The sequence below is a fragment of the Bacillus sp. FSL K6-1145 genome (assembly GCF_038003425.1).
GTDB classification, from domain to species: domain Bacteria; phylum Bacillota; class Bacilli; order Bacillales; family Bacillaceae; genus Bacillus; species Bacillus pumilus.
This window is the reverse complement of record NZ_JBBOPC010000001.1, coordinates 692,057-922,742: the sequence shown is the minus strand read 5'-3', so window position 1 is coordinate 922,742 and position 230,686 is coordinate 692,057. Positions and strand designations below refer to the sequence as shown.

Here is a 230,686-nt window from a genome sequence, read left to right as displayed (position 1 = left end):
CAGGCGTCACACCTGAGCTCATTCGTTTATCTGTTGGAACAGAAGCGATTGAAGACATTATTGCAGATCTTGAACAGGCGATCAAAAAAAGCCAGGCTGAATGAAATAGAAAAAGCACACCTCTGTGTGCTTTTTTATGTTTCATTCATTATTGAGTAGTCGAACGTCTTGGAAAGGATAGAACACAAATGATGTCGTTCCTTGAATATCACTCTTTGTAAAAAGACCTAAGCCATTGCGACTGTCCATTGAGTTTTGACGGTTGTCACCCATGACAAAATACTTGCCTTTTGGAACGGTAAGAGGACCAAAATCAGGTGTCAGCAAGATGCCATCTGCGGCTGCTTTCTTTTTGTTTGACGCTAAGTAAGGCTCTGCCACCTTTTGACCATTGACATACAGCTGGTCATTTTTCATTTCAATTTTATCACCAGGTAAACCAATCAACCGTTTAACATAATGAGTACTGCGGTCTTCCCCATCAAGAACAATGATCTGTCCCCGCTTATAATCACCGAAATAATCAACCGTCTTATTCACAAAAACCCGCTCTGTATTATGCAATGTTGGATCCATAGAGGTCCCTTTTACAATATACGGTGCGAATAAAAAGTTACGAATGATAAAAACGGCAATGAATGCGATTAAGATCGCTTTGAGCCAGCCCCATACTTCTGATTTCTTTTTTTGTGTTTTTGTATTTGTTGTCATAAGCTCCTCCTGAAATCCCCTAGGACGAAATGAGTTCCGCTAGCTGCACGCCAGCATCACGCTTGTATCACCCTAAATATAAACATAATTTGCCAACAAATCAAGCGATGAGAGAGAAAAAGGCAAGCACCCTTCTGTGCTTGCCCAAAACTCAGTTACTTAGTAGAAGAATCCTCTTCTTTTTCTTTTGATTTACCATAGAAATAATCAGATGGATTCACTGGTTTAAAATCAGACAGCTTATGGAATCGAAGAAGATCCCTATAAAGCACTTTATCTGAAAGGCTTAACTGATTATCGACACGGGCTTTAATCGCCTCTGTCTTTTTATTTTGTTTCACAACTTTACCTGTTTTTGTATCATAGACAGTGTTATCTACAAGTGTATATTTTGGTGTCACATAGTTTCCGTTACGGAATGCAACAGTTTGATCATGTTTCTTAGAGAATAGATCTGTTCCAAAATTCACATACTCATTTGAATCAATACCTTGTAAGTGAAGAAGCGTAGGCATCACGTCTACTTCACCACCATACGTATGGTTCACGCCGCCCTGTTTGCCAGGAATACGAATCATGAGTGGTACACGCTGGTTTTGAGCATTTTGATAAGGTGTAATTTCTTTCCCTTGAATTTCGCTCATTGCACGGTTATGGTTTTCAGAAATACCGTTGTGATCACCATATAATAAAATGACAGAGTCTTTATACATACCTGATTTTTTCAAGTCTTTAAAGAATTGCTCTAATGACTCATCTAGATACCTTGCTGTTTGGAAGTAGTTATCTACTGTTTTGTCACCAGTTGTTGCCTTAGCAATCGTCGCATCTTTTTCATCTAAATTAAATGGATAGTGATTAGTCAATGTCATTAAATGTGCATAAAATGGCTTTTTCATTGATTCTAGCATCGGGATTGATTCTTTGAAGAATGGTTTATCCTTCAGACCCATATTCACAAGATTTTCTTCATCCATGTTGTAATGTGAAGCATCGAAGAATTGATCATATCCCATATGTTTATAAATCGTGTCACGGTTCCAGAAAGATTTATAGTCGCCATGAAGCACTGCGCTCGTATAGCCTGCTTTTTGATCTAGGATAGCAGGGAGTGATTGGTAAGTATTTTCACCTTTTGTCACAAACGCTGCTCCCTCTGGCAAGCCGAACATACTATTATCCATCATCAGTTCAGCATCAGCTGTCTTTCCTTGACCTGTCTGATGGAAGAAGTTATCGAAATACGTAAAGTCCTCTTTCCCATGAGCCAGCTTGTTTAAAAACGGTGTCACTTCTTCTCCATTTAGTTTGTAGTCAATTAAGAAAGACTGGAAGCTTTCTAAATGGATTTTAATGATGTTTTTCCCTTTTGCTTTACCGAAATACTCTGCGTTTGGCTTCGCATAGTGAGAAGCTGTATAGTTTACAACATCCGTTAAATCTTCACTGCTCGCATTTGCTACCTGTGTTGCATTTTGTGCTGATTGTACCCCGTCATAAATCGTATAATTATAAACACCTAAATATTTGACAACATACTTATGATCAAATGTTCTTGTTAATAATTCTGGACGGTCTTTTTCAGCTAAATGAAGGTTTACAAAGAACAGTCCTACACCTGCAGCCACAATTAACAGTGCAAATGTCTTTTTCATTTGGAATTTCTTCACTTCTGGTCTCCAGATCACAATCGCAATCAAGATAATGATATCAAGGAAATATAAAAGGTCATGTGGCTTAATACTAGATAACACACCGCCAGTCATGCCTCCTCCAAGATTGCCTGCTTGCTTCATTGTGGAGAAAGTCAAAAAGTCATCAAAGAAACGGTAGTACGCTACATTCGCATATAAAAGTGCGGTCATAATAAAGTCAATCACAATTAATACTATGGCAGATTTACGACCCTTCAAAAAGAGAGCCAGTCCCAAAAACACAATGGCTGAACTAAATGGATTTAATAAGAGAAGACCCTCTTGAAAAGAACCTTTCACTCCTAAATTAAAGTCCATTTTGTAGGCTGCATACGATTTCGCCCAAAATAAAAGGACAGCCAATACAAAAAAGCTATATTTGTTCGCAAATATTTTTTTCATAAAACCTCTTCTTTCTTATTATCGTTCTGATATAAATGAAATCATAAAAAATTTACATTGATTTTGCAAATGTAAATCTTCTTCACCAAGCATTCCCGATGCTCTGTTTCCGCCGGATATGTGTGCTCCGTTAATATAACGTATGAGAAGCATCATAGGTTTCAAAAAAAATACGAGTAAATAAAAGGAAAAATATCCATTTACATTTCATTTACACACACTTTGCAATTCAATAGATGAAGAAGGGTTTGTAAATCACTCAGTACTACTTTACTTTTTTCATCTATTCGTGTCAAAGTAATTATAAAGAAAAGGAAGAATCACCTAGGCTTTTCGACTCATTTACCAAAATATATACAAAATTCGATACATAACATATTCGTATTTATTGTGACTCAACCTCCAATCATCCATGTATTTTCTCTCCTTCTGACAATCTAAAAAAGTTTTAAGCAAAAAAAGCTTGATTTCTCCTCCTCATGTGCGGTGTGATAAAGATATAGATTTTCAACAAATCAGGCTGGAGGACATCACATGAAACATAACAAACAAATTAACGCATTTAAAAAACGATTTTCAGAAGAAATAGATCACATCATTGCTGTCACAGGACCTTCAGGAGTAGGTGCAGGAAAAGCCGGACAGGAAGCTCTTTGGACCGCTTCTATTCCACTGATTGCATGGAAAGATAAAGACCTCATCACAACAGAAAACATAAGACTCTGCTGGTTAACAGATGAAGAGGGATTAAGGGAAAAGCAGGCACAATTACATAAAGAATCAATCGTGTCACTTCAGGTCCGAAAAGGTGAAGGTGAGTTCATGCTTGTATCACTCATCGATACAGATACACAGGATGAAGAGCTGCAAGAGATACTAGAAGAAGCCCAAAAACCTGTCTTTTATCATGATGACCTGCTGGGCACCTTTGAATTAGTGAAAGGACTAGACTTATTTGAAACAACGATCCAGTGGAGTAATCAAGAATGCCTGCTCTACTTCAACCTCGAAGAAGATGAAAAAGTAAACGACTCTCTTCGAACCGCTAGACAACTCATGAAAGAGAAGACCACATGGGATGCTTCTATTAAATCATTTGCAGCAAATCAGCTGCTTGAATTAGCTAAAGACTGGCAGGAGCAAGATGACTCCGCTGAAACACAAGAAGAGCTTACGCTGGATCACTTTATAAGCCGCATCTCACTTGAAAGTCTGCATGCTTACCCAGATGGAGAGTTTGAAGTCTACTGTCATGACGGTGATTTATTTTGGGGACATGTCATCATTGTCTCAGGCAATATCAATGGCACGTTTCAAGATGCCCACATTGCAGGCTAAAGATTGGCGGGATAAATAATGGAGATCAAGGCTTTTCATGAATTAAAGCAAATTGGAAAAACACCCGTCGTGGCTAAGATTGGCGGCTTTCGTCCTGATCCAGCAACACACAGCTGGTTTGCCGGTCATTTCTTCATCCACCCCGATCAAGGCTGGCCCATAGATCAAGATGGCGTCATGATTCCGATCTTACAAATTTATTTACCTGAAGTGCCAGGAGGATTGAACGAATTCAATGAATGTAAAATGATTCAAATCTTTCTCAACCAGAAAGCACTTCCGATGGATATTACCAAAAACGGCGAGTGCTGGAAGCTCATTGAATATGCAGATATGGAAGGATTAGAAGTAGTTGAAACTCCTGAAGAAGTGAGAGGACTCAAACCCTTTCAAATCCAATGGAAGGAAAGTGAGCAAGAAGACTACCCTTGCTGGGAAGAAGCGTGGTCATACGTCGATTTATCAGAAGTAAATGAAAGTGATGAAGCGACAGAACACTTCTTTGATCAATACACCAATTATTCGTTCACAAAAATCGGTGGATATGGGGCGTATATTCAATCTCCACCCCATCAACAACAAGGCGAATTCATGCTGCAAATCGCCTCAGAAGAAAAAACTCGGTTCATGATTGGTGATAATGGCACGATGTATTTCTATTACGACAAAGACACAAAAGAATGGTTTATGCATTGGGATTGTTTTTAAAGTTTTATTGAATGAAACCTTTCCTCCTTCTAAGCGTAGGAAATAATATGGAAGGAGGAACCAACATGGGATTCATTTTCGATATCTTTTCACTTGCTGTATATATCCCTTTTCTACAGGTAGATGAAGAGGATATCTCTAGAAACGCAGCCCATCTCAAAAAACATAGCTGGTTTCATGAGTTATTAAATGATCCAGCTTACAGGCATCTTATCATTTATCATCCAGATGTCCGCCAAGTCATTGGCAGATGTAACACAGATAAACTTCATCAGAAGCGATACAACTTAAAATGCGAACGTAAAGTGCTGAAAGCATTACGTCGTGCCAAGTAAATGGACAAAAGGGCCTTGCTTTCCTATGGCTCTTTTCATCGTTCTCTAAGAAAACATTTGACGCCTGGACAACTCTCCCCGTATATTATGTATAAATCCATCTTTTTCATAGAAAAGGGGGCTTTACATGCGCTTGTTTAAGTACTGGAGAAAAAAGCAGCCTAAACAACAGATCATCTCAGAAATGAAAGAAGACAGCATCCCAATCAACTTCTCCACACTTCCCTTTGGTACAGACACAGTAGATGATTTTTTGTTCAACTTAGACCTCACCTCGAAGCTCACAGATCCCTATAAAGAAACAGATCCGAACAAATGAACCTATCCTCATCCAATCCTGGATGATTTTTTTATACTCGATGAAAGGTGTGTCACATGAAAACATATTATATCGTCAGACACTGCCAAGCAACTGAACAATCCGAGGATGCGTATTTAACGCCACAAGGCATCGCACAATCTCATGCACTAGCACAGTTCTTTTCCGGCATTCACCTCAATAAGATCATCTCAAGTCCCTATAAGCGAGCGATCCAAACCATTGAGCCTCTTGCTCATGCAAAACAACTCGAGGTACAAATTGATCAGCGTCTCTCTGAACGTGTGTTAAGCAGCAAACCAATGGACGATTGGTATGAGAAACTAAAGCTCAGTTTTACGGACTTGCATATGACCTGTGAAGGCGGAGAATCGAGCCAAGAAGCGATGAATCGTATTGTAGAGGCACTCTATGAACAAATAAAATTAGGAAAAAATCATACTCTATTCGTCACACATGGCAATCTTATGAGCCTGCTTCTTAAACATGCCGATCCCACGATTGGATTCAAAGAGTGGGAGAAGCTAAGTAATCCAGATGTCTATGTCCTGAAATATTTCAAACCAGATCATATAGAAATAGAGCGTATATGGCATAAATAAACGGCAGAATGAATTCTGCCGTTTCCTCATCTATTGTTAATAATAAAAAGCCTCTACCCACTCATACGGCTTCTTACGCTCCGCACACCATTTCATGAATCCTCTTGTCTCCGTTTGCTGAAATTTCTTCCAGTCCGATAAAAGCTGATCATAATAGGCTGCTTGTTTTTCAACATTGGTACGAATCCTTTTATCTTCGATCAGCATCATGACATCTTCAATGCCTTGAATTCGCTCTTGATCTTTCTCATAGGTGCTTAAATAAAGATCTTCATGTATATGATGAAACGAATACCACAAAGCCGATAAATAGGTTTCGCAAATTTGTACAATGACACGCTGCTCCTTGCTACCTCCAAGCTCTAGTGCCTTCAATAAATAGGGCAGCCCTTCTCCCTGATGCACAAACAAGCCCTGCCAGCGATACTGTCTCACATCCATAGGATCAACCTTCTCCCACTCTTGCATAACAGGCTGAATCACCCCAATGATCAATGGATACACAAGCAAATGATGACCATCCTCAAACCGTTCAATCTTTTCAAACAGCCAAGCAACAAATGAACGCCGTGCTGCAAATTCGCTCTCCTTCATTTCTTCAACAAAAAACCGAAGAACCTTTAACGCATCTTTACGCAGACCCTGTTCTTTCTTCACACAGTACTGTCTAAAAAGCGGATAATCATGTGATCCCTCGTCTTCAATGATGGTCTGTAATATCGTCTTCATTTGCAAGTTAACAACTCCACCTTTTTACATTCTTTCTATTTCTCATTTATCTTTGAATCATAAACCTGATTCCTTAACACTGATTCACCCATTCTAAATAACGCCTTTGAATCACTTTTTTGATTTTATCGTAGTTCTCCCAACTATCTTTAACATAATATACGCCTTCAGCTTCTGGAAATGTCTCCTCCTTATTTAAGCGTGATAAGAGTGGTATAAACACCTAATTGGTCTTTGACTTTTAGAAGGCTCTTGGCATCCTCAAATCCATTCTTTTCGGTGTTCATGAATGAATTGAATGTCTTTTTGATAATGTTCAAGGTGCCCCTCATGAATCATTTTTTGAAAAGCTATATCACCTTCACTCGCTTTTCGTTTCATGTACTGACATAACCCTTTTAAACGCAGCAGCACCATATCCACATAATCTTCTGCTATTTCCTCACCATAAGCTTCAAAAAACAGTTTGACTCTATACTTTATATGGTCTGCATGTTCTAATGAATGATAATTCACGATCTCCCCCTTTTCAGTGCGAAAAAGTCTACTGAGAGGCACACATGTATAAAGGGTATAAGCGATATCCCAAAGTCTTGGACCAGGAGCAGCTACATCAAAATCAATGATTCCCACTGGCTTTTTATCTTTGAAAATGATGTTGTACATAGCAAAATCATTATGACACACAACCTCTATTTCGCTAGGCGTATTGTCCATTCGTTCCCAATCATCTGAAATGGGAAAGTCACGAACAGCATCATGATACAGTCTAAGCATTCTCGCTATTTCTTTTAAGGCATAGTGAGAGCACATGTATTCTTTTAAAGGATCATGACCGGCTACGCCTTCAATGAAGGACAATATCTCTCTACCTTGTTCATCAACCCCTAAATACTTTGGAGCATAGTGAAAGTTCTTATTTTCCAAATGCTTTAGCAGCTTCTGTATATTGATGCTGTCTGACTTTACTTCTCGACGAACTGTATCCCCCACACGATATACGTTCGAGACATTCCCACCAGTCAGTAATTCTTCATTTTCATATTGATTGTTCATGAAAGTCCCCCTCAAATTGGGTCACAATGATGAATTCTGCAACGATGTGTGTTTGCCCATAAGTATAAGTTCAGTTATACAAAGGTAGTACTTGGCAATAAGTTGCCTTATGACGTTTCGCAGGATTTTTCCACTTAATCATTAGATGAATCCTTTAGGATTATTTCAGAGGTATCATCTAAATTTTCTGTCTCACATAGTTAAATGTATCTTATCAAATGTTGCAAATGATCTAAAGAATTATTCTGCTAAAAGGAATGACATGTTTTCTATTTTCTAATAGGTTTATATTTAAAATATCAACACTTCATTTAACATACAAAAAAACGTTTCACCACAAGGAAGAAACGTTAGATTCAACGGTAAATACCGCCGATGAAACTTTTAATAGATACCGGTGGCCGGGGTCGAACCGGCACTCCGCGAGGAACACGATTTTGAGTCGTGCTTGAACATTTTAACTCAATCAAATAATCTTCTAATTTTTCACTTTCACATATCAGATGCATTAACCTCACCCTCCAATCGATAATTTTTCACCAAGTTTTTTCTTCATAGAAACAACTTTTATACTTAAACCGTTTGGCTTATGTACTACTTCCTCATCGTAGATGAAATACCCCATCGAAATATATAATTTTATATTTTTACTCACTGTCATACGAACTTTGCAAAATATATTAGTTATTTCTTCTTGTATTGCAAAATCTTCTAAAAAACTTAATAATTTTTTCGCAATACCATGACCCTGCATTTCTGGAATTACTGATAGTCTATAAAAATATAAACTACCTTCTTTTATCTGAAAGCGAACCATTCCAACTGGCTGATTTTCAATAAAACAAATTAAACTCCTTTCTCCGTTTTTTAAGGCAATTAAAACGGACTGCACAGTTTCCTCCAAAGCACTTGATGGTGGTACTGCGTCTTTATACTCCATAAATGCCTTTGTCATTAAATCATGTATTACCAATGCATCCGATAAATCAGCAAACTTTATCTCCAAAAATATCCCTCCTCAATATTATAAATATACAAAATAGTGAATATTTAATCAAATAGGAATTATTGCAAAGTTCATCTACATTCTGACGTTTAAATTAACTAAAGGTGAAAAAGTTCTATGCTTATCCATTACATCATCGCTAAACAGATTGACATATCCCCTTACCATCTCCATACTTGTATGCCCTAAAATTTGTTGTAATTCAAATATCCCTGCACCGTTCTTTACACTTACTTTTGCAAAGGTATGTCTAAACGTATGGCAGGAACATCTAACACCTTTTATTTCGGCTTGTTTACCGTAAAATGTTACCCTGTTTTGGAATTGCCTTTTAGACATTTTCTCACCGTCAAGAGTGACAAATAAAGCATCTGTTACCATTACTCCACGAATTTGAATGTATTTCTGTAATTGTGTTTTCATCTTTGACTGTATAGGCACGATCCGCTCTTTATATGTTTTTGTATTCCTAATATGGATTTTAGATTCATTTTGCCACTTTTTTATTCCTCCTTATTTGATGACAGGGTACGCACACGATTTTATGTACACGATATTTTTCTATGAATCGTATTTAAGACAAATAAAAAACGCTTCTTACGAAATGTAAGAAACGTTGATTTCACTGCATTGGCAAGCAGTATCATGATACCGGTGGCCGGGGTCGAACCGGCACTCCGTGAGGAACACGATTTTGAGTCGTGCGCGTCTGCCAATTCCGCCACACCGGCATGATTATTAAAGAGCGCAACTTATAATAAAAACATGGTGCCGAGGGCCGGACTTGAACCGGCACGGTAGTCACCTACCGCAGGATTTTAAGTCCTGTGTGTCTGCCAATTCCACCACCCCGGCAGTCTTTTCAAAAAGGCGACACCCGGATTTGAACCGGGGATAAAGGTTTTGCAGACCTCTGCCTTACCACTTGGCTATGCCGCCATTATTGGAGCGGAAGACGGGATTCGAACCCGCGACCCCCACCTTGGCAAGGTGGTGTTCTACCACTGAACTACTTCCGCACATTAACTGGGCTAGCTGGATTCGAACCAACGCATGACGGAGTCAAAGTCCGTTGCCTTACCGCTTGGCTATAGCCCAATAATAAAATGGGGCGATTGATGGGAATCGAACCCACGAGTGCCAGAGCCACAATCTGGTGCGTTAACCACTTCGCCACAACCGCCATAGATGTTATGAATCATATTAAGAAAATTGGCAGGGGCAGTAGGAATCGAACCCACACCGGAGGTTTTGGAGACCTCTGTTCTACCTTTAAACTATGCCCCTATGAAAATAAAAATGGTGGAGGGGGGCGGATTCGAACCGCCGAACCCGGAGGGAGCGGATTTACAGTCCGCCGCGTTTAGCCACTTCGCTACCCCTCCACATTTGAAAAACAGTGCCGGCAAGAGGACTTGAACCCCCAACCTACTGATTACAAGTCAGTTGCTCTACCAATTGAGCTACACCGGCAAATAGTGGTGGCTCGGGACGGAATCGAACCGCCGACACACGGATTTTCAGTCCGTTGCTCTACCAACTGAGCTACCGAGCCAAGTATTCATTTTAAAAATGGCGGTCCGGACGGGACTCGAACCCGCGACCTCCTGCGTGACAGGCAGGCATTCTAACCAACTGAACTACCGGACCATTTTGGTTGCGGGGGCAGGATTTGAACCTGCGACCTTCGGGTTATGAGCCCGACGAGCTACCGAACTGCTCCACCCCGCGACGATATAAAAGATATGGTGGAGGATGACGGGCTCGAACCGCCGACCCTCTGCTTGTAAGGCAGATGCTCTCCCAGCTGAGCTAATCCTCCGAATAAAAAATACTGGTGTATATTCTATAAAATGGTGACCCGTACGGGATTCGAACCCGTGTTACCGCCGTGAAAGGGCGGTGTCTTAACCGCTTGACCAACGGGCCCTTTATTATGTAAATTTGTGGCGGAGAGCAAGGGATTCGAACCCTTGAGACGGGGTTACCGCCTACACGATTTCCAATCGTGCTCCTTCGGCCACTCGGACAGCTCTCCAAATTGGCTCCGCAGGTAGGATTCGAACCTACGACCGATCGGTTAACAGCCGATAGCTCTACCACTGAGCTACTGCGGAATGAAGAAAGCCTGGCGATGTCCTACTCTCACAGGGGGAGACCCCCAACTACCATCGGCGCTGAAGAGCTTAACTTCCGTGTTCGGTATGGGAACGGGTGTGACCTCTTCGCCATCATCACCAGACAATTTAGTGACAAAAGATATTATACTATGTATTGAAAATAAATCAAGAGATATTTAAAAAATGTTCTCTCAAAACTAGATAACAATGTTCAAGCTTCACATTAGAATATAGGTTAAGTCCTCGATCTATTAGTATCTGTCAGCTCCACGTGTCACCACGCTTCCACCTCAGACCTATCAACCTGATCATCTTTCAGGGATCTTACTTCCTTGCGGAATGGGAAATCTCATCTTGAGGGGGGCTTCATGCTTAGATGCTTTCAGCACTTATCCCGTCCGCACATAGCTACCCAGCGATGCCCTTGGCAGAACAACTGGTACACCAGCGGTGCGTCCATCCCGGTCCTCTCGTACTAAGGACAGCTCCTCTCAAATTTCCTGCGCCCGCGACGGATAGGGACCGAACTGTCTCACGACGTTCTGAACCCAGCTCGCGTACCGCTTTAATGGGCGAACAGCCCAACCCTTGGGACCGACTACAGCCCCAGGATGCGATGAGCCGACATCGAGGTGCCAAACCTCCCCGTCGATGTGGACTCTTGGGGGAGATAAGCCTGTTATCCCCGGGGTAGCTTTTATCCGTTGAGCGATGGCCCTTCCATGCGGAACCACCGGATCACTAAGCCCGACTTTCGTCCCTGCTCGACTTGTAGGTCTCGCAGTCAAGCTCCCTTGTGCCTTTACACTCTGCGAATGATTTCCAACCATTCTGAGGGAACCTTTGGGCGCCTCCGTTACATTTTAGGAGGCGACCGCCCCAGTCAAACTGCCCACCTGACACTGTCTCCCTGCCCGATAAGGGCAGCGGGTTAGAAGGTCAATACAGCCAGGGTAGTATCCCACCGATGCCTCCACCGAAGCTAGCGCTCCGGTTTCCAAGGCTCCTACCTATCCTGTACAAGCTGTACCAACATTCAATATCAGGCTGCAGTAAAGCTCCACGGGGTCTTTCCGTCCTGTCGCGGGTAACCTGCATCTTCACAGGTACTATAATTTCACCGAGTCTCTCGTTGAGACAGTGCCCAGATCGTTGCGCCTTTCGTGCGGGTCGGAACTTACCCGACAAGGAATTTCGCTACCTTAGGACCGTTATAGTTACGGCCGCCGTTTACTGGGGCTTCAATTCGCACCTTCGCTTACGCTAAGCGCTCCTCTTAACCTTCCAGCACCGGGCAGGCGTCAGCCCCTATACTTCGCCTTACGGCTTCGCAGAGACCTGTGTTTTTGCTAAACAGTCGCCTGGGCCTATTCACTGCGGCTTCTCGGGGCTTTAACACCCTAAGAAGCACCCCTTCTCCCGAAGTTACGGGGTCATTTTGCCGAGTTCCTTAACGAGAGTTCTCTCGATCACCTTAGGATTCTCTCCTCGCCTACCTGTGTCGGTTTGCGGTACGGGCACCTCTCACCTCGCTAGAGGCTTTTCTTGGCAGTGTGGAATCAGGAACTTCGCTACTAAATTTCGCTCGCCATCACAGCTCAGCCTTTATGGGAAACGGATTTGCCTATTTCCCAGCCTAACTGCTTGGACGCGGATATCCAATACCGCGCTTACCCTATCCTCCTGCGTCCCCCCATTGCTCAAATGGTGAGGAGGTGGTACAGGAATATCAACCTGTTGTCCATCGCCTACGCCTTTCGGCCTCGGCTTAGGTCCCGACTAACCCTGAGCGGACGAGCCTTCCTCAGGAAACCTTAGGCATTCGGTGGACGGGATTCTCACCCGTCTTTCGCTACTCATACCGGCATTCTCACTTCTAAGCGCTCCACCAGTCCTTCCGGTCTGACTTCACAGCACTTAGAACGCTCTCCTACCACTGTTCGTAAGAACAGTCCGCAGCTTCGGTGATACGTTTAGCCCCGGTACATTTTCGGCGCAGAGTCACTCGACCAGTGAGCTATTACGCACTCTTTAAATGGTGGCTGCTTCTAAGCCAACATCCTGGTTGTCTAAGCAACTCCACATCCTTTTCCACTTAACGTATACTTTGGGACCTTAGCTGGCGGTCTGGGCTGTTTCCCTTTCGACTACGGATCTTATCACTCGCAGTCTGACTCCCAAGGATAAGTCATCGGCATTCGGAGTTTGACTGAATTCGGTAACCCGGTAGGGGCCCCTAGTCCAATCAGTGCTCTACCTCCGAGACTCTTACCTTGAGGCTAGCCCTAAAGCTATTTCGGAGAGAACCAGCTATCTCCAGGTTCGATTGGCATTTCACCCCTACCCACACCTCATCCCCGCACTTTTCAACGTGCGTGGGTTCGGGCCTCCATTCAGTGTTACCTGAACTTCACCCTGGACATGGGTAGATCACCTGGTTTCGGGTCTACGACCACGTACTCATGCGCCCTATTCAGACTCGCTTTCGCTGCGGCTCCGCATCTTCTGCTTAACCTTGCACGGGATCGTAACTCGCCGGTTCATTCTACAAAAGGCACGCCATCACCCTTTAACGGGCTCTGACTACTTGTAGGCACACGGTTTCAGGATCTATTTCACTCCCCTTCCGGGGTGCTTTTCACCTTTCCCTCACGGTACTGGTTCACTATCGGTCACTAGGGAGTATTTAGCCTTGGGAGATGGTCCTCCCGGATTCCGACGGAATTTCACGTGTTCCGCCGTACTCAGGATCCACTCTGGAGAGAACAACATTTCAGTTACAGGGCTGTTACCTTCTTTGGCGGGCCTTTCCAGACCTCTTCGCTTATATCGTTCCTTTGTAACTCCGTATAGAGTGTCCTACAACCCCAAGAGGCAAGCCTCTTGGTTTGGGCTGTTCCCGTTTCGCTCGCCGCTACTCAGGGAATCGCATTTGCTTTCTCTTCCTCCGGGTACTTAGATGTTTCAGTTCCCCGGGTATGCCTTCTCATACTCTATGTATTCAAGTATGGATACTACTCCATTACGAGCAGTGGGTTTCCCCATTCGGAAATCTCCGGATCAAAGCTTGCTTACAGCTCCCCGAAGCATATCGGTGTTCGTCCCGTCCTTCATCGGCTCCTAGTGCCAAGGCATCCACCGTGCGCCCTTTCTAACTTAACCATTTCTTACTTTAGAAAGAATCACTATGTGTGATGAACTTTGCATTGCATTCAATGTGAATGTATTACTTATTGTTATCTAGTTTTCAAAGAACAATCCTGTCTCGCTAGAGACATGTCTTGAAGGAATGATCCTTCAAAACTAAACAAGACGAAAACGCACACTGCTCCATATATCCTTAGAAAGGAGGTGATCCAGCCGCACCTTCCGATACGGCTACCTTGTTACGACTTCACCCCAATCATCTGCCCCACCTTCGGCGGCTGGCTCCATAAAGGTTACCTCACCGACTTCGGGTGTTGCAAACTCTCGTGGTGTGACGGGCGGTGTGTACAAGGCCCGGGAACGTATTCACCGCGGCATGCTGATCCGCGATTACTAGCGATTCCAGCTTCACGCAGTCGAGTTGCAGACTGCGATCCGAACTGAGAACAGATTTATGGGATTGGCTAAACCTTGCGGTCTCGCAGCCCTTTGTTCTGTCCATTGTAGCACGTGTGTAGCCCAGGTCATAAGGGGCATGATGATTTGACGTCATCCCCACCTTCCTCCGGTTTGTCACCGGCAGTCACCTTAGAGTGCCCAACTAAATGCTGGCAACTAAGATCAAGGGTTGCGCTCGTTGCGGGACTTAACCCAACATCTCACGACACGAGCTGACGACAACCATGCACCACCTGTCACTCTGTCCCCGAAGGGAAAGCCCTATCTCTAGGGTTGTCAGAGGATGTCAAGACCTGGTAAGGTTCTTCGCGTTGCTTCGAATTAAACCACATGCTCCACCGCTTGTGCGGGCCCCCGTCAATTCCTTTGAGTTTCAGTCTTGCGACCGTACTCCCCAGGCGGAGTGCTTAATGCGTTAGCTGCAGCACTAAGGGGCGGAAACCCCCTAACACTTAGCACTCATCGTTTACGGCGTGGACTACCAGGGTATCTAATCCTGTTCGCTCCCCACGCTTTCGCTCCTCAGCGTCAGTTACAGACCAGAGAGTCGCCTTCGCCACTGGTGTTCCTCCACATCTCTACGCATTTCACCGCTACACGTGGAATTCCACTCTCCTCTTCTGCACTCAAGTTTCCCAGTTTCCAATGACCCTCCCCGGTTGAGCCGGGGGCTTTCACATCAGACTTAAGAAACCGCCTGCGAGCCCTTTACGCCCAATAATTCCGGACAACGCTTGCCACCTACGTATTACCGCGGCTGCTGGCACGTAGTTAGCCGTGGCTTTCTGGTTAGGTACCGTCAAGGTGCGAGCAGTTACTCTCGCACTTGTTCTTCCCTAACAACAGAGCTTTACGATCCGAAAACCTTCATCACTCACGCGGCGTTGCTCCGTCAGACTTTCGTCCATTGCGGAAGATTCCCTACTGCTGCCTCCCGTAGGAGTCTGGGCCGTGTCTCAGTCCCAGTGTGGCCGATCACCCTCTCAGGTCGGCTACGCATCGTCGCCTTGGTGAGCCATTACCCCACCAACTAGCTAATGCGCCGCGGGTCCATCTGTAAGTGACAGCCGAAACCGTCTTTCATCCTTGAACCATGCGGTTCAAGGAACTATCCGGTATTAGCTCCGGTTTCCCGGAGTTATCCCAGTCTTACAGGCAGGTTACCCACGTGTTACTCACCCGTCCGCCGCTAACATCCGGGAGCAAGCTCCCTTCTGTTCGCTCGACTTGCATGTATTAGGCACGCCGCCAGCGTTCGTCCTGAGCCAGGATCAAACTCTCCGAAAAAGTACAAAACCGAAGTTTTGTTTTTCGTCAGCGTTTGACTGACTACCTATGATATAACATAGGATTTTTTATAAAAACTCGAATTAACAGGTACGTTTTGTCTTGTTTAGTTTTCAAAGATCATCTTCGTCGTCTCTCAGAGGCGACTTTCTCAATATAACATTTCGACGCCGTGTGCGTCAAGTGTTTTTTAGAATTTCTTTTTGTCAGCTTTTCTTCCAAAAGCAACTTGTTTGCTCGTTAGCGACGTATAATAATATACCATCATAATATTCAGGCGTCAATATCTTTTTTCACAAAATATCCTCGATGATAGATTTTTTGCCCCTTTGTCTCAATCGGCTCCACCTGAACAATTCCTTTTTCCACAAAGAAATCAATCATGACGCTAAGGTCAGGCGTGAAATACTTGAGGTCAGGATGCGCGAGAAGCTCTCCAAAAAGCCATATATCTTGCTGTTCCATGACATGACGCAAATGAGCGGCGCCAATTTCTGCTTTTGAATGGATCAAAAAGTCATTTGCTAAAAATAAAAGTTCCAAACGTTTATGAAGGCTTTCGTGGCTTTCAATGAGTTCTGAATAAAGTTTATATACTTCCGGTTCCATATGACGCACCTGATTCCAAACTGTCACTTCTGGGTGGAAACCTTTATCGATCACTTCAATACGTGCCAAATGATGCAGAGCATGCACAATTGAATTATATGCATCAAGGAATTGATTTGACTCAAAAAATGCTTTTCCTTCTATATATCTGCGAATAAGCTTGCCGTATTCTAAACCGATTTTAAGTTTACGGTTTGAAAATGGGAATGTACTCAGGTCATCAATTAAGTTGAAAATATATTCATTTCGATCAAATAGGACTTTCCCATTCAAAATCCAATCAATGATTCGGCGGTTTGTGCCAAGGGTGATCCATTCCTTCAACTGCTCATCTGTGACAACATTTAAAGAAGCTGTTTGGTGATCGGATTCATAGTGCTTGATAAATAACGGCTCTTCCGCTTCTTTTACAATGACTAGAAGTGCTGCATCAAAGTTATCCGTCTCAGAAGATACCTTGTGTCTTCTTTCTACTATAATCACAGCCAATGTGTCTGGGTGACTTGCTCTCTCTTGATAAATAGGACGGAGAAGATTTTCCATAGTGATTCCTCCAATACTCGGGTGTAAAGTTCTTCTCTAATGCTATGTATTTCTCCTCATAGAATCAAAATTCCTTCAATTCAAGAAAAAAGATCATTGAATCATTATAAGCAATTTATTCACAAAACTCTATAACTAATTCAAACAGAAAGGTAAAATGTGCTATATTGGAGACAAAGGGGGGCTAGGGATGGCGAAATACTCCAGTAAGATTAATAAAATCAGAACATTTGCACTCAGTTTGGTTTTTGTTGGCTTTCTGATCATGTATATCGGTGTGTTCTTCAAGGAATCGATTTGGCTGTCGACTTTCTTTATGCTGCTCGGCGTCTTATCGATCGGATTGAGTACAGTGGTTTACTTTTGGATCGGTATGCTTTCTACGAAGGCAGTCCGTGTCGTATGTCCAGGCTGTGAGAAGGAAACAAAAGTGCTTGGGCGGGTGGACATGTGCATGCATTGCAGAGAGCCGCTTACACTCGATCCAGCATTAGAAGGCAAAGAGTTTGATGAATCCTACAATCGAAAAAAGTCATAAAAAAAGCTGACCATTTAACCGGTCAGCTTTTTCATTAATGATTTTCTTTTTTCGCACATTCTTGACAAGTCCCATAGATCTCCAAGCGATGATGACTGACTGTAAAGCCCGTCACATGGGATGCAAGCTGTTCAACTTCATCAAGGCCAGGATAATGAAAGTCCACTATTTTTCCGCAGTTTTCACAAATCGCATGGTAATGGTCAGATGTCGCAAAATCAAATCGGCTTGAGGAATCACCGTACGTTAATTCCTTTACTAATCCAGATTCCCGGAAGACTCGTAAATTGTTGTAAACCGTTGCGACACTCATATTTGGAAATTTCCCTTCAAGTGCTTTATATATATCGTCCGCGGTTGGGTGAGTCATAGAATTTACGAGAAACTCCAAGATGGCATGGCGCTGCGGAGTAATTCGAACACCGGTTTCTTTTAAAGCATCTAAAGCGTCTTTTAGTTCGTGAGCAGCCATTTCATCATGCACCTCTCTTCAAAAATATTCTTATATTGTAATCTTTATAATTAGTGTACCCCCAGAGCCGAATCTTTGTCAATTACAATCCTCTTTTTCACCTATTCTTCTTCACAAAAAAGACCGGCATGTCTGCCGGTCCTATCCTGTGATGATATTAAGCGTGAGATTTTAGTTCCTCAAGCGCTTCTTCTACGTGGTCTTTCACCTTAACTTTTCTCCACTCTTTCACAAGCATTCCTTCTTTATTAATAAGAAACGTTGAACGTTCGATGCCCATGTATTCTTTGCCAAAGTTCTTTTTCAGCTTCCATACTCCAAAGGCTTCGGACAATTTCTGTTCATCGTCTACAAGAAGTAAGAACGGTAAATCATGTTTTTCTTTAAACTTCTGATGCTTATCCTGACTGTCTGGGCTTACGCCGATAATGACAGCATCTAATTCTGCAAAGCTTTGATGGCGATCGCGGAAATCACATGCTTCTGTTGTACAGCCGGGTGTCATATCTTTTGGATAGAAATAAAGGACAATATGTTTTCCTTTAAAGTCAGAAAGCTTTACTTTCTCCCCGTTGTCACCGGTTAATTCGATTTCAGGTACTTGCTGGCCTACTTCGATTGTCATGACACAATCCCTCCAACCTATTTTTTAATAGCCTATCCAATTTTGAGAGGATATTCAACTAAGGACGCTTGCATCGGCATGTTAAAATAATGATAGACGACGTGATACGTTGAGATAGGAGGCTATTTATGAAATTCACAGAATCAGAAAAATTACATCAAGAGGCGCTGGAGCATATTGTTGGAGGTGTCAACAGCCCGTCTCGTTCATATAAGGCAGTAGGCGGCGGTTCACCGGTGGCTATGGAAAAAGGAGAAGGCGCTTATTTTTGGGATGTTGACGGAAATCGCTATATCGATTATCTAGCAGCATACGGCCCAATTATTACAGGACATGCCCACCCTCATATTACAAAAGCGATTACAAAAGCGGCTGAATCAGGTGTCCTTTACGGAACGCCAACGAAGCACGAAGTCACTTTTGCTAAAATGTTGAAGGAAGCCATGCCTGCTTTAGACAAGGTTCGCTTTGTCAATTCAGGTACTGAAGCGGTGATGACAACGATTCGTGTCGCACGTGCATATACAGGCAGAACAAAGATCATTAAGTTTGCCGGATGCTATCACGGTCACTCTGATCTTGTACTTGTGGCAGCTGGCTCTGGTCCATCCACTTTAGGAACCCCTGATTCAGCAGGCGTTCCAAAGAGCATCGCCAATGAAGTGATTACCGTTCCATTTAATGATATTGACAGCTACAAAGAAGCATTGAATCGATGGGGCGATGAAGTCGCAGCTGTCCTTGTCGAACCGATTGTCGGGAACTTCGGCATCGTGGAGCCTATGGACGGTTTCCTGCAGCAGGTCAATGACCTCACTCATGAAAAGGGCGCACTTGTGATCTATGATGAAGTGATTACAGCTTTCCGCTTTATGTACGGAGGCGCACAGGACTTGCTTCAAGTAAAACCTGACCTCACTGCATTAGGAAAAATCATTGGCGGCGGACTTCCGATCGGTGCTTATGGCGGTAAAAAAGAAATTATGGAGCAAGTTGCTCCTCTTGGACCAGCCTATCAAGCTGGCACGATGGCAGGAAATCCTGCATCCATTCTTTCTGGTATTGCCTGCTTGGAATTGTTAAAACAAGATGGTGTTTACGAGCGTCTTGATCAGCTTGGCGCTATGCTAGAAGAAGGCATTTTAGCCCATGCAAAAAAACATCAAGTAGATATTACAGTGAACCGCTTAAAAGGTGCTCTCACTGTCTATTTCACAAAAGAAACCATTGTGAACTATGAACAGGCTGAAAATACGGATGGCGAAATGTTCGCTCGCTTCTTTAAATTAATGCTTTCGCAAGGGATTAACCTCGCTCCTTCTAAATATGAAGCTTGGTTCTTAACGATTGCACATACTGAAAAAGATATTTCTGAGACGCTGCAAGCAGTAGATCATGCGTTTGAACAGTTGAAACAATCATAATAGGGTCAAAAACAGGCGTAAAAAAATGCGCCTGTTTTTTTATTTATCAGCTCTTGTTTGTCAAAAGCGTGTGAATCTGTTACATTTCTTCTCAATACCTTCTTTTGATGTTTTCATGAACTTTCAAAAATCACTTGAATATTTCGGAAGACCGCTGTATATTACTTAGTTGTTCATCAAAATATTTATAATAAATGACGAGTGATCATCTATTATCTAAAAGAAAGGAATGCAGGGACAAAACCAATGAAACTTGGAGCCCGTATTTTAAAAACCGGTATTGCCATTGTACTCGCGCTTTACCTGGCAACATGGCTTGGGTTGCCAACGCCCGTCTTCGCGGGAATTGCAGCTGTATTTGCTATCCAGCCATCTATTTATCGATCTTTTTTAACGATTGTTGATCAAGTGCAAGCCAATATTATTGGAGCAGCACTTGCCATTACGTTCGGTCTGCTTTTTGGCACTGGACCAGTCATTATCGGTTTAACCGCCGTCATGGTCATCGCCATTAATTTAAAGCTGAAGATTGAACACACGATTCCAATTGCACTTGTAACCGTCATTGCGATTTTAGAAAGTGCAGGGGATCATTTCCTTTCCTTTGCCTTAATTCGAACAGCTACTGTGGTGTTAGGAGTTCTTTCTTCATTTTTAGTGAATTTAATCTTCCTGCCGCCAAAGTATGAAACAAAGCTTGTTCATCACATTATGGAAAATACGGAGGAGATTTTAAAATGGATCCGTCTGAGCTCCAGACAGTCTACTGATCATTCCATTTTAAAGGATGACATCGATCAAATAAAAGAACGCATGATCAAATTAGATCACATTTACTTGTTATACAAAGAGGAACGAAGCTATTTAAAGAAAACAACCTATGTAAAATCAAGAAAGCTCGTTTTGTTCAGACAGGCCATTATGACATCGAATCGTGCCCTGTACTTGCTGAAAAAGCTTCATAAATTAGAAAATGAAATTCATTTGATGCCAGAGCATTTCAAGGAAAGCTTAACAGATGAAATTGATTACTTACTGTATTGGCATGAGCGCACCTTGATGAAATTCGTCGGTAAAATGAAGCCGCAGGACGATGAATTTCAAAATGAATGCTCTCTTCGCCTTGAAACGTTAACGAAATCATTTATCCAGCATCAGCAAAACCAAGAAAACGACTTGCTCGATTACAATATGCTGAATGTCATGTCCAGCATCATCGAATACCGTGATGAACTAGAGCATTTAGATACATTGATTACAAGCTTCCAGACGTATCACCCAAAAGACAGTGAAATTGAGACAGATGAAAAAGAAGCATAAATAGAAAAGACCAGGCCGATTCCAAGAATCGGTCTTATTTTATTTTCTTCATTTTAGGATCCAGTGTGTCTCTTAACCCATCTCCCATCAGGTTAAAGCCCAAAACTGTTAGCATGATCGCTACACCTGGGAAAATTAATGTCCAAGGGGCTTGAACGAGATAAGGTCTTGCATCGGCAAGCATTTTCCCCCACTCTGGGCTTGGTGCCTGTGCACCCAATCCTAAAAAGCCTAAAGCCGCTGCTTCGATAATCGCTGTTCCGATCGCAAGCGTCGCTTGTACGATGACCGGCACCATACTGTTTGGCAGAATGTGACGCAGTACGATGCGGCGGTGTGACATCCCAACCGCCTTTGCTGCTAGCACGTATTCTTCTTGTTTAATACTCAGCACTTTTGAACGAACGAGCCGTCCAAAGGTTGGGACATTAATAATCGCAATGGCAATAAGGGCATTTTGTAAGGAGGGGCCTAAGATAGAGACGATCGCAATCGCCAGAAGAATACTAGGAAAAGCGAGTAAAATATCAAACACTCTCGAGATCACAGCATCTAGCACTCTTCCGCCATAGCCTGCAATCAATCCAAGCAGTGTGCCTAAAATGACAGACCCGAGAACCGAGAAGAAACCAACCCATAAGGAAATCCGCGCGCCATGCACAACTCTTGAAAATATATCTCTGCCGAAATCATCTGTACCAAACCAGTGCGCAGCTGATGGTGCACTAAATCGCTCACCGAGAGATTGTTCATTGATTCCAAAAGGAGCAATGAGCGGTGCAAATATCGCTAAAATGAGAAATAAAAAGACAATCACACTGCCAATGAACGCCAGCTTGTGCTGAAAGAACAGTTTCATCGATTCAAGAATCAATGATTGAGAGCGTTCTTCTTTTGGTTGAGGTGGTTCAAGCTCTTTTTGTGCTTCCATGTGATCACTCTCCCTCCCTAATATTTAATCCTTGGATCAATGACCGCATACAAGATATCCACAATGAAGTTGATCAGGACAAATATGAGCGCAACGACGAGAATGCCAGTTTGAATGACTGGGTAATCACGATAGCTGATGGCGTCATATATATACCGCCCAATGCCCGGCCATGCAAAAATGGTCTCTGTTAAAATGGCCCCGCCTAGCAAGAGGCCTGTCTGAAGACCAATAATCGTCAAGATCGGAATAAGCGCATTTTTCAACCCATGCTGATAAATGATGAAAAATGAACGTACTCCTTTTGCTTTTGCTGTTCGAATAAAGTCTGAATGAAGCACTTCCAGCATACTTGCCCTTGTTATCCTTGCAATAATCGCAGCAGGGATTGTAGCAAGTGCTGTACTTGGTAAGATCAAATGCTTGATGCTGTCAGTGAATTGATCAAACCGGCCTTGCAAAAGCGTGTCCAGCGTATGAATATAGGTGATTGATTCCACTGGATTTCTGACGTTTTCACGTCCCGTTGTCGGTAAAATACCTAATTCAATCGAGAACAGCCACTGCCCCATTAAGCCTAACCAGAAAATCGGCATGGACACTCCAATGAGTGCAATAAACATCGCGACATAATCAAAGAAAGAATGTTTAAACCAAGCACTGATGATTCCAGCATTAACCCCCACAACGATCGCCAGCACCATGGCAAAAAAGGTCAATTCTAACGTCGCAAATAAGTATGGCTTCATTTCCTGGGCAATAGCCGCTCCTGTTCGTATCGAAGTCCCTAAATCCCCTTTTAAAAGGCCCAGCATGTAATGTCCGTATTGAACATACCAAGGCTGATTTAAACCGAGCTGGATGGTTAACTGTTCTACTGCTTCTTTCGTTGCCCGCTGTCCTAAGATGACCTGTGCTGGGTTTCCTGGAATAAACCGTATAATTGAAAACACGACCAATGTCATTCCGATCAATACTGGGATGAGCATTCCTGCCCGCTTCATACAATAAGCAAACAAACAGCTTTCACCGCCTTTTCTTTGTTTGAATAAGGGAGATACAAGATCTCCCTTATTTGCTTATTCGAAATACACGTCAGTCAAAGCTTCTGAACCAGTTGGATGCGGCTGGTAGCCTTTTAAATCACTAGATGCTGCAAGCATTGGGATGGAATGCACCAATGGAATCCAAGGTGCTTCATCATGAATGATTTCTTGTGCTTTTTTATATAGCTCATTTCGTTTCTTTTGATCTGTGTCTGTTTGCGCTTCAATGAGGATGTCATGCATTTTATCGTTTTCGAAGAATGTATAGTTGTTGCCGCCAATGCTGTCTTTGTCCAAAAGTGTGTAGATGAAATTATCAGGATCGCCATTGTCCCCTGTCCAGCCTAATAAGAACACATCAGCTTCCCCTTTACTTGCCTTATCTAAATAGGTCGCCCAGTCGTAAGTCACAATTTCTGCTTTGACGCCGACCTTTTCAAAGTTTGATTGAATGACTTCTGCTACCTTCATCCCATCTGGCATATACGGACGCGGTACAGGCATCGCCCAAAGCTTGATGCGAAAGCCGTCAGGAAAGCCCGCTTCTTTTAAAAGTTCCTTCGCTTTTTCAGGATCATACGGATATGGATCAATGTCGTCATTGTAACCTTCTAAAGCTGGAGGAAGAGGGTTTTTTGCTGGCTCGGCAAGTCCTCCATAAAATGACTTAATAATGGATTCTTTATCGACCGCGTAATTGAGCGCTTGACGAACGAGCTTGTTATCAAGCGGCTTTCTTGTGACGGTCAGTCCGATATAACCTACATTCATTGATGGTCTTTCAATGAGCTGGAGTGCTTGATCCGTTTTAATGCCATCTAAATCTGACGGATTCACGCCATCCATCAAATCGATCTCGCCTGTTTTCAATGCATTTAAGCGAGCCGAGTTTTCTGGGATCGAGCGGAAGATGATTTGATTCAGTTTTGGTTTATCCTTCTGCCAGTAATCTTCGTTCTTTTCTAACACGATACGGTCGTTTTGTTTCCACTCTTTAAATTTGAATGGTCCTGTTCCTACTGGATTTTCGCGAAAGGAATCGCCGCTTTTTTCAACAGCTGCAGGACTCGCGATGCCAAACGGTGACATGGCAATATTTTTAAGGAATGTCGCCTGCGGGCGCTTTAGCTGAAATTCAACTTCATGCTCACCTTTGACGATGATGTCCTTAATCACATGGCCTTTATCTTTTTTATACCCGCCAAACATGCCGTAGTAAGGGAATTTTTCTGCATCGCCATTCATCCAGCGGTCAAAGTTGAATTTCACCGCTTCTGCGTTAAAGTCTGTGCCATCGTGAAATTTCACACCTTCTCTTAAGTAGAATGTGTACGATTTTCCGTCCTTTGCAACATCCCAGTCTGTTGCGAGACCTGGGTGGATGGTCGTGTCTTTCTCACCGTAATTCAGCAGCTTTTCAAACATATTCTCTGTGACCTTGAAGGTTTCGCCTTCTGTTGTTGTGATTGGATCAAGTGAAGTGGAGTCTCCTCCTCTGCCAAATACGAGGGTGTCTTTTGTTGCCTTCTCTTCTGATGACGGAGCGGACGAGCATCCCCCTAAAAACAGTGCAAGTGCCAGCACAAAAATGAAACTACTGAACAACCATGTCTTCTTCATTGTGTTCCTCCTTTTGATATAAGTAACACGCCGCCGCGTGCCCCGCTTCCTCCTCATACAAAGTAGGTACTGCTTTTAAGCATTTCTCCCACCTTTTTGGACACCTTTTGTAGAAAGGACAACCGCCGCTTGGTGTCATGGCAGACTCTTCTGCCGACACATCTTGCGTCTCTAGCACGTGATCCATATGTGGAATGGATTTCAGAAGCAGCGATGTATAAGGATGAAGCGGGCTGTGAAATACGTCTTCGGCAGGCCCCATCTCGACAATGCGGCCTGCATACATGACTGCGATTCGGTCGCTCATATATCTGACAACACCAAGATCGTGAGAAATAAATAGATACGTTAGAGAAAGTGTCTTTTGCAATTCAAGCATCAAATTCAAAATTTGGGCTTGAACGGATACATCTAAAGCTGAAACGGGTTCATCGGCAATGACAAGACTTGGATGGGTAATGAGTGCTCTAGCAATACCAATACGCTGCCTTTGTCCGCCGCTGAATTGGTGCGCATAACGTTCTCCGTAGGATGGATCAAATCCGACAATATGTAGCATCTCTTTTACCCGCTTCCGTCTTTCTGCTTTCGTTCCATGTCGATGGACAATGAGCGGTTCCTCTAAAATATCTTTGATTTTCATTCGTGGATTTAATGAAGCGTATGGATCTTGAAAAATCATTTGAATGTCTTTTCTTAAAGAACGCATCTCTCTTTCTTTCAAAAGAGTGACCTCTTGCCCTTTCAGTTGAATAAAGCCTGACGTCGGTTCAGTCAATCTCATTAAGCTTTTGCCAAGTGTTGATTTCCCGCAGCCTGATTCACCAACAATGCCAAGTGTTTCCCCCTCCTTCACGTGAAAGGACACTTGATTTAAAGCCAGAGTCGAATGTTTGTGTTTAGAAAAAAAAGCGGCTGTGTCATACCGTTTTGTCAGTTGATTCACTTGCAAGAGTGGGTGACTCAGTGTCTTCTCCTCCTTCCATTAGAAAGCATGCCACGCGGTGATCCTGTTCAATGGATTGTAAAACTGGATCTTCTTCAAGACATTGCGCCATTTGATAGGGGCAGCGCGCGGCAAATTGACAGCCGGATCGAATGGTCCCAGGCTTCGGTACATGACCTGCAATAGAGATGAGCTTTTCTTTTTTCTCTTTAAACGATGGGACTGAGGCGAAAAGCCCTTTTGTGTAGGGATGCAGAGGTTTTTGAAAAATACGGTCAACGGTTCCTTCTTCTACGATTCGACCGGCATACATAATCATGACTCGCTGGCATATTTGCCGCACGACACCTAGATCATGGGTAATAAATAAGATCGCGGTGTCCATCTCTTCATTCAGCTTTTTGAGCAGGCGAAGGATTTGCGCTTGGATGGTCACATCAAGTGCAGTTGTTGGTTCATCTGCGATCATGAGCTTTGGGTGACAAAGCATCGCCATCGCAATCATCACACGCTGGCGCATGCCACCTGATAATTCATGCGGGTATTTTTTAAGCAACGATTCGGCTTGCTTCAATCCGACTGTCTGAAGCAGATCAACCGCCTTCGCTTTTGCTTCTTTTTGACCGATTGCTTGATGTGTGAAAAGGGCTTCCGTCATTTGTTTGCCGATGGTCATTAATGGGTTTAGAGAGGTCATTGGTTCTTGAAAAATCATCGAAATGTCATTTCCTCTTATTTCTCGCCACTGTTTTTCTGAAAGCGACAGCAGGTTTTGCCCTTCGAATTGAATCTCTCCCGTTGTATCTGTTTGCTGGTTCAGTCCCATTAATGACATAGATGTGATACTTTTCCCGCAGCCAGATTCGCCAACAATTCCTAAGGTTTCTCCTTTTTGAATCGAGAACGATATGTGATGGACGATGGGTACTTTTTGCTTTTTTTGCTGAAATGCAATGGACAGCTGTTTGACATCTAGCAGCACGTCTTGTTCTTTCACATATTCACCACCCCGTCATACTTTTTAAAATTGTATTGAGACAAGCTGGGAAATATGTCATGTTTTTGACAAGCATAAAAAAGCCTATCCGCTAGAATCGGATAGGCTTCTACTAATTTAATGTTTGAATGGTAAAAAGATGGCGATAGTGGCTGTCTCTGTTCATTAATTCTTCGTGTGTTCCTTTTTCCACAATCTCACCTTGTTCCATGACGACAATGAGGTCAGCATGTGTAATTGTTGATAAGCGGTGCGCGACAATAAAGGTTGTGCGGTCCTTTGCTAGCTTTTGCATCGCTTCTTGAATGTAATGTTCACTTTCTAAATCTAGTGCAGACGTTGCTTCATCTAAAATCAACAGCGGTGGATTTTTTAGAAAGACCCTTGCAATGGAAATCCGTTGTTTTTGACCACCTGACAGCTTCACGCCCCGTTCTCCTACCTTCGTGTCATATCCTTCTGGAAGAGACATGATAAAATCATGGGCATTTGCCGCTTTTGCAGCCGAAACGATTTTTTCAAAAGAGGCTTCTGGATCTCCAACGGCAATGTTTTCTTTAATCGTGTCACTGAATAAGAATGTATCCTGCAGCACCATTCCGACTTGATTTCGAAGGCTTCTTGCTCTGTACTCTTTTATATCAATGCCGTCAATTTCAAGTGATCCGTTTGTCACATCATAAAATCTTGGAATTAAGCTGACGAGAGTCGACTTCCCTCCACCGCTCATTCCTACAAGCGCAACCGTTTGTCCTTTTTCTACTTTCAAGGAGATATTGCGGAGAATCTCTTCCTGCGTGTGTTCATAACGAAACGATACATTTTTAAATTCGACCTCTCCTTTTAAATGATCGGCTTCTTTCGCATTCGACCGATCTGTTACCTCGTATGGCTCATCAATAAATTCAAAGATACGATCCATTGACGCTACTGACTGAGTTAAAGTCGTGGATGAGTTTATGAGGCGGCGAATCGGGTTGTACATCCGGTCAATATAACCGACAAAGGCAATCATGGTCCCGATCGAAAGTGATCCATTAATGACAGTGTAGCCAGCAAATGCAATGATCAATAGCGGTGCAATATCAGTAATGGTATTGACGACGGCAAATGTTTTAGCGTTCCAATTCGTGTGATTAATCGCTTTGTTTAAGAAATTTTTGTTTTCATCATGAAAATTCTCTTGTTCATATTCTTCAATGGCAAAGCTCCGAATGACTGGCATTCCTTGTACCCGCTCATGAAGATGCCCTTGCACTTCAGCCAGCGCCTGTGACCGCTCTTTTGTCAGCTTGCGGAGCCGTCCGTAAAAATACTTCACTGCAAACGCATATAACGGAAAAATAATGACAGACACGATGGTGAGCTTGATGTCCAGTGTACACATAATGGCGATCACGATCAGCACGGTCATCAAATCTAGCCAAATGTTCATAAGACCTGTGATGACAAATTCTTTTGTCTGTTCCACATCGTTGATGACTCTAGAAATGATTTCTCCTGTTCTCGTGTTGGCATAATAACGAAGGCTGAGCTTTTGAATATGCGAAAACAGCTTTTCTCGAATATCAAACAATACCTTACTGCCTGTCCACTGCGCATAGTATTGTCTATAGTATTCAACAGGCGGCCTCATCACTAAAAATAAGACGAGCATGATTCCCATAATGATCAGTAGAGATGATGTCTTTTCTTCAGCCGACCCCGAGCCTTGAATGACATCATCAATGACATACTTTAAAAGCAGAGGCAATGTTAAGGGAATCGAGAACTTGATCATCCCGATGACCATTGTCAATGCAATCTGTTTCTTATACGGTGTTACAAAAGCCATGTAGCGTTTAATGACCCCCATGTAAATCTCCTTCCCAATCTATCAGTGCCTCTTATCCGTACGCAATCAAAAACCTGTTAGCCTAAAAGCTAAACAGGTTTTTGCTGCTCTTGCTTATTTTGTATAATGTAAAAAACGTTCATACCACATATCCACAAATTCAGGAGCAAACGGACCTTTCCGCTGGTGAATCCAATGCAATAATGTATTCAGATGCTCTCTTAAGATACTATCGATTTCCTTTGGATAATTCATCTGCCTCTTATGATCTGCATATTCATCCTCATCCAAAATATTATACGTCATGTCTGGAAAGACTTTGACATCTAAGTCGTAATCAATATACTTAATTGCTTCTTCATCTGTTGCAAAAGGAGAGCTGATGTTGCAGTAATAATATACCCCATCATCTCTAAGCATCCCAATCACATTAAACCATTGTTTTGCATGGAAATAGCAAATAGCCGGTTCTCTCGTCATCCAAGTACGGCCGTCGGATTCAGTCACCATTGTCCGGTCGTTTGCACCAATGATACACAATTCCGTTGCTTTCAGAATGGTGGTTTCATTCCAAATCCTGTGGATCAAGCCATTGTGTTTATAGCTTTGAATTTGGATGCTTTCTCCTTCCTTGGGATAGCCCATATTTTCTCCCCTACTTTCTATAACAAAAAAACATAACAGTCCAAAGACCTAATTTCCCAACTAAACATGTCTCTATCATATTATACCGTTACATCATTAAAAAATGAAATGAAAAAGCCATTCAACCCAATTGAACGGCACACTGTCTTACATCACGGTTGAACTCTTTTCCATCTGCTTATATGAATTGATGACCTCTTCTGTCTGTTTTGTAAACAAGGTTTGGATTTTTTGCAGTTCCTTACGTTTCTGTTTGATTTGATCATGAAGCCTAGTCCACTCTTCTTGTTTTTCATCTTGCAGCAATTGTTTTTCTGTTTCTAAGCATAGATCGAGTTCTCCCTGTACATTGAGCAGTTGATCCATGAGCTGCATTTGTTCTTTTACAAGCTGATCGAAATCAGACATCTAACTCCTCCCTTTTATTTTCATCCACTTTTTGTCTGTATACCATTTCTTGAAAGATTGCAGAAATCCTTTGACTGTTTATGTAGAGGCTTTACAGGTTTTGTCGGATGGTGGGGAGAGGCAAAAAGAAAAGCACTTCATTCGTAGATGAAGTGCTTCCCTCTGTTTCAGTGATTAGCTGTTTTGTTGTTTGTTTTGCTCAGCTTTTTGGTTGTATTTTTTTACTTGCTGTGCGTCAGTCTCGCTAGCAAATTCAGTACCATATTGACCTTGAGCAGTAGCTTGGTTTTGTTTTTTCACTTGTTGTGCGTTTGTTTTGTTTTGTTGTTTATCCATCATTATCACCTCCACGCACATTAATTTGTGCAGAAGGTGTACTTCCTATTCATGATTTTTTTAAACAAGCAAAGAACGTCCGCCATCCACAATAATCGTCTGTCCTCTAATCATGTCTGCCTTGCCTGACACAAGGAATTCGACGCTATCGACCATGTCTTTAATTTCTACCATTCGGCCAGCAGGAGTGTTTTTCTTCGCGTCTTCTAAAAGCTCTTCTCGGTTCGGGAAGTGCTTAAGTGCATCTGTATCGATCGCGCCACCAGATACGGCATTCACGACAATATTTTTTTGTGACAGCTCAACGGATAGATAACGCGTCAATGCTTCTAATGCTGCTTTTGATACGCCGACTACTGTGTAATTTTCAAGGTAGCGAATGGAGCCTAGTGAGCTAATGCTGACGATATGTCCGCCGCCGTTTTTCTCCATTAATTTCGCCGCTTCTTGTCCGCAGAATAATAAAGCTTTCGCATTAATATTCATCGTCCAGTCCCAATGATTTTCTTCAAGGTCCATGATTGGACGCTGAACACCAGATGCCGCATTGTTCACAAATATATCTAAACGGCCAAAGGTTTCGTCGATTTGCTGAAACATGTCTTTGATTTTCTCTGGCTGACCTACATTGGCTTTGACAACCAATGTTTTCACACCCATCGCTTCAATTTCTTCCGCTGTTTCAAGTGCGGCTTTTTTGCTTCTCGCATAGTTAATGACAATGTCATATCCTTTTTCAGCTAGGCGAAGGGCAACTTCTTTCCCTACACCTCTGCTGCTGCCTGTAATTAATGCACATTTACGTTGACTCATTATGGTTCATCTCCTGATTTGAATAGTTTTCGTTCATTCGCTTCACACTAATAGGAAAGTTCCTATTAGGAGGTTACATTCATGTATGTCGGACGCGATTTAAGCCAGCTTGGCATGATGTCCAAGGATCAATGGAAAGATACTGAGCTTGCTTACTTTCATCATGCTTTCCAACAAATTTTACCTTATTTAAACGAAGAAGGGCAATCTAAGTATCGAGAAATCATTTCTGAAATTGAAAACCGCGGGGGTCTGCACCGAAATGAAGCCGATTATACCCATGGTACAACGGTTAAATATGACTAGGCTGTTCAAGTGCCATCTTCCAAATTTTTTGGTGTGAGACTGGCAAAGCATATGCCTCAAATTCTTCTGTTGTCACTTTTTTCAGCATCGTGTCATCAGATACAGATGTCACACGTCCAAAGAATACGGAAATATTCCAGATGAGGTGGGTAAATACATGCTGAATGGTGCCTTCTAAATCACCAAGCTCTGCTTGTACACCTGCCTCCTCTTTTAAGAAATCCATTAGCTGCTCTTTTTCCGTTTTTCTTCCCTTTATGGTTTCCAAGTTAGGGAATTCCCATAAATTCGCAAGCAGGCCTGTACTTGGCCGCTTATGAATATAGAGGTTGCCTGCATCATCAAATAACACCACTGCTGCCATTGATTTTGCAGTCGGTTTTTTCTTTTTGCTTTTCACTGGGAGCTCATGCTGAACGCCTTCTTCGAGTGCCGAGCAATGCATGTTCACAGGGCAAATAAGGCAGGCAGGAGATGTTGGGGTGCAGATGAGCGCACCTAGCTCCATCACCCCTTGATTGAATTCTGATGGCTTTTCCCGGGAAATGAGCTGATCCACCGCAAACTCGAAAATATTTCTCGTTTTTGGTTTTGCAATATCATCCCATATGGACAAAATACGGGAAATGACCCTCATCACGTTGCCGTCTACCGCAGGGTACGGCTTGTTATAGGCGATACTCAGTACTGCGCCGCTCGTATACGGACCTACACCTTTGAGCTTTGAAAATTGCTCTTTCGTATCAGGGACAATGCCACCGTAGGATTCATATACTTCTTTCACAGCTGCCTGTAAATTACGCACTCTTGAGTAGTAGCCAAGACCTTCCCATGCTTTCATGACCTTTTCTTCATCAGCTAAAGCGAGATCTTTCACCGTCGGGAATTGCTCCATAAACCGGTTGAAGTACGGAATGACCGTATCTACTCTCGTTTGCTGAAGCATCACTTCTGATACCCAAACGCGGTATGGATCTTGATTTTCACGCCATGGCAATGTTCGTTGTTCTTTTTCATACCAATCAATTAAATCATGCTGAAAGCCCGCAATATCTTTGCGGTCCAGCTTTTCTTGAATGTCTTTCATATCTATACTCCTTCTCATTGGACCGAGGGCTAACGTTCTGAAAAGAACCTTATTTGTTGTATACTGTTTGTAGATACGTTAACATGTTACATTAAATCGGGATAAAGCAAAAGTGATTTTGCACATAGTCTTGATTGGAGACGTATACTTTGTATGATTGTTCCTAAGCATGACAACTAGGAGGTAATCAATTGGACACTGGTACTCATGTAGTAATGGGCATTTCTCTTGGGGGACTTGCACTTTTAGATCCAGCCGTCAGCGCAGATCCACACATGGCACACGCCGTGATGATCGCGACCATCGCCGGCTCCCAAGCACCAGACATTGATACTGTGCTAAAACTTAAAAATAATGCGGTTTATATAAGAAATCACCGAGGATTTACACATTCCATTCCGGCTGTACTGTTTTGGTCATTGCTGATTCCGGCTGTGATTTTCCCATTTGTGCCAGGGGCGAATTTACTTCACCTCTGGTTATGGACCCTATTAGCCGTTGTGCTTCATGTGTTTGTCGATATTTTCAATGCATATGGCACGCAGGCCATTCGTCCATTTTCGAAGAAGTGGGTAGCGCTTGGGATCATTAATACGTTTGATCCGTTTATCTTTTTTACACACCTTGTCGCCATTGTCGTATGGGCGATTGGCGGGCATCCCGGCTATACGTTCATTACGCTGTATGCGGTGATTTTTTGTTACTATATCGTCAGGGTGATCATGCAGCTTCAGATTAAACATCAGCTGCGTGCACAATTCGATGAAATTGAAGAGATTATTATTTCGCCTACAATGAAGTTCAGACAATGGCGCATTGCCGTGAAATGTAAATCCTCTTTCCATGTTGGGCGCAGTATGAATGGAGAGGTTGTCATTTTAGACACCTTTAACCGGGTGCCGGTCCCTGACACAGAAATTATGAAAATTGCCAAGCAAGATGAAAACATTTCAGCCTTTCTCTCCTTCTCCCCTGTCTACCGGTGGGAAGTAGATAAATACAAGGATCATTATGAAGTGCGGTTCATTGATTTGCGCTACCGCAGCAAAGGTCACTATCCTTTTGTCGCGATCTGCCATATCGACATGGACCACCAAATCAAAAATTCCTATACCGGCTGGATTTTCAGTGAAGAAAAACTGCAAAAAAAATTAAGACTCGGCTCTGTGTGAGCGAGTCTTTTTTGTGCTTAAAACTCTTACAACTTCGTCATATATTCCACAATAAACTCCCAAAATCCAGGTCCTTCTTGGTAAATCAGCCGGTCTATTTTTTCGATGAGTTTGATATAGAGTTCTTGTTCGAGGTCTTCTCTTTCTTGATATGCCGTGTTTTGTAGTTTCTTTTTGATCATGGGTGTGAAGGTTTCAATGAGTTCTTCCATTTCTCCATTGGTCATTTTGTCTTCGTGCACGGACATCTCCCCCTGTTTCTTCTTTTAGTTTGTTGAGCGCTTTTTTGTGAATGTTTGAGATGTTTTGTCTCGTTTCGCCTAGCCGATCGGCTATTTCTTTCATTGTTTGACCTTCAACATAAATATGGGTTAAGACCATTTTTTGTTTGTCTGTGAGCTGCTGGTAGGCCTTGTACAATCTTTGATCTTGCAGGTGCTCCCCTAGGTCTTGCTGGTTGAAGAGCACAGCTTCATACGTATCTGTTTGAACAGGATCTTTCACTTCTTGCGTATCAGGATGATCGAGGATGAGCGGAAAACGCTGCTGCTTTTTTTTGACTCGTTTGTCAAAGTCGACTGAAAAGATGCGGATCATTGTGGAAATATACTTGATGATGCGGATTTTTTGATAAAACTGCTTGAACTCGGAATCTAGTTTTTTCGCATTTTCTTCGTTTGGCTCTTCCATGACTTGCTTAAGCAGCTGCTGGTTTTCAGGGTTACTTAAAAATTGCTGAATGAGCGGGTGATCAACGATTTCATTCCATTTTGCTTTCAATAACAGCCGATAATCCATGTGCATCCTCCCCTTTGTTCTCTCTACTTGCATTAAGTGGACAAAAGTTAAAAAAAGTAAACTTTGTAAAACGGGTCTAATGGTTCATTTTCTCCCCCTTTGATTTCCTATTTCTTCTTTCATACCACTTATAAAGATGACGAGCATCCGCTGGGAGGTGAGACAAATGGAGACCTTTTTTTCGGAGGAATGGCTGAAGCAGCTCGGTCAGGCTGGCTTTCCTGCCATTTTGACGGTTTATTTGCTGACACGTTTTGAACGAAAGTTTGATGAATTAAGCAAGCTCATCCAACGATTGGTCGCTGTTCAAAAAAATGATGAATCAGATTGACATCTTCTTGATTCGTTTCACCTTATGAAAACGAGGGCGAAATGAAAGGCCTTTTGTCACCTCACACAATACGATGTTGAAAGGGGATTTTATCATGAGTGAAAAGCAAAATGGTGTACCACAGCCGATTCGAGGAGAAAAAGGAGCAACGGTCAAAATTCCACGTAATCTCGAGCGGGACAGACAAAACCCAGATATGCTCACGCCGCCAGAAACCGATCATGGAACGGTTCCCAACATGAAATATTCTTTTTCTGATACACATAACCGTTTAGAAAAAGGCGGCTATGCCCGCGAGGTAACGGTGCGTGAACTGCCAATTTCTAAAAGTCTTGCCTCTGTGAACATGCGGCTAAAGCCTGGTGCAATTCGCGAGTTGCACTGGCATAAGGAAGCGGAATGGGCGTACATGATTTATGGGGAAGCACGAATTACATCGGTTGATGCAGAGGGACGGAATTTTACAGAGGATGTGACTGAGGGAGATTTATGGTACTTCCCTTCCGGCTTGCCGCACTCTATTCAAGCACTTGAACCGGGAGCTGAGTTCTTGCTTGTGTTTGATGATGGTTCCTTCTCTGAAAATAGTACGTTCCAAGTGACTGATTGGCTTGCCCATACGCCAGAGGAAGTTGTGCTCCAAAACTTTGGAATGACAAAGGAGCAATTTGAAAAACTGCCAGAGAAAGAGAAGTATATTTTCCAAAAAGGAATTCCTGGTTCCCTTGAGTGTGACAAGGTGAAAACAGAGCAAGGAGAAGTCCCGAACTCCTTTAAATATGAGCTGTTAAAGCAAGAGCCGATTACGTCAAGCGGGGGACAAGTGTGGATTGCGGATTCTACCAATTTCAAAGCCTCTAAAACGATTGCCTCTGCTCTTGTGAAAGTTGATCCAGGTGCCATTCGTGAGCTGCACTGGCACCCAAATACGGATGAATGGCAATATTTCATATCTGGAAAGGCACGAATGACGGTCTTTGCTTCTGATGGACATGCGAGAACCTTTAACTATCAGGCGGGAGACGTTGGCTATGTGCCATTTGCGATGGGGCATTATGTAGAAAATACAGGTGACGAACCACTTTATTTCTTAGAAATCTTCAAGAGCGACCATTATGCAGATATCTCACTGAATCAGTGGCTTGCAGTCACACCGAAACAGCTTGTTCTTGATCATTTAGATCAAGGTGAAGAATTCTTGAAATTGCTTGATACTGAAAAACACCCTGTCATCGCTGCGACTAAAAAAGAGGATTAATTCCACCTTCCTGCAAAAAGGCTGTCCTTTTTGCAGGTATCTTCATGTAAAGGAGTGTTGTTTACCCATGCAACAATCTGTTCACGCTTTATGGCAAGGGCTGAAATGGCTGATGGCGATATCAGCTATCTGTTACATATTTTTGTTGTTTTGTGTGCTGTTCTTTCATTTGACCGGTGCTTTTTATCAATCGATTTTATCGCTGCTACTGTTTATGGGCATCTATGTTGTACTCGGGATCTCTTTTGAACATCTGGAACACGTGCTCATACGGTTTGTTCGAAAATGCCGGTCCAAAAAACGATCCATCGTTTTCTATGCCGTTTTACTTCACCTTTTGTTTATTTGGGGTGCTGTCTATGTATCAGACGAATTGGTTGACGGCATTTTGCTGAATACTTCTGAAGAAATTCTCTTTGCGCTAAGTCTTTGGCTATTTCATTTTTTATTTGATTATGCGACGTTTCCATTTGAGAAAGAAGCTTCGTGACTCTCTATCGTCTTTTTGTAGAGAGCGCTTGTTTGACCTGCTCCATATGATGAAGATCATGCTTAATTAAACCTTGAAAATAACTTGATAACGTCAGCTCGGTTTGACCGATCAGAAAGGGTGTAGTCCAGCGAGATGCTTCGATTTTCTTCATTTCTTGAAGCAATTCTGTTCTGATAGCAAAAAATCGCCCGATCGTCTCGCTTCTCTCTTCGTGTCTTGCCCTTTCGGCTGACTGTATATTCATTTCATGCACATCAGGTGCCTTACATAACGCCCGATCGTTCCAAAATTCCTTTAGGCGATCATGTAAAATAAATTCATCCCACGGAACAAAATGTGCGATGATCTCAGCAATACTCCACTTCCCATCAGCAATGGCGCGGCGCCATTCTTTGTCTGTTAATTCCGTTAGCGATTGTACCCATTCAAGGGTGTGTTCATAGTGTTTTATCACGGTGTCTTTGTTCATGTTTTTAAAAGAAGTTGATTAGAAATTGGTTAGTTTCATTCTTGCGAAATCATTTATAACATATTATCATATACTTTAATTACCAAATGAAGAGGGGGAATTGTGATACGCTGTCCTATATGAAAAAGCTTATTTTTTTGCACTAAAATAAACCGACTGGTCTGTTTATAAAAGAGGAGGGGAAATAATGAAATCTCAACATGTGATCATTATCGGCAGTGGTGTAGCAGGATTGGCTACTTCTTTATTTTTAAAAAAGGCTGGGATGGAAAGTACGATTTATGAAAGCAGGTCAGATGAAGAATTAGAAACAGGAGCAGGTTTTTTACTGTCTCCGAATGGGGTAAAGATTTTGGATGAAATCGGGTGTAAAAATGAAGTGATAGCAAATGCAACAGTGATAAAGAAGATCCAGCAAATAAACAGTGAAAATGAAGTAGAAGCGATCTTTCACAATTATAGTGAAAAATATTATGATGCCCCTTTACTGAACGTCATGAGAGACCAAATCATCAAATCACTTTTAAAAGAAGTTCACCGTCAAGGAATAGAAGTGAAATACAACAAAAAGTTAACCTCGATCAAACAGCAGCCTCATTCCGTTCAGGTTCTTTTTGAAGATGAAACTGAGATAACAGGTGATATTGTAATAGGAGCAGATGGAACTTTTTCGAAAACAAGAGAGGCTGTTGCGTTTAATGCTAAATTAGACTATAGCGGTTTTTGGGGACTGCAAGGAGTATCGTTTGTGAAAGATTTTGTATTGGATGAGGCAACAAGTTATTTTTACAATGACGGAAACTTTCAATTCATTTTTGGAAAAGCGCATCCAACAAATAAAATGAATATTTTATGGCAAGCTTTCTCTCAGTGTCCTGAGAAGTTACCTACAAAACATTTTGAGAAAGCCAATAAAGAAACCATTCGACAGTTATTATATAAACAAATGGAACATTGGAACATTCCTAAACACCTATCTGACATCATCGATCATACAGACATGTTCTTTCCAAGAAGTATCTATGAAATAAAGGATCTTCCTGTGTGGTCAAAAGGACGAGTTGTTCTTATAGGTGATGCTGTACATACAGCAAATCCTTTTGTTGGTCAAGGAGCATCGTATAGTCTAGAAGATGCCATGGTCTTAGCAAAGATGCTAAGGGATCATGATGATCGAGATGCGTTCTATTATTATGAAAAGGATCGAAGAAAGAGGACAGAAGAATTGAACGCGCTACTTCAGCACATAAGTATTCAAAACGATATTGATAAAAAAATGAACGAATACACGATTGAATGGGATGAAGAAACTTACGTATAAGATGAAAGATAAAAAAACACCACTTATGATGAAAAGTGGTGTTTCTTGTGTTGTCTCCGTGCATATAGGATCGCCCCAATCAAACTGACGAGTGAAATTAACGCAAGAATTCTGATATAAGGCGGATAGTAGGTTAGCACAATCTCGTTTTTCCCTTTTTCTATTGGAAAACCAATAAAAGTGTAGTTGGCTTTTTCAATATCGGTTTGGTGTCCGTTCACCGTGAGCTCCCAGCCTTTTTCATATGGAACAGGCAGAATCATGTAGTCATCACCGCGCTTGTTATCATACGAAATCGTAAAGCGGTTATTTTTTAGTTTTACCTGCTGGTTGCCATCATCCTGTTTTTCTTTTTCATATGCTTTCTCTAGGACGCGATAAGGCTCTTGATACAGCTTCAGTTGATTGAGCTCGTATGTCCCTTTTGGTACTCGAATGGAGAGGATCTTTTCCGCTGGGACCCGAATCGTCACTTCATTGACACCTGTTTTGTAGATGGATGTATTGCTTTTTCTTGATGTGACATAGTCGTCAACGGATAACTGAAATCCTTCGTTACGGTCGGTCCGCTTCACATAAAAGCTCACATACACATCCCCAGCGCGAGCGATGTCATCTGGAAGTGTGATATTCAGACCGCCCATTTCTCCGTATACATCAAGCACGCCATGTTCGTATACAGCTTGTTCCGTATGAATATTCGTATCTTTGAGTCGATCTGCTGCGTGCTCGATTTCAGCGTTTCCTTTTTTGTCTAAAATGACGCCTTGCAGCATCGCATGCTCTTTATCAAGTGCTGAGGCATCCTTTAAGGATTGTTCTGAATAAACGGTGCTCGTTGTTCTTGCAAATGGCAGTGACCGAGTATTTTCATATACCTCATAATGCTCACTTTTCAAGATTGGCTTAAAATAAGCTGGTGGTGAGTAAGGTATCATGCTGTTTCTCATATAATACTTTCCGTAGGTCAAGCTGTATAAATTCGCCCTGTCCCCCATTGTTGCATACCGGCTGACACTTTCCCGTCCCATATCGATTTGCAGGTCATTCCAATAGAAATTGAGCAAATGCTGATTCAATATACTTGAATACACACTCATGCCTTGAAAGCCTTCAAATAATGGGGTATTGTTGCGCACGCCATTCATCCAATCAATCCGAGCGAGCGGATCTTTTGAGCGGCTTTGAATTTGCTGGATCAGCTTCATTTGTTCATGGCCAGCATATGCCTCACTATTCAGATACGTATCTGATACGCTCTTAATATTGCTTCTTTCAGATAAGTATCCCTGCTGATACACGCCTGCTGTCAGTAGGCTAATGGCAATAAGTACTGCTGAAAAGAGACGAAGGTGCTGACGTTTTTCGGCATGCATCCATAGGAAGAACAAGCTGATCACAACCAGTCCTATGCCTGTAAACACAACGACATCCATGTTTCCCTTTGCTCGTTCTGAAAGAGCGACTGCGAGAAGGAATACAATCCAAGCGCCTAAGACCGCACGCTTTTTCCACTTCCACTCGATTTGTGAGAAATGCTTGATCGTAATGGCAACGACCGCTCCAACTGTAAAGGCAAGAATGTATTCAAATCTGTACTGCGGTGCTGAAAAACCATTAAACACGCTCGCCATCTTTGGACTGTAGTGAAAAACAATGAGCAGAACGCTGATCGATGTAAACATGAAAAACCACCTGTTCCGGTAAAGCGGAACGAGGAACATACAAATGAGAAAGATCACAGGTAATAAATACACTCTGCTCGTAAACAGCAGATGATCATGCAGCTCGAACCAAGGAATCGCCTGTTCATACGGCGGTCTTATATTGTTAAGAAAGCCATAAACAGACGGGATAAAAAAGGCGGCACTGATCCCAAAGGATAACAGTGTAGAGATCGCAAGCGTCCAAAACACCTTCCACCCGCGCTCCTCACTTCGCAGCTTGATCATATATCTGAAGACAAGATATATCGCTAAAAAGATAAAGTGAATGTAAGCAAAGTAAAAGTTGTTGATCAGCATCAAACTGCAACTCGCAATAAACCAAGCGGGCTTACCCGTTTTGAATATCCGCTCAACCCCAAGCACAAGCAGCGGAAGCCACATCATGCTGTCGGTGAAAAATTCCCAAAACGTTTGATGCCGGAAATATACAATAGATAATCCATAAATTGCGGCACCTGTCAGTGCACCCAATCTATTTTGAACCATTGAAAGAAGCACACGGTAAGCGATGAAAAGAATAAGCGTCAGCTTGATTACACTCAGCCAAATCACGGCATTTGCCCAGAAATGAATGTCCGTTGACTGTATGAGATGGAGCGCATTCATCAGCCAGACGACAGCGACTGTCACCATAAAGACCGTCGACGTAGTGAAATAATACCCTAATTGCGTGTATGTACCGCCGCCTAGACCGAATTGATAGGAATAAAAGAAATTCCCTTTGACATATTCGTCGTAAAGCAGCTTTTTAAATGGGAGCATTTGCGAGATGCCATCCCCATCTCCTGTCATGTACCGGCCTTGCGTATATTCATATAAGAAAAAGGAGTGGCCTAATAATGCGAGAATGAGGCACATTCCAATGATTATCCATCTACGTTTCATCATCTAAATCCTTTCCACAAAAGATCCATTGTTCTTTGAAACAAAACAACCCAGCAAGCGATTCGTGCTTGCCGGTTATTTGACTCCACGTTATTTAAATAACTGTGTTAACACTCGGTCTTGTTCCTTTGAGCTTGTCTCTTGTTGCATGACATTTGATTCTTGGATCAAATAATGTGGCCTCTTTTTCGTTTCATAATAAATGCGGCCAATATATTCTCCAATCACACCTAGACTCAAAAGCTGGACACCTCCGAGGAAAAGCACAGCCGATATTAAAGTGAAATAACCAGGTACCATCACGCCCGTTCTGACGATTTGAATAAAGGTGGCAACGATGTAAATCAAAGAAAGGAATAAGATCAGTATGCCAGTATAAAAACAAATACGCAGCGGGCGGTTGTTAAAGGAAATGACGCCATCTATGCCATAGTTAAACAACTTCTTTAGTGACCATTTTGTATCACCATGCTGTCTTTCTACATTTTCATAATAGATGACCTTTTCTTCAAACCCAATCCAGCAAAAAAGCCCTTTTGAAAAACGATTTCCTTCTTTCAACTGAAGTAATGCATCAATTGCTTGGCGCGAAATTAAACGGAAATCTCCGACGCCATCACGCAAGTCCACTTCGACTACCTTGTTCATCACTTTATAGTACATGGATGATAAATATGAGCGAAGCTTGCTGTCTCCTTTACGGTTCCGTTTGGCAATGACTTGATGGTAGCCTTCTTCATATCCTCTGACGAAGTCCTGAATCAAATACGTTGGGTGCTGCAAGTCGGCGTCCATGATGATCGCAGCTACTCCCTTCGCATATTCAAGTCCTGCCAGAATAGCGGCTTCCTTCCCAAAGTTACGTGAGAAGGAAATGTATTTAACCTTTGCACTTTTGCGAGAGAGCTCTCTCATATATTGAAGTGTGTTGTCTTTGCTTCCATCATTCACAAAGATGATTTCAAAGTCATAATGAAAATCGCGAAACTCTTCCTCGAGTGCCTCAAAGATTCGTCTGATGTTTTCACCTTCATTGTAAGAAGGAATTATAACAGAGAGCAATTCTCGTTCCATATCGCACCTTCTCTTCACTTTTTTCACATAGTCTGATATGTTCATTATTCCTTTTTTGTCAGGAAACGAAACCCTTTTTTATTATCCATAAATTACATGTCTCTTTAATCGTTCCATTATATCAAAGTTTTATTTCCAGTGATTTTCAGTAAGATGAATTTAATGTAATTTTAAGTTTAACCATTGTAAAAAGCCTGTAATTTCGATCACAGACTGGGTATTGTATCATAAAATTGTTTACTCATTTATATATTTTCCTATTTCTTGAAAAAGATGAGGGGCACTTCTTTTAATGAAGCAGCCCTTTATTCTGCTCTTGTAGATGCTCGTTTGCCTTCGATTGTTTATTTTGGAATAAATGCAGCTGCGCACCGTAGCTCTCAATCCACTCTTGGACAATCCGTTCAGTTGTTTCCTGTCCTTTATACTTGTGGCCAGCCTTTGCATAGGTCGTTTCAAAATCACTCCATAGCAGCTCTACCCATGTACGTGCTTCATCATATGTCAGCATATTGTTTTTTTCCATCAGTTGTTCTGTTAATCGCTCAAAGTATTGTTCCATGTTGATTCCTCCTTCATCTAGCAGAAAGTGCCTTTTTAAAAAAACCTCTTTTTTCATATACTACCCTTACGTCTTCAAAAGACGCAAATGATTTGTATTGTTTGGAGGGAATCGAGATGCGTAATAAAGCAAAGGGCTTTCCAAATCAAGTGAATCACAAATTTGAAGGCGAGCCAGGCGCCACAGATGCTTATGCGTCTAAAAGGCCGAATGGTGAGACGAATACACGTCCACAGGAACGAATGAGGGCATCAGGGAAACGCTAATTTTTCCAAAGGGAGTGCTTGAGATATGAGTTCAAATGGGAAATCGTATATGGAAGACTTTGTTCAATTAAGGACAACCGCTTACCCTCAACCATGGGCGAATGCAAAGCATTCTGCCTCTCAGGTCAACGGAGAAACGCAGCAAACGCAGCACGACATCGTACTTCAGAACAACGTCCGTAAACAACGTTCGAAGTAAAGAAAAGGACTGATCTCTCGGATCAGTCCTTTTTCGTAAGCATTGAAATTGGCAGTGCATCTTCCTTATTTGGAGCTGATAATCTGTATCCCCACGCAAATACACCATTTAAATATTCCACATAAAACTCTTCGTCTGTATCTTTGATTTGATAAGTCGTTTTGGTTTGAATCAAGGCTGGATCTAATAAGTAGGCTTTTGCCATATCGATTTTCCGTTCTAAGACGGCATATTCATTCACAATGCCAAGCTGCTCAGCCTTACGTGCTTTTTCAGAAAGAGAGGCTATCTCCTGCTTCAATTCGTATTCCGTCATCTCACTATAACGTTTGTCCATCTGTCATTCCCCTTTGTCTAAAACGTGATCAATTGTGTCGAGATCAAAGCCTTTTCTGAATAAAAATTGCTTCACCTTCATCTTCTTTTCAAATGATCCGTCGTATCCTACCTTGCGTTTTGCCTTCTCCATCATATAAAGGAGCGCTTCTTCTTCCTTTTCCTCTTCTTGTCCATCATAGGCTTCTTGAAGGGCTTTATCAATGATCTCAAACGAAAATCCTTTTCGTTGCAGCTGCAGCTTGATGCGCTGCTCGATCTCTTTTGCGGAACGATTTTTTTCTTTTCTCACAAGCTTCTGAACCTGCTTCACAGCTTCCTCCAGCTGTAAGTCATCAGGATATTGCGATAGTGCTTGTTCAATGTTGTCATCATCTATCCCTTTGAGCTTTAGCTCTTTTTTCAGGACGGACGGCCCTTTGCTGTTCGTTTTACGGTGGGTGCTGACATAGGCTTCCGCAAATTCAAGATCATTTACATACTTGTATTGCTTTAATTTGTGTATAATTTCACTAATAGCAGGTGCCGGGATTTCTTTTTTCGTCAAATAATCGGTTACTTCTTTCACCGATCTCATTCGGTATGATAAATAATCGACGGCCTGCTGAAATCCTTTTTTCACAGCATCACCGAATTGAATTTCGATGATATCTGCTTCGTCCAGCTCTTTCCCTTTTTTCAAATCGTGCTGGACGAGCACATCTAGATCAACGCTAAAGGCGTATTTTTCATCTAGAAAAATGTTCACCCGCTCTGTATTGTTTTTCTGAGCGGAGATTTTTGTAATATAGGGCATCCTGTGATCACTCCTTTTTTAAAACAGTCAGGATGTTTCTTCTGATTCAAAATCGTGAAAGATATAGGTATGTATATGAGAGGAGAGATGTCAATTGAATATCGCCATCACCGGAGGAACCGGTTTTATCGGCCAGCACGTCACGAAAGTGCTCGCTGCTGAAGGACATCATCTATATATTTTAACAAGAAATCCAAAGGAATCCGAACAAAATCATTTACACTATGTGCAGTGGCTGACAGAAGGTGCTGCGCCTGAGCATGAATTGCCTGCGATTGATGTCTGGATTAACCTTGCTGGAAAATCCATTTTCACCCGCTGGACAGACAAGGCAAAAGAAGGCATCCTCTCTAGCCGTATTCAATCCACACAAGAAGTGAGACGCATTATAGAAGTGCAGGAATCGAAACCATCTGTGCTCATTCAAGCAAGTGCTGTCGGAATTTATGGCACGTCTCAAACAGGAGATTTTACAGAGGAATCACCTCCTGCGGATACTGATTTCTTAAGTCATACATCAAAGCGTTGGGAAGCTGAGGGGCAAAAAATTGAAGCACTCGGCATTCGTACGGTCTACACACGCTTTGGCGTCGTATTAGGGGAAAAAGGTACCCTACCACTGATGACCTTGCCATATAAACTATTTGCCGGCGGAACGATTGGCTCCGGCTCGCAATGGGTTTCATGGGTTCATGTCGAAGACGTAGCACATCTCATTGCTTATGCAATACACAATGTCGACATCTCAGGTCCACTCAATGTCACATCACCGAATCCTGTTCAAATGAAGCAGCTCGGACAAACGATTGCGTCTGCCCTTCACCGCCCCCACTGGCTGAAGGTCCCATCCTTTGTCATTCGAACGGCACTTGGCGAAATGTCATTACTTGTTTTAGAAGGTCAGCGTGCGCTGCCGAAGAAGGCATTGCTTTCTTCTTATGACTTTTTGCATCCTGAATTAAAAGAAGCGATTTTGCATTCAAAGGAATAATTTTTGTCAAAAACACCCATCCTATTAGAAATGAGATGAGGGGGCGATTTTGATGAAGAAAAAAGAACACCAGCCAACTTCAAAGCTGAAGAAAACCCAGGAAGTCCTGTATCAGCAGGAATTCAAAAAAGCGGAAAGAGCAGCAGAAAAAAGAAACAAATAAGATGGATATTCCACTCCAACAAGCACATAACTAAAGTGATCTTGTAAAGGAGGGAAAGGCTTTGAAAAAAGACCAACACCAAAAAGCCAATCACGAGCTTGCAGCACAAGAGTCGGATGGCGAATATGTTGAATTTTCCAAAGAACTTGCAGATCCGAATGACGTAAAAGCAATGGCACGTATGAAAGCAGCCGATCAGCGCGCCAAAAAACAATAAGTAAAAAAAGCAGACCCTTTTGCGGTCTGCTTTTCTTCTTTTATTGAATTTCAGTAAGAAGACTTGATGCTTTCTGACGTGATTTTTCCTCAGGCACCTCTTCTGGATAACCAATATGAAGGATGGCAGCAAACCGCTCGTTTTCCTTTAGGCCCATGTCCTGTTGAAAGCCTTTGTCGTATAAGATGCGGCCGCTCTTCCAGACCATACCGATTCCTTGATCCCAAGCAAGCAGCTGGAAGTTTTGAATGAGAGCACTCACAGCGGCAAAATCATCATTTCTCACCACTGGGTTCTCGTCTTCCTTTAACACCACAAGTAAAAGGGCTGGAACTTTTGAAAAGTAATCTCTATATTGATTGATCTTTTCTTCCTTTGCATCTGGATTGTTGCGCTTGAAAAACGCAATGAAGCGATCAATAAATGTCGCTTTCGCTTCCTCCGTCACCGCATATAGAAAGCGCCAAGGCTCCGTAATTTTATGATTCGGTGCATAGACCGCATCCTCTAATAACGGCTGAAGCTGCTCAATGGTCACCGGCGTTTCTTTAAATTTTCGAATAGATCGTCTATATCTGACAGCGTCTCGTACCGTTAACGCTTCTGTTTGTTGTTTGATTTCTGGCATATGTGTCATCCTTTCAATCAATCTTAATTGAAATTGATTCTCATTCACATTATAAACATCATTGCGAGCAGTTGCAAATGATGTTTCCCATCCCTTCTGCTAAAAAGTTGTTTGAGTTTTTCAAGTAATGTTACAATCATATTACGTTTTAAACAAATTTTGATAAAAAACCCAAGATGATGAAATAGGTTTAGTTATTCCCATTTTGTCTAATGCGGTTATTTTGTCAAAAGGCTTTCAAACCATGATTGGAAGGGAGGCTTCTGGATGGAATGAAAATCAATATCGGGCAAATCATTAAGCTCTACCGGTATAAACAAAATATGACCCAATCTGAATTGGCAGAAGGAATTTGTTCTGTCTCTCATTTAAGTAAAATCGAAAATGGCTCAAAGGAGGCCAATCAAGATACGATCAATTTACTGCTTGAACGACTTGGCATCAGTCAAGAAACGCTGTCACAAAAGGCGCGTCACCTGCTGTCACTCTTAGATGAGTTTCAAATGAATATGTATTTCTATGCACTCGATCAAGCTGAACAAAATGCAGAAATGATCATTCAGCACGAAGAACAGTTCTTTTCGCTAGATTTAGGCATTCAGTATCATTTGTCCCTATTTCAATTTTATTTATTATCGGACAAGCAGCCACTTGCCTTAAAAACACACCGCGTGCTTAAAAAGTTTGAAAAAACCTTTATTGAAACGGAAAAAGAAATATTTGAATATCTAGATGGCATTCATCTCATTACAAATGGTCAGTTTGAAGAAGGGATAAAGAAACTTGAGAGCTGCTTTTCTTACGCGTCTGTTGAACAAAGTGACCTGTATTATCACTATGCAAAAGCACTTGGAAACATGGGACTTCTTGGCGATGCGCTTGAAGCAACCCATCAAGCCATGGATTTATATAGACAAAAGAACAATTTCAAGCGGATCATTCACTGCACACTCATTCATGGCGTGATCTCACTGGAACTAAAAGCCTTTCAAACGGCGAAGAAATATTTAAAAGAAGTGATTTTGCACACGTCCCTTTATCCTGATGCCTATATTAAAATGACCGCTTATTTTTATTACGGGGTGCTCTTAAAACGGGAAGGCGATTTTTCTTCAGCTGTGCCTTATTTACTAGATTCACTCAATTACTTTAATCAAGAACAGATAGAAGACCGTTATTGTGAAACTCTGTATGAAATCGCGACCTTATATGCTGAATACGACCGCAAAAAGGCCCTTCCCTACATACATGAGCTGTTAAAACAGCCTCGTATTCAGCCAAACTGTTTATATATGATCAAAATCTATAAATTGATGATTGAGGAAAACCCTCTTGATTTGAAAACCTATTTGATCGAAGCAGCTCTTCCTTACTTTAAACAAAATGAGCTGCACAGTGAGTACTTGTTTGCTCTTAGAACCTTGCTTTCCTATGCGGGTTCTGAGCTTGACGAACGTACCTATATGTCCTACACGAGAACGCTGCTTCATCACCTTGCATCATATGTCCCCTATTACAAAAAAGCATGACCTTCTGCCGATCGAAGGTCATGCTTTTCCTATTCATTAAATGGTCTTCTGTTGATCTGTATCAGGACGGGTGACTTGTTTGACTGAATGAACATACCGTTTTCTCGCAAAGTAATCGTACGCATGCTGACCAAAGCCTAACCAAATGCTGAGCACGATGAATGGGATCGTTCCCCATAATGCAGGGATATTGCAAGCAATTTTCAGCCATGTATAGATCCCTGAGTTTTTTTGGTTTTTGGCTAAGGAAATTGACACGATTCGCTTTTCTGCCTTTTCTTCACTTATTTTGTTCAGTTTGAGCAATTGCGAGTGTCTAAAGGATTCAAAATGAATACGGTTCTTCCAATCGAGAGCTTTCAACAAGTCCATCGCTTTTGCACATGAAGGACTTTGCCCGTCATAAAACACAAGCAGCCTAAGTGATTTGATGGAACGCTGTTCTCTTTTTTTCGATTCAGCGAGCTTCTTTCTTTCTTGATCGAGATAAATGATTTTTTTCATAGATTGATCGCCAGCCCTTTTCCGTCATTTGTTTTTTAGTTCGTTCAAAGGAGATTACAACTAGATTACTATAGTTGCTGGGCCTCTTGTATTGGGAAAAAGCAAACCAACGTGCGTTATATGAGCCTTTAGATAAGGGCAAAATTAAGGTTTTCATGGCACATATGAGGTTTTTCAACTAAAAATGGTTGGGAAAATCGTGATGCGTTGCGGTTTTCTGCGGTTTTTTGTAGAATTCTGCGGTTTTTCTACATCTTTATGCGGTGTTTTGTAGGTGAAACGCAAAAACAAGATAAAAAAAGACTACTTCCCGTTGCGGCGAAGTAGTCTTTTGGTTTATATTTTTTCCAAAACTTCTACTATTTCTTTCTCAATATCTTTCCATAAGTAACGATCTGTCGTATAGTGATGTGCGGCTTCTTTCGCAAATACTTGAAAAGCTTCTTCAAAATCAGGTGCATCCTTGTCGGGTTTTTTCTCATCAACAAATCGCTGTGCTTCTGTTGAGCGTGGTCCCCATTTACCTACTTCATTCCCGTCCTGATCAATGATCACGATAATCGGAATCGATCTTGCGGTCCCGTTCGTTAAATACTGATCCATCAGGTCTAGATGCTCGTCCCGAATGAAATAGCGCGCATCAATGAGTGCTTCACTTGCAATACGCATGAAAATTGGTACATTGACCATCGCATCTCCGCACCAATCCGCTGTGATGACAAGCGCTCTGAGCTTTTTCTTTTGCAGCTTTTGAAGCAGCTCTTTTTCTTTTTGATGAATTGCGTACTGGTTGTACACCGTGAGTAGATTTTCTCGGTTTTTCTCCATGTTGTGTACATATGTACGTTCAGTTAATCCCTTTTTAAACCATTCATTTAATGTCATATTACATCCCCCTTACTCTTCAACTTTACCACTTTTGCTATTCTTTTGTCTAAAAAAACCTTCACCTAGTGAAAGGTAAAGGCTTTTCATCTATGGACGAAGGTTGCGATTTGGGTCCATCCCTATCAGCTTGGTGACAAGCACCATTGTGACAGGTAATGATGTATTCTTTTTATACGCTAAGTATTTTCCGCGCCATTCAGGTTTATATTTCTGTTTAAACGACCGTAATCCGCTGAAGCTGTACATAAATCTGACGTTGTTGAAAATAACACTCGCCAAACGCTCCGTGAGGAAGGACTGATGAAATGTTCCTACATTTGATAAAGGCGCCATTCCCATGTTAAAGGATTTGTAGCCTTTTTCTTTCGCCCATTGAAAAAGGTGGATAAACAGCGCATCCATCATCCCGTTCGGTGCATCATGCATATGACGCATTAGGTCGATGGAAATCTCCCCTTCTTGATACATCGGCATTAGTGATACAAAAGAAATGATTTCCCCTTGCTCATCCTTCAGAATCGCAATCGGTGCTTTTTGAAGATAATCTTCTTGAAAATAGCCGAGCGAAAACCCTTTTTCATTTTTCTTTCCGAGCCAGCTGTCAGAAATCTGTTTTAAGGTTGAGATGAGCTCATCTGAAAAAGGCGGTTCCAGCATTTCAAACGTATAGCCTTCTCGTTCAAACTTATTGGCCACAGCCCGTAAATTTGATTTTTTCTTACCGGAAAGAGAGAACGTTTCTAAATCGACCATGGCTTCTTCTCCAAGCTTAAAGAAGTGAAAGCCTAAGTCATGGTAGAGCGCCATCCCTTCCAGTTCTACTTGATAAAAAGCAACGCGATAGCCTGCTTTTTCTGTCTGCTGTAGAAACTCTTCAAGTACAAGTGGATAGGATGCTTTACGTCCGGATGGATCTCCAAGCACAATGACGCAGCGGCCAATGCGACCAAATTGAAGCATCGCCTCTCCATCACTTGAGAAAAATAATTTTTTATCGCCTAAAAAGCCAAGATGACTGAGGGCATTTCCGCCCTTTTCTTCTAAAAACGTTTTTAATTTTTCCTCATCTGCTTTTTCTCCAATCGGAAATGCTCTTTTATTAAAAATCAATCTGCTAATGAAGAAAAAAAGCGGTACACCTATGAGAGCAATCATGCTTGTCATTGTGATATGCCGTTCATTATGCACGAGGTAATCCCTACTCAAGAAATGTCCAATTTTTGTCCAAATAAAGTTGCCGATGACATTATAGTTAAACAGCACGAGTAAATATCCAGCGGCAGCCGCCACAAACTGATACAAGGAATAAGGGGCCTGCTGCTTCACAAATTGATTTCGAAGAGAGAAAAATACAGCCATGATGACTGGCAGTATAAAGATGAGACTCAGGTTAAATCCTTTTAACAAAGTAAACACAAAGCCGCCTGCTAGGGCGATCATCGTCAGCACGTACGATCTTTTTGTTCGTTTATACACTTCAATGGACAAAATCATCAGGATGATGCCGAACATTAAAGAAAGACCATTAAATCCTGATAATAGAAAGCGTGGAATGCTCGTAATCACGCCTAAACGATCGACAGGAAGCACAACAGACGCCATAATGAGCAAGCCGCTTCCAAAGGTTAAAATCGATAAAGATCCGTACAATAAACGGATTAATAAAGCACGGTGCAACACAATTAAGACGTTCGTTGTTTCTATGGCAGGTGCCATTCTCGGATTGCCTTCAAGGCGTCTTAGCGTCGTTCCCGTTAAATCGTAAGCAGCTAGACAAAGCCCAAGGATAAACGGGAAGATCGAGTACACGAAGCGGTACAAAACAAGCGCCGTCAGTACCATCTCTTTATCAAACCCAATGTACTGCATGCTCAGTAAAAAGATGAGGTCAAATGAACCAAATCCGCCCGGAACCATACTGATTAAACCGCCGATTGACGCAATCGCAAATACGCCTAATACAATCCGGACATCGACATTCATCCCCATAGAGACGACAGCCATGTACATGACGAGACCAGCTGCCAGCCATTCTAAAAACGATGCTCCGATATAAGCGTAAATCGGATGCTTCAGTCCGCTTTCACCGCTCTCAATCGAGCTTTTTCGTACGGACGCCATAATGATGTAAATGGGCACAATACAAGCAAAGATGATCACAAAGGCCCATAGCCACGGCTCTTGGCTAATAATACTTTCAACAGGAAGCACCCTCACCAAGATCAGATCACTGAAAATAGATAAGCCCAAAAGAACCGAGGAAGTCAAAAGGGCAATGCCTTTCAGCAGTTTTTTCGTATCGGTTATGTACTCCTTATATAGAAGTGTTCTAAGCCCTGCTCCTGATAGACCGCCGAACCCAAGGACACTGTTAAAGGAGTTCGCAATCCAAGAAATGCGAATCGTTTTCCAGCCGCTGATGGGCATATTCAGGCTTTTTCGTAAAATAAAATCATATAAGGACATCGATAACACTGCGACAAGTCCAAGAAAAACAAGAATAAACAAGTCCATCCGATTCAAGCTGTCAATGATATAAAACGTTTTTTTAATGGAAAGGCCGCTCAGTTCCTTTTTGGCGACGAAAATTAAGACAAGGATAATCACGATCGGAAAAAGCATTTTTAAGATCGTCATACCCGTTTTTTTGTTCCACATGATTTTCCCAACTTTCTAAGTTGCTTCATTTATTTCGACTGACCATTATTATACAACAAATACCACTTGATTCATGCAGTTTAACATTCAAAAGCTTGTCGAACCTTTCAATTAGAAGTGAAAATCAGTAATATAGAGAAAAGAGCCGCTTAAAGGAAGTGAACGAGCGTGGAATATAATATTCATGACACCACCGTATTAAAAGAAGAGATTCTATCTCCAGAGGAAAAAAAGACATGGGTGCTCTATATGAAAGTACTCACAGCTGCAGGTCTTGGAGATGTGTCAGAATGGATGAAGCTTGATATGAGTATGCCTCAAATGAAGGTACTCATGCTACTCAATAACCATGGCTCTCTCAAGGTATCCGAAATCGCTGAAAAAATGGGCGCTTCTTTGTCCAATATGACAGGCCTGCTTGATCGGTTAGAACAGTCTCATTTTGTTGAACGAAAGCACTCTGAGCGTGACCGGAGAATCATTGTCGTCGAACTAACTGAGGAAGCGAAAAATATTTTCAGAAGCATTTATCAAAAAGGACACGAAAAAATCAAAAACTCCCTGCAACGGCTCAACGACGAGGAAAAAGAAAAAGTCAACGAAGGGCTGGCTATTTTAGAAAAAGCACTGCGTCCTGAACGCGGCTAAACATGAAAAGGAAAAAAGACGGTCACTTGAGATCCGTCTTTTTTAGTTCTTCTTCTTGTCGATCTGGGGTGAAGAGATTTTTACGAATGACTTCCCTGTCGTCCCATAAAAGATAACCTAAACCGATGATAAGAAAAAAGATACTGATCCACGTACCGCCAGGCAGTATCTGTTCAAGTTCCTCAATCGTTCTTTCTGAGCCTAAGCTATTACTATAGCGTATCTCAAAAAGAACATATTTTGCTATATAAAACAATGCCGCCATACAAATAAACATGGCGCCGACAATTCTTCTACCAGACATGTGTTTACTCCTTTAATTCCATTGATTTCTTTTGATTAATTCCGTGATATGGGCAAGATGATGCTTTGAGTGCCAGACGTACATTCCTGTTGCATCATATAAGGACACCGTTTGTTGATCGGCTGGGTGATAATAGGACGCAGTGAATTCTTCTTCTGACATCCCTCGAAGTAATGTAACCCACCTGCGATGCAGACTGCTGATTAAGAGCAGTGATAGGCTGATGGGCGCTTTGCTATCTGGAAGCTCGGCGAATCCCGCCTGATCATATGGACGGATGTGCGGTATTTCTTCTGTGAGCGCAAGCTTGAATCGTAAGTATGCATTCAGATGGCTGTCTGCTACGTGATGAATGAGCTGACGGACGGTCCATCCTCCAGGCCGATAGGGTGTATCCAGCTGAGCATCTGTCAATTGATTGGTGACTGTTTCATATTCTTGTGGAATCGCACCCAACTGATCAATCCATGACTCTAGCTGTTCCTTTGTTTTATTTTCAACCGGTTCATATAAGCCAATCGGATATTGTAATGACGTCATACACTCTCCCCTTTCTCAAATCCTTCTAGTACAAATTTGCCAATCATCTTTCCTTGTTCAAGGGTTTGATGTGCCTGCTTCAAGTTAGCAGCATTGATCGGACTGAGAACCTTTGTTAACGTATGCGTTAATCTCCCCTGTTCAAATAACTCAGCCGCCTCTGTTAAAAGCTCATGCTGTTTGATCATGTCCGCTGTTTTGTACATAGGGCGTGTGAACATGAACTCCCATACAAATGCAGCACTTTTATTTTTGAGTAATTGAATGTCTAGGTTGTGCTGATTCTCGACAATGGTACAGATCGTGCCTTGCGGTTTGATGGCTTCTGCCATGCCTTTGAAGTGTCCATCTGTATCATTTAGGCATAAAATGAAATCCACTTCGCCTATTCCTTTTTTCTGAAGCTGCGCGAGAAGCGGCTCATGATGATCAATGATATGATCAGCACCTAATGATAGACACCACTCTTTTGTTTCAGGTCTTGATGCGGTGGCGATTACAGTGGCATTTGCTAATTTGGCTAGTTGGATGGCAATAGAACCTACTCCGCCTGCACCGCCGATGATGAGCAGTGTTGCCCCTTCTGCATTTCGCTTCATATGCATCCGGTCAAATAACGCTTCATATGCCGTAATCGTCGTCAGAGGCATCGCGGCTGCTTCTGCAAAGGAGAGATTGGCAGGCTTTTTTGCCACAATCCGTTCATCCACAAGCTGATACTCACTATTTGAGCCTTGACGCGTGATATCTCCCGCATAGTACACGTGATCACCAGGCTGAAATAATGTACACGCTTCGCCAACTTCAACAACCGTACCGCTTGCATCGTAGCCAAGAATTTTCAGTTTTTCTTCCTTCTGATCCTTCGGTGATCTCACCTTCGTATCAACTGGATTCACTGACACAGCCTCTACCTTCACCAGTATATCCCTGCCCGTTGCTTTAGGCTTTTCTACTTCCTGATCCATCAAGCTTTGCTCATGCTCAATCGGTAAGTACTCCAATAGTCCAACAGCTTTCACTCGCTCGCACTCCCTTTCACCATGCTTCTTTTCCACATTTTATCATAATTTTCTGATGTTTATGGATAGATCAAACGAGTGATTGCACATTTAGGACCCTTTCAAAGCCTTTCGCTCCCTCGCTATATAAGAAGGACGAGCTCTTTGCCATGAAGGAACATAGGAGAACCAGCTTTTGGATTTAAAAAATAGCTGAACGTAATAAAGCTGGATGTGCTGAAGGAAAAAGATCATTAATAGAAAAATAGCTAGTGACAGAGTTAGGCTATCAGCTGCCCCTTGCATCCATTTAGTGATAAAGAAAATAACAAAACCGATCATCATCATTTGTTCCAGCCTTTGCATGATCTGGGTCAAGACATGTCCTCGTTTCGATAGATCACCAGACTGGTGCTTCCTGATCTTTCTCAATTTATAAAACCATATGGTACATTCTACTAAGTTATGAGTCATAAAAAGAGCGATGAGGGCGATCAATAAAGGTGATGGGGTATAAAGGACTTGAGCAACGAACGGAAACACTAAAAAATAGCATGCCATACATGCGTGTCTCACTGATAAGAGAAATAGTTCTTTTTCTATGTATGGTTTCATCTGTTTCACCTCCATATGTACTACGTCTGATCTGCCAAAAAGTTCCCTTTGCCTATCAAAAAAGGATGCCCCAAAGGCATCCTTCCTGAATCACATTTAAAATGCAGCGCTTAGTACGACAGGTCCTTGCGGCAGTTTGTTATCCTTTTTTGGTTCAAGGGTGACTGCCACGGTATCCCATGATTCGCTCGCTTCTTTTTCTGATAATGCATAGGTGACGGTTCCTTCTCCTTTGTTATCTGTTTTAAAGGCACCAGCTGGTACCGGTTGATCTCCTTTAATGAGCCACACTTGATAAACAGCAGATGAATCAAGCTGATCCTTTAATCCGTCTGCACTCACCACCAGCTCTTTTTTGCCGTTATGCTCAATCACTGAAAAAGCACCCGTTGTTTTTGGTGATGCGGCTGATGCCAGTGATTTTGTCGCCACAACCCTGACAGGTTCTTCCGCCTGTTCTTTTCCATTCGATAAGAAATACACGTTTCCAGCTGCTGAAATAAGAAGCAGTGCGGCAACAAGTGGCAATAGCCATTGGTTACGTTTCTTTTGCAGTGGTTTCATCTCGTTTGGTTCATGTGCTGCCTTGAGGTCTTTTCTATGGCTATTCTTTTCTTCGATCGTCTCTTCTTCAAACACCTGGGATAAAATACGGTCTTTCATCCCTGCCGGAGGTGTTTGGTCATCTGCTAGAAATGGAATGTCAGACATGAGCGATGTCAATTCTTCAAGCTCTTCTTTGCAAGCTGAGCAGTTCTTGAGGTGCTCTTCAAATTGTGCTTTTTCTTCTCCTTGTACATGCCCGTTGAAATAATCAATCACTTGATGTTTACACTGAGTCATGCCTCTTCCTCCTTTCCTCCGCGAGACAGTCTCGTCCGTAAGTGCTTCAATGACAATCGAACTCTTCCCTTCACCGTTCCAATGGGGATGCCTAGTTTTTCAGCAATGCTTTTTTGTGTCATTCCTTTAAAATAGACATCTTCTATGATGGTTTGCTGTTCTTTTGACAATGTAGATACTGCTTCACGTATGATTTGTTTTTCCTCGTTCCATTCAACTTCCTTTGATACATCTTCTTGATGATCGGCTAAATATTCAATATGCTCATCTTCTAGTGCCGTTTCGTTCCGGTGCTTTCTTAGGAGATCGATGGCTGTGTTGCGTGACATCATGAATAACCACGAGGAGAATTTGCCTTTATCCGTATGGTATTCTCCTATACCGCGCCAGAGCTTGATAAAGACTTCTTGCAGCACTTCCTCCGCAAGCTCACGACTTCCAGTCATTTTATAAATAAACGAATATAACACACGTTCATAGCGATCATACAGCACTTCAAGCGAAGGCTTGTGACGATCAAATTTGATCTTGTGATACAGCTCAGAATCTTTCAGTGTATCCATGGTCATCTCCTTCCTTTTTCATGAGAAAGAGCATGCTGCATTCATCATGAAATCCTTCACGTATTGCTTATCACTCGATTTGCTGAAATAAGCCTACTTTGTACTTTACTCTTTTTTAAAGGAGAAAAAAAGAGCGCCGAAAAAGGAAGTGTGCTCCTCATGAGAATGTACTTACTGTACGAAAAGCAAGGCCATTTGGATCACTTCTATCTGAAAAGTCAAGAATCCATGTGTTTCCATTCTCTGTTCAGTTGATTTTAGCAAACTCTCATGTCCCTCACAATGTCAACATGTCATAATAGAAGGTAACGAAATGAATTGGAGTGTCCTTACATGATGTTGACGATCGTTCTTTTTTTATTAGCAGGAATAGCAGAAATTGGCGGCGGCTACCTTGTGTGGCTTTGGCTGCGCGAAGCCAGGCCTGTCAGCTATGGAATCGCCGGCAGCCTCATCCTCGTCGCTTATGGGGTCATCCCTACCTTCCAGCAGTTCCCGACTTTCGGACGGGTTTATGCGGCCTATGGCGGTGTGTTTGTGGTTCTTGCTGTGTTTTGGGGCTGGTGGGTCGATCGAAAAACGCCTGATTTGTACGATTGGGTAGGCGCTCTTATTTGTTTAATAGGTGTGAGTGTGATGCTCTTTGCCCCTAGAAACTAGGGAAAAAGATTGCAATACATGTCATGAGAAAAAAGCCGGCGCTCTTTTGCCGGCTTTCACATTTCTTCTAATGGACTTTTTATGCCCCGAATTGTGTTTCATAAAGGCGCTTATATAAGCCATTTTGCGTTAGTAATGTTTTGTGATTTCCTTGCTCTGCAATGCCACCTTTTGTCACAACCACAATTCGATCTGCATGTTGAATAGTTGCAAGGCGATGCGCAATGACTAGCGTCGTTCTACCTTCTGAAAGCTCTTCTAGTGATCGTTGGATCGAAGCCTCTGTTTCAGTATCTAGTGATGAGGTCGCTTCATCCAGTATTAAAATAGGTGGATTTTTCAGGAAAATACGTGCAATTGATACACGCTGCTTTTGTCCACCTGACAGCTTGACGCCTCTTTCACCAATCATTGTCTCAAGACCTTCGGGCAGGGATTCGACGAGTTCTTTTAGCTCTGCTTTTGAAACTGCCTGCCATATTTCATCCTCAGTTGCATCAAGCTTTCCATAAAGAATGTTCTCTCGAATGCTCCCATTAAATAAATAGACGTCTTGTTGGACTATTCCAATTTGTTGGCGCAGTGAAGACAGCTTCATCTGTCTACTATCAATGCCGTCTATCGTAATGGTTCCAGATTGCCATTCATAAAACCTTGGTAATAAACTGCATAGCGTGGACTTACCAGCACCGGAAGGACCTACAATGGCAACCGTTTCCCCTTGTTTGATCTCCAGATTAATATGCTCAAGGATCAAATTGTCCTTCTCATAACCAAAGCTGACATCATGAAATGTAATTTCACCTTTTAGCCCATCGACATGAATCGCATCAGGGACGTCCTTTTCGTCTGGGGCTTGATCTAAGAGCTTAACAAATCGCTTAAAGCTTGCGACTCCCTTTGGATACGTCTCAATGACTGAATTAATTTGTTGAATAGGTCCTAAAAAGATTCCAGACAGCAGGACGAATGAAATGAATTCGCCATAGGTCATATTCTTTTGCATCACAAACCATGTCCCGCATACAAGTCCAAAGATGGTGACGCCCTTCATAAGCAGGTGACTAATTGAAGCGTGTAATGCCATCATTTTGTATGTGGTTAATTTCGTTTGTTTAAACTGTTCATTGTGTTCAATAAAGCGATCCACCTCGTGCGTTTCATTCCCAAATGCCTTCACTACTCGAATTCCGCTCACATTATTCTCAACCCTTGCATGGAATTGACCAATACTTGAAAACATGTGATCAAAGGCAATCGACATTTTCTTCGTAAAATAAACCGATAGCCCTATTAAGAATGGGACAATGAGAAACGTGAGGACGGCAAGCTGCCAATTGATTGATAGCATCAGGGCAAATGCACCTGTAAGAGTCATCATTGCAATAAATAAATCTTCAGGACCGTGGTGAGCGATTTCACCAATATCCATTAAATCGTTTGTCATGCGTGAAACAAGCTTTCCTGTTTTCTTTTGATCAAAGAATCGAAAAGACATTTTTTGTACGTGGGTGAATAGCTGACTTCTCATATCTGTTTCAATATTGATACCTAGCTTATGTCCGAAATATGTCACCACATAATTCATTGCTGAGCTGACGACATAGACTGCCAGTAAAATTCCACTCCAGATGAGAATCATTTCCCAGTTTCTGTTTGGGAGAAGGTCATCTACAACCATACTGATCGCGAGTGGAAATGATAATTCAAGTAGTGCCGCTATGACGGCACAGGAAAAATCTAATATAAACAGCCCCATATATGGCTTGTAATAGGAGAAAAATCGTTTTAACAAAAAGCAGCCCCCTTACTTCTGAGATAATTCTGTCAATATCTCAACGTATTTTTCTGCTTGATTGGCGATAGCTATTGGATCAAATGGCCAGAAATACGTAATATCCAAGTCATGTACTTGATTCTTTTTCACCGCTTTTAAGCTTTTCCATATTGAATTGTTCTTATCGAACGTACCTCCGTTGGCTTCATCAACAAATATATAATCACCTGCATATTTTGGTAGCACTTCATATGAAATATGTTCAAATCCTGACTTTCCATTTAAAACAGTGTCTGCAACATCTTTTGGCGGCTGAAGCTGCAATTGTTCATAAAGTGCTTGTCCACCTCGATAGATACCATTCCCATACACATAGACATCATTTTTAAATGCACCCAAGATTGACACTGTTTCGCCTTCTTTGATGACTGTTTTCACTTTCTTTCTAGCAGCTTCTATACGTTGATCAAATTTTTTCAAAAACGCTTTTCCTTCTTCTTCTTTATTCAAGATGCTGGCTAATGTAGTGATCTCTTCTTGTGAATCTTTAAATACACCGAACGGATAAACAATCGTTGGGGCAATCTTTCTGTAGACGTCCAGTACCTTTTCATCGTCTACAGCTGAAATGATGAGGTCTGGTTTTAAGCTTGCCACCTTTTCGGCGGAGCGTTCATCACTAATGTCTGCCACACCATCCACTTTGCCTTTGAGATGTATGTTTTTTAAATCTTGTGTTGTGGCACCAACCGGTTTCACCCCTAGTGCAACAGCACTACCCAAATAGCCATCTACGAGAATACGCTTTGGATTTGCTGGAATCTCGACCTTGCCTTTCACTGTGTCAACCGTTTTTGTTTTTTCTTCGGCTTTTTTACTTTCTTCCTTTTGACCGCAGGCTGCTAGTGCGAATAACAACACTAAAGCTATTAAACTAAGAAATATGCCTTGTTTTTTCATAACTTCTTTTCTCCTCCATATCATGATGAATCACTGAGAATCATTATCATTTATTTGTCTCTCGTATTCTATCAACCGCTTGTCTATCGGTCTATGGATAATCGTCATAACTTGTTTATGGACAATTGTTAGATACTCTTATTCTTTTATTAAAAATTGAGAGAATCGTTTCATGATTTCTATCGCCCGTTCCCCTTCACCAAATCTAAATTCTTCTAGTTTTAACAGGTAGAATGTATTATTTTGCACTGCGGGTAAATTACGCAGGACATCACTTTCCTTCATACGTTTGTCCATATGTCTGTACCATCCATTCCGAACAGCCACAATAAAAAACATATGATCTGCTGCATAATCTGCTAAATGCTCAAGCGGAATCACAACATGTTTATCCGGTTTCAGCACCTCCTCTTGAATGGCTTCAGGGGGCATCAACCCCAACGTTTTATATAGGTTGATTGCTCCTCTCGCATGAAAAGACCACATATACACCTTGTCATGTCCCCTTACTTCATATAAAGCAACTGTTTCCTTTTTTTTCAAAAACGGCGTCAAGCGAGCTCTTTCCTTCTGTGCTTGCTTCTCATAACGCTCCACCCATTGCTTTGCTTCTTCGCTCCTTCCGATGAGGCTACCTAAACAAAGTACCTCCTCTACAGGACTCAGACGACTATATGGAAAAACAAGCACAGGAGCGATTTTCTCCATGCGTTTCATCCATTCTATGTTTGTATAGAAATAATCAGGCATTAAAATGAGGTCTAAGTTCATGTCCTTCAAAACGTCGTCAGGTGTATGCTCATGAATGACGATAACATCACTGAGTTGACCTTGAAGCACATCTGAATAAAGAGCAATATCTTCTTCCATGCAAATTGGTTTCACTCCAAGCGCAAGCAAAGAGCCTACAAACTGAAAAGCGGCAATTCGTTTTGGTTGGCGGCTCAGTCGATACTGACTAGGCGATCTGCCCGTTTTTTGACGAAATTTTCTGCTGAAATAGAGGCTATCAGTATAGCCTACTCTTTGTGCAATCGCCTGAACCTGTTCATCGGTTTTGAACAATAGCTTTTTTGCTTCATCTATTCGAATTTGTGCAATATAATCTGTGACACTCATTCCAACGCTTTTCTTAAAAAAAGTAGAGAAATAGCTTTCATTAAAGCCCATTTTATGTGCTAAGTCCTTACGGGTCAGTTCTTGTTGGTAATGCTCTGCAATGTATTGAAGAATCATTTGAATTGAATAATGATCAGCATCAGTTGTTTTTTCATTTTGTTGCTGGAATATTTGCAGTACTAGCTTTAGTAGCTTCACTTGGCTACTTTCTGAATAAGAGGGGTCACTTAAACGTTTAATATGATGAAATAATACCGGTGAGCCCATCACCACTTGCCCGTTATCAGGCAGGGTATCATAATTGATTTTATAAATTAATTCATCATCAGCATCATTTGTGAGCATGTAATGTTCAAATGAAACAGCAAAAATTGTGACTTGCTGATTAGATAAAGAACGGATGACAACGGGGATGTGAGATCGTATAAACAGGCTATCCCCACCGTCAAGCTCGTACTCCATTCCTTCTAGCTGAATGACAACGGTACCATCAGCTGTTAAAACGCTTGGAGATTTTGTCTGCCATCTGTTCGTTTGTTTTGCTTTCAGACACATCTGAATTTTCTTTTTCATATGTAGCATCGTTTCCATTTGTGCGTTCATCTTCAGATACCTCCTTTCAGCGATAAAAAAGGTGATGCCGTTGCGGCACCACCCTTCTTGTTTTGTTTTTTTTAGCGATCCGCACCGGCTGCCAGCAATTCTTTGTTTTTTTCCTTAAAACGTTCATTATGAGAAGATACATACGCCACTTTCTCCGCATCTGGTTCGATATATAATTTCGCACTATTTAGTGCGTTCACACCATCTACAAACGTTCCTGCAATCAAGCGGACCTTGCTTTTATGTGTACATAAATCACCTACTGCATACACACCTGGTAAATTGGTCTCCATCTGCTCATTCACTTCAATGAGTCCCCATTCACCTTGCTTTAATCCCCATTCTGCAAGAACACTTAAATCGCCTTTCATGCCGTGGTTGACAATGACTGCGTCTGTTTCAATACGTTCTTTTTCACCTGTTTCTAAATGCTGAACAGTGACAGCTTCGATTTCTTTTCCGTTACCATGTAGGTCAGTTAATTCATGTGGGGTTAAAATACGTGCACTTGATGCTTTCATATTCGCCACGTTTCTTTCATGTCCACCAAACATATCTCTGCGGTGTATAACAGTGACACTTTTCGCAATTGGCACAAGGGCATTTGCCCAATCCACCGCAGAATCGCCGCCCCCAGAGATGACGACTCTTTTTCCAGCGAAGGTTTTGAGCTCCTGAACCGTATAATAAAGGTTTGTTACTTCATAGCGATCTGCATTTTCAACCTCCAGCTTTCTTTGAACTGGAATACCGTGCCCCATTGCCAAAATCAAGGTTTTGGTTAAATGGCGATCACCATTTTCGGAGGTAATCAATATATTTCCATCTTCTAAGCGATGAAAGTCTGTTATTTTTTGATTTAATGCAATGACAGGTTCAAATGTTTTGGCTTGCTGTTCAAGCTGTTTAATTAATTGCTCTCCTCTTGTTGGCACTAATCCACCTACATCCCAAATGACTTTCTCTGGATACAGTAGGATTTTCCCACCAAGGCTTTCGTTATACTCCAGTACCTTCGTCTTTAAATCCCGCATCCCACTATAAAAGGCGGTGTACATTCCTGCTGGACCGCCACCAATAATGGTGACGTCAAACAATTCAAGCTGATCTGTCATTTGAGTCCCTCCAGTTTTTCATCGATTGATCTATTTATAAGTGATATTGATTCTCATTATCATATGTACCTATTGTAGTCTACTCTGGTGAAGGGAATCAATAGCTTTCTGCAAAAAAAAGAACAGGACGAGCTCTTTCTCGTCCTGTCATCCATCACACAATCGTTAATCCAAGGTCTTTTAATTCAAGCGAAACAAGTCTTGCAATCGCATCTGCTCCTTCTTTTGTAAAGTGCGTGCGATCCTCTACGCCTGTTGACAGCATAAAGTAAGAAGTCGTTTTCTCTATGCCGGAAATTTGATAAAATTGAAGGCTTGCCGTATTTAAATCAACAAGAAGGACTTCTTCTTCATCAGCTAGTTCTTTCATAGCGGCACAGTAATCAGGGAAATCATTGATATATTCTCCGTCTTTTTCATGAAAGCGGCCGACTGGCGTTAATAAAAGCGGTGTAGCGCCTTTCGCTCTTGCTCCGTGAATATATTGAGACAAATAGCTTTTATACGTCGTGAAAGGATCTGTATGCCGTTCGGGCTTCTCCGTTGAAGCATCATTGTGCCCCATTTGTGTAAGCAGCCAGTCCCCAGGCTGAATGTCAGCCAATATTTTATCAAGCCGTCCTTCTTCAATGAATGTTTTTGAGCTTCTTCCACCGATTGCGCGGTTGTCGACGCTCACGCCTTGCGCTGTATAGCGATGTAAAAACTCTCCCCATCCTCCTTGAACAGGACGATCCGGGTAAGATGCAACGGTTGAATCACCAGCTAAATAGATGGTTGTCATGTTCATACGCCCCCTTGTTCATATAGCCACTCTTATAAGCGATGCGGACATCCTAGTGGCTGCTGAAAAGATATGAAACAATCAGCATCGCTACTTCATTCATTCTCTTTTTAATGATCAAACCCCTGCTTACCGGTAGATGTGAATGCGTTAAATATGCGGCGGAAGTTCTACTTTTGTCTCAACGGCTTGCTTTAACGCCTGAAGCATGTAGCCAATTCCTTTATATGGAGCTAGCGGATAAATCGCTGTCTGATGAGGGAGTAATAAAGGATCGATCACCTTTCGATATTTCTTTCCACCTAGTATCACTAGTTCATCATATGCAGTGAGATGTTTTTCATGAAATTGCTGCCTTAATGCTTCACGTGTTATCTGATCAGCATGCGGTGTACCAAAAGCTACATCATAATTCTCATGAATGATTTCATCTGCCTTTAAGAATCCGTGCTTCGCTGATATGATCAGCCAGTCTGAAAAGAACGTTTGGGCATAGCTTTTCGTACGCTGATGCAGCGGACTTAAATAAACGAGGTTCGCTGGCTGGCTCCCTGCCTCTGGATGGACGTCCCAAATTTTCTTCGCCCCACATGGAATGATACATACTCGCTTCAATTGATTTTCTCCTTCCTTCGTCGATACATTCGATACAACATACAACCTAGCGCTGTGCCGAGTGTATTTAATAGAATATCATCAATATCGCTGCTTCTTGTAATCATACCAGATTGCGAGAATACCCATTGAAGCACTTCAATCATTGTTGACAAGAAAAAGCCAGCAAGAATCGCCTTTTGCCAGCGCAAGGTTCGGAATGCCTGATAGAGAAAAAAACCAAGTGGCACAAATAACAAAATGTTCCCTGCCAAATTTAAAAAAACAAGATTGGGATAGCCGTGATGATAGGCATGGAGATTTTGATAAATGGACTGCAAAGGCATGAGGTTGACACTCACCTGATCCCTTGGTGCGGAAAAACGATTTGGAAAGACCGTCAAATACAATAAAACATTCGTATACATAAACAGACAGGCAAGAACGATTTCTGTTCGTAAATAGATAAAGCGTTTTTGCTTTTTCGCCTGTCTGTATCTCATATGTAAATAGAGCGGGACGAGCAAGAGAAAATAAGTAATGGAAAACATCGCACTGAATGTCATACGGAGAGCTGCCCCTTTCTCACATGATGCTTGACCATATTTACAGCTTATTCAGGCCTGCCCTCATCTATTCATCACTTATTCTCCTATTCAATGACGAGACCCCCATATTGACAAATCGTCAGTTTTCCGCTAAACTGACTGACATTCAGTCATTTAAGGTCGGTGATGATGTGTCGAAACGAGAAAAGATTATGCTTGCTGCCATTGATGCGTTTAAAGAAAAAGGAATCGAAAAAACGACCATTTCGGATATTGTGAAAGCAGCAGGAGTGGCGCAAGGAACGTACTATTTATATTTTCCTTCAAAGCTGTCTGTCATGCCTGCTATCGCAGAACATCTCATCTCGCAGATGGTTCCCGCTATTGAAAAGGAACTGACTCAGCATGCGGATGTCCTCGATCAAGCAGATGCGCTTGTTGAATTCATCTTCTCTTTTACAAGACAATACCGTGACGTCCTTGCTCTAACCTACTCAGGTTTAGCTGCCACGGAGCATTTAAAGGAATGGGAAGATATTTATGAGCCGATTTACAAATGGGTCGCTGCTTTTTTAGAAAAAGCAAAGCAGGACAAAAGGGTCCGTGCGAATTTGAACTGTCAATATGCAGCCAAATTCATTATCGGTTTACTTGAATCGTCTGCTGAGCAAATGTACTTATTTACAGAAACAGATACAGAAGAGGTTCTGATTCAAAAGCGAGAGGTGAAGCAATTTCTTCTTTACGCACTTGGCATAGAGACACCTTAACTTAGTACAGCACTTGCTGTACGGCGTGTAGACAAACCCGCGCATTCGGTGTCAGTCCTGCGTGCTGGTGCTCACGAATGTCAAATTCGCTCCGCGCCAGTACTCGTCCTTCCTAGACTGCAAAGGTTTTCTATCACGCTGAAAAGAAGACAAAGGGCTAAAATAAAGTTCATTTTAGCCCTTTGTCAACAATCTGAGTACAGCACTTGCTGTATGTTCTTTTTTGGTTTTAAAATGACGAATCGTCAGTTTTGAGTTTTAGGAGGAAATACGATGAAAAAAAGCTGGATGTATGTCGCACTCACTTGTTTATTCGAATTACTTTGGGTGTTTGGTTTAAATAGAGCTGATGCGGTGTGGGAGTGGGCGATCATTATCTGCCTGATCCCGGTTGATTTTTATTTTTTAATGAAAGCCTGCGAGAAGCTGCCGACAGGGACCGTGTACGCCGTGTTTGCCGGAGTTGGAACGATTGGTACGTCTTTGATGGATTACGCGCTGTTCGGCGGTTCGTTTTCATTAGAAAAGCTCTTATTTATGGGCATTTTAATTCTCGGCATTATTGGACTAAAAGTGTCTGATGGAGATGCACATGAGCAGAAAGGAGAAGCGGTATAAATGGGCTGGTTTTTTGTACTATTAGCCTCTGCCTGCGAAATCGGCGGAACCATTGGCCTCAATATGTTTAGTAAGAAAAAGCAAATCACGACAGGTATTTTATTTGTCGGCGGATTTGCCCTATCCTTTTTGTTTTTATATGCCTCGTTCTCTTCCGTTCAAGTATCCGTTGCCTATACGGTCTGGATTGGACTTGGAACGGCGGGCTCTGTCTTGTTTAATATGATTCTATTTAAAGAACCGAAAAACATGATTCGTATACTCAGCTTGCTGCTGATTGTGATTGGCGTCGTTGGGCTGAAGTTATTTGCGTAATTGAATGACAAAAAAGGAAGGGAGTCAAAGCCCCTTCCTTTTTTAGTTCTCGTTTAATGTGGATCATGCTGCTCGAGCAAGAGATCCATTGCGTAAATCGATTCGCCTTTCTCATCTAATAAAAAGTACACTATCAAAGGCTCTCCAAAAGCTGCTGTTTGCTGCGTGAACAACACACAAGTGAATTTTTCGATACCAATTGGAAGCTTTCTTTTTAATATAGGATGAAGAATAGGCGAAGTCCGAATTGTATCTACATCAACATCCCAACGTTCGTTTTTTAATGTTGGATAATGCTCTGATAACAATTGGTGTAACATGTCGGTCGTGAGCGTTGCTTTTCCATTGTACCCATCATCTATTATGTTGGTGTTATACATCCGACGGTTGCTCACCCTTTGAAGCATTGATTCGTATTCCTTTTAAGACAAATCGTTTCTGACCATCAAGAGTACAAGTGATCAATGTCAGTTCATTTTTCCCGCGATCCTTTAGTACATCAACATCCGTCGGTTCAATCGTAGCTGAGCTGACAATTTTATATTCATATGTTTCCGCTTGATGATGTAAGACGACTTTTTCTCCCTTCGGCACCTCTGGCAGCTGCCTGAAAAGCCGGTCGCCTTTATACCCTCTATGGCCTGCAATCGTGAAATTTCCTTCACCTGGCATTTGATGAGATTTGATCTGAGTCAGTGCAATACCTAAATTTTCTTTTGAAGTAACAGGAAGCACTTTTTCGTTTAAATCAATTGACGGGATCTCTAGCTCCATCACATCTCGAAGGTCTTCTTCTGACACAGTTAGATGTGGAATAGAAGAAAGGGCATCACTGTCATTTTCTTCAATCATCTTTAATGCCTGTTCCATTGCTGCTGTCTCTTGAGAAGTTCGCCACTCATATATAAAAGGAACGGAGATGAGCATTAGCCCCGCGACCACCAAAAAGCTGCCTAATAAGGTTCTTTTTTTCATCAATATACTCGTTCCTTCCTTTTACTGAATGGCTCTTCTTCTAAGAACAAGAAGAACAGTTCCAGAAACTACTAGTAAAATCCCTGCATACATCATATAACGCAGCCATTCTTCTCCAGTCTTTGGCAGCTCACCGTTTGAGTCATGAGGTGGATGTTGATCCCCTTTAGGTGAGGCTGGAGGATTCGTGTGGTCCTCTTCATTCTTCACTGGAGCATTTTTCACAATCAATGTCTTGATCTCCACTTCGCCCATTTGAATTGTAAAGATGAGTGGTTTCTTTAAAGCTACATAACCATTTGGAGCTTTCGTCTCTGTGAGTGTATATTCACCAGGTTTAAGCCCTTTGACAATGGCTTCTCCGTCTTTTCCTGTTGTCACAGATTTTATGGTTTTCCCGGCTTTTGTACGAATGTCAAAGGCTGCACCTTTTAAAGTTCTATCTGTCTGCTGGTCTACCTTTATGATACGCAGACTTCCTAAGATCAAGTGATTCTTCGCTGTTAATTGAAGTGGCTTCTGCTGATTTTTTTCAATTGTAAACAGGATCGGCTTATGGTCCAATTGATAGCCATGAGGTGCTTTCGTTTCAACGAATTGATATTCTCCCGGTTTTAGATCGTTGATGCGAAGCTTTCCTTTTTGATCGGTTACAAGTGATTTCTTCAACGTTTTCCCTTCTTTACTCAGAAGAGCAAACTCTGCATTTTCGAGCGTATGTCCCTCATCATCCACTTTGGTCAGTTCCACTGCTCCCGGCGTCAGTTTGTTGATCATTTCTACTTTTGCTGGTTTGTCTTGACCTAAACGGATCGTAAATGAGACAGGTGTCTGATCCAATTCATAGCCGGCAATGCTTGCTGTTTCGACAAATTGATAGGTTCCTGGCTTCAGTTGATCGACTGTCAGTTGACCGTTTTTGTCTGTCTTTAAGTCTTTCTTCACACGCTGATCGTGCGCATCAATCAGGTCAAAGGTCACACCAGCGAGCAACTGACCATCCTCCCCTTTTTTCTGAAGCTTCACAGCACTTGTCGTCCGAATATTTTCTTTTGTCACTTTCACCAGTTGATTTGGATTGAAATCAATCTTAAAGTCTACTGGTTCTGCATCAAGTTTATGTCCAAAAGGAGCCTTCGTTTCAACCAATTGGTAAGCGCCTGGTTTCAAATCGTTGACAGTGATGATGCCTTTCTCGTTGGTTGTTAAACCTGACATCAATTCTTTACCATCGTCATTGAAAAGTGTAAATTCTGCGCCCTTCAATCTTTCTTTTTCTTCCCCTATTTTTGTTAGTTCTACAGAACCTTTCTTGAGCTGATTGATGGCCTCCACTTGAATCCATTCTTTTTGACCTAATTCAACTTCAAAGACAAGTGGTTTCGCACTCAATTCATAGCCTTCAAGACTCTTTCTTTCAACAAATTGATAGGTTCCAGGTTTTAGACCTGTGAAGGTGATTTCTCCATCCTGATTGGTTGTAATCCCTTCTCCTCCTGCCACTAACTTTCCTTTGGCATCAGATAGATCAAAGACAACCCCTTCTAATGATTTCCCATCTTCGCCTTTTTTGTGTAACAGCACTCCGCCTGTTGTGCGGCTATTTTCTTTTGTCACACTAACCAGCTTCTGAGGGTTAAATGGAATAGCAAAAGTGACAGGTGTTTCGTCAAGCTCATGACCGAATGGAGCCTTCGTTTCAACAAACTGATAGGTTCCAGGTTTAAGATCGTTGACGATGATTTCCCCGTTCTGATCAGTGACGAGACCTGTTTTCATCTCTTTTCCATTTGCATCTACAAGCTTGAATTCTGCTCCTTCAAGCGCTTCATTCTTTTCACCAAGCTTCGTGAGCTGGACAGCTCCAGTTTTGAGATCATTGATCACTTTGATCTCTGCCGGTGTTTTTTGTGCGATTTCGATGGTAAACGGATAAGGTTTATTTTTCTTTTGATAACCATCAATACTCTCTGTCTCTACAAGCTGATATTTGCCCGGTTTGAGGTTATCGACCAAAAGCTTCCCATCTTTATCTGTTGTCAAATCTTTACGCACAACTTCGTCATTTTGATCCGTGATTTCAAATCGAACACCTTGAAGCTGCTTGCCATCTTCCCCTTCTTTCACCACTTCTAATGCACTTGTTTCGTATAGGTTCTTTTGTGAAATGATGACTGGTTCTGTTGGATCGAGTGGTACTTCAAATTTGATTGGTGTTTCATCTAATACATAACCATCGGGTGCTTTTGTTTCAATGAGCTGATACGTACCCGGTCTTAGTTCGTTTAACGTGATCTTGCCATTTTCTCCTGTGACAAGCGAACCATTTAGCTCATGCCCGTCTTGATCTAAGAGCTTGAACTGTGCACCTTCTAGTCTCTCTCCGCCTTCACCTATTTTGCTCAATTCAGCAGAGCCTTTGATGATGTCATTTACTGCAGTGACAATCGTTGTTTCTGTTTGATTTTCTTTGATTGTGAACGGCCATTTTTGCTGATTTAATTGATAGCCTTTCGGTGCGTTTGTCTCAACAAAATAATAGGAACCTGGCTCAAGATGTTTGAAAAGAATTTCTCCTTTTTCGTCCGTTTTCAACTGGGTTTGGACGGTATCTCCAGATTCATTTTTCAGTTCAAATTCAGCATTCTCTAATGCCGCACCCGTCTCTTTGTCTTTTTTCGTTAACTTGACATGCTGGCGGATTTCTTGGTTCTGCACCGTCATGCTATTTCCTGTTTTCGCTTGATCTCCTGATTCGTAGGGCTGATCAATCGTTACATTGATTGGTTCCTTCGTCTTAATATAACCATCAGGTGCTTTCTCTTCTGTCACGATATAGTCACCATACAGAAGACGATCAAATCGAAGAGCTCCTTCTTCATCTGTTGTCTTTGTTCCAATGACGATACCGCTCGCAGCATCTGTCAGAGAAAAGCTTGCTCCTTTTAGCGCTTTTCCACTACTCGCGTCTACCTTTTTAATGGTTAAAGCGCCAATCGCTCCTGTGCCATCTCCCATACCAGCGGTGCGTTTGACCACAATTGAGGCTTCGGATTCCTTTTTGATTTCTTTTACATTTTCACCTCTAAACGTTACTTCGTTTTGAAGTGTACTTCCCACCTTATCTAAAATGAGAGATTGGTATTCTAAAATATATGGTCTCGTGATTTCTTCTTTAAATTTGATTTGAAAAGAATCTGGATCGAATTCAAGGTCTAGTTCATAATCCTTCCCTTTTTCCAGCTCTTCCTTTTTGGTCACTTGCCCCTTTTCATCTATTGTCGTCGAATAGAGATGAAATGAGTTTTCTATTATCGCTTGGTTACTGCTCGGATGGTCTATAATCGTCGCATCTTGGACTGTTGATTGGCCAAAGTTGATATTGAGTTTCCAATCAATGACTTTCCCTTGTTGATTTCCTGATTTGCTCGTGTATTTCCCTCCATTTGGAATGGACACCACAGCATTCACGTCTGATTCTTTCGTCTTTCCATCATAAAGGGTCGCTTTATTTTCGTAGGTTTTCTGTACTAAATCCATTCCTTCAACACTTGTTTGATACGTGATTTTGTATGGGGAATCAATGGCATGTTTGAAAATGACTTCGAAGCCTGATTCTCCTTTTTCATTTTCAAGGAATTTGATGTCATAATGTTCTTTCGCTAATACCTCTTTTTCTTCCGCCCCATTTTCCCCGCCTTGTAAATCAAGCGAGTAGACGGTGATTGAATCTTTAAGCAAACGCTGATTTCCTTGAATGAAATCCTCGATTTTCGCCTCTTCTAAATGTTTCAAGTTATAGTTCACACCGATATTCCATGTGATCTCTTTTTTCTTTGCATCATATGTTCCGTTCTTAAAACCATTTGACTGCGTGTATGTGTCAGGCGTGAAGACAGACTGATTTTCCTTCTTCAAATCCTTGCCATCTTCATTTACCCATTCAAGCTTTACATGATTACGCAGGTTCTTTTGATCTTTATCTGCTCTTTTTTCATAATCAAAAGACGTTGTATATGTGACGGTATGTTCTGTCTTGATTTCTTTCGTAAATTGAATATCAAATCCATTTGCATGTTCAACGATTTGATAATCTGTGCCTTCTTCAAGCACTGTATTACCTGTCGTCACTTTTAAACTATCTTTTTGCAGCGTCAATCCTTCGTTTGTAAACGTATCTTTTAATATCAGGTTGTTCATGGTTTGTTGATCTTTGTTGAAGGTGATACGCCATGGAATAGTCTTGTTCTTGTAATTCGGTGTTCCATGATTTTTCGTTAGAATTTGTTGATCAATTCTTTGCTTCCCTTGTTTGCTCTCTTTGCCAGCTGTTACAGTATTGATAATCTCTTCAGCTTCGAAAATCCGCTCGGTTGCTTTTGTTTGATATGTGATGAGATAAGCCGATTGAATATCTTGATTGAATTGCAAGGTAAACCCGTTTTGTTCATCCTTTTTTTGAGGTTGAACCACATAATGTTCAAATGCTTTTGTTCCTGATTCTTTGCCATTCTGATCAATTGTGACTTCCTTGACTTGAAATGAATCAGAAATCAGCGCCTGTGTGCCATTAAAGAAGTCTTCTAACAAAGCATCCTTTTCAGCAATCTTTTTTTCGTTATAGTTGTAACGAATTTCCCACGTAATTGTTTGTGTGACTGGATCGTAGTGGGCGGCTTTTTTATTTAAAGGACTGCCTCTTGTCACATTCACTGTTCCTTCTGCTGAACTAATCACTTTATCAGCAGAGACAAGGGACGCTTTATTACGAAACGCAGACTGATCTTGATTCGTAATGTCCGTTTCATACATTAAACGGTAAGCTAGATGCACGTCATCTTTAAATTCAATCGTGAAATCTTGACCATCTGCTGTTTGGCCAATTGTGTAGTGGTTTTCGTCAAGCAGCTGACCAAGCGATGTTTCACCATTTAGCTTTGTATCAACACGATAAAGCTTGATTGAATCTTTCTTTAACACTTGACCTTCTTGAATCGGATCTAAAAGTCTCGCTTGTTTCACATCGTCTAAGTCCATATTAAAATCGACTGTCCATTGAATGGTTTCAGCATTGTAAGATCGATTTGGTTCTCCCTTTTTAGAGACGTTTGGACCATTTGGAATGTATTGAATCGGGATCGATATCGTATCTTTGCCTTCAATCGGGGTAATGACCACTTCTTTTTCTTCAGTAATGACTGTTTTTTGATCTAATTGCGTCCACACTTGAAGTGTTCCATGGATATTTGAATATTGTTTGATAAAGTCAGTGAATTCGATGGAGGCATTTCCGCTCTCATCTACAGAAAAATAACCAATGGTTACCTGATTAAATTTCATCTCGAGACGATCGATTTTTTCATAAATCACTAATTCCTCTGGAACCTTGAAATGGAATGTATCCCCGCCATTATAGCTATGACCATTTGGGATCGCCCACTCATAGTTAATGGAAATAAGCGAGTTGATGTCAGGCTTATCAACTGAATTTCCTTCCTGATCTTCAAAAATTAATTTTGCATCAGTGAGAAGATTTTCTTGTATCTGTATTTGTTTTGAAACACTTTGCAGCCCTACACGCTTAGATACGTTCACTTTGTTTTTTAGTAATTCATCTTCATCGCTTTGTTTCGTTTGAGCGGCTTCTTGATTCTTATCGTCTTTTTCAGATGAGGTTGAGTCATCTTTTGGAAGGCTTTCTTCACGCTCGTTTTGCTTTGTTTTCTCTTTTGGCTCAGCTATACTGGTGACATCTATGTTTATTGATCCTTCTAAATTTGGATCAAGATCAACATCTTCTTTAAATATGACCGTTACTTCATTTTGTTTTGAAACGGTATACTCACCAACAAGTATGTCACCCACAGTAATGGGTTCCTTCTGTTCCTTCTCTACCTGTATGGCTGAAGGAAGAGTGAGAACATACGGATATTGTTTTTTTAGATCGATTCCTTTTATCGACCAATGGACAATTGCCTTTCTGACTTGCTGATCTTCCATGTTTGATAACTTGTTTCCTTCGCTATCAGCAAACTCAATATCTCCATAAATGTTTTCTTGGATTTCTTTTGCTTGTGCCCCTGCTAAAGGCAAGATTCCTAATATACTAGACTGTATGACTAACACCGCGATGAGAGCCAATGACAATATTCTTTTCAATACATCCACCCTTTTCTAAAATTAATTTTCAACCATGATAAAAAAATCATTTGTATACTGTCAGATCAATCACTCCGCTTCTGATCAAAATATTTTCTAAAAATTTGCACCTTAAGACCCTATGAATAAAATGAGTTGATCAATCATGAGCTTGAAAGGGAATCATGAGTAGTGGATATAATAACTGGGTAGGGGTCTATAGAAATGGGGAATAGTGAAAGAGATCATGAAAGAATAAAAGTGAATTTTTCTATTTATACTGGAATGAACAATAAATTATGTGTACATGCATATATAAGCATGTATTCACATATGGTTCGTTCATATGAAACAAGCATGTATCATATCGTATGTAAGGTGAGACAGTTCAGCATTATATAAATCGCATTCCTTTCTACTCCCTTTCATATGGTAATCAAAAAGTTGCTGCGTTTTATTCTTACATTTACCGTTTCAACAGCAAAAAAATAAACGAAATATCTAAAATGATCCATTTTTATAGGATTCATGGCTTACTTACCACTTTATAAATGAAAAATATGGAGAATCAGGGCATAACATTTGTTTTCGTCTAATTTTTTTCTCTTTTATCATGAAAAGTGAAGACAAAACGATTTAGCCTAAACATTACAATCATTTCATGCCTATTTTGAGAATCAAATGTTCTTTAAGTGAACTTCATAATATAGAGGCAAGCCAAAGGAAGGAGTTAGTTGTTTGATGGAGCTCATTGATAATAAATCAAAGAGATGGATAAACATTTTAAAACTACTTGTATCCAAAAATAAGTGGTGGAGCCTTCAAGAGATATCGAATGAACATATCGGTTCGGTTCGTGCCATTCAAAGCGATTTAGAACAAATGAAATCGTTCAAAACAGAGAACGGTGAGCCGTTAATCCACATAAAGCCGAGACAAGGCATATCCATTTGTTATACACAGACGATACGAGTGGACTACTATATCAAGGAAATTTTAAAAGATACGATTGAAATTCGATTGATTGACGGCATTTTTTTCGAACAAAACCGGTCTTTCTATGAATGGATGGACACGCTTAATATCAGTAGATCCACATTGTATAACACCATTCATAAAATCAATTCCATTCTTATCTCTTATGACATTGAGTTACGCCCAGATAGTATGCAGTTCCATGGAAATGAGAAGGAGATTCGTCAATTCTTTGTTGAATTTTTGTTTGAAGTGTATGGAAGCCGGCTTTGGCCATTCGATGATATTCAAAAGCAAGATGCAGTTGATTTATTACAGGAGCTATTTCAGGTGCTAGAAGTCAATGTGCCAGATGTGGCGATAGATAAATACTGCCTATGGTTCGCCGTTTCCATTCACCGAATGAGGAAAAATTTCACAATAAGCCGTAAATATACGTACTCAATGAAAGAGGAAAAACAAAGTTCTGTAGCCAAAGGGATCTATGATCAAATCCAAACATGGGAAGAGCATATTTGCCGAATGACCAAAGACGTATTTGATGTGACGCTGGATCATCATGAATTTGTCTTTTTGCTATTGATCGAACCAGCTATTGGACACTTTAAATCAATTGAAACTGTCGAAGAAAAATTGACGTTCTTCCAATCACATACACCACGACTTTATGATGCCATTCATTCATTTATCAACCAATTGGAGTCGATTTTTCATCAAGAAATAGCGAATCGCAAGGTGATGACACTCGTTCTTCTCCAATATTATGTGTATTCCAATGAAATTACCGTGAGAGATGGATTCCTTTTCAAAAAGAAATCGAGCTATTTATCAGAGGTGAAAAAACAGTTTCCTTATTTCTATTCGAGGATTACTCATATCATCCAAGAGTTAAAAACAGACGATATCCTCGGTCCTTTTGTGAAAAATGAACGGGAATTGATTCGTATGATTACGTCGTCCTGGAGAGGGCTTGTTCAATTGGAAATGGAACGGAGAAACGTGTTGAACATATTTGTTATTTCAACATTAGGCTATTATCATAGTTTGTTTATTGCGGATTTAATTAAATTAAGCGTACCTCCTCTCATTCACATTTTTACAAGTCCAGAGAATACATTAAATGATGTCACGATGGAGGAACTTGGGATCGATATGATTGTGACCGATACCGAGCTGCCTCTTCAATTCGGACAATCTACGCTGCTGATCAGCTCTTTTCCAACAAAGAAAGAATTGGACAACTTGCACTCAAGATTGGTTGATATGACAGGCTAATGTTCATCAAAAAAAGCTGCTGAGGGGCTCTCAAGCAGCTTTTTGCTTCTGTATTAATGAAGCACTATTTGTTCATTCATCAAATCAATGGCATAAAGTGATTGCTCATATTCATCTAATAGAAGGTATACTTTGAGCGGTGCAGCGGTTTGATCTGTCTGCTGCGTGAATAGGACACAAGTGAATTTTTCGATCCCCTCTGGCAGCTTGCTTTTCAGAAAAGGATGAAGAATAGGAGAGATTCGAAGGGTATCAACATCTTTTAGCCAAAGTTCATCTTGTAACGCAGGATAATGGTCAACCAAAAACTGACGAAACACTTCCAATGTACTCAAGGTAGACATCCTCACTTTCTTCTATCATGGCTTCAAGCTTACCTAAATCAAACATGTTCAAAGTCATCCTATGATGTCAGCCCACCAAATGTCGTATACTACTAGAGACACGATTTCATTTTTTTCAAAAAGCATTGTAGATCAACTTTACTGTCATGAGTATTTCATATGTATGATGTCTACTAATATTCCAACCGATGGACCTATGATCATATTCTTATCTGTTTCTTTCGTGATGAAACGACAACTTCCTGCTACAAAATTCCAAATTTCTTCAAAAAATTGGTGCAATGAGACAAAAAAGAACAGCTTCTCACTGTTCTTTCAAAGAAAACACTTCGCCGCTCTCTGCATCAACACCATCATGGCAATCGAGCTTTCCGCATAGAACATATTGTTTTTGCGCTTCGTCATAGACGTAAATAGGTGTAAGTTCAAGACGTTCTCTCAATTTTTCAAAGGCTTCTTTCTGAGATACAGAAATATCACTTGCCGCTTGAGAGGGGCTGAGTATCCCGCACACTTGAAACATTTCTTTTTTATCTATGTAATTAACGGCTTCAAACGAGCTGGCGTCAATGAAGACCTTGATCTTGTCCATAAACCCACTGCCTTCTTGCCCGTTCGTTTTTAATATCGCATGGATGTATCCATGCTCACGATGGAGTGTTTTCAGAACCCACTTCCCTGTATCCTTTGGATATTTTTGCGCCAAGAAGGTTCGGACTGCTTTGATACACTCAGCTTGCTCTTCTTTTGATATCGGGAAAGTATCTGGTGACGGTTCCAATGAGAAAGCTTGTTCAGCTGAAATGTTCTCATGAATGTTCATTTCCTTTTTTTCAAAGGCATTGTTTATCGGTTCATTCCACTCAATGACCTCATTCATGTGTATAAAGTGCGTTTCTTCACGCCCAATTTCAAACGGAAGCGTTCCTGTTCCATCGTTTTTCACATAAATTTCTTCTAATGCATAAATAGATCGGATTCGGTTGTGCTCGAAGGAAGGCCATTGAAACAGCTGTACTTGCTGCTCGGCTAAGTTCTCCAGCTTATCAAGGGAAAGCGCATATTCCTCAGCTTTCAGTAATGTTTTGGCTAAAAATGGGCCGTGGTGTGTAAAGTACATGAGCTGTCCATGTTCATTCCATTTCACTTCGATTCTGCCTGATGGCGTCACTTTCACACCATCTATTGCTTCTTCGAAAGAAAGTTCCCCTTTCTCCTTCTGATGCATATGAAAATGCTCATCATAAATCAACCCTGTTTCTTGTTCGATCCATTGAATGACATGAGCTGGATAAGGTCTCTTAAACGTGACACCCTGCTGCGCATAGGTTTTGTCCATGACAAAAATAACCGATTCAATCTGTCCTGTATTCAAATTCACTTCAATGACAGCTGTGCCGTCTGGGTTGATATCGTCGTCCTCAGGTTCAGCTTCATGAGAGGGGAACCATTCCATATTCAATGTATAAATCGTTTCATTGAACATGTTGACGTAACGATGAAAGCTGTGTCTTTTTAGATTATAAAGATCTAAGCCAAATTTCGCCTTTGTCTGATCGATTAGTTGTTGAATGTTTGCATTCAATGGTTTCACCTCAAAATGGTTATGTTTTATGGAAGAACAAAAATGACGATAAAGATGAAGATGATGATTGCCATAAAAAATCCTAAAGCTATTGCCATTATGTTTGACTCTTTTGTGTAGCCTGTTAATTCACCTACAGTCGATCGGTCAATTTTTCTAAAACGAAAAAGCATGCTTATATTTAAAATGGCTAGAACCATCAAAAACAAGAAAATGATCAATGCAGGATCGACGTCACTGAATGTATTATCCACATTTTGAAAAGTGAATGATTGAATAAACATAATGCCACTCAATATGACTTTCCAAACATTATCTAACCGTTTTTCTTTTTCCCACTCTTTCCCTAATTTCTCTTTTTCATAAATAGCTATCTGCTCGAAAATTGGAATGAAAGATTTTGTTGTCCCTTTTCTAATAAAGCCTAAAATGCCTTGAAGAAGCATTAAAATTCCTAAACAAAAAAGGAAATGTGTAAATTGGATTTTAACAATTTGAATCAACATAAAAAAAACGATAATCATAAGTCCGACAAATAAATTAGAGACAGCTATTTGTTTTGTCCTCATCTTTTTCAGTGCAGCTTGTTCCATGTAATACTCCTCTCCGTTTCAAAGGTTTCTGTTGAACGCTCTATCTTTATTACGATTTCACTGAATAAATGTTTCAATATTTTCCCTTTCTACTGTCAATTCGGCTTTTTTCGCAAATGAAAAGACGCCCATCATTCGAACGTCTTATTCTTCTTCAAGAAATCATCACATCATATTTGAGCAACTGTTCTGTTTTTTATTTGTTGAGCTGCCAGATATTTAAAGTCATCAATAGACAGCTGTCTAGATGTCTTTTCTCCATGCTGTCTAATATTTAGCGATTTGTCTTGCATTTCTGTATCACCAATGACAGCGATATAAGGGATTTTTTGCATTTGTGCTTCTCTCATTTTATAGCCGAGTTTTTCATCCCGTTCATCGATTGTGACTCTGATTCCGATCTTTCTTAATTGCTGCTGCACCTCAAGGCAATGATCAAGGTGAATCTTTGAGACAGGAATGATTTGTACTTGCACTGGTGCCAGCCATAACGGGAAGGCACCTGCAAAATGCTCGATGAGAATCCCAAAGAAACGATCTAGAGAACCAAAAATGGCACTGTGAATGACAACTGGTCGTACCTTTTCATTCTTTTCATTGATATATGTTAAATCAAATTTCTCAGGCATTTGAAAATCCAGCTGAATTGTGGCGCACTGATGGCTCCGCTGCAAGGCGTCTTTAATATGAAAATCGATCTTCGGTCCATAAAATGCCCCATCTCCTTCATTTAGCTGGTAATCGACCTTTAGCCGATCAAGTACATTCTTTAGCGCTGATTCAGAGATATCCCAAATGGCATCATCCCCTAACGCTTTTTCTGGACGAGTGGATAGTTCCACAGAGTACTCAAACCCAAATGTCCGATACACATGATCAACTAATTGGAAAATCCGTTTGATTTCAGCTTCAATTTGATCTTCTCTCAAAAAAATATGGGCATCATCTTGGCAAAAAGTTCTGACCCTGAACAATCCATTTAATGCTCCGCTAAATTCATGACGATGCACCTGACCGAACTCAGCCATTCTGATCGGAAGGTCTCTGTATGAATATAAGTTATTTTTAAACATGAGCATATGCCCTGGACAATTCATCGGTTTTAAAGCAAAGCTTGTATGATCTACTTCTGAGAAATACATATTTTCATGATAATGATCCCAGTGACCTGACTTTTCCCATAGCTCTTGGTTCATCATAAACGGTGTGCTCACTTCTTCATATTGCGCTTTGTTTCGCACTTCTCTTGAAAAGGCCATTAATTCATTTCTCACAATCTGACCTTTTGGTAAATAAAACGGCATACCTGGCGCTTCTTCCGAAAACATGAACAGAGATAATTGTTTCCCTAATTTCCGGTGATCACGTTTGCTTGCTTCTTCTATGAAATGAAGATACTCAGCTAGATGTTTTGGATGTTGAAACGCTACACCATACACTCGCTGCAATACATCTTGATGACTATCACCCCTCCAATAAGCCCCTGCAACACGTGTTAGCTTAAATGACTTTACGAACCCAGTAGAAGGTAAATGAGGCCCGCGGCATAAGTCGATAAATTCACCCTGCTGATACACTGTGATGGCTTCTTCAGATGGGAGTCGTTTTAAAATATCCAGCTTATATGGATCATGTGCAAACAACGATTCAGCTTCTTTGTAAGAGACCTCCTTTCTTTGGATGAGATGATTCTCGTTTATGATTTTTTCCATCTCTTTTTCAATTGCAGCCAAATCCTCTACACTTAATGTTTGATTCAGCTTCATATCATAGTAAAATCCATTTTCGATAACAGGTCCGATTCCAAGTGTGACATTGTCGAATAACCTTTTCACAGCTTGGGCTAATACGTGTGCCGATGTATGGCGCAGTACTTCAATCCCTTCTTTTGAATCGAGTGTGACAATAGACAGCCGAGCATCGCTTTCCAGCTGATGGCTTACATCGACCATTTGTTCATTAATCTTTCCTGCCACTGCTTTCTTCCTTAAGCTTGGGCTAATATTGGAGGCAACATCTGCGACAGTCGTACCTGCAGAGAACTCCTTTATCTTTCCATCTGGAAATTGAATCTTCACCATTTTTTCTCTCATGACTGACACACCTTTCATTTTTTGAAATAAAAAAACACACCCATCCCTCATAAAGGGACGAATGTGTAATCCGTGGTTCCACCCAAATTCCCATAACGCATATTCGCTTTATGGCTCTGGTGCCGTAACGTGGCATAGTCGGTATTGGATACTTCAATTTTCCCCAATACAGCTCAAAGGTGGTAAGACAACTTTTCTGCGTTAGGAAGATTTCAGCGTGACTTCCCTCTCTAGTAACCGATAAAAGTGGCTCATGTCCTTTTCAAAGCAATGATGATAGTTGAGTGAACAAAAAAACACACCCATCCCTCATAAAGGGACGAATGTGTAATCCGTGGTTCCACCCAAATTCCCATAACGCGTATTCGCTTTATGGCTCTGGTGCCGTAACGTGGCGTAGACGATATTGGATACTATGATTTCCCCAATACAGCTCAAAGGTGGTAAGACACTTTTCTGTGTTAGGAAGATTTCAGCGTGACTTCCCTCTCTGGTAACCAGTAAAAATGGCTCATGTCCTTTTCTTCGCTTTTAATTTCTCCATATCTTACATGAAGGTGATGGATCATGTAAAGCTTTATTTTTTTGCAGTGCAATTGAATTTCATTCTTTAAATGATATGTTGCGTGAATTTACTTGGGCTGTATTCAATTTTAAACGCGGGAGATAGGGCTCGTTTCACTTCTTCAGTGATACGCTCTCCTTCTTGATTGAATTTCTTTTCCATGTCTGCACCATTTGGCAGCAAATCATCTGTCTCTTCGTCAAACCAGCGGCCATACTGTATAGCCCAATTCCAAATCTTCGAGAAAAGGGTATCGCTTATTGGTACATCGTCTCTTTCTAAATGACATTGACAATGCCCACAATGAAAAGGTTCACCACCGTAATCTCCTTCAATTTTCACAAAAGGATGATCCTCAAATTCTCGACAGCACACCCATTTTTTAAATTGCTGACCGAAGTCTGTCAATTTAATTGAGTAATAACGCATGGAAGTGCGCCTTCCTATCATGTCAAAAATTCCTTGATCAATTAATGCCTTGAGTCGATGCTCAATAAAATCATCACCGATATACTGTTCTAAATGACCGAGGACTTCCCCAATTAAACGTGGAGTTTTGATGTACTCCTCTTCGGGATCTGACTGATGAAGCCGCTTAGCCATTTTCACTAAATAAGCATCAAATTCATCTTCTGGTACACTGATCGTTTGTCCTTTTTGCCATATCCTCAGGGTATGGTTTTCTTTAGCAAATGATAGCCATTCGTTTTGTAAATTCTCTCTTTCTTCTTTTGACACTGCATGAATATGATCTTTACATCTGTACAAAACCTTCAATTTTTCAGTTGTGATTTCCCCGGCATGTCGAATATCCATTCGTCTTGTATTTGTATTGAACAGCTGATCAAATGCAGTCGTTGTATTGATGAGAGACAATTCAATGTTTTTCTCTTTTAATAAATAGATGGCATATCGCAAACCAATTTGCTCATGGGCATTATTGCCTGTCCAGATGAGGATACTCGTACCATCTTTTATATCTTTTATTTGCTGAAACATTCTATGCTGATTGGTGATCATGTCATCAAAATAGCCATATTCATTTGACATCACGTGACGAAGCCACTCTATACGTTTCTCCTGTCCTTCTTGTTCATGTAAATGCAGAAGGGGTCCAATCGAATAAATGTCATCAAAGGCGATGATCTCATTTACTTGGTCTTGCTTCATTTCGCGCAATGCTTGTTTTAAACTACCGGCAGCTGCTGCTCCAAATACGATATGTATCATCAGTCGTCTCCCTTTATCTTACAGTTTACTTCATCTTCACCTATTCATGGTTCCCTCGTCAATTCTATTGAGTCAATTTCATTCAAAAGTATGACAATGAGAGGTTAAGATATATATAGAATGCAGAATTGAAGAGACTATATCCCATGAAATGGGGCAATCTGTTTACTGAGCTCGCTTTAAAACTTTCTCTCTGAATGATTGATAGAATCCCCCTTCATTTAGTTCAAATTCTTATTCACAAATTCCCCTTCACAATCGTTCTCTTGGCTTTCTTAACAATTCTGCTAGTTGCTTTTGTGTCAGAATTCTTTGACCACTGGTCGCACAGGTTTGTTACCCAATTTGGTTGTGTTTTACTTGCGTCATTGAGCCAGTTTCCTACAGAATCTTGAACATATATGGATGGATCGGATTTGAGTAAATTTAGAATAGGCAGTGCCCTCTCTGGCTCTTGTTTTAATAACTCAATATGCTTTGTCCATACCCCTCTCGGACGGAGCGACTCTACAGAGAACCGGCGAATATTTTCATCCTCGCTTTTTGCCCATTCTGTTAAATGCTCTATACTTTGATCGAGCTGAAGACTTAGACTTTCTCTCACTGACATCCATGCAATTTCTCGAACACCAAAATGATGATCAGCTGCAAATGGATGAATGTACGCAAGTTTCTCTTCCAGTGTTGATAAACTCTGTTTGTTCATATAAGCAGCCCAGCATCGAACGCTATCAGATACGTGGTGAGCAAATACCTGCAGCACTTCCGCTTGTTTTTCTTCATTCTCTTCACGCAGCACGTCATCTAACAATTGACCAATGAGCCGAATGGCTTTCATTCCTGATTCAGCTTTTTGTTTAGCGATCTCAGATGATACTTCCCCTAAACGATGGTCTAAACCAATGGACGACAAAACATGCTGTATTAGCGTCATATGATTGACAGCCAGCCATTCAGTTAAATTCACACTTTCGATCTCTCCCTGATTCAAAAGGGTCAAGACGTCATGAGGGATATCAGTCCCCTTTCGAGCGCCTTTTCGATTGATCATTTCCTCACTTATTGGCATTCTGTATTCTCTCCTTGTCTAGTGGTTCTTTTGTTTGATATTCATTGTTTTTAAAAGGAATTTGTTGATGCTTTCAATCTTTGGATATTGACTCCTATTTTAGCAAATAAACAACTTCACTGGTGCATTCTTCAAATCAAAAAGGAACTACCCGAAATAAGTAGTTCCTTTCATACAACATTGAATGTAAGTTAGCTTCCTTGCCCGATCACCTTCAAACTCTTGCGCTGAGAAAATCGGTCAAACGCTACCATTAGAATGGTCATGAGTAGAGCGAGAAAAACAGTGCCAGCACTGATCCAGCTTAGGTTTAATATAGATGTTTCGCTTAGCACAATCCCTCCTACACCAGAGCCTAAGGCAAATCCGAATTGAATAAATGATGTATTGACACTTAATGCGATATCAGGAGATTTTGGTACAAGTGTGACAAGATATAGCTGCTGAGCTGGTGATGTGCTCCATGTAGCGATCATCCATATCATGATGACAGCCACCATGAGCACGAGATTACCTGTGACAAATGATAGCAGCAAGAGCATGATGATTTGCAAAATGATTCCTGAGAAAATCGTGAATATTGGGCCTTTTTTATCTGCCGCCATCCCTCCAAGGCTGGAGCCCAAAAAGCTGCATATTCCTGCTAGTAACAAAATGCCACTGATTTCTGTGATGCTAAGATTTGCTGATGCTTGCAGAAAGGGCGTTAAATAGGTAAACAACGTGGAATATCCACCTACATAGAATAGCGTCACTGCCACCGCCAGTAATATTCGCTTGTCTTTTAAAATCGATAACTGCATACGAAGCGTCACCGGTTCTTGTTCTTTCATAGAGGGGATTCGCCTGTACACAACAATCAGCGGAATCAGCGTGATCAATCCAATGGCTGCGAATAATGCTTTCCATCCGATCAGACTGCTTAGAAATGTCCCGATTGGAACGCCTAAAACCAAGGAGCTGCTGAGTCCCATTAAAATGATGCCAATAGCTGTTCCTCTTTTTTCACGTTCTACAAGACGAGTCGCAACAGCCATTGCCACTACAATAGCCGTCCCCCCACTGATTCCTTGTAAAATCCTTGTCATCATCACCATTTCAAACGAATGGCTGACACTTGTGATGACATTACTTAAAATAAAAATCATCAGCATCCATGACAGTATTTTTTTGCGGTCTATATTGATGGTCAGTGCAATGACAATCGGCGCGCCGATTGCCGCTGAGAGCGCTAAAGACGTGACCAATAATCCAGCGGCAGACGTCGTGACATGTAAATCATCTGCGACCATCTGGATAATGCCTGTAATGATATATTCGATTGTTCCGATTAAAAAGGCTGCTAATGCAAGTAAATAGACAACGGTTTTATTTTTCATCGTGACGTTTCTCCTTTGGGCACTGTTTACGATTTGATTTCATCTATAATAGGAATTTGAATTTCAATGAGTCTGCCTTCTTCATTTTCAGACAATGGGTAATAAATCTCTCGGCCTGGCTGGTCTTCTTTCACGCGGTATCCATTATTTTCGATCCATGTCGCTAGGTCAATACAAGCTGTTTGTGCAGATGGAGAATGTGAATGAAATAATAATGTCGCCATGGTTTCTTCAGCAGGTAATGTACGTATCGTGATCCCTTGAGGAAGAGTGCCCCTTAACGCTTTGACGGAATACCCCACCTCAAATTCGAACTCACTTTCTTTTTCGAATGATTCCCTCCATAGCACCACTTGTGGTCCCGAGATCGATTCTTGTTGATTTTTAAGTAATAAATGATGAAACGTTTGAAAGAATGAAGGAATTTCGTCAACAGTTCCGTTGGATTGGAAAGACATGATGCGTTTGCTTTCAACAGATTTGATGATGACCTCCTGTTCTTTTTCAACACATCCCTCTCGTTTGATGAGGTGCATCCGCTCCTTAATACGCGCTAATTTCTGTTGTTCTCTCTCGATCAATTGCTGAATTTCACTTTCTTTCAGCAGAAACATGCCCTGAATCTGCTCTACTGAGATATCTTCACGAAGAAGCTGAGCCATTTGCTTTAACGTAAAGCCCAATTCCTTGTACAGAAAAATTCGGTTGACCTCAAGCAGCTGTTCAGCTGAGTAATAACGGTATCCTGAATCTTGATCAATCTGCTTAGGCTTTAATAAATCAATTTGGTCATAATATCTTAAGGTTTTAACAGGCACTTTACTTAACATAGAAAAATCGCCGATCTTGAACATCCTGCATCTCCTCCGTTTTGTTGATCTGATCAAAGTATAAACCTTTCAGTTAAGGGGAAGGTCAACATGAAGTTGAATAAATTTTTCAAAAGCGCGAAAAAACCTAGATGTCTCTAACATCTAGGTTTTGCTCATTATTCTAAAATTTTTCTAACAAGCCCATCTCTTCAACAATCTTTATATCATTCATAAACCGTTGCAAACTTACTTTGTTCTCTTTTTTCTGTAAATCTGAAGAATAACCTAAGCATAGATTAAAAATACGATCTAACCTTTCACCGACTCCGCTATAAAAATAATTTGTTAATATTCCATTATTTTCACTTGCAAGAACCACAACTGTAGCCATCTCTAGTACATATTCAATATCTTCTTTAGAAATCGTTCGATCCTTTTTCTTAGCATTCATGAATTCATGACTATGAATAGAACGTATCCTACCTTCAAGTAAATTGAGTATAGACTTTTTATAGATGACATACACACTGTGAATATCACTTTTATCAGGACAATAGGGATCTTGTAAAATGAATTTTATACGCTCATCTTCTTTTTCCATTTTTACTGCATCAAGATCATTTAATAAAATGTTATCGATTTCTTCTATTTTCATAGGAGGAAAAGTGTTGGCTGCATCTGTTTTACTTTTCATTTGATCACTCTAAACAATCCAATCTTTCTAGGCACTTTACAATAGCTCCGCTTTTAAAGAAATTGAGTATGGCACCCTCGCTAAATCGTTCGGCTCTCACAACCTCCATCATAAGAGCAAGCACACACTGCGCATTTAAATTGAAGATGTCCACATTCTCCATATCATTCATTCCCGGTTCCATCCCATTTTCTTTGAGGATCTCTCTGTATCGGGTAAGCTCCATCTCTTCGTGTTGTTCTGCAAAGGTATAAATATCTTCAATCAAGTGACGGACCGTTTCGGAATATTTCACAAAAGGCATTTGAATCGGATGTTCAGCTGTTCCATCATTTCCATGATCGATCACCCATTCTCCTATATGATCTTCCTGAATCATCCGTATGTATTTTGTTAGACTCTCGAATTGGCTCATTCTTATCCTCCTCTATTTCATTCGTATGGTTTACTCTGTTCGATATCTATAGATCAGTATATAAAAAAATCCGTGATCATCCTACCAGCTAGACACCAGTATTCAAATCACGGACAGTCTTTATTTACTAAAAGTAAGTGGATATTTCATTTTTAATGATTTTAGCATGTAACAGGAGTGTCATTGATTCAAAATTAGGATGGAGCTTTCGAATATATCGAATCTCTATTTCCAACTAAATTGCTTTAGCTAAAATAATAAATCGGTGTTGTTTTGCGTCAAAATAACCTTTTTGTTCAATGGTTTTATGAATGGTGTATAATTCATCCTTGAAATTACTTATTTCAAAATCTGGCACTTGCCAAGGAATTGCTTTCAGATAATACACCAATGCTCCAATGTCGTAAAATCTTAGAATAGGAAACTCTTCAGCACTTTTCAAAATCTTAAAATGATTCTCCTGTATTTCTTTTAAAGCTAGCTTTAAGTTCCAATCAATAAATTCCTTATTTATTGATGCCCCTAGATTTTCATTAATCTCTATGCAATCGAGTCCACCTACTTGTTGAGTTAGAAAAACACCTTCTTTCGAGATAATTCTTCTCACCTCTTTAGATGAAAATGACTCATGTTGATTTATGATAAGATCAAATTTCCCATCCTCAAACGGAAGAGTTTCATCCTCATCAATTTGAACTACCTTTACGCCTAAAGGTGTTAATCGTTCTTTTGCGATAGGTACATTAGGCATGTAACCTTCTGTAGCATAAACTGATGATGGAAAAGGTCTCAACTTTGATAAAAATTCTCCACCACCTGTTCCCATATCTAGCATTGTTCTTGCATTTTGAACAAGAGAAGTAGCTATACTACCATATGACCACGAAAGCATATCACTTTTCATTCTTCCAGTTTCAGATATGAATGAGAAATCCCACCCAACAAAAGGTTCATCTGCTTGTTTTATTAACGAAGAAAATTGTTTGTCATTCATAATATCCCTCCAATACTCATTTTGCATTTTTAATAATTAAATATTTGGTGGGCCTCTTACGAATGTATAAAATTGTTATGTTTCATATTCTTTCAGTCTCATATTTAATAACTCCCTGTAAAAAATGATTTCCTTCACTATAACATATTTACCTATTATTTCTGTTTAGCTATATGACTTTCAAGATCTTTTAAAAAATGAAGGAATGGAGTCGAATTTTATGAGCTCAAATAAAATTGATGTAAAAATAATGAATGGTGAAAATACAAATAGAAATTGACTATGACAGTGTTATCAATTGTGAATTGCTTCACCCGGCTTTACTCTTTTTTGCTTTTCTGTCCATTTCCGCTTATAGCCAAACTGGTCTACCCCCCAGAACGAAAAATTGTGCTTACTTGTCATAAACATCTCATTTTTCGTTTTGAGTAGATGGTATACCTCAAACCTTTTATTTATCCCATACCCTCATCTGCCTTATGACCAATGTTGCCGTTTCACTCGGATGGCTAAGTGGGAAATGATGACCATATGGAACAAAATCAACCTTGCCAAGATGTGACGGGGCAGAATAGCCTTTGTCATAATCCCCCCAAATAATATGAAGACGATCCTTTGTGACCTCATTGAAATCATCTTGATTGGTTATCTGTAGTAAATGGTTAAGCTGAACCGTCGTATTTAATATTCTAGGAGACGTAAAACTATTTCTGACTTTTTCAATATAATGTTCAGGGATGCTCTCCGTATTTTCAAACAAACCATTCCTTAATACATAACGCCCTATCATATTAGTCGTTGCCCATTTCAATGTCCATTTGTTCATCAATTGAGGAACATGTCGCGATGCAGCATTTTTCTTATCAACAGGCGGCTGAAGTAAAGTGATTGAATACTTCTGATCGATGTACTCTTGTACCAATGCTTCCAAGAGAATATACGCACCGAATGAATGGCCGATTAGATGTGCACCATTCGTCGCTTTCTCCAATACCTTTTTCACGACATTCAAATAGATATCTAGAAGATGTTTCTCTCGTTTAAAAGGAGAACGTCCCAAACCTGGAAGATCCAAGATCCATACAGGTTGACCCGTTTTTTTATGAAGCTCTTGTGCTAAAGGGAATAAATCCTCTCCATCACTCAATAAACCATGTAATAAAATAAACGGTTTACCCTCTCCTTTTAATTGGTAAAGGGTCGTGTTATCACATAGTGTTCGTTTAAATAAATGATCATCCTTACCGTTTTGATTCATCATTCGATAATCCAGATCAGCTACTACAGCAGGGAAAAATTTCATGACACTCGTCTTCTGAAACCAATCTTCTCCCATTATTTTTTTCGCTGCAACATTTGAAAATGTTCGTTTTGTCATAAAGTTCAGTCCATCAGAAGGAATGTTTGTGAGTTTACTTACGCCACTATTCATCATAGCTTTCATCAGTGGCATTGGGACAGAGATTTTTGGTGCCCTCATATTCATACTTTCTGACATCACACTCAATAATTCACCAATATTCTGATCGCGCTGCTTGTCTTCAACAAGCGTATATGTTTGAATAGCCGGTTGCTCCAGTTTGAAAACCTGCACAATAAACCTCGCAAACTCATCGTTTGAAATAAGTGGTAACCTATAGTCCTTACCTCCAGGAATCACCGGCATGAGCCCTCTTCGCATACTCTTCACAAGCAAACCTAATCCTGCTATTTGCTCTGTACTCCCCGTTTGACTACTACCGACTACAGTTGGCGGATTAATGACAGAAAGCGGATAACCTACTGCTGATGCCTGTTGACGAATATAAAGATCTGCTAAAAATTTTGTTCTCTCATATGGATTTTTTATTTTCAAATAGCTGTTTCCTTCTTTAAACACATCAATTTCAATCTTGCTATTTTGATCATCAAAGGGACTCATATAACCGACAACATGAATAAATTGCTGCAAGCCCTTCAATTGATGAATACTTTTAGCTAAGTCACTCATATGTTTGGCGCCATTTAAAAAGACGGAAGCTGCCTTTTTACTTGTCGCTTGAATATCCATGGGTCCTCCTGCGTGAATGATCACATCCGTTTTCAACACCTTCTCCTTATCTTCAGCATTTAGACCCAAATCGACTTTCGTCAAATCACCTTCAACAAAGTGCATCACTGCCTCTTTTAAAATACCTCTTTCTTGAAAAATGCGTGTTGCTTTACTTTTCGACCTCACTAAAAGAAGAATGTTCACATCCTCTTTGGCTAATTCTTTTACTAACTCCTTTCCAATAAAGCCCGTTCCACCAATTAATAATACTGTTCTCATATAAACATCTCCCTTTTAGTACTAATTAGTACTAATTTAATGTGAAAAAAAAGCTTCTTTATCGAAGCAAGTTAAAAATATGATCGGCTGTTTTCGTAATGACAGTGGCATCCTTCAATGTTTCTGAAATAAATAACGCGCCTTCAAGATTGGTAATAAATAGTGATGCAACCTCATCAATATGAATCGTCTTTCTGAATTCTCCATTCTCTACTCCTTGTTTCAGTAATAGAGAAACCTTCTTTTGTAATCCTGTAAAAAACAGACCTATTTTTTCTTTTATTTGTGTGGCCTGTGTAGGACTTTGAATATAAAGAGTAATAAATGGACAACTCCCTTTATAGTCTCTCGATTGAACTCCTTGTGATAATTGCTTTAAAAATAGTTGGATACGTTCTTCAACTAAAAATTGGTTCTGAGATAGTACGTCATCAATTGCAGATTGATACATGTCAATCCAATAATCAACGACCCCTTCTAATAATTCCTCCTTATTAGAAAAGTGATAATACACATTAGACTTTGACACTTTGCTTACACGTACTAATTCATCCATGCTTGTATAAGCAAATCCTTTTTCTAAAAATAAAGTTGCAGCTACTTCAAGCACACGTTTTTGATTCATTAATTTTACTTTTTTCATAATTAGAACTATATAGTACTAATTTAAATATTGCAAGTGTTGATGTTCATTTAGAAACTTGTTAGAATTGAAGAAGATGACGATGACGTAGCCAATGAAACGTTTGAGGTCATGGCATGTTGGCATCAAGAATTACATAATCACATAGAAAAGGATGCTCTTACTGGACCCTTGAAAATATTAAGGTGATCTTTAAAGAGCAGGCCAAAGATTTTCATAGCAAAATCGGATTTATTAAAGCAAATATCTTAGACAAAATGGAGATGAAAATTTTTAAGAAATACTTTAAATTAATTGTAAAAAGTTGTATCTTATAATATTATTGTTTCAATGGTTAGAAGGGAGTCCAAGGATGTTAAAAAAGTTTGAATGGATAGGTTTTATTATTGCTATTTTAGGATTAGTTTCTACTATTTTTTTAGAAAGACAGACTTATTATTACTCTTATATTGCAATAGGGATTGGGGCAGCAATTACATTTATTTCTTTCTTTTTCAGAAAACTTGTTAAGAAACAAAAATAGGAGGTTTTTTTTATGAAGAAAGTATTTATTCTTATTTTAATGTTAACATTAGTTTCCACTGGGTTTTCCCCTTTTATAAATTCAGTAAATGCAGAGGATAACAATAGTGTAATACCTAGTAATAGTACATATGAATATGAAGTTTTGACTGATAAACCTACATATCAAAAAATAAAAGTAGTGAATAAAGAAACAGGCGAAGTTGAATACTTAGAAAGTTTCAAAAAGAATAATGAATATTCATATATAGCGACAACTAAAGATGCTATTTATGATATTAAATCAGACGAAAAAGGGGTTACAGTTACTAATAGAGATACGGGAAAAGAAGAGATTACTGTATCTAAACTTGATGAGATTGTAGAAGATAAAAGTAGTATAATGCAAACTCGTAGTAGTTGGTCAACTGTTAATAGTTATAAATCTTCAGGTTCCCTTAATACAACAGTTGTAACAACAATTGCTGGTATAATTGCTTCAATTTATGGAGGACCAGTTACAGGAGTGGTAGTTACTATAGCTGGAGCGTATGCTTCAATTAAAGCTCCGAATACATATTTTCGGGTACAACAACAAGCGAAAGTAGAAGGTAATGCTTATTATAGAAGAGATGTTTTTAAATGGTATAAATACCATGATTATACAAAATATTTAGGTCAAACAACTTCAAAAACTTGGAGAATAAGATAACAAATGATGACGCGTCAAAAACTAAACCATGACTTATATTTATTAAAAGTCATGGTTTAGTTTAATTGTTTTTCTCGTCGTTTTCTTTTTATTGAGTGTGCCATTCGTCAATATGGTCATCACTGGATAGTAAAGAACAGGCTGAAGAGCCTGTTTTTTTGTTTCTTAATATCATGTACTTTAAGGTAATTGAGGAGTGATTGATGTGTTTTGGAATTGGGTAGTAGGCGTGATCGGGATAATCATAGGAGCCTGTATCTTTGCAACGGAGTTCGAAGATGTTACTTTCTTCACTCGCTTTATTTTCAAGCTTATTGCGATCTTACTTCTTGTGTTTTCAGTGACTTTTATTAAGTGGCGGCGTAAAAAAACACAACAGACTAAGGCATAGTCTACCTCTTTTTTTGACATGTTTTCATCCTAACATTGATTGATTTAGCGTTGGGGATTAATTGGAAAATTTCTTTTTTGGTTGCGGTGTCCGCAATCATTTTTTTTATTTTTCAGTGCTTCGTTTTGAGGAATATTTTTGTGGTAGAATCCGTTCACTGTGGAGGTGAATGTGATGACAATTGAAATTCATGTGATGGATTTAGGTGCAATCATTATGTTCGTTTTGATGATCATTTCATGTGCGATTTCAGAAGCAGAAGAAGCCGACCATTGAGTCGGTTTTTTCTTTACACGTTTGACGGAAATCGAGAGATTTTAGAACGCACACAGGGGTGCATATAAGTGCGTCATTGTTATGTGTGTTCTATTTTGAAAATTGCCACCACTTTTTTTGTTGAGCTGCAGCAATCATTTTTTTGTTTCAATGGATTCTTTCAAAGCGAGCATGAGATTTTCATCTCGCTTTTTTTGTTGTTCTTCAAATTGTTCGAGTCGTTTTAGGATGGCTCGATTAAATTCCTCTTGTCTTTGAATGAGATCGGCGACATTGACATCTTGTAGCGGTGTAGCGGTATCCGATATGGACAAGTTGGACCGATACAAGGTCGCTACAAGTTTGGCTACTTCTTCTAGTGATTTACCACTCAATTTAGAGTGTGTATATATACTCCATAGCGGATAAAACGGACTCATTATACTGACGCCATCCCTTAGTGTCTCTGGCGAAATTATAGCCGTTTTTCTCAAGCATGGCGGCGTATTTGCGTATCGTGACGCTGGAGACATTGAGCTTGTTTGCAATGTCTTGTGAAGAAAGGTAGGTTTCGGGTTTCATAGCGGGTTCATCTCTTTATGATTCATTCGCTACGGTATACGCTACGCCCTTCTAGATCAAAAGGCAAGATGTTTTTGTTTTGCGTAGCGGGTTGAAAGAGAAAAAATTTGATAAGTGTCGCCGGAGACATTTAGGAAAAGGTGAAAAGAGCATAAGGGAAAACTGCAACCACTTCATGTTTGAAATCACAGTGTGATTTGTTTTGTGCCGGTTGCGATTTTTGAAAGAAATGTGCCTAAAAATGAAATTCTGACACACCTTTTTTTAGGAGGAAAATGTGGGGATGTGCCAGAAATAGTAAAACTGACACACCATAAAAAGGAAAAGCGAGAAGAATTGAGTAACGTTTTGTGTTTGAAAAGGAGCGCACTGCACACAAAGAAAGGGAGCGTTTTGCAAAAAAATCAGTAGCAACAAGGGTTTAAAAACTGTGAATTAAGTTCGTATTTGTTTTGTGTTGTTTCGGAAAAGTGTGCATTCAAAAGGAGCGTTACTGTTTAAAAAATGGAGTGAAAAACACTTGGCATGAGTCAACGGTAAGCGGAACGAAAGTGAGCATTAAGGAGTTGACTCATTCACCACACCCAAAGCCTATTGATTCAAACAAACCCCGAAAGAAATGCCCGCAAAACAAAAAAAGCTCGAAAATCTAATATTGATTTTCGAGCCTTGATTAAAGTCTATTTTTTCACGAGCGATACAACAGTCTCCACATGCGCCGTATGCGGGAACATATCGACTGGCTGCATGTATTCGATTTTGTAGTCTTTTGACATGTATTCAAGGTCTTTTGCTAGTGTTGATGGGTTGCAAGAGACGTAGACAAGGCGTTTTGGCTTGACTTGTTTGACGGTGTCTAAGAAAGTGCGCTCGCAGCCTGTTCTTGGCGGGTCCACGACGATGACGTCAGGACGGAAGCCTTCTTTGACCCATTTTGGCAGCCAATGTTCAGCTGTTCCTGTCACATAGGTCGCGTTTTTCATGCCGTGTTTTTTGGCATTTTTCTTGGCATCATCAATCGATTCTTTGATGACATCCATTCCTCGTACTTCTTTGGCGCCATCTGAAAGCCACATCCCAATCGTTCCAACGCCGCAATACGCATCGACAACTTTTTCTTTGCCAGTTAGTTTTGCCGCTTTTTTCGCTTCGTCGTAAAGCTTTAGCGTTTGCTTCGGATTCAATTGGAAGAAAGCACGTGCACTCAGTTCAAAGGAGACGTCTCCTAAAAATTCTTGAATGACCATGTTGCCAGCTAGATGAGATGTCTTATGACCAAAGATGACCGACGTTTTTTCACCGTTGACATTGTGCATAATGGACGTCACTTCTGGCAGACGTTTTTGAATGGCTTCGGCAATTTCTTTTTTCTTTGGAAATTCAGGTTTTGATGTGACAAGAACAACTTGTACTTCACCTGTTTCAAAGCCAACTCGAACAACAATCGACCGCACGTCGCCTTTTCTTGTCCGTTCATTGTAGACCGATACACCGAATTTCTCTAAAATTTTGCGGACAACGCCCGTTGTTTTGTTCGTTTTCGGATGCTGCACGATGCATTCCTTGATCGGGACAAGCTTATGAGAGTTCAGTCCGTATAGCCCCGCAATGATGTCGCCGCTATGAGAACGCCCTACTTGGAACTGACTTTTATTCCGGTAGTGCCAAGGATCTTCCATACCGATCGTTGGTCGAATATCTAACTTTTCAACTGATATCTTCGTATGGCGTTCCATTGATTGAATGACAATATCTCGTTTTTCCTTTAGCTGCTGCTCGTACGCCAAATGCTGAAGCTGACATCCGCCGCACTCTTCGTAAACTGGGCATGGCGGTTTCACTCGATGCTCGGAGCGCTTTCTAACTTTTCTAACCGTACCTTCTGCATATTTTGCTTGGACATTCGTTGCTTCCACAACCACTTCTTCGCCTGGAAGCGCACCTGGGACAAAGACTACTTGCTTTTTAAAATAACCGACCCCTTCACCATTAATGCCAAGGCGTTTAATGGTAAGCGGAAACTGCTGTCCCTTTTGCAAAAGGGCACCTTGCTGTTTTTCCTTCACTTCATTCTCTCCGTTCTATCTGAACCCTTGATAGGTTGTCTTCATTTTATTCCATCTCATTAGTATACCATGACTTGGACAAAGAGAGAAAATCCCTTTCATTTATCTGTCTCAATGCTTCTCCATAAATATAAAGAAGCGTAACTTAAATAAGGAGTCCAATCCTTGCTTAATGCTGCCATCTCTTCTTTTGTCGGCTTTGCAGGCAGGTCAAAGTGCCGTTTGATGGCGTTTTGAATCCCGATATCTGCCATCGGAAAGAGATTCGGTCTTCCAAGTCCATTCATGAGCACATTTTGAACTGTCCAAGGTCCAATCCCTCTAATCGGAAGCAGACGTTCTTCCACCTCCAGATCAGTTAAATCGTGTAATTCTTCTAAAGAAAGAGAGCCACTCACAATTCGCTTTGAGACATCGATGACATATTCCGCTTTCCTCTGACTAAATTGGAGCTTTCTCAAATCCTCTGTTTCAAGTGAAGCGATGGCTTCTGGTAAAGGATCAAACCAAACCCCCTCTATTTGCTCGCCGTACGTATGAACAAACCGTTTCGTGAGTTCATAAGCAAACGCCAGATTGAGCTGCTGATGAATGATGCATTTCATCAAGCAATGATATAAGTGAAAATCCAGCATGAGCGGTGTCCCCTTATGACGCTCAAAAACGGGCGCTAAGTTGGTTTGAGAAAAATGCTCATGCACAGCGTCTAATTGATGCTCCATGCCAAATATCCGCTTCACCTCACATATGAGAGGTTCCCCAGGACCATTTCCTTTCACCCGAAACGTGGGTGCTTCTTTTGTTCCGGTGGCTTGAACGACGACAACGTATGGTTTTTGTTCTAATCTGATTGGTACTTTGATTTCTCTTTTATTCAAATCGACTGCTTTTAATGGATCATTTGATAAGCGTCTTAGCACTTGATCGAAGTGATATGGCGGTTCAACCACCAGCTGTTTTTCCCACATGTTTTCCCTCTTCCTTTCTGCAAACACGCGCAGATGCGATTGTTTCATTTTGCTTGAATGATTCTCTATATTAAATACTTTTGAATATAAAGAGTACAAGAATTTATCAGTTATATCTTCCTTATTTGTGGTCATTCTCCTTTTGGTCTGATGAAAGTTTTTGGTCGAATTCAGCTAATATTCGACATGATCCTCCAATATTTTAGGATCATTTTCCTTAAATTAGAAATAGAACCTCTGGGTGATATCTTCTATCCCGAAAAAATTTGTATAATTATGACATATCAAGGAGGTGACAAAGGAATTAGCTGATTAGGCAATCATTTGTTTTATCTTGCAGGAACATATTTTACCTCATTGATAACCGGCTTCACCTAGTTTCACTTTTTACGAAAAGGAAGACCCAAACATTTTAAAACAAAGGAGATCCGACCAATGAAAAAAACCATTCTTTCTATTGCCCTTGCCACTGCTGTTTCTTCGACTCTGCCAGTATTTGCTGACGCTGCTGAGAAAAAAACGTCAGCACCCGTCTCTACTACACTACAGCAAACTGTATTAAACAAAGCTGCTGAAGGAAAAGCTGGAACGACAGCTAGTCCTAATGTTAACGTCAACTTCGATGTTCTTGGGATTGCCAATGCGATTGTTAACGCAGTAAACGCAAATGCAAACCGTCCTGGGTTCGTTAAAGGCGTGATGGAAAGCACATTCTATGCTGCTGGTGGCAGATATAATGTCATGGTCTTTAACCTAAGCCAAAATTATGAAGACCGCTTTAACGGCGTGAAAACTTTTGCAACTGCTAATCTTGGTAACGTTGTTTACGGTATTTGGGTATTTGAAAGTGGTACCTTTAAAAACAACGGCGATGGCGGCTGGGATAACTGGGCGTTCAGAGGCTGGTTTGACCGTCAAGATAAATTTGTTACGTTCCGTCGTCCTTAATTCTCGGTTTTATCCATCAATCATACACGCACAATGGACCGATCTCAGTGATGAGATCGGCTTTTTTATGGAGAGAATGTATAAGTTCACTGGCGTTGCTTCATGATATAATGCAAGTCTGGAGGGGTGTATATGCTGAAAAAACTTGCAGTGACAAAGAACGGAGACTTGATTGAACATGCAACATTGCACCAGCTTTCAAGCCCCGATATCGCCTGGTATTGGATTGACTTTCATGCGCCAACGGAAAAGGAAGCAGCGCTGCTGAAGGAATTCTTTCAGTTTCATCCGCTTTCAATTGAAGATTGCTTCCATTATTTACAGCGGCCTAAGCTTGATTTTTATGAAGAGTATTTATTTTTCGTTCTTCATGCTCTCAATCAAAAAACACTTCGTTCAGAGGAAGTGGACCTGTTTGTTGGGGAAAGTTTTATTGTCACCTTTCATTTAAAGGAAGCACCATACATTGATCGTGTGATGCGAAAGCTAAAAGCATCTGAACACGCGCGAAATAGTGGACCTGAGCATCTTGCATACATGCTGATTGATGATCTGGTTGATGATTATTTCCCGATTATTTATCAAATTGAAGACAGGTTAAATGAGATCGAAGATGAAGAAGGTCATAAAACGTATGGTACTTTAATGAACGAAGTATTCGGAATTCGGTCAGACTTGTTAAAGCTAAGAAGGACAATTATTCCGATGAGAGACCTTTTATATCGTATCGTGAACATTAATATGATGAAAAACGATAAAAATAGACAAGCCTATTTCAATGATATCTATGACCACCTACTGAAATTAACCGAGATTGTCGAATCAAACCGTGATATGACAGCCGATTTACGAGACAGCTATCAGACGCTGAATTCTAACCGAATGAATGCAATCATGATGACGCTGACCATTGTATCGACCATCTTTATTCCATTGACCTTTATTGTAGGGGTGTACGGAATGAACTTTGATAACATGCCTGAATTACACTGGAAGTATGGCTATTTTGGCGTACTGATTTTCATGGGTCTGCTCGTCTCGGGTATGCTTTTGTGGTTTAAGCATAAAGGATGGTTCCGCATATTCAAATAATGTGTGGAGTGAATGGCTGAGGAGGCGGTTAGATGAAAAACTGGATTCCATTGTCTCATCAAGAACTAAAGCTCGTATGGGAGACGCTCTATCGAGATTTCAAATTTAATCCGAGCCTCTCTCGTTTTCCCTCATTTCGCGTACCTTCTCCTTTCATTACATATGATATTTCTGCTTGTTTTGAGGACTCTTCCCTTCTTCATGCAGATGAAGACCTTGAAGAGAAAGCATGACTTGTTTTTCAGGAGCTTATCAGAACAGACGAGTATATGCTGGCACTTGATTGGCAGCACGAATGCTACTGGATCACACCATACGGCTCATTTGAAAAAGATGAATTCGGAGATTGGGCAGTGCCTGTGCTACCGAACGGGGATTATTATTTCTTTTTATCAAAAGAGATGCATTGGGGCTTGCTAGGACACCCTTGGGAGCAAAGTATCACGATTTTCGGTGAGGGTTTGATTGACTCTTTCACGCGTCATCATCCGATTTTGTTTCAGCGTAAAATAAGAGAAGGATAAAGAAAAAGCTCGCAGGTCTTCTGCAAGCTTTTTTCTATAGCTGAGGCAGATGCCATACTTTTTCAAGCATGAGATCGTCTAGGCTTTTAAAGGAATAACCTTGTTTTTTCAGTGCCGTGATGGCATCATCCAATGCCTCGGCATTGTCTCTTGAGACGGTATGAAGTAAGTAAATGGCACCTGGATGCGCCTGCTTCATCATTTGATCGTAAGCATACTGTTTTCCTTTTTGATGATGAATATGCCAATCCACAAACGCCACTGACCAAAAAACGGTTTGGTAGCCTAGCTCTTTTGTTTCCTTCAGCACTCTTTCACTGAATACACCGCGCGGCGGACGAAGATAGAGGTTGTCTTGTTTTCCAGTGATTTTGTATACAGCTTCATTGACGCGTCCCAGCTCTTCTTTGATTTCTTTCGTACTCTTTGTTGTTAAATCTGGATGGTGATAGGAATGGTTGCCGATGATATGACCTTCCTCCGCCATACGTTTAACGAGCTCAGGCTGGTCCTTGACAAAGTGACCTGTCACAAAAAAGGTGGCTGGCACTTGATGCTTTTTCAGCACATCTAAGATCTTCGGCGTGTACCCATTTTCATAGCCATTGTCGAAGGTAAAATAAATCTCTTTCTTTTTCGTATTTCCTAAATAGAAGGCATCATACTTTTTTAAAAGAGCGTTCAGTTCTTTACCCGCATCTGCTGGCTTGTGTTCTTTGCTTTTCGCAAATCCCCAATGGACGGGCTTATTAGATACGGCTTCCGCTTCTGAGAGAGGCATGGATACAAAAAGCGCACATAAACAGATGAGCATGTATTTTTTCATTTACGTCACTTCCCGGTTTTTCTTCTATTGTGCAGAATAAGACCGAGACTCATACACTGATTCACCTGCCAATTTAAAGAAAAAAGCCCGCACTGTGCGAGCTATTCTTCCTTCCAATCACTTTTAAACCGTTCATATTTCGCTTCTAGGTCGTCAATCATCTGGATCAGTCTGTCTATATCCTCAACATCTGTTGATTCAGGATCTAATGAATCAATCACATTCATAAACATATCTAATCGGTTCTTTAAATAATCAACCTGCTGCTCTTTGCTGTCTGCTGCCTTACCCATAGATACACTCCCTTTAGCATTTGTTTATAGCTTATCTTTTTTTCCCTTGTAAATCAATGAAACCCCACTTGCGTATAACGGTGATGGGGCTTAAAATTAACTGTTGGCGGGTCCACGTTTGCCCGAATGAAAAGGAGATAGATACCATGAACCAAAAAACAGCACTTCGTCCGATTACACCTGCATATGACCCTTGGGAAGCCTATCTTGATGTGCAGGATTACGGAGAGATGAAGCTGACAAATATTGAATTGACAACTACGACGTTGTGTAACATGAGATGTGAGCACTGCGCGGTCGGCTATACTTTGCAGCCAAAAGACCCGAATGCACTGCCGCTTGATTTACTGCTTCGCCGTTTAGATGAAGTTCCGCTTCTGCGCTCAATCAGTATTACAGGTGGAGAGCCGATGCTTTCTCTCAAATCTGTGCGGGAATATGTCGTCCCTTTATTAAAGTATGCCCATGAACGCGGCGTCCGTACACAGATCAATTCAAACTTAACACTTGATTTGGCGCGATATGAAGAAATTATTCCATACTTAGATGTTCTTCACATCTCACATAACTGGGGAACTGTCGAAGAGTTTGCAACGGTCGGTTTTGCGATGATGGACAGAAAACCAACCTTTGAGCAGCGCGAGAAATTATTTAACCGCATGATTGAAAATAGCCGGGCACTTGTCAAAGCAGGTGTTACCGTATCTGCTGAAACCATGCTTAATAAACGCACACTTCCATATATTGAACACATTCACCGGCAAATTGTGGAGGAAATGAAATGCCAGCGCCACGAAGTTCACCCGATGTACCCAAGTGATTTTGCCAGCGCCCTTGAATCATTGACGCTTCCGCAAATGCGTGATGCGATTCATCAGCTGCTTGATATTCGTGATCAAGACACATGGATGCTGTTTGGCACCCTGCCATTTTATTCTTGCAGTACAGATGAAGAAGACCAGCGCCTCCTCAAGCGATTACGCCAGGAGAAACATGTCACGGTACGAAATGACCCTGACGGACGCTCACGGTTGAATGTGAATATTTTTGATGGGAATATTATTGTGACAGACTTTGGTGATACACCGCCGCTTGGAAATATTGCGACCGATACATTGCAATCAGCTTATACTCGCTGGATGGACACAAAATTAGCAAAAGAGCTGAATTGTCATTGTCCAAGCGTACAATGCCTCGGTCCGAATGTTCTTGTGAAAAACAGCTATTATCAAGATGTTGATTTTACTTCTCGTACAGCCAGGGGGTAACCGATAGATGGACGATACATTTCTGACAGTGGTCAAGAACAAATACATTGAAATTCTAATTGTTGGACTTGTTCTTTGGCTTGCCGTCTTTATCATCAACAAAGCCCTTCAGATTTTCTTTAAACGAACGGAGTTTATTGAAGATAAGAAGAAGAAAACGATCGAGAGCTTGGTCAAATCTGTGACGAAGTACACAGCTTCAATTTGCTTTGTATTCTATGTCATTTCTCTCTTCTTTCATGATTTCGGAAAAATTCTTGCAGGTGCCGGTGTTGCCGGGATCGTCATCGGTTTTGGCGCCCAGACGCTGATTCGTGATATTTTAGCAGGCATCTTCCTGATCTATGAACGTCAGATTCATAAAGGGGATTATGTGACAGTGAATAACCTCTTTAATGGAACGATTGAAGAAATTGGTCTCCGTTCTTTGCAAATTAGAGAATGGAGCGGCAAGCTGTTAACCATTTCTAACGGAGACATCCGGCAAATTCAAAACTATAACATGCACTACATGCGGATTACGGAGTCTGTATTAATTAGTGCGAATCAAAACCCAGATACAGCCTTTCAAGCACTAGAAACGGCCTGTGACAATTTAAATCAAATGCATCATGATTTTCTTAAAAAAGATGAATTCCAGCATGCCATTGAACCGTTTCAAGTCCATGGCATTATGGGTCTGAACAAGCTGAACCGCGGGATTGAGATCACAGTGAAAGGAATGGTCGAAGACGAAAAATACTTCGATGCCGCCCTCGCTGTCCGAAAAGAAATGATCAAACAACTTCATCAGCATGATGTCAAATTGCTTGAAGATCTCGTTTATCCCCAGCCTGCAAAATAACCTCATTTGTGATGGGGTTATTTTTTATATCATCGGCTCTTATTTCTTTATTTATTAGGTGCGCCGAGCTGACTCGGGCTCTCCAAAAACATGAAACGCTTGAACAGCTTGGACACATCCGTTAAGAATTCTCTTCATTTCAGCCCTCTAACTTCTATCCTCTTGACTAATTCATGTATAATAGAAAACAGAATGATTTCATGCAGCATGGGGACCCTCATACTGTGTATTTTCTAAGTGAAAGAGAGTGAATAAGATGGGTCGTAAGTGGAACAACATTAAAGAAAAGAAAGCATCAAAGGATGCCAGTACAAGTCGTATTTACGCAAAATTCGGGCGTGAAATCTATGTGGCTGCCAAACAAGGTGAGCCAAACCCAGAATCAAACCAAGCACTTCGTTTTGTCCTAGAACGTGCAAAAACATATAGTGTCCCAAAACACATCGTGGACCGTGCCATTGAAAAAGCCAAAGGCGGTGCGGAAGAGAATTTCGATGAGCTGCGCTACGAAGGATTTGGTTTAAACGGATCAATGGTGATCGTTGATGCCCTCACCAATAACGTGAACCGCACAGCGTCAGATGTTCGTGCGGCTTTCGGCAAAAATGGTGGAAACATGGGCGTAAGTGGCTCTGTTGCCTACATGTTTGACCAAACAGCTGTCATCGGTGTCGAAGGAAAAAGTGAAGAAGAAACGCTTGAGCTTTTAATGGAAGCAGACGTTGATGTACGTGACATCATGGAAGAAGATGAAACAGTGATTGTGTACGCTGAACCAGATCAATTCCATCAAGTACAAGAAGCATTCAAACAAGCCGGCGTAGAAGAATTCACTGTCGCTGAAATCACAATGCTTCCTCAAAATGAAGTGACATTAGATGATGAATCTAAAGAACAATTCGAGAAACTAATCGATGTATTAGAAGAGCTTGAAGACGTGCAGCAGGTTTATCATAATGTGGATTTAGGGGAATAAAAATTTAAGCCATAGTCGAGGTTGGGTTCATTCAACTGCTGCTATGGCTTTTTTATTTTCTCAAAACATGTAATATATAAATAAAATGTTAATTTCTACAACTCTTTAAGGAGCTGAGCTTCATTTTTAAAACATGGTGGTTTTCTTATTATGGATTTATGATCATTCCTATTCTTGGGCTAAGTTTAATTTTCAGCAACTTCATGATAGTAACAAAAATTTTCTTCTTTCTCTTCATCGCATGGTATTTATATACCATCTTTGACTTTTACAAAAGTGAATTGAAAGGGAAAAATGATAAAACCAATTAGCAAAAAACAGTCATCTCCCCTTGATAAGAGGAGATGACTGTTTTAATTCATCCCTTGAAACCCAAACGTCAGGTGATCCTGAACAGGAATCCAAGCGCCGATTCCTTGTGAGGTCACGTTTTTCACGACGAGTTTGCGTTTATTTCCTTTAAGCACAAGGTACACTTCTCCGTATGTCACCTTTCCTTTTTCGTTAATGGCCGGGGCATAGGCATGAAGTGAAGCTGCTTTTTTCGGAGAGACGTGGTATGACTGATCTCGCTTTGTTCCTGCGCCAATCACGGTGTCAAAAGCGAGGGGCAGCTTTGTCTTTTGAATGGCTTTTTGCATCATCAATGTTTTTACATCTTCTGGGCTTGGCACCTTTGCTGTGAGCCCGCCGCTCACTTTTACTTGCTGCTTTTGAACGTACTTGCCAATGGCTGTTTTGTTGCCGCCTCTGTTATCAATATGATTCGTATTCACTTTTTTGTATTCCCAGTTGGCAACCGTTTCGTTTGAATCATAGCTCAGTGCCCATCTTCCAAGGAAAATAGTCGCGCGGTAACCAACAGCTAATGGCGTCCCTGAAATGCTGGATTCATTCAGCATTTTGATCAAATGGGTATTCTCAATCGGCACATTCGTTGTTTTAAACAATTCGGCTGTCAGCTCGCTCGGCTGGAGCAATGGCTGATCCTGTGACGCATTCGGATACGTATTCTCCTTAGAAATACTGGCGACAGACGATGGCACCTTAAATGGCTTCGCCGCCTCCGCTGGAAAGCTGTATAGAAAACTTAAGGATAAGAGAACAACAAACATGATGCGGGGCATCTTTTTCATATCATCACTCTTTCTCATTCATTTTTCCATAGTATTTTCCGCAAAGACGTCCCTTATCCACAAAAGATTATAAAAGGAAAAATCCAATCGCCATAATGAAATAGGCAGCAAGTAATGTGGCGCCTTCAAACCAATTGGTATCTCCGTCATTAGATAAAATGACTGTGAGTAACACGGCGGATGCCATCGCAATGAGCTCTGGTAAGGAGAAAATGAGTGGCATCTGCGTATTGAAAAAAAGCGAGCTGATGACAAGGATTGGTGCGACCATCATCGCAACCTGAAGTGTGGAACCAAAAGCAATTTCCACTGCGACATCCATTTTGTTTTTATACGCCATGATGACAGCAGAGGCATGTTCTGCCGCATTGCCGACGATGGCCACAATAATGACTCCGATAAACAACTCACTCCAGCCAAATTGTTCCCCCACCGTATCAAATGTATGGACGAGGCGCTCTGAAATGTACGCAACGGCCATCGTTGCAAGCAGCAAAATCAAAGTGGCAAACTTACCAGACCATTCAGGTATTTCTTCTTCCGTCTCCGCCTCTCCGTCCAAGCTCTCCTGCTTGGCAACATAGACACCGCGGTGGCTCACCAGTTTGAAATAGAGCGCTGCAACATAAAGCAAAATCATCACAATGCTAATGCCAATGCTTAAAACAAATTGCTTCTCCTCAGCCATTTCCACCGAAAACACTTCTGGAATGACAAACGCCACAATAATGGCAAACATGAGCAAGCCCGAGTTGTGCCTTGCATCGTGGACATTGAACACTTGGCGCTTATATTTTAATCCGCCAACGAAAAAAGACAGTCCCGCCACAAGCAGTAAATTTCCGATCACTGAGCCAGTTAACGACGCAAGGACGATGGCTGTCAGTCCTTGCTTTAATGCAAAAAACGAAATAATTAACTCCACCGCATTTCCAAATGTGGCGTTTAAAAGCCCGCCAATTCTGGGACCTGCTATGATGGCAAGACTTTCTGTGGCTCTTCCCATAAAACTAGCAAGACCAATAATGGCGATACAATACACAGCAAACATGATGACCTGCGGAAAATGAAGAAAACTGCCAATCACCGATAGCGGCACACCAATTGCGACAATCACAAGAAACAAACGATTCATACAGCCATTCTCCTTTACATATGTCTGACTGTTATTCTTTCGTGAGTGCCGGCTTCATATACATTTAGATTTTCTCGTGTGAGAAGGTGATTTCAATACTACCTTTCACAGACTGCACCATCGCGCAATGCTTCAATGCCAGTGTAATGCTTTTCTCTATTTGTTCATCAGATGTACGGACGCCTTCAAATAAAATATGTAAATGAATACGGGAGATTTTGTTTACAGCTCCTGCTCTTGTCGTTTCAGGTGTAATCGTCAGCCCTTCCCAGGATATTCGCTTTTTCCGGCATACATGAATGAGCATTTCTCCAAAACAGCCAGCAATAGCTGAGGTGAATAATTGAGATGGTCTGTACCCCGTTTCTTCATTTGCTGAAATATACAGCTGCATTTCATCTATTCCCGCGATCCACCCGCCTGATTCGTATATCAGTTTCATTCCTTTCCCACCTTTCTATTGAAACCCCTATGGTTCCATTGTACGATGAAAACATGAACTTGTAAGGAGCAACTTATGTCGAGAATTCATTTTATGATTTTAATTTTACTTGTATCTGTATCTGGTTTTTCGCAGGGAGCGTTATTGCCAGTCATTTCGATTATTTTTGAACATGCCGGGACTTCTCCTACGTTAAACGGACTGCATGCCACAGGCTTATATCTCGGCGTGCTGCTAGCATCTCCCTTTATGGAAGCGCCGCTTCGCCGATTTGGGTTTAAGCCGTTAATTGTCATTGGAGGCGCCGCTGTTTTTTTAAGCTTGTTCAGCTTTGTGTTTTTTAAATCTTATGTTGTCTGGTTCTTCCTGCGACTCATGATCGGGATTGGCGATCATATGCTGCATTTCTCTACACAGACGTGGGTGACCTATGCGTCGTCATCGAGAAATCGCGGGCGAAATATTTCATTGTATGGGTTATCCTTTGGACTTGGTTTTGCCGCTGGACCATTTTTAACACCACTCATCGAAATCAATCCATCTTTACCTTTCATTGTTTCCGGTGCTGTTAGTTTATGTATTTGGCTGCTTGTTTTTGTTTTGAAAAATACATATCCAGATACGGGCGAAGTGCAGACGTCAGAGCAGACAAACAGTTTGAAGCGCTTTAAGAAAGCTTTTCAATTTGGTTGGGTCGCCTTTATGATGCCTTTTTGCTATGGCTTTTTAGAAACGACACTCAATAGCAACTTCCCTGTGTATGCACTCAGAAGCGGGGTGACCGTAGATGCAGTGGCGTTTATTTTACCTGCGTTTGCCATTGGAAGTATTGTCTTTCAGCTACCTCTCGGGATGCTCAGCGACCGGTTTGGCAGGCGCCGCATCATTTTATGTGTGACTCTCGTCGGGTCTTTCTTTTTCCTACTAGCAGGGATTTTCATTCAATCGGTTTTGGCTGTTGCGATTTGTTTCTTTATTGCCGGAATGGCTGTAGGCTCTACCTTCTCACTTGGCATCAGTTATATGACCGACTTATTGCCAAAGCATCTGCTTCCTGCTGGAAATTTGATGTGCGGAATGGCATTTAGTGCGGGAAGTATTCTCGGGCCTGTTCTCGGTGGAATCTTTGTGCAAACGTTTGAAGGAATGAATTTACTTTACCTTGTCAGCATCGTGATATTATTCGTGTTTTTCTGCGTTCGATTTGGGCGAACGGCGGCAGTTCTTGAAAACCCCAATGAAGCAATTTCTAAATAAAAACTCCTCTGCATGGGTGCAGAGGAGTCTTTTTCATTTAGTGATATCCATTTTGCCCGTTCGCACTGCCGCTTGTTTTGTGCTTAGGCTGATGGCCTTTGTTTTGTTTCGTATTGCTTCCGCCTTTTTTCGATTGTTTGGACATATGTGGTTTCCCCCATCCATTCAGTTTGAACTTGATCGTTCTTCTTTAGGATGCCCGGATTTCTTTATAGTTTGCCTGGTACGATTTTACGCTTATGTAAAAGCGCATTGAGCTCGCCGCCAAGGATAATCATGATGCCGGTTAAATAAAACCAGATCATTAAAATAATGATTCCCCCAATGCTTCCGTACATCGCACTGTAGTTAGCAAACTCGCCTACGTAAAATGAAAATAGCATGCTGACCAAAATCCATCCAATCGATGCAAAAATGGCACCTGGCAGAACAAATTTTAATTTCAGCCTGATGTTTGGAGCAAAATAGTATAAGGATGTAAAAACAATCAATAAAATGAGCGGGCTAATGATCCATCTCATCGCAGTCCATACAGTGAGAAAGGCGTCTGACTGCCCAACTAATTTAGCGACAAATAAACCGAGTTCTTTGCCAAAGACAGGTAGCATCAGGGCAAAAATAATGGTCAAAACCATCGCGATCGTTAAAATGATCGATGTTAAACGTACGAGAATGAAGGAACGATTTTCCTCAACTTCGTAAGCATGGTTAAATGCTCTGACGACGGCATTAATGCCGTTAGATGCTGACCAAAGGGCGGCAATAATCCCGAACGATAATAACCCGCCATTACGATTATTCAGCGTCTGTTCGGCGATGGATTCAATCATCGAAAGCGCTCCTTCTGGCGCATAGCCAGAAATGACGCTTAGGACATCCTTTGACGTCAGCGGCAAATACCCAACGAGTGTCAGTACGAAGATGAGAAACGGAAATAATGAAAGCAAAAAGAAATAGGCAAGCTCAGCAGATTTTGCCGGTCCTTCATGCAGCAAAAAGCGTTCAATTAACGCTTTAATAAAACCCATACGCCTCATCTCCAATGATCAATCTGTCTGTTTCGATTGAAAGTGATCCTTTGTTTCTTCAATAATTTCTAATACCCTTGGGGTTGTTTCCTTTAACTGATTGACCTGTTCATTTAAAAATGACAAATCATCTGAGACTGTTCGCATCAGCTGCTTCGTTTCTTCCAGCTTTTCTTTCATGCAAGCCGATATTCTGCCTGGCTCCTCACGGTACTCATCAAGCTTTTGCTGGCAGTCATTCCATTTGTCTTTGAGTGCAATTCTTGTTGGCCGATGAAATAAAGTCAGCAATGCGCCGCAAGCTGCACCTAAGAGAGCTCCTCGGAGCACGATTTGATTTTTTTCTTCCATCTCGTCTGATCTCCTTTCAGTTAAAGGTGGTTCTCTTTCTTTACATACGTCAAAAAACGGTCAATTCCTGTTTCAATTAATTCATGGACTTCCTCAAAGTTCCCAGTGTAATAAGGATCTGGCACATCATCTCGATCGTCGTCTTCTACAAAATCAAGAAGACGGCCAATAAAGTGATGTTTCCCATAGCCGGCTATACTGCGAAGTGCCCCTACATTTTCAGCATCCATCGCAATGATATAGTCATATGTTGTGATGTCCTCATCCATGATTTGTCTTGCGGACATTCCTTCATAGCTGATGCCTTTTTCATCAAGCAGCTTTCGCGTTCCTTCATGCGGGGGACTGCCTTGATGCCAGCCGCCAATACCTGCTGAATCAATCACAAAGTGCTCGCTAAGCCCCTCATCTTCTACTTTTTTTCTAAATATGGCCTCTGCCATCGGTGACCTGCAAATATTGCCAAGACACACGAATAACACATGAATCATCCTTCATTCTCCTCCTATCTTTTCCCTAAGAGTTCTTTTCGAAAACCTTTTCTCTATCATATCAAGCCCTTTTTCTTTTGAAAACTTTGCAAGAAAAACTCTCATCGGCATTGACACATTATACAAAAAAAGGAGACACTTTAGGAGAATTGCACAAATAAAGGGGGATACATATGGGATGGGTTGAACAGATTGTCAGCAATATCAATGACGTATTATGGGGACCGCCACTCTTGCTTTTGATCGTGGGAACAGGGATTTACCTAACCTTTCGAGTGCTTTTTATTCAGATTAGGCTGCTTCCCTATTCACTCAAGCTTGCATTTTCAAAGCAAGACAAGACATCAGAAGGTGATATTTCTCACTTCCAAGCATTAATGACAGCTCTAGCTGCAACGGTTGGAACGGGAAATATTGTAGGGGTCGCCTCTGCTGTCATTGCCGGCGGACCAGGCGCCGTGTTTTGGATGTGGTTTGCTGCATTCTTTGGCATGGCGACAAAATATGCTGAAGCTGTTCTTGCCGTGAAATATCGTGTAAAAAATGAAAAAGGCGAAATGTCTGGCGGGCCGATGTATTATTTGGAGCATGGCTTGAAGCAAAAATGGCTTGGGGTGCTGTTTGCTATTTTTGGCGCCACGGCTGCCTTTGGAATTGGGAATCTCGTACAGTCAAATTCGATTTCTGGTGTCATGAATTCAACCTTTCAAGTCCCAACATGGGTCACAGGCATCATCATTACTGTTTTTACTGCCCTTGTGATTTTAGGCGGAATTAAAAGCATTGGCCGGGTGACGTCTATTTTTGTACCAGTCATGGCATTATTCTACGTCATTTGCGGACTGATCATTCTTGTCATGAATGCCGACCTTGTCCCAGGCGCAGTCGGGCTCATTTTTTCAGACGCATTTACTGGTCAAGCGGTTGCAGGCGGTGCTATCGGTACGGTGATTCGCTGGGGTGTGGCGAGAGGGGTCTTTTCCAATGAAGCAGGTCTCGGGTCTGCTCCAATCGCTGCGGCCGCAGCAAAAACGGATATGCCCGCTCGTCAAGCGCTTGTGTCGATGACGCAAGTATTCATTGATACGATGATTGTTTGCTCCATCACAGGTATTACGATCGTCATGGCAGATATGTATGTCACAGAAAAAAGTGATGCACTCACCTCGTTATCCTTTGCTCATTTCCTCGGTCCAATCGGTTCAACCATTGTGGCCATCGGCTTACTTTTGTTCGCTTATTCCACCATTATTGGCTGGTCATATTATGGCGAAAAATGCTTTACTTATTTGGCGAAAGACTCTTATGTGATGTATTATCGTGTTGTGTTTGTCATCGCTGTCTTTTTCGGTGCCATCTTCAAGAATGATTTCGTCTGGGGTGTGGCAGATATGCTCAATGGGCTGATGGCCATTCCAAACTTAATCGGACTCATCGGTTTATCAGGGGTTGTCGTATTTGAATCCAAACGAATCATTGATAAGATGAAGCAGGAGAAAAAGGAGAAAAACATCTCTGTGTCATCTTAATAGCCCTTTTATTCTTTTGCATTTCTGTTAAAATAGATATATTATTCGACACATATGCAGGAAAGGACGTGCCGCCCTTGTCAGAGCAAAAAGCGGCTGAAGTCAATCAGCTGATTGAAGACATTTCGCAAAAGTTAAATATGCTGAACATTGGAGTCATCAAAGCAGAAGACTTCAGTCCAGACAAGTACGAAGATATTGAATTTCTTCACCAAATGGTGATGAAAAAATCTTCATTCAGCCCAAGTGAAATGCAAGCCATCGCAAGCGAGCTAAAAAACTTAAGAAAATAATGGTGAAAAAGGAAACTGTTTTTATGGTCTACACGCAGTTTTCTTACATCATGCACACAAAAAGCCAGCACCCCGCAAGGTGCTGGCTTTACAACTACGGTTTTATTTCTCAAGCAGTTTTAATGATTCACGGTTAAAGGCTGGAATGTCATCAGGTGTACGGCTTGTCACAAGCTGATCCTGACAAACGACAACTTCTTCGTCTTTAAATTTAGCGCCTGCGTTTTCCATATCGACTTTGATGGATGTATAGCCAGTCGCGCCTCTTCCTTCAAGCGTCTTCGCTGTAATGAGCAATTGCGGTCCGTGACAGATCGCAAATACTGGTTTTTTCTCATCCATAAATGCTTTAGTGAATTGGACGTAACGATCATCTGCACGCAGAATATCTGGTGAGAAACCGCCAGGAATGAGAAGGGCATCGAAGTCTTCAGGCTTCACGTTGTCAATAGACGCATCCACTCTTACTTCTGCCTCTCCTTGCTTCCCTTTCACTGTTTTTCCTTTTTCATTTTCAATGACTGTCAACTCATGACCTGCATCTTTAAAGGCTTTTGCAGGCTCGGTGAATTCAACATCCTCAAAGTAATCTGTTAATACAACTGCAATTTTCTTACCCATGTAGAAACCCTCCTGCTTGATTATCGTTTACACTACACACTATACCCGGGCATGTTGAAATCAAACATCCTATCCCTATCAGAAAACCCCTTATGATAAAAATAAGCATTTAGACTCATTCACATTACCTCAACAAGGTAATTCGTATGATTTATGTTATCTTTACAATAATCTGCAAAAAATAACTACAAAAGTTAACGAAACATTTCTACAATAGGTATTGTGGTCAAAAAAATTAGAAAGGCGGAGATCAGGTGAAGAAGCAAGCACATAGGTCTAAACGAAGGAAAAACCTGTCTATTCTGCTCACTTCCATTATGATGATTAGTCTCATTCTCCCAGCAGTACCTACTCATGCAGAAACAGAAAACGGCAAAGCCGTAAAGGTCAGCATCTTAGCCACAACCGATGTTCATGCAAACATGATGAATTATGATTATTACAGCGACAAAGAAACAAATGAGTTTGGTTTGGCAAAAACAGCCGAGCTGATCGACAAGCACCGATCACAAAACCCGAATACACTCCTTGTGGATAACGGAGACTTGATTCAAGGAACCCCTCTTGGAGAATACGTTTACAAACATGAGAAAGACAGCATCATCAATCAAACAAAGGTTCACCCTATTATTCATACACTCAACAAGCTAAAATACGATGCAGGAACACTTGGCAATCATGAATTTAACTACGGATTATCCTTCCTTGACGGTACCATTGCGGGCGCCAACTTCCCGATTGTCAATGCGAACGTCAAAAAGCTAAATGGAGAACACCGTTTTACACCTTATGTGATCCAAGATAAAACCTTTAAAGATGCAAACGGAGCCTCACAAACTGTGAAAGTTGGTTACATAGGATTCGTTCCACCACAAATTATGACGTGGGATAAGAAGCATTTAGATGGACAAGTCCAAGTGCAGGACATCGTCGAATCTGCCAATGAAACCATTCCTGAAATGAAAGAGAAAGGCGCAGATGTCATTGTCGCTCTTGCTCATACAGGAATTGAAAAAACCGCTTCACCTAAAGGATCAGAAAATATGATCTTTGACCTTGCCACGAAAACAAAAGGCATCGATGCCATTGTATCAGGCCACCAGCATGGCACATTCCCAAGCGCTGAATATAACGGCGTCGACAAATTCAATGTCTCAAAAGGAACCATCAACGGCATCCCAGTCGTCATGTCAAAAAACTGGGGCAGCTACCTCGGGGTCATTGATTTAACACTAGAGCCTGACGGCAGCAACTGGAAGGTCACAGACGGAACAGGCAAGATCGAATCTGTTGCCGGAGTATCATCTCAAAACAGTACCGTAAAAGACGCCATTCAAACAACGCATCAAAACACACTTGATTACGTGAGAAAGCCTGTTGGCAAAACAGAAGCAGACATTAATAGCTTTTTCGCTCAAGTGATGGATGACCCTTCGATTCAAATTGTGACAGATGCCCAAAAATGGTATGCACAAGAAAAAATGAAGGACACATCGTATAAAAATTTACCGATTTTATCTGCAGGTGCTCCGTTTAAAGCAGGCGGCCGAAACGGTGTAAACTATTATACAAATATCGCAAAAGGAGATTTAGCGATTAAGAATATCGGCGATCTCTACCTTTACGATAACACTGTGCAGATTGTGAAACTGAAAGGCAGTGAAGTGAAAGACTGGTTAGAAATGTCTGCTGGCCAGTTTAATCAGATCAAACCGAACGATGCAAAAGAACAGCCGATTTTAAACGAGGAATACCGCTCATATAACTTTGATGTAATTGATGGCGTGACATACCAAGTCGATGTGACGCAGCCTGCTAAATACAGCACAACAGGCACACTTCTCAACGCCAATGCCAACCGCATCAAAAACCTGTCTTACAACGGGAAAACCGTCTCTGACAATCAAGAATTTTTAGTCGTAACAAATAACTATCGTGCTTCTGGCGGCGGAGGCTTCCCTCATTTGACGCAAGATAAAGTAGTGCTTGCCTCAGCAGATGAGAACCGCCAAGTACTGATGGATTATATTATCGAACAAAAAACGATCAACCCAAGTGCAGATCAAAACTGGTCGATTGCACCGATCAAAGGCGCAACAGTCACTTTTGAATCTTCTCTTTTAGCGAAACCGTTTGCTGAAAAATCAAGCAGCGTAGACTTTATTCGTAACGCAAGCACAGATGGTCTTGGTGTGTACAAGCTAGCCTTTAAAGACGATGGCACAACAGAACCGCCTACATCAGACAACTGGAATTTAACAGTGATGCATACGAACGATACACACGCACACCTTGATGATGCGGCAAGACGCGCAACAAAGATCAAAGAAGTCCGTGCTGAAAATAAGAACAATATTTTATTAGACGCTGGAGATGTCTTCTCTGGTGACCTGTACTTCACAAAGTGGCAAGGACTTGCCGATCTGAAATTGATGAACTTAATGAAATACGATGCCATGACGTTTGGTAATCATGAATTTGACAAAGGTCCTTCTGTACTCCGTCAATTCCTGACAGGTGATGCATCAGATGTCGATCCGAAAAACCGTCATCAATTTGAAAAGCCTCGATTCCCGGTCGTGTCATCCAACGTGGATGTCTCGAAGGAAAAACAATTGAGTGACTTAGTGAAAAAACCAGCCTCATTTAAAGCTGGTGAGAAAAAAGAAGCCGGGATTTACCCTTACATCCTGCTCGATGTAAACGGTGAAAAGGTGGCCGTATTCGGTTTAACGACTGAAGACACAGCCATTACCTCCAGCAGCGGTCCTAACATTCAATTTAAAGATGCGTACAAGAAAGCAAAAGAAACAGTCAACACCATTCAAACAGAAGAAAAAATCAATAAAATCATTGCGTTAACACACATTGGCTACAACCGTGATCTTGAGCTCGCTCAAAAAGTCGATGGGATTGATTTAATCATTGGCGGTCATACGCACACACTTGTAGAAAAATTAAAGGTCGTCAAGAAAAAAGAACCTACGATCGTTGCTCAAGTGAAAGATTACGGACAATTTTTAGGAAAAGTAGACGTAGCCTTTGACAAAAAAGGTGTCATCCAGCCAAAAGAATCTTCTTTTGACCTGATTCCCATCAATGACTCTGTCAAAGAAGATGCAGAGGCAAAAGCGATCCTTGATGGATACAAAGCAGATATTCAAGATTTAAAAACAGAAAAAGTCGGCCATACAGATGTCCTTTTAGACGGTCAACGTGAGCATGTCCGTGCGAAGGAAACGAATCTTGGGAACTTTATTGCTGACGGCATGCTGCAGAAAGCGCAAGAATCTGCTGGAGCTGACCTTGCCATCACAAACGGCGGCGGTATTCGTGGAAGCATCGAAAAAGGTGATATCACGTTAGGTGATATTTTAACGGTGATGCCTTTTGGAAATACACTTTATGTCGCAGATTTAAAAGGCAGTCAAATTAAGAAAGCTCTCGAACAAGGGCTGTTAGGCATTGAGGAAGGTGGAGGCGCATTCCCTCATGTAGCTGGCATTGAATATACGTTTACACTCAGTAAACCAGCTGGAAGCAGACTGATTGATGTGAAACTGAAAGATCAAAAAGGTCAACTGACAGACATTGATGATGAGAAAACATACCGCGTAGCCACAAACGCATTTGTTGGCACAGGTGGCGACGGCTACAGCGTCTTTACAGAAGCCTCTCACGGTGAAGACTTAGGGTATGTCGACTATGAAATTTTCAAAGAGCAAATTGAAAAGGCAGACGGTCAAATTTCGCCTGTTATCGATCACAGGGTGAAAGAAGTGTTCCTTCCTCGTGCGAAAGGAAAAGGCGCTTATGACATTCAAGATGATAAGAAATTCCAAACGTATGTACAGCATACAAACAAAGCATTGCTCTATTTAGACAAAGCAAGCAAAGTGAAAAACGTTCAATTGTCTCTATCAAAAGCGCAAGTAGCCGAGCTGAAAAAAAGAGAGCAAGATCCAAACGTCACCATCTATCATGACAAAGTGGGACTCGTATTACCGCTCTCGAATTTATCCGAGAAAAGCGCAGATATATGGATGACAAAGACGGATAAAGTGAAAAACGCATTAACGGATACGTATGATTTCCAAATCAAACAAGACAGGAAAAAGGTTTCGACCTTTAAAGACCCTGTCACACTATCCTTTACACTAGACGAGCCTCAAAAGGCGAAAAAACCTAGTGTATATTATGTGGATCGCAAGAAAAATCGTTACACCAAAACTAGTAATGGATCATTTGAAAACGGAGTCGTATCAGGTCAAACTGAGCACTTCAGCGAATACACGGTCCTTAACCAAAGCGGGGCAGCTGGAACAACGCCAGATCAAACTGGCGGAGACGGCGGAACAACAGCACCAGGCGGAGGCACGGGTACAGATCCAAACCAAGATGGAACAGGCCTTCCTGGCGGCACATTGCCGAATACAGCCACAATGATGTATACAGCTGTACTGATTGGCGTGCTCATGCTCGCTGCTGGCGGTATCCTATATTACTACCAGCGCAAGCGTACAAGAAAAAATGTATCATCCTAAAGGAAAAGGACAGAGCCCATGCTCTGTCCTTTTCCTCTTTTCTTGGAATAAGATATCAATCTTGAGATAAATAGATCCAATTGCGGTCGTCAAATTCTTTCACATCATCTGACCCTATATGCCGAAGCATCCTATTAAAGAACATCATGTCATTTTCAGCATCGACATCATATAAATCCTTTAAAACATAATCTTTCGTAATAAAATTCGTTAAGTTCGTATTATTTACTAAATCAGCAAAAAAACCTTTTACCATCGTTAAATCCTCTTCACTTAATTTTTCATCATTGATAATGGAAATATGAAAAACATTCAAAATCGCTTGTATATCTTCTTCATCCATATAACATAATGGCTCTAGCTTTCTGTCTTCTGCCGTAAACGGTTTTCGCGTATCTTCAATGATGACATAACATAAAATCTGATGATCTTTCATCACGCTGAATATTTCTAAGTCCCTTAATTTTAGTGGTCTATTTAATCTCATCATCTTTCCTCCTGAAAATGGTGATCTATTCGTCGTCTACTTCTCCCAAAACCTGAAAAGGACAGAGCCTATGCTCTGTCCACTTTTTCTCTTCTTGCAAAATCGACGAATCTGAAGCGGTCTAATCGGTGACGGCTTTCTGTGTATTGAAATAAACTTGTATCCTCTAAGAACACGTAATTCTTCACGACGACGACATGATCAAACCCGTTCAAATCAAGATACTTGGCGTCCTCTTCTGTACATGGCTCTACCACAAATTCCTTTTGGGCATAGCTGATTGATACACCGAGCTCTCCTTCAATATACTCGTAGATGGATCCTTCGCATATGTCCTTCGACAAGACCGACACATGCTTTTGCAAAAAGTAATCCTTGTCTAAAATCACTTCTTCTCCGCTAATATTACGAGATCGAATGACTTCCCAGACATCCTCCTGCCCATTAATTTTCAGCTGAGACTGAATATACTGATCCGGTTTGATTAAACCAAATTCGTGAACCGTCGTAACGGTCTTTCGGCCAAGCGTTTGGGAAAGTTCTTTAAAGCTGACAAGACCCGAGACTGGGAATTGCATTTTCTCTCGATTCAGCAAGACAGAGCCTTTGCCGCGGATTTTTTGGATATAGCCATTTTGCACAAGGATATTTAATGCCTTTCTTACCGTCTCACGGGATGTGTCATACATCAAGGACAGCTCATGCTCTGATGGCAGAATGCCTTTATCCTGCCATTCACCTTGTTCAATTCGTTTTGCGAGCTGATCATAAATCACTCGAAACTTATTCTCTTTCATTTTCCCTCCGCCCCATTTTCTAGCGTTTGGTTAAATGATAAACGATTGACTCGTATGGACGCAACGTAAATCCCTTCATATCTGCCGGTGCATCCTCATAATTGGATAACAGCACTTGCCCCTCCATCTCATCTACAGCCTGCATAAGCTCATCAGGAAGCGTAAAGTCCGTCTCTCCTGCATAAAAGTGATTGATCACAAGAAGCTTCTCCTCACCGCTTTCTCTCACATAAGCAAAAATCTTTGGATCTTCTGCTAAGAGTAAGGTGAAGCTTCCATATGTGATCACGTCAAGTTCTTTACGCAGCCTGCAAAGGGCTTGATAATGATAGAAAATAGACGACGGGTCCTTTAACGAAGCTTCGACCGAAATGTCGTTATTGGCTGGCTCAATCCAAGGTGTCCCTTTTGAAAAACCTGCATTCTTTTCTGAGGTCCACTGCATCGGTGTTCTCGCATTATCTCTTGACTTGACCTGTAAAATGGCGAGCGCTTCTTCCTTTGATTTCCCTTTTTCAAGCATTACTTCATACATATTGAGTGATTCGATATCGCGGTAAGACGAGATGTCCTCAAACTGAGGATTCTTCATGCCAATCTCTTCACCTTGATAAATATATGGAGTCCCTTGCATGAGATGAATAGTGGTCGCCAGCATCTTCGCTGATTGCTGATGGTACGTTTCATCATCACCGTATCTTGAGACGATACGCGGCTGATCATGATTGCACCAGAAGAGCGCATTCCAGCCGCCGCCCTCATGCATTTTCGTCTGCCACTCAGACAGAATCGACTTCAATTCCTGAAAATCAAATGGTGCGAGGGCCCATTTTTCTCCGTTTGGATAATCGACCTTTAAATGATGGAAATTAAACGTCATATCCAGCTCCTGCCGATCCGGTCTTGTATACCGAATGCAGTCTGCAATATTCGTTGAAGACATTTCTCCGACGGTCATGCTGTCATATTTCGAAAAAACCTCTTGGTTCATTTCGTGCAGAAATTCATGAATTCTTGGGCCATCCGTATAATACATCCGGCCGTCTCCTTGTACAGATTGTCCGGCGTCATCTAAGAAGCGTTGATCCTTTGAGATGTTGTTGATGACATCCAGCCTGAATCCATCAATTCCTTTTTCAAACCAAAAATGCATGATGTCATATACTTGCCTGCGCACCTCATCCTTTTCCCAATTGAGATCCGCTTGGGTGACATCATATAAATGAAGATAATATTCTCCCGTTTCTTCATCTAGCTCCCAGGCTGGACCGCCGAATTTTGACTGCCAATCATTCGGCGGTGATCCGTCCGCCTTGGGCTCCTTCCAAATATAATAATCTCGATAAGGATTATCCTTTGACTCGCGTGATGCTTGAAACCACTTATGGAAAATGGATGTATGATTGACGGCTAAATCCATGATGACTCGTATGCCTCGATCATGGGCTTCCTTCAGCATGTGTTCAAAATCTGCCATTGTACCGTACATGTCATGGATTTTTGTATAATCACTAATATCATAGCCGTTGTCATGCTGCGGGGACTCATACATTGGCGTGAGCCAAATACAATCCGCCCCAAGCTCTTTGATATAATCGAGCTTTTTTGTCACACCATTAATATCGCCTGTACCTGAGCCCGTTGTATCTAAAAAGCTCTTCGGATAAATTTGATAGACCACCGCTTTTTTCCACCACGGTTCGTTCGTTTGTTGTTTCAATTTCATCCACCACCACTAGTTAAGTTCTTGTGAAACATCTTTCTTCTTTTTCAGCTTTGCATACAAAAGGGTTCCGATGAATGGGACGATGAGGACAATGACCATCCCTATCGCAAATGCGCCCCAATATTTCGGGATAATAGAGAAGATTCCCGGAATGCCCCCAACACCAACTGAGCTTGCCAGCACCCCTTGAGAGGCGATAAACATACCAGCTAAACCAGAGCTAATGAGTGCGAAAATAAATGGGAATCGGTAGCGCAAGTTGACGCCAAACATCGCTGGTTCGGTAATTCCTAAGTAAGCAGAAATACTTGATGTGAGCGAGAGACCCTTTTGCTTTTCATCTTTCAAAACAAACATCATTGCAAGTGCGGCTGATCCTTGTGCAATATTAGACAGAGCGAGCATCGGCCATAGAAACGTGCCGTGCAGTTTTGAATTAATCAATTGAATATCAACAGCGAGGAACGTATGATGCATTCCAGTAATGACTAACGCCGCATACAAACCGCCGTATAATAGACCACCAAGTGCTGCGAACTGCTGGAATACAGCGACAAGTCCAGATGTTAACACGTTGCCGATTGCAAATGTAATAGGTCCAATGACGATAAAGGATAAAAAGCCAATAACTAATAACGTAATCGGTGCAACCACTAATAGCTGAATGCTTTCAGGTGTCCGTTTTGTGATAAACAATTCGAGCTTCGCTAGTAAATACGAGGCGACGAGTATCGGAAGAACCTGTCCTTGATACCCTACCTTTTGCACTTCAAGTCCAAACAAATTCCAGACTGGAATCTCACCGGACTTTTCAGCCGCTCCATAGCCCCACGCATTTAATAAATCTGGGTGTACGAGCATGAGTCCAAGGACCATCCCTAAAAGCGGATTTCCCCCAAACCGCTTCACGGCTGACCAGCCGATTAATGCGGGCAGGAATGTGAAGGCAGTGCCTGCAATCAAGTTGATCATATTCGCTAAATCAGCCCATGCCGGATACACATCGACTATCGATTTTTGATCAAAGAAAATATCAGGAGCTGTTAAAATATTATTAATCCCCATTAATAAACCGGCTGTGACGATGGCAGGAAGAATCGGAATAAAGATATCCGCAAGCGTTTTCACAGCGCGTTGCAATGGATTTAATTTTTGATCAGAGGCGCGCTTCACGTCCTCTTTTGAGGCTTCGCCAATCCCTGTCTGTTTCACCATTTCGGCATATACCCGATTGACGACCCCTTGGCCGATCACCACTTGGTATTGACCGTTCGCTGAGAAAGATCCCTTCACTTCTTCTATTTGTTCAAGTGCTTTCTCATCAACCTTTCCTTCATCCTTCAGCACAAAGCGCAGCCTTGTCACACAATGTGTCGCTTGATCAATATTTTCTTTGCCGCCGATGGCTTTCACAATCTGATCTGCTGCTGCCTGATAATCAGCCATGCTATCCCCTCCGAGATCGTTTTTTATAAGAAAAAAGAACCAAAAAACTTGTATATACATGTTTGATTCTTATTTTATATTTGTATATACATGTAGTCAATAACAAAATGTAGCGCTTTCATAAAAAAAGCCCCCTCAATGTGCTCAGGAGAGGCTGCGTGTCATCATCTTTTTTTATGCTCCGTTAATTTTTCGTAGACCCTGTTTTTATAAAAGGAGGAGGCTGGACGAGCAAAAGTTTGGCGCTTAGATGTGAGTTCATCCAGTCGTTTTTGTTTTTCTTCACATATGAGAGAAAGCTTTTTTCTTTCCTCTCCGTCTATACTGGAGTGAAGTAGGTCTTTGACGGTCATGAGTTCTTTTTTCAGTGCTGTTTCTTCCCCAGCAAAGCCAGCATTTTTCAACATCCGGTAGCCCATTCTTAGTTCTTCAGGCACATGAGCAGCGTCATCTTTAGGTAGAGGTTTGCCAAAGCCAGATAATCCTTCAAAAGCCCCGTTATCCATCGCTTTTTTGATCCGTTCTTCTGATAATCTCTGCGCAAAATCCATGGCGTTCTCCTTTCGTCTGAAACGATTTGATTAAGCATAGCAAAAAAGCTGACTCTCTCACAAGAGTCAGCATCAGCTACGCTGAACATAAGACAAAGGGCTAAAATCAAGATCATTTTAGCCCTTTCTCGTTATTTATTGTCGATTTTGAAAGTAGAAACCATATGTGCTAAGTCCTCTGACATATCAGAGAGCTGTTCAATCGCACTTGAAATTTGCTGCATGCCAGCACTTTGCTGTTCTGTTGCTGCCGCTACTTCTTGAGAGCTGGCTGCATGTTCTTCCGATACAACAGAAATTTGCTCAATCGATGTAGAAATCGTTTGATATGCTCGTTCTACTTGCTTAATAGAAGCAAGCAAATTGTTCGTTCTTGTTGCAAATTGAGACACACCGTCGTAAATCAAAGCGAAATTTTGTGACGTGCCTTCCATTTGTACGCGTCCCTCTTCCACTGCTTTACTGCTTTCCTCTACGCTTTCAAGAACGCGCTGACTGTTTTCCTGTGTGCCGATGACGAGGTCTGAAACAGTTTTAGCCGCATCCGCTGATTGCTCAGCTAACTTGCGCACCTCATCTGCCACAACAGCAAAGCCTTTTCCTTCTTCTCCAACACGTGCCGCTTCAATTGAAGCATTCAGTGCAAGCAGATTCGTTTGGGCCGAAATGTCTGTAATAATTGAGATGACACTTTCAATCTCCGTTGAATGAGATTGTAATTCTTCTGCTGCATGCTTTGAGTTGGTCATCTTGTCATGAAGCATATTCAGATGATCTAGCACATGGTTCACTAATGTTTGACCAGATTCTGACTGCTCTTGTACGTCAGATGAAACAGATTTCATTTCATCGACTTCTTTTGTGACGCCTTCGATTTGAGTATCGATCTCTGCAACGGATGTAGTACAATCCGTAATATTTGCGACAGAATCATTGATTCCTTCACTCATATTCGTCATAGCTTCTGATACTTGCTGCGCACTTTGACTTGATTCGGTCGTCACTGTACGAAGCTGTGAAGACATTTTTGACACTTCACTAGATGAGTGTGAGATTTTCGAAATAAGCTCTTTGATCCGCCCCTGCATCTTTTGGAAGGATGCGGCAAGCTGGCCGATCTCGTCTTTACTTTCAACCTCTACCATACCAGTTAAATCACCGTCAGCAATTCGGTTTGCTGATTCCATCAAGGAACGTGCTGGTTTCGCAATTCTTCTTCCCATAAAGAATGAGAAGAGTAATCCACCGATGAGCACAATGGCAGATGCCACTGTGATATAGATCATCAACTTCTGCGTTGTTTGAGGCACGACAGACGCATCTAAATCAATGCCTAAAATCCCTGTCAGCTCACCGCCTGAATCCTTGATTGGCAAAAAGACTGATTTATGTGTACCAAATGAATCTTTATAAATATCACTTTTGACCATTTTATCTTCAGAGAGCGCTTGTTTCATCTCATCTGAAAAAGCATAATCTTGATCAAAGTCATTTTCTTCACCGGTTAATATAATAATTCTTTCTTTGCCGCCTTTATTAGATAGCACGTATAAGTTCTCAAGCGTATGATCTTTTTGAAGCTCTGTGAATTTCTTTTTGACCTCCACATAAAGAGGGTCATCTTTCCCGCTAATACCAAGGACGTTCCCATCCAGATTATCGATCTCTTTCTTCGCTGTATCAACATCTGTTGTTAATCGATAATCAAATTGCTTTAATAACTGGGATGATAAATCCTGGCTGACTAGATAAAATGTTAGAACGAATAGTGCAACGGTTGCGAGTAATGTTACGACAACGACTGACATGATTTTAGAGGATATGGTGTATCCTCCAAATTTCCTTTGTTTCGCCATTTTTTCCTACATCTCCACTCTCAGATTTGATTTAAGCATGTACATGTTCAAATTGTCCACAAACAGATGCGATCACATCTTTTAAATAAGATACGATATGTGGGATATGCTCTGGTAACGTATAAGGTGAGATGACAAAAAACTTACTAACGCTTAGATAGAATTCTTGTCCTTCTTTTGCATTTACAAGTAAAAACTTCGTTGTATCCCCAAAGAACATTTCGTCTCTTTTTTCTCCAAGCTTTTCAAACAGCATTTTGTTCAATTCATTGTTCCGCTCAATTTCCATTGCCGTCGCTTCGCCTGAAATTTCTTCTTGAAAGCGCGGTGAGCCGTCTAGGTAAATTCTAAATAATGTAGCCATTCCGACATTGTCATCATTTACGACTTCTGCTTGCGGAATTTCTTGACTGAGTGCTTCTCTGAAGGCAAGGTTCACCTCTAAGAATTGACCGAGCAAGCGTTGGTAGCCTTCAACTCCAAACGTTAACAGCACACTCAGCATACTGATCGAGCTTCCCATTCTTGAGCATTCCAGCGTATAACCTGTATGGTATTCGCCGTAGCCTCTATGACCAACGTATGGTGTCTCTTGTTCTTCCAGATCTAAACGCTTTAGGTCTGCCGCGTTTTTCACTAAGAATAAACTAGATGTGTAAGGTGTTTGGCCGAGCTTTTGAAAGTCAAAGCACATCGTGTCAGCAAGAGAAAGATGCTGGAATTTCGCTTTGATTTCTTTTAGCATACGAAGAACACCGTCTGAGAATTGCAGCGGGTTTTCAGCTAGATCATACTCATTAAAGAAAGCAAAGAATCCACCGAGCGCTGAATCCGCATGAATATGCGGCACCTTTAGACCATACTCCTCAGCAATGGCTTCCGCTGTTTCACGTACCCCTTTTACATCATCAATTGCAATGGCATCTGTTGTTCCGGTTGTTGCGACAATATAAACGGGAATTCCGCCATTTTGTGCAACACGTTCCATTTGACAACGCAAATCTTCCATATCCATCGAATGATCTTTATTCGTTTTAATTCTGATCAAGTTGTCTGTGCCAAGTCCTGTTGCTTCCATTGACTTAAATAAGCTGTAATGTGCCGCATCAGAACAAAACGCATAAAGGTTTTGTGGAACACCTTTTCGCAGTGACTCCGGCGCAGCTTTTGCAATCGCTAAACGCAGTCCTGAGAAAATGGCTCCTTGACCTCCCCATGTTGTATATCCCCCGCTCACACTTGGATCATATCCGATGAGCTTAGACATCATTGAGACCACTCTGACCTCAGCTTCCGCTCCTGCTGGTCCATAAACATCCCATAGGTTGTTTCCATTTACCAGCATCGCCGTCAGCATGCCTAGAATTCCTGGTGTACTTGCCATTGGCAAAATGTTCGTGAAGAAATACTTTGTGTGGTAAGGATGGTTATGTAAAAGCTTCAGTAATTCTTCATTCACAAGTTCCGCTTGTTGGCCGTTCAACGGAATTTGACTTGTTTCAGTGAGCTTTTGGTAAAAATCCTCCTCGCGATTCTTTTCACCCTTTAGGTGTGCACGGTTCGGATCTTTCAGGTGATCGACCCCTGAAACAATCTGCTCCATCAATTTGATGAGTTCTTTACGCTCTGCTGCATTTCCGTCCTCACTCGGAAACCAGTTCTGAACGAGGTTGTTTGCTCGTACAGTCATATACTATCAATCCTTTCAATGGAAGATTTCCTGTCAAAGTCTATATCGACCCCATTTCAAAAGTTTATAGTCTCGAAATGTTCACTTAAGTATATTTAGATAATTTGTTCATTCATCAAAATAAATAAAACCCTTACAAAACACATAAAAACCATTATATTGATGAAACAAAAAAATATATCGATATATCTTATATTAGGAAATTTCATCCATATCCTTTCTCTTTTCTTCTTCTCATTTTTTTTACTTAACCTGCATAAACATTAAGAAACACTGGAAATACACTCTAAATCATCATTGTAGAAACCAAATTAATTCTTTAGACTCGTGCCTTTTTGCCTGTTTTATTGATATAGCAACTGGAAAACGGCTGAATTTTCTGTTAATAATAGGATGAATTTCATAAAAAGTTTTTCGAAGAGCGAATATTTTCGTTTTCCACCCTTTTATTGCGCGGACGAGCTGCTAGACACTCTTCGCCGGTTATCACTTTTCTATTTGATCATTTCATGGTATATTCTAATGGTTCGTTTTCTTTCGTTCCGCCTCTTCCGTGTATCGGAGAAAAGGAGTGTTTTTATGAAAACATTTATTCAAAAACGAGGCCTCGGCTTCTTTGTTATTGCAGTCATTTTACTGTGGCTCAAAACGTATTCAGCGTATTTAATTGAATTTAAACTTGGTATATCAAATGTGCTTCAGCATATTTTGCTTTTCGTGAATCCTATTAGCTCCAGCTTGTTCTTTCTTGGCTTTGCTTTATTGTTCAAGAAAAAATGGCAGCCTGCCGCTATCATTGTGATTCATTTTTTCATGTCTTTTTTACTATACGCAAACATCGTGTACTATCGATTCTTCAATGACTTTATCACGCTGCCTACCGTGATGCAGGCAGGAACGAATGGCGGACAATTAGGTGATAGTGCATTTTCACTCATGCGTTGGACTGATATGTTTTACTTTATGGATACCATCATTTTGATCGTACTCGCAGTCCGCATGAAAAAGAAGCAGCAAACAAGTACAGCTACTGTACCTGTTCAAAAGTCAAAATCGTTTAGACTCGTCCTTGTGTCCTCTGTTGTCATCTTTGTGATGAATTTAGTCGCTGCAGAGATTGATCGTCCAGAGCTTTTATCAAGATCATTTGACCGCAATTATTTAGTGAAATATTTAGGTGCTTATAACTTTACTGTGTTTGATGCCATTCAAAATGTGAAATCAAACAGCCAGCGCGCTCTGGCAAATTCAAATGACGTGACAGATGTAGAGAACTATTTAAAAGCGAACAGCGCTGATCCTAACCCGGCTTATTACGGGAAAGCGAAAGGCATGAACGTGATTACGATTTCTCTTGAATCTCTGCAAAACTTTGTCATTGATTACAAAGTAAACGGAAAAGAAGTAACGCCATTCCTTAATTCATTGGCACACAACAACAAAACGTTTTACTTTGATAACTTCTTCCATCAAACAGGACAAGGAAAGACGTCTGATGCTGAATTTATGATGGATACTGGGCTCTTCCCATTATCCCAAGGCTCTGTTTTTATTAACAAAGCGCAAAACACGTATCAAGCACTTCCTGGCATTTTGAAGAAGGATCAATACACGTCAGCAGAATTCCACGGCAATACAAAAACCTTCTGGAACCGTAATGAAATGTTTAAGTCGTTTGGATATGACAGATTTTACGATTCTGAGTATTACGATATGAACGAGCAAGATACGAAGAACTATGGGCTGAAAGACAAACCATTCTTCAAAGAATCTATGCCAATGCTTGAAAACTTGAAGCAGCCGTTTTATTCGAAATTTATTACGTTATCGAACCATTTCCCATTTGGAATGGATGAAGGGGATACCGATTTTGAACCTGGTGACTTCGGAGACTCTGTCGTCAATAACTATTTCCAATCGGCTCATTATTTAGATGAAGCGATTGAACAGTTCTTCAACGACCTGAAAAAGTCTGGACTCTATGACAATACAGTCGTCATTATGTACGGAGACCATTACGGCATTTCTGAAAACCACAATGAAGCGATGGAAAAAGTGACAGGACAAAAAATCGGAGATTATGAAAATGCGCAACTCATGCGCGTACCGCTCTTTATTCATGTACCAGGCGTAAAAGGCGGACAGATTCATAAATACTCTGGTGAAGTCGATGTCGCACCAACCCTTCTGCACCTGCTTGGTGATGATACGAAGAACTATTTAATGTCTGGTTCTGATATCTTATCAAAAAATTTCAAGGAGCTAGTGCCATTTAGAAATGGTGACTTCGTCTCTAAGGATTACACAAAAGTAGGCAATAACTATTACAGCAACAAAACAGGCGAGAAAATCGAGCCGACTGATAAGGCATCACAAGAAAATGAAACGGTGAAAAAGATGCTTGAGACATCTGATAAGATCGTCACCGAAGATTTACTCCGTTTCTACAAGCCTAAAGGCTTTACACCGATTGACCGCAATCAATATGACTATACAAAGAAAGTACAGGATGAAGAAGATTCCTCTTCCGCCAAAGATAAATCCGGCACTTCATCAAAATAACTTTCCTATTTTAAGAACCAGCCGATCCATGATCAGCTGGTTCTTTTTACGTTTGACCCCTATTGCACCGGGTATAGAAAGAAGAAGGAGGGATTTTATCATGAAGAAAACAACCGCTTTTGTCATGACTGCTTCACTCGCTACGTCCTGCCTCATTGGATTCAGTCCTGCAGTCTCAGCACACGCCATGACCAAAACAGCAGTCGAACAATCCGTTCCTCAAGGTCCGAAAACCGCACTAAACAACATTTATGAGCTGGCACATAAAGGACAAATGCCGTATTATGCAAAAGGTCTTAAAATTGGAGTTCAAACAAAGATGGATGTCCATCATAAACTAGGAAATCCATATCCAGAAACAGGTCAAAGCAGCTTTGATTTGTATCATGCTGAAATGGGGAATCCGGGATTTGCTTTTCATTATGATGCAAAAGGCAAAATTGACGAAATCCGTTATTTCGGTACAAATGTAGAAAAAGAAACGAATATCGGCGGAATGACCCCTTCCCTATTAAAGAAACAACTTGGACAAGCCAATTCGGTCAGCACCATCCCACAGACAAAAGAGAAAAAATACGTGTATCGTACTGGAGATTATGAGCTGGAATTTATCGCCGGCCATGACCCAGATATAAATCAGCAGAAGCTCACCGTCCTGCATATTAATCTGGTGAAAGCTGATTCCTAAATAAAAAAAGCATCCTGAGCAGAAGCTGAGGATGCTTTTTCTTTATTATGAAGCCACTTCTAAATGCGGCTTTCTTTTCATAGTTCGTTTCAAGACGGGACCTGCGACATAATCAAGTCCAAATTTGCCTGCATTTCCTTTCGCAGCCATGATGACGATGGCAATGAGCAGAAGAAGCGGGTTGACAGAGACGGTACCAGCTAGTAAGAAAGAGACATTCATCATGCTTCCGAAAAACGCTGCGGTTGTTGTGAATAATCCAACAATTAATCCTAGACCTACTAAAATTTCTCCCCACATGACCATGGCACTGAATAGTCCAGCATTCGGCAAAGCGACATTTTCTAAAAACCATACATAGAACGGATACACAAGGTTTCCATCTTTGACAACAGGTTCAGCTATCGCAAATTGTAAATATCCTGATGCATCGAATCCGCCTGTTAGTTTTCCTATACCAGATGTGAGCCAAGTCCAACCGATATAAAGTCTTGCTGCCAAAAGGATAACCGCTGCCCATACATTCGTTTGTAAGAATTTTGTAAACATGATGATGCCTCCCTTTAATTTATGTGAATTTTTTCACATTTTCTTTATGATCTTATTATACTATGTTAAAACTAATTTGTGATCTTTTTCACATGCGTATTCACAAATTGTTCATGAATATCTAGTTGAGGTAACTTTTCCCTTGCTAAATCCGTCTTAGTCATTTCAGACAATGAAAAGAGGTTTCATTTTGTATGAAAACATTATTCCAGTTTGCTTACTTACAGGCGATGTCGTGTCTATTCCCCGTCATGATCTTTGCAGCGCTTGCCCTATCAAAGATAGTGACGATTCCTTTTCTACACCGGTATGATTTCATTCTACTGCTTTGCCTTCTTGCCCAGATGCTCATGTTGACGCTTCGGCTGGAGACATTGAATGAATTGAAGGTGATCTGTCTATTTCACATAATAGGTATTGGCTTAGAATTGTATAAAGTTCATATGGGTTCTTGGTCCTATCCTGAAGAGGCTTATATGAAGGTATTTGGGGTTCCGCTCTATAGCGGGTTTATGTATGCGAGTGTAGCAAGCTATATTTATCAGGCACTGTCCCGGCTTCACGTGCAGGTCAGTTCATGGCCCCATCCGTTTCTTTCAATTGGGATTAGCTTGTGTATTTATCTCAATTTTTTTACGCATCACTGGCTCTATGATGTCAGGTGGTGGCTGACATTACTGCTTGTTGTCGTATTTCGAAAAACGTCCGTCTCGTTTCAGGTTGGCTCTTCTACCTTCCGAATGCCGCTTGTCGTCTCTTTCTTGCTGATTGGTTTCTTTATTTGGATTGCCGAAAATGTCACCACCTTTTTAGGGGCATGGCAATATCCAAATCAACAGCACGCTTGGTCTCTCGTCCATCTTGGGAAAATCAGTTCTTGGTTTTTACTTGTTGTGATCAGTATTGTGCTCGTCATCGAACAGCGCAAACAAAAAAACGTTCAGCCGATTTGACCTGGCTGAACGCTTTTTTTAATCTCGATCGACTTCCTTGCGAAGATCATCTGCGACAAATTCTACATTCGTTCCAATGATGATTTGTACGGAGGTTTTCCCTGAAGTCAGTACACCTTTGGCACCTGCTTTTTTCAATGTGCCTTCATTTAATAAATGTGTATCTTCTACTGTTAAACGCAGGCGGGTGGCACAATGATCAATGGCGGTGATATTGTCTTTGCCGCCAAGTCCCTCTAAAAGTATACTCGCACCTGCCGTCTTCGTATCATCGGCTGCAATATCTTCAATGTCCTCATCTTCTCTACCCGGTGTTTTGAGCTTTAACAGTTTAATGAGGAAATAGAAAACGACAAAGTACACAATGCCATAAAGCACCCCAACCCCAAGCAGCATGAGTGGTTTTTGTGCAATGCCAAAGCTTAAAACGTAATCAATTGCTCCTGCTGAAAAAGCGAAGCCGCTATGAATCCCGAGAATGTTCACAATAAAGAGCGAAAGACCCGTTAGTACAGCATGGACACCATATAGGAGTGGAGATAAAAACATAAATGAAAATTCAATTGGTTCAGTAATCCCTGTAATAAATGACGTAAGCGCCATACCAATCATCAGGCCAGCCGTTGCTTTTCGCTTTTCAGGCTTTGCGGTCACAATCATGGCTAAACATGCCGCTGGCAGACCGAACATCATCACTGGGAAGAAACCAGTCATAAAGACACCCGCGCTTGGATCTCCTTTAAAGAATCGCGCTAGATCTCCTGTTGCCCCGCTGAATTCCCCGAATTGAAACCAAAATAAGTTATTCAGCACATGATGAAGCCCTAATGGAATGAGCAAGCGGTTAAAGAAACCAAACAGCCCTGCACCCGTTGCACCAAGACTTAAAATCCATTCTCCTAAACCATTGATCCCGCTTTGAATCGGAGGCCATACAAATCCGAAAACGGCTGCTAATAAAATGGTGAAAAGTGCGGTCATAATCGGCACAAGCCGTCTTCCGCTAAAGAAACCTAAGTATTCGGGCAGCTTCGTATCCTTGAAGCGATTGTACACATAACCTGCCAATAGCCCGCATAAAATACCGCCCAATACCCCCATATTGTTCGTTGAATTAATCGACGTTGTACCAGCTGATAAAATAAAATAAGAGATTGCACCTGATAATGCCGCTGCCCCGTTACCATCCTTTGCAATGCCGATCGCTATCCCCATTGCAAAAATTAAAGCCAAGTTTGCAAAAATGGCATTTCCAGCCGCATGAATAAACGGGATATCGAATACATCCTCCCGCCCAATAGCCAAAATAATCCCTGCTGCTGGAAGTACAGCGATTGGAAGCATAAAAGATTTGCCTAGCTTTTGAAAAAACTGAAACACCATTTGCCTTCTCCCCCTTTGTCATCATCATGACTAAACGTCCATGATGCTCATAAAAAATATATCATATACACATCTAGTTATCTATACCAATTTGTCCACATTCATTTGAATTCCGCTCTTTACTCTTTTTGCGTAAAATGTGGTAAGCTATTGAATAGAATGAAGTTATAGAAAGCGGGAATGAACAGTGATTGTCAAACATGATCATGAGTTAGAAGCCTTAAAAAAAGTCGGCCGAATTGTCGCTTTGGCAAGAGAAGAAATGAAAAGCCAAGCGAAACCAGGCATGTCTACAAAAGAACTAGATTTGATTGGGAAAAAAATATTAGAAGAACATGGGGCGAATTCAGCACCCGAAAAGGAATATGACTTCCCTGGGACGACTTGTATCAGCGTGAACGATGAAGTTGCTCACGGTATTCCAAGTGAAAAAACCATTTTACAAGAGGGCGACCTCATCAATATTGATATCTCAGCAGAGCTGGACGGCTATTATTCCGATACCGGTATTTCATTCGTATTAGGTACAGGTGATGCTCGTCTTGAAGCATTATGCCAGTGTGCAGAGGATGCATTCCTTGAAGGATTAAAGCATGCAAAAGCCGGCAAAAGACAAAACCAAATTGGCCGTGCGGTCTACAATACAGCAAAAGAACAAGGATTTACTGTCATTAAAAATCTGACAGGACATGGTATTGGGAAAAATCTGCATGAAGCACCTAACCATATTTTGAACTATTATGATCCATTCGATAATGCTTTGTTTAAGAATGGCACCGTGATCGCCTTCGAACCTTTTATTTCAACAAATGCTGAATCGATTTATCAGGCTGATGACGGCTGGACCTTTAAAACACCAGATAAAAGCCTAGTCGCACAGATTGAACATACCATTGTCATCACAAAAGACGAACCGATTATATTAACGAAGCTATAAGCCAGCTGATCCCCTTCTTCATTGGAGGGGATCCTTTTCGTTTCCCTTTCACGAATCTGTCACGACTAAACAAAAATGCCTGTGGTAAAATAGGCAAAGATATGCGAAAGGGGTCTTATTTGATATGTGGTTCATCATCATCGGCGTTATCTTTTTGATTGAAAGTATTATCTTAACGGTTGTAGGTATTAAGAAAAAACAATCCATGATGACTTATCTTGGTATTGTCATCATGATTATGACGGTCGGCATGATCATCGTTACCCTCAACCCGCCAAATTCATAAATGATCATTTCCAGCATATACATGGATCATAGGAAGATAGAATCAGTTTTCATTTATTCATACCTGCACACTTTTCACGTCCTTTTTTGAGATGTTACAATGCAGGCAGTTTCAATTGAAAGGAGTTTTCTATCATGCATTATGGTAGCAAAGGCTGGTATGTCGAAGAATTAAAGAAGCTTGGTGTGACCAAGCATGAAGGAAGAAAGCTTCAAAGCTTAAAAACATATTTCCTTGCAAATCTTCTTGAGCAAAAGAAACCTAGCTCATAAGCGCTTAAAAGCCGTACATCTTATGCTAATGTACGGCTTTTTTTAAATGGGCTGAATTCGTTTTTCTAAAGACTTTCTCACGACATCTGCTAAGGCATCTACTTCAAGAACGGCTTTTAGCCTCTCTGGACTTGTTTGACGATATTTGACCTCGTTCACTTCATGGACTGTAATGTGATGAGGTGCTTTTTCTACTAATACAAGAGAAGCATCAGCAGGCACTAAGCCTTCTTTCAGCACCCGTAAATAAAAGCCGGTATACCCCGTTTGCTGTACTTCCTTTACAAGCTTCATGTTGCCATGCTTAAAAGATAGTTTCACACACGGCTGTCTTGGCTGGCTCACTTCAACAAGTGCTTCTCCAAGCTGAAATACATCGCCAATCCGCACTTCTGTTTCAACTAGTTGGTGCACGGTCACATTCTCACCGAAGGCAGCTTCCTGTAACGGAACCCCTAAAAACTGCTCAAAATAAGCATAATGATCGTATGGAAAGACGCAGACGGCTTTATCATATCCTCCATGATGAACCAAATCACCTTGACCATCTCCCTCAAAATTGACCTTACTCAAATAGACAGGCTCATGAATTCGCTTTTTGTTGATGGCTGTTTTGATTTCTTTTCCGTTTGCATAGGTCGTGATGGGTTGTCCTACTTGAATTCCTACTATGTCGTATCTCTTCTGTCCCACGATGACCATCTCCTTTGATTGTCTCATGGCTATTATTTTACATCGTTAGACAATGAAATCATAGTCGATGCGTGAAGGTCAGTTAGATGCTATGGTACGATGAGAAAAAAGGAGAGATGACATTGATTCATTATCATGCCATTGTCACAGGACGGGTGCAGGGAGTCGGTTTTCGCTATTTTGTACAAGGAGAAGCCGTCAATCGCGGGATGAAAGGCTGGGTACGCAACACAGATGAAGGGCATGTCGAGTTAAAGGTAGAGGGTGAGCAGCAGGAAGTGCTTGATTTCTTAAAGACTGTCCGGAAAGGAAGCCCTTTTTCAAAGGTCACAGATATGCAGATGGAGCCGCTCACTGAGTTCGCTCATTATCAGGATTTTCGCATCAAGGGATGAAGTTTTCATAAAAAAAACCTAGCTTTCGCTAGGCTTTTTCTGTTCCATGATAGGGCTTTTCCTGATAAAAATAATTCGGCTTCACAATGGTATTGTCGTAATGCTTGTGGAAGATGTGGGTAGCAGCTGGTGATACCGGTGGAATCAGCCAAGTCCAGTCCCCAGTCAGCTTACGGTCAGCCTTTTCTTCCTGCTTTTCGAACTGTTTGAATTGATGTGCTGCTGTATGGTGATCAACAATGGTCACCCCTGCTTCTCTGTAAGAATGAAGAACCGCCACATTCAACTCAACAATGGCTTTGTCCTTCCAAAGCGACGCATTCTTTGTTGTGTCCAGTCCTAAAATCGAAGCGACTTTTTTCAGCATATTGTAGCGATTTTCATCGGCTAGATTACGTGCGCCAATTTCTGTGCCCATATACCAGCCATTGAACGGCGCTGCATTGTAATGAATACCACCAATCTCCAATTTCATATCAGCAATAATCGGAACGGCGTACCATTTCAGTCCTAAATCACGAAATCCTTCATATTCAGGATGGGTAATCTCGACTTCTTGGATGATTTCTTTCGGAAGCTCATACAAAACTGGCCGTTGATCCTTTAGCTGAAACATGAGAGGCAGGATATCAAAATGCGTGCCTTCCCCCTTCCAGCCATGGGCTTCACACAACTTTGTTAATTCAAGAGAAGCCTCGTCGCCGATGTTGCCGTACTCCGTCTCATAGCCTGCATAACGAACGAGCTGATGATTATAAATGACGACTTCCTTTTGCGCATGATTTTCTGGAGGAAAGATCGTAATGGATGGTTTGATTTTCCCATCATTGGTCGCATACTCAATATGATGAAAGAGTGCCTCTTTCACCTCTTTTTCTGTCTTCACATGACGGCAGTCGTGAACATGCAGGGTTGACCAAAATAAACGGCCAATGCAGCGGTTGCTGTTGCGCCACGCCATTTTCGCTCCATGCGCCAATTCCTCTTGTGTGTGAGTATACGTCCCTTTAGAGTTAATTTCTTGTTTTATTTCATGCAGACGTGCTGCTTTCTCTTCATTTGACTTGCCCAATTCTTCATAGCATACAGAAATAAAAGCTTCTGCTTCATTCCACAACGCTTCTTGATTACTCAAACATACTCGCCTCACTTTAATACGAATATATCCATTGTAGCGGTTTCTATTTATAAATTCACTAGTTTCAAACCATTTTTTATCATATCATCCGACCATTGTCCTTAGAGCGAGGATGAATCAATCCGTTTAAGGGTTTGCTCGAGCCAGCGGACATAGCCTTTTTCTCTTTCAATTGCCCTTGTCAGCACTAAGTAATGCCCAAATTGCGCTGAATGAAGCGATTCAGCCCCAGGATCTTCCTCTGTTAACGCATGCAGCTTCTGCTTTAGCATGTCGACTTTCTTCGTGCGCTCTAGCAGTTGATGTGTAAACAGATCAGCTGCTTCTTTTTTGTCCATGGAGGAGATGAAAAATGTTTTGAGCATGAATTCATCCTTTGTTGTTTCTGGGATCGGGTCTTTTGTCCTTAACCACTGATGCAATGCTGCTTGCCCTGCCTCTGTAATTTGATAAACCTTCTTCTCCAGCTTCTTTCCTTGTATACGAACATCAAATTCAATAAACCCTTCTTCTGTGAGCCGTTTCAGCTCAGGGTAAATTTGGCTATGCTTCGCGCTCCAAAACTGTCCAAGGGAATCCTTAAAATGTTTGGTGATATCGTATCCAGTCAGCTCACACTGATCTAGTAAACCAAGAATGGCATATTTCAAAACTCTCATGATGTGCCTCCAACGCTTATTCTTTGACAATAGTATACCACAGACTTTAAAATAAACATGTAAATCACGACATGTTTGAAACAACATCATTCTAATGAAAGAAGGAATCAACATGGATCAATTCGTTGGACTTCATATGATTTATACGTATGAAAATGGCTGGGAATATGAGATTTACATTAAAAACGATCACACCATTGATTACCGCATTCATAGCGGAATGGTTGGAGGCCGCTGGGTCCGTGATCAAGAAGTGAATATTGTGAAGCTAACAAAAGGCGTTTACAAAGTTTCTTGGACAGAGCCAACTGGGACAGACGTCTCTCTGAACTTTATGCCTGAAGAAAAACGCATGCATGGCGTCATCTTCTTCCCAAAATGGGTGCATGAACGTCCAGATATCACAGTTTGCTATCAAAATGACTACATCGATCTCATGAAAGAATCTCGTGAAAAGTACGAAACATATCCGAAATATGTTGTTCCAGAATTTGCGGACATTACGTATATCCATCATGCAGGTGTAAATGACGAAACCATTATCGCCGAAGCACCATATGAAGGCTTGACTGATGAAATAAGAGCAGGACGAAAATAAAAAAGCAGCACGCACTGTGCCGCTTCTAGATTGTAGACAAAGGGCTAAAATGATGTTGATTTTAGCCCTTTTTTATTTAATGCCCAACGTCCTTTTAGATAGCAAGAACCGGTATACTGGCAGTTCATCGCCTACTTTTGAAGCAATAAATCCAGATGACATGTAGCTGTCTTTTGATTCTGGCTCAAGGGCAAGTGACAACAAATTCGTTTGCGGCTGCGCCGTGAAATATACCTTTGTCCCTTTTGGCAGCTGACGTTTCTTTTGGGTGAGTTCTGTTTCAAGCTGAATATCTGTTTTGCTTTTTTCATCTCGTTTTGTTACTTGATAGGCTTGTACCGGTACTTTTACACCGGCAGGCAATGTGACACTTTTTAACCCTAAGGTTTGAAGCTTCCGTTCTACCCCTTCATGTCCAGGTAAAACAAGATAAGCTGTCGGTCGCTCTCTCGACATGACAGGAGTAGCATCGCTCGCACTGTGAAAGCGTACAGGGACATTGATGGTCTGTCCTTTTTCAATATCTACCATTTCAAGCGAATCATCCACCGGCGCTTTGAAATCATCTTGAATGACCACTTGATCGTCATCATTCGATTGGAGACCTTTTTTCACCAGCTTCAAACGCTCCGTCACCATTTGCTGCTTCACCTGCTTTGCATGTTTCACCGTTGTTTCAATGATTTTTTCATGTGTGGTGACTTGTGCTGCGACGCGGCGGGTAAAGTCCTCTCTTCCAATGCCAATCCCTCTGCTTTCTACAAGAAAGGATAGTGCTGGGGAGAGTGCCAGAGCATTTCGACCAATTCGTGCATCCGTTCCGCCTTCATAGAGATCGATCTTTCCATCCTTTCCTCTTGTGCTTGTATAATATAAATCATTTGAAAATCCTTGATTTGTTAGCGTTTCACGGACGCCGTTCACGTATAATTCATTTGACGTGAGCCGGATGCTTTCTGGAATATTCAAGTTCTTCCCTGATAAGATCAGTAAATCGTGATATTTGAGGGCTCCCGCTGAGCCGATATCTTCAAACTGCTTTTGACCCACATCGTATTCATGGGCATCAATAACTACCTCTGGCGCATACCGATTAAATTCTTGATGCAAGGCTGTCAGCTCTGGAGATTCTAATGTCATATGATCACGGTTTCCATCCATTCCGTTTGCAAGCCTGCGGTCAAACGCATAAGCACCATCAGGATTGATTCTCGGGACAATGATGATATTGACATGATTGAGTATACGCTCTCCTTCTTCACCAGCTAATCGTTTTGCGATGACGAGTGCCGATTCACCGGAGGCTGGTTCATTTCCGTGTATTTGTGCTTGAAGCCAGATCGTTGGCTTTTTTGAAAGTGGAGAAATATGACGATCCTTTGTAAAGTAGAGGGCTGGAATGGACCGTCCTTCAATGGATGTTCCAATCTGCTTCTGCGTAGCGTAAGGACTTTTGCGGACAATATCACGTAAGAATTGTTGAAGCTCTTCTTGTGTGGTGAAGGCTTCTCCTTTTTTCTGAAATGCGGGGGTATCGAACGTCTCGTCAGGCTCAGGGTATAGCTTCTTCACTGAGGCTGGCTGTTCATAACTCTTTCCATAATAAGGGGTATCTGCATGAGCTGAAGCTGGGCTCACCATCGACAAACTTCCTGCTATGAGACATATAGCAGCAAAAAGAATCGTGCCTTTTCGGTTGGACATGCTATCCTCTCCCTTCGTTGATTTGCATTATAAAGAAAAAAACAGTAAAAGTGTCAGTATTTTTCAAAAATATATCTTTTGGAGGAACAAGAGTGTTTTTGTATAGGGCAAATGAATTGAGCTTGCTCGGTAATATGACCTAAAAAAAGTGCCTGCTCACTTAGCAGACACTCTTTTATTTACCAAATGGAAATGGCCCCAATGAGTACCGACATGACCGTCATGGCGACAACTGCAAGCACAGCCCATTTCATGCCAAACTTCTGATGCTGATCCAGTGATACCCCAACAAGTCCAACAAGTAAATGAGTGGATGGAACAAGTGGGCTTAACATATGAATCGGCTGGCCAATAATAGAGGCTCTCGCGATTTCAATTTTATCAACACCGTATGCTGCCGCTGTTTCTGATAGGATCGGCAGGACCCCATAAAAGTATGCATCATTCGGCATAAAGAACGTAAAGATTCCGCTCGTTAACGCCACAATGACTGGAATGAAGCCGCCAAGCTGCTCTGGAATGGCAGATACAATCGAAATCGCCATTTCATCGACCATTTTCGTGCCTGTTAAGATGCCTGTAAAAACCCCTGCCGCAAATATCATGGAAGCAATCGCTAAAACGTTGGTTGAATGAGCCGCAATCCGCTCACGCTGCTGTTCAAGGTTCGGATAGTTCACGATAATTGCCACACAGAAAGCAAGAACAAATAGAACCGTTAAGCTGACTTTTCCAGAGACAAGAAGGAGCACCAATAACAACGTAAGCGACAGGTTAAACCACCAAAGTTTCGGCCGCTTGATGTCGTCCTGTAGTGCCGCTGCCATTTCATTTGCATGAATCGGCTGTTCGAGCTCAATGACACCAAGACGCTTTCTTTCAGACTTCCCAAGAAAATATGCCACCACAATCATGCTCAAAACCCCTGCACCAATGACTGGAATCATCGGACCAAATAAAAGTGATGGATCAACGCCAAGTGCACTCGCCGCTCTAGGTGTGGCTCCTCCCCATGGAATTGTATTCATAATCCCCATGCCAACTCCGGCAATTCCCGCTAAAATAATCGGACGGATGCCAAGCAGCGTAAATAACGGAAGCATCGCTGTTGTTGTAATCATGTACGTTGTGGTTCCGTCACCATCAAGTGCAACAAGCATAGTCAGGACAGCTGTCCCGACAACAATTTTTAATGGATCGCCTTTGACGATTTTTAAAATTTTCGCCACCATCGGATCAAATAAACCTGCATCAATCATAATGCCAAAGTACAAAATCGCAAACATGATCATGACCGCCGTCGGTGCGACTTGCTGCACACCTTTGACAATCATGTCTGAAATTTCAGTAAAATGAAAACCTGCAATAAGAGCAAAAGCAATTGGTGTTAACACCAATGCCGTTAAAACAGACATACGTTTCGTCATAATCAAAACCATAAATACAACCATCATAAGAAATCCTAAGATTGCTAACACTTTGTTCACCCCTTATATTGTATACGCTTTCATTAAATGTTGGTATCCCATTTCCAACCCTTTCTGTCATGATATCTGACGCCTGAATTGAAGTAAATATTATGAATTTTAATTCTTTTTCGGTCGATAAATGCTTTTTGTTCATTTTGTTCAAACCTTGGTTTTGATGGATTCCATGAAAAAAAGCGGTCTCACTCGACCGCTTGTTCTCCTTGAATAAACTGCTCATATCGCCTTAATTGCTCTTCCATAAAGATCTTTGCCTCTTTGCTGTTCATATAACGACTTGTCCAGCCCTTTTGCTTTAATTGTTTTTTCCAGGACTTAGTCTGTGTCATTTTTTGAAGAAGCTGATCCCATTCACGAATCTCGTGCTGATTCATTTGTTTGGGTCCCATGACACCACGCCAATGAGAAAAGATGAGCGGGATTCCTTGCTCTTTCCAAGTAGGCACATCTTCAAATCCCTCTAAACGCTGATTGGTTGTGGTCGCTATGAGTTTTAGCCTCTTCTTTTCATAATCATGACGAACCTCTGTAATCGTTGTTGTTGCTGCATCCACCTCATGGTCAATGAGCGCCTGAAATAAATCATCTGCACTGTCAAATTTTAAAAATTGAATGCGGTATGGATCAATTCCTCCCATTTCTGCCGCTCGTGCGAATGAGATTTGATCATCATTTCCAAAGTCTGGGGCAAATCCAATTTTTAAGGAATCCGGTTTCTTCTTTAGTGTGTTTAATAGCTCCTTCCCATTTGAAAAGGGAGAATCCACTGGGACTGCGACGACCTGCCACTCTTCTGCCAAAATGGCGAGCGGTGTGACATCGTTCATTGTCATGTTACTGCTGCCAAGCAAATTACGGCTTAACAATAGGCTTGAATTTAAACTAATATAGTTGGTATCTCGCTCCAGCATATATGTCCATCCTTTATCCACCGTTCCGCCTCTTTGATAAAGGATATTCACCGGCCGCTTCACCAGCTTTTCCTTCTCGAGCACTGATTTCATCACTTGAGCTGTTTGGTCAAAGCCGCCGTCAGGGACACCAGACACCACGATATATAATGGGCTGTGCTGCAGGAAAGAGTCACCTCCCTTTTTTTCATTAAAGGTGAGCGGCATACAAAGACATATTATGATCACGACAAGGCATATTGCTTTTTTCATCTTTTAAGACTCCGCTTGCTTTTTGGCAGGATAATATTTTCGCTCTGGTCTGCCAATAATTCCGTACGCAAGCTCTGCCCGGCATTCTCCTGTTGTCACGAGATACTCAACATACCGTCTCGCTGTTGTACGTGATGCCCCCATCTTTTCTCCTAGTTCTTCTGCTGTAATTCCATTATTCTCTGATGCCATCAATGTTTTCACCTTGTCCAAAGTCAGCGAATTGATGCCTGTAGGCAGGTCTCTGTCATCCTGTTCCTTTGGCTCTTCCTGCATCTGTCCAAAAAACAAATCAATCATCGTTTGATTGACTTCATCCTTGGAATTGATGATGTCTTTCTTCTCTTTATATTCAGTTAAAACTTGCGCAAACTTTTGTGCGGTCACTGGTTTGATTAAATAATGAACCACTCCGTATTGAAGGGCATCTTTTAAAAGTGTCGTTTCCGTAGCCGCAGTGATAATAATCACATCTATTTCTGGATAGCGTTCTCTTAAAAGCGGCAACAAGTTTGTGCCGAGCTCATCGGGCATATACACATCAAGCAAGATGAGGTCGACTTGTTCCTTTTGAAGCGCCTCCCACATATCCTTTGCACTCTTTGCCTTTCCGGCGACTTGAAATCCTTCTATTTGTTGTATATAAGATGCATGAATGGCTGCGATTCGAAAATCATCCTCCGCAATGAGTACCTTCATCACCATTTATTCCCCCTTTGTGCCTTTCGGTATGTATGCAGTGAAGATGGCACCGCCTTCTTTTTGGTTCGTTATTTCAATCCAGCCCCCAAGTTCGTCCAATACTTCTTTGACATTGGCGAGTCCATAGCCTCGTCCTTCTCCCTTTGATGAATGTCCTCTTGTGAAAAGTTGTGAAATGGCTCCTTCATTGACACCATCCCCTGAATCAGACACCTCTATGATAATATCAAATCCAATATCTGTGATGAACAAGCTTACTTCTCTTTTCTCCTGATTCAATACAGCCTCAAACGCATTGTCTACGAGATTGCCGATGATGGTAATAAAGTGAGATAGACTTAAATGTGCTGGGAGCGGCTCCAATGAACTATTTTCATCGATGTGGAAATGTACCTTTTTCTCAGAGGCTTTCCCTAGCTTGCCAAGTAGGATGGCTTGTATTTTAGGAGATCGTATTTGCTTCATCAGTAAATCGTGCTGACGGTTTTGCAGCATATATTCTTCCTTTATTAAGTCAATGGCTTCATCCACTTGCTTCAGCTCAAGCAAACCTAAAATGGCGTACAGCTTATTTGAAAATTCGTGTGTTTGTGCTCTCAGGTCTTCTGAATATTGGCTGACCTCTGTTAATGTATCCAACAGCTTCGTCAGCTCTGTTTTCTCCCTGAAGCTCACAATCCCTCCAAAGACACGGTTGTCCTGCACCACTTTTTTCACATTTAAGACATAGGTTTTATCATTGACAACGGTTTCGATGTTCGGTTCAATTGTCTCTGCCTTTAAATAGAAAAGGAGGTTGGCTTTTGGCAAGACTTGATCAATATGAAGCCGCAGCTCGGATGAAACGCGCAGCATGTGTTCAGCAGATGTATTCATCATCGTAATCGCGCCTTTGCGGTCAAATGCAATAATCCCTTCTTTTATCGCAAGCAGCATCGCTTCTCTTTCTCGAAATAATGAAGCAATTTCATGCGGTTCAAGACCTAATGTATCTTTACGAATACTTCTTGTTAAAAAGATCGCTCCGAATATACCAGGCAGGAGGACAAGAAGAGCAATATAGCTAAGCTTGAATAGTTGATGGGCGGTCGCTTGATCGATTTCCTTTTTTAAAAATTCGACAGTGACTGTGCCAATAATTTCTTCATGCTTGCCTGTTTCTTTCATAATCGGGGCACTGCCTCTGACAACGGTTTCACCATTAGAATCACCCGATGATATGGAGGTTCCCCCAAAAAGCAGGGTACTTCTTCCTCTAAATACACTGATGGTTTTTCCTACATTCTCATGGTTCGTATGAAAAAGGATCTTCCCTTTTTGATTGGTAATGAAGATGGCATGTGCTCTAACTTGATCCTTCATTTGCTCAAGTACTACCTGTTCTTCATTTTTCGATGCAGATGTGGCCACCGATGTTTTAATGGGCGGCATATATGAGATTGTTCTAGCGGTTTGCACCGCCAGCTGTTCTGCTTGCCGCTGCCTTTCTGAGGTCTGCAAAAAACCAAAACAAATGGTCAATAACGCAATGACAACAAGCAAAAGCCCGATTATTAATCCCAAAATTTTCGTTTGTAAAGTGACTTTCCTTTTGCCCATCCTCACCGCCACAACCCCTAATCCAACTAAATTCATCGAATAAGCTCTAAGAAAATCATATCATTTTTTCTTGCGAAGTTAAGAGAAAATTCATTCAAACAAAAAAGGACGACTCAAATTGAGTCATCCCTGTTTCAATTACGTGATGGATAAGCCTGCACTCGCATAGCCTGCTACGGTGTTAATTAAAGATAAGCCTGTTGCAGTCGCAGAGAAAACAACCAGTAATCTTGTTTCTGCTGTAACTGGCACATTCAGACCAGTAGCGATGCCGTTTGAAATAGCACCTATCGATAAAATACCTGTTAAGTCTGGAGCCAATGTGACGCTCGCTACTTGAGTGAAGCTGTTATCTGGTGTCGGTGAAGCAAATAAGCTAGCTGTTACTGTAATATTCGTGCCGACTAAAGCTAATGCTGCCGTGGTACTAAAGTATCCGGCAAATGAAGTAATAGTACCATCTCTTGGTACAGAGAATGCCATATTTAAAAGCGTACCTGCTGCACCTGTTAAGTCGATGATACCACCAAGTATGCTAACGCCTGTTGCAGAGCTACCAAAGCCGACCAAACTAGATGTTCCAACAAGACCGCCTGCAATTGTAGTCAAGACAGCAGGGGTACCTGATGCAAATGGAATAATCGCACTCGATCCAGTTGCTCCGGTGACTCCAGTGGCTCCGGTATCTCCTGTTGCTCCCGTTACTCCAGTCGCTCCGGTGGCTCCAGTGACTCCAGTGGCGCCGGTATCTCCTGTTGCTCCCGTTACTCCGGTCGCTCCGGTGACTCCAGTGGCGCCGGTGTCTCCTGTTGCTCCCGTTACTCCGGTGGCGCCGGTATCTCCTGTTGCTCCCGTTACTCCAGTCGCTCCGGTGGCGCCGGTATCTCCTGTTGCTCCCGTTACTCCGGTGGCGCCGGTATCTCCTGTTGCTCCCGTTACTCCAGTCGCTCCGGTGGCGCCGGTATCTCCTGTTGCTCCCGTTACTCCAGTCGCTCCGGTGGCGCCGGTATCTCCTGTTGCTCCTGTGACTCCAGTGGCTCCGGTATCTCCTATTGCTCCCGTTACTCCGGTCGCTCCTTGACTCCAGTGGCTCCGGTATCTCCTATTGCTCCCGTTACTCCGGTCGCTCCGGTGACTCCAGTGGCGCCGGTGTCTCCTGTTGCTCCCGTTACTCCGGTGGCGCCGGTATCTCCTGTTGCTCCCGTTACTCCGGTGGCGCCGGTATCTCCTGTTGCTCCCGTTACTCCGGTGGCGCCGGTATCTCCTGTTGCTCCCGTTACTCCAGTCGCTCCGGTGGCGCCGGTATCTCCTGTTGCTCCCGTTACTCCGGTCGCTCCGGTATCTCCTGTTGCTCCCGTTACTCCAGTCGCTCCGGTGGCGCCGGTATCTCCTGTTGCTCCCGTTACTCCGGTGGCGCCGGTATCTCCTGTTGCTCCCGTTACTCCAGTCGCTCCGGTGGCGCCGGTATCTCCTGTTGCTCCAGTCGCTCCGGTGGCGCCGGTATCTCCTGTTGCTCCTGTGACTCCAGTGGCGCCGGTATCTCCTGTTGCTCCCGTTACTCCGGTGGCGCCGGTATCTCCTGTTGCTCCCGTTACTCCGGTGGCGCCGGTCGCTCCGATATCTCCTGTTGCCCCCGTTGCTCCGGTCGCTCCGGTGGCGCCAGTATCTCCTGTGACTCCGGTGGCCCCGATATCTCCTGTTGCTCCCGTTGCTCCGGTCGCTCCGGTGGCGCCGGTATCTCCTGTTGCTCCTGTGGCTCCTGTGATCCCGGTTGCTCCGGTAACTCCAGTCGCACCTGTATCTCCTGTCGCACCGGTCGCTCCTGTACCTGTTGCTCCTGTGGCTCCTGTGATCCCGGTTGCTCCGGTAACTCCAGTCGCTCCTGTATCTCCTGTCGCACCGGTCGCTCCTGTACCTGTTGCTCCTGTGGCTCCTGTGATCCCGGTTGCTCCGGTAACTCCAGTCGCACCTGTATCTCCTGTCGCACCGGTCGCTCCTGTACCTGTTGCTCCTGTGGCTCCTGTGATCCCGGTTGCTCCGGTAACTCCAGTCGCACCTGTATCTCCTGTCGCACCGGTCGCTCCTGTACCTGTTGCTCCTGTGGCTCCTGTGATCCCGGTTGCTCCGGTAACTCCAGTCGCTCCTGTATCTCCTGTCGCACCGGTCGCTCCTGTACCTGTTGCTCCTGTGGCTCCTGTGATTCCGGTTGCTCCGGTAACTCCAGTCGCTCCTGTATCTCCTGTCGCACCGGTCGCTCCTGTACCTGTTGCTCCTGTGGCTCCTGTGATTCCGGTTGCTCCGGTAACTCCAGTCGCACCTGTATCTCCTGTCGCACCGGTCGCTCCTGTACCTGTTGCTCCGGTTGCACCCGTTTCACCAGCAGCTGCTAACAATGTATAATCTGGTGACGTACCTGGCGTACCTGTTGGCGGCGCTGAATTCACCACATACGTACTTCCATCGAATGTCACGACTTGACCTACTGGATAAGTTGGGGCTACCGCTGGATCAAATGCCACGATGCCAGTTAAGCCTACTCCCGTTGGACCTATCGGGCCTGCTGGGCCTACTGGACCTGCTGGACCTGCTGGACCTCTTCTGCCTGGCCGACCTTGAATGACACAAACACAAGGATCTTTTCCGCAGCAAGGATTTTTCACTGGTTTTCCTGACTTTCCTTTCTTACAGCTATCACATTCCCATCCATCATCCTTATACGCATCATACCAGCTTCCTTTTTGGTAATGGCCTTTAGAATGAGAGGGATAGGTTTTTCCGCATTGTCTACATCTTTTCATAGAATCACCCCCCTCCATCGTATTCATCCTCACCAGGAAAGGTGTATGTACATTTTTATTTTTATTTGGAAAAGTTGAGAAGACCTTGCGCTCCATACACAAGGTCTTTGTTTCATTGAAATCTCATCGTCATTTTTAAATCTTTTCCTACCATACTATATTCAATATCCGCTGGACAGATCGCCTCTTTTAGTTTTTTCACACCCTCTCCTTCAAAGAAAGTAGGTGCGTCTTTCCCTCCGATCAATAAAGGCGCCATATAGATAACGGCTTCGTTCACAAATGATGCTTCTAAAAATGACGCACTCACACTGCCTCCTGCCTCAACAAGCACTGACATCACAGAGCGCTTCTTCAACATGTGTAACACATCCTGAAGATCTGTCCGATGTTCTCCGCTTGTGACAAATACTTGATGTCCTTTTTGTATCAGCTGATGATACTTTTTTTGATCGTAGTTTTGTGATGTACAAATAATGGTTTTCGCCATGTGATCTGTTAAGCATTTGGCATGAAGCGGAATTCTTAATGTGGAATCTAAAATGACACGAATGGGCTGGGTCATGATTGAATCTTTCACAATAAGACCTGCATCATCTTGAATAATCGTTTCGACACCTGTTATCACAGCATCTGCTTCTTGGCGCAATTGCTGCACTTCTTGCCTCGCTTCTGTTCCTGTGATCCATTTGCTTTCAAGTTGAGCTGTGGCAATTTTCCCATCTAATGAAATGGCTGATTTTAAGATGACGTAGGGAAGGTCTGATTGAATGAAATGGAAAAAAGGCACATTTAAGCGATCCGCCTCCTGTTTACATATTCCTTCATCTACTTCGATCCCTGCTTGTTTCAACACGATAATCCCTTTCCCTGCTACAAGCGGATTCGGATCTTGCGTCGCAATGACTACTCGTTTCACACCACTTTTGATAATCGCTTCTGTGCAAGGACCCGTTTTCCCATGATGCGAACAAGGTTCGAGCGTTACATACAGATGAGCTCCTTCTGCCTTTTCTCCTGCCATGTGCAGTGCATGAATTTCAGCATGAGGTTCGCCCGCCTTCATGTGAGCACCCATTCCAACAATTTCACCTTGCTGCACAATGACTGCACCGACAAGCGGATTTGGGGAGGTTTGCCCTTTCATTGCCTTTGCGTTGGCAATCGCCAGTTTCATATAAAACACATCGTCTTTCATGTGAGTCTCCTTTCTTCTCTTTCAAGGGAAAGAACTCCTTCAGGAAATGAAGGAGTTCTATTCTCATATTTTTTCCATCCGTTTCTTTTCAGAACGATCATAGTAAGGCAAGGAATAAAAAAGTTTATATGATGCTCGTTGTTTACAAAAACAGCATTTGCGACATTCATATTTATTAATGAGGAGCACATGCGGACAATTGAGTACAGTCAGACCTTTTTTCATATGTTCCTTGCAAACACTTATCATGAGAATCCCCCGCTTACATTCTTTTTCTTAATGAGAGATTACTTCTTTTGGAAATTGTTCAAATAAGCGCAGTACTTCGGTATACGTGCCATCTTCTCGAATATGATAAATCCCACCATCATACGAGCTTGCGTATACATCATTGCCTAATTGTCTGATGGCACTAATTCCATTCTTGGCAATTCTAATTGGGCCGGTATTGACCCCGAGCTCTGGATTCCACACAACGATATAGCCCCAATAATCTCCGCTCACAATATAGCCAGAGTCTGTGACAGAGACCGATTTAATCGAATACTGGTGTTCATTATGCTGGTCTAAAATTCTTCCTGTATGCAAATCAAACAATCTCACATTCTTGTCACGGCTGACAATGGCAATACGATCTCTTTTGCTATCAATGAATACGTCATTTAATAGCTCAGTCGCCCCGATATATTTCGCTTTTAAAGACAAGCTCTTCTTATCTAAAAGACAGATGGTTCCTTCTACCGCAGCTGTGATGATATGATCTCCTTCTACTTTTAGTGCTTTCACAGCACAATCGTGTGCTTTGGAACGGCCAACTTCCTTTAAATGCTCCGTCGAAATGACATGTACATAGCCGCCGTAAGTTCCAATATAAAATTGCCGATCCTCCTCGTGGAAATACACACTGTTGACCGGCCCTGTATTGAGATCAAACGAAACCATTTGCTGTAATGATTCATGAACAATATGCACCTGACTTGCATGATCTCCCCAAGCATAATAGCTTCCATCTCGTGCGACAGCCACTCCATTTGTTAAAACGCCTGTCGATTTAGCGATTTCAATCCCATTCTTTCTGAATTTTCCGTCATCTGATGCTGTGATGATATCTCCCGCATCAGTCAGTGCAATATCATTAATAGATGGTGTCGCCATTTCGATCTCATCTGATACCACTTTCCCCTTTTCAATAGACCATTCACAATACGTTTTTCCAAAGCTGGCTCCTAGGATGGATTTCTCATCCTCCGTCCAGACAAGCGAGCGCTCCCACTGATATTTATGAGGGAGAAGAGTATCAACCAAATCCCCTGTTTCGTAATTCCACAGCTTAATTAAATGGTCATAGCCTGCTGTCAGCAAGTAATTGCCGCTTGGAGAAAAGTTCACACGCTTGACGCCCTGTAAATGAGCTTTGATGATTTTTTTCTCCTGTAAAGTCACCGCATCATAAATAATAACGGTGCCATCGTCTCTGCCAAGTGCGAACACTTCTTTTTGATTGCTGCCGCTGATTGTGTCCAGCTCATAATCAAACGGACCGATTTCCCCTACAATTTCACCTGTATCATACAGCCATACAAGAACGTATCCGTCATCACCTGTTGTATAAGCTTTATCGCCATGTATCCATACAGCTAATACATCTTTGCTATGTCCATGAAATTCTCTTAAGATGGCTCCTGTTTCGATATCCCAGACTAAGCACCTTCTATCTCTGGACACCGATACAAGCAACGTATCCTGCTTCGCAAAAGCAACGGCTTCTACATCATCCGCATGACCAAACAGGGTGCGAATTTGAGTATGAGTACTTGTATCAAACAATTGAATGGTATAGTCTGACGATGCACTCGCTAAATACTTTCCGTTTTCAGAAAGAGATAAAGAGTTAATGATATGCTCGTGACTTCCAATAAACGTTCCTTCTCCTGTCGCCCGGTTCCACTGATAAATACAGCGGTCATAGCCGCCAGTGTAAACAATTTGGTCCTGCTGAGTTGATAAAACAGATGTAATTGGTCCTCTATGCATAGTTTTACACTCCCACCTTTATATGTTGTTTTTGACGAGTCATTACACGAAAGCCAGTAAATCGAAAAACAGGGTCTGGGTGCTTTCCGTGTCTTCTGGCGACTCTGCATAAATCTCCGCCTCTTGCAAAGGAGCCGCCTTTTAAAATGTAGTAATCACTGCCAAGCGTTTCCGTTAAATCATCTACGACCTCAATGCCGCCTTCGTACACATGATATTTGGTGTTGACCCATTCCTCGACGTTGCCCCCCATATCATAAAGACCGAATAAGGATCTGCCCTTTTCGTAATGGCGGACAGGCGTCGTTTTTTCGATATTTGATTCGTACGTATTACAGGAAGAAGGGTCAAACTCATCTCCCCACGGGTATTGATTTCTCGTGTTACCCCGGGCAGCATATTCCCATTCTTCTTCAGTAGGAATCGACACGTCTATCCCGAGTTTTCCGCTCAGCCACTGACAGAATGAGAAGGCTTCCTCGATCTCCATGCCCCACGCCGGATGATCTTTCCCGCCGCCAAGCTCTTGATTCGTTAAGCTCTCTGGGTACGACTGGCCTGTTTCATCACAATAGCTTTGATACCATTCATTGGTGACGACCGTATCTGAAATGAAAAATTCATTGATATACGACTGATAGGATGGAAATTCTTTATACAGCCATTTTTGAAATTTTTTCTCACGGCCGTAAGTTGGATTGAGAAGCTTGTCCTTCCAGAATTCTGATGCCTTTTTCATATCTTCTTCATTACTTCCGATTGTTGCATAGCCGCTTGGGATTTGAATCCAATTGATTTCAGGTTTCACGCTTTTCTCCCGCCTTCTTTAAAGTAAACTCATCTACTGATTAATTAATTTTTTCTCATCGACCATATGCCCTGAGGCTGCTTTTGCTTTTAAATAGGCTTCATTATAGAGAGAGGCTTCGACCGTATGATCAAACCGCAAAACAGGAAGACCGTAGGCAGCAATGGAATCGACTTTATCTGGATTGTTCGTTAGGAGATGCATTGGTTTCCCTTTGTTTAAATAGTGCAGAACAGCCGCTGCCTCCTCGTAAATCCGGTCATCATCTCCGCAGCCAATCAGACGGTTGGCTTCAAAAGTATCCAGCTGCATTTCCTGTAATTTATACGTCAATGCTTTCGCCATCAGCCCAATTGACCGCCCTTCTTGATTGGCCATATAGACGAGCATGCCTTTTCCGTAATCGGTGATTTTCTTCAGCGATAACGCAAGCTGTGGACCGCAGTCACATTTTAGTGACCCAAACACATCCCCTGTTTGGCAGACACTATGAATTCGCACAAGCGGCGGCATTTCATTTTCAAAGTCGCCAAATAAGAGACAAGAGGAAAAGGTTTGCTGCGCGGTACTCATTTGGACAATAGATTCGATCGTTGGTTTTGTCTCCCCTTCAACAGGTGCGAAGGCATACCATTTAAATGGCACTTCTTCATGTTGAATGGAGATTGGCAGGTTCACTGGCCCCACAAGCAAATAGTTTTTTTCTTGAAAGGTAAAATGATGAATCATTGATTGTAATTCATCTACAAACTTGTTCATTTGTCTCCCCCCTATTCATCGCTGCACCCAAATCGACTCAGGTAGCGCAGTGATGGTGATGAATATGTGTCCGCACTAATAGCTTAAAAGAACATGGATGTGCGTTTCCTCTCATCGTTCAAACCTTGATTCCACCTATTCTAGCGATATGTCAATCTAGGTCTTTTCCAGTACAAAGGAGCAGAATTCTTGGTTCATAACGCCTTTCCCTTACATGTTGCGCACAGGCTGTTTCTTAGAATGAACACCTCTGCTACGTTTGAGTGTTCACCTTTGTACTAGATTTTGACGGCAATGACATGATGCTGGCTAATGCCGGCTTTTGCTTTTAATGGTGTAATCGATACAAGCTCCAGACCTGATGAACAAATTCTTTCTCCAAGCTGAGAGTCTGAAAACGAAAAGTGGAAACGGCCATCCTCTCCGATTAATCCTGTTCTCCACTCTTCTCCCCATACAACAAGTGAGAAGACGCCGCCTTCATGAAGCAAAGAGGAAACCTGTTTTAAATAACGCTCATGATCATCAGGGTGCTGGTGATGAAAGCAGCCATGATCTAAAATTAAATCAAACTGCATCCCTCGACCCTGGCCCATCGACCAGGACATAAAATCTTGATGAACAAAATGGACAGGAACCGTTTCTCTTTTCTGTAATCCTACCCACTCCTCATGCTCATACAGGTCGATGCCGACATATGCGGAAAGCCCACTTAAATGTTCAAGTGCCCGGCCGTTCCCGCACCCGATATCCAGCACAGAAGCAAGTGCATTCTTTTCCCTTGAACGCCATGCCTTTAGTGACACCACGGCTGCATCTGTTAAAGATGGATCAGTAGACCACATATCTGTTCTTTTCTCATAATGTTCTTGAAATGCCATTCGCATTTTTTCTAGATACAACCCACTGTCTTCATGGTATAAAGCCTTTTTCATCACAGGACCTCCTTCTATTTAAAATCGACTTTCCGGGCAAAGGTCATTTTCAAGCCAAACACCTTATGTTAAAATGAAAGATGGATTTTTTAGGAAATCTATTTTCTGAAAAAGGAGAGAAGCATCCCACATGTTCACTCTTCTTTTTCAGCATGCATCCTCATATGCAGCCATTTGACAGCTGCAGCGCCTCAGCTTGTTCTCTCTTTTTTTCATATGAGTTCACCTCCTTCACCGTTCGATCAACTCACTGCCTTTCTTGAAAACGCTTTCTCTATTGTGCAGGAATACGACGTCTTTTAATTATCTCTTGCAAAGTGATCATAGTAGAAAGATCATCTACTGTTTAAATCGACTATCATTTCTTCTTCATGTAAAAAACCATTTTCTTGTGTTTTAGTAGAAATTTCCCGAGTGCTTTTACCTTGGTTTTATGCCACCACCTATCACTAGAGTGTGCCTAGAATAAACCCATCAGAAATTTAACAACTACTTCCATAACAACTGGAATAAGCCAAATATATTGTTTTTAGATTATTTTGTCAACAAATTATTTCCTAAACATTAAAATGAATTTTCTAATTGAAAATACAGGTATTTTTCGTGGTTTTTTGACCTCAAAACACTTATTTCTACATAAAAACACAACATAAACCAATAGAACTAAGAAATTTATCTACTAAATTACACAAGATTCCCATTACATTTTGAAACAAAATTGAAAGATACAATAATTATTTCCCGAATAGATTTTTGTGATATTTTGACTATTCCTTTCTCATTTCCTATCATTTTCTTTGGTATATCTGCATTTTCAATTAGATGATTTACTGTTTATTCCAATCTGCTGTTTTTTCTTAATATAGGAAAAAAGATGCATCCTCTCCTTCAGAGATGAAGGCATGAAAAAAAGCCCCTTACGAAAGTAAGAGACTTTTTTCAGTTGGCGATTATGCCCAAGTTTTCACTTTTTCATGGTCTGTCACAAAGAGAAGGACTTTCCCTTCGTCTAAATGTTCTTCAAATGTTTCAGCTTCTTCTTTAGAGAAACCAATTTCATGGATTTTATTTCGGAGCTCATCGCCCTTTTTACTAAAGATGTTCCCAACAGCATGTTTCAGTCCAACTTCTCTTGGACCTATCGTATTGGCATCTGCGTTTCCAGCAATACGCTCTGTACGATCATCGTCATGGGACAGAACATAAATGTCCTCTCTTGCAACACCGAGTGATTTTAATTGCTCTACATCTCTTTGAAGTGTTTCATCATTTGAATACTCTCTTACAACAGGTTTCATTTTATATTCCTCCTTTAGCGTCTTACGAATCTTTTACCCGTCACTTTTATCATTAAACCTTCCTTGAGCACATCCATTTTACATTGTGTACTAGCCATGCCTATTGACTTATTTTTGACAAAAACCCTGTAAAAATGACTAAATTTTCAGAAATATTTATGTTCATCCCTGCTATTTTGGTGTACAATTCTTGTACTGGAGGCTAGAAATGAGGTAGAGCTGATGTATTACTTTTCAGCGGAGCAGCAGTTTAATGCTTGGGTTGTCAGTGATTTGGTAAAACAGCTTTTTCAAAAGTGGAATCCTGAAGAAGCAAAAGCAAAGCCGCTTACATTGTTTGCTGAACAGCACTTTCGCATCTCCATTGATTATCTCTTTTCCATCATTATTAACATTGGAGATATCGAGTCAATTGAACAAGATCCACAAGACCTGTTGTCCTCATACTTGAATATCCTTTTTCCTTTTGTGACGCGCGATATGATGAAAGCCTCCATGCAAAATGCGAACGAATATTTATTAAAAGAACGTGATGCGGACGTGTATCAGCTGTTTGGCTGTCTGCCACCGCTCCTCTCTGTTGACTTCCAAAAAAGTAGTCCTCATCTCTGAGATGGCGGCTGCTTTTTTGTATGTGTTTGAAATAGACCGTATGTTTTGAATGAAAAGAAGCATCATGTTAATGTAAATCTAGGTTGCAAGTGAAAGGGAGGATTTGACATGAGTCAACAAAAGCAAATTCAATTAGCCAAACGTCCACAAGGATTACCTACAAAAGATGTTTTTCATTTTGAAACAGTCGATATACCTGTGCCGCAAGATGGTGAAGTCTTGATTCAAACGAAATATGTTTCTGTAGATCCTTATATGAGAGGACGAATGCAGGATACAAAATCCTATACACCTCCATTCAAGCTAAATGAAGTGATTCAGGGCGGTGTTGTCGGAGAAGTTGTCGAGTCTAAATCGTCTCAATTTGAAAAAGGTGATTTTGTTCTTGGATTCCTTGGCTGGCAAGAATATTCTACAGCCAAAGCTGAATCTCTGACTAAAATTGATCCATCCATTGCGCCATTGTCCTATTATTTAGGCATTTTAGGCATGCCAGGGCAAACCGCTTATTTCGGTCTTCTTGCGATTGGTCAGCCAAAAGAAGGCGAGACCGTTGTCATTTCTGGGGCCGCAGGTGCTGTTGGTTCCGTTGTTGGGCAAATTGCTAAGATCAAAGGCGCTCACGTCGTTGGGATTGCGGGATCTGATGATAAGCTGGCTTATTTAAAAGAACTGGGTTTTGATGAAACGATTAATTATAAAACAACAAATGACTTAGATGATGCTATTGCAAAGGCATGCCCTAACGGCGTCGATGTGTATTTTGACAATGTAGGCGGCGAAATATCTGATGCTGTGATGAATCATTTGAACCGCTTCGCACGTATTCCAGTGTGCGGCGCGATTTCGTCTTATAACATTAGCGCAAGCGAGGACATCGGACCGCGTGTGCAAACAAAACTCATTAAAACAAGCGCATTGATGCAAGGCTTCATTGTTGCCAACTATTCAGATCGTTTTGAAGAAGCAGCAAGAGATCTCGCACAATGGGTAAAAGAAGACAAACTGACTTACAAAGAAACAATCATTGAAGGCTTTGACAACATTCCTGATGCATTCCTCGGACTATTCAAAGGGGAAAATGTCGGAAAACAGCTTGTCAAAATTTCATAAAAAGAAAGGACCCTCCATGTGGAAGGGTCCTTTTTCTATGCTTGCTTTGGCGCAAGATGCAGCTGGCCTTGCTTATAAACAATTTCCTGAAGCGAAAGATTCAGCTTTTTCGCCATTTTTTTCAGCATTGATTGCTCTTGAGGTGTGACAAGACTGATGACAGCCCCTTCTTTTCCTGCGCGACCGGTTCTGCCTGAACGGTGGATATAGCCTTCTTCGTTTGGCAGGTCGGCATGGATCACATACGGCAGATCGTCAATATCGATGCCTCTTGCTGCGATATCCGTTGCAAGAAGAAGCGGGAATTCACGCTGTTCAAATTCCTTTAAGATGATAGCACGCTCTGCTTTTTTCGCTTCACTATGAAGGACACCGAGGTCGACATGGTGATATGCTAATTTCTCTGCATAAATGCTTAAATTCGTAATATCACGCACAAAAACGAGCGCCTGCATGTCCTCAAGCCGTGATAGCTTTTGCAGTAGTTTCACTTTGTCACGCTGGTCACATAATAGATAATAGTGTCCTACTTTCTGCGCTTCTTCCTCACTTCTGGCAATTTTCAATACTTCTGGTTCAGACGTCATTTCTTTAATCAGTTGAACCGTTTCGTCTTTTAAGGTCGCAGAGAAACAAAGAATTTGTCTTTCTTTTAATGTGGATTTAATGATCGCTTGGATCGTTTTCATATGCTCTGGCACAAGAAGCTGATCTGCTTCATCTAGCACGATCGTTTTGACTTCGTGCATTTTCAGTTTCTTGATTTTGATTAATTCTTGTACACGGCCAGGTGTTGCGACAACGATGTTCGGGTGTTTCTTTAGTTTTTCCTGCTGCTTTTTAATGTTCGCTCCACCAATCAAGGAGATCGCTTTGATGTCTGATCCTTGTTTGAACTCTTGCACGACATCAAAAATTTGCATCACAAGCTCTCTTGAAGGTGCCAAGATTAAGACTTGCGGGTGCTTGATATTCACATCGATTTTATTTAAAAGCGGCAACACATACGCCAGTGTCTTCCCCGTTCCCGTAGGCGATTCTGCAATCACATCACGCTTCTCCGTAATCCATTCTGCTGTTTTTTCTTGTATAGCTGTTGGTTTTTCAAAGCCAGCCGCTTGGAAGTTCTCTTGTATAAATGGCTTTGCTTCTTTCAAAAATGCCCAATTTTCTATCATGTCGATCTCCTTTATCCTCATTCAATCTATCCTTTAGTATCTCAAAATCAGCTTTGAAACGCAATTTTTCTTTTGATGCTTTTATCGAGCCGGACAGTTCGATATAATCATGAGAGGCACTAGCCGTTTTGAATCTATTTGAGGTGTAAAAAATGATATTATCTGTTAAAGATTTAAGCCATGGCTTTGGCGACAGAGCCATTTTTCACGAAGTCTCCTTCCGTTTATTAAAAGGCGAGCATGTCGGCTTAATTGGCGCCAACGGTGAAGGAAAGTCAACGTTTATGAATATTATTACTGGCAAGCTGGAGCCAGATGCAGGAAAAGTCGAATGGGCAAAAAATGTCCGTGTTGGCTACCTTGATCAGCACACTGTGCTAGAAAAGGGAAGAACGATCCGCGAAGTCCTTCAGGATGCATTCCACTATTTATTTTCCATGGAAGCAGCGATGAATGACATTTACGGCAAAATGGGTGAAGCCGATCCTGATGAGCTGGAAAAGCTGTTAGAGGAAGTGGGCGTTATTCAAGATGCGCTCACAAACAATGATTTCTATATCATTGATTCCAAGGTTGAAGAAATAGCCAGAGGTCTTGGGTTAACGGATCTCGGGCTAGACCGTGATGTGACGGAGCTGAGCGGCGGGCAGCGTACAAAAGTATTGCTTGCGAAATTGCTGTTAGAGAAGCCAGAAATTCTCCTCCTCGATGAGCCGACCAACTATTTAGATGAGCAGCATATTGAGTGGCTGAAGCGCTATTTACAGGAATATGAAAATGCGTTTATCCTCATTTCACATGATATTCCGTTTTTAAACAGCGTCATTAACTTGATCTATCATGTTGAAAATCAAGAGCTCACGCGCTATGTTGGTGATTATGATCAATTTAAACAAGTGTATGAAGTCAAAAAGCAGCAGCTTGAAGCAGCTTATAAAAGGCAGCAGCAGGAAGTCGCTGAATTAAAGGACTTTGTTGCAAGAAACAAAGCACGTGTCAGCACAAGAAATATGGCCATGTCCCGTCAGAAGAAGCTGGATAAAATGGATATGATTGAACTCGCAGCAGAAAAGCCAAAGCCTGAATTCCACTTTAAGACGGCACGGACTTCTGGGAAATTGATTTTTGAAACAAAAGATTTGGTCATTGGTTATGATGAACCGCTCTCTCGTCCATTAAATCTGAAAATGGAACGCGGGCAAAAAATTGCGTTATACGGCGCTAACGGGATCGGAAAAACGACATTGCTGCGAAGTCTCCTTGGAGAAATCTCGCCAATTTCGGGTGAGGTGGAACGCGGAGAATTCCTTCATATTGGCTACTTTGAGCAAGAAGTAAAAGAGCAAAACAGCAACACCTGTATTGAAGAGGTATGGGGCACCTTCCCTTCTTACACGCAATATGAAGTGAGAGCCGCTCTTGCAAAATGCGGATTAACGACAAAGCATATTGAAAGCCGCGTGTCTGTATTAAGCGGAGGAGAAAAAGCAAAAGTCCGTCTTTGCAAGCTGATCAACGAAGAAACCAACTTACTTGTTCTCGATGAGCCGACCAATCACTTGGATGTCGATGCAAAAGAAGAACTAAAACGTGCATTAAAGGAATACAAAGGGAGCGTCTTATTGATCTCTCACGAACCTGAATTTTATCAAGATGTAGCCACTGAAACTTGGAATTGCGAATCTTGGACGACCAAAGTATTATAGGCTTCAGATTGTTGACAAAGGGCTAAAATGATCTTTATTTTAGCCCTTTGTCTTCTTTTCAGCATGATAGAAAACCTTTGAAGTCTAGGAAGGACGAGTACCGGAGTGGAGCGAATTGAACATTCGTGAGCACCGGAACGCAGTCCTGACAAAGAATGCGAGGGTTTGTCTACACGCTGAGCCATATATGTGATGCAGATATATGGCTTTTTCTATTTAATGACCTGCTTGAATATTGATGAGATGCTTACGACCAATCAGCAGGATGATCATACCTAACAGAACGACAGCCGCCCCCACATAGTAAGGGGTGCTTGCTGTATAAGATTCAGCAAGTACGCCGGCAATCCAAGGAGCAATCGCGCCCCCAATAAACCGTACAGCACTGTAAGAGGATGAAGCAATGGAACGCTCAACCGGTGCTGATCCCATCACAGCGGTCGTGAGCACAGTATTGATCATGCCAAGAATACCCCCAGCAATGACAATTCCGCAGATGACGACGACTACATGTGAAGTCCAGATCCCAATACCGAATAAAATCACAGCAAACGAAGCAAACAGAACCACAAGAGAAGTCAATGTCCCAAGCTTGCGATGAATGACCGGCGCTGAGAAGACGGATGTCACAGCTAAAAATAGTCCCCATCCAAAAAAGACATAACCAAGACCATGCTCATCCAGATGAAGCACAAATGGCGAATATGCTAAAAGCACAAAGAAACCAAAATTGTATAAGAAAGCGGCAGATGCCATCGTTAAAAGCCCTTTATATTTTAACGCCCCGACAGCCTCGAATAATTTCACCTTTTTCTGAGGTTTTTGCATCGGTGGAAGCATAAACGTAATGGCTAAAAGAGCAACAAGCATTAATACCGCAACGCCAAAGAATGGTCCGCGCCAAGAGATCGTCCCAAGCTCTCCCCCAAGCAGTGGTCCAACCGAAATCCCAAGACCTAGTGCAGCCTCGTATAAAATAATGGCCTTCGCACTTCCTCCAACAGACACGCCAACAATGACAGAGAGAGCCGTTGAAATGAATAAGGCATTCCCGATGCCCCATCCGCCTCTAAAGCCGATTAATTCGTTAATCGTTGAAGAGGTACCGCCTAAAGCAGAAAAGACAATAATAAAAATAAGTCCGATTAATAACGTCCATTTCGCACCAATCCGGCTAGAGAGAAAGCCGGTAAAAAACATCACAAAGCCGGTCACAAGTAAGTAGCTCGTAAATAAAAGAGAGACCTGACTTGGAGATGCATCTAATTGTGATGCAATGGCCGGCAAAATCGGGTCCACAAGTCCTATCCCCATAAATGAAATCACACATGCAAAGGCAACAGCCCAGACGGCCTTCGGCTGTCTAAGCAGACTTGTACGCTGTTTTAACACTTCTTCTTCCTTCATTCCATCAGAACCTTTCCTTCAAATGTTGACAAAATAAAATAAACACACAGAGGTGTTTATTTTTGTAATTGCTCAATTGCATGAGCCGCTTTATCTTTCATCGTTTCAAGATCCTTTTTAAAGGATTGAATCGTTTCAAGCTTTTTTGTAATCAATTGATGCTGCACAGTCAGCTGCGCATCCATATCTAACAGCTTCTCTAATCGTTCCTTCGGATCAAGCGACAGCAAGTAGCCTTCTTTATTCAGCTCTAACTGCTTTCCTATTTCCATAAACGATTGAAGCTCTTGTAAAGAAAAGCCGAGTACCTCTTTTGCCTGCATTACTTTTTCTAGTTCTTCCATGTCGTCCTCTGAGTACAGTCTGACACCGCCCTCTGTCCGCTTTGGTGCTGATAATAAACCAATCTCTTCATAGAAACGAATCGTCCGTTTCGTCAGCCCGCTTCTTTTCGCCACTTGATCAATTTTCATCCATTCCATTGCCAGTGCCTCCTGCTCATCAATTCATGATTTATTATACACCTTTATAACCTTAACGTAAACGTAAATGTTTGAGTTCTTGATTCTCTCGTGTTTTGATGTAAAGCAAAAAACCTGTAGAATGTTCTACAGGTTTCATATTAGGATTAACCCTCTAATTCCTCAATCATGATCGACAGTTCTGTCCAGCGGTCCATTGCTTGTTCTAGTTCTTCAGCAACGGCTTTTTGTTCGTCCATCAGCTCTTGAATTTTCCCAAAATCACTGCCTGCTTCTGCAATGCTGGCTTCAAGCTGCTGATGTTTTTCCTCTAATGCCTGAATCCGGTCTTCAATTCCGTCCCATTCAAGCTGATCTTTATAAGAAAGTTTTTTTCTCTTTTTAGGCGCCGCTTCTACTTGTTTCTCAGCAGGCTTTGTCTCTGTCCGCTTCGCCTCTTTTTCTTGCTCCATGTAATCGCTGTAAGCACCTTGGTAGTGTGAAATGCGGCCATTTCCTTCAAAGACAAGCAGACGGTGAACCACTCGGTCTAAGAAATAACGATCATGCGATACGGTCATGACAACGCCAGGGAACTGTTCTAAATAATCCTCTAAAATGCTAAGTGTCTCCGTATCAAGATCGTTCGTCGGCTCATCTAGAAAGAGAACATTCGGTTCTTCCATTAAGACTTTCAGTAAATACAGTCTGCGGCGTTCTCCCCCTGACAGTTTGCGAATAAACGTCCGCTGCATGGATCTTGGGAATAGGAACCGTTCCAGCATTTGCTCTGCTGTCACTATGGCGCCATCAGATGTCTTAACGATTTCAGCTGTTTCCTTGATGTATTCAATGATCGTCAGCTCTTCATCCATTTCCTTGTGATCCTGCGTGTAATAGCCAATACGAACGGTTTGTCCAATCGTCAATTGTCCTGAAGTCGGTTCAATTTTACCCGCTAGACAGTTGAGTAGCGTCGTTTTTCCGACTCCATTCGGTCCGATAAATCCAATCCGGTCGCCCGGCACGACTAAGTCTGTAAACCGCTCCACAAGGTTCTGGCCAGCAAAGGAAATCGATAAGTCTTCTGCCTCTATGACTTGTTTTCCTAGGCGATGGGAACCGATGGCGAAATCCAGCTCTCCCTTCGCATCAGGCCCTTTTTGATCCATCAGCTCTTCGGCTCTGCCGATGCGTGCTTTCTGCTTCGTCGTTCTTGCTTTTGCCCCTCTTCTCAGCCATGCAAGCTCGCGTCTGAGTAAGTTTTGACGCTTCGTTTCTTTCACCTGAGCCTCTGCTTCTCGTTCCGCTCTTTTTTCTAAAAAGACTTCATAATTTCCTTTATACGTATAAAGCTGTCCTTGATTCAATTCGTAAATCCGATTGGCCACCCGGTTGAGGAAATAACGATCATGCGTCACCAGAATGACAGCACCGCTGTATTGACTCAAATATCCTTCGAGCCATTCAATCGTTGCATTATCGAGATGGTTGGTTGGCTCATCTAAAATCAGCAATCCCGCAGGCTGAATTAAATTTTTAGCAATCGCGACACGCTTTTTCTGTCCGCCTGATAAGGCATGAACAGAACGGCTCACATCTTTGACGCCAAGCTTTGTCAAAATCGTTTTGGCTGACAGGTTCGCATCCCATGCGTCTTCCTGATCCATTCGATTTTGCATGCGCATGAGCGCCTCTTGTTTTGCTTCATTTTGCGGATCATGCTCTAAATCAGCGAGTGCCTGTTCATATGCCTTCATCGTTTGAATCATGGGTGCTGTTCCAGAAAAAATGTAATCGAGAATCGTTTCATCCCCGTTCATTTCAGGGTCCTGCTCAAGAAATTCGATATCAAGTGTCCCTGCCTTCGTGATGTCACCCTCCTCAAACGATTCAAGTCCTGCAATGACCTTTAGGAGCGTTGACTTTCCTGTTCCGTTTGGTCCAATCAATCCGATGCGTTCCTTTGGTTCTATATGAAAAGAAATATGATCAAACAGCGTTTTCTCGCCATAGGTTTTATATAATCCTTCAACATTCAATAAACTCATTTTTATCAGCCCTTACATAGATTCTTCCTTTATTCTAAATCAGCCAGTAGCAGAAAACTAGTTTTAAAAAACCTGCTGCTGAAAAGAATGTTTCCTTTTGCTGCTCGATACACTATGAAGAGGTGATCTAAAGATGGTAACCATTAGCTTATGTATGATCGTGAAAAATGAAGAGGAGGTGTTAGCGGACTGCCTCTCCTCTGTTCAAGACATTGTCGATGAGATGATCATCGTTGATACAGGTTCAACAGATCGTACGAAGGAGATTGCTCACTCCTTTTCAGCACAGGTACTTGATTTCGAATGGGTTCAGCATTTTGCCAAAGCCCGCAATTTCGCTTTCTCACGTGCAACGAAAGAGTATATTTTATGGCTTGATGCAGACGATGTTCTGCTAGAAGAAGACCGTCAAAAATTTCTTCAGCTCAAAGAGACACTCGATCCTTCGGTAGATGCCGTCTCGATGTTTTATCATGTGGGATTTGATGAAGACGGTCGGGTGAATTTTAAATATAGAAGAAATCGCCTAGTGAAGCGTGCCTTAAACTTTCAATGGTACGGAGCCGTTCATGAGTATCTTCAAGTGTATGGCAACATCTTTCCAGCCGATATCGCCGTCACACACCAAAAGCGTAAGAAAACAACCGCTGGTGAGCCTGGGCGCAACTTGCGAATTTATGAAGATATGCTGGCAAAGGGAGAGAACATGACACCCCGTGATCTCTTTTACTTTGCCAATGAATTAAGAGATAACAAGCAGCATGTCAGAGCGATTCGTTTTTATCATGAATTTTTAGCGACAAAACAGTGCTGGATTGAGGATGAAATTCGCGCATGCCAATATTTAGCCGACTGCTATTATGCGGTAGGTTTCGAGGAAGCGGCTTTATCCTCATTATTACGTTCTTTCTTATATGATCAGCCTCGGCCAGAATTTTGCTGCCGGATCGGGGATCATCTAAAAATTCAAAATAAACATCAGGCAGCGATCTTTTGGTATGAGCAGGCGCTGAAGGCTCCTGAAAACGAAGCAGCCTTCACACTCACACAGTATAAAACGTGGTATCCTCACCTTCAGCTTTGCTATTGTTATTATCAGCTCGGCAATTTGGAGAAAGCCAAAACACATCACCTTGCCTCCGCCGCCCATAACCCCACTCATCCAAGTGTGCTGTATAATGAAAAAATATTTACTAAATAGACATAGACTATCTATCGCCACATCCGCCTTCCATCTCTTGGCGGATGTCTCTTTTTAAGCACAAATTCGATTGTGGCGTTTAATACTTTAGCGATTTAAAGCGTTCTCCAACCAATTGACTAAATTATCATTTCAGCATATACTAACACTCGTCTTACGAAAAGATTTATCCATTAGGAGGTCAACATGAGTTCTTTATTTCGAAAAAAGTCTCTCGACCAGCTCATGCTTGAAAGTCAAACGAAGCGGCTCAGCCGATCGTTAAATACGTTTGATTTAATCTTGCTTGGCATTGGCTGCGTGGTCGGGACTGGTATCTTTGTGATTACGGGGGTTGCTGCTGCGAAAGATGCGGGACCTGCGATTATTATATCTTTTATTTTAGCTGCGATCGCATGCGCCCTTGCTGCTTTTTGCTACGCTGAATTCTCCTCGTCCATTCCTGTGTCAGGAAGCGTCTATACGTATTCCTACGCAACACTTGGGGAATTTCTCGCCTTCTTAATGGGCTGGGATCTCATGCTTGAATATGTCATTGCGCTCTCTGCTGTAGCAAGCGGATGGTCGTCCTATTTTCAATCACTGCTCAGTGGATTCGGTCTGCACATACCGAAGGCATTATCAGCTGCACCTGGAGCCGCTGATGGAGCCGTCTTTAACCTTCCAGGCGCACTCATTATTTTGCTCATCACCTTTATCGTCTCAAGAGGCGTCAAAGAAAGTACGAAGCTGAATAACATCATTGTGCTGATTAAAATTGCCATCGTCCTTCTCTTTATCATTTCTGGCTTTGCTTACGTCAAACCTGAAAACTGGACACCTTTTATGCCGATGGGCTTTCACGGCGTGATTGCTGGAGCGGCGACTGTCTTTTTTGCTTACCTTGGATTTGATGCAATCGCTAATGCGTCTGAAGAAGTCAAAAATCCTCAAAAGGCGATGCCAATCGGAATCATCGGTGCGCTCGGTGTTTGTACGATTTTATACATTGGTGTTTCATTCGTCTTAACAGGCATGGTTCACTATACGAAGCTGAATGTCAGTGACCCTGTCGCATTTGCTCTTCAAGTTGTTGGCCTGAATAGTGTGGCGGGCATTATATCCGCAGGTGCTATTATCGGGATTACGACAGTGTTAATTGCACTTGTTTATGCTCAAGTTCGCTTAACCTTTGCCATGAGCCGAGATGGACTCATGCCGAAAATCTTTTCAAACGTTCATCCAAAATCGAAAACACCAGTTGCCAACACTTGGCTCACAGGTGCTGTTGCGGCATGTATCGTTGGATTCGTTAACTTATCTACGCTAGCGAATTTAGTCAGCATCGGTACACTTGCAGCCTTTACGGTGATCTCTATCGCTGTGATCGTACTACGGAAAAAACATCCGAATATGAAGACAGCTTTTAAAGTACCTTTTGTACCTTACCTTCCCATTATTAGTGCGGTCATTTGTATGATATTGGCTGCTACACTGAAATGGGAGACATGGAGAGCCTTCCTGATCTGGGTGGCCATTGGTGTCGTTGTCTATTTCACCTATGCAAGACGAAAAAGTCATCTGAATGAAACAAATTAGAAAAGAGACACGGGGATTCCCGGTCTCTTTTTTTTGCTTAAACCACGCTGTTTTTGACTGAATTTGAGTCCACCATATCTGGATCTAACACGCTTGAAATCGGTATGACAAGCGGTGAACAATCTCCATTGTCCTCTCCAAATCCTTGGTTCAATTTCATTGAGAGAAAATAATCGATCTGCTGATAAGGACCTAGCGTCAGTGATGCACCCCGATCCATTGCATTGATTTTAAAAGCACCGACATTGACGACTGAGGGTGAGAATAACATCACACGTCACTTCCTTTGAATGGGTTTAGCTACTGGTGAAAAAGAGGCAGGTGAGTCCACTTGATCTCGATCATCTACATGGCTTTTTGTCCCGACAAAACCGCTCGCATCTCCAAAATTTTGTCCGTACCCCTGATTTTTTTTATCTGAGTTTTGCCACTCTGCTAACAAATTTTGTCCGACATTCACCGCCGATGCATTTTCAAAGGAATTAATTTTTAACATGAAAATATTAATATTGATATACGGAGTTGGTTGAACCACAGATAAACCTCCTTTTTATAGGTATATGCAAGCACCCATCAAGTATGTTAACAGGAGGTCTTCACATGGACTTCGAAAAAATGAAGCAGTGGATGGATATTGCCCAGCAAATGCATGGGGATGATTTTTGGAAAATGATCTTCGATGATGAGCAAAGATCTCCCTTTATGGCAAATGGTCCGTCTCCCTTTACATTCACTCAGCAGGATCAGCGCGGCCCAGACGCGTCGTTTCCACCAATCGACATGGTGGAAACCGCGACAGAAATTCAGTACTTAATTTATTTACCTGGCTATCGAAAGGAAGATGTACAAGTGTTATCATATGGTGAATATTTGGTTGTGAAAGGACAGCGTCTTTCCTTTTTTAATGAGCAGGATTTTCGCCAAAAGCAGGGGAAGTATGGTCCGTTTGAAAAGAAAATCCGGCTTCCAGAAATGATTCTTGGACAAATGAATGCGGCCTTTAAAGACGGTGTACTTTATATCAGGCTGCAAAAGGATGAAGGAAAAGCGACTGCTATTATCATAGATGACGAATATTGATACTCACGGCGTCGATTTGATCACGATCATCAATCGATTCAATCGGCAGGATCGTGATCACGCCATCAGCATTCTGTTCCCCAAAGCCATTGTTCCTTTTGATCGTACTGCAATGATTGCGAACAAACGTCGAACCAAACGTCATGGATGATCCTGTGCCTATCGAGTTCGTTTTCATATGGGCTATGTGTATATGAGTAGGCAGCATGTACTTCTCCCCTTTCTTGTCATCTCTATAAGTATATATCTCACAGCTTTTCCATAGACTAGATCAAGGCAGAAGAAAAGGTTGTGGTCTACTTGAAACATTTCATTCTATCACTCTTTAAAAAAACTGAATCCAGTCCATCCCCCTCTGTCACCGAGCTGGAGAAAAGGCTCACCGCTCTCGAGCAAAAAATGTCCGCACCAGCTTCTCCTGTCTCAGAGGATACACACATTCATATCGAATCCCTGCATGTGGACAAAATTGATTACCATTTAGAGTTTGGGGAGCTTTCCATTGATCAGCTTCAAGGCAGGCTCAATATTGGGGCAACCTATTATACGCCAAAGGACACGCACATCAAAAAATCAGCACCTCCACCGAAGCCAAAAGAAACAAAAACACCGACAGTCTCGATTCGATCAAAGCCATCATCTTAACCCGCTCAACTTTTAAGCACAATCGGGAGCCAGAAATACACCGCAAGGACAATCACCACAATACTCATGATATTTAACCAAAAGCCTGCCCTGACCATATCAGATATTTTCAGCACGTCCGCACTAAAGACAGCAGCATTTGGCGGTGTGGAAATCGGCAGCATAAACGCACATGAGGAAGCCAAAGCAGCCGCAGCCATTAACCCATAGGGCTCGATGCCAATCGCAAGCCCAAGCCCTACCGTAATCGGAATAATCATATTGGCAACAGCTGTATTTGACATAATTTCAGTCATAAACAAAATCGCTCCCGTTAAAATGATCAATAGCATGATATACGAAAGCCCATTTAAATGCTGTAGATTTTCCCCGATCCATCCTGTTAGATTGGTTTCTGCAAAGCCCGTAGCGAGTGAAAGCCCACCTCCAAATAAAAGCAACAGCCCCCATGGTAGCTGTTTCATATCCTGCCATTCTAATATTCTCTCTCCGTTTGTTGCTGGAATGAGAAATAACAGCATAGCACCGAAAATGGCGATAGATGTATCAGATACGGTGATCCCTCCAAACAAAAAGAGCTTAAAAATCCACAAAAACGCCGTCATAAGAAAAACACCAAACACCCATTTCTCCTCTTGTTTCATTTTCCCTAAATTCTCTAATCCCTTTCGAATGAACGTTACACTCATTTCACCTGTGTGCTCTACTTTGAACTGTACCTTGGTCAAATACAGAAATAAGAGAATGAGCAGAATCATCGCAACAGGAAAACCAAACAAAAACCACTCAAAAAACATAATTTCCCGATCTAATAGCTTTTTTGACATTGCAGCAAACACAGCATTTGGCACAGACCCAACAAGTGTTGCCAAACCACCAATTGACGCTGAATACGCAACCGACAATAAAATACTTTTACTGAATCGCTCAAGAGATGGACCAGCTAAGATGTCATTAGCCTTGACCTCTTTAATCACAGCCAGTGCCACCGGAAGCATCATCAGGGCTGTCGCTGCATTTGAAATCCACATAGATAAAAAAGCAGTCGCAATCATGATACCTAATACAATGCGGTCACTTCGTGTGCCAATCACCCTTAAAATGTGTAAGGCCATTCTTCTATGCAGATTCCATTTTTCAATGGCAATTGCAATCATAAATCCTCCCATGTACATAAAAACGATCGGATCTCCATAAGCTCTTGATGTCTGTTCCATAGAAAGCCCGCCAAGTGTCGGCAGTAGGATGATGGGCAATAAAGATGTTGCAGGTATGGGCAGTGCTTCTGTCACCCACCATGTAGCCGTCCAAGCGGTAATGCCCAAGACTACCCTCGCAGCATAGGTCAATTCATTTTCAGGTATGAGAAAAAGAATGAGCAAGAAGAGTGCCGGTCCAAGAACAAGTCCAATCACATTCACCTTTTTATAAACGATAACAATTCCCCCTATTGAAAGCGTTTGTATATTTTTCTATTTTTTCACATTCGATGATCTCTTAAGAAATCCTTTAAATCATAAGAAAAAATGAAGATATCTTTCATAGAAACAAGCTATCATTTTCGTCCCTTTCCCAAAACCATGACATCGTGCCTTGGTCTATTTTCATAGGAGAAACTATACAAATCACGACCAATCACTGTAAAATATAGAGGATCTAATCAAAAATTGAGGTGTTTTCATTGTATACGGATCAACGAAAATCATTTTGGAAACAGAAAAAAGTCATGATCCCCATTCTTAGTATCATCGTAGTTGCTGCTGCTTTCTTTTTCTTAAAAGATTCTCTTTTTTCAAAAGAAAAAGAAGCTTTAAAAGCGGCTCAATCCTTTACGAAACAAATGGAGAAGAAAGACTTTACAAGGCTGGCTGATGAGGTAACAAGTGCGTCTTTGAAAGCCAATGACTTCTCAAAAAAACAACTAGCCGAAAAATACGACAATATCTTTAACGGAATTGGTGCTTATGATCTGAACATATCAAAGCTCAATGTTGAAAAACAGGACAAAGGAAATGGGTATCAATTTTCCTATGATGTGACAATGAAAACGTCATTGGGCAAGCTGCACAAGCTTTCTTACAAGGGCGTTCTCTCAGAAGAAGATGACAAATGGAAAGTCGACTGGAAGCCAAATCTCATCTTCCCGCAAATGGAGAAGGGAGATACCATCAAGGTCAAATCAGACCCTGCTGTCCGTGGAAACATCGTCGATCGAAAAGGGCGTACCCTAGCAGAAACAACTGGTGGAAGCGCACTTGGCATCATCCCAGGAAAGCTTGGCACAGGGGAAGAAAAAGAACGCAATATCAAAAAAATCAGCAAGGCGTTTGATTTAGATGAAGAACTAATCGACAATCAGCTGAAACAAGCATGGGTCACAGACGACACGTTTGTCCCGCTCAAATCAATGTTAGAACAGAAGCCGATTCCAAAGGATATAAAAGGCGTCACCTATCAATCGAAGGAAATGCGTTACTATCCTTATAACGAAGCCGCCGCCCATCTCACCGGCTATGTCGGGAAAGCAAATGCAGATGATATCAAAAGAAATCCGGCATTAAAAGCAGATCAAATCATTGGCAAAACCGGTCTTGAATTCACATTTGACAAAAACTTGCGCGGACAAGATGGCGGAAGCATTTTGATCGTCCATGATGAAACAGGCATTGAAGAAACATTGCAAAAGTCAGATCGACAAGATGGAAAAACAGTGAAGCTGACCATTGATGCCTCTTTACAGAAAAAAGCCTATGAACAGCTGAAAGGTGAAAAAGGAGCCGTCACGATCATGAATCCATCATCGGGGGATCTATTAGCGCTTGTCAGCGCCCCTTCCTATGATGTCAATCTCATGACAAACGGGATCACACCTAAGCAATATCAGGCATACAGTGAAAACCCAGATCTCCCATTCCAAGCCCGGTATGCGAGCCGGTATGCACCAGGGTCTACATTCAAAACCATTACAGCAGCCATCGGGCTGGAAACAGGTGTCACAAAGCCTAATAAAGTACGCACCATCCATGGACTGAAATGGCAAAAGGATCAATCTTGGGGCAATTATCGAATTACACGAGTTCACGATAAAGAAAACGTAAATATGGTTGATGCCCTCGTGTACTCAGATAATATTTACTTCGGACAGGAAGCACTGGAAATTGGCAAAGACACCTATGAGAAAAAAGTGAAAGCATTTGGATTTGGCGAAGATTTGCACATGCCATTTACAATGAAACCAGCACAAGTATCAAACGACGGCATTCAATCGGACATCTTACTTGCTGACTCAGCATATGGTCAAGGCGAATTACTCATGTCACCGATTGAACAAGTACATGCCTATTCTCCATTTGCAACAGGAGGCAAGCTTGTCTATCCTCGAGTCGTTCAAGATGAGAAAACAGCATCACCAAAACAAATCATCAAAGAAGACTCGGCAAATACAGTGAAAAACGCGCTCACTCAGGTCGTGACGAGTCCAAACGGTACAGCTCACTCCTTACAAATTGAAGGGGCTGACATTGCCGCTAAAACAGGAACGGCAGAGCTGAAAAGCAAACAAGGAGCGACAGACGGTTCTGAAAATGGATTTTTACTTGCTTTTAATCCTAAAAAAGAAGATTACGTCCTCGTCGGCATGATTGAAGGTGTAAAAAATCGCGGTGGTAGTGGACTCGTTATTCAAAAAATGAAGCCTGTCATCGCAACTTTTTATAAGTAACCATTTAGAGACACAAGCGCTTGTGTCTCTTTTTTCTAAATCATGACAATTTGCTATTGTTTTATAGTTCACCTTATGAATAAAATGAGAAGAATGCAAAATAGAAAACAGTTGAATGAAAGGAGGAAGTCTCATTGGCTATTGCTGCTCGTACAAAGGATAAACCTCAAAATTCTGTCACTGGATCAACGGTTTATCCCATTTTATTGATTATTGGCATTTGCCATATGCTCAATGACACTTTGCAAGCCGTTATTCCTGCCATGTTCCCTATTTTAGAACGCTCAATGGGGCTGACCTTTACACAATTAGGGCTGATTGCCTTTACATTAAATATGGTCTCCTCCGTGATGCAGCCCGCTATTGGGTGGTACACAGATAAAAGGCCGATGCCTTATGCACTCCCGGTTGCTTTATTTTCTAGTGCTGTCGGTATATTCGGGCTTGCGTTTGCGCCTTCCTTTGCCACCATCTTGCTTTGCGTTGTCTTTATCGGACTCGGCTCTGCCATTTTTCATCCAGAGGGCTCCCGCGTTGCCAACATGGCAGCTGGTCCAAGACGAGGACTTGCACAATCCATCTATCAAGTAGGCGGAAATACAGGTCAAGCCTTTGCTCCGCTAATCGCTGCTTTAATGCTCGTCCCTCTCGGTCAGCCAGGCGTGGCTTGGTTTACGATTGTTGGAATGATGGCTGTCGGTTTCCTTCTTTATATTTCAAGATGGTACGCAGGAAGACTTCAAACCATTCGAGCTCAAGCGAAAAAAGCTCCACCAAAAGCTGCAAGATCTGAACTTCACCGTAAGTCAGCACTCACAGCACTTGGCATTATCGTCTTTCTCATCTTTGCCCGCTCTTGGTATGGGAATGCGATATCAAATTTCTATGCGTTTTATGCGATTGAACAATATGGATTGACGATTAAAGAATCACAGACTTATATTTTCTTATTTCTCATTCTAGGTGCAATTGGGACATTTTTAGGCGGACCGCTTGCAGACCGCTTCGGCAAGAAAACGGTGATTTTAATTTCCTTATTGGCATCCTTTCCACTTGCCTTGCTGCTGCCATTTGCCGGACCTGTTTTTGCCTATGTTTTACTTGGACTGATTGGAGTCATTCTGACGTCAAGCTTCTCTGTCACAGTCGTTTATGCTCAAGAACTATTTCCCGGGAAAATTGGCACAATGTCTGGTTTAACGGTTGGACTTGCGTTTGGTATGGGTGCAATCGGATCGGTCGCTCTAGGCTCATTCATTGATGCCTTCGGTTTAACGCCTACCATGATCGGAGTCGCCTTTTTACCGATATTAGGCATCCTGGCCTTCTTACTACCTAGCGATCAAACCATCTCCAAATGGAATGAATCATAAAAAGGAGAAAACCGCTCAGTGATTGAGCGGTTTTTTCATATCTCATAAAAATGCGTATCAGGTACATGCTTCTTTGCAATAAACCCTTGCTGGAATTCCGGAAAGACCTTTTGCACCTGTTTGATTTTTTGATGAACCAAATCGGCATATGGAATATATAAATGATCCACAAGCCTTTGTTCTGTCATATAGTAATACCAATTCAGATTAAAGGTATTCTCATCAATGATCGTAAAGGCAGAAAAATGATAGAACAAGAGTGGACATTCGTCGAGATACATTTCCCCTTTCACAACTGAAAGCTTGTAGTTTTCAATATTCCAAATCGCGGCATTGGCTCCTTTAGATGTCACCACATGGACCCCTTCAAAATCATCGATCCATCTTTCAACATACCGCTGATCTCCATACGTCTTATTTTTTGTATCCATTTCGACTGTACAGTGTGCAAGACAGTTTTCCTTCCATTGTGTGACCGCCCGTTTGGCAACGTCTGTGTTGCGGCAGCCGACAAATCCAGTATTGAAGCGGCCAGATAACTCATAAAAGTGATAGAACCGCTTGGAATTCATATGATCCGTCAAAAATAAATGAGCGAGTGGATTCTCTGCAAATATCGCCTCTGGATCATGATAAAAATACAAATCCGTATCCAAATGGGCGAGATAATCCGCTTCTGAGGACTCAAGGATTTTGAGCAAAAAAACGGGCTTTAACGTCCAGCAATACTCATGGAACGTCCGATCATCCTTTGCCTTTCGTAGCGTCTCATCTTCAATATCTTCAAGCTGTTCATATTGAACGTGCGGATGAGGAAATTCACTTAACACCTTGTAAGCCAAAGGGTCTGCACATAGAACAGACAACTTGAATGAATGAGCGGTTTGTTCAAGCGAATGAATCAGCGCCAAAAGCTTAAAAACATGGGTATTCGACACAATGGTTGTAAAATGATAAGACGCCATCTACAACACATCCACTTGAAACAAATCAACGCGTAATAACTCTTTTGTCAGCCCTTGAATGGCTTCTACAAGCACTGTGCAGCCATATTCCTGCCGCGCAAGCTGCGCTGCCTCGGACAGTTTTTTCAAAGGGACATGTCTAGCGGTCAGCTGATCTTTTTTATCCCGTTTGACGCCTACGTTCCGCTCCGTGATCAAATGAAGCAGCTCTAAAAAATAAGAGAGCAGACCATCGAATACCGGATTTTCACGCAGCTGCCGAACCTCTTTCACAATGTCATTTGTGACGGTGTGAGAAAATGGACCAGAGAAAGCCAAATGGACATCAATGGCATCAATATTGTTGTACTTCTCGCACATATACAAAATGTTATATTTGATGTCATCAAATGACGTTAAATTACTTGGATGCTCCTGATGCACGCTCATGATATCCTCTCGCAATTCAAAGGAGAGACCAAGCTGATGCAGACGAATTCCTAAATCATAATCCTCAAACCCATACCGAACGATCTGTTCATCAAACATCCCGAGCGCGATGACATGCTTGCGTTTGACAGAGGAGTTATTCGTAATAAAAAATCGCCACGGCAGCTCATAAGAGCCTAAATCATAGTTGTACGTGCGCAAAATGTCTTTGAGGATATCAATAAACTCAGACTGCAAATCGAAGCTTTTCTCTAGAAATGCACCATTTTCAACTTCCTTCATTGATAAAAGAGGCGTTTTATCATTCATTTTCCGCTTATACAGGCCTTGCTTTTTCAACCGATTGATATGATCCTGATCAAATGCTTCGTAAAAATAACGATAAATCCGCTTCCAGCATACACCACAAATGACAAGGTCCTCATGATCAGCATGTGCCTCCGCATGCTTTTGAATAAATTGCGGCTCTGCCAGCATATCGCTGTCATGGAATATCAGCAGGTCTCCCTCCGCCTCGCGAATGGCATGATTGCGCCCCTTGGCTATCCCTTGATTGACAGGAATACGCACCTTTTTAAACGGGAAATTCACCTCAATGTTCTCAAGCATTTCCATCGTGCCGTCCGTTGACCCATTATCAGTGACAATGACCTCAAACGGAATATCCGTATTCTGAAGCGTTAAAGAAAAAAGACTCCCTTCTAAACGCTCCTTGGCATTATAGCTCGGAATAATGACGCTTACCTTTGGCTTCTCATTCATGCGTCATCCTCCTCCAATTTGGCATAGCCGTTAAACAGCGGATCGACCTGCTCAACAGATTCAATTACATGGCGCAGCACGTTTCGATAGGCTTCTTGGAAAAACGGCAGATCATCTCTCCCCTTTTCATGAATTTGCTGCATCTCATCCTTGCTCACGATACGAAAGCCGCTGAAATGATAGCAAATGAGCGGTTGCCCAGCCTCCAGCAAAATACGTCCATTCTCTTCCCGATAAGAATGCTGTCCATAATTCCAATGACCAATATTCACGCCTTTTGTTTGAATATCCTCCACTTTTTCAAACAGATTCGGCATATGATCCAGATATCCTTGATCGCCAAACTTGCCTTCTCCCGGTGCATTTTTGCATTCCTTCAAGCATTCTTCCTTCCACCAGCTGAGGCATTTTCGTCCGGCTTTATCTCCTTTAAAATGCAGGAAGCCAGAGTTATAGCGACCTAAAAGCTTCTGAAGCATTTTCACTTCCTCAGGATCGAAGCTCGGAATCACAATATCCCCTCTCGAAAGTAAAACAGAGGCATCCGGCTGATGTTGAAAAATCACTTGCGGGCTCTCATAAAAAAATAAATCCGCATCAAGATAGGTTACTCCTTCTGCCTGCTCCTGTTCAAATAACCACTCAATCCACATCGGTTTTAATGTCCAGCAATATTCCGAGGCATCCCGTTCCTCTTTTTTCTCCAGCAGCTCCGGCGTTTCGAGCTCCCGTACATGAACAAGATCAACATGAGGAAAATTCATTTTTTGAAGCAGATCAAATGCAGCATCATCCATACATAACGTCTTGATGACAGCATCATCTTCTACTTGCTTCAATGACAAGAAAAACGCAATGGCTTGATAAAGTCTTCCACTTGATAGAACCGTACAATATATGCTGTTCATCTACTTACACCTCTATTTTTGAAAGAATTCGCGGTACCATTCAATCGTCTTCTCTAAACCTTCATCAATCGAGTAGTCTGGCTTCCAATCAAGCAGCTTTCTCGCCTTTTCTGCCGACAAATATTGATGCTTTATCTCATGCGTTCCTTGGTTTAAAATACGAGGCTTCAGTTCACTGCCCATTGCCTTTAAAATCTTATCCACGAGCTCAAGAACCGTCAGCTGAATTTCATTACTAAAGTTAAAGGCTTCTCCAGCGAGCCCTTTTTCCTCCATCTTCTCAGCTAGCAGCAAATAAGCCTTAACCGCATCTTCAATGTAGAAATAATCACGAATAAATGTCCCATCACTTCTAATTTCCGGCGCTTCTCCTTCTAGCACAAGCTGGATGGTTTGCGGAATGATTCTGTTGAAATTTAAATCCCCGCCCCCGTATAAATTGCCGCAGCGCGTAATACAAACTGGAAGACCATATGTGTTGTAATACGTATGAGAAATTAAATCTGCACAGCTCTTTGATACATCATACGGATGTTTCCCATTTAGCGGCATGTCTTCATCGTATGGAAGCTGTTCCTGATCGCCGTATGCTTTGTCACTTGATGCCACGATGACTCGTTTGATCAGCGGCTGTCTTCTGCACGCCTCGAGTACATTCCATGTCCCTAAAATATTGGCTTCAAATGTAGAAACAGGGTGTCTATTTGCGACCCCAACAATGGCCTGCGCCGCCAGATGGAAGACAGTATCAATTTCGTATTCTCCTAACGCACGTTCAATCGTTTGCATATCCTCCAATGCACCTTGCACCACATTCATCTTTTCAAATTGACTGCCTTGATATAAATTCGACCTTGGCACCTGATCACGCACAAGTCCCGTCACGTTTGCCCCTTGATCAATCAATTCCTTGACGAGATAGCTTCCCAATAGTCCTGTACATCCAGTCACAAATACGTTTTTCCCATTCCAAAATCCGCTCATGCCGTCACCAAACCTTCCATGGTTGTTTTCCATTTGTCCACATGCCATTGATTTCCTTCAGGTTCTTATACGTATCGATCGCTGTCCAAAATCCGTGGTGCTCATAAACCGCAAGCTCTCCATCATTCGCCAGATTTTGAAGAGGCTCCGCTTCAAACACGCATTGATCATCGTCTGTCAAATAGTCAAATACCTTTGGAGACAACACAAAAAATCCTCCATTGATCATCCCGATACTGTCTGTCTTCTCAGAGAAGGATTGTGCCATCCCGTTATATACCTTCAACGTCCCGTACTGTGACTTCTTTTCAATTCCTGTGACAGTCGCAGCTGCCCCAAGATCCTGATGACGCTTCAGCAGATGAAACATATTGACATTGGCAAGTCCATCACCATACGTCATCATGAATGTCTCATCCCCAATGTAGTCCTGTGCCTGCTTTAACCGTCCGCCTGTCATCGTATTCTCGCCTGTATCTAAAAAGGTGATTTTCCAGTTCTCTGACTTTCCTAAAAGCTTCATTTCCCCTGTCGCCATATCTAGCTTCATGCTGTGATGCCGCCAGTCGTAGTTCAGGAAATACTCTTTGATCTTCTCTCCTTTATATCCAAGCAATAAGATAAACTCATCTACTCCGTAATACTGATAGATTTTCATAATATGCCATAGAATAGGCCGATCTCCGATCATAGCAAGTGGTTTAGGAAGCGCTTGTGTGACCTCACTCATTCTCGTTCCCTTTCCTCCGCAGAGAATGACTGCTTTCATCTTCTCCCCTCATCTCTCTATGAAAAATTTTTGATTGAAAACCTTATCTTTATGCGGAAAATCAGTACATGTACCCTCATACTTTGTCCGACTTCAGGTTTTGAATCTACTCTATTCATATGTCGAAATGAGAGAGGATGCCACCTAGCATTTAACTATTTTTACAAATAAAAAAAGAGCGAGATTTGTATTCTCGCTCTTTCAAAGTTTAAATTGTATATTATCAGGGTAGATGGTATGATAAACATGTGCATCAACAGCACAAACAGCCTCTTTTTATCAAGAGACTACTAGATGGAATGAATTCAAGTGGCAGCTTGCTTCATTCTCAATATGAATCACGGAGGTGAATTCCCATGGCACAAAACGTACTTTGTGAAGTGAACTCTTGCCGTTTTTGGGCTGATAACAGCTGTACGGCTTCTACCATTAAAATTGGTAAAAACACAATGACTGATGTGACTCGCAATGCTGAAACTGATTGCGAAACATTTGAAACAAAATAAGAGGTTTTTCTGAGATGAAGGAACTGGCAGGTTCCTTCTTTTCTTTTATCATTCTATCAAGAATGATAATTATTATCAAGTGTTTTTCATTAAACATTTCTCGGGAAATAATGACACGATATTTCTCCATTCGTTGACGATTTTCACTCCTTTTTCTATACTCAACATATCCGAAGAAGAAAAAGTGGTGACCAATCAATGGATTTTACGATACGTTTTCTATCATTCTTTGTCGTAGAAATCGAAGGCAAAGATGAACAAGCAAATAAACGGTTCAAGCATTATCAAACATTAGATCAAGAGGAATTTGAACAAAGTGAGCTGAAGGACTTTTTAGATGGTGAGCTAAAAAAAATCGTCAAACGAAAAGTGGACAGACACCCTAAATCTGAACAAGTACCAACCAAAATTGGCCGGTTCATTGTCGAACCCGGTCATGAACTCGATTCAAATCCAAACTACAATTTATTTCATCAGACGAGATTTGCCGATACAAAAGAAGTATTTAATGAATGCAGTGAACAGTTTGTTCGCACGTATTTAGATACAAGTGCTGTCAGAGGCGGCGTTTTTTTAGTTGCGTCTGCCGTTCCTAAAAAGTACTTCGATGACTCCTTTGTCTTTATTATGAAATGCGATTTTGAACAGAAAGTTGCTTCTATCGCTGATACATCTACCTTGATCAAAAAAGTAGAAATGGCGATTACAACAAAAAACATGAAATCAATTCAATACCCTTTTATGCCAGAAGAGGGCATGACAGAGGAAGCTGAAGTGAAAATTCACCAATCCTCACATGCTCGTTATTTTGAGGACTTTCTGAAATTCGTCGAATACGGAGAATCTATGCCTGAAATCATGAAATCACAGGTCATGAACATGGTGCAGGAACAAGTATTTGAAACATTACAGGATGAAAGTGAAGAATTAAAGCAGTTCGAAGAGGATCTTGAAATATGGGAAGCGAGTGAAAAACGAGAAATTAGAGAAACACTCGATACAGAACAGGTCACACTAGCAGCTTCTCACATTGTGGAACAAACCCCTGATATCACAATGAAAATGCGTCTAGGTGAAACAGAAATCAAAGGGCTTCTAGCGGACTTTGGCCACTCGATCCATATTGCGAAGGTCAACAATCGATATGTCGTGCTCGTCGAAGCAGACCAAATTGTCTTCGAAAAAGGAAGCACACCTGTTGAATTCCATAAACCAAATGGATTAAAAGAGGTTGTCAGCCAGCTCACGCAAAAAGCCTACGATTCAGACTTAGAATAAGAGAATATGACTGCCTCCTGCGATCAGCTGCATGAGGCAGTTTTTTTATATAACGCTTTATTTTTTACACTGCACTAGAAGAAACATGCTGCCCGCCTCTTACCCACATGCTGACAAGCATTAAGCTTATGATGAGCATCAACCAAAAGACGCTGTTTGTTCCGAAAAACTGAATCAACGTATACCCGCACAAAGGCCCTAAAGCAGCCCCCATATCTTGAACAAAAGAATAGCTGGCGAGAAAGCGGTTCTTATCTGTTTGAGCAGAGGCTTTTTGAAAGGCAAGTGTATCGGTGAACGTTGTTACAATCGTTGCCAGCAGCTGAATCAAAAGCAGCATCAATAGGAACCAGCCGCTTACCTTCAGCATGACCCCAAGAAAACTGAGCCCTCCAAATGAAAGAAACATCCAGCATAGTATTCGTTCCTTCATCACAAGCCGATCAAACCATTTGCCCGTTCTCGGTGCCACAAATGGTTCCCATCCCCACCTAATTGCTTGAATCACACCGCTTAAAGCCGAAGCTCCGATGACAAAGCCAAACAGAGTCAATTGATCCTGGTCAATCTTTGCTTCAATGACATGACTCAGCGTGGATGCGAATAAACCTTGAATGATCAGTGCGATCAGCATGCCTGTTATCAGTACTTTTACAACATCTCGTGTAAACCACTTTTGTTTGATGCCATGATACACCTGCGTGCCTTCTCTCTTTTCAATTTCATCCAACGATACATAAAAAATGCATCCCATCAATGTAAGTAAACCAAAGACTAGCGTCATGGACTGGAAGCCGATCAAGCTAGCAAAGATTCCGCCAAATAACATGCCAAATAAACTGCCAAGCCGGTAAAGCCCATTATAAAGCCCCGTCAAATGTCCTTGTGAGCCTTCGTCCATTTCAGCCAAAACCCTCATCCCGCTCATTCGGAGTAATGTCCAAGCGAGACCCCATGCGCAGCGGCAGATAAGCAGCAGCCAAAAGCCGCTCATCCCATATAATATCGTGGTCACTGACGCGATCAAAATCGCGATCAATACACCCGTCTTCATTGGGATATAGCGATAGAGCCACCATACGACAGGTGCTAGCGGGATACGAATGAATCGGTTGATGGACAGCAGTAACCCGACCTCCCAAATGGATGATAAACCAATCTCTTTCCAATAGACCGGGAGAACAATATAGAGCATTGAATCCCCAATAAGTGCAAATGCTGTGATGAACGATATTGACACAACTTGCTTTTGACGACGATCCATTTTTTCTTCCCCCTTCGCTACCTTTACGATAAGGGATGCCTTATAATAAATCTAATGAATGTTTTTAATTGTTTTATCAAAATAATTGATAGGTGGTGCGAAGTTGAATTTACATGCCCTTCGGATTTTTGCAAAGGTCGCAGAGACAAAAAGCGTCACACAAACTGCCGACGCACTATCTTTGACACAGCCAGCTGTGACGGCTCAGCTTAGAAGCATTGAACGAGAGATCGGGTTTCGCCTTTTTAAACGAAACGGTCGGGGCATTGCGCTCACAGAAATGGGAAAGATGCTGCAACCTTATGCCCGGCAAGTGTTTGAGGCTGAAAAGGAAGTAGAATATCAGATCACGCTATTACAAAACGGGAAGAAGGGGCGCCTCCGCATCGGTTCTACCTATGTACCACTCAACTTTTTACTGCCTGATTGGCTGGCTGCTTTTAAAACGTCATCACCACAGACAGAAATCGAATTAAAAAGCGGAAATTCCGCTCAAGTGATAGAGAGCCTGCTTCAATATGAATCAGATATCGCCATCGCTGTAATTGAAGATTTGCATCATGAGGAGATCGTTACCTCTCATTTGACGAATTTAAGCTATGATTTTATTGTGCCAGCAGACCATCTGTTGAACGGAAAAACCGTTCCGCTAGAGCGCCTGAGTCAGGAGCCCTTTTTAATGCGTGAAGAAGGCAGCTCCACTAGAGATAAGCTCTTTTCCCTGTTCACCTCGAAAGGAATTAAAAAACCGACTGTTGATTTACAATTCAGCGGTGTTCATGAAGCGATTCAAATGATTAAAGCTGGCTATGGGATCACACTTGTTCCCCGTGATGCGGTTCAAGGCAGTCTCACGCGGAAAGAGATTGGACGTGTATATATCGAAGGCATAGAAATCGTCAGACCTGTTGTGATCTGCAAACGGGCGAATGACCTTGAAGAAAATAGAACCGTGGATGCCTTCCTGCAAATGAAAGATATCGGTCCATTTAAGGAGCCGGCTGCAAATTAAAAAGGTGCCTGCATGAGAAACAGGCACTTTTTTCTATTCTGCTGGCTGCACGATGTCATACGGTACAGCCTTTGAGGCTTTCACTAATTGTTCTGGTGTGATCAGTATTTCATTTCCCCATTCACCTGCTCCAACGCCTAATATTTCCTCCTCTAATAGCGAAGCTTCGATGATGGTGCGGAAGCCTTCTGGCTGCCAGCAAAACGGCGGTATTGAGCCAATTCGGTAGCCTGTCACTTCTAGAACCTTCTCTGGTGATGCCATTTTAATATTACGAGAGCCAGCCGCTTTCTTTAGTTTCCCTGACTTAATATGCTGGTCAGCGCCAACCATCACAAGCAGCTGCTCTCCTTCCCCTGTTTCAAAAATCAATGTCTTAATCATTTGTCTCTCACGAAAACCAAGGGCTGCTGCTACATTTGCGGCTCCCTTCTCTGTTTCGGAAGAAAATGTTTTGATTTCATATGGGATACCGTGTTTGTCCAAAAAGTCATGTGCTGGTAATGTTTTCATTGATTGAACCCCTTTCCTTACGATGTGTTTCATTTAGCTTATCACAATCCTCTCATACTTAAGATGTATTTTTGAATGAAAATCCTCTGGGTACTTTATCACCATGGTATACTGAACTTGTTTTTGGAAAAGAAGGAGTCGATTGGATATGGGAAACAAGTTTTGGTGTTATACAGGCAGTAAAAGCCTTCTCATGCTAAGTGATATTCTATTTTTGATGACGATTACGTTAGTTATTTATCAAGATACACAATCTGTTGCCTATGCTGCTGTATTTCCGCTCATAAGAACGCTATGTCAGCTATTGGCTGGGCTCATCTCTCCTGTTTTGACCGCTCACTTTCACGCCGATCGTCTATTGAAATGGGTCCCTCTTTTACGGATTGGGATGCTCGTCGTGTTCACGACACAATTTCATTTCTTTCAGCAGCATCTGATCTGGCTATTTAGTGCGTTCATTTTAATTTCCATCACTGGCGGGTTCATTAGTCCTTTATTACAGTCCATCATGCCGATGCTGGTGCCAGCAAATCAGCTTGTGAAAGCGAACAGTACAGCCTCCATTTTTCATCAATCTGTTCAAATTGCCGGCTATTCGTTCACTGGAATGCTTGTCCTATTGATTGGGCCATTTTATTTAATGTGGGCCTCTTGTTTCATGATTGCGTTGTCTTATCTATTTATCATCCCTGTTTTTTCTCTACTCAAGCAAGAAGACACGGTTCAAAAAGCAAATACGAAGAACAGGTTCAAGGATGGCTGGATGATCATTTGGACAAACAAAACGGTTCGCACCCTGACCTTCATGGATGTTTCTGAAAATATTGCAGGTGCTTTGTGGGTCGGACCGGTTACGCTTGCCTTTGTCACACTTGTTTTAAAGGAAGGTGGAGAATGGTGGGGATTTATCAATGCTGCTTATTATATAGGTGCCATTATAGGCGGGATCTTGGCTACATGGTTGAGCCGATTTATTCAAAAAAAGCTTCTCCTCTTTATGGCAGCAGGCTCTTTTATTTATGCAGTGCTGACCATTCTATTTGCGCTGAACAGCCTCCCGTGGCTTGCGTTGCTGCTTTGTATTTTGATGGGGCCTGCCTATCAAATTCGGGATGTTTCACAGCAAACCATTCTTCAAACGGAAACACCAGTCCATGATTTATCAAAAGTGTATTCGGCTCAATACGTCCTCTCTTCTATATCTGTCAGTTTATCTATTTTCTTTGTTGGATTGATTGCGGATACATTCGGAACGAGATTTGTGTATTTGCTAGGCGGTCTATTTGTGCTTGTCTGTTCCGGTATTGCCATCCTCGCTTTTATAAAGCAGAAAAAAGAGAGCGGCTGATTCATGCAGCGGCTCTTTTACTTTTCCTTTAACATCGCGAACATATCACGTGCCATCGCTTCTAAAATATACACAACGGGCGTCTGTGTCGTAATATTAGCTCTGTGAACCCGTTCGTCTGTCACGTAATAAGCAATATTTAAATCAGAAATGCGCGAAACCGTACAGTGCTGATTGTTTGTAATGCTAATGATTTTGCTTCCTTCTCTTTTTAACTTCGAAATATGATCAATCGTAATACTGTTCTCCCCTGATACAGACAGCACAATGGTGACACTATTGTCTAAATACTGCATATTCATCGGGAAAAACGGATCATTGATGTAAAATGAAAATTTCTCAAGACTTGAAAAGTACCTTGCCCCATACTGCGCCAAAATACCAGAGCTGCCAGTGCCAATAAACAGCACATTTTTTGCATCGGCAATGAGTCTTGCTGCCTCTTTAATTTTCCCCTCAAAGTCCCCTTTTAGTGTTCGTTCAATAAATTCATACAGAAAGTGCTGGGTGCTTTTTAAAGTAGGTGTCTGCTCTGCTTCTAAATACATTTTAAGCTTCACTTTAAACTCTGAAAAGCCTTCACAATTTACTTTTCGGCAAAAGCGAAGGACAGACGAGGTGGATATATGGGCAGCATCTGCTAAGTCCCGAATTCTCATATACACGACCTTTTCACTGTTTTCCATGATGTATCGGTATAAAGCGCTTTCTAGTTCATTAAAGCTGGAAATAACCTCACTTGAAAACATCTGACTTCCCCTTTCTCCAACAGCATGTCACAATGTGTTTCTTTTATGTAACAAATCTCTAAATAGGGCACCCTTGCCTAAAGACGCTGAAGTCATTTACGCACGAGCTGCTCTCACGATAAGCTATAGATGTACAAACAAAAGAATTGGCTTTTCTCTATTATAACATTGCGCGTTACATTATTCGGAGGTGCAGAACATGGCAAAAGGATTAAAGGTTGTCACAATTGGCGGAGGATCAAGCTATACACCAGAGCTTGTAGAAGGATTTATTAAACGATACGATGAATTCCCGATTAGCGAGCTTTGGCTTGTCGATATTGAAGCAGGAAAAGAAAAGCTTGAAATCGTCGGAGATCTTGCAAAACGAATGGTGAAAAAGGCAGGACTTCCAATCGAGGTTCATTTAACATTAGATCGCCGGAAAGCGCTTGCGGACGCTGATTTCGTCACAACACAATTCCGTGTCGGACTTCTTGAAGCACGTATGAAGGATGAACGCATTCCTTTAAAATATGATGTCATTGGTCAAGAAACGAATGGTCCAGGAGGTCTATTCAAAGGGCTTCGCACCATTCCAGTCATTCTTGATATTGTGAAAGATATTGAAGAACTGTGCCCAAACGCATGGCTTGTGAACTTCACAAATCCAGCGGGTATGGTTACAGAAGCCGTACTTCGCTATTCAAACCATCGCAAAGTCGTGGGCTTATGCAACGTGCCAATCGGCATTCGCATGGGAATTGCCAAAGGGCTTGATGTCGACGCAAGCAGAGTCGAGGTCAGCTTTGCTGGATTGAACCATATGGTCTTTGGACTCAATGTATTCTTAGATGGCAAAAGTATCATGGATCAAGTCATCGAAGACATGGCAGATCCAAACTCCACGATGTCAATGAACAACATTCATGCCATTCCGTGGGATGCTGATTTCTTAAAAGGGCTTGGCGTGATTCCATGTCCATATCACCGCTACTACTACAAAACAAGTGATATGCTGACTGAAGAAAAGAAAGCAGCAGAGAATGAGGGCACTCGTGCAGAAGTCGTTCGTGCACTAGAAAATGACTTGTTCGAGCTGTACAAAGACCCTGATCTTGATATCAAGCCACCACAGCTTGAAAAACGAGGCGGTGCCTACTACAGTGATGCGGCTTGTAACTTGATTGCATCCATTTATAACGACAAGCATGACATTCAGCCTGTGAACACGATCAACAATGGTGCCATCAGTGACATTCCAAATGATTCTGCTGTTGAACTGAACTGTGTCATCACAAAAGACGGCCCTAAACCAATCGCTGTTGGCGAAATGCCAGTCGCAGTCAAAGGACTTATTTCTCAAATTAAATCCTTTGAACGTGTTGCCGCTGAAGCAGCCGTGACAGGCGATTACAACACAGCACTTGTCGCAATGACGATCAACCCGCTCGTCCCATCAGATGCCATTGCAAAAAGCATCCTAGATGAAATGCTAGAAGCACACAAAGAATATTTACCACAGTTCTTCAATAAAGTAGAAGCATAAAACAGAACCGCACTTGTCAAAAGTGCGGTTTTTTATTTGGCTGCAAACAGGCGGTCCATCTTAGGGCGATCATAGTCTAATAGCCAGTGCTGTAAGCCTTCATAGACTGGTCTTAAACGCTCTGGCTCTGCCGCAATGAGATCACAGCCTCGATCATCATATAAGTGAAAAATCATCTGTTTTGAGAGATTGATGAGATAAATTTCATAACCAAGCTTCCCGTTCATGATTTGATTTGATTCGGTCCGTAGAAATCCTCTTGGCATATGGCATGTAGAAGTGGGCGTAATCGTATATCTTGCAGCTGGCAAGTCAAGGTAAATCTCTCCAATGTCAGGGGCTCATCTAGTTCTGATCTGACAAAGGTCAAAAGCTCGTGACGCAATCGATTGCGTACTTGCCGGCGAACATATTTCTGATAAACTAGGAGCTTTTGCTTCATTAATTCATGTTCATGCTGCGTATAGACATCCGTGACAAACAGAATATCGTCTTCTGGACCAAAAGCATATCTGACAATTTTCAAAGCACGATCCCCTGCTTTTTCTAATACAACTGATTCTTCTCCTAATGACCAATCTGCCACTTCAAAGCGAAGCCCAAAAGGCCACCCATAAAAAAGAGGCGGCGTGAGGACAAGATCAGGAAAATGACTTTTTAAAAAACTATCGGTTTGGTCGCTCATGTCATATCCTTCCATTGGTTTTATTTCTTATTTTACCGTTGAAACTGATGGAAACATAATTGGAAATAAACTGTCATTTCTTATATGATAGAAAGAGATGGAGGTGTGACCAATTGAAAAAATGGTTTTTACAGGTGTTCCTCACAGCATTGATCACCATGTGGATACAGGCTGGACTTGATCAGGCGAACATCATTCATATCACCAATGTATGGGTCGATGTCAGCAGCTGGATTCTGATCTTCTTTGTCATCTACGCACTTTTTGAATGGACAGCTCACGTCTTAGCAAAAAGGAAAACCGTTCATCGCTAAACATCTCTTTTCATAGAGATGTTTTTTGTTGAAATTCTTCCTGCACAAGTTCATGGATAACGCCCATTCCTGCCTGGCTTCCAGCTGCTGCTGCAAGGACAAGCTGAGCAGGGCCGCCTAAATTGTCACCGCATGCAAAGACACCGCTGACTGTTGTACGACCAAGAATATCTGTTTCGATACCGCCATTTTTCGTCATTTGACAGCCTAGTGTTTCAGCAAATGGAGCTGACTGCTTGAATTCACTTGCGACAAATCCGCCTTCTCTATTCACCGTTTCCCCATTCGCAAGGTGAAGAGAGTGCATTTGCCCATTCTCATGATGAATGGACATAATCGGTACATCAATGACTTGGATAGAATGTGCTGATAGCAATGCCTTCTCCTCTTCAGCAAACACTTGCTGCCCATTCGTAAACACAATCAAATCCTTTGTCCAATTGGAAAGAAGTTTAGCCATATGCAAGGCGCGTGGATTCTCAGCAATGAGAGCAAGTGGCTTATCCTTTAGCTCCCAGCCATCGCAGAAAGGACAGCTAAACAACGTCTTTCCATACACTTCATGCATCCCCTTGATCTCTGGCAGTATATCCTCTAGTCCTGTTGCCAATATGATTTTCTTCGCTTCGAATCTTTCTCCCTGTTGTGTCAGTAACGCAAAGTTGACCTCATTGTTTTGTATCTCAACAATTCTAGTTCGTTTGATTTGGATATTGGAGTAGTTTTGAAGATCTGCTTCACCCGCTTGTCTGATCTCAAACGGTGTCATCCCATCGTTTGTAATAAACCCATGTGATTCCTGGGTCACTCGATTTCTTGGCATCTTGTCATCGAATACAATGACCTGTTTTCTGCCTCGCCCCACAACAAGTGCTGCACTTAATCCGGCTGGCCCGCCTCCAATAATGGCACAATCTAATAACATGTCAATCTCTCCTTTTTATTCAAGACTTTAAAGACTCTTAATATCTATAATTGGTTCAAAAAAATCACATGTTGAAAAATGGATTTTTTTCTGTCTGCTCTATTTGACTTGCGATATCAACTAACTGCTTTTGACTTAGCGTTTCCTGCATTTTCGTTTCAACATCCTGCATGACCTGTTCAATCAAACAGCCATCATGAGGCATGAAAGAATCATGTTCTAAGGAACAACGAAATAAATTGGTTTGTCCTTCTACCGACTGAATCACATCTAAAAACGAAATGTCCTCCTTCTTTTTCAGAATGGTGTAACCACCTTTTGCGCCAGGTGTTGATTCAATCAATCCTGCCTTCACAAGCTTTGTTAAGATTTTGGATAAATAAGTGGGTGAAAGGTCTTGCATCTTGGCGAGAGGCTCAACGCCTATTGCTTTCCCCTTAGGTGCAAGAGTTAAAAACACCATCGTATGCAGTGCATAGTTGGTCGCTTTAGAATATTTCATAGGAACATCCCTTTCTATCTATTACAGACCTTTTATATCTGTAATTGATCATAAAATATTCAAGAAGAAAAAGCAAGTGTCGTGCATCTCCTTCCTGAATTCATTCCACATTTCGCATTTTCTTCCGATAATAGAAGTGTAGCAATGATGAATAGTAGAAGGAGTGAAGAAAATGTCAGATCAACAGCACAATGCAGCACACGAAGAAGAAGAGGAATTTAACGTATACGACATGCTTCCGCCCGCAGGAACAATCATTGGAGAAGCAACAGAAGAAGAAATGGAAGCTGCGGCAGCATTAGAAGTGAGACATGTCGCGTTCATGCGCCTTCAAGATATGTTCATTCAATTTGATGGCTCGTCTTACAAAGACTTATTAAAAGACTTCCAAGAATTCGAATTGGATTCAACAAAATTCTGGAGAGCCATTGCTAGACGCCTGCAAGTTCCATACGAATGGCCAATCCGACTCGACCACGCAAACGGCCCTATTTATATAGGTGAAACAGAGGATAGCCGTGAGGTTGAGGAGAGTGCGGAGTAAGGAAATGGTGACCCCCTTTTTGGTGAGGGGGTCTATTTTAAAAATGATAAATACTTATTCCTCTAAATCAAATTCAAATGCGATTGATATATTAATGGCAATGTTATGCATCTCATCTATTTCTGATTGACTCAATTGTTTCGCAAAACGACGTGCATGCTCGACAACATCAGCATGCTGCTTAATCATTTCATCATTCATTATAAAGATCGTATTGATTGCCCAGCCAGCAGTCGTTAACATTTCTTCGTTCTGAAGGGTGTCCATATATGTTTCTACTTCAGAAAAAATCCACTTGATATCATCAATTTGTTCTACTTGGAAATTCGCGATTTTTGAAAGCTGCTCAGGGTCTTTGGTTAAAAAGATATCTTTCACTTCTTCTTTTGATAATGGTTTATTCTGCTTTTCATATTCAGCCTGCCACTCTTCATCTGACATCCCATCTTCTTCACTATCCTCTGCGGTATAATGCCCCGCAAGCAATTCATCAAACGAATCCGCTAATTTGAAATCCGTCTCATATTCTAGATCAAAGTAATGAATCGGCGGATGCTCCTTTGTTTCTCTGTAATCCAATGCAATCCAAGTATGACCATCCCCACAAATGAGCACAAGTCCCTCAGGCAATTCCCATTCTTCTATTAAATAATCACTATCCATAATGCCTTCATTTTTAGCAATTCCTCTTAAATGATCAAATGACACATGATCCTCTGCCCATCCATTCGGCTGGTCCGTTGGGAAAGCGTTATGCAGGGTATACCCACCATTTTGTTCGAGGATAAGTTTCTTATATGTATCAGGCAGGATGACGCCTAGCTTCTTTTCCGCTTTTGCAATGCCTTTCTCATTGATTTTCTTAAATGTCTCTTCACTTTCTATGTCTGTATCCCAAAATGATTTCAAATAAAATACCTCCAATTGTTATTTCTATCTCATTTTACCATTTAAGCGAACTAGTTTAATAGTCCTATTTAATAAAAAAAGAGAAGGGTTCCCCCCTCCTCTTGTTGGTCATGATTGTTCTTGATTTCTCGCTTCAAATTCATCCAGCATTGCACGCACTTCATCTGTTGATGATGTATTCATTAATTGATTTCTTAGGAAACTCGCTCCTCTGAACCCTTTTACATAAATCTTAAAGAAACGGTGCAGTGCCTTGAATGGACGCAAGCCTAGTGATGAGTATTGATCATGAAGATCAAGATGTAATCTTAAAAGACCAAGCAGTTCATCACTCGTATGCTCCTTCGGCTCTTTTTCAAAAGCAAATGGGTTATGGAAAATCCCGCGCCCAATCATCACACCGTCCACTCCATACTGTTCAGCGAGCTTTAAGCCCGTTTGACGATCAGGAATATCACCATTGATCGTCAAAAGCGTATCAGGTGCTACTTCATCACGAAGTTTTATAATCTCAGGAATGAGCTCCCAATGCGCATCCACCTGGCTCATTTCCTTTCTAGTACGAAGGTGGATCGATAAGTTCACAATGTCTTGCTCCAAAATGTGTCTGAGCCAATCGCGCCATTCATCGACCTCTGTAAAACCAAGTCTTGTTTTCACACTGACAGGCAGTCCCCCAGCTTTTGCAGCTTGAATCAGTTCTGCCGCAACGTCTGGACGAAGAATCAATCCACTGCCCTTCCCGTTTTGCGTGACATTCGGGACAGGACAGCCCATATTAATATCAAGCCCCTGAAACCCTAATTCCGCCATTCCAATGCTCATTTGTCTAAAGTTCTCAGGCTTGTCTCCCCAAATATGAGCAACAATTGGCTGCTCATCCTCTGTGAAAGTTAAACGCCCCTTCACACTTTGAATCCCATCAGGATGGCAATAGCTCTCACTGTTCGTAAACTCTGTGAAAAACACATCCGGTCTCGCCGCCTCACTCACAACATGACGAAACACAACATCTGTCACTTCTTCCATTGGTGCTAATATAAAAAATGGCCGCGGTAAATCACGCCAGAAATTTTTACTCATCTTTCATCCAATTCCTCTCATGACATAGCGCCCTTTAAGGGCATGTCCTTCTATAAAGTCTTTCAGCAATTTTTATCATTATATACTTTTGTAAGGATTCAACGCAAAAGGAATATAAAATGAACAAAATACTATCAGCACTTTATAAAATATCAAAAATTTGAGGAGACGTAAACGCCGTTCAAAAGCTACTTCTGGGAAACGTGTCACGCGACGGGCAACAGGAACAGCATCCGGCAAACTAATGAAAAGATATTCAAATAAAAAGCCCTATACAGGGGCTTTTTAAATTGTAATTGCCTTTTCTGTTACATGATAAGTGTTAGAAGTAATGATTTTATCAAGTGACCAACCGGCAGCGAATAACACAGAAAAAATTGTTAAACTGATAAAATACAGTACTAAGATACAATTCATTCTTAGTATGGTTTTTGTTACAATTTTTGTGTATCGCATAGATAAAAGTGATTTTCTTAAAAGCTGCTGCTTGGATCAGAAAACATTCTGCCAAAATCGCAAAAGTAATGGATAAAGGGGAAAAGTGGACAGAAAAACAGTTCACAAATGCTTTTATTAAGATGGGTGCCCCTAGAGATGTTGCTAAAACTTTGGCAAAATTCATCATTAATCTTATTTAAATAAACAATAAGTGCTATTAGTTTCTAATAGCACTTTTTTATGGAGGGTATTCATGTCTTTTTCTTATGTGATTTTATTGACTTTTTTAATACTCCTTTTAGTATCTATCATACTCTATACTTTTTTAAGAAAGAAAAACGTTGTAGATGAAGCCCCTGGCGCTATTGCTGCCGTTCTTCTTATTTTGCTTATATTTTTTTCCCTAAGTTTAGTTATTGTCCTTCCAACTGCCATGCTTTACCTAGTCTCATTGGGAGTAAATTTTCTTTTCGGTGAATACATCACTTATGATTCATTTTTTTCTATGATTACCTTCTCGTTGTTAGTTAGCATCATTGTGATTTTTTGGTCATTTATCGTTTTATTTATAGGGAAAGGAATCACTTTTTTGTTGAAGGTCCCAAATTGGATAACTTATATTTTAGAATTTTTTGCTTCGTGGGCTCTTATTTACTTCACGATTAAATATGTACTAAATTTGAAGATAATTGAAGTTTCTATATGGGGAAATGGGGTATTGATTTTATCTTTCTTTGTTAGCTTTTTATACATCGGACTTGATATCATATCCTCTGCGCTTGATCAAAAGAATCAAAATATAGAAGAAGAACCCCCTATCCAATAATGGAGAAGGGGTTTTATTCATTTCATAGCTTTTTCTATCTATATTCATATGTCTATAGAGTTTTATTTTAATAGCATTTCAAGCGAATTTTTCATTCTAACGGAGGGGAAGCAAAAATAAGAATATCCCGATATCGATATTTTTCACGAAATCGGGATATCTCAATTAATGATTGATTACAAGACTTGCCACGCACTCCACATGACTCGTATGCGGAAACATATCCACTGGCTGCACTTCCTCCGTCACATACCCACCATCTTCAAGAATACGCAAATCACGAGCTAGCGTCCCAGGATTACAGGAAACATAAACAACGCGATTTGGCTTCATCTTTAAAATCGTATCAAGCAGTGCTTCGTCACAGCCTTTTCTTGGTGGATCGACGACGAGGGTGTCTGCTTTGATGCCTTCTTTATACCAGTTTGGGATGACGGTTTCTGCTTCGCCGACTGCGAATTCGACGTTATTGATCTCGTTTAAGGCAGCGTTGCGTTTTGCGTCTTCAATTGCTTCTGGCACAATTTCTACGCCATATACTCTGCCTGCTTTTTGTGCGAGAAATAAAGAGATCGTCCCGATTCCGCAATACGCATCAATAACAGTTTCTTCTCCTTGCAGCTCGGCATATTCAAGCGCTTTGTCATAAAGCACCTTTGTTTGAGCTGGGTTCACTTGATAAAACGAGCGGGCTGAAATAGCAAATTTGATGTCGCCAATCGTGTCATAAATGTATTCTTCTCCCCATAAAACAGTCGTTTCGTCTCCGAAAATAACATTTGTTTTCTTTGAATTCACGTTTTGCACAATTGACCGAACGTGTGGGAAGCGTGCTATAATCTGCTCAATCACCTGCTGCTTTTGCGGAAAGTCAGCCGTTCTAGTAACAAACACAACCATCATTTCACCCGTTGCAATACCGTAGCGAACCATCACATGACGTAGCCAGCCTTTATGACGTTCTTCGTTATATGCTTTCATACCAAACGCATTGCATATGTCTTTTACTGCCTGTACCACTTCGTCATTTTCTGACTGCTGGATCAAACATTTTTCCATATCGATGATTTCATGGGTACGCTGCTGATAAAATCCTGCAACTAGTCCGCCTTCGCGTTCGCCAATTGGAACTTGTGCTTTGTTTCTGTAATTCCAAGGGTCTTCCATGCCGAGTACAGGATGAACTTTTACACGGCTCATATCAAGCTTGCCGATCCGCTCTAAAACGTCCTTTACTTGTTTCTGTTTAAATAGCAGCTGGCCTTCATAGCTCATATGCTGAATTTGACAGCCGCCGCACTGCTTATAGATAGGACATGGCGCATCTTGCCTATGCTGACTTTCCTTTGTCAGCTCCATGAGTCGCCCAAAAGCAAATCCTTTTTTGACACGTGTGACTTTGATTTTCCCTTGTTCGTCAGGCAGTGCATTCGGTACAAAGACAGGGAATCCTTCAATTTTCGCTACACCTGCACCTTCGTGCGTTAAGTCTTCGAAGGTTACATTGTAGTATTCATTCTTTTCAACAGGCGGTTTCATTTTCACCAATTTTATCACCTCATTTGCAAAGAAAAACTTGGTGCCATAAGGAACCAAGTTCAATCTCTACCCTATTTTTTCAGCTGTTGCTTTTGGCACTATAAATTCAATATGACGATACAGGTTTTCAAATTCACCTGGCAGCATGCCGCCGAATTCGCCATCTAAATTTAATTGCATTTTATCTTTTACATCTACCTTCACGCGATTCGCTTTTGTGTAGATGACATTGTTATCATGAATATGCTCGCCTCGCAGTGCAAGGCTGACTACTCGAATGGCTTCTGCTAAATTGACCTTCTTTAAAATAATCAGGTCAAACATTCCATCATCTAAAACAGAATCTGGCGCTAGCTTTTCAAAGCCGCCTACTGAGTTTGTGAGTGAAACAAGAAACAGCATGATTTCTCCATGAAACAATTTGCCGTCATATTCAATTTCGACTTCTGTCGGGCGGATCGAAGGAAGCATCTCCATGCCTTTTAAATAATAAGCAAGCTGTCCAAGCATTGTCTTCAGCTTACTAGGCACTTCATAGGTGAGCTCTGTTAACCGGCCGCCGCCTGCAATATTAATAAAATAATGGCCATTGACTTTACCGATATCAAGCGGCTTCGCTATACCATCTATAATGGCATCTGTTGCTTTTAAAACACCTTCTCGTGGAATTCCAAGTGCTCTTGCGAAGTCATTTGTTGTTCCAACCGGAATAATTCCTAGTTTTGGTCTTTTTTCAAGCGGGGCTAGTCCGTTGACGACTTCATTGATCGTGCCGTCTCCACCTGCTGCTACAATTAAATCAAAGTCTCTCTGTGCGGCATTCTCAGCTGCTTGTGTCGCATCTCCTGCACATGTCGTTGCATGACAAGATGTTTCATAGCCAGCTTGTTCAAATTTTTGCAAAACCTGCGGCAAATTCTTCTTGAAGAGTTCACGCCCAGATGTCGGATTGTATATAATTCGAGCACGTTTCATTCATCATCATCCTATATTCATTATGCAATCTATTTTCACCACTAACAACCTTTAATTATACTATGAGATTTGAAAATGGCAACAGAACAACCACCTAATATGAGAAATCTCCTGCCACATTTCCCTCAGCAAGAAAGCATTCTGATAAGATAAAAGAAAACGCTGTAAAGGATGGTTTGCGATGAAAAAGCCTGTCTATTTTAATCATGATGGCGGTGTTGATGACCTCGTCTCGTTATTTCTTCTCCTTCAAATGGAACATCTGAAAGTGATTGGGACGTCTGTGATTCCTGCTGATTGTTATTTAGAGCCAGCTCTCAGTGCGTCTCAAAAAATCATTGATCGATTTAGCCCATATGAAATTGAAGTCGCTGCTTCAAATTCTAGAGGCGTCAATCCCTTTCCAAAAGAGTGGCGCATGCATGCTTTTTATGTAGACGCCTTACCTATCTTAAACGAGAAAGGCACTGTTGATACAAAAGTGTCCAAGCTTCCAGCACATCTTCATTTAATCGAAACTGTTAAAAAGTCTGCAGAACCTGTCACGCTGCTCTTTACAGGTCCGCTCACAGACCTTGCACGCGCCTTAGAAGAAGATCCTTCAATCTCTAATAAAATTGAAAAATTGGTATGGATGGGCGGTACGTTTCTTGAAAAAGGCAATGTTGAGGAACCCGAGCATGATGGGACAGCAGAATGGAATGCATTTTGGGACCCTTATGCTGTCAGCACTGTTTTTCAGGAACGCTTTCCTATTGAAATGGTCGCACTTGAGAGCACAAATCAAGTTCCGCTTACACCTGATATTCGTCAGCGGTGGGCTTCCCTTCGTTCTCATATCGGGATTGATTTTATCGGGCAGTGTTACGCCTTTTGCCCGCCTCTCATTCATCACGAAACCAACTCGACTTACTACTTATGGGACGTGCTGACAACGATCACTCTTGCTTCCTCATCATTTACTCGTTCAAAGGAAATGAATGCGATCGTTTACACCGAAACGCCAAAGCAAGGACGTACCGAAGAGCATACAGATGGAAAATCAATTCAAGTGATTGATCATGTCGATCGTGACGCATTTTTCCAAGCATTTGAAGAGCTTATGAAAAGAGCTGTTTGTCAGATTTCAACATAAAAAAGCCCCGCCATCAAAGCGGGGCCCCATCTCAATCTTCTTCTACGTATTTCTTTTTGCGTTTAAATTTGCTTAACACTTCGTATACGATTGGTACGATAACCAGTGTTAACAATGTTGAACTTGCGAGACCACCAATGACTGTGACGCCAAGTCCTTTTGAAACAATTTGGCTTCCGCCTTCAAATCCTAATGCTAATGGAAGAAGTGCCCCAATTGTCGCAAGTGCCGTCATTAAGATTGGACGTACTCTTATTGTACCAGCTTCCAGTAATGCCTCTCTTGTTGAGAGTCCTTCTTTCTCTTTATGAATGACTCGGTCAATTAAGACGATCGCGTTTGTCACAACAATTCCGATCAGCATGAGCAATCCAATCATGGCGTTTAAGCTGATGGTTTCTTTTGCTAAAAACAATCCAACGAGCGCGCCAATAATTGTAAATGGAAGCGAGAAGAGAATTGCAAATGGTGCAAGACCTCCGCCAAATGTGATGACGAGAACGAGATACACAATGGCAATCGCTGCGAGCATTGCGAGCCCAAGCTGTGTAAAGGATTCCTCAATATCCGCACTTACGCCGCCTGTGTCAATCGTTACGCCAGATTTCAGATCAAGCTTGTCGACTTTTTTCTGAACATCCTGTGTCACACTTGAGACATCATCTGTTGTCATGTCTCCAGACACTTCTGCGTAGATTTTTCCATCACGTTTTGTCACCGTATTCGCTGTCGTACCATTTCTTACTTTTACGACATCACCAATTCGGACTTCTTGCCCTGTTGGTGTTGTGATCTTTTTATTTTCTAAATCTTTTTTGCTCTTATATTCATCTTTTTCCGTTTGAAGATTCACATCAAGTTCTTTGCCGTCCTCAGTTACTTTCGTCAGTGTTGTTTCACTATTTTGAGGAGCAATCGCTTGAGCGATTTGTGAAGCAGTTAGACCCAGTTTCGCCAGTTTTTCTTGATCTGCATTAAACGTATATTCGTCGTATTTCTCAGATAAGCTTGTGCTGACATTTTTCAGGTTTTTCTCATCTTTTAAGATGTTCTCGACATCTTTTACTGTGCCTTCAATATCGCTTACTTTGTCACCGTAGACATAGTACGTTACTGTATTGCTTGCGCCAGCAGATGAGAAGTCTTGTGATTTCCATTCCCCTTTAGACGTTTTGTCTTGCAGGGCTTTGACCACTTTATCTTTTTCTTTATCAAAGTTTGGTGTGTCTTCATCATATTGTACGAAGAATAACGCACCGTTAGAATTGCCGCCTACACTTGCTGTCAGGGCATTTGAAGAGCCTAGTGAATATTGAACAGTATTGACATGGTCACGTTTGATCAAATATTCTTCTGCTTTTTTCGTTTCATCGATAGCTTGTTCTCTCGTTTGTCCAGGTTCAGGTGTATAAGTCACCATCGCCGTCTTCTCTGCTTCCTGTGGTAAGAAGCTGACACCGACAAGTGGTGCTAAGAATAAGCTTCCGACAAGCATAAGAATGGCAATTCCTGATGTGATCCATTTGTGGTTCAATGTCCAATTGAGTACACGTCTATAACCGCCAGCAAGCTTGCTTGGTTTATGTTCTTTTACCTTTTTCGCTGTGCCGTACAGGTTCTTTTTAAATAGACTGTGTGCCATCATTGGAACAATCGTAATGGCGACAAGGAGTGAAGCCATTAAAGCAAACACAATCGTTAATGCAAATGGGATGAATAGTTCACCAATCATTCCACCCACAAGTGCTAGCGGTAAGAAGACCGCAATTGTGACGATCGTCGAAGACATGATTGGAATAAACATTTCTTTTGTGGCTTCTTTAACGAGTTCTTTTCCTTTTAATGGCTCATCCTTTAATGCCATTCGTCGATATATGTTTTCTATGACAACAATGGAGTCATCAACAACACGCCCAATGGCGACGGTCATGGCACCAAGTGTCATGATATTTAGTGTGATATCCAGCTGATTTAATATTAAAACAGCAATCAACAGAGATAACGGAATGGAGATGACCGAAATTAAGGTTGATTTGATATCTCGAAGGAACAACATAATGATAATGATCGCAAAAATCGCTCCGATGATAGCCTTATTCAGCATTGTGCTAACGGACTCTTTAATCGGTTCTGCTTGATCATATGTGGTACTTACTTTGATTCCTTTGTTATCTTTCTTAAACTTCTCAAGTTCTTTTGTGACTGCTTCTGCTACACTTACTGTGTTGGCATCAGAGCCTTTGACAATTTGCAGACCGATACTGTCTTTTCCATTTGTTCTAGAGATCGATTCTGCATTCTTGACGACTTTAATATCCGCAATCTCAGAAAGCTTAATTGTCGGCAGCTCTACAGATTGACCGCTCGCTGCACTTCCACTAGGTTGCTGCTGGGCTGCTGCTTGCTGCTGACTTGCATTTCCAGCCTGCTGCTCCGCACCTTGCGCACCTGGGTTTTCAGCGCCGCTAGATGGTGCTCCAGCTCCACTGCTTGCACTTGGTGTGACAGGAATTCGCATGTTTTTCAAATCTTTGACGCTTAAAATATTGCCGTCCACGACAACTGATTTTTGTTTGTTGCCAAATGTGTATAAACCTAATGGCACATTCACATCAGAGCCTTTGATCATGTTTTGGACGGTTTCTTCATCTAAACCGTATTCTTTCAATTTTTTTTGTTTAAACGAAAATTCTACTTCTTTGATTTGCTGTCCAGAAGCTTCGACGGAAGATACACCGTCTAATCCTTCAAGTGAAGGGACAAGGTCACCTTCCACTTTTTTCGTCAGGTTTTCTAATGATTCTTTATCACCAGATACACTGAGTGCTAATATTGGAACCGCATTGATACTAAAGCGTGCGATTTTTGGTTTTTCTGCATTTTCCGGAAAATTGATGTTGTTAACCGCATCTTCAATTTCCTTTTTTGCTTCATCCATGTCTTTGTTATAATCGTACTCGACTTGAATCGATGAAGCATTTTCAAAAGAATTGGATGTGACCACATTGACTCCGTTTAGGTTTTGAATAGACTTCTCAATTGGATCGGTCACCTTATCTGATACTTCGTCCGGCGTTGCGCCAGGATACGTTGTAGAAACCGTAATGACTGGAGTGTTGATATTCGGGATTGATTCTTGTTTCATATTCAATCCAGCATATAGACCAGCAACTGTTACGATAATTGTCATGAGCCATACAGCGAACTTATTCTTTAATACAAAATTGATGATCGAATTCATTATGTCCTCCATTTTCCTTTATGTATTGACTGACTGGTCATTCTATATCATAATAAACGGTGATATACAATGCCGTCAACCATTTCTCTTGCGTTTGACGTAACATTCTAAAGCTGAAGGGGCCTTATTTCATGAACGAAAAAAAAGAAAAAATCATTAAAGCAAGCATCCAGTTGTTTGCGAAAAAGGGTTTTTCTTCTACGACCATTCAGGAAATAGCAGATGAGTGCGGAATATCGAAAGGCGCGTTTTATTTGCATTTCAAATCAAAAGAACAGCTTTTCAACCGAGCGTTTGAATATTATATCGACACTTCTATGCAAACTATTGAAACGATTCGAAAAGAGAATCAGCATCTCGCACCGAGAGAGATCTTCCAGAAGCAAATCGCTGAACAGTTTCAGCATTTTGCTGAGAACAAGGATTTTATCATTTTGATCCTCAGCGAGAACATTATTCCAGAAAACCAGCAAATTAAAAAGTATTCAAAAACTGTGAAAAAGCAAATGAATGATGAAATTCAAATTTCCATCTTGACCACTTATGGACAGGAGATCGAACCATTTATAACTGACCTGTCAGTCATGATTCAAGGAATCATCCAATCGTATGTGCAGGTGCTGCTTTTACAAGATCAGATGCAATTATCATTTGATGAGCTCTCTTCCTTTATACTCGAACGATTAGATGATTTGGTTCAAGGTATGCTTCGTTCTCAGACGAAACCGATCTTAAAGCCAACCATTTGGGACGATGAAGCGCCGAGCGCTGCATCCCTAGAAGAGGAGCTTCGTTTGTTAAAGCTTGAGCATTTGCTTTCTGATGATACCCTTGTATCCATTGAAGTCATTGAAGAAGAACTGGCGAAAGCTGAGCCTCGTAAGCCAGTCATTCAAGGGATGCTGACGAATTTAGAAAAGTGTGAGGACCCTGCTGTCATAAGAGTAGTCGAACAATTGAAGCTGTTTCTTTCATAACTTTACGTGCTGTTTTTCCGGTTCGTTCACCTTTATCCCCCTTCGAATGTGCACTTTCGCTTATACTTCATTATAAGAAAAGAATCTCCGAATTAATATACGGCGGTGGTCTGAATCTATTATAAGACCCTGTCAGTTCAAGCAAAAAAAACCGCCTCTTCTCATGAGGCGGTTTTTGCTATTGTTCATTAGCGTTTTTTGATTTCTTCTAGGAGAATCTTGTTGACCATCGGCGGGTTTGCTTGTCCCTTCGATGCTTTCATGATTTGTCCGACTAAGAAACCAATCGCGCGATCTTTTCCGTTTTTAAAGTCTTCGATGGATTGCGGGTTGTTATCAAGTGCTTCTGTGACAAGTTTGAGCAGGGCACCTTCGTCAGAAATTTGGACAAGTCCTTTTTCTTTGACGATTGTTTCTGCGTCTCCCCCATTTTCAATCAGCTCTTTGAATACCTTTTTGGCAATCTTAGAAGAAATCGTTCCTTTTTCGATGAGATTGATCATGCCAGCCAGGCCTTGCGGCGTTAGCTTTGTATCTTCCAGCTCTTTTTGAGCTGAATTTAAGTAGGCAGATACTTCTCCCATCAACCAGTTTGAAGCTTGCTTCGCTTCTGCACCTTCTGAAATGGTTGCTTCAAAGAAATCAGACATTTCTTTTGTCAGCGTCAGCACCATCGCATCATATGCAGGAAGCCCAAGCTCATCGATGTAGCGTTTGCGGCGCTCGTCTGGAAGCTCTGGAATCGATGCTCTTACGCGTTCTTTCCACTCATCATCAATGTACAGCTCCACCAAATCTGGTTCTGGGAAGTAACGGTAATCATCTGAGCCCTCTTTGACACGCATGAGGATCGTCTTTTTAGACGCTTCGTCATAGCGGCGAGTTTCTTGTTCGATCAAGCCGCCAGAAAGCAATACTTGCTCTTGGCGTTTCTCTTCGAATTCAAGACCTTTTTGTACGAAAGCAAATGAGTTCAAGTTCTTGAGCTCTGTTTTCGTTCCAAACTCTTCACGGCCAATCGGACGAAGTGAAATATTGGCATCACAGCGAAGTGAGCCTTCTTCCATCTTACAGTCAGATACGCCTGTATATTGAATAATAGATTTTAGTTTTTCTAAGTACGCATACGCTTCTTCTGGTGTGCGAATGTCTGGCTCAGATACGATTTCAACAAGCGGTGTGCCTTGACGGTTGAAGTCAACAAGTGAATATCCGTCGCCTGTGTGTGTCAGTTTACCTGCATCCTCTTCCAAATGGAGACGCGTAATACCGATTCGTTTCGTTTTTCCTTCTACTTCAATTTCAATCCAGCCGTTTTCACCGATCGGTTTATCAAATTGAGAAATTTGATACGCCTTTGGGTTATCAGGATAGAAGTAGTTTTTACGGTCAAATTTTGTATCTGTTGCGATCTCGCAGTTTAGCGCCATTGCTGCTTTCATTGCAAAGTTCACCGCTTCTTTGTTCAATACAGGCAGTACGCCAGGATATCCAAGGTCGATGACACTTGTTTGCGTGTTGGCAGCTGCACCAAAAGGTGTCGGCGAGCTGGAGAAAATTTTTGATTGTGTTTTTAGCTCAACGTGGACTTCAAGTCCAATTACCGTTTCAAAGTTCATTCTGATTCACCCCTTACAGTTCAGGTTTTGCTTTATGATGATCTGTTGCTTGCTCGAAAGCGTGAGCCACGCGGTAAACCGTTCCTTCATCAAAGTGCTTACCAATGATTTGCAGTCCTAACGGAAGACCGTTTGCAAATCCACAAGGCACACTGATTCCTGGAACGCCTGCAAGGTTCACAGGGATCGTTAAAATATCGTTCGCGTACATCGTCAGTGGATCGCTTGTCTTTTCACCAATGTTAAATGCAGGAGTTGGCGTTGTTGGCCCTACAATGACATCATACTTTTCAAAAACATCTTCGAAGTCTTTTTTGATCAATGTACGGACTTTTTGCGCCTTTTTATAGTATGCATCATAATATCCTGAGCTAAGAGCGAATGTGCCAAGCATGATGCGGCGTTTCACTTCGTTTCCAAAGCCTTCAGAACGAGTATTTTTGTATAAATCAATCAGGTTTTCTGCATTATCTGTACGGTAGCCATAGCGGATGCCGTCAAAACGCGCAAGGTTTGCAGATGCTTCTGAAGAAGACAGTAAGTAGTAAGTCGCAAGCGCATATTTAGAATGCGGAAGAGACACTTCTTCCCATGTGGCACCAAGTCCTTCTAATACTTTTAACGCTTGAAGAACAGACTCTTTTGCTTCCTCGCCAACACCTTCTCCAAGGTATTCTTTTGGCACTGCAATTTTCATGCCTTTGATGTCTCCAGTTAATGGAGAAAGAAAATCTGGGACGTCGACATTTGCACTCGTTGCGTCCATTTGATCGACTCCAGCAATCGCTTGAAGAACGTATGCATTGTCCTCAACGTTACGCGTAATCGGCCCGATTTGATCTAATGAAGAAGCAAATGCGATTAAGCCGTATCTAGATACACGGCCATACGTCGGCTTCAGACCCACAACGCCGCAGAATGATGCCGGCTGGCGAATCGAACCGCCCGTATCTGATCCAAGTGAGAATGGTACTTCACCTGCTGCAACAGAAGCTGCTGAGCCACCACTTGATCCACCTGGAACAGTGTTTAAATTCCAAGGGTTTTTCGTTGCTTTGTAGCCTGAGTTCTCTGTAGAAGATCCCATTGCAAATTCGTCCATATTTAATTTACCGATTGTGACTGCTTCCGCATCTCTTAAACGATTGACAACCGTTGCATCATAAATAGGATCAAAGTTTTGCAGGATTTTACTAGATGCTGTTGTACGTAAATCCTTTGTGACGATGTTATCTTTCACACCGATTGGCATACCGAACAATAGACCAAGCTCGTCCTTTTCACCAACTGCCTCGTCCAATTCCTTTGCATACGCACGAGCTTTCTCTTCGTCCAGTGCAAGGAATGCTTGTACTTTCCCGTCTACTTCATTGATTCGTTTATAAGACTCGTCCACTAAATCAGAAACAGACAGTTCCTTTTTATGTAAAAGCTCTTTTAATTCAGAAATTTTGTGATCAAACAGTGACATGCCTCAGGCCTCCTTTAGTCCAAAATTGATGGCACACGAATATAGCCGTCTTTATGATCAGGCGCGTTTTTGATGACTGCCTCAATGGAAAGACCTTTATTCGGAACATCTTCTCTCATGACGTTTTTCATTTTTAATACGTGTGTTGTTGGTTCAACGTTTTCCGTATCTACCTCGTTTAACTGCTCTGCAAATGAAATGATGCTATCAAGCTGTTCAGTAAACATTTCAGCTTCTTCTTCTGTAATTGCAAGCCGTGCCAAATGCGCCACGTGCTTTACTTCTTCTATTGAAATTCTAGACATGCAGGTTCACCTCCAAAAATGATACGTGTTCGTGGTCATGATCATAAGTCATATACACTTTATCATATCAAATTTTACTGTTCTAAAGCAACTTTACACAGGCGCAGCAAGAGCCCTTTTCTCTCGAAGCATCATAGTGATCCAACAGATAAAGAAAATAGTCATGCAGACCACCTTTTATTTTCAGAAAATTTTTACTTTTATTCACTTTTGTAAGCGTATACAAACTGATTCGTATCACCGATCTGTCCATTTTTTCTTCAAAATGAGGAGGTTTAAGAAGGTTGATCACTTGGGAATACTCTGTTAGGTTAAGTAACCATAGCAGTGAGAAGGGCATTCAATCAAAAAACTAGCCCTGACACTTCTGGATATTTTGATTGAGGTGATGTCAAATTTATACGAAAAAGGTGAGAACACAAAATGAGTATTGAAGTTACAATTTCCTTATCTATTTATTTTATCGGGATGCTTGCCATCGGTTGGTATGCATTCAGGAAAACACATGATTTAAATGATTATATGCTTGGTGGACGCGGACTTGGTCCATTCGTTACAGCTCTTTCAGCAGGTGCTGCGGATATGAGCGGCTGGATGCTGATGGGTGTACCAGGTGAAATGTATAAAACAGGTTTATCGACTACCTGGCTTGCGATTGGTCTCATCGTCGGTGCTTACTTAAACTATCTCATTCTTGCACCCCGTTTACGTTCTTATACAGAAATTGCTGATGATGCCATTACAATTCCTGATTTCTTTGATAAACGATTCAAAGGATCATCTTCTTTATTAAAAGCTGTATCAGCTGTCATCATTTTAATTTTCTTTACGCTGTATACATCGTCTGGGATGGTATCAGGCGGACGTTTATTTGAGTCAGCATTTGGTGCACACTACATGTTTGGACTGATTTTGACGTCAAGTATTGTTATTTTGTATACATTGTTTGGTGGATTCCTGGCAGTGAGCTTAACTGACTTTGTCCAAGGGGCTATCATGTTTTTAGCATTAGTGCTCGTGCCGATCGTTGCCTTTACACAATTAGGCGGACCTGTTGCTACATTCCAAGATATTCAACAGATTGATCCTAAATTGCTTGATATTTTTAGAGGAACGAGCGTCATTGGCATTATATCCTTCCTCGCTTGGGGACTAGGTTACTTTGGACAACCGCATATTATCGTGCGCTTTATGGCGATTACGTCCGTCAAAGACTTAAAACCAGCACGCCGCATCGGAATGAGCTGGATGATTATTTCAGTAATTGGTTCACTATCTGTCGGTTTAGTCGGTGTTGCCTATGTTCATGAAACGGGTATGAACCTTGCTGACCCTGAAACGATCTTTATCGTCTTTTCTAAGGTGCTGTTCCATCCATATATCACTGGATTTTTACTTTCTGCTATTTTAGCGGCGATTATGAGTTCAATTTCGTCTCAGCTGCTTGTCACGGCAAGTGCGATGACAGAGGATTTATACAGAACGTTCTTTAGAAAAAAAGCATCTGATAAAGAGCTCGTGATGATTGGCCGTATGTCTGTACTCGTTGTCGCTGTAATTGCCCTTTGCCTTTCACTTAATCCAAGTGATACCATTCTTGATCTTGTCGGTTATGCGTGGGCTGGATTTGGTTCTTCATTCGGTCCAGTCATCTTACTTTGCCTATACTGGAAGCGAATGAATCATCATGGTGCCCTTGTTGGGATGATTGTTGGTGCAATAGTCGTTCTCACATGGATCACGACAGGCCTTAACCATGCAACAGGTATTTATGAAATGATTCCTGGCTTTACGTTAAGTGGATTAGCTGCCATTATTGTGAGCTTATTGACAAGTAAGCCGTCAAAAGCATCAAAACAGCTATTTAACAAAATGGAAAATCATCTTGAAGAAGAAACAAAATAAAGAACATGAAGGGTCGTCTGCCTTATGCGGATGACTCTCTTTTTAAATTAAATAAAAAGCTTTTCTTTCTTCCGATTCTGAATAAAATAAGAGTTGTGCAGCCATATGGGCTGTGAGAAGATCATATACATGATGTGAAACGTACATGAAGTGAAGGAGCGATACGCATGTTTTGGACAATTGAATGGGATACAGTCTTAAAATTAGCCGTGGCCACCTTAATCGGTTTGATTATTGGGCTTGAACGCGAGCTGAAGAAAAAGCCGCTCGGCTTAAAAACGTGTATTGTCATTGCTGTCAGCTCCTGCGTGTTAACCATCATCAGCATTGATGCAGCCTACAATTTCCCTCGAGTCTCTAGGCTTCAAATGGACCCACTCAGGTTACCGGCGCAAATTATATCTGGTGTTGGTTTTATTGGAGCAGGTGTGATTCTGAGAAAAAGCAATGACGTCATCTCAGGTCTTACGACTTCTGCGATGATCTGGGGAGCAGCAGGACTTGGGGTTGCAACAGGTGCAGGATTTTATAAAGAAGCCTTCCTCAGTCTTTTCTTTATTCTGGTTAGTGTCGAATTTCTACCATGGCTCTTCCAGCGGATCGGACCGATTCGCTTACAGGAAAAAGAAATCCGCATCAGAATGTCTCTTTCTGATCGAAACCGTATGACGGATATTTTAAAAGAAATGAAAGCCCTCAACATTCGCATTCATTCTGTTCGTATTGATGATTTAACAGAAAAGAACTATCCGATTATGGAAGTACGTGTACGCGTGCATAAAGATCGCTATACAACCGATGTGTATTTTGATATTAAAGATCTAGAAGGCGTCGTTGGCGTCAAGTGTGATACGGTATAAAAGGTGATGAGGCAAAAGTCTCATCCCTTTTTTTATGGGAAAAGGGGTTGAACCATTGCCCTCATTCAAATAAAATACAAATTATGAAATAAATGATAAAAGGGGATTTTTCATGGGCTCTATGGATCGTAAAAAACGTATTTTTCTTATGAGTGGGATTCTAGCGGTACTCGTATTCGCTGCTTTATTGACCTCACATTATGTCACTCCCGTCTCAACAAATGCAGCAGACAAGAAACAAACGAAAACACCAAAAAATGTTATTTTTATCGTTGGCGATGGAATGGGGATGCCCGTGATCAAAGCCTACCGCACATTCAAGCAGGAAAAGCTTGGTTCTCCAAAAGCACAAACCGTCTGGGACCCGTATTTAGTCGGGATGCAGACCACACACCCAGATGATCCTCGAGATAATATTACCGACTCAGCTGCCGCAGCCACGGCCATGGCGACTGGAAAAAAGACATACAATGATGCCATCGCCGTCAACCAAGAAAAAGAACCTCTTAGAAGTGTCGTTGAAGCAGCAAAGGAAGCACAAATGAAAACAGCCTTTGTTGTCTCATCTGACATCACCGATGCTACACCTGCCGCTTTTGGCACACATAACGTCTCCCGAAAAAACAAAGAACAAATTGCAGACCACTTTTATGATGAGAAAATAGGCGGAGAGCACAAAGTTGATATCCTTCTAGGTGGCGGCATGCAATATTTTGACCGAAAAGACCGTGATCTTGTGAAAGAATTTGAGAAGAGCGGTTATTCCATACTAAGGTCAAAAGATGATTTAACCTCCCAATCATCTTCGAAAATGCTCGGCTTATTCCAGGAGGACGAGCTGGATCGAGCCATTGATCGTCCAAAGCATGTGCCTACCTTAAAAGACATGACGCAGTCAGCATTAGCCCAATTAAATCAAGACAATTCGCATGGGTTTTTCATGCTGCTTGAAGGTAGTACCATTGATTCTGCTGGACATGAAAATGATGTGGTCGGCGCAATGAGTGAGATGGAGGATTTTGAGAAAGCAGTCCAAGCGGCTCTTCAATTCGCTAAAAAGGATCAAGAAACACTCGTTGTCATCACAGCAGATCATGCGACTGGCGGCTTTTCGTTTGGTGCAGACGGCATGACAAGTGAAACTGGATATAAATGGGACCCAGCACCTATTTTAGCTGCTAAGAAAACACCAGTGTATATGGCAAAGAAAATCGCAGGCGGACAATCGGTACGTGATGTCCTTCACACCCATATTGATTTCTCGCTCACAAATGAGGAAATCTCACAGGTGGAGAAAGCGGCACAATCAGGGAAGGCCAGTACAATTCAACTCAGCATTCAACACATCTTTGATCAGCGTTCTTTCTCAGGCTGGACAACCTTTGCTCATACAGGTGAGGATGTCCCTGTCTATGCATATGGACCTGGTAAAGCAGCATTTCAAGGCTGGATCGATAATACAAAGCAAGGAAAGAACCTGTTTCATATCATTGAATCACCGTCCACCTATCGCCCATAAAAAAACAATCCCCGCCTCATCACATAGGCGGGGATTTTGATGTTAAGATTGACTTAGCTTTGTAAAGTCAAACGTCGTAATCGGTGCTGCTTGCTCAATGTCGGAGCGGAAGCTAGCGAGCATGGCCTTCTCTTCTTCTCCGATGGTAGCCAAATCAAATGCTTGATGCAGCAAGCCATAGATTAGCACGTGACGTAAGCGAAGGAAGTCAGGAATGTAGGCAAGCCACTCATCCCCAAGCTCATTCTCTTCACGATAGCCTTTAAGGAACTGCTTCATAAAGTTTCCTGCAAAAGCTGCTTTGTCTTCGTATGGAATGACTGGGTACCACAACACATTGTATAGCAAAATGCTAATGTCATTCATAAACCAGTTGTACCCAATATCATCGAAATCAAAGGTCGTAATTTTGCCTTGATCCCAGTGGAAGTTTCCGTGATGAAGATCCGCATGAACCAATCCGTACGTATCCTGATTTTTCGGAAGCTTTGCCAGCTTTTCCATCAACCGATCCGCTTGTTCGAATACAAGCGTCTGATCGGCTGGGACATACTTACGCAATTTAAGCTGCTCCTCTTCATCCCACTCTTGTCTTTTATATCGCGTATCTGACAGCTGATAGCTTTTTGTCAGTTTATGCATGCGGCCTGTGTACTGTCCAAGGGCATAAAATAATTCATCATTCCAGTCTGCCTCTTCGACTTTATGACCCGGTGCTTTTTCATAGACCCGCAGTAAAAATGAACCGCCTTGCCCATCGTCTACTTGCTCGATATCACGGCCATTTAATGAAGCAATTGGTTTTGCAACCGAAAGTCCGCCCTTCGCTAAGTGATGGAGCCATTCCATTTCACCTAAAATATAATCAGGTGATCTGCGGATGGTATGGGTAATTTTTAAAATGAAAGACTCTCCGTCTTTTTTAAGTTCATACACATAGTTTTCTGCATCTGCGATAAAGTGGATGTCACTTCGCTGGACTCCGTATAAATGAGTGGCCTCATCTAAAATTTTTGATTCTTTATATATGGCTTTTACATCTTTATGCATGCTGATTCTCCCTCTTCATATATTTTGCTAATTCTCGAATGGTGTGTTTTTCAGCAAAATTCAAATCATCAACATACCAACCCTTCTTTTCTATCTCTACTTCCATTTTGACAGCAAGTAAAGAATTTCCTCCTAAATCGAAAAAGTCGTTGTCAATTCCTACTTTTTCCACATGAAGAATGTCACACCAAATCTCAAGAAGCAATGCCTCGCGTTCATTGGTTGGCTGTGCGTAAAGTCCCTGATCCTGCGTTAGTTCCGTCTTTAATAATGAACGAAGACCTTCTTGATCATGTACCTTAAGGGCTTTTACATACCCGCTGTGCAGCGTTTGATCTGTTTGAACCGTTTCCCATGTGTAACCTTCAGAAGCTGAATGACTTGCTGTCTCCACCCTTTGACCCTCTATTTCTTCAGCCGGGTGCTGACGAGGTGACAGGTGGTCGACGATCTGAATGTGATCGCTCAGTGAACCGATTTCTTCCACTTGTATCCGGTATGTTTGCTGCTCCCCCATCTCCTGCATCTGGTGCTCTTTCATAAATGACTTGAATAGCTCATTACGTCCAGTCGATGCAAATGTGAATTCAATAGAAGAAAGCTGGTGCTGACGGCTATATTCAGCGAGCCATGTCAGACATTTTTGCTCAATCCCTTTCCCTAGAGCACGGCAGCTTAGCATCCATGCATCAATGATCAAGGTGTCGCCTGCATGATGAGCCAAGATCGCCCCTACAATTCCTTCATGACTGAAGCGATCCGCTGCCTCGATAATCCAGCCCTGAACAAGCTCATTTTCCATCCGCTCTCTCAGCTGCTGTTCATCAAAGCGCTGATCATTTAAGCGGAATTGGTTAATGCGACTGCTCATTTGCGCCACGCGGGCAAGGTGCTTTTCTCCCCACTTTGTTACACTCATGTTCAAATTCAAATCTTGTAAAAATTGCTCCATTGACGGCGATTCTGCTTTCTCCTTTTGACGAGCTTTTTCAGCCTTGTAGCTCGTTGTTCGCCCTCTATCTTCTTCTGTGACATCATAGCGGTCAAATGCCCAAGCATGCTGAGCGAATAATGGGATCGCTTTTTCATTGGCAGGTAGTAGCAGTGTCATCACTTCAGGCAGCTCTTCATTCATACGCAAGCACTGAGCAGGATCATCGTCTAAGAAAATAAACTGAGATAATGAAAGATTCAGTGAATCTGCCATTTCTTTGAGATGTGCCGGTTTACTTTCCCAATTGATCCGCCAGTCGACAATATCGTCTTTTTGCAAGATCATATCTGGGTGGTTTTCAAACACGCGCCACACATCTTCTTCATTATTCCTGCTGCTTAAGACAAGCAAGAGACCTTCTTTTTGCTTTTGTTTTAAAAAGCGCTGAAGCATTTGATGTTCTGGCGTAATATCGATGCCTTCTATACCGTCTTCTGAAACGACACCTCTCCAAAGCGTGTGATCACAATCAATGGCCGCTACCTTAAATGGTGCACCTTGCCATGCAATGAACTCGCGTGCGACTTTTGTACCGATGGCTCCACAAAAGACTTCTGTGAATGGGAGATGTGCGGCTTGCTCTCCTTTTGCATCAAAGATGTCATCTATCTGATAGTGCTTCGCAAGCTGACGGCAGTCGATTAATTGAACACCGTCTATCTCAGATAATTGAGCAATCCACTCTCGTTCCACATCTTGCAGCGTGTCTTTAAGAGCAGCACTTATCGGCAGAATCCCAACAAAATATAAGTTATGTTTCGTTTTTGATTTCAGAACGTTTGCAAGTTCTTCAGCATGCTCTGCAGCCAGTTTTTTCTTTTCTTCCAGTGAAAGATGAGCTGGACCCGTGATATCCTCTAATCGAATGAGCAGAAGGTTCGCACCGTTTTTCTTCTGTGAGATAAGGCTGCGCTCATTTAGTAATTCCTGATATACCTGCCCATACGGTGCAAATTGAACATCAAGCTGCACATCAAACTGCTTGGTCCAGTACTGAATGTAAGGTGCGATTGGATCTGCTGTAAATGTCGAGCTAACTGTAAGTACGAGCGGTGCTTTTTCCTCTGCACGCTCCCTTTTCTCCTTTGCTGCCTGTTCTTCTTCCTCTGTAAGCACATCGAAATCCTTGAGCAGTTGATCAGGTGTTTGAACAGCCTGTTCGACCAAGTGCTCGAAGTGCTTGACGAACGCTTGCATTGTCTCATGTTTAAACAGCGCAAGATTGTATTGAAGGACGCACTTTAACTCCCCCGTTACTTCTCTGACAACATCCATTTTCATATCGAGTTTGGAAATTCCCTTTGCAAACTCATGTGTTTCGAATGTTAGTCCATCGGCTTCGATTTTAATATTCGGATCGTACTCATTATGGTAGATGAGCATTGTATCAAAGAATGGATTGCGATGCGGTCTTGTTTTTGGATTCAGATGCTCAACCATTTTGTCAAATGGGTACTCTTGATGGTCATACGCATCCAGCAATACTTGCTTTGTCTGCGCCAGTTGCTCTGTAAAGGTTGATTCTTGTACCATGTCTAGTTTAATTGGCAGGAAGTTTGTAAACATGCCAATTGTATGCTCGATATCTGCATGACGCCGTCCAGCCACAAGTGAACCGACAATCAGCTCCTCTTGATCTGCATAACGTGAGAGCAGTAGCCCATAGAGCTGGAACAAGATAACGTTATTTGTCAGCTGATACTGTTCAGCAAGCTGTTCAATTTTCTCAACGATGTGCGGTTCAATATTGAATTTGATCGCTCTTCCTAAGAAGGATTGTTCCTTCCGTTCAAAATCATATGGCATTGTCAAAGTTGGCACATTTGAGCCAATTTGCTGCTTCCAATAATCCTGCTGCTTTTGAAACATCTCGCTGCGGAAATATTTGTCTTGCCATTCTGCATAATCTTTATATTGAACAGTGAGTTCCGGCAAGGTTTCCCCTCGATAGAGCTCAGTAAATTCTTTAATAAAGATGTTCATGCTCGCTCCATCCGCCACAATATTATGCATATCGACTAATAAGAGGTGATCGTTAGCTGCGATTTTCACAAAACGCACACGGATCAATGGTGCAGCCTTTAAGTCAAATGGACGAATGAATTCATCGATTTGTGCTTCTAATCCTTCTTCATCAGCCTCTGTCAATTCAACAGCAAATTGGAAGTCATCATGGACACGCTGAACTGGTTCACCATCTTTTAATTCAAAGGTCGTTCGCAAGGTTTCATGACGATCAATTAATTGCTTGAAGGTCTGCTCAAAGCGCTCGACGACAATTTCCCCTTTACATCTCAGTGCCATCGGCATGTTGTAAGAGGTCACTTGACCAATACGCTGATGAATGAGGAATGTCCGTCTTTGAGCAGCAGATAATGGATATGTGTCTTTCTTTTCGACTGGTTCAATCTTGAAATATTGATGCTTCTCTGCCTTTTCGATGAATGCTTGGAGCTTTTCAATTGTCGGATTGTTAAACATGTCTGTGAGCGTTAGCTCTACACCAAACTCTTTGTGAATTTGAGAAATCAGACCGGTGGCATTTAACGAATGTCCGCCAAGCTCAAAGAAATGGTCGTCTCTTTCCACCTTTTCAATTCCTAAAATGTCTTTCCACATCCGCTGTAACGTTGCCTCAATGTCATTCGATGCGGCGGCATGGACTTGATTGTTTTCTTCTATTTCCTGCCCTTTGTTATCCTTTGGCACCACCATTTGCACACCTGAGGATGAAGATAATGCAGATGTATCTACCTTTTCAATCCAATATCGTTGTCGTTCAAACGGATAGGTCGGCAAGGATACTTTTTGATTTGATGTCTGATTTCGCAATTTTGTCCAGTCAACCGGCACCCCTTGAAGCCAGATGTCACCCAATCTTCCCAGCAGGTAGCGGTCGTCGGCTGCCTCTTCTTTTGGATGACGCATCAATGGAATCGGCTGCTGATGATGTTCCTTTGAAGCTTGGCGAATAAAGGCACTTAACGTATTCCCCGGCCCGACTTCAACGAAAATAGGATCAAGCTCCGTTAATAACGTCTCTGCTCCATCACGGAAACGAACCGCTTGCCGCAAATGATTAGCCCAATATGCCGGGTCTTGCACTGCTTCATGGTCAATCCACGTACCTGTGACGTTAGAAATATACGGGATAGACGGCGCATTCAATTGATACTCGGCTACCTTTTCTTTAAATGATGGCAGGATGTCATCCATCATTTTAGAATGGAAGGCATGAGAGGTGTGAAGCTTCCTGCACCCATGTCCAGCAGCCTCCAGCTTCTCAGCAAGTGCATCAATGGCTACGGTCTCACCTGACACTACGCACAATTCAGGACCATTTACTGCTGCAAGTGAAAGATCATCTGTTAAATATGGCAGCACGTTCTGTTCACTCAAAGGAACACTCAGCATAGAGCCTTTTGGAAGCTGGCTAATGAGCTGTCCGCGATAAGCCACAAGATCTACGGCATCTTCAACAGATAGTAAACCAGATACGGCAGCAGCCGTATATTCTCCAATACTGTGACCGATCAGTGCCTGCGGTTTGACGCCAAAATGAATCAGCAATTTAGCCAAAGCGTATTCAACACTAAACAGAAGCGGCTGCGTATATTCTGTTTGGTTGATCAGCTGACGATCATCACTTGCTTCTGTTGAGAATAAAATGCTGAATGGGTCAACTGAGACATGCTGTTTGAATTGATTCAAGCATTGATCCAGCGCTTCTTTAAAGACTGGATATTTGTCATAAAGCTGACGCCCCATGTCTACATACTGAGATCCTTGGCCTGGGAAAAGAAAGACGACTGGACGGCTCGATGTTTGGGAGCTAGCCGTCTTGACCACCTCTTTTGACCTTTGATTCAGCGCCTGTAACATAACCGCTGTGTTACTTCCAAGAATGACACGTTTATGCGGGAAATGATGGCGGCCTGTTTGCAGCGTATAGGCAACGTCACTTAGACGAACATGTTGCTGATGCTGGAGTAAATAGTCCGCAAGGCGATCCGTCATTTTTTCAAGAGCTGCTGGTGTTTTGGCAGATAATAAAAGAAGTTCACTATCCTCAGGGCTATCAGCGGCAACACGTGTAGCAGGTGCTTCTTCTAAAATGACATGAGCATTTGTTCCACCTATCCCAAATGAGCTTACACCTGCTCGGCGAGGAGATTCTTGCGTGCTCCATGGCGTCAAGTCTGTGTTTACAACGAAAGGCGAATTGGCAAATTCAATTTTTTCATTTGGTGTTTCAAAATGAATGGTCGGCGGAATCACTTGATGCTTTAAGCTTAAAACGGTTTTAATAAAGCCCGCGACACCTGATGCATCATTCAGATGACCAACATTTGATTTGACAGAGCCAATGCGGCAAAAGCCTTTTTTATCTGTATCAAATGCTTGCTTGAGCGCTTCAATTTCGATCGGATCTCCGAGGGTTGTCCCGGTTCCATGTGCTTCAATGTACGAAATGGTTTCAGGTTCCACCTCAGCCATTCGAAGTGCTGTCTTAATCGCTGAAACTTGACCTTTCGTACTCGGCGCTGTATATCCTACTTTTCTATTTCCATCATTATTAATAGATGACCCTTTGATGACAGCATAAATGTGATCGCCGTCTTCAATGGCATCCTCTAAATTTTTTAAAATAACGGCTCCTGCACCATCACCAAAAACGGTTCCATCGGCTTTGTTATCAAAGACGCGGCAATGCCCGTCAGATGAATGGATCATGCCTTCTTGATACAGATAGCCCGATTTTTGCGGCAGACGAATGGACACGCCACCTGCAACAGCCATATGACAGTCGCCGCTTAATAAAGCCTGAACGGCTAAATGAATCGACACCATCGAGGTCGAGCAGGCGGTTTGCACCACCATACTCGGTCCCTTCAGATTTAATTTATATGAAATCATCGTCGCTAAATAATCACGCATATTCAGAACGGCAGCTTCCAGTGTTTTCGAATCCTCACCTTGAGCCGCCCCTTGAAGTGCTCTCATGACCCATTCTGTATTGATCCCTGCACCTGTATAAAGACCGATTTGCCCTTTATATTCAAACGGATCGTATCCAGCGTCTTCAAGCGCCGTCCATACACATTCATGAAACAGTCTAAACTGCGGGTCCATCATGGCCGCTTCCTTTGGTGTATAGTCAAAGAAATCTGCATCAAATAAATCAACATCATCTAGCATCCCTTTTGCTTTAACAAAACGGGGATTTTTTAATAAAGCTTCATCTGTACCTTCACGCCGTAATTCTTCTTCTGTAAAAAAGGAGATTGTTTCTTTTCCCTTTTTCAGATTCTCCCAGTACTCATCTACATTTTTGGCCCCTGGAAAACGACCTGCAAGACCGATAACAGCAATTTCTGCGCCATGATAGTGATTCGTTGTATCATTCATTCTCGATTCCGCCTCTCAATCTTTTATTCCGTTGCTGTTTAAAACGAGCTCTTCGATCACCTGAAGTGACGACGGCTAGTTCTTCTTCCATCACTTCTTCCTTCGAGTCCTCAGAAGGCTGGATATATTTCGCAAGCTCTGCAACAGAAGGGTACGTAAACAAGGTCACAACCGCTTCATTTGTTTGAAGTGCTTGATTTAACCGATTGGTGACTTGGACAATATCCAGTGAGCTTGCGCCGAGATCGAAGAAATTGTCGTGAATGCCCACTTGTTCCATGCCCATAAAATCCTGCCATACTTGGCAGATCGCTTTTTCAGTTTCATTTCGAGGCGCCACATATGGATTGCCCAGCTCTGGTCTTTCGTGCTTAGACACTTCATACGAATCCTCATCCGCTACAGTCTTAGGCTCTAGTGACAGCCATTGATCTATCCGTTCATCAAGATTTCCTGTAGACACGAGCATGTGTCGATTCTGCCGGCTAGACAGAACATACTGGAACAGCTCAGCACCCTCTTCTGGTAAAATCGCAAGCTCATTGATCGATTCACCTATTGTGGATTCTAGCTCACCCCAGAAATTCCACGCATCCCAGTTCACACACATCCACGGGGTTTGACTATGTTGATTAAGTCTAGCTGCAAATGCATCCATATATAAGTTAGCCGCTGAGTAAGCAGAGAATCCTAAGCCCCCAAGCAATGCACTAATGGAAGAAAAGAGAAGACAAAAGTCTGCTTGTTCTTGTTCCAGCAGCTGCTCTAGCACATCGAGCCCTTTCACCTTTGATTGGAATTGATCCTCTCCCTGCGCCAGTGTAGAAGGGATATCTTTGATTGCACGGAAGGATGTACTTCCTGGTAATCCTGCTGCATGGAATACACCATGAACGCCGCCATGCTTTTTGCGAATGGCATCAAATACATGTTTCATCTGATCCAGATCTCCTGCATTCGCCTGCACCGCTTCTACTGTTGCACCTAATCGTTCGAGCTCAAGCACCTTCTCAATTCTCGTGCGCTGCGCTTCATCGGCATTTGCTTGTTGAACATATGACGCCCATTCATTTCTTGGCGGCAATGCCGATCTGCCAGTTAAATAAAGATGTACATTTCCTTCCTTCGCCAGCATCTTTGATAGAACAAATCCGATACCGCCTAAACCTCCTGTGATCAAATAAACACCATTTGGCCTGATCATCTTCGGAAGTCCATCTTCTTTTTGCAGCGGCAAATGCTTGTAGCTTTGCACCCAGCGCTTTCGATGACGATACGCCACAAGCTGGTCCTTTCCAGGCTGCATGATTTCCTGCACAATAAGATCGACAAGGACTTGTTCCTTCCAAGACATGACTTCTGGCACGTCTTCCACATCGATATTCCAGCACTTAATATGATGGTATTCCTGTGAAATGACTTTACATGGTCCAAGCATTGCACTTTTCTCTGCACATATCGTCTCATTGCCTGTAACTGGCTGGATTCCGCTAGTGATCGTAAACAGACGGCATTCTAGAATATTTTTTTGGGCAGCAATCGCTTGAGATAAGAAAATTAAGCTGTAATAGCCTTTTTCAATGTGCGCCTGAAAAGCGGCTTGACGATTCGAGTTGTCATTTTCTTTCGCAGCTTCCCATAAATGCAGAATCCGCTGAATATTGATGCCCCTATTAGACAATGAATCTAGCATGTTTCGGTAGTGCTGGCCTTCTGCCGGATTGATCGTAAACGACTGATCTTGCTCTTGATAAGCTTCACCCTTTGTGACAGAAATGACCTTGATACCTTGTTGCGTAAATGAATGGGTAAACAGTTCATGAAAAGCATCCTGTTCCTTGAAAATGAGCCACGTTTGTTCTTCTGTTTCTTTTTTGAAAACTGGTTTTAGCGGCTGCTGCTCCCAAGAAGGCAGGTAGAACCATTCTTCCATCTCTTTTTTCTTCGTTTCTTTAGGAGCGGATAGCTGCGGAGACGCGGGCTTTCCTGCTTCAATCCAATATCGTTTCCGCTCAAATGGATAGGTCGGTAGCGATACGAGCTGACGTTCCTCTTGAGTTGGATGTTGCTGCGCTTTGACCTCGTAGCCCCCTGCCCATAGCTCTCCTATTCTCTTTAAGAAATATGCATGGTCATCCGCTTGTTCTCTCGTATGCCTCACCATATTCAGGACATCATGATGAGACTCTTTGTTTTCATGACGTTTCGCTAATGCCGTCAAGCTGTTTCCAGGTCCAACTTCAATGAGTGCTCGTACTTCATCGGTTAACAGCTGAGATAGACCTTCATGAAAACGAACGGTTCCACGCAGGTGGTTCGTCCAATAAGATGCTGTCATCACCTCTTCGCTTGTCGCCCAGGTGCCTGTCACATTCGATATAAACGGAATTGCCGGCTCGTGCAATTCTACTTTCTCTACGAATTGTTGAAACGCCTCAAGCATCGGCTCCATCATGTAGGAATGAAAGGCATGAGAAGTATGGAGCTGTCTTGTGACAATTCCTTTGTCTTGCAGTTTCATTTCAAATGCAGCGATATGCTCTTCTCTTCCAGAAACGACACAAAGGTCTTTTGCATTGACAGCAGCAACAGAAAGCGATTCATCGATCATTGAGATGAGCTCCGCCTCGGGTAATTGCACACTAAGCATCGTGCCTTTTTCCATGTCTTGCATCAATCTTCCTCTTGCCATCACGAGTGTTAATGCAGACTCGAGAGAAAAGACCCCTGACAAACAAGCGGCAACGTACTCGCCGATACTGTGTCCAATCATTGATTCTGGCTCAACACCGCTATGCTGAAGCAATTTGGCTAATGCATACTCAAATATAAATAGAAGCGGCTGGGCATTTGACGTTTTTGTGATGTCTTCGTTCGTTTCATCCTCGGAAAAAACAATGCTCTTTAAATCCACTTGCTCCGTTTCCATTACATATTTAAAGCATCTATCTACTTCCCATTTGAACACTGGCTCTGCATCATATAATCCTCGCATCATACCAGCATACTGAGCGCCTTGACCCGAAAACATAAAGGTCGCTTTACGCCATTTTTTGCTTCGGAACACACTCGTTTCAAGCTGTTTCTGCTGCATCCATTCATCAGCAGACGCGAGTACGATCGCTTTTCGGTATGGAAATTGCTTTCTACCATACCGTAATGTATAAGCAATATCTTCAAGCGGGACTTGAGGATGCTGGATCACATACTGCTTTAATCGCTCTGTCATTTCCGCCAAAGCAGTATCTGTTTTTGCAGATAAGACGAGCAGCTGCTTTTGGTTAGAAGCTGGCTTCTGCTTCGCCTGTATGCCCTCTTCTATGATCATATGGGCATTCGTTCCGCCAATACCGAAAGAGCTAACTCCCGCTCTTCTCTGACCATCTGCTTCCTTCCAATACAACGCCTTTTGATTCACATAAAACGGTGTATCTTTGAAAGGAATCTCCTGATTGGGTGATTCATAATGAATGGTTGGCGGAATCGTTTTATGCTGGAGAGCCAAAATGGCTTTAAACAGACCTGCAATCCCTGCCGCACTATTTAAGTGTCCGACATTACTTTTCACAGAACCGATCGGAATCGTCAGCGGATCTGTCCCTTTGAACACTTGACTAAGAGCAGATACCTCAATTGGATCTCCCATGTTTGTCCCCGTACCATGAGCTTCTACATAACCAATGGACGCGGGGTCGATACCTGATTTTTCATACGTTTCTTTTAAAACCTCTGCCTGTCCTTCCACACTCGGAGCGGTAAAACCAGCTTTTCGGCTGCCATCATTGTTCACACCAACCCCTTTGATGACCGCATGAATCGGGTTACCGTCTCTCATCGCATCTTCATAACGTTTTAGCAGAACAATCCCCGCTCCATCTCCGAAAATGGTTCCGCTCGCCTCTTGGTCAAACGGTCGGCAATGTCCATCCTTTGATTGAATCATCCCATCTTGATAGATGTAGCCGATATTTTCTGGAGAACTAACCGTCACACCGCCTGCCAGTGCTGCATCACATTCTTGATTCAATAATGCTTGACAGGCCATGCCAATATTGACAAGTGAGGTCGAACAAGCTGTTTGCATGGTCACACTAGGCCCGTGTAAATTCAATTTATAAGAAAGCTGTGTACTAAAGAACTCACGATCATTTAACAGCATGGCGCTGAATTGCTCAGTTGCTTCCATTTGATGGGCAAAGCGCGTCAGCCACTCATGGTTTGGACTCGTTCCTGTATAAACGCCAATTTTCCCTGCCATTCGATCAGGGTCACAGCCAGCATCCTCCAGCGCTTCCCAAGCACATTCATGCAAGAGCCTGAACTGCGGATCCATTAGCTCTGCCTCTCTAGCAGAATAGTTGAAGAAGTCTGCATCAAAGCCTTCGATTTCTTGTAAACGACCTTTTGCTCCAATGAAATTCGGATGCTGGTAGACAGACGCATCCAGCCCTGCTTTCTTGAGCTCTTCTTCTGTGAAAAAGTGAATCATTTCCTCGCCATTCACAAGACGCTGCCAAAAGTCTTCTAGCGATGAAGCTCCCGGGAATCTTCCAGCCATTCCGACAATCGCAATATCCGTTTGCTCCTGGGACGTGTTTTTTACTTGGCGAGAAGCAGGCGTTTGAATCTGTTCTGACTGTTCTTCAAACAAATATTCAGCAAAACTTGCCACTGTCGCAAACCGATACAATTGCACAGTGTCAATTTGCTTGTCCACATGCTCAGATATTTTCGCTGCAAGCTGAGAAATATCAAGGGATGTCGCACCAAATTCGAAAAATGGCGATTCATCATCTATTTGATCAAACCCAAAATGAGTTTGCACAATGTCGTGAATGTCTTTTTGTAAAGAAGCGAGTGAAGCAAAGACACGCTGTTCATTCTGCGGCTTTTGTGGTTCAATGGCTGCCATCGTATTTGTTTGTGCAGAGAAATCAGTTTTATGAAATGGGTACCCAGGTAGCGGAATACGCTGTCTGTTCTTCTCATCTGTTATTGGGAAAGCTAAGCCGACCCCCATTTCCCAAAGAACACCTGCGATTTGAAGCATGTCTCCATCAAGTGGTTCGGTTGTTTTTTCTGCTCCCTTTTCAACTACAATCCCTTGTTTCGTTGAAAGGTCAATGATCAAAGCTGGTGATTCTTGCTCAACTATTGGTGATTTTACAGGCTGATCCATAGTAAGAAGACCCTTTACAGACGATGGATCGAAAGTGGTTAGTTCCTCCCCAATTTGCTGCAAGTAAACAGGCTGTTGGAGTGTCCTCTGAGGCAGGGAAGCCAGCCTTTGATTAACCGTCTCGGTATCATGAAGTTGGTACACAATAGATGCCGCATCGTTTAGCTCAAGGCCGCCTGCTGCATATAAAGCTGTCCAGACGCCGCTACCTTCTCCAACCCATCCATCTAGTTCAATTCCGAGTGATCTTACCATGTTGGCAAAAGCCGATGTCATGATCAGCATCGCCACTTCTGATTGACTGCTTTGTTTAGGATGGAACAGCTCATCTTTTTTGATAGGTACCGCGGATTGGACGAGGCTTATGATTCGATCCACTTCTATTTTGAAAGAAGAATCTTTCTCATACAGCTTGATGTAATCACGTAAACCTGACTCATGATACCCCGTCAGCTTCATGCTGATCCGTTTATAAAAATGACTTTCTCTGCCTGCTGTCTCTTCATTCAGCAATTGCAGCTCCGCTAATAACTCTTCCCGCGTGGAACAGACAAACGCTTTTCGATATTTGAAAGCCTTTCTTCCACTTTGTAAGGTATAAGCTGCTTCACCAAGTGAGAGATCAGGATGTGAGGAGACATATTCCTTTAAGTTTTTTGTCACGTTCTTCAGATCATGCGTTGATCTAGCTGACAGCACGATTAATTCTTTGGACGAGGCGTTGCTGTTTGCTTTTCTCGGCTTTGCCTCTTCTAAGATGACATGAGCATTTGCTCCCCCTATACCAAAGGCACTGACTCCCGCTCTCCTTGGCAATTGAGATGTCTTCCACTCCTCTTTGTCTCTCCCAACATAAAATGGGGTTTGATCAAAAGAAATGCGGTGATTCGGTTTCTCAAAGTGCGGCATCGGGGCAAATTGACGATGATGTAGCATCATGACTGTTTTGATAAAACCAGCTACACCGCTTGCGGCATCTAAATGCCCAATATTGGCTTTGACTGATCCAATTCGGCAATAGCCTTGTTGATCTGTTTGAAAAGCACGGGTAAGCGCCTCAATCTCAATCGGATCTCCAACAGGCGTCCCCGTTCCATGCGCTTCGATATAAGAAATCGTCTCTGGTTCTGTCTCAGCCATTTCTAACGCAGATTCAATGACACTTGCCTGTCCACTCACACTTGGGGCTGTATAACCGACTTTATTGCTCCCATCATTGTTCGTTGCAGATCCTTTTACGACAGCATAAATAAAATCTCCATCTTCTATCGCATCTTTTAATCGTTTTAGCGCAACAACGCCTGCACCTTCACCAAAAATGGTTCCTTTTGCTTTTTCATCAAACGGACGGCAATGACCATCAGGAGAATAAATCATTCCTTCTTGGTATTGATAGCCTGTGATTTGCGGCTGATGGAGTGTGACACCTCCTGCTAACGCAAGGTCACATTCACCGCCGATTAATCCTTGGCAGGCCATATGGATAGCAACAAGCGATGTGGAGCAAGCCGTTTGCACCGATACGCTTGGACCTTTTAGATTTAATTTATAGGCAATCCGAGAAGCAAAGGATGGGTCATTGAGATGCATGATTTGAAACACATCTTCGTTCTTTGCAAGTGACGACATATGCTGCCCCATCCACGATAGATTGCTAGATGCGCCGGCATAAAGACCAATTAATCCTTCGTATCGCTCAGGCTCATAGCCTGCATCCTCTAGCGCATGCCATGTGCATTCATGCATCAATCGAATTTGCGGGTCCATAATAGATGCCTCTCGCGGAGAGTAGCCAAAAAAGTCTGCATCAAATGATGATGCATGCTGTAAATATGGCTTTGCCTTGACATAATCAGAACGTTTTAGCAGCGTCTCATCTACACCCGCTGCCTTTAATTCTTCATCAGTGAAAAACGTAACGGATTCTTTCCCTTGCGATACATTTTCCCAAAACGCTTGCACATTCGGTGCCTCGGGAAACGTACCTGCTAATCCTACAACTGCAATTTCAAGTCCAGATTCGCTCCATTGCTCTTGATCAGACATACGCTGCATTTCTCCCATCTATTTTCGTTTTAATCTCTGTTTACGGCGGTTCTTCCCATCTGCCATCGCCTGTTTGCGGAGATTAGATGACTCAGTGACAGCTTGCTTTTCTTCCTTCACTCCATGTATCTTCTTCAGTTCTGCAGCCAATGACGCGATCGTTGGATGACTATACATCATGACCACTGGAACCTCTATACCATAAATTGATTTAATATGACCGCTCATCTGCAGTAAATCAAGGGATGTCGCACCCATTTCAAAGAAGTTCTCATTCACATCCGGTTCATGAGGAAAAAAGGAGCTGAGTACATCACACAATGATGCTTCTAGACGATCATCTATGACCTGCGATATTTGTTGAGTCGACTCTTCTTCCTGCTGCATAGGTGTTAATCGGTGTTTCATTCTCTCACCCATGTCTCGAACAGAAACAAGAATTTGCGGATAATCTAAACGCAGCACTTCCTGAAAGGCCTTGATTCCTTCATCTGGTGAAATTCCCGCCTGCTCCTCGAGCGTCATCATGTCATTGACTTTGGCCGCTAATGCTGAGTTGTGTGCCATACCGACTTTTTCCCATCGATCCCAGTTTAAAGAAATCACTGGCTTTCCTTCCTGCCTCTTCTCATGAGCAAAGCTGTCCATAAAAGCATTGGAAGCGGCATAAGCCACTTGTCCAGCCGCTCCAAGAAAGGACACTAGGGATGAACAAAGTAAAAAGAAGTCGAGCGTTTCATCCTTGAGTGTTTCATCCAGCACATAGGTCCCGTTGATTTTTGGCAGACACATGCGAATTTCATCGTCTGCTGTTCTTGCTTGGATGATCTTCCCATCTGCCTCTCCTGCCGCATGGATGACACCATGTAAATCACCAAATGATGTATGAGCCAGCTGGATCGCTTTCTGCACGGCGTCTTTATCTGACACATCACCGTGTACAGTTAGTACATCAGCTCCTAACTCTTCAAGAGTCATCAGCTTTTTCACGGTTTCAGCTTCTTTCCCATCCGCATCACGCAGTTCATGCCATGCAGAGCGTTCACGTATTTGTGATCGGCTGAGGAACACAAGTTTTGCTTGATACGTTTCTGCTAAATGTTGAGCTAGTGTGAAACCAATGCCTCCCATACCGCCGGTCAGGAGGTAAACACCATGAGTCCTGATAGGCTGTGTGGACGATTCCTCTTTGCTTAAAGGTGTACTTGAAGCTTTTCGAACCCACCTACTGTTCCCCCGATACGCCACGACTGCCTCTTGATCGTGCATTGCCACCTCATATGAAAGAAATAGCGGCCAGTCCGCCTTTGTTTCCTGACATAAATCAACGTGCTGACACGCAATGTGCTGATATTCTTGAGGAATGGTCAGAGCTAGTCCAGTGCATGTTGCTTGAAGAGGATTGACCTTCTCCATCCCGATGACATCATGCGCTTGATTTGTCACAAGATGAAGACGGATGGTTGTGTTATGATGCTGACTGATCAGCCTGACGAGATCAAGTACAGATAAGTAGTTCGGCTGATCACCTGTATCTTCTGTTAGTTCATCATGCATCCAGATGATCTCTTCCGGTATAAATCCAGATTGCTGCAGTTCAGCCATCACCCACTCTAAGTGTGACAGCATATGAACGTCAGCCTTCATCACCTGGTCATTTTCTTTGATCGTATGATCACTTTGACAGACGCTGACAACCACTGCATGCCGCTCTTTCAAATAAGCGGCAATATGACCATTTTTCTCAAAAACCAAGATACGCTTCCCTTGATGATGCTGCTCTTTTAGTACAGGTGCAGAGCGCTCCCATACCGGAATGTAAAACCAGTCTTGAAAATCAGCGGAGAGTGTCTCCCCCATTTCTGATGGTGCTAAATTGCTCATCAGCTGATCCGCTTTAAACTGCGGAGAGGGGAATATTTGATGCTCAAATGGATATGTTGGCAGTGACACTCGATATGGGGTCTTTTCTTTTCTGACAGCGCTCCAGTTCGGCTCCACTCCAAAACTCCACAGCTTCCCTATAGCCTTTTTCATATATTCATCATCAGCAGCTTGTTCTTTTGGATGTCTCACCAATGAAACAGCCGCTGCTTTGTTCACATCATAGTCATCATGTCGTCTCACAAATTGAGTCAACATATGACCTGGTCCCACTTCAATGAAAACCACTTCACCAAGTCCAAGTAACGTCTCTAATCCTTGACTAAATAAAACAGGCTGCCTAATATGAGATGCCCAGTAATCAGGCGATGAGGCTTGCTCATTTGTTAACCAGCTTCCTGTCACATTCGAAAGGATCGGAACCTCGCCCTGCTGATAGGTGATCTCTAAGAGAGCGTTCTTAAACTGTACGGACGCTTCAGCCATCATACTCGTATGAAAGGCGTGAGAGGTTTTCAATGTTTGGACAGAAGCTCCTCTTTTTTCAGCTTGTTCGAGATAGATCTGTAACCGTTCTGGAGGACCGGAAACAACAGATAATTGTGAGCTATTCACCGCAGAAAGCTCGACACCCTCAGGAAGATCATGTTCAATCTCTTCGGCAGAGAGTGACACTCCGGCCATTTCACCCCGAGGCATTTTTTGCATCAAACTGCCTCTTTTTAAAACGATCCGGATTGCATCTTCAAGGTGTATGATACCGGCCACGCAGGCAGCTGTTATTTCTCCAATACTATGACCAATGAAATAATGCGGACGTATGCCTAGTCCCATCAGCTTCGATGCGAGCGCATACTCAAAACTAAACAAGATGATTTGTGTATATGATGTTTGCTGTATGAGTTGTTCTGCTTTTATGAACTCTTCTTCGGTTGTTGGATATAACACGTTCTCGATCTCAACACCTGATAAAGATAAAATGATGGCAAAACATTTCTGAAGCGTTTGTTTAAATTCAGGATCTTTCTCATATAAATCCTTGCCCATATTCACATACTGAGCACCTTGTCCAGAAAACATCCAGACAACTGCCGGCTGTTGAAAGGCCTTTTGCGGCTGTCCAGCTGACTGGAATGTGCGGTCAGGCCCTGCAAGAAAAGCTTGTCGATAAGGAAAATGCTTTCGTCCCTCTTGCAGTGTAAAGGCAGCCTCGGATAGTGTGACACGCTTTTGTTCTTTTAAATAAGATGTCATTTGTTCAGCCGATTTTTGAACCGCCTGCTTCGATCTTGCAGAAATCACCATTAGTTCATGATCTCTTTCTACTGACGGTTTGTCGGCGGCGGGTGCCTCTTCCATGATCAGGTGTACATTCGTTCCACCGACTCCAAACGAACTAACTCCAGCACGCAGCGGCTGCTCTGTTTTCATCCATGGTACGGGGGTTGTATTGACATAAAATGGACTTGATTCAAAATCAATTTTCGGATTCGGTTTTTTATAATGAAGGCTAGGCGGCAGCATCTGATGGTACAGACTAAGCGTTGTCTTGATAAAACCTGCAACCCCTGCGGCTGAGTCAAGATGACCAATATTGGTTTTCACAGACCCAATTGCACAAAACTGCTTTTTATCCGTTTGAAAGGCTTTCTTTAGTGACTCAATTTCAACCGGATCTCCAAGAGTTGTACCGGTGCCGTGTGCTTCAATATAAGAAATACTCTCAGCTTCTACACGACTGATGTTGAGTGCCTTTTTAATCACTTCGCTTTGTCCTTCTATGCTTGGTGCTGTGTAGCCAACCTTCCGCCCACCGTCATTGTTATAGGCTGACCCTTTAATCACGCCATAGATATGGTCCTTATCCTTTAGTGCCTGCTTTAATGATTTGAGCACAACAACACCGCAGCCCTCACCGCCAACGGTGCCTTCTGCCTGTTCATCAAAAGCCCGGCAGTGCCCATCTGGCGACATGATCATGCCTTCTTGATACATGTATCCTTTTTTGTGAGGGGTCGTAATGGTGACGCCGCCGGCGAGTGCCATTTTACATTCTCCAGTAATCAGGGCACGCGCCGCCATATGAATGGCAGTCAAAGAGGAAGAACAAGCTGTATCAACAGCTACGCTCGGCCCCTTCAAATTCAATTTATAAGATACCTTTGTGTTCATGAAATCTTTATCTGTTAACTGAACAGCCGCAAATTGTTCGGATGAGTGATTCGTTCTCATCAGCATGGATGCAGCTTGCCAATATAAATTAGCAGAAGCGGCTCCAAATAAACCAATCGGTTCCTGATAGGTTTCAGGGTTATAGCCTGCATCTTCAAGTGATTCCCACGCCACCTCATGAAACATGCGGATTTGCGGGTCCATTACTTCTGCTTCACGCTGTGAATAACCAAAGAAATCTGCATCAAAATGATCATGCTGATCAACTGCTCCTTTGGCACGTACATATTGCTCATGATCCAATGCTTCTTTCTCAACCCCTGCCTCAAGCAGCTCTTCCTTCGAAAAGAACGTAATGGACTCTCTTCCATTTGCAAGGTTGTCCCAAAAGTGATGAATATTCTTTGCTCCGGGAAAACGGCAGGCCATCCCAACCACTGCAACCTCTAATCCTGTGAACTTACTCATCTATCATCCCGCCTAACAGTTGAGCGGCACTTTCTAAGTCATCCGCTTCATTTTCTCCATCATCTTCGATCTGTTTCTCTTGCCCTGATGCTTTGTTTTTTAATTGCGTAGCTATTTGCGAAACAGTTGTATATTGGAACAGCTCCATCACTGTCAGCTCCTGCTGAAATTCCTCTTTCACTTTATTGGACAACTCAACGATATTAAAAGAGTTCCCGCCTAAGTCAAAAAACGGTTCATCTATACGAATCTGCGAAGCAGGGACTTGTAAAATAGAGGCGAAAATGCGAACAAGCTTCTGCTCTGTTTCATTATGTGCTTGAATGGTCACAGGCTCTTGATTGTTTGACAGCTGATCTTCTGGATTCGGTAGTGCTTGGATATCCAATTTCCCTGATAGATTCAAAGGAAATTGCTCTATTTGGATGACATGTCTCGGCACCATATAACCTGGTAATCTTTCACTTAAAGACTGACGAAGCGCACGCTGATCTATCACTTGTTTTGCCATCATGTATGCGCAAATGTATTGGTCCTGATCCTGCGTTTCCTTAGGAATGACAATGACATCTTGAATCAGTCCTTGCATATGCGGGTCATCAAGAATCGCTCTACGGATTTCCTCTAGCTCAATTCGATATCCCCTAATTTTCACTTGACCGTCGTTTCTCTTGGCAAATTCTAATAAACCATCAAACCGCCATCTTGCAAGATCTCCCGTACCGTATAACATCCCGCTGCTCAGCTCTGGTTTTTTGATAAATTTCTCCTTGCTCAGATCAGGGTGATTGATGTACCCACGACCTACACCAGCGCCTGCTATATATAACTCTCCAAAGACGCCAATCGGAACTGGCTCTCCTTGCGCGTCACATATGAAAATATGCTCATTCGGCATCGGCTGCCCAATAGGAATGACTTGTTCGTCCCAGTCTTGGGGAATCAAAAAGGATGATGACTGAACCGTACATTCAGTCGGCCCATACGCATTAATCATGATTGGTTTTTCACCTGATATCTGCTGTAAAAATTGATCCATCAGCTCTTTTGTGAACACCTCTCCGCCCACCAGCATCATCTTCAATGCTGGCAAGTCTTGTTTCGATTGCGCTGCTGCCTTGTTCATCAGCTTCAAGTGAGAGGGGGTCACATCAGACAGCTGAATGTGATGTTCTTGGTAAAACGACCATAACGCATGCCCATCCATACGGACTTCATCTTTGGCAATATGCAGCGTATGCCCGAAGAGCAATGCCGGGAACAATGTTTGAACAGACGCATCAAAAATGTGAGAAGCCAGCATCCCTACTTGCAAAGGATTAGGGAGCAGATCAAAAAAGCGCGTTTTCATTCCATATACCAAATTAATGACATGACGATGTTCGATAACGACACCTTTCGGATGCCCTGTCGTACCTGATGTATACAGGACATACGCCATATCCGAAGGCGAGATAGACCAAGTCATATTCTCTTTTATTGATGGTTCTTGAAGCATGTCTTGAATCACATGGACCTCGACATCCAATCCTTCGTGTCCTTCTGCATCCGAGACAATAGCTGTAGCGCCGCTGTTTTTGAGCATATACCGAATTCTTTCAATCGGCAGATGAACATCAATCGGTAAATAAGCATAGCCAGCCTTTAAGATGCCAAGAATGGCAATGACAAGTTCAGCAGATCGATACATTCTGAGTCCAACAGGAGCCTCACGTGTTATCTGACTTTGAGATAGTCTAAGCGCAATGCGATCTGATAAATGATCAACCTCTTCATATGTATAGGAGGTGGTGCCAAACACAACAGCCGTTCGCGCTGGATACAATTGGACTTGTTGTTGAAATAACGACACAATATCACGATCCACTGGATAAGCGAGCGACTCTCCTTGAAACGAATCAAACAGCTGATTTTTCTCTATATCAGATAAAAATGAGTGTGTGCTCATCGTTTGCTCAGACGTTTCGAGACATTGCTCTGTGAATCCCATGAAATGATTGGAGAACTGCTCCATCATGTGGTCATCATAAATGGAAGCATCCCAGTGAACTTCAGCATGAAGGTGATCTTGTTCTTTCTTCCAAACAATAAGCACATCCGCATGCAGCTGCTCTCTGTCAACTTGCCCATGCAATGTCTCAAATGCACATGCCAGATTGACACGCTTCTTGTCTTCTCCTGCTGAATGCCAAAGCTCATCCATTAAAATATAAACAGGATAGTTTTGATGACGCACTGCCTCCTGAAACGATTGTTTCACTGCCTCTAGCCCTGCGCTAAAGCTCATATGAGGCTCAATCTCTGCCTTCAGCGGCAGCATATGATTGATGGCGGATTGATTAGCAGACTGTTCCATTGTAGGAACAGTCACCATCAACTCAGTTTTTCCGCTATAACGTTGAAGCAAGCCAAAAGCTGCTGTGGTTAGCACGATAAACAGGCGCAAATCAGAATCTCCACATAATTGCTTTAACGAATGATTCATAGCCACAGGGAAGGACGAATGAAGCGATCGGTTCATTGCAGCAGGCTTGGCATGTGAAACCGTATGAGGAATGCGGCCATCAAGCTGGACACCTGATAAGATCGATGTCCAGTAGGCTCTTTCTAACACCCTTTCCTTCGCCGCTGCTTTCAGTTGAAAATCATCATGTTCAATCACTCTTCCATTCACCTCTTTACTTATATTTTCAAGTCATCTAATTCGAAAAGAGATACGTCATCTAATTGCTTGAATGAAGAAGTCAGTTCGATCTCCTCTATTCTTACAGCATCTACTGAAACAGCCCTCATGATGTCTTTCAGCAAGCCCGCAATCTGCTCGATGGTTTCCTCTGTGAAAAGCTCAGTATTATATTCAATTGTTGAAGAAAGACCGTCTTCCTGCTCATACGCAATCCAGAGTAAATCAAAGCGTGACGTTCCTGTCTCATACAGATAATCACTAAAGGTTAAACCGCCTACCTTCAGTTCTGGCTGATTCATATTTTGCAAGGCGAACACAGCATCAAACAATAGATTCCGGCTGACACTCCGGCTTAACTGGAGGTCTTGAACCATTTGTTCATATTGATAGTCTTGATGTCCGAAATCATCGATGACATGTGCTTTCACATCCTGCAGGAATTGCTGGTACGTCAGTTCTGCTTTAGGATACAAACGAAGTGGCAGCATATTGACAAAAATACCGATCACTTGCTGCAGCTCCTCTTGTTTTCTCCCTGCTACCGGAACCCCGACCGTGATATCTGATTGTCCGCTTAATTTGTGAAGCAAAATCTGATATACACTTAACAAGCCCATAAACAGTGTGGCGTCTTCCTGTAAAATCACCTGCTTAAACGCGTTCAGCTCCGCTTCTTCTATACGGAACGTATAATGTCCGCCGCGAAATTGTCTCACTTCTGGCCGATCGAAATCTGTTGGCAGATCAAGTAGCGGGGCACTTTCTAACCGATTTTTCCAGTAATCACTCGATTCTTTCAGTGCTTCTGATGCAAGCAGGTCATTTTGCCATTCTGAAAAATCTTTATATTGCAGAGCAAGAGGCTCGAGCGTCCTGCCGTCATATAACTGCATAAAGTCATTGACCAAAATATCTTGAGAAAGACCGTCTGAGATAATGTGGTGCATGTCCAGCATGAGTACGAATTCCTCATCTGCCAGCTTCATCACACCGACTCTCATCAATGGAGCCTCACTTAACGTAAAGGCAGTCAAAAATTGTTCAATCACTTGTTTTTGCTCTTCCTCAGATCCTTGTGTTGATCCGTTAGTGAGGTCAAATAATGTGACTGCAAATGGTACCTCTTCTTCAATCTTTTGATAAGGGACGCCATTCTCTAGTACAAACGCTGTCCGCAAACTTTCGTGTCTCTTAATGAGCTGCTGAAATGCCCATTCCAACCTGCTAATATCGAGTTTCCCTTTGATTCGTCCCGCTTTAAACTCGTTGTATCCTGTGCTGTTTACATCCATTTGCTGCATGAGATACAACCGTTTTTGCGCAGACGACAGAGGATAATGCTCCTTCACTTCGGCTTTTTCAATCGCATGATAAGCAGCAGTATCTGCTTGATCGATATATGCTGCCATTAATCGTATCGTAGGGATTTGGAAAAATTGTGGCAGCGTCAGCTCTACACTAAATGCACGATGAATGATACCAATGAAGGTAATCGCCTTTAGAGAATCTCCACCCATTTCAAAGAAATGATCATCTATGCCAATTTCATCAATCTTAAAGAATGCTTGCCAATGTTGACTTAATGCCTTCTCCAGCTCCGTTTCTGGTGCCGCATAATTCGTGGAAAGCGCTGGTCGAGAATACAGGTTGCCATCTTGTTCATGCTCTCCGCCGCTCTCATCCTTAAGGGATAAACGGTCTACATATCGGTGAATACGATCATGTAAAGATGTTGTCGAAATAACCATTTGTTCCACTTGATCCAGCGAAAGCAATCGTTCAAAGATCATTCTTCCTTCTTTTTCTGTAATTAACGTTTCGGTGACATCATCTCCGATTGGAAGATCAAGCTGCTTCCCTTGCTCAAATTCCCAGCCGTCAAAGCTAATGACAGACCACTGTGTTTCTGAACGTAGATTGCGTTCATACACGTACGCATCGATGAAATGATTCACAGCTGTATAGGCTGTAAAACCGAGTCCGCCCAAGATCGGTGACAAAGATGACAGGACAAAACAGAAATCAAGGGATCGATCACTTAAGGCAGCATCAAGATGAAGCACACCATTCATCTTCGCTTCAAAATGCGGCTCCGAAAAAGTGACATCTGTTTGCTCCATCACCTGGAAAGATTGGTCGCCTGTCACTCCAGCTGCATAGATCACGCCATCGATCTGCCCATATGATGCATCCACTGTGTTGATCAATTGCTGGATATCTTCCTTGTGACGAACGTCTACTTTCTGAATGAGAACATCTGCACCTGTCTCTTCCAGCGCCATTACCCTTTGGATTTTTTTCTTTGTTGGATCCTGTTCATCATGCGCAGACAGCCATTCTTGCCACTTGCTTCTATCAGGGAGTCCAGATCTGCTCGTTAAGATCAATGTTCCCTTCGTTTGCTCGGCCAAAGTCTGGGCGATATTCAATCCAATAAACCCAAGTCCGCCAATTAAAATGTATACACCATCTTTTTTAGCCAAATGAGCCTGTCCTGTTTCAGGAACTGAACTATTCGCATACTTTTTCACATATCGCTTATTTCGTCGATAGACCGTGAGAAGCTGTCCATACGCTCGATCTAGCTCATCGCTTATTTGCTTTAGCAATCTCTTTTCTTGAACCCCATTTTCCACTGGGCGATCAATATCAAGAATGCGGTAACGTAAGTTCGGTGTTTCCTGTGAAATCACCATCGCAGGTCCTAGATGGATCGCTTTTTCAGGATAAAGTACAGGCTCACCGCCAACGGCATACGTCAATGAGGAAAGAACTGTAATCGATACCTTTTGGTCCAACACATATTTTTTCAGTGTCTGGCCGATATAAAGCAAGGAGTAATAAGCATCTTGCTGCGTTTGCTTCACCCATTCTTCTTCCGTTTGAGATGGCTGTCTTTCTGCAAGCCCCCATAGATGACAAACTTTTGACACGTTGATTTCGTCATCTGCCAGATTTGATATGAGCCTTTCATAATCAGATGGCTCATGTGACCGAATGGTATAGCTTTTTTTGTCATGCTTCGTAAATTCATTTCCTTTACGAACCACTACGGACTCGTTCCGTTTCGTCATGAGCTCAGCCGCAATCTTCTCTCCAAAAGCAGATGGATCTGCAAACAAAAGCAAGGCTCCGCCAGATGTATCTTCTGATGGCACGCAAGGTAAAAGATCGGCTTCCCAATGAGGGGTATAGAACCATTCATCCATTTGCTGCTTTCGTTCAGACTGCTTTGGTTTTTCTTGCTTCACACGATCTGCTGCATCATACCAATAGGAGGTTTGATCAAATGCATACGTTGGCAGCGGCATTTTCCGCGGCTGACGGTTTAGATGGAACCTGTCCCAATCAATGGATAATCCGTTTGTCCATAAACGTCCGATTTGACCAAGTAAAAATTCAGTATCCGTCACATCTTGTTTTGCATGTCTTAACACATGACATACATGCTGGTTCAGGCCGTTCAGCGACCGGTTGACCATCACGCTTAAATCTTGTCCTGGACCAATCTCAATTAATTGAATATTGTCCTCTTGTAAAATATTTGTGATGCCTTCAGCAAAGCGAACTGTATCGGTCATATGCCTTTTCCAATAAGACATATCCTTCGCACTCGTATCTGTCATCCAATCTCCTGACAGATTCGAAATGAATGGAATACGAAGCGACTTGGCGTTAATATGCGTTAATTTTTCTCCGAATTGCTCCGCTGCCTCCTTCATGACATGTGAGTGGGCGGCAATGGTTCCACCTAATCGCATACACATCAATCTGTTGCTTTTTAGCTCTTGTTCAAATTCACTTATCGCCTCTTCTAGACCTGACACGATACATGATGAATCATTGACAACCGCGAGAGAAATATCGTTTGGAAGCATCGGTTTTAGCTCTGCCTCAGGCAATGGAACACTCATCATGACGCCAGCTGGTGACGACTGCATCGCATTCGCACGATAGGCGACCATGGACATTGCGTCCTTTAAGCTGAATAGCCCTGATATGGCGGCTGCCGTTAATTCGCCAAAGCTATAGCCGATCATTGCATCAGGACGAACGCCCCATTCAATGAAAAGCATGGATAAGGCATATTCAATGGCAAAAATGGCTGGCTGTGCATATTGAGTACTTGCCAATTGTTCACGTGCCTTTTCTGTTTCAGCTGCTAATGGGTACAGAATACGGGCAAGACTTCGTCCCGTTGCTTCTTCATATGCTTGAAAACAAGCATCCATTTGCTTCTTAAAGTAAGGCTCTTCCCGGTACAAATCTAATCCCATATTGAGATATTGATTGCCTTGTCCAGAAAACATAAAAATAATCTTTTGCTTTTCCACATGCGAATGCATGAGCTTTCCAATGCCTTTGCCTTGCTTTTCTGTTAATACTCTTAGAGCATCTTCTCTGTTTGCCGCAACAAATGCCTGACGAAAACCAAAGGATTGTCTTCCTGTTTGCAGCGTATAAGCTGCGTCTGCCAAATTGATAGAAGGTGTGTTTTCTATTTGGCTTGCGAGTT

At 42.0% G+C, this 230,686-nt stretch carries 200 protein-coding genes, 16 tRNA genes, 3 rRNA genes, 3 pseudogenes and 2 other annotated features (2 of these 224 cut by a window edge); of the genes and pseudogenes, 69 read left to right on the top strand and 153 right to left on the bottom strand.

The annotated features are described in order from the left end of the window. Window positions 1-104 carry the 3' portion of a homocysteine synthase gene (locus MHH41_RS04490; RefSeq protein ID WP_003211883.1) on the top strand. Its footprint begins 1,192 nt before the window's first position, so the window shows 104 of its 1,296 coding nt (coding positions 1,193-1,296); its start codon lies beyond the left edge, outside the window; the stop codon is at window positions 102-104. A 37-nt stretch (window positions 105-141) separates the two neighbouring features. On the opposite strand, the gene lepB is transcribed toward MHH41_RS04490, so the two are convergent. Continuing rightward, window positions 142-711 (bottom strand): signal peptidase I, encoded by a 570-nt coding sequence (gene lepB, locus MHH41_RS04485; RefSeq protein ID WP_003211638.1) that lies wholly within the window; start codon window positions 709-711, stop codon window positions 142-144. Between the two features lie 155 nt (window positions 712-866). After that, window positions 867-2,807, bottom strand: coding sequence for an LTA synthase family protein (locus MHH41_RS04480; RefSeq protein ID WP_003210978.1), 1,941 nt, complete (start codon window positions 2,805-2,807; stop codon window positions 867-869). 534 nt (window positions 2,808-3,341) lie between these two features. Here MHH41_RS04480 and MHH41_RS04475 point away from each other — a divergent pair. From MHH41_RS04475 to MHH41_RS04455, 5 genes are all read left to right on the top strand, one after another. Then, a complete protein-coding gene (locus MHH41_RS04475; protein WP_340865776.1) occupies window positions 3,342-4,145 on the top strand; it encodes a DUF2262 domain-containing protein in 804 nt (267 codons plus the stop codon). Window positions 4,146-4,163: 18 nt separating this feature from the next. Beyond that, window positions 4,164-4,853 (top strand): DUF1963 domain-containing protein, encoded by a 690-nt coding sequence (locus tag MHH41_RS04470; RefSeq protein WP_340865774.1) that lies wholly within the window; start codon window positions 4,164-4,166, stop codon window positions 4,851-4,853. A 65-nt stretch (window positions 4,854-4,918) separates the two neighbouring features. Continuing rightward, window positions 4,919-5,188 carry a hypothetical protein gene (locus MHH41_RS04465; RefSeq protein WP_113386887.1) on the top strand — a complete coding sequence of 90 codons (270 nt, stop codon included), beginning with the start codon at window positions 4,919-4,921 and terminating at the stop codon, window positions 5,186-5,188. A gap of 127 nt (window positions 5,189-5,315) precedes the next feature. After that, complete coding sequence (locus tag MHH41_RS04460; RefSeq protein WP_003212265.1) at window positions 5,316-5,507, top strand: hypothetical protein; 192 nt, start codon at window positions 5,316-5,318, stop codon at window positions 5,505-5,507. 56 nt (window positions 5,508-5,563) lie between these two features. Next, window positions 5,564-6,109 carry a histidine phosphatase family protein gene (locus MHH41_RS04455; RefSeq protein WP_137054870.1) on the top strand — a complete coding sequence of 182 codons (546 nt, stop codon included), beginning with the start codon at window positions 5,564-5,566 and terminating at the stop codon, window positions 6,107-6,109. A gap of 36 nt (window positions 6,110-6,145) precedes the next feature. Here the strand turns inward: MHH41_RS04455 and MHH41_RS04450 are convergent, their stop codons facing one another. From MHH41_RS04450 to MHH41_RS04335, 24 genes and pseudogenes are all read right to left on the bottom strand, one after another. Next, window positions 6,146-6,844, bottom strand: coding sequence for a hypothetical protein (locus tag MHH41_RS04450; RefSeq protein ID WP_212046136.1), 699 nt, complete (start codon window positions 6,842-6,844; stop codon window positions 6,146-6,148). Between the two features lie 255 nt (window positions 6,845-7,099). Beyond that, the gene (locus MHH41_RS04445; RefSeq protein ID WP_340865771.1) at window positions 7,100-7,894 is read right to left on the bottom strand and encodes a phosphotransferase; all 795 of its coding nucleotides are present in this window, start codon (window positions 7,892-7,894) and stop codon (window positions 7,100-7,102) included. Window positions 7,895-8,408: 514 nt separating this feature from the next. Beyond that, entirely contained in the window at window positions 8,409-8,900 is a 492-nt protein-coding gene (locus MHH41_RS04440) for a GNAT family N-acetyltransferase (RefSeq protein ID WP_253622795.1), read from the bottom strand. A gap of 75 nt (window positions 8,901-8,975) precedes the next feature. Continuing rightward, window positions 8,976-9,401 (bottom strand): annotated as a pseudogene (locus MHH41_RS04435) (tyrosine-type recombinase/integrase); the annotation flags it as partial. Window positions 9,402-9,549: 148 nt separating this feature from the next. After that, window positions 9,550-9,631 (bottom strand) — tRNA-Leu (locus MHH41_RS04430). A gap of 35 nt (window positions 9,632-9,666) precedes the next feature. Then, a tRNA-Leu gene (locus MHH41_RS04425) sits at window positions 9,667-9,755 on the bottom strand. A 13-nt stretch (window positions 9,756-9,768) separates the two neighbouring features. After that, window positions 9,769-9,839 (bottom strand) — tRNA-Cys (locus tag MHH41_RS04420). Between the two features lie 5 nt (window positions 9,840-9,844). After that, window positions 9,845-9,919, bottom strand: a tRNA-Gly gene (locus MHH41_RS04415). A 7-nt stretch (window positions 9,920-9,926) separates the two neighbouring features. Next, window positions 9,927-9,998, bottom strand: a tRNA-Gln gene (locus tag MHH41_RS04410). Between the two features lie 9 nt (window positions 9,999-10,007). Further along, a tRNA-His gene (locus MHH41_RS04405) sits at window positions 10,008-10,083 on the bottom strand. Window positions 10,084-10,113: 30 nt separating this feature from the next. Further along, a tRNA-Trp gene (locus MHH41_RS04400) sits at window positions 10,114-10,187 on the bottom strand. A gap of 13 nt (window positions 10,188-10,200) precedes the next feature. Further along, window positions 10,201-10,285: transfer RNA gene (locus MHH41_RS04395), tRNA-Tyr, on the bottom strand. 15 nt (window positions 10,286-10,300) lie between these two features. Next, a tRNA-Thr gene (locus tag MHH41_RS04390) sits at window positions 10,301-10,373 on the bottom strand. A gap of 6 nt (window positions 10,374-10,379) precedes the next feature. Then, a tRNA-Phe gene (locus MHH41_RS04385) sits at window positions 10,380-10,455 on the bottom strand. 18 nt (window positions 10,456-10,473) lie between these two features. Next, a tRNA-Asp gene (locus tag MHH41_RS04380) sits at window positions 10,474-10,550 on the bottom strand. Between the two features lie 4 nt (window positions 10,551-10,554). Then, window positions 10,555-10,631 (bottom strand) — tRNA-Met (locus MHH41_RS04375). A 15-nt stretch (window positions 10,632-10,646) separates the two neighbouring features. Next, window positions 10,647-10,722 (bottom strand) — tRNA-Val (locus MHH41_RS04370). 32 nt (window positions 10,723-10,754) lie between these two features. Then, window positions 10,755-10,829 (bottom strand) — tRNA-Glu (locus MHH41_RS04365). A gap of 18 nt (window positions 10,830-10,847) precedes the next feature. Then, window positions 10,848-10,938: transfer RNA gene (locus tag MHH41_RS04360), tRNA-Ser, on the bottom strand. Window positions 10,939-10,942: 4 nt separating this feature from the next. Next, window positions 10,943-11,017, bottom strand: a tRNA-Asn gene (locus tag MHH41_RS04355). A 9-nt stretch (window positions 11,018-11,026) separates the two neighbouring features. Next, window positions 11,027-11,142 (bottom strand): 5S ribosomal RNA (gene rrf / locus MHH41_RS04350). Between the two features lie 109 nt (window positions 11,143-11,251). Next, window positions 11,252-14,182: ribosomal RNA gene (locus MHH41_RS04345) — 23S ribosomal RNA — on the bottom strand. 182 nt (window positions 14,183-14,364) lie between these two features. Further along, window positions 14,365-15,913: ribosomal RNA gene (locus MHH41_RS04340) — 16S ribosomal RNA — on the bottom strand. Together the 16S, 23S and 5S rRNA genes with 16 tRNA genes alongside form the textbook arrangement of a ribosomal RNA operon. A gap of 273 nt (window positions 15,914-16,186) precedes the next feature. Beyond that, window positions 16,187-17,065 (bottom strand): nucleotidyltransferase-like protein, encoded by an 879-nt coding sequence (locus tag MHH41_RS04335; RefSeq protein WP_003217861.1) that lies wholly within the window; start codon window positions 17,063-17,065, stop codon window positions 16,187-16,189. Window positions 17,066-17,255: 190 nt separating this feature from the next. Here MHH41_RS04335 and MHH41_RS04330 point away from each other — a divergent pair, with 190 nt between their 5' ends. Beyond that, the gene (locus MHH41_RS04330; RefSeq protein ID WP_003217804.1) at window positions 17,256-17,603 is read left to right on the top strand and encodes a YgzB family protein; all 348 of its coding nucleotides are present in this window, start codon (window positions 17,256-17,258) and stop codon (window positions 17,601-17,603) included. Between the two features lie 34 nt (window positions 17,604-17,637). Here the strand turns inward: MHH41_RS04330 and perR are convergent, their stop codons facing one another. Continuing rightward, window positions 17,638-18,075, bottom strand: coding sequence for a peroxide-responsive transcriptional repressor PerR (gene perR, locus MHH41_RS04325; protein WP_003217782.1), 438 nt, complete (start codon window positions 18,073-18,075; stop codon window positions 17,638-17,640). 157 nt (window positions 18,076-18,232) lie between these two features. Further along, window positions 18,233-18,700: a thioredoxin-dependent thiol peroxidase gene (gene bcp / locus MHH41_RS04320; protein ID WP_113386881.1), complete on the bottom strand. Its 468-nt coding sequence runs from the start codon at window positions 18,698-18,700 to the stop codon at window positions 18,233-18,235. A 128-nt stretch (window positions 18,701-18,828) separates the two neighbouring features. Between bcp and MHH41_RS04315 the strand changes: the two genes are divergently transcribed. Continuing rightward, on the top strand, window positions 18,829-20,124 hold the full coding sequence (locus tag MHH41_RS04315) for a glutamate-1-semialdehyde 2,1-aminomutase (RefSeq protein WP_106030265.1): 1,296 nt from the start codon (window positions 18,829-18,831) through the stop codon (window positions 20,122-20,124). A 246-nt stretch (window positions 20,125-20,370) separates the two neighbouring features. Then, entirely contained in the window at window positions 20,371-21,444 is a 1,074-nt protein-coding gene (locus MHH41_RS04310; protein ID WP_050944721.1) for an FUSC family protein, read from the top strand. A gap of 34 nt (window positions 21,445-21,478) precedes the next feature. Here the strand turns inward: MHH41_RS04310 and MHH41_RS04305 are convergent, their stop codons facing one another. The 10 genes and pseudogenes from MHH41_RS04305 to fabL all read right to left on the bottom strand — a co-directional run bounded on the left by MHH41_RS04305 (window position 21,479) and on the right by fabL (window position 31,020). Further along, on the bottom strand, window positions 21,479-22,375 hold the full coding sequence (locus tag MHH41_RS04305; RefSeq protein WP_251191515.1) for an ABC transporter permease: 897 nt from the start codon (window positions 22,373-22,375) through the stop codon (window positions 21,479-21,481). Between the two features lie 17 nt (window positions 22,376-22,392). Next, window positions 22,393-23,394 (bottom strand): ABC transporter permease, encoded by a 1,002-nt coding sequence (locus tag MHH41_RS04300; protein ID WP_003217874.1) that lies wholly within the window; start codon window positions 23,392-23,394, stop codon window positions 22,393-22,395. A gap of 60 nt (window positions 23,395-23,454) precedes the next feature. Next, the gene (locus tag MHH41_RS04295; protein ID WP_044139669.1) at window positions 23,455-25,041 is read right to left on the bottom strand and encodes an ABC transporter substrate-binding protein; all 1,587 of its coding nucleotides are present in this window, start codon (window positions 25,039-25,041) and stop codon (window positions 23,455-23,457) included. Then, window positions 25,016-25,993: an ABC transporter ATP-binding protein gene (locus tag MHH41_RS04290; RefSeq protein ID WP_310026948.1), complete on the bottom strand. Its 978-nt coding sequence runs from the start codon at window positions 25,991-25,993 to the stop codon at window positions 25,016-25,018. Before MHH41_RS04290 ends, MHH41_RS04295 begins: the two co-directional genes overlap by 26 nt. Beyond that, window positions 25,962-26,984, bottom strand: a complete 1,023-nt coding sequence (locus tag MHH41_RS04285; protein ID WP_137055485.1) for an ABC transporter ATP-binding protein — start codon at window positions 26,982-26,984, stop codon at window positions 25,962-25,964. The genes MHH41_RS04290 and MHH41_RS04285 overlap by 32 nt, the downstream gene beginning before the upstream one ends. A 112-nt stretch (window positions 26,985-27,096) precedes the next feature. Then, window positions 27,097-28,839: an ABC transporter ATP-binding protein gene (locus MHH41_RS04280; protein ID WP_310026946.1), complete on the bottom strand. Its 1,743-nt coding sequence runs from the start codon at window positions 28,837-28,839 to the stop codon at window positions 27,097-27,099. Window positions 28,840-28,932: 93 nt separating this feature from the next. Then, window positions 28,933-29,463 carry a nucleoside tri-diphosphate phosphatase gene (gene ntdP / locus MHH41_RS04275; protein ID WP_003217818.1) on the bottom strand — a complete coding sequence of 177 codons (531 nt, stop codon included), beginning with the start codon at window positions 29,461-29,463 and terminating at the stop codon, window positions 28,933-28,935. Window positions 29,464-29,610: 147 nt separating this feature from the next. Further along, window positions 29,611-29,871: a YgaB family protein gene (locus tag MHH41_RS04270; RefSeq protein ID WP_050944727.1), complete on the bottom strand. Its 261-nt coding sequence runs from the start codon at window positions 29,869-29,871 to the stop codon at window positions 29,611-29,613. Between the two features lie 174 nt (window positions 29,872-30,045). Further along, window positions 30,046-30,192, bottom strand: a pseudogene (locus MHH41_RS04265) (gamma-type small acid-soluble spore protein); the annotation flags it as partial. Between the two features lie 75 nt (window positions 30,193-30,267). Further along, window positions 30,268-31,020, bottom strand: coding sequence for an enoyl-[acyl-carrier-protein] reductase FabL (gene fabL, locus MHH41_RS04260; RefSeq protein ID WP_003217873.1), 753 nt, complete (start codon window positions 31,018-31,020; stop codon window positions 30,268-30,270). Between the two features lie 81 nt (window positions 31,021-31,101). Here fabL and MHH41_RS04255 point away from each other — a divergent pair, with 81 nt between their 5' ends. Next, window positions 31,102-31,326 carry a hypothetical protein gene (locus MHH41_RS04255; protein WP_044139672.1) on the top strand — a complete coding sequence of 75 codons (225 nt, stop codon included), beginning with the start codon at window positions 31,102-31,104 and terminating at the stop codon, window positions 31,324-31,326. Here the strand turns inward: MHH41_RS04255 and mutY are convergent. Continuing rightward, window positions 31,313-32,413 (bottom strand): A/G-specific adenine glycosylase, encoded by a 1,101-nt coding sequence (gene mutY, locus MHH41_RS04250; protein WP_310026940.1) that lies wholly within the window; start codon window positions 32,411-32,413, stop codon window positions 31,313-31,315. The genes MHH41_RS04255 and mutY overlap by 14 nt on opposite strands. 191 nt (window positions 32,414-32,604) lie before the next feature. Here mutY and MHH41_RS04245 point away from each other — a divergent pair, with 191 nt between their 5' ends. Further along, on the top strand, window positions 32,605-33,585 hold the full coding sequence (locus MHH41_RS04245) for a metal-dependent hydrolase (protein WP_113768320.1): 981 nt from the start codon (window positions 32,605-32,607) through the stop codon (window positions 33,583-33,585). Between the two features lie 26 nt (window positions 33,586-33,611). Here the strand turns inward: MHH41_RS04245 and rsoA are convergent, their stop codons facing one another. Together rsoA and MHH41_RS04235 are read right to left on the bottom strand one after the other, a co-directional pair. Further along, complete coding sequence (gene rsoA / locus MHH41_RS04240; protein WP_029707333.1) at window positions 33,612-33,833, bottom strand: sigma-O factor regulator RsoA; 222 nt, start codon at window positions 33,831-33,833, stop codon at window positions 33,612-33,614. Next, window positions 33,781-34,383 (bottom strand): sigma-70 family RNA polymerase sigma factor, encoded by a 603-nt coding sequence (locus MHH41_RS04235; protein WP_340865763.1) that lies wholly within the window; start codon window positions 34,381-34,383, stop codon window positions 33,781-33,783. The genes rsoA and MHH41_RS04235 overlap by 53 nt, the downstream gene beginning before the upstream one ends. A 166-nt stretch (window positions 34,384-34,549) precedes the next feature. On the opposite strand from MHH41_RS04235, the gene MHH41_RS04230 reads away from it, so the two are divergent. The 3 genes from MHH41_RS04230 (at window position 34,550) to MHH41_RS04220 (ending at window position 36,462) form a co-directional block, all read left to right on the top strand. Beyond that, the gene (locus MHH41_RS04230) at window positions 34,550-34,714 is read left to right on the top strand and encodes a YvrJ family protein (protein ID WP_003217819.1); all 165 of its coding nucleotides are present in this window, start codon (window positions 34,550-34,552) and stop codon (window positions 34,712-34,714) included. A 94-nt stretch (window positions 34,715-34,808) separates the two neighbouring features. Then, window positions 34,809-35,972, top strand: coding sequence for an oxalate decarboxylase family bicupin (locus MHH41_RS04225; RefSeq protein ID WP_061407145.1), 1,164 nt, complete (start codon window positions 34,809-34,811; stop codon window positions 35,970-35,972). A 67-nt stretch (window positions 35,973-36,039) separates the two neighbouring features. Continuing rightward, window positions 36,040-36,462: a regulatory YrvL family protein gene (locus MHH41_RS04220; protein WP_340865761.1), complete on the top strand. Its 423-nt coding sequence runs from the start codon at window positions 36,040-36,042 to the stop codon at window positions 36,460-36,462. Between the two features lie 4 nt (window positions 36,463-36,466). Here the strand turns inward: MHH41_RS04220 and MHH41_RS04215 are convergent, their stop codons facing one another. After that, the gene (locus MHH41_RS04215) at window positions 36,467-36,934 is read right to left on the bottom strand and encodes a DinB family protein (RefSeq protein WP_340865760.1); all 468 of its coding nucleotides are present in this window, start codon (window positions 36,932-36,934) and stop codon (window positions 36,467-36,469) included. A 187-nt stretch (window positions 36,935-37,121) separates the two neighbouring features. Between MHH41_RS04215 and MHH41_RS04210 the strand changes: the two genes are divergently transcribed. After that, window positions 37,122-38,255, top strand: coding sequence for an FAD-dependent oxidoreductase (locus MHH41_RS04210; RefSeq protein ID WP_340865759.1), 1,134 nt, complete (start codon window positions 37,122-37,124; stop codon window positions 38,253-38,255). Window positions 38,256-38,278: 23 nt separating this feature from the next. On the opposite strand, the gene MHH41_RS04205 is transcribed toward MHH41_RS04210, so the two are convergent. The 3 genes from MHH41_RS04205 to MHH41_RS04195 all read right to left on the bottom strand — a co-directional run bounded on the left by MHH41_RS04205 (window position 38,279) and on the right by MHH41_RS04195 (window position 42,503). Further along, entirely contained in the window at window positions 38,279-40,870 is a 2,592-nt protein-coding gene (locus MHH41_RS04205; protein WP_340865758.1) for a YfhO family protein, read from the bottom strand. Window positions 40,871-40,957: 87 nt separating this feature from the next. After that, entirely contained in the window at window positions 40,958-41,941 is a 984-nt protein-coding gene (locus tag MHH41_RS04200) for a glycosyltransferase family 2 protein (protein ID WP_003217835.1), read from the bottom strand. A gap of 289 nt (window positions 41,942-42,230) precedes the next feature. Next, a complete protein-coding gene (locus tag MHH41_RS04195) occupies window positions 42,231-42,503 on the bottom strand; it encodes a YfhJ family protein (RefSeq protein ID WP_003217809.1) in 273 nt (90 codons plus the stop codon). Between the two features lie 116 nt (window positions 42,504-42,619). On the opposite strand from MHH41_RS04195, the gene MHH41_RS04190 reads away from it, so the two are divergent. Both MHH41_RS04190 and MHH41_RS04185 read left to right on the top strand, forming a co-directional pair. Then, a complete protein-coding gene (locus MHH41_RS04190; protein ID WP_003217849.1) occupies window positions 42,620-42,769 on the top strand; it encodes a small, acid-soluble spore protein K in 150 nt (49 codons plus the stop codon). A gap of 25 nt (window positions 42,770-42,794) precedes the next feature. Beyond that, window positions 42,795-42,968, top strand: a complete 174-nt coding sequence (locus MHH41_RS04185; protein WP_003217811.1) for a YpzG family protein — start codon at window positions 42,795-42,797, stop codon at window positions 42,966-42,968. Between the two features lie 22 nt (window positions 42,969-42,990). On the opposite strand, the gene MHH41_RS04180 is transcribed toward MHH41_RS04185, so the two are convergent. Continuing rightward, window positions 42,991-43,305 (bottom strand): YfhH family protein, encoded by a 315-nt coding sequence (locus tag MHH41_RS04180; RefSeq protein WP_340865757.1) that lies wholly within the window; start codon window positions 43,303-43,305, stop codon window positions 42,991-42,993. Between the two features lie 3 nt (window positions 43,306-43,308). Next, on the bottom strand, window positions 43,309-44,100 hold the full coding sequence (gene recX / locus MHH41_RS04175; protein ID WP_340865756.1) for a recombination regulator RecX: 792 nt from the start codon (window positions 44,098-44,100) through the stop codon (window positions 43,309-43,311). Between the two features lie 94 nt (window positions 44,101-44,194). Here recX and MHH41_RS04170 point away from each other — a divergent pair, with 94 nt between their 5' ends. The 3 genes from MHH41_RS04170 to MHH41_RS04160 all read left to right on the top strand — a co-directional run bounded on the left by MHH41_RS04170 (window position 44,195) and on the right by MHH41_RS04160 (window position 45,471). Beyond that, window positions 44,195-45,091: a TIGR01777 family oxidoreductase gene (locus MHH41_RS04170; protein WP_340865755.1), complete on the top strand. Its 897-nt coding sequence runs from the start codon at window positions 44,195-44,197 to the stop codon at window positions 45,089-45,091. Between the two features lie 52 nt (window positions 45,092-45,143). After that, window positions 45,144-45,254: a YfhE family protein gene (locus MHH41_RS04165; RefSeq protein WP_017358836.1), complete on the top strand. Its 111-nt coding sequence runs from the start codon at window positions 45,144-45,146 to the stop codon at window positions 45,252-45,254. Window positions 45,255-45,315: 61 nt separating this feature from the next. Continuing rightward, entirely contained in the window at window positions 45,316-45,471 is a 156-nt protein-coding gene (locus MHH41_RS04160) for a YfhD family protein (RefSeq protein ID WP_003217852.1), read from the top strand. A gap of 40 nt (window positions 45,472-45,511) precedes the next feature. On the opposite strand, the gene MHH41_RS04155 is transcribed toward MHH41_RS04160, so the two are convergent. Next, window positions 45,512-46,099 (bottom strand): nitroreductase family protein, encoded by a 588-nt coding sequence (locus MHH41_RS04155; protein ID WP_003217860.1) that lies wholly within the window; start codon window positions 46,097-46,099, stop codon window positions 45,512-45,514. 272 nt (window positions 46,100-46,371) lie between these two features. Here MHH41_RS04155 and MHH41_RS04150 point away from each other — a divergent pair, with 272 nt between their 5' ends. Further along, on the top strand, window positions 46,372-47,628 hold the full coding sequence (locus MHH41_RS04150; protein WP_253622812.1) for a transcriptional regulator: 1,257 nt from the start codon (window positions 46,372-46,374) through the stop codon (window positions 47,626-47,628). Between the two features lie 36 nt (window positions 47,629-47,664). On the opposite strand, the gene MHH41_RS04145 is transcribed toward MHH41_RS04150, so the two are convergent. From MHH41_RS04145 to mprF, 3 genes are all read right to left on the bottom strand, one after another. Next, window positions 47,665-48,132, bottom strand: coding sequence for a thiol-disulfide oxidoreductase DCC family protein (locus MHH41_RS04145; RefSeq protein WP_050944749.1), 468 nt, complete (start codon window positions 48,130-48,132; stop codon window positions 47,665-47,667). A gap of 336 nt (window positions 48,133-48,468) precedes the next feature. Beyond that, entirely contained in the window at window positions 48,469-49,017 is a 549-nt protein-coding gene (locus tag MHH41_RS04140) for a thioredoxin family protein (RefSeq protein WP_003217810.1), read from the bottom strand. Window positions 49,018-49,107: 90 nt separating this feature from the next. Then, window positions 49,108-51,678, bottom strand: a complete 2,571-nt coding sequence (gene mprF, locus MHH41_RS04135; protein WP_340865752.1) for a bifunctional lysylphosphatidylglycerol flippase/synthetase MprF — start codon at window positions 51,676-51,678, stop codon at window positions 49,108-49,110. A gap of 168 nt (window positions 51,679-51,846) precedes the next feature. Here mprF and MHH41_RS04130 point away from each other — a divergent pair, with 168 nt between their 5' ends. Further along, the gene (locus MHH41_RS04130) at window positions 51,847-52,326 is read left to right on the top strand and encodes a MarR family transcriptional regulator (protein WP_003217817.1); all 480 of its coding nucleotides are present in this window, start codon (window positions 51,847-51,849) and stop codon (window positions 52,324-52,326) included. 22 nt (window positions 52,327-52,348) lie between these two features. On the opposite strand, the gene MHH41_RS04125 is transcribed toward MHH41_RS04130, so the two are convergent. From MHH41_RS04125 to MHH41_RS04100, 6 genes are all read right to left on the bottom strand, one after another. Further along, complete coding sequence (locus tag MHH41_RS04125; RefSeq protein WP_340865751.1) at window positions 52,349-52,630, bottom strand: hypothetical protein; 282 nt, start codon at window positions 52,628-52,630, stop codon at window positions 52,349-52,351. 12 nt (window positions 52,631-52,642) lie between these two features. Beyond that, window positions 52,643-53,170 carry a YfiT family bacillithiol transferase gene (locus MHH41_RS04120; RefSeq protein ID WP_268459453.1) on the bottom strand — a complete coding sequence of 176 codons (528 nt, stop codon included), beginning with the start codon at window positions 53,168-53,170 and terminating at the stop codon, window positions 52,643-52,645. Further along, on the bottom strand, window positions 53,167-54,192 hold the full coding sequence (locus MHH41_RS04115; protein WP_340865749.1) for a zinc-binding alcohol dehydrogenase family protein: 1,026 nt from the start codon (window positions 54,190-54,192) through the stop codon (window positions 53,167-53,169). The genes MHH41_RS04120 and MHH41_RS04115 overlap by 4 nt, the downstream gene beginning before the upstream one ends. A gap of 90 nt (window positions 54,193-54,282) precedes the next feature. Then, a complete protein-coding gene (locus MHH41_RS04110; RefSeq protein WP_340865748.1) occupies window positions 54,283-54,786 on the bottom strand; it encodes a hypothetical protein in 504 nt (167 codons plus the stop codon). A gap of 96 nt (window positions 54,787-54,882) precedes the next feature. Next, window positions 54,883-55,629, bottom strand: coding sequence for an anti-sigma factor (locus tag MHH41_RS04105; RefSeq protein ID WP_050944755.1), 747 nt, complete (start codon window positions 55,627-55,629; stop codon window positions 54,883-54,885). Then, the gene (locus MHH41_RS04100) at window positions 55,626-56,192 is read right to left on the bottom strand and encodes an RNA polymerase sigma factor (RefSeq protein ID WP_050944756.1); all 567 of its coding nucleotides are present in this window, start codon (window positions 56,190-56,192) and stop codon (window positions 55,626-55,628) included. Before MHH41_RS04100 ends, MHH41_RS04105 begins: the two co-directional genes overlap by 4 nt. 333 nt (window positions 56,193-56,525) lie before the next feature. Here MHH41_RS04100 and MHH41_RS04095 point away from each other — a divergent pair, with 333 nt between their 5' ends. Continuing rightward, complete coding sequence (locus MHH41_RS04095; protein WP_137055504.1) at window positions 56,526-56,852, top strand: YnfA family protein; 327 nt, start codon at window positions 56,526-56,528, stop codon at window positions 56,850-56,852. Between the two features lie 79 nt (window positions 56,853-56,931). Here MHH41_RS04095 and MHH41_RS04090 read toward each other — a convergent pair whose 3' ends face one another. The 7 genes from MHH41_RS04090 to MHH41_RS04060 form a co-directional block, all read right to left on the bottom strand. Beyond that, window positions 56,932-58,647 (bottom strand): ABC transporter ATP-binding protein, encoded by a 1,716-nt coding sequence (locus MHH41_RS04090; RefSeq protein ID WP_226804800.1) that lies wholly within the window; start codon window positions 58,645-58,647, stop codon window positions 56,932-56,934. A gap of 12 nt (window positions 58,648-58,659) precedes the next feature. Then, complete coding sequence (locus MHH41_RS04085) at window positions 58,660-59,589, bottom strand: ABC transporter substrate-binding protein (protein ID WP_340865746.1); 930 nt, start codon at window positions 59,587-59,589, stop codon at window positions 58,660-58,662. 138 nt (window positions 59,590-59,727) lie between these two features. Further along, complete coding sequence (locus tag MHH41_RS04080; RefSeq protein ID WP_340865745.1) at window positions 59,728-61,311, bottom strand: helix-turn-helix domain-containing protein; 1,584 nt, start codon at window positions 61,309-61,311, stop codon at window positions 59,728-59,730. A 71-nt stretch (window positions 61,312-61,382) separates the two neighbouring features. Then, entirely contained in the window at window positions 61,383-62,426 is a 1,044-nt protein-coding gene (locus tag MHH41_RS04075) for an NAD(P)/FAD-dependent oxidoreductase (RefSeq protein WP_339161532.1), read from the bottom strand. Between the two features lie 154 nt (window positions 62,427-62,580). Then, complete coding sequence (locus MHH41_RS04070; protein WP_003217853.1) at window positions 62,581-63,210, bottom strand: rhamnogalacturonan acetylesterase; 630 nt, start codon at window positions 63,208-63,210, stop codon at window positions 62,581-62,583. Between the two features lie 150 nt (window positions 63,211-63,360). After that, on the bottom strand, window positions 63,361-63,825 hold the full coding sequence (locus tag MHH41_RS04065) for a DUF6884 domain-containing protein (RefSeq protein WP_113386861.1): 465 nt from the start codon (window positions 63,823-63,825) through the stop codon (window positions 63,361-63,363). Then, window positions 63,822-64,370, bottom strand: coding sequence for a VanZ family protein (locus tag MHH41_RS04060; RefSeq protein ID WP_212046492.1), 549 nt, complete (start codon window positions 64,368-64,370; stop codon window positions 63,822-63,824). The genes MHH41_RS04065 and MHH41_RS04060 overlap by 4 nt, the downstream gene beginning before the upstream one ends. 173 nt (window positions 64,371-64,543) lie before the next feature. Between MHH41_RS04060 and MHH41_RS04055 the strand changes: the two genes are divergently transcribed. The 3 genes from MHH41_RS04055 to MHH41_RS04045 all read left to right on the top strand — a co-directional run bounded on the left by MHH41_RS04055 (window position 64,544) and on the right by MHH41_RS04045 (window position 66,055). Continuing rightward, window positions 64,544-65,122, top strand: a complete 579-nt coding sequence (locus tag MHH41_RS04055) for a TetR family transcriptional regulator (protein WP_034620888.1) — start codon at window positions 64,544-64,546, stop codon at window positions 65,120-65,122. A gap of 273 nt (window positions 65,123-65,395) precedes the next feature. Further along, window positions 65,396-65,740 (top strand): DMT family transporter, encoded by a 345-nt coding sequence (locus tag MHH41_RS04050; RefSeq protein ID WP_003217798.1) that lies wholly within the window; start codon window positions 65,396-65,398, stop codon window positions 65,738-65,740. Continuing rightward, entirely contained in the window at window positions 65,741-66,055 is a 315-nt protein-coding gene (locus tag MHH41_RS04045) for a DMT family transporter (protein WP_003217878.1), read from the top strand. Between the two features lie 53 nt (window positions 66,056-66,108). Here the strand turns inward: MHH41_RS04045 and MHH41_RS04040 are convergent, their stop codons facing one another. Genes MHH41_RS04040 through MHH41_RS04030 form a run of 3 tightly spaced genes read right to left on the bottom strand, consistent with a single transcriptional unit; the run spans window position 66,109 to window position 73,198 of the window. Next, a complete protein-coding gene (locus MHH41_RS04040) occupies window positions 66,109-66,435 on the bottom strand; it encodes a hypothetical protein (RefSeq protein ID WP_268493976.1) in 327 nt (108 codons plus the stop codon). Continuing rightward, entirely contained in the window at window positions 66,428-67,030 is a 603-nt protein-coding gene (locus MHH41_RS04035; RefSeq protein WP_106030229.1) for a class D sortase, read from the bottom strand. The genes MHH41_RS04040 and MHH41_RS04035 overlap by 8 nt, the downstream gene beginning before the upstream one ends. A gap of 21 nt (window positions 67,031-67,051) precedes the next feature. Then, complete coding sequence (locus tag MHH41_RS04030; RefSeq protein ID WP_340865743.1) at window positions 67,052-73,198, bottom strand: SpaA isopeptide-forming pilin-related protein; 6,147 nt, start codon at window positions 73,196-73,198, stop codon at window positions 67,052-67,054. A 711-nt stretch (window positions 73,199-73,909) separates the two neighbouring features. Between MHH41_RS04030 and MHH41_RS04025 the strand changes: the two genes are divergently transcribed. Next, window positions 73,910-75,418 carry a helix-turn-helix domain-containing protein gene (locus MHH41_RS04025; protein ID WP_137055515.1) on the top strand — a complete coding sequence of 503 codons (1,509 nt, stop codon included), beginning with the start codon at window positions 73,910-73,912 and terminating at the stop codon, window positions 75,416-75,418. 53 nt (window positions 75,419-75,471) lie between these two features. On the opposite strand, the gene MHH41_RS04020 is transcribed toward MHH41_RS04025, so the two are convergent. The 13 genes from MHH41_RS04020 to MHH41_RS03960 all read right to left on the bottom strand — a co-directional run bounded on the left by MHH41_RS04020 (window position 75,472) and on the right by MHH41_RS03960 (window position 90,127). Next, the gene (locus tag MHH41_RS04020; protein ID WP_003217864.1) at window positions 75,472-75,753 is read right to left on the bottom strand and encodes a hypothetical protein; all 282 of its coding nucleotides are present in this window, start codon (window positions 75,751-75,753) and stop codon (window positions 75,472-75,474) included. A 313-nt stretch (window positions 75,754-76,066) separates the two neighbouring features. Then, a complete protein-coding gene (locus MHH41_RS04015; protein WP_340865741.1) occupies window positions 76,067-77,356 on the bottom strand; it encodes a hypothetical protein in 1,290 nt (429 codons plus the stop codon). A 17-nt stretch (window positions 77,357-77,373) separates the two neighbouring features. Next, window positions 77,374-77,940 (bottom strand): hypothetical protein, encoded by a 567-nt coding sequence (locus MHH41_RS04010; RefSeq protein WP_050944769.1) that lies wholly within the window; start codon window positions 77,938-77,940, stop codon window positions 77,374-77,376. A gap of 170 nt (window positions 77,941-78,110) precedes the next feature. Further along, the gene (gene thrS, locus MHH41_RS04005) at window positions 78,111-80,033 is read right to left on the bottom strand and encodes a threonine--tRNA ligase (RefSeq protein WP_340865740.1); all 1,923 of its coding nucleotides are present in this window, start codon (window positions 80,031-80,033) and stop codon (window positions 78,111-78,113) included. Window positions 80,034-80,083: 50 nt separating this feature from the next. Further along, window positions 80,084-80,308: a binding site (T-box leader), on the bottom strand. 37 nt (window positions 80,309-80,345) lie between these two features. Next, window positions 80,346-80,568: a binding site (T-box leader), on the bottom strand. A 75-nt stretch (window positions 80,569-80,643) separates the two neighbouring features. After that, complete coding sequence (locus MHH41_RS04000; protein WP_340865739.1) at window positions 80,644-81,828, bottom strand: DUF1835 domain-containing protein; 1,185 nt, start codon at window positions 81,826-81,828, stop codon at window positions 80,644-80,646. 238 nt (window positions 81,829-82,066) lie between these two features. After that, window positions 82,067-82,897 carry a DNA alkylation repair protein gene (locus tag MHH41_RS03995; protein WP_226804788.1) on the bottom strand — a complete coding sequence of 277 codons (831 nt, stop codon included), beginning with the start codon at window positions 82,895-82,897 and terminating at the stop codon, window positions 82,067-82,069. Between the two features lie 191 nt (window positions 82,898-83,088). Further along, the gene (locus MHH41_RS03990; RefSeq protein WP_226804787.1) at window positions 83,089-84,276 is read right to left on the bottom strand and encodes an MFS transporter; all 1,188 of its coding nucleotides are present in this window, start codon (window positions 84,274-84,276) and stop codon (window positions 83,089-83,091) included. A gap of 26 nt (window positions 84,277-84,302) precedes the next feature. Further along, window positions 84,303-85,130 (bottom strand): MerR family transcriptional regulator, encoded by an 828-nt coding sequence (locus tag MHH41_RS03985; RefSeq protein ID WP_226804786.1) that lies wholly within the window; start codon window positions 85,128-85,130, stop codon window positions 84,303-84,305. Window positions 85,131-85,269: 139 nt separating this feature from the next. Continuing rightward, window positions 85,270-85,782 carry a hypothetical protein gene (locus MHH41_RS03980; protein ID WP_050944775.1) on the bottom strand — a complete coding sequence of 171 codons (513 nt, stop codon included), beginning with the start codon at window positions 85,780-85,782 and terminating at the stop codon, window positions 85,270-85,272. 4 nt (window positions 85,783-85,786) lie between these two features. After that, window positions 85,787-86,197 carry a DUF6508 domain-containing protein gene (locus MHH41_RS03975; protein WP_340865736.1) on the bottom strand — a complete coding sequence of 137 codons (411 nt, stop codon included), beginning with the start codon at window positions 86,195-86,197 and terminating at the stop codon, window positions 85,787-85,789. Window positions 86,198-86,432: 235 nt separating this feature from the next. Next, on the bottom strand, window positions 86,433-87,194 hold the full coding sequence (locus tag MHH41_RS03970) for a class I SAM-dependent methyltransferase (protein ID WP_445661618.1): 762 nt from the start codon (window positions 87,192-87,194) through the stop codon (window positions 86,433-86,435). Window positions 87,195-87,642: 448 nt separating this feature from the next. Continuing rightward, window positions 87,643-89,502, bottom strand: a complete 1,860-nt coding sequence (locus MHH41_RS03965) for an alpha/beta fold hydrolase (RefSeq protein ID WP_340865733.1) — start codon at window positions 89,500-89,502, stop codon at window positions 87,643-87,645. Window positions 89,503-89,560: 58 nt separating this feature from the next. Next, window positions 89,561-90,127 (bottom strand): TetR/AcrR family transcriptional regulator, encoded by a 567-nt coding sequence (locus MHH41_RS03960; RefSeq protein WP_113386849.1) that lies wholly within the window; start codon window positions 90,125-90,127, stop codon window positions 89,561-89,563. A gap of 370 nt (window positions 90,128-90,497) precedes the next feature. Here MHH41_RS03960 and MHH41_RS03955 point away from each other — a divergent pair, with 370 nt between their 5' ends. Together MHH41_RS03955 and MHH41_RS03950 are read left to right on the top strand one after the other, a co-directional pair. Further along, window positions 90,498-90,668 (top strand): hypothetical protein, encoded by a 171-nt coding sequence (locus MHH41_RS03955; RefSeq protein ID WP_340865732.1) that lies wholly within the window; start codon window positions 90,498-90,500, stop codon window positions 90,666-90,668. 12 nt (window positions 90,669-90,680) lie between these two features. Beyond that, window positions 90,681-91,358: a hypothetical protein gene (locus MHH41_RS03950; protein ID WP_340865731.1), complete on the top strand. Its 678-nt coding sequence runs from the start codon at window positions 90,681-90,683 to the stop codon at window positions 91,356-91,358. A gap of 757 nt (window positions 91,359-92,115) precedes the next feature. Here MHH41_RS03950 and MHH41_RS03945 read toward each other — a convergent pair. From MHH41_RS03945 to MHH41_RS03925, 5 genes are all read right to left on the bottom strand, one after another. Next, a complete protein-coding gene (locus MHH41_RS03945) occupies window positions 92,116-92,163 on the bottom strand; it encodes a hypothetical protein (protein WP_340866663.1) in 48 nt (15 codons plus the stop codon). Next, window positions 92,160-92,444, bottom strand: coding sequence for a hypothetical protein (locus MHH41_RS03940; RefSeq protein ID WP_340865730.1), 285 nt, complete (start codon window positions 92,442-92,444; stop codon window positions 92,160-92,162). The genes MHH41_RS03945 and MHH41_RS03940 overlap by 4 nt, the downstream gene beginning before the upstream one ends. Further along, a complete protein-coding gene (locus MHH41_RS03935; RefSeq protein WP_340865728.1) occupies window positions 92,401-92,586 on the bottom strand; it encodes an HTH domain-containing protein in 186 nt (61 codons plus the stop codon). The genes MHH41_RS03940 and MHH41_RS03935 overlap by 44 nt, the downstream gene beginning before the upstream one ends. A gap of 680 nt (window positions 92,587-93,266) precedes the next feature. Further along, window positions 93,267-94,652 carry a 23S rRNA (uracil(1939)-C(5))-methyltransferase RlmD gene (rlmD, locus tag MHH41_RS03930; protein WP_340865727.1) on the bottom strand — a complete coding sequence of 462 codons (1,386 nt, stop codon included), beginning with the start codon at window positions 94,650-94,652 and terminating at the stop codon, window positions 93,267-93,269. A 98-nt stretch (window positions 94,653-94,750) separates the two neighbouring features. Then, the gene (locus tag MHH41_RS03925) at window positions 94,751-95,620 is read right to left on the bottom strand and encodes a DNA-3-methyladenine glycosylase family protein (RefSeq protein WP_310427856.1); all 870 of its coding nucleotides are present in this window, start codon (window positions 95,618-95,620) and stop codon (window positions 94,751-94,753) included. Between the two features lie 435 nt (window positions 95,621-96,055). On the opposite strand from MHH41_RS03925, the gene MHH41_RS03920 reads away from it, so the two are divergent. The 3 genes and pseudogenes from MHH41_RS03920 (at window position 96,056) to MHH41_RS03910 (ending at window position 98,184) form a co-directional block, all read left to right on the top strand. Then, window positions 96,056-96,568: a hypothetical protein gene (locus MHH41_RS03920; RefSeq protein ID WP_003218040.1), complete on the top strand. Its 513-nt coding sequence runs from the start codon at window positions 96,056-96,058 to the stop codon at window positions 96,566-96,568. A gap of 132 nt (window positions 96,569-96,700) precedes the next feature. Continuing rightward, complete coding sequence (gene corA, locus MHH41_RS03915; protein ID WP_003218035.1) at window positions 96,701-97,660, top strand: magnesium/cobalt transporter CorA; 960 nt, start codon at window positions 96,701-96,703, stop codon at window positions 97,658-97,660. Window positions 97,661-97,692: 32 nt separating this feature from the next. Then, window positions 97,693-98,184: pseudogene (locus MHH41_RS03910) on the top strand (DUF2716 domain-containing protein). Window positions 98,185-98,218: 34 nt separating this feature from the next. Here MHH41_RS03910 and pdaA read toward each other — a convergent pair. Next, window positions 98,219-99,010 carry a delta-lactam-biosynthetic de-N-acetylase gene (gene pdaA, locus MHH41_RS03905; protein ID WP_310427853.1) on the bottom strand — a complete coding sequence of 264 codons (792 nt, stop codon included), beginning with the start codon at window positions 99,008-99,010 and terminating at the stop codon, window positions 98,219-98,221. A gap of 101 nt (window positions 99,011-99,111) precedes the next feature. Further along, entirely contained in the window at window positions 99,112-99,303 is a 192-nt protein-coding gene (locus MHH41_RS03900; protein ID WP_044139757.1) for an SE1561 family protein, read from the bottom strand. Window positions 99,304-99,449: 146 nt separating this feature from the next. Here MHH41_RS03900 and yfkAB point away from each other — a divergent pair, with 146 nt between their 5' ends. The 3 genes from yfkAB to MHH41_RS03885 all read left to right on the top strand — a co-directional run bounded on the left by yfkAB (window position 99,450) and on the right by MHH41_RS03885 (window position 102,391). Further along, window positions 99,450-100,571, top strand: a complete 1,122-nt coding sequence (yfkAB, locus tag MHH41_RS03895; RefSeq protein ID WP_340865725.1) for a radical SAM/CxCxxxxC motif protein YfkAB — start codon at window positions 99,450-99,452, stop codon at window positions 100,569-100,571. A 7-nt stretch (window positions 100,572-100,578) separates the two neighbouring features. Beyond that, complete coding sequence (locus MHH41_RS03890) at window positions 100,579-101,415, top strand: mechanosensitive ion channel family protein (RefSeq protein ID WP_003218032.1); 837 nt, start codon at window positions 100,579-100,581, stop codon at window positions 101,413-101,415. Window positions 101,416-101,671: 256 nt separating this feature from the next. Beyond that, window positions 101,672-102,391, top strand: a complete 720-nt coding sequence (locus tag MHH41_RS03885; protein WP_340865724.1) for a YebC/PmpR family DNA-binding transcriptional regulator — start codon at window positions 101,672-101,674, stop codon at window positions 102,389-102,391. A 353-nt stretch (window positions 102,392-102,744) separates the two neighbouring features. Here the strand turns inward: MHH41_RS03885 and MHH41_RS03880 are convergent, their stop codons facing one another. The 3 genes from MHH41_RS03880 to MHH41_RS03870 all read right to left on the bottom strand — a co-directional run bounded on the left by MHH41_RS03880 (window position 102,745) and on the right by MHH41_RS03870 (window position 105,104). Further along, window positions 102,745-103,527 (bottom strand): YfkD famly protein, encoded by a 783-nt coding sequence (locus tag MHH41_RS03880; protein ID WP_034620914.1) that lies wholly within the window; start codon window positions 103,525-103,527, stop codon window positions 102,745-102,747. Window positions 103,528-103,594: 67 nt separating this feature from the next. Further along, window positions 103,595-104,662, bottom strand: a complete 1,068-nt coding sequence (cax, locus tag MHH41_RS03875; RefSeq protein ID WP_106030316.1) for a calcium/proton exchanger — start codon at window positions 104,660-104,662, stop codon at window positions 103,595-103,597. Window positions 104,663-104,726: 64 nt separating this feature from the next. After that, window positions 104,727-105,104, bottom strand: coding sequence for an OsmC family protein (locus MHH41_RS03870; protein WP_340865723.1), 378 nt, complete (start codon window positions 105,102-105,104; stop codon window positions 104,727-104,729). A 75-nt stretch (window positions 105,105-105,179) separates the two neighbouring features. On the opposite strand from MHH41_RS03870, the gene MHH41_RS03865 reads away from it, so the two are divergent. Then, window positions 105,180-106,361, top strand: coding sequence for an MFS transporter (locus MHH41_RS03865; protein ID WP_340865721.1), 1,182 nt, complete (start codon window positions 105,180-105,182; stop codon window positions 106,359-106,361). 209 nt (window positions 106,362-106,570) lie between these two features. On the opposite strand, the gene MHH41_RS03860 is transcribed toward MHH41_RS03865, so the two are convergent. The 3 genes from MHH41_RS03860 to MHH41_RS03850 are packed head-to-tail and all read right to left on the bottom strand — an operon-like array spanning window position 106,571 to window position 108,231. Beyond that, on the bottom strand, window positions 106,571-107,389 hold the full coding sequence (locus MHH41_RS03860) for a YihY/virulence factor BrkB family protein (protein WP_044139737.1): 819 nt from the start codon (window positions 107,387-107,389) through the stop codon (window positions 106,571-106,573). Window positions 107,390-107,407: 18 nt separating this feature from the next. Next, window positions 107,408-107,740, bottom strand: coding sequence for a YtxH domain-containing protein (locus MHH41_RS03855; RefSeq protein WP_137055535.1), 333 nt, complete (start codon window positions 107,738-107,740; stop codon window positions 107,408-107,410). Between the two features lie 20 nt (window positions 107,741-107,760). Then, a complete protein-coding gene (locus MHH41_RS03850; protein ID WP_050944791.1) occupies window positions 107,761-108,231 on the bottom strand; it encodes a low molecular weight protein-tyrosine-phosphatase in 471 nt (156 codons plus the stop codon). A gap of 173 nt (window positions 108,232-108,404) precedes the next feature. Here MHH41_RS03850 and MHH41_RS03845 point away from each other — a divergent pair, with 173 nt between their 5' ends. Together MHH41_RS03845 and MHH41_RS03840 are read left to right on the top strand one after the other, a co-directional pair. Further along, window positions 108,405-109,760: an alanine/glycine:cation symporter family protein gene (locus tag MHH41_RS03845; protein WP_003218008.1), complete on the top strand. Its 1,356-nt coding sequence runs from the start codon at window positions 108,405-108,407 to the stop codon at window positions 109,758-109,760. 77 nt (window positions 109,761-109,837) lie between these two features. Then, complete coding sequence (locus tag MHH41_RS03840) at window positions 109,838-110,053, top strand: DUF1128 domain-containing protein (protein WP_003214000.1); 216 nt, start codon at window positions 109,838-109,840, stop codon at window positions 110,051-110,053. A 102-nt stretch (window positions 110,054-110,155) separates the two neighbouring features. Here MHH41_RS03840 and MHH41_RS03835 read toward each other — a convergent pair whose 3' ends face one another. Next, window positions 110,156-110,674: a type 1 glutamine amidotransferase domain-containing protein gene (locus MHH41_RS03835; RefSeq protein ID WP_050944793.1), complete on the bottom strand. Its 519-nt coding sequence runs from the start codon at window positions 110,672-110,674 to the stop codon at window positions 110,156-110,158. A 254-nt stretch (window positions 110,675-110,928) separates the two neighbouring features. On the opposite strand from MHH41_RS03835, the gene MHH41_RS03830 reads away from it, so the two are divergent. Further along, the gene (locus MHH41_RS03830) at window positions 110,929-115,218 is read left to right on the top strand and encodes a multifunctional 2',3'-cyclic-nucleotide 2'-phosphodiesterase/3'-nucleotidase/5'-nucleotidase (protein WP_340865719.1); all 4,290 of its coding nucleotides are present in this window, start codon (window positions 110,929-110,931) and stop codon (window positions 115,216-115,218) included. A gap of 55 nt (window positions 115,219-115,273) precedes the next feature. Here the strand turns inward: MHH41_RS03830 and MHH41_RS03825 are convergent, their stop codons facing one another. From MHH41_RS03825 to MHH41_RS03795, 7 genes are all read right to left on the bottom strand, one after another. Further along, window positions 115,274-115,708, bottom strand: coding sequence for a hypothetical protein (locus MHH41_RS03825; protein WP_050944795.1), 435 nt, complete (start codon window positions 115,706-115,708; stop codon window positions 115,274-115,276). A 65-nt stretch (window positions 115,709-115,773) separates the two neighbouring features. Next, window positions 115,774-116,502 (bottom strand): trehalose operon repressor, encoded by a 729-nt coding sequence (treR, locus tag MHH41_RS03820; protein WP_044139741.1) that lies wholly within the window; start codon window positions 116,500-116,502, stop codon window positions 115,774-115,776. A 19-nt stretch (window positions 116,503-116,521) separates the two neighbouring features. Beyond that, the gene (gene treC, locus MHH41_RS03815; protein WP_340865715.1) at window positions 116,522-118,222 is read right to left on the bottom strand and encodes an alpha,alpha-phosphotrehalase; all 1,701 of its coding nucleotides are present in this window, start codon (window positions 118,220-118,222) and stop codon (window positions 116,522-116,524) included. Window positions 118,223-118,237: 15 nt separating this feature from the next. Continuing rightward, complete coding sequence (treP, locus tag MHH41_RS03810; protein ID WP_050944797.1) at window positions 118,238-119,674, bottom strand: PTS system trehalose-specific EIIBC component; 1,437 nt, start codon at window positions 119,672-119,674, stop codon at window positions 118,238-118,240. A 164-nt stretch (window positions 119,675-119,838) separates the two neighbouring features. Continuing rightward, window positions 119,839-120,225, bottom strand: a complete 387-nt coding sequence (locus MHH41_RS03805) for a DnaJ family domain-containing protein (RefSeq protein ID WP_340865714.1) — start codon at window positions 120,223-120,225, stop codon at window positions 119,839-119,841. Window positions 120,226-120,356: 131 nt separating this feature from the next. Continuing rightward, window positions 120,357-122,081, bottom strand: a complete 1,725-nt coding sequence (locus tag MHH41_RS03800; RefSeq protein ID WP_106033230.1) for a methyl-accepting chemotaxis protein — start codon at window positions 122,079-122,081, stop codon at window positions 120,357-120,359. A 31-nt stretch (window positions 122,082-122,112) separates the two neighbouring features. Beyond that, on the bottom strand, window positions 122,113-123,771 hold the full coding sequence (locus MHH41_RS03795; protein ID WP_050944800.1) for a pyridoxal phosphate-dependent decarboxylase family protein: 1,659 nt from the start codon (window positions 123,769-123,771) through the stop codon (window positions 122,113-122,115). Between the two features lie 579 nt (window positions 123,772-124,350). Here MHH41_RS03795 and MHH41_RS03790 point away from each other — a divergent pair. Both MHH41_RS03790 and MHH41_RS03785 read left to right on the top strand, forming a co-directional pair. Further along, window positions 124,351-126,333 carry an LTA synthase family protein gene (locus tag MHH41_RS03790; protein ID WP_050944801.1) on the top strand — a complete coding sequence of 661 codons (1,983 nt, stop codon included), beginning with the start codon at window positions 124,351-124,353 and terminating at the stop codon, window positions 126,331-126,333. Between the two features lie 100 nt (window positions 126,334-126,433). Continuing rightward, window positions 126,434-127,021 (top strand): YjgB family protein, encoded by a 588-nt coding sequence (locus MHH41_RS03785; RefSeq protein WP_050944802.1) that lies wholly within the window; start codon window positions 126,434-126,436, stop codon window positions 127,019-127,021. A 45-nt stretch (window positions 127,022-127,066) separates the two neighbouring features. Here MHH41_RS03785 and MHH41_RS03780 read toward each other — a convergent pair whose 3' ends face one another. After that, window positions 127,067-127,570 carry a DoxX family protein gene (locus MHH41_RS03780; RefSeq protein WP_003214123.1) on the bottom strand — a complete coding sequence of 168 codons (504 nt, stop codon included), beginning with the start codon at window positions 127,568-127,570 and terminating at the stop codon, window positions 127,067-127,069. 194 nt (window positions 127,571-127,764) lie between these two features. On the opposite strand from MHH41_RS03780, the gene MHH41_RS03775 reads away from it, so the two are divergent. Further along, window positions 127,765-128,523: a DUF817 domain-containing protein gene (locus MHH41_RS03775; protein WP_340865712.1), complete on the top strand. Its 759-nt coding sequence runs from the start codon at window positions 127,765-127,767 to the stop codon at window positions 128,521-128,523. Window positions 128,524-128,541: 18 nt separating this feature from the next. Here the strand turns inward: MHH41_RS03775 and nagE are convergent, their stop codons facing one another. Beyond that, window positions 128,542-129,906 (bottom strand): N-acetylglucosamine-specific PTS transporter subunit IIBC, encoded by a 1,365-nt coding sequence (gene nagE / locus MHH41_RS03770; RefSeq protein ID WP_050944804.1) that lies wholly within the window; start codon window positions 129,904-129,906, stop codon window positions 128,542-128,544. A 187-nt stretch (window positions 129,907-130,093) separates the two neighbouring features. Between nagE and map the strand changes: the two genes are divergently transcribed. From map to MHH41_RS03755, 3 genes are all read left to right on the top strand, one after another. Further along, window positions 130,094-130,843: a type I methionyl aminopeptidase gene (gene map / locus MHH41_RS03765; RefSeq protein ID WP_003213886.1), complete on the top strand. Its 750-nt coding sequence runs from the start codon at window positions 130,094-130,096 to the stop codon at window positions 130,841-130,843. Window positions 130,844-130,967: 124 nt separating this feature from the next. After that, a complete protein-coding gene (locus MHH41_RS03760; RefSeq protein WP_003214360.1) occupies window positions 130,968-131,129 on the top strand; it encodes a hypothetical protein in 162 nt (53 codons plus the stop codon). Between the two features lie 134 nt (window positions 131,130-131,263). Further along, on the top strand, window positions 131,264-131,401 hold the full coding sequence (locus MHH41_RS03755; RefSeq protein ID WP_003214303.1) for a YflJ family protein: 138 nt from the start codon (window positions 131,264-131,266) through the stop codon (window positions 131,399-131,401). A gap of 42 nt (window positions 131,402-131,443) precedes the next feature. Here the strand turns inward: MHH41_RS03755 and MHH41_RS03750 are convergent, their stop codons facing one another. Next, entirely contained in the window at window positions 131,444-132,094 is a 651-nt protein-coding gene (locus tag MHH41_RS03750) for an MOSC domain-containing protein (RefSeq protein ID WP_003214182.1), read from the bottom strand. A 122-nt stretch (window positions 132,095-132,216) separates the two neighbouring features. On the opposite strand from MHH41_RS03750, the gene MHH41_RS03745 reads away from it, so the two are divergent. Continuing rightward, complete coding sequence (locus MHH41_RS03745) at window positions 132,217-132,489, top strand: acylphosphatase (protein WP_050944813.1); 273 nt, start codon at window positions 132,217-132,219, stop codon at window positions 132,487-132,489. A gap of 28 nt (window positions 132,490-132,517) precedes the next feature. Here MHH41_RS03745 and MHH41_RS03740 read toward each other — a convergent pair whose 3' ends face one another. Continuing rightward, the gene (locus tag MHH41_RS03740; RefSeq protein ID WP_212046545.1) at window positions 132,518-133,624 is read right to left on the bottom strand and encodes a nitric oxide synthase oxygenase; all 1,107 of its coding nucleotides are present in this window, start codon (window positions 133,622-133,624) and stop codon (window positions 132,518-132,520) included. A gap of 104 nt (window positions 133,625-133,728) precedes the next feature. Further along, window positions 133,729-134,286: a PadR family transcriptional regulator gene (locus MHH41_RS03735; RefSeq protein ID WP_003214496.1), complete on the bottom strand. Its 558-nt coding sequence runs from the start codon at window positions 134,284-134,286 to the stop codon at window positions 133,729-133,731. 112 nt (window positions 134,287-134,398) lie between these two features. Between MHH41_RS03735 and MHH41_RS03730 the strand changes: the two genes are divergently transcribed. Next, entirely contained in the window at window positions 134,399-134,884 is a 486-nt protein-coding gene (locus tag MHH41_RS03730) for a phenolic acid decarboxylase (protein WP_025206914.1), read from the top strand. Between the two features lie 72 nt (window positions 134,885-134,956). Here MHH41_RS03730 and MHH41_RS03725 read toward each other — a convergent pair whose 3' ends face one another. From MHH41_RS03725 to MHH41_RS03665, 13 genes are all read right to left on the bottom strand, one after another. After that, a complete protein-coding gene (locus tag MHH41_RS03725; RefSeq protein WP_340865709.1) occupies window positions 134,957-136,588 on the bottom strand; it encodes a M14 family metallopeptidase in 1,632 nt (543 codons plus the stop codon). A 179-nt stretch (window positions 136,589-136,767) separates the two neighbouring features. Then, window positions 136,768-138,066 (bottom strand): citrate:proton symporter, encoded by a 1,299-nt coding sequence (locus MHH41_RS03720; RefSeq protein ID WP_050944809.1) that lies wholly within the window; start codon window positions 138,064-138,066, stop codon window positions 136,768-136,770. A 191-nt stretch (window positions 138,067-138,257) separates the two neighbouring features. Next, complete coding sequence (locus MHH41_RS03715; RefSeq protein WP_322000632.1) at window positions 138,258-139,238, bottom strand: tripartite tricarboxylate transporter substrate-binding protein; 981 nt, start codon at window positions 139,236-139,238, stop codon at window positions 138,258-138,260. A gap of 3 nt (window positions 139,239-139,241) precedes the next feature. After that, on the bottom strand, window positions 139,242-139,940 hold the full coding sequence (locus MHH41_RS03710; protein WP_226804763.1) for a response regulator: 699 nt from the start codon (window positions 139,938-139,940) through the stop codon (window positions 139,242-139,244). Window positions 139,941-139,943: 3 nt separating this feature from the next. Next, a complete protein-coding gene (locus tag MHH41_RS03705) occupies window positions 139,944-141,539 on the bottom strand; it encodes a sensor histidine kinase (RefSeq protein WP_340866662.1) in 1,596 nt (531 codons plus the stop codon). A 138-nt stretch (window positions 141,540-141,677) separates the two neighbouring features. After that, on the bottom strand, window positions 141,678-142,148 hold the full coding sequence (locus MHH41_RS18790; RefSeq protein ID WP_445661605.1) for an exosporium glycoprotein BclB-related protein: 471 nt from the start codon (window positions 142,146-142,148) through the stop codon (window positions 141,678-141,680). A 452-nt stretch (window positions 142,149-142,600) separates the two neighbouring features. Beyond that, the gene (locus MHH41_RS03695; protein WP_340865707.1) at window positions 142,601-144,337 is read right to left on the bottom strand and encodes a collagen-like protein; all 1,737 of its coding nucleotides are present in this window, start codon (window positions 144,335-144,337) and stop codon (window positions 142,601-142,603) included. A gap of 112 nt (window positions 144,338-144,449) precedes the next feature. Then, window positions 144,450-145,535, bottom strand: coding sequence for a bifunctional diaminohydroxyphosphoribosylaminopyrimidine deaminase/5-amino-6-(5-phosphoribosylamino)uracil reductase RibD (gene ribD / locus MHH41_RS03690; RefSeq protein ID WP_340865706.1), 1,086 nt, complete (start codon window positions 145,533-145,535; stop codon window positions 144,450-144,452). Window positions 145,536-145,811: 276 nt separating this feature from the next. Further along, the gene (locus MHH41_RS03685) at window positions 145,812-147,569 is read right to left on the bottom strand and encodes a WD40 repeat domain-containing protein (RefSeq protein ID WP_050945775.1); all 1,758 of its coding nucleotides are present in this window, start codon (window positions 147,567-147,569) and stop codon (window positions 145,812-145,814) included. A gap of 4 nt (window positions 147,570-147,573) precedes the next feature. After that, window positions 147,574-148,377: a formylglycine-generating enzyme family protein gene (locus MHH41_RS03680; protein WP_050945774.1), complete on the bottom strand. Its 804-nt coding sequence runs from the start codon at window positions 148,375-148,377 to the stop codon at window positions 147,574-147,576. Between the two features lie 33 nt (window positions 148,378-148,410). After that, the gene (locus MHH41_RS03675; protein ID WP_050945773.1) at window positions 148,411-149,136 is read right to left on the bottom strand and encodes a GTP cyclohydrolase II; all 726 of its coding nucleotides are present in this window, start codon (window positions 149,134-149,136) and stop codon (window positions 148,411-148,413) included. 278 nt (window positions 149,137-149,414) lie between these two features. After that, a complete protein-coding gene (locus MHH41_RS03670; RefSeq protein ID WP_003214095.1) occupies window positions 149,415-150,071 on the bottom strand; it encodes a class I SAM-dependent methyltransferase in 657 nt (218 codons plus the stop codon). 950 nt (window positions 150,072-151,021) lie between these two features. Further along, complete coding sequence (locus MHH41_RS03665; RefSeq protein WP_003214326.1) at window positions 151,022-151,369, bottom strand: general stress protein; 348 nt, start codon at window positions 151,367-151,369, stop codon at window positions 151,022-151,024. 222 nt (window positions 151,370-151,591) lie between these two features. Between MHH41_RS03665 and MHH41_RS03660 the strand changes: the two genes are divergently transcribed. Both MHH41_RS03660 and MHH41_RS03655 read left to right on the top strand, forming a co-directional pair. Beyond that, entirely contained in the window at window positions 151,592-151,981 is a 390-nt protein-coding gene (locus tag MHH41_RS03660) for a YfmB family protein (protein WP_003214189.1), read from the top strand. A gap of 108 nt (window positions 151,982-152,089) precedes the next feature. Further along, complete coding sequence (locus tag MHH41_RS03655) at window positions 152,090-153,094, top strand: NADP-dependent oxidoreductase (protein WP_003214060.1); 1,005 nt, start codon at window positions 152,090-152,092, stop codon at window positions 153,092-153,094. Between the two features lie 35 nt (window positions 153,095-153,129). Here the strand turns inward: MHH41_RS03655 and MHH41_RS03650 are convergent, their stop codons facing one another. Further along, window positions 153,130-154,272 carry a DEAD/DEAH box helicase gene (locus MHH41_RS03650; protein WP_310026779.1) on the bottom strand — a complete coding sequence of 381 codons (1,143 nt, stop codon included), beginning with the start codon at window positions 154,270-154,272 and terminating at the stop codon, window positions 153,130-153,132. Between the two features lie 152 nt (window positions 154,273-154,424). On the opposite strand from MHH41_RS03650, the gene MHH41_RS03645 reads away from it, so the two are divergent. After that, complete coding sequence (locus MHH41_RS03645; RefSeq protein ID WP_044141251.1) at window positions 154,425-155,978, top strand: ABC-F family ATP-binding cassette domain-containing protein; 1,554 nt, start codon at window positions 154,425-154,427, stop codon at window positions 155,976-155,978. Window positions 155,979-156,194: 216 nt separating this feature from the next. Here the strand turns inward: MHH41_RS03645 and MHH41_RS03640 are convergent, their stop codons facing one another. The 3 genes from MHH41_RS03640 to MHH41_RS03630 all read right to left on the bottom strand — a co-directional run bounded on the left by MHH41_RS03640 (window position 156,195) and on the right by MHH41_RS03630 (window position 159,897). Beyond that, a complete protein-coding gene (locus MHH41_RS03640; RefSeq protein ID WP_003214465.1) occupies window positions 156,195-157,385 on the bottom strand; it encodes an MFS transporter in 1,191 nt (396 codons plus the stop codon). 56 nt (window positions 157,386-157,441) lie between these two features. Next, window positions 157,442-157,867 (bottom strand): MerR family transcriptional regulator, encoded by a 426-nt coding sequence (locus MHH41_RS03635; RefSeq protein WP_003213966.1) that lies wholly within the window; start codon window positions 157,865-157,867, stop codon window positions 157,442-157,444. Between the two features lie 146 nt (window positions 157,868-158,013). Beyond that, window positions 158,014-159,897 (bottom strand): ABC-F family ATP-binding cassette domain-containing protein, encoded by a 1,884-nt coding sequence (locus MHH41_RS03630; protein ID WP_050945769.1) that lies wholly within the window; start codon window positions 159,895-159,897, stop codon window positions 158,014-158,016. Window positions 159,898-160,030: 133 nt separating this feature from the next. On the opposite strand from MHH41_RS03630, the gene MHH41_RS03625 reads away from it, so the two are divergent. Both MHH41_RS03625 and MHH41_RS03620 read left to right on the top strand, forming a co-directional pair. Further along, window positions 160,031-161,098 carry a tetratricopeptide repeat-containing glycosyltransferase family 2 protein gene (locus MHH41_RS03625; RefSeq protein ID WP_003214241.1) on the top strand — a complete coding sequence of 356 codons (1,068 nt, stop codon included), beginning with the start codon at window positions 160,031-160,033 and terminating at the stop codon, window positions 161,096-161,098. 186 nt (window positions 161,099-161,284) lie between these two features. Continuing rightward, the gene (locus tag MHH41_RS03620) at window positions 161,285-162,676 is read left to right on the top strand and encodes an amino acid permease (protein WP_050945768.1); all 1,392 of its coding nucleotides are present in this window, start codon (window positions 161,285-161,287) and stop codon (window positions 162,674-162,676) included. Window positions 162,677-162,713: 37 nt separating this feature from the next. Here the strand turns inward: MHH41_RS03620 and MHH41_RS03615 are convergent, their stop codons facing one another. Both MHH41_RS03615 and MHH41_RS03610 read right to left on the bottom strand, forming a co-directional pair. Further along, window positions 162,714-162,947: a hypothetical protein gene (locus MHH41_RS03615; protein WP_024424583.1), complete on the bottom strand. Its 234-nt coding sequence runs from the start codon at window positions 162,945-162,947 to the stop codon at window positions 162,714-162,716. A gap of 6 nt (window positions 162,948-162,953) precedes the next feature. After that, window positions 162,954-163,211, bottom strand: a complete 258-nt coding sequence (locus MHH41_RS03610; protein ID WP_268452818.1) for a hypothetical protein — start codon at window positions 163,209-163,211, stop codon at window positions 162,954-162,956. A 65-nt stretch (window positions 163,212-163,276) separates the two neighbouring features. Here MHH41_RS03610 and MHH41_RS03605 point away from each other — a divergent pair, with 65 nt between their 5' ends. Continuing rightward, a complete protein-coding gene (locus MHH41_RS03605; protein WP_137055408.1) occupies window positions 163,277-163,756 on the top strand; it encodes an Hsp20/alpha crystallin family protein in 480 nt (159 codons plus the stop codon). Here MHH41_RS03605 and MHH41_RS03600 read toward each other — a convergent pair. Next, window positions 163,737-163,964 (bottom strand): hypothetical protein, encoded by a 228-nt coding sequence (locus tag MHH41_RS03600; RefSeq protein WP_137055409.1) that lies wholly within the window; start codon window positions 163,962-163,964, stop codon window positions 163,737-163,739. The genes MHH41_RS03605 and MHH41_RS03600 overlap by 20 nt on opposite strands. Before the next feature lie 83 nt (window positions 163,965-164,047). On the opposite strand from MHH41_RS03600, the gene MHH41_RS03595 reads away from it, so the two are divergent. Further along, window positions 164,048-164,401: a hypothetical protein gene (locus MHH41_RS03595; RefSeq protein ID WP_137055410.1), complete on the top strand. Its 354-nt coding sequence runs from the start codon at window positions 164,048-164,050 to the stop codon at window positions 164,399-164,401. Between the two features lie 5 nt (window positions 164,402-164,406). Here the strand turns inward: MHH41_RS03595 and MHH41_RS03590 are convergent, their stop codons facing one another. Beyond that, on the bottom strand, window positions 164,407-165,822 hold the full coding sequence (locus MHH41_RS03590; RefSeq protein WP_137055411.1) for an SLC13 family permease: 1,416 nt from the start codon (window positions 165,820-165,822) through the stop codon (window positions 164,407-164,409). A gap of 260 nt (window positions 165,823-166,082) precedes the next feature. Here MHH41_RS03590 and pbp4 point away from each other — a divergent pair, with 260 nt between their 5' ends. Both pbp4 and MHH41_RS03580 read left to right on the top strand, forming a co-directional pair. Continuing rightward, a complete protein-coding gene (gene pbp4, locus MHH41_RS03585; RefSeq protein ID WP_310026765.1) occupies window positions 166,083-168,122 on the top strand; it encodes a penicillin-binding protein PBP4(5) in 2,040 nt (679 codons plus the stop codon). Window positions 168,123-168,256: 134 nt separating this feature from the next. After that, window positions 168,257-169,495, top strand: coding sequence for an MFS transporter (locus MHH41_RS03580; protein WP_284907807.1), 1,239 nt, complete (start codon window positions 168,257-168,259; stop codon window positions 169,493-169,495). 35 nt (window positions 169,496-169,530) lie between these two features. Here the strand turns inward: MHH41_RS03580 and MHH41_RS03575 are convergent, their stop codons facing one another. Genes MHH41_RS03575 through rfbF form a run of 5 tightly spaced genes read right to left on the bottom strand, consistent with a single transcriptional unit; the run spans window position 169,531 to window position 174,312 of the window. Continuing rightward, window positions 169,531-170,460 (bottom strand): putative nucleotide-diphospho-sugar transferase, encoded by a 930-nt coding sequence (locus MHH41_RS03575; protein ID WP_340865701.1) that lies wholly within the window; start codon window positions 170,458-170,460, stop codon window positions 169,531-169,533. Next, entirely contained in the window at window positions 170,461-171,651 is a 1,191-nt protein-coding gene (locus tag MHH41_RS03570) for a glycosyltransferase family 2 protein (RefSeq protein WP_050945761.1), read from the bottom strand. It abuts the gene before it with no gap. Next, on the bottom strand, window positions 171,648-172,559 hold the full coding sequence (locus MHH41_RS03565) for a putative nucleotide-diphospho-sugar transferase (protein WP_340865700.1): 912 nt from the start codon (window positions 172,557-172,559) through the stop codon (window positions 171,648-171,650). Before MHH41_RS03565 ends, MHH41_RS03570 begins: the two co-directional genes overlap by 4 nt. Window positions 172,560-172,571: 12 nt before the next feature. Further along, window positions 172,572-173,543 carry a GDP-mannose 4,6-dehydratase gene (locus MHH41_RS03560; protein WP_041816148.1) on the bottom strand — a complete coding sequence of 324 codons (972 nt, stop codon included), beginning with the start codon at window positions 173,541-173,543 and terminating at the stop codon, window positions 172,572-172,574. A 4-nt stretch (window positions 173,544-173,547) separates the two neighbouring features. After that, window positions 173,548-174,312: a glucose-1-phosphate cytidylyltransferase gene (gene rfbF, locus MHH41_RS03555; RefSeq protein ID WP_050945759.1), complete on the bottom strand. Its 765-nt coding sequence runs from the start codon at window positions 174,310-174,312 to the stop codon at window positions 173,548-173,550. Window positions 174,313-174,668: 356 nt separating this feature from the next. On the opposite strand from rfbF, the gene MHH41_RS03550 reads away from it, so the two are divergent. Continuing rightward, window positions 174,669-174,818 (top strand): DUF1540 domain-containing protein, encoded by a 150-nt coding sequence (locus tag MHH41_RS03550; protein ID WP_003213883.1) that lies wholly within the window; start codon window positions 174,669-174,671, stop codon window positions 174,816-174,818. Between the two features lie 198 nt (window positions 174,819-175,016). Then, window positions 175,017-176,096: a DUF3900 domain-containing protein gene (locus tag MHH41_RS03545; RefSeq protein WP_012009211.1), complete on the top strand. Its 1,080-nt coding sequence runs from the start codon at window positions 175,017-175,019 to the stop codon at window positions 176,094-176,096. Between the two features lie 64 nt (window positions 176,097-176,160). Here MHH41_RS03545 and MHH41_RS03540 read toward each other — a convergent pair whose 3' ends face one another. After that, window positions 176,161-177,360 carry an MFS transporter gene (locus MHH41_RS03540; protein ID WP_340865699.1) on the bottom strand — a complete coding sequence of 400 codons (1,200 nt, stop codon included), beginning with the start codon at window positions 177,358-177,360 and terminating at the stop codon, window positions 176,161-176,163. Window positions 177,361-177,463: 103 nt separating this feature from the next. Here MHH41_RS03540 and MHH41_RS03535 point away from each other — a divergent pair, with 103 nt between their 5' ends. After that, complete coding sequence (locus MHH41_RS03535; RefSeq protein ID WP_340865698.1) at window positions 177,464-178,372, top strand: LysR family transcriptional regulator; 909 nt, start codon at window positions 177,464-177,466, stop codon at window positions 178,370-178,372. A 33-nt stretch (window positions 178,373-178,405) separates the two neighbouring features. Here MHH41_RS03535 and MHH41_RS03530 read toward each other — a convergent pair whose 3' ends face one another. Then, window positions 178,406-178,885: an aminoacyl-tRNA deacylase gene (locus MHH41_RS03530; protein ID WP_050945755.1), complete on the bottom strand. Its 480-nt coding sequence runs from the start codon at window positions 178,883-178,885 to the stop codon at window positions 178,406-178,408. Between the two features lie 148 nt (window positions 178,886-179,033). Between MHH41_RS03530 and MHH41_RS03525 the strand changes: the two genes are divergently transcribed. Next, window positions 179,034-180,233, top strand: a complete 1,200-nt coding sequence (locus MHH41_RS03525; RefSeq protein ID WP_050945754.1) for an MFS transporter — start codon at window positions 179,034-179,036, stop codon at window positions 180,231-180,233. A gap of 17 nt (window positions 180,234-180,250) precedes the next feature. On the opposite strand, the gene MHH41_RS03520 is transcribed toward MHH41_RS03525, so the two are convergent. After that, window positions 180,251-180,982, bottom strand: a complete 732-nt coding sequence (locus tag MHH41_RS03520; RefSeq protein ID WP_137055419.1) for a MurR/RpiR family transcriptional regulator — start codon at window positions 180,980-180,982, stop codon at window positions 180,251-180,253. 199 nt (window positions 180,983-181,181) lie between these two features. Between MHH41_RS03520 and MHH41_RS03515 the strand changes: the two genes are divergently transcribed. Further along, window positions 181,182-182,510, top strand: a complete 1,329-nt coding sequence (locus MHH41_RS03515; protein WP_340865697.1) for a 6-phospho-beta-glucosidase — start codon at window positions 181,182-181,184, stop codon at window positions 182,508-182,510. Window positions 182,511-182,542: 32 nt separating this feature from the next. Here MHH41_RS03515 and MHH41_RS03510 read toward each other — a convergent pair whose 3' ends face one another. Further along, window positions 182,543-182,737 (bottom strand): DUF3885 domain-containing protein, encoded by a 195-nt coding sequence (locus tag MHH41_RS03510; RefSeq protein ID WP_226804751.1) that lies wholly within the window; start codon window positions 182,735-182,737, stop codon window positions 182,543-182,545. Beyond that, on the bottom strand, window positions 182,734-183,195 hold the full coding sequence (locus MHH41_RS03505) for a DUF3885 domain-containing protein (RefSeq protein ID WP_340865696.1): 462 nt from the start codon (window positions 183,193-183,195) through the stop codon (window positions 182,734-182,736). Before MHH41_RS03505 ends, MHH41_RS03510 begins: the two co-directional genes overlap by 4 nt. Window positions 183,196-183,308: 113 nt before the next feature. Between MHH41_RS03505 and MHH41_RS03500 the strand changes: the two genes are divergently transcribed. After that, the gene (locus tag MHH41_RS03500; protein ID WP_137055420.1) at window positions 183,309-183,509 is read left to right on the top strand and encodes a hypothetical protein; all 201 of its coding nucleotides are present in this window, start codon (window positions 183,309-183,311) and stop codon (window positions 183,507-183,509) included. A 10-nt stretch (window positions 183,510-183,519) separates the two neighbouring features. Here MHH41_RS03500 and MHH41_RS03495 read toward each other — a convergent pair whose 3' ends face one another. Continuing rightward, window positions 183,520-184,434, bottom strand: coding sequence for an NAD(P)/FAD-dependent oxidoreductase (locus tag MHH41_RS03495; RefSeq protein ID WP_340865695.1), 915 nt, complete (start codon window positions 184,432-184,434; stop codon window positions 183,520-183,522). Between the two features lie 64 nt (window positions 184,435-184,498). Then, window positions 184,499-184,936, bottom strand: a complete 438-nt coding sequence (locus tag MHH41_RS03490) for an Rrf2 family transcriptional regulator (protein WP_340865694.1) — start codon at window positions 184,934-184,936, stop codon at window positions 184,499-184,501. Window positions 184,937-185,108: 172 nt separating this feature from the next. Here MHH41_RS03490 and MHH41_RS03485 point away from each other — a divergent pair, with 172 nt between their 5' ends. Beyond that, the gene (locus tag MHH41_RS03485) at window positions 185,109-185,480 is read left to right on the top strand and encodes a hypothetical protein (protein ID WP_003214092.1); all 372 of its coding nucleotides are present in this window, start codon (window positions 185,109-185,111) and stop codon (window positions 185,478-185,480) included. Window positions 185,481-185,534: 54 nt separating this feature from the next. Here MHH41_RS03485 and MHH41_RS03480 read toward each other — a convergent pair whose 3' ends face one another. Beyond that, entirely contained in the window at window positions 185,535-186,389 is an 855-nt protein-coding gene (locus MHH41_RS03480; protein WP_340865693.1) for an SMI1/KNR4 family protein, read from the bottom strand. Window positions 186,390-186,497: 108 nt separating this feature from the next. Beyond that, window positions 186,498-187,472, bottom strand: coding sequence for a tRNA dihydrouridine synthase (locus MHH41_RS03475; protein WP_050945748.1), 975 nt, complete (start codon window positions 187,470-187,472; stop codon window positions 186,498-186,500). A 691-nt stretch (window positions 187,473-188,163) separates the two neighbouring features. Here MHH41_RS03475 and MHH41_RS03470 point away from each other — a divergent pair. Next, window positions 188,164-188,736, top strand: coding sequence for a hypothetical protein (locus tag MHH41_RS03470; RefSeq protein ID WP_340865692.1), 573 nt, complete (start codon window positions 188,164-188,166; stop codon window positions 188,734-188,736). Window positions 188,737-188,901: 165 nt separating this feature from the next. On the opposite strand, the gene rlmD (MHH41_RS03465) is transcribed toward MHH41_RS03470, so the two are convergent. After that, window positions 188,902-190,281, bottom strand: coding sequence for a 23S rRNA (uracil(1939)-C(5))-methyltransferase RlmD (gene rlmD, locus MHH41_RS03465; protein ID WP_340865691.1), 1,380 nt, complete (start codon window positions 190,279-190,281; stop codon window positions 188,902-188,904). A 60-nt stretch (window positions 190,282-190,341) separates the two neighbouring features. Then, window positions 190,342-191,250, bottom strand: a complete 909-nt coding sequence (locus tag MHH41_RS03460; protein ID WP_050945745.1) for a diacylglycerol kinase — start codon at window positions 191,248-191,250, stop codon at window positions 190,342-190,344. A 181-nt stretch (window positions 191,251-191,431) separates the two neighbouring features. Here MHH41_RS03460 and MHH41_RS03455 point away from each other — a divergent pair, with 181 nt between their 5' ends. Continuing rightward, the gene (locus MHH41_RS03455; protein ID WP_340865690.1) at window positions 191,432-192,385 is read left to right on the top strand and encodes a nucleoside hydrolase; all 954 of its coding nucleotides are present in this window, start codon (window positions 191,432-191,434) and stop codon (window positions 192,383-192,385) included. A gap of 31 nt (window positions 192,386-192,416) precedes the next feature. On the opposite strand, the gene MHH41_RS03450 is transcribed toward MHH41_RS03455, so the two are convergent. Continuing rightward, window positions 192,417-195,626: an efflux RND transporter permease subunit gene (locus tag MHH41_RS03450; protein ID WP_003213881.1), complete on the bottom strand. Its 3,210-nt coding sequence runs from the start codon at window positions 195,624-195,626 to the stop codon at window positions 192,417-192,419. A gap of 131 nt (window positions 195,627-195,757) precedes the next feature. Here MHH41_RS03450 and MHH41_RS03445 point away from each other — a divergent pair, with 131 nt between their 5' ends. Next, the gene (locus tag MHH41_RS03445) at window positions 195,758-196,603 is read left to right on the top strand and encodes a TetR/AcrR family transcriptional regulator (RefSeq protein WP_003214065.1); all 846 of its coding nucleotides are present in this window, start codon (window positions 195,758-195,760) and stop codon (window positions 196,601-196,603) included. Between the two features lie 188 nt (window positions 196,604-196,791). Here MHH41_RS03445 and gatB read toward each other — a convergent pair whose 3' ends face one another. From gatB to gatC, 3 genes are read right to left on the bottom strand one after another with little or no spacing between them, the layout of a single operon-like run. Continuing rightward, window positions 196,792-198,222, bottom strand: a complete 1,431-nt coding sequence (gene gatB / locus MHH41_RS03440) for an Asp-tRNA(Asn)/Glu-tRNA(Gln) amidotransferase subunit GatB (RefSeq protein ID WP_003214292.1) — start codon at window positions 198,220-198,222, stop codon at window positions 196,792-196,794. Window positions 198,223-198,235: 13 nt separating this feature from the next. Further along, window positions 198,236-199,693: an Asp-tRNA(Asn)/Glu-tRNA(Gln) amidotransferase subunit GatA gene (gene gatA, locus MHH41_RS03435; protein ID WP_251191460.1), complete on the bottom strand. Its 1,458-nt coding sequence runs from the start codon at window positions 199,691-199,693 to the stop codon at window positions 198,236-198,238. Window positions 199,694-199,707: 14 nt separating this feature from the next. Continuing rightward, window positions 199,708-199,998, bottom strand: a complete 291-nt coding sequence (gene gatC / locus MHH41_RS03430; RefSeq protein ID WP_003213898.1) for an Asp-tRNA(Asn)/Glu-tRNA(Gln) amidotransferase subunit GatC — start codon at window positions 199,996-199,998, stop codon at window positions 199,708-199,710. Window positions 199,999-200,421: 423 nt separating this feature from the next. Between gatC and putP the strand changes: the two genes are divergently transcribed. The 3 genes from putP to MHH41_RS03415 all read left to right on the top strand — a co-directional run bounded on the left by putP (window position 200,422) and on the right by MHH41_RS03415 (window position 204,282). Further along, on the top strand, window positions 200,422-201,903 hold the full coding sequence (gene putP, locus MHH41_RS03425) for a sodium/proline symporter PutP (protein WP_126741168.1): 1,482 nt from the start codon (window positions 200,422-200,424) through the stop codon (window positions 201,901-201,903). A 167-nt stretch (window positions 201,904-202,070) separates the two neighbouring features. Then, a complete protein-coding gene (locus MHH41_RS03420; protein ID WP_050945740.1) occupies window positions 202,071-202,763 on the top strand; it encodes an MgtC/SapB family protein in 693 nt (230 codons plus the stop codon). A gap of 112 nt (window positions 202,764-202,875) precedes the next feature. After that, window positions 202,876-204,282, top strand: a complete 1,407-nt coding sequence (locus MHH41_RS03415; RefSeq protein ID WP_003214312.1) for an alkaline phosphatase — start codon at window positions 202,876-202,878, stop codon at window positions 204,280-204,282. A gap of 42 nt (window positions 204,283-204,324) precedes the next feature. On the opposite strand, the gene MHH41_RS03410 is transcribed toward MHH41_RS03415, so the two are convergent. The 6 genes in view from MHH41_RS03410 to MHH41_RS03385 are tightly spaced (at most 20 nt apart) and all read right to left on the bottom strand, a layout consistent with a single transcriptional unit that may run on beyond the window. Next, window positions 204,325-205,332, bottom strand: coding sequence for a phosphotransferase enzyme family protein (locus tag MHH41_RS03410; RefSeq protein ID WP_284907786.1), 1,008 nt, complete (start codon window positions 205,330-205,332; stop codon window positions 204,325-204,327). Continuing rightward, a complete protein-coding gene (locus tag MHH41_RS03405; protein WP_340865688.1) occupies window positions 205,325-211,735 on the bottom strand; it encodes an HAD-IIIC family phosphatase in 6,411 nt (2,136 codons plus the stop codon). The genes MHH41_RS03410 and MHH41_RS03405 overlap by 8 nt, the downstream gene beginning before the upstream one ends. Beyond that, a complete protein-coding gene (locus tag MHH41_RS03400) occupies window positions 211,728-218,960 on the bottom strand; it encodes an SDR family NAD(P)-dependent oxidoreductase (RefSeq protein WP_340865687.1) in 7,233 nt (2,410 codons plus the stop codon). The genes MHH41_RS03405 and MHH41_RS03400 overlap by 8 nt, the downstream gene beginning before the upstream one ends. An 18-nt stretch (window positions 218,961-218,978) precedes the next feature. After that, window positions 218,979-223,484, bottom strand: coding sequence for a type I polyketide synthase (locus tag MHH41_RS03395; RefSeq protein WP_340865686.1), 4,506 nt, complete (start codon window positions 223,482-223,484; stop codon window positions 218,979-218,981). Further along, window positions 223,477-226,146 carry a non-ribosomal peptide synthetase gene (locus MHH41_RS03390; protein ID WP_253622878.1) on the bottom strand — a complete coding sequence of 890 codons (2,670 nt, stop codon included), beginning with the start codon at window positions 226,144-226,146 and terminating at the stop codon, window positions 223,477-223,479. The genes MHH41_RS03395 and MHH41_RS03390 overlap by 8 nt, the downstream gene beginning before the upstream one ends. Before the next feature lie 20 nt (window positions 226,147-226,166). Then, on the bottom strand, window positions 226,167-230,686 hold the end of the coding sequence (locus tag MHH41_RS03385; RefSeq protein WP_340865685.1) for a non-ribosomal peptide synthetase/type I polyketide synthase. It continues 4,570 nt past the right edge of the window; only the last 4,520 of its 9,090 coding nucleotides appear in the window; the start codon falls outside the window, past its right edge — the gene reads right to left on this strand; the stop codon is at window positions 226,167-226,169.

What these genes read in the sequence shown, in the direction of transcription:
- MHH41_RS03650 (WP_310026779.1), bottom strand. Translation starts at nt 154,272, where the DNA reads ATGATAGAAAATTGGGCATTTTTGAAAGAAGCAAAGCCATTTATACAA.
- MHH41_RS03755 (WP_003214303.1), top strand. Translation starts at nt 131,264, where the DNA reads ATGCATTATGGTAGCAAAGGCTGGTATGTCGAAGAATTAAAGAAGCTT.
- MHH41_RS03860 (WP_044139737.1), bottom strand. Translation starts at nt 107,389, where the DNA reads ATGGGTTTTATTAAAGCGTTAATTGAACGCTTTTTGCTGCATGAAGGA.
- MHH41_RS04315 (WP_106030265.1), top strand. Translation starts at nt 18,829, where the DNA reads ATGAAATTCACAGAATCAGAAAAATTACATCAAGAGGCGCTGGAGCAT.
- MHH41_RS03885 (WP_340865724.1), top strand. Translation starts at nt 101,672, where the DNA reads ATGGGTCGTAAGTGGAACAACATTAAAGAAAAGAAAGCATCAAAGGAT.
- MHH41_RS03525 (WP_050945754.1), top strand. Translation starts at nt 179,034, where the DNA reads ATGGGAAACAAGTTTTGGTGTTATACAGGCAGTAAAAGCCTTCTCATG.
- MHH41_RS03760 (WP_003214360.1), top strand. Translation starts at nt 130,968, where the DNA reads ATGTGGTTCATCATCATCGGCGTTATCTTTTTGATTGAAAGTATTATC.
- MHH41_RS04235 (WP_340865763.1), bottom strand. Translation starts at nt 34,383, where the DNA reads ATGGATTATCGGCTGTTATTGAAAGCAAAATGGAATGAAATCGTTGAT.
- MHH41_RS03445 (WP_003214065.1), top strand. Translation starts at nt 195,758, where the DNA reads ATGAACGAAAAAAAAGAAAAAATCATTAAAGCAAGCATCCAGTTGTTT.
- mprF (WP_340865752.1), bottom strand. Translation starts at nt 51,678, where the DNA reads ATGTGGAACAAAAAAACGGGTATGACGATCTTAAAAATGCTTTTTCCG.
- MHH41_RS03645 (WP_044141251.1), top strand. Translation starts at nt 154,425, where the DNA reads ATGATATTATCTGTTAAAGATTTAAGCCATGGCTTTGGCGACAGAGCC.
- MHH41_RS03900 (WP_044139757.1), bottom strand. Translation starts at nt 99,303, where the DNA reads ATGGGTAAGGCAGCAGACAGCAAAGAGCAGCAGGTTGATTATTTAAAG.
- MHH41_RS04295 (WP_044139669.1), bottom strand. Translation starts at nt 25,041, where the DNA reads ATGAAGAAGACATGGTTGTTCAGTAGTTTCATTTTTGTGCTGGCACTT.
- MHH41_RS03725 (WP_340865709.1), bottom strand. Translation starts at nt 136,588, where the DNA reads ATGTCCAACCGAAAAGGCACGATTCTTTTTGCTGCTATATGTCTCATA.
- corA (WP_003218035.1), top strand. Translation starts at nt 96,701, where the DNA reads ATGCTGAAAAAACTTGCAGTGACAAAGAACGGAGACTTGATTGAACAT.
- MHH41_RS04210 (WP_340865759.1), top strand. Translation starts at nt 37,122, where the DNA reads ATGAAATCTCAACATGTGATCATTATCGGCAGTGGTGTAGCAGGATTG.
- MHH41_RS03570 (WP_050945761.1), bottom strand. Translation starts at nt 171,651, where the DNA reads ATGAATGAGAAGCCAAAGGTAAGCGTCATTATTCCGAGCTATAATGCC.
- MHH41_RS04180 (WP_340865757.1), bottom strand. Translation starts at nt 43,305, where the DNA reads ATGGACAAACGTTATAGTGAGATGACGGAATACGAATTGAAGCAGGAG.
- MHH41_RS03735 (WP_003214496.1), bottom strand. Translation starts at nt 134,286, where the DNA reads ATGAGAGTTTTGAAATATGCCATTCTTGGTTTACTAGATCAGTGTGAG.
- MHH41_RS04140 (WP_003217810.1), bottom strand. Translation starts at nt 49,017, where the DNA reads ATGACATTAAATGAATGGTTTAAAAAGGGATTAACTGAACGTACATAT.
- MHH41_RS03505 (WP_340865696.1), bottom strand. Translation starts at nt 183,195, where the DNA reads ATGAGCGACCAAACCGATAGTTTTTTAAAAAGTCATTTTCCTGATCTT.
- MHH41_RS03935 (WP_340865728.1), bottom strand. Translation starts at nt 92,586, where the DNA reads ATGAAACCCGAAACCTACCTTTCTTCACAAGACATTGCAAACAAGCTC.
- MHH41_RS03600 (WP_137055409.1), bottom strand. Translation starts at nt 163,964, where the DNA reads ATGCTGCCTACTCATATACACATAGCCCATATGAAAACGAACTCGATA.
- gatC (WP_003213898.1), bottom strand. Translation starts at nt 199,998, where the DNA reads ATGTCTAGAATTTCAATAGAAGAAGTAAAGCACGTGGCGCATTTGGCA.
- perR (WP_003217782.1), bottom strand. Translation starts at nt 18,075, where the DNA reads ATGGCTGCTCACGAACTAAAAGACGCTTTAGATGCTTTAAAAGAAACC.
- MHH41_RS03620 (WP_050945768.1), top strand. Translation starts at nt 161,285, where the DNA reads ATGAGTTCTTTATTTCGAAAAAAGTCTCTCGACCAGCTCATGCTTGAA.
- treR (WP_044139741.1), bottom strand. Translation starts at nt 116,502, where the DNA reads ATGAAAGAGAATAAGTTTCGAGTGATTTATGATCAGCTCGCAAAACGA.
- MHH41_RS03835 (WP_050944793.1), bottom strand. Translation starts at nt 110,674, where the DNA reads ATGGGTAAGAAAATTGCAGTTGTATTAACAGATTACTTTGAGGATGTT.
- MHH41_RS03460 (WP_050945745.1), bottom strand. Translation starts at nt 191,250, where the DNA reads ATGAAACGTGCTCGAATTATATACAATCCGACATCTGGGCGTGAACTC.
- MHH41_RS03795 (WP_050944800.1), bottom strand. Translation starts at nt 123,771, where the DNA reads ATGACTGTACGAGCAAACAACCTCGTTCAGAACTGGTTTCCGAGTGAG.
- MHH41_RS04330 (WP_003217804.1), top strand. Translation starts at nt 17,256, where the DNA reads ATGGCGAAATACTCCAGTAAGATTAATAAAATCAGAACATTTGCACTC.
- MHH41_RS03940 (WP_340865730.1), bottom strand. Translation starts at nt 92,444, where the DNA reads ATGAGTCCGTTTTATCCGCTATGGAGTATATATACACACTCTAAATTG.
- MHH41_RS03550 (WP_003213883.1), top strand. Translation starts at nt 174,669, where the DNA reads ATGGCACAAAACGTACTTTGTGAAGTGAACTCTTGCCGTTTTTGGGCT.
- MHH41_RS03450 (WP_003213881.1), bottom strand. Translation starts at nt 195,626, where the DNA reads ATGAATTCGATCATCAATTTTGTATTAAAGAATAAGTTCGCTGTATGG.
- MHH41_RS03995 (WP_226804788.1), bottom strand. Translation starts at nt 82,897, where the DNA reads ATGCCAATAAGTGAGGAAATGATCAATCGAAAAGGCGCTCGAAAGGGG.
- pdaA (WP_310427853.1), bottom strand. Translation starts at nt 99,010, where the DNA reads ATGAAAAAATACATGCTCATCTGTTTATGTGCGCTTTTTGTATCCATG.
- MHH41_RS04270 (WP_050944727.1), bottom strand. Translation starts at nt 29,871, where the DNA reads ATGTCTGATTTCGATCAGCTTGTAAAAGAACAAATGCAGCTCATGGAT.
- MHH41_RS03685 (WP_050945775.1), bottom strand. Translation starts at nt 147,569, where the DNA reads ATGCATAGAGGACCAATTACATCTGTTTTATCAACTCAGCAGGACCAA.
- MHH41_RS03565 (WP_340865700.1), bottom strand. Translation starts at nt 172,559, where the DNA reads ATGAACAGCATATATTGTACGGTTCTATCAAGTGGAAGACTTTATCAA.
- MHH41_RS04480 (WP_003210978.1), bottom strand. Translation starts at nt 2,807, where the DNA reads ATGAAAAAAATATTTGCGAACAAATATAGCTTTTTTGTATTGGCTGTC.
- MHH41_RS03575 (WP_340865701.1), bottom strand. Translation starts at nt 170,460, where the DNA reads ATGGCGTCTTATCATTTTACAACCATTGTGTCGAATACCCATGTTTTT.
- MHH41_RS04465 (WP_113386887.1), top strand. Translation starts at nt 4,919, where the DNA reads ATGGGATTCATTTTCGATATCTTTTCACTTGCTGTATATATCCCTTTT.
- ribD (WP_340865706.1), bottom strand. Translation starts at nt 145,535, where the DNA reads ATGAAAGACGATGTGTTTTATATGAAACTGGCGATTGCCAACGCAAAG.
- MHH41_RS04095 (WP_137055504.1), top strand. Translation starts at nt 56,526, where the DNA reads ATGATGTTGACGATCGTTCTTTTTTTATTAGCAGGAATAGCAGAAATT.
- cax (WP_106030316.1), bottom strand. Translation starts at nt 104,662, where the DNA reads ATGAATCGTTTGTTTCTTGTGATTGTCGCAATTGGTGTGCCGCTATCG.
- MHH41_RS03695 (WP_340865707.1), bottom strand. Translation starts at nt 144,337, where the DNA reads ATGAAAAGATGTAGACAATGCGGAAAAACCTATCCCTCTCATTCTAAA.
- ntdP (WP_003217818.1), bottom strand. Translation starts at nt 29,463, where the DNA reads ATGGGCTATCCCAAGGAAGGAGAAAGCATCCAAATTCAAAGCTATAAA.
- MHH41_RS03540 (WP_340865699.1), bottom strand. Translation starts at nt 177,360, where the DNA reads ATGGATCGTCGTCAAAAGCAAGTTGTGTCAATATCGTTCATCACAGCA.
- MHH41_RS03880 (WP_034620914.1), bottom strand. Translation starts at nt 103,527, where the DNA reads ATGAAAAAGATGCCCCGCATCATGTTTGTTGTTCTCTTATCCTTAAGT.
- MHH41_RS04060 (WP_212046492.1), bottom strand. Translation starts at nt 64,370, where the DNA reads ATGACATTCAGTGCGATGTTTTCCATTACTTATTTTCTCTTGCTCGTC.
- MHH41_RS04475 (WP_340865776.1), top strand. Translation starts at nt 3,342, where the DNA reads ATGAAACATAACAAACAAATTAACGCATTTAAAAAACGATTTTCAGAA.
- MHH41_RS04225 (WP_061407145.1), top strand. Translation starts at nt 34,809, where the DNA reads ATGAGTGAAAAGCAAAATGGTGTACCACAGCCGATTCGAGGAGAAAAA.
- MHH41_RS04010 (WP_050944769.1), bottom strand. Translation starts at nt 77,940, where the DNA reads ATGGAACAAGCTGCACTGAAAAAGATGAGGACAAAACAAATAGCTGTC.
- MHH41_RS03490 (WP_340865694.1), bottom strand. Translation starts at nt 184,936, where the DNA reads ATGAAATATTCTAAAGCGACCAACTATGCACTGCATACGATGGTGTTT.
- fabL (WP_003217873.1), bottom strand. Translation starts at nt 31,020, where the DNA reads ATGAGTCAACGTAAATGTGCATTAATTACAGGCAGCAGCAGAGGTGTA.
- MHH41_RS03410 (WP_284907786.1), bottom strand. Translation starts at nt 205,332, where the DNA reads ATGCATAAAGATGTAAAAGCCATATATAAAGAATCAAAAATTTTAGAT.
- MHH41_RS04445 (WP_340865771.1), bottom strand. Translation starts at nt 7,894, where the DNA reads ATGAACAATCAATATGAAAATGAAGAATTACTGACTGGTGGGAATGTC.
- MHH41_RS03395 (WP_340865686.1), bottom strand. Translation starts at nt 223,484, where the DNA reads ATGAGTAAGTTCACAGGATTAGAGGTTGCAGTGGTTGGGATGGCCTGC.
- MHH41_RS04070 (WP_003217853.1), bottom strand. Translation starts at nt 63,210, where the DNA reads ATGACAACCATCTATTTAGCTGGTGATTCAACCGTTGCATCTTACCCG.
- MHH41_RS03950 (WP_340865731.1), top strand. Translation starts at nt 90,681, where the DNA reads ATGAAGAAAGTATTTATTCTTATTTTAATGTTAACATTAGTTTCCACT.
- MHH41_RS03485 (WP_003214092.1), top strand. Translation starts at nt 185,109, where the DNA reads ATGTCAGATCAACAGCACAATGCAGCACACGAAGAAGAAGAGGAATTT.
- MHH41_RS04305 (WP_251191515.1), bottom strand. Translation starts at nt 22,375, where the DNA reads ATGGAAGCACAAAAAGAGCTTGAACCACCTCAACCAAAAGAAGAACGC.
- MHH41_RS03785 (WP_050944802.1), top strand. Translation starts at nt 126,434, where the DNA reads ATGAAGAAAACAACCGCTTTTGTCATGACTGCTTCACTCGCTACGTCC.
- MHH41_RS04280 (WP_310026946.1), bottom strand. Translation starts at nt 28,839, where the DNA reads ATGGGGGTCATTAAACGCTACATGGCTTTTGTAACACCGTATAAGAAA.
- MHH41_RS03560 (WP_041816148.1), bottom strand. Translation starts at nt 173,543, where the DNA reads ATGAGCGGATTTTGGAATGGGAAAAACGTATTTGTGACTGGATGTACA.
- MHH41_RS03630 (WP_050945769.1), bottom strand. Translation starts at nt 159,897, where the DNA reads ATGAGTTTATTGAATGTTGAAGGATTATATAAAACCTATGGCGAGAAA.
- MHH41_RS03965 (WP_340865733.1), bottom strand. Translation starts at nt 89,502, where the DNA reads ATGAGAACAGTATTATTAATTGGTGGAACGGGCTTTATTGGAAAGGAG.
- recX (WP_340865756.1), bottom strand. Translation starts at nt 44,100, where the DNA reads ATGCCCTATATTACAAAAATCTCCGCTCAGAAAAACAATACAGAGCGG.
- MHH41_RS03470 (WP_340865692.1), top strand. Translation starts at nt 188,164, where the DNA reads ATGTCTTTTTCTTATGTGATTTTATTGACTTTTTTAATACTCCTTTTA.
- MHH41_RS04155 (WP_003217860.1), bottom strand. Translation starts at nt 46,099, where the DNA reads ATGCCAGAAATCAAACAACAAACAGAAGCGTTAACGGTACGAGACGCT.
- thrS (WP_340865740.1), bottom strand. Translation starts at nt 80,033, where the DNA reads ATGAGAGAAAAAATGGTGAAGATTCAATTTCCAGATGGAAAGATAAAG.
- MHH41_RS03400 (WP_340865687.1), bottom strand. Translation starts at nt 218,960, where the DNA reads ATGTCTGATCAAGAGCAATGGAGCGAATCTGGACTTGAAATTGCAGTT.
- MHH41_RS04000 (WP_340865739.1), bottom strand. Translation starts at nt 81,828, where the DNA reads ATGATACATATCGTATTTGGAGCAGCAGCTGCCGGTAGTTTAAAACAA.
- mutY (WP_310026940.1), bottom strand. Translation starts at nt 32,413, where the DNA reads ATGAAAGACATTCAAGAAAAGCTGGACCGCAAAGATATTGCGGGCTTT.
- MHH41_RS03420 (WP_050945740.1), top strand. Translation starts at nt 202,071, where the DNA reads ATGTTTTGGACAATTGAATGGGATACAGTCTTAAAATTAGCCGTGGCC.
- nagE (WP_050944804.1), bottom strand. Translation starts at nt 129,906, where the DNA reads ATGGTGTTTCAGTTTTTTCAAAAGCTAGGCAAATCTTTTATGCTTCCA.
- MHH41_RS04220 (WP_340865761.1), top strand. Translation starts at nt 36,040, where the DNA reads ATGCAACAATCTGTTCACGCTTTATGGCAAGGGCTGAAATGGCTGATG.
- MHH41_RS04085 (WP_340865746.1), bottom strand. Translation starts at nt 59,589, where the DNA reads ATGAAAAAACAAGGCATATTTCTTAGTTTAATAGCTTTAGTGTTGTTA.
- MHH41_RS04050 (WP_003217798.1), top strand. Translation starts at nt 65,396, where the DNA reads ATGAAAAAAAGCTGGATGTATGTCGCACTCACTTGTTTATTCGAATTA.
- MHH41_RS03520 (WP_137055419.1), bottom strand. Translation starts at nt 180,982, where the DNA reads ATGTTTTCAAGTGAGGTTATTTCCAGCTTTAATGAACTAGAAAGCGCT.
- MHH41_RS04200 (WP_003217835.1), bottom strand. Translation starts at nt 41,941, where the DNA reads ATGGAACGAGAATTGCTCTCTGTTATAATTCCTTCTTACAATGAAGGT.
- MHH41_RS04080 (WP_340865745.1), bottom strand. Translation starts at nt 61,311, where the DNA reads ATGAACGCACAAATGGAAACGATGCTACATATGAAAAAGAAAATTCAG.
- MHH41_RS03780 (WP_003214123.1), bottom strand. Translation starts at nt 127,570, where the DNA reads ATGTTTACAAAATTCTTACAAACGAATGTATGGGCAGCGGTTATCCTT.
- MHH41_RS04075 (WP_339161532.1), bottom strand. Translation starts at nt 62,426, where the DNA reads ATGACAGATCAGCTTGAATTGTTTGACGTCACCATTATTGGTGGCGGT.
- MHH41_RS03545 (WP_012009211.1), top strand. Translation starts at nt 175,017, where the DNA reads ATGGATTTTACGATACGTTTTCTATCATTCTTTGTCGTAGAAATCGAA.
- MHH41_RS04455 (WP_137054870.1), top strand. Translation starts at nt 5,564, where the DNA reads ATGAAAACATATTATATCGTCAGACACTGCCAAGCAACTGAACAATCC.
- MHH41_RS03975 (WP_340865736.1), bottom strand. Translation starts at nt 86,197, where the DNA reads ATGAGCCAATTCGAGAGTCTAACAAAATACATACGGATGATTCAGGAA.
- MHH41_RS03960 (WP_113386849.1), bottom strand. Translation starts at nt 90,127, where the DNA reads ATGAATCAAAAACGTGTGCTTGAAGTAGCTGCAACTTTATTTTTAGAA.
- MHH41_RS04470 (WP_340865774.1), top strand. Translation starts at nt 4,164, where the DNA reads ATGGAGATCAAGGCTTTTCATGAATTAAAGCAAATTGGAAAAACACCC.
- MHH41_RS04125 (WP_340865751.1), bottom strand. Translation starts at nt 52,630, where the DNA reads ATGTCTGGTAGAAGAATTGTCGGCGCCATGTTTATTTGTATGGCGGCA.
- MHH41_RS04185 (WP_003217811.1), top strand. Translation starts at nt 42,795, where the DNA reads ATGAGTTCAAATGGGAAATCGTATATGGAAGACTTTGTTCAATTAAGG.
- putP (WP_126741168.1), top strand. Translation starts at nt 200,422, where the DNA reads ATGAGTATTGAAGTTACAATTTCCTTATCTATTTATTTTATCGGGATG.
- MHH41_RS04335 (WP_003217861.1), bottom strand. Translation starts at nt 17,065, where the DNA reads ATGGAAAATCTTCTCCGTCCTATTTATCAAGAGAGAGCAAGTCACCCA.
- MHH41_RS04150 (WP_253622812.1), top strand. Translation starts at nt 46,372, where the DNA reads ATGAAAATCAATATCGGGCAAATCATTAAGCTCTACCGGTATAAACAA.
- MHH41_RS03870 (WP_340865723.1), bottom strand. Translation starts at nt 105,104, where the DNA reads ATGAAACTGATATACGAATCAGGCGGGTGGATCGCGGGAATAGATGAA.
- MHH41_RS04460 (WP_003212265.1), top strand. Translation starts at nt 5,316, where the DNA reads ATGCGCTTGTTTAAGTACTGGAGAAAAAAGCAGCCTAAACAACAGATC.
- MHH41_RS03715 (WP_322000632.1), bottom strand. Translation starts at nt 139,238, where the DNA reads ATGAAAAAAGCAATATGCCTTGTCGTGATCATAATATGTCTTTGTATG.
- MHH41_RS03670 (WP_003214095.1), bottom strand. Translation starts at nt 150,071, where the DNA reads ATGAAAAAGGCTTTATACCATGAAGACAGTGGGTTGTATCTAGAAAAA.
- MHH41_RS04120 (WP_268459453.1), bottom strand. Translation starts at nt 53,170, where the DNA reads ATGACGTCATTACAATATCCGATTGGCTTATATGAACCGGTTGAAAAT.
- MHH41_RS03515 (WP_340865697.1), top strand. Translation starts at nt 181,182, where the DNA reads ATGGCAAAAGGATTAAAGGTTGTCACAATTGGCGGAGGATCAAGCTAT.
- MHH41_RS04195 (WP_003217809.1), bottom strand. Translation starts at nt 42,503, where the DNA reads ATGGAACAATACTTTGAGCGATTAACAGAACAACTGATGGAAAAAAAC.
- MHH41_RS04110 (WP_340865748.1), bottom strand. Translation starts at nt 54,786, where the DNA reads ATGAAACCATACATAGAAAAAGAACTATTTCTCTTATCAGTGAGACAC.
- MHH41_RS03640 (WP_003214465.1), bottom strand. Translation starts at nt 157,385, where the DNA reads ATGAAGGAAGAAGAAGTGTTAAAACAGCGTACAAGTCTGCTTAGACAG.
- treP (WP_050944797.1), bottom strand. Translation starts at nt 119,674, where the DNA reads ATGGCTGATTATCAGGCAGCAGCAGATCAGATTGTGAAAGCCATCGGC.
- MHH41_RS04035 (WP_106030229.1), bottom strand. Translation starts at nt 67,030, where the DNA reads ATGAAAAAAAGAACCTTATTAGGCAGCTTTTTGGTGGTCGCGGGGCTA.
- MHH41_RS03790 (WP_050944801.1), top strand. Translation starts at nt 124,351, where the DNA reads ATGAAAACATTTATTCAAAAACGAGGCCTCGGCTTCTTTGTTATTGCA.
- MHH41_RS03675 (WP_050945773.1), bottom strand. Translation starts at nt 149,136, where the DNA reads ATGAACAAGTTTGTAGATGAATTACAATCAATGATTCATCATTTTACC.
- MHH41_RS03980 (WP_050944775.1), bottom strand. Translation starts at nt 85,782, where the DNA reads ATGAAAAGTAAAACAGATGCAGCCAACACTTTTCCTCCTATGAAAATA.
- MHH41_RS03825 (WP_050944795.1), bottom strand. Translation starts at nt 115,708, where the DNA reads ATGATGAGATTAAATAGACCACTAAAATTAAGGGACTTAGAAATATTC.
- MHH41_RS04230 (WP_003217819.1), top strand. Translation starts at nt 34,550, where the DNA reads ATGGAGACCTTTTTTTCGGAGGAATGGCTGAAGCAGCTCGGTCAGGCT.
- MHH41_RS03705 (WP_340866662.1), bottom strand. Translation starts at nt 141,539, where the DNA reads ATGGGCAAAAGGAAAGTCACTTTACAAACGAAAATTTTGGGATTAATA.
- MHH41_RS03660 (WP_003214189.1), top strand. Translation starts at nt 151,592, where the DNA reads ATGTATTACTTTTCAGCGGAGCAGCAGTTTAATGCTTGGGTTGTCAGT.
- gatB (WP_003214292.1), bottom strand. Translation starts at nt 198,222, where the DNA reads ATGAACTTTGAAACGGTAATTGGACTTGAAGTCCACGTTGAGCTAAAA.
- MHH41_RS03865 (WP_340865721.1), top strand. Translation starts at nt 105,180, where the DNA reads ATGTCGAGAATTCATTTTATGATTTTAATTTTACTTGTATCTGTATCT.
- MHH41_RS03800 (WP_106033230.1), bottom strand. Translation starts at nt 122,081, where the DNA reads ATGGCGAAACAAAGGAAATTTGGAGGATACACCATATCCTCTAAAATC.
- lepB (WP_003211638.1), bottom strand. Translation starts at nt 711, where the DNA reads ATGACAACAAATACAAAAACACAAAAAAAGAAATCAGAAGTATGGGGC.
- MHH41_RS04025 (WP_137055515.1), top strand. Translation starts at nt 73,910, where the DNA reads ATGGAGCTCATTGATAATAAATCAAAGAGATGGATAAACATTTTAAAA.
- MHH41_RS03405 (WP_340865688.1), bottom strand. Translation starts at nt 211,735, where the DNA reads ATGAATGATACAACGAATCACTATCATGGCGCAGAAATTGCTGTTATC.
- MHH41_RS03805 (WP_340865714.1), bottom strand. Translation starts at nt 120,225, where the DNA reads ATGGATTTTGCGCAGAGATTATCAGAAGAACGGATCAAAAAAGCGATG.
- MHH41_RS04100 (WP_050944756.1), bottom strand. Translation starts at nt 56,192, where the DNA reads ATGGATACACTGAAAGATTCTGAGCTGTATCACAAGATCAAATTTGAT.
- MHH41_RS03475 (WP_050945748.1), bottom strand. Translation starts at nt 187,472, where the DNA reads ATGAGTAAAAATTTCTGGCGTGATTTACCGCGGCCATTTTTTATATTA.
- MHH41_RS04205 (WP_340865758.1), bottom strand. Translation starts at nt 40,870, where the DNA reads ATGATGAAACGTAGATGGATAATCATTGGAATGTGCCTCATTCTCGCA.
- MHH41_RS04215 (WP_340865760.1), bottom strand. Translation starts at nt 36,934, where the DNA reads ATGAACAAAGACACCGTGATAAAACACTATGAACACACCCTTGAATGG.
- MHH41_RS03850 (WP_050944791.1), bottom strand. Translation starts at nt 108,231, where the DNA reads ATGATTCATGTGTTATTCGTGTGTCTTGGCAATATTTGCAGGTCACCG.
- MHH41_RS03920 (WP_003218040.1), top strand. Translation starts at nt 96,056, where the DNA reads ATGAAAAAAACCATTCTTTCTATTGCCCTTGCCACTGCTGTTTCTTCG.
- MHH41_RS03635 (WP_003213966.1), bottom strand. Translation starts at nt 157,867, where the DNA reads ATGGAATGGATGAAAATTGATCAAGTGGCGAAAAGAAGCGGGCTGACG.
- rsoA (WP_029707333.1), bottom strand. Translation starts at nt 33,833, where the DNA reads ATGTCCGTGCACGAAGACAAAATGACCAATGGAGAAATGGAAGAACTC.
- MHH41_RS04045 (WP_003217878.1), top strand. Translation starts at nt 65,741, where the DNA reads ATGGGCTGGTTTTTTGTACTATTAGCCTCTGCCTGCGAAATCGGCGGA.
- MHH41_RS03925 (WP_310427856.1), bottom strand. Translation starts at nt 95,620, where the DNA reads ATGTGGGAAAAACAGCTGGTGGTTGAACCGCCATATCACTTCGATCAA.
- MHH41_RS03510 (WP_226804751.1), bottom strand. Translation starts at nt 182,737, where the DNA reads ATGAACGGGAAGCTTGGTTATGAAATTTATCTCATCAATCTCTCAAAA.
- bcp (WP_113386881.1), bottom strand. Translation starts at nt 18,700, where the DNA reads ATGACAATCGAAGTAGGCCAGCAAGTACCTGAAATCGAATTAACCGGT.
- MHH41_RS03615 (WP_024424583.1), bottom strand. Translation starts at nt 162,947, where the DNA reads ATGTTATTCTCACCCTCAGTCGTCAATGTCGGTGCTTTTAAAATCAAT.
- MHH41_RS04255 (WP_044139672.1), top strand. Translation starts at nt 31,102, where the DNA reads ATGTATGTCGGACGCGATTTAAGCCAGCTTGGCATGATGTCCAAGGAT.
- MHH41_RS03730 (WP_025206914.1), top strand. Translation starts at nt 134,399, where the DNA reads ATGGATCAATTCGTTGGACTTCATATGATTTATACGTATGAAAATGGC.
- MHH41_RS04165 (WP_017358836.1), top strand. Translation starts at nt 45,144, where the DNA reads ATGAAGAAAAAAGAACACCAGCCAACTTCAAAGCTGAAGAAAACCCAG.
- MHH41_RS04310 (WP_050944721.1), top strand. Translation starts at nt 20,371, where the DNA reads ATGAAACTTGGAGCCCGTATTTTAAAAACCGGTATTGCCATTGTACTC.
- MHH41_RS03890 (WP_003218032.1), top strand. Translation starts at nt 100,579, where the DNA reads ATGGACGATACATTTCTGACAGTGGTCAAGAACAAATACATTGAAATT.
- gatA (WP_251191460.1), bottom strand. Translation starts at nt 199,693, where the DNA reads ATGTCACTGTTTGATCACAAAATTTCTGAATTAAAAGAGCTTTTACAT.
- MHH41_RS04040 (WP_268493976.1), bottom strand. Translation starts at nt 66,435, where the DNA reads ATGTATAACACCAACATAATAGATGATGGGTACAATGGAAAAGCAACG.
- MHH41_RS03530 (WP_050945755.1), bottom strand. Translation starts at nt 178,885, where the DNA reads ATGAAAACATTACCAGCACATGACTTTTTGGACAAACACGGTATCCCA.
- MHH41_RS03415 (WP_003214312.1), top strand. Translation starts at nt 202,876, where the DNA reads ATGGGCTCTATGGATCGTAAAAAACGTATTTTTCTTATGAGTGGGATT.
- MHH41_RS04105 (WP_050944755.1), bottom strand. Translation starts at nt 55,629, where the DNA reads ATGACTCAGTGTAAACATCAAGTGATTGATTATTTCAACGGGCATGTA.
- MHH41_RS03625 (WP_003214241.1), top strand. Translation starts at nt 160,031, where the DNA reads ATGGTAACCATTAGCTTATGTATGATCGTGAAAAATGAAGAGGAGGTG.
- rfbF (WP_050945759.1), bottom strand. Translation starts at nt 174,312, where the DNA reads ATGAAAGCAGTCATTCTCTGCGGAGGAAAGGGAACGAGAATGAGTGAG.
- MHH41_RS03985 (WP_226804786.1), bottom strand. Translation starts at nt 85,130, where the DNA reads ATGTTCAAGATCGGCGATTTTTCTATGTTAAGTAAAGTGCCTGTTAAA.
- MHH41_RS04145 (WP_050944749.1), bottom strand. Translation starts at nt 48,132, where the DNA reads ATGAAAAAAATCATTTATCTCGATCAAGAAAGAAAGAAGCTCGCTGAA.
- MHH41_RS03655 (WP_003214060.1), top strand. Translation starts at nt 152,090, where the DNA reads ATGAGTCAACAAAAGCAAATTCAATTAGCCAAACGTCCACAAGGATTA.
- MHH41_RS03845 (WP_003218008.1), top strand. Translation starts at nt 108,405, where the DNA reads ATGGGATGGGTTGAACAGATTGTCAGCAATATCAATGACGTATTATGG.
- MHH41_RS04190 (WP_003217849.1), top strand. Translation starts at nt 42,620, where the DNA reads ATGCGTAATAAAGCAAAGGGCTTTCCAAATCAAGTGAATCACAAATTT.
- MHH41_RS03455 (WP_340865690.1), top strand. Translation starts at nt 191,432, where the DNA reads ATGAAAAAGCCTGTCTATTTTAATCATGATGGCGGTGTTGATGACCTC.
- MHH41_RS03775 (WP_340865712.1), top strand. Translation starts at nt 127,765, where the DNA reads ATGAAAACATTATTCCAGTTTGCTTACTTACAGGCGATGTCGTGTCTA.
- MHH41_RS03855 (WP_137055535.1), bottom strand. Translation starts at nt 107,740, where the DNA reads ATGGAAGAAAAAAATCAAATCGTGCTCCGAGGAGCTCTCTTAGGTGCA.
- MHH41_RS03955 (WP_340865732.1), top strand. Translation starts at nt 90,498, where the DNA reads ATGTTAAAAAAGTTTGAATGGATAGGTTTTATTATTGCTATTTTAGGA.
- MHH41_RS03665 (WP_003214326.1), bottom strand. Translation starts at nt 151,369, where the DNA reads ATGAAACCTGTTGTAAGAGAGTATTCAAATGATGAAACACTTCAAAGA.
- yfkAB (WP_340865725.1), top strand. Translation starts at nt 99,450, where the DNA reads ATGAACCAAAAAACAGCACTTCGTCCGATTACACCTGCATATGACCCT.
- MHH41_RS03990 (WP_226804787.1), bottom strand. Translation starts at nt 84,276, where the DNA reads ATGAAAAATAAAACCGTTGTCTATTTACTTGCATTAGCAGCCTTTTTA.
- MHH41_RS03605 (WP_137055408.1), top strand. Translation starts at nt 163,277, where the DNA reads ATGGACTTCGAAAAAATGAAGCAGTGGATGGATATTGCCCAGCAAATG.
- MHH41_RS03495 (WP_340865695.1), bottom strand. Translation starts at nt 184,434, where the DNA reads ATGTTATTAGATTGTGCCATTATTGGAGGCGGGCCAGCCGGATTAAGT.